Below are 223,890 nucleotides of genomic sequence, written 5' to 3' on the forward strand. Positions count from 1 at the left end.
GTCGGTGGCGTCGACCTCGGTGGCCGCCACCTCTTCGGCGTTGGCCGGGAGCGCGCTCTTGCCCGCGGCGCGGACGGTGGTCGCCTGGCTGCCGAGCGCCTCGACGGTGACCTGACCACCGGTCAGGCTGCCGGCCTTGACGTCCTTGCCGACCGAGAGCAGGTGGTAGAAGCGGCCGCCCGAGATCAGGTCGTCGCCGTCCTTGTCCTGCGAGACCGGGATCAGGTCGGCGTCGCGGTAGGTGCAGACGAGCGAGGTCTTGCCGGAGTTGTACTCGCAGCCGTCCTCGGCCTCGGCGAAGGTCACGCCCTTGGGCAGCTTGACGCTGATCTTCAGCCCGGCGGCGGTGGCGTCGCCCTGGTTGAAGGCAGAGTAGATGAGCTGCGCGGTGTCGCCGGCGCGCAGGTCGCCGCCAACCTTGATCTTGTCGCCCTCGACCGTGACGGCCTTGGTCACGTCGCCCGCCACCACGGTCAGGTCCGGGCCGGTGCCCTCGACCTTGACCTTGACGGTCACCTCGTTGTTGGACTCGTCGGGGTCGGTGCCCTCGTGCAGGATGATGGCGCTGATCTGGCCGGCGTCACCCGTCGCCTCGCCCTTGCGGGTCAGCGGGAAGCCCCAGTCGATGTCGCGGCCGGCGGGCAGGACGCCGCCCTCGATGCCGCACAGGATCAGGCCGTCCTCGCGGGGGCTGCAGCCGCTCTCGTCGATGTCGACCTTGGTGGTGTCCAGCTTGCTGATGTCGAGGCCGACGAGGACGGCCGTCGCGTCCACCTTGCTCTTGTTGAGCAGGGAGACGGTCGAAATCTTGCCGGGCGCGCCGACCGCGATGGTCGTGCCGGTGGCCTCGATGGCCAGGTCGGCCGAGGTGTCGGCCAGGGCCGGGGCGGCGAAGAGGCCCGCGGCCAGGATCCCGGCGGCGCCGGCGCCGGCGACGGCCAGCGCACGGTTACGGAAGATCATTGGAAAGTTCCCCCCGTGGGGTGCAGGAACGGTACGGCCGGGGACGTTAGCGGTCCGCGATCACCCTTGCCACCCCGCCGTCGGCCGCGTTGAACAGTGCGGCTAAGAATCGCTTAAGGATTGCCCGGATTGATATGTCTTGCTGCCTCCCGGGCACCGGTCGGCGGGCTGGAACGGCAATCGAATCGATATCAACGGCTGCCGACCACTCACCTGATCGGCTGGCCGGCGACACCGCAGCCGGTCACGCTCAGTCAACTCCGTGTTCACCGACCGGTCGACGAACGGCAGACACCCCACCGTCCGTCGACGGTGGGGTGTCGGGTGGTGCGGCGGTGACTCAGCGGGCGTCGACCAGCGGCAGGGCCTTCCCGGCGCCGCCGCCCGGCAGCGCGATCGAGGAGAAGTGCGACACGACCCGCTCGTCGGTCGGGTCGTCGGCCGGGGTCCGGTGCACGGCCAAGCGGTTGTAGAGGGTGTCCCGCTGGGCGGGGATCCGGTCCGCCGAGCGGATCATGCCGATCAGCTCGTGCAGGTTGGAGCGGTGCCGCGCGCCGGCGGAGGAGATGACGTTCTCCTCCAGCATGATCGAGCCGAGGTCGTCCACGCCCATGTGCAGGGCGAGCTGCCCGACGTCCTTGCCGGTGGTGAGCCAGGACGCCTGCAGGTGCGGCACCGTCTCGAAGAAGAGCCGGGCCACCGCGACCAGCCGCAGGTATTCCAGCGTGGTGGCCTGGGTGCGGCCCTTGAGGTGGTTGTTCTCCGGCTGGTACGTCCACGGGATGAACGCCCGGAAGCCCCGGGTGCGGTCCTGCACGTCGCGGATCATCCGCAGGTGCTCGATCCGCTCGGCGGCGGTCTCGCCGGTGCCCATCATCATCGTGGCGGTCGACTCGACGCCCTGGCGGTGCGCCAGCTCCATGACCTCCAGCCAGCGCTCGCCCGACTCCTTCAGCGGCGCGATCGCCGTGCGGGGACGCGCGGGCAGCATCTCCGCACCGGCACCGGCGATCGAGTCCAGCCCGGCCGCCTTGATCCGCGCGATGGCCTCGTCCAGGCTGACGCCGGAGACCTTGGCCATGTGCAGGATCTCGCTCGGGCCGATGGAGTGGATGGCGAGCTGCGGGTACGCCTTCTTGACCGAGGAGAACAGCTCCTCGTAGTACTCCACGCCGTAGTCCGGGTGGTGCCCGCCCTGGAGCATGACCTGGGTCGCGCCCAGCTCGACCGCCTCGCCGCAGCGGCGCAGGATCTCCTCGGTCGGGTGGGTCCAGCCCTCCTTGTGCTTGGGGGCCCGGAAGAACGCGCAGAACTTGCACGCCGTCACGCAGACGTTGGTGTAGTTGATGTTGCGGTCGATCAGGTACGTGACGATGTTGTCCGGATAGCGCCGCCGGCGTACGGCGTCGGCCGCCTCGCCCAGCGCGTGGAAGGGCGCCTCGGTGTAGAGCAGCAGGGCCTCCTCGGGCGTGATCCGCCCGCCGTCCGCGCCGCGCTGCAGGATGTCGTCGATCTCCCGGCTCACCGTCACGCCTCCGAGCCTACGTCGCTCCGCACGGCTCCGGTCGGCGGCATCCGACCGTGTGACCAACGCCGAAAAGAGGACGCGAGGGGCATCTACGCCGACGAGGCGCACACCGGCCGTCGGGCCTACACGGGACCCGATGCCGACGAGGTGCCGGCCCTTGTCGGCGAACTGGTCGAGTGGCTCGCTCACGAGAGCAGCACTGCGCGAACTCGCCGCTCCAGCACTACATCCCGGGGAAGTCGTCGACCCGTACAAGCGCGCGGTAGGGACTCGGTCGACGTCACCGGTGAGCAGCCAGCTACCTCAGGCGTCGTAGTCGACCGTGAGCCTGTCGGTGGTCGGGCTGGACTGGCACGTGAGGACGTAGCCGGCGGCCACCTCGTCCGGCTCCAGAGCGTAGTTGCGGGCCATCGTGACCGCACCGTCGACGACCTTGGCCTTGCAGGTCGAGCAGACCCCGCCCTTGCAGGCGTACGGCAGCTCGCCGCGGACCTTCAGCGCCGCGTCCAGCACCCGCTCGTCGCGGCCCATCGTGAAGCTCGACGAGCGGCCGTCCAGCACGATCGTCACCTCGGCGCCGGCCCCCGGCTCGTCGGCCGGGCGTCGCGGCGGGGCCGGGGCCTCGTCGACGTGGAACAGCTCCGTGTGGACCGCCGGCTCCGGCACCCCGCGCCCGGTGAGCACCTCCCGGGCGTCCACCACCATGCCGTACGGGCCGCAGAGGAACCACTCCTCGATGGCGTCGCCGGGGACGATCGTGGCCAGCAGCCGGCCCAGCCGGTCGGCGTCGATCCGGCCGGAGAGCAGCGGGGACTCGCCCTGCTCGCGGGAGAGCACGTGCACCAGGTGCAGGCGGGTCGGATAGCGGTCCTTCAGGTCGGCGAGTTCCTCGGCGAACATCACCGTGTTGGCCGTGCGGTTGCCGTACACCAGGGTGAAGGTGCTGGCCGGCTCGACGGCGAGCGCCGTCGCGACCAGCGCGAGCACCGGGGTGATCCCCGAGCCGGCGACCACCGCGCCGTAGTGGCGGGCCCGGTCCGGCGCGAAGGCCGTGGTGAAGTTCCCGAGCGGCGGCAGCACCTCGACCGTGTCGCCGCCCCGCAGGGCGCCGCAGGCGTACGCCGAGAACGCCCCGCCCGGGATCTCCCGCACGCCGATCCGCAGCCGGCCGTGCCGCGCCAGGTCCTCCGGAGTGGAGCAGATGGAGTACGACCGCCGCACGTCCTCCCCCGCTTCGGTAACGCGCCGGACGGTGAGGTGCTGACCGGCGGAGAACGCGAAGGTCTCCCGCAGCTCCGGCGGCACCGCGAAGGTGATCGCCACGGCGTCGTCGGTGAGCCGGTCGACGGCGGCGACGGAGAGCGGGTGGAAGACCGGCCGGCGGCGGACCGGGCGGGTGATGGTGACAGTCACAGCGCCTTCAGGTGGTCGAAGGGTTCACGGCACGAACGGCAGCGCCAGAGCGCCTTGCACGCGGTGGAGCCGAAGCGGCTGACCTGCTCGGTCTCCGGCGAGCCGCAGCGCGGGCAGCGGACGGCGAGGGTCAGCGGCACCACGCCGCCGGTGCCGACGGGGGCCGGCGGGGCGATGCCGGCGGCGGCGAGCTTGGCCCGGCCGGCGGCGGAGATCCAGTCGGTGCTCCACGCCGGGCTGTAGACGGTGCGCACCTCGGCGTCGGGATGGCCGGCGGCGGCCAGGGCCCGGCGGATGTCGGCGCGGATCACGTCCATCGCCGGGCAGCCCGTGTAGGTGGGGGTGATGGTCACGACGACCCGGCCGGTCGCCGGGTCCTCGTCGACCGCCCGCAGGATGCCGAGGTCGGCGATGGTGACGACCCGGATCTCCGGGTCCACCACCGCCGCGACGGCTGCCCTGGGGTCGCTCACCAGTGCGCCCCGGGGTGGGCGCGGTGTAGCACCTGCATCTCGGCGAGCAGGTAGGACAGGTGCTCGGTGTGCACCCCGTCCCGCCCGCCGGCCGGCGCCCAGCCGCCCTCCGGCCGGGTCAGCGTGGCCTCGTCGAGCACCGCGGTGACGGTGGCGTCGAAGTCGGCCCGCAGGGTGGCCGGGTCGACCGGCGCCGCCGGGTCCGCCGCGAACAGCTCGTGCGCGTACGGCCAGATTTGCTCGACGGCCGCCTGCATGCGCCGGTGCGACTCCTCGGTGCCGTCACCCAGCCGCCGCACCCACAGGGAGGCGTGGTCGAGGTGGTAGGCCGACTCCTTGCGGGCCTTGGCCCCGATCGCGGCCAGCCGCTCGTCGGCGCAGCCCGCCAGCGCGGTGTAGAGCGGGAGCTGGTACGCCGAGAGGAAGAGCAGCTTCGCCATGGTGACCGCGAAGTCGCCGTTCGGCAGCTCCACGAGGAGGCAGTTGCGGAACTCCCGGTCGTCGCGGAGGAAGGCCAGCGCGTCCTCGTCGCGGCCGGCGCCCTCCAGCTCGCCCGCGTACGACAGCAGGAGCCGGGCCGCGCCGAGCTGGTCGAGGGCGATGTTCGCCAGCGCGATGTCCTCCTCCATCTCCGGCGCCCGGGTGGTCCACTCGGCCAGCCGCTGCGCCGCGATCAGCGCGTCGTCGCCGAGGGCGAGGGTGAAGTCGAAGGGGCCGGTCACGCCGCCACCTCGCTCCGCTCGGCGGCGGCGCGACGCGCCCCGGTGCTGAGCCGAATGGTTCGCTCGCTGCGCTCGCTCACAGGTGGGCCACCCCGTCCGGCACCTCGTAGAACGTGGGGTGGCGGTAGACCTTGTCGGCCGCCGGGTCGAAGAAGGCGTCCTTCTCGTCGGGGCTGGACGCGGTGATCGCGCCCGCCGGCACCACCCAGATGGAGACGCCCTCCTGGCGGCGGGTGTAGAGGTCCCGCGCGTTGCGCAGGGCCAGCTCGGCGTCGGGGGCGTGCAGGCTGCCGACGTGGGTGTGCGACAACCCGCGCCGCGCCCGCACGAAGACCTCCCACAACGGCGACGGATCGCTCACGCCGCGCTGATCCGTTCGCTCGCTACGCTCGCTCACGCCGCCACCTTCTCCTTCTTCTCCGCCCGCTTGGCGGCGTACGCCGCGGCGGCCTCACGCACCCAGGCTCCGTCGGTGTGGGCGCGGCGGCGGTGCTCCGCCCGCTGCCGGTTGCACGGCCCGTCCCCCTTGATCACCCGCATCAGCTCGTCGTAGTCCGGCTGGGTGAAGTCGTACGACTGCCGGGACTCGTTCCAGCGCAGGCCCGGGTCGGGGATGGTCAGGCCGAGGATCTCGGCCTGCTGCACGCACATGTCCACGAAGCGCTGGCGCAGCTCGTCGTTGGAGAACCGCTTGATCTTCCAGGCCATGGACTGGGCCGAATGGGTGGAGTCGGTGTCCGGCGGGCCGAACATCGCCAGCGACGGGTACCACCAGCGGTCGACGGCGTCCTGCGCCATCGCCTTCTGCGCGGGCGTGCCGTGCGCCAGGGTGTGCAGGATCTCGTAGCCCTGCCGCTGGTGGAACGACTCCTCCTTGCAGACCCGGATCATCGCGCGGGCGTACGGCCCGTACGAGCAGCGGCAGAGCGGCACCTGGTTGACGATCGCGGCGCCGTCCACCAGCCAGCCAATAGCGCCGACGTCCGCCCAGGTCAGTGTCGGGTAGTTGAAGATCGAGCTGTACTTCTGCCGGCCGCTGAGGAGCAGCTCGACCAGCTCGTCCCGGCTGATCCCGAGGGTCTCCGCGGCGGCGTAGAGGTAGAGGCCGTGGCCGGCCTCGTCCTGGACCTTGGCCAGCAGGATCGCCTTGCGCTTGAGCGAGGGGGCCCGGCTGATCCAGTTCCCCTCCGGCTGCATGCCGATGATCTCGGAGTGCGCGTGCTGGGCGATCTGCCGGATCAGCGTCCTGCGGTACGCCTCGGGCATCCAGTCGCGCGGCTCGATCTTCTGATCGGCGTCGATGACCTCGACGAAGTACGCCGCGAGGTCCTCGTCGGGGCCGGGGGCACCGGCGCGCCGTCCCCGCTCGGCGGCCTCCCGCAGCGCCGCCTCCGCCGCCTCGACCTCGCCGAGCAGGCCACCGCCGGGTGCGTCCTCGGCGGAGAAGTCGTTGCCATACATGGGGTCAAGTGTTACAGCTTGCAACTCGCCGCACCAGAGGTGTGTAACAGGTTTCCGAGGACAGTTCGGGACGCGACGGCGACTCCCAGCGAGCGGCAAGCTATGACTTGGATCACGCGGCGAAGACGAATTCCCCCAATAGCCGCATAGCGGCCCGATATCCCGCCTTCATGGCAAGTTGCCAGGTGTCATGTTCTGGCGTGCGGCCGATCCGCACGTAGACTTCCCCCCGGTCACACCATCGGCTGCCGACTATCGCCCAGGAACACGAAGGCCACATCCCCCGGCCTCGGCGAGCCGCCGATCCGTCCGGACAACAAGCCGGTCCCCCCGGCCCTGACATCTGGAGCTCACCCACTCATGCGATCCCGCGTGACCCTGGTGCTCGCCGTCGTGGCGGTCCTCCTCGGTGGCGGCCTGCTCGTGCCTGCCGCGTACGCCCGACTCGCCGGCGACGACGCCGCGAGCGGCGGAAGCGGCGGCGGAAGCGTGGCGGCACCGGCGCCCACCCCGCCCCCGCCGCCGACCCTGGCCGCCGGCCCGGTGTCGGTGAACTTCAAGGGCGAGTTCTTCTCGTGGGCCCTGATGGACCGGGAGACCGGCGAGATCTCCGGTGCCAAGAACATGACCTCGACCAGCTCCACCGAGTCGATGATCAAGTCCTGGTTCGCGGCCGACTACCTCCGCCAGCTCGGCGACAAGCCCGTGCCGGCCGAGCGGAAGAAGCAGATCTCCGCCGCCATCCGCAACAGCGACGACGACGCCGCCAACGCCCTCTACAGCGCGGTGGGTCGCGCCGAGACGATCAAGCGGATGACCAGCATCTGCGAGCTGACCGACACCAAGCCGGGCAACGTGCCGGGCTACGTGGGCTGGTGGAGCTTCACCCGGATGTCCCCCCGCGACGCCGTCCGGCTCGGCGACTGCATCGGTGACGGCACGGCCGCCGGCCCGAAGTGGACCAACTACCTGCTGGACGAGATGAGCAAGGTCAAGGGCACCACCGCCGCCAAGGACCAGAAGGCCCGGTCGGGCGGCGGCCGCTGGGGCATCATCGACGGGCTCCCCCAGTCGATCCTCAGCCAGGGCCCGGTCAGCATCAAGAACGGCTGGACCCCGCTGAACTACGACGGCAACTGGCACGTGAACTGCCTCGCGGTCACCGACAAGTGGAGCCTGGCGGTGATGCTGCGCTACCCGCAGAAGAGCGGGCTGGACTACGGCGCGCAGACCTGCGCCTCGGTCGCCAGCCAACTGGTGACCCCACAGCCGGGCGCCGCCCTCAAGGTGCCGCAGCAGCCGGTCGGGAAGCTCTGATGGCCGGACAGCGCCGGGACGACCGGCGCGGCGACGCCTCCCCCGTCAAGCTGATCGCCGTCGCGGTGGTCCTGATCGGCCTGGTGCTCGTGTCCCTGCGGCTGCTGCCGGGCTCGCCGTTCGAGTCCACCGCCGTCGCTCGGTGGGGCGACCCCGCCATGCCGACCGACCGCGGCGCGACCACGCCGGGCGACCGCAGCTCGCGGCAGTCGCCGTCGGCGTCGCCGTCGCCCAGCGCGACGCCGGAGCCGCTGCCGTTCGAGGCGAAGGACCTCGACCTGGACATCGAGGGCTGGTACTCCTGGAGCGTCCTCGACCGCCGGACCGGCGAGATCATCGGTTCGGACAACATGGACGAGACCAGCACCACCGCCTCGCTGATCAAGGCCTGGATCGTGGCCGACTACCTGCGCCGCGCCGCCGACGCCGGCCAGACGCCGAGCGACGCCAAGCTCGCCGACGCCACGAAGATCATCCGGGACAGCGACAACACCCGGGCCGAGCAGTTCTACAACACCGTCGGCCGGTCCGCCTCGATCAAGCGGCTGATCTCGCTGTGCGAGCTGACCGACAGCAAGGTTGCCGCCGACGGCGGATGGAGCCGCACGGCGCTCTCCCCCCGCGACACCGCCCGGATGGGGGCCTGCATCGCCGACGGCCGGGCCGCCGGGCCGAAGTGGACCACCTGGCTGATCAAGGAGATGCGGCTGGTCCGGGGTGCGGGCGACTTCGGCATCCGCAAGGCGTTCCCGGCCGCGGAGCGCAAGACCATCGCCATCAAGAACGGTTGGATCGACCGGACCAGGGAGCAGGAGATGCACATCAACTGCCTGGCCATCGGCGACACCTGGACGATGGGCGTGATGGTCCGCTACCCGATCGGCAAGGGCTACGAGTACGGCATGAAGAACTGCCAGAAGATCACGGAAGCCCTCCTCCGCGACTCCGTCTGACCCTCGCCGCCGATCGGGGCGGTCGCGGGCCGGCGGGGTCAGCCCGTGAAGAAGTCGGGGCCCGTGTCGGGAAGGGACGGGGCGGCGCCGAGGGCGGCGGCGCGGCGCGCGAACTCGCGCAGGCCGGCCACCTGGCGGTCGCCGAGTGAGAAGTCCAGCGCCCGGAAGTACGTCGCCAGGGTCTCCGCGTCGAACGGCTCCCAGCGCGCGCCGGCCTCGGCGACCTGGTCCAGCTCGGAGAGGCAGAGGTCCCGGGAGCGCAGGAACGCGTCGTGGACCTCCTTGACCAGCCCCGGGTGGGCGGCGGCGAAGTCCCGGCGTACGGCCCAGACGGCGAAGACCATCGGCAGGCCGGTCCACTCCCGCCACGCCTGCCCGAGGTCGGTGACCTCCAGCCCGCGCTTCGGCGCCTCGTAGAGCGCGCGCAGCGCCACGTCGCCGATCAGCACCCCGGCGTCGGCCTCCAGCAGCATCTGGGTCAGGTCCGGCGGGCAGCGGAAGTACTCGGGGTTCACCCCGTACCGCTCGCCGAGCAGGAGCTGGGCCAGGAGGACCCCGGTCCGCGAGGTCGAGCCCAGCGCCACCTTGCCGTGGTCGAGCTCGGCCAGCGGGCGGGTGGAGACGATGTTGACCGACAGCACCGGGCCGTCGCTGCCGACCGCCAGGTCGGGCAGGAGCAGCAGTTCGTCGGCGTGGCGCAGGTACTCCACGTGCGAGATCGGGCCGATGTCCAGGTCACCGGCGACCAGCGCCGCGCTCAGCCGGTCCGGCGAGTCCTTGTGCAGGTCGACGTCGATCAGGGCGCCGGAGCGCATCAGCCCCCAGTAGATCGGCAGGCAGTTCAGGAACTGGATGTGCCCGACCCGGGGGCGCGCGACGTGCTCAGCCATGCCCCGACCGTATCCCCGCCATTCGCCCGGGGCTCAGCGGGTCGGCGTCGGAGTGGCCAACCCCGCATCCACCGCGACGTCGGCGGCGGGGGCGCCCGAACCGGTTCCTGTCGGGGCGGCGCCCGCGAACGGTGCACCGGCGGGCGTCCGCGCGGGGGCCGCGCGGGCCGCGCGGCGGAGGGGAACCGAGACGACGGCGACCGCCAGCAGGCCGGCCAGCCCGCAACCGGCGACCAGCGGCCGGGGATCGGCCGCCTCCAGCAGGAGGCCGCCGGCCAGGAAGCCGACCATCGCGGCGCCCTGGACCGCCGCGCCGAAGGAGGCGAAGGCGCGGCCCCGCGCCGCCTCCGGCACCCGGCGGGCCAGCAGCACGTTGTTGAAGACGTTGCTGCCGCCGTTGAAGATGCCGCCGGTCAACCAGATCGGCACCAGCAGCAGGGCCGTCGGCACGGCCGCCGAGGCCAGCACCATCGCGCAGCACCCACCGAGCAGCGCCAGGCTGGCCCGGACCAGCCTGGCGTCGCGGTCGAGCCGCCGGACCACCCGGGCGAAGAGCCACGCGCCGGCCAGGACGCCGAGCGTCCAGGCGCCGGTCACCAGCCCGTACATCGTGGTCGAGCTGCCCAGCGTCTCCCGGATGAAGAACACCTCGATCACGTTGATCGCCCCGACGGCGCCGAACACCCCGGCGACGCTGGCGACCATCGCCACCAGCAGCGGGTCGTGTCGCAGCCGCCAGGCCGGGGGCACCGCCGCGTCGCCGGCCGCCGCCGGCCCACGGCTTCCTCTGCGGGTGCGGATCAGCAGTCCGGCCGCCACCAGCGCCAGATAGCTGCCGGCGCCCACGAGCAGCGGCAGGCGCGTGCCGAACTCGCCCACCAGCAGCCCGGCCAGCGCCGGACCGGCGAGCGAGCCCAGGGTGCCGGCCGACTGGCTGAGCGCGCTGGCCCGGGGCAGGTCCTCGGCCCGCACCATCGCCGGCACCAGCGCCGAGAGCACCGGCTGGGTGACGGCGAGGCCGGTGGCGAGCAGCGCCACCAGCGCGATGACCAGAAGCGGGTGCCCGGCGTACGCGAGCGTGAGGCAGATGCCGGCCTGGGCCAGCCCCGCGGTCACCAGCAGGATTCGGCTGTCCACCCGGTCCGCGAGGCGACCGGTCAGCGGTGCGAACGCCACCAGCGGCAGGGTCGCGGCGAGCAGCAGGCCGGACACGGCGAGCCCGCCCGCCCCGGCCGACTGCAACGCCAACGTGAGCGTGCTGGCGGCGAGGAAGTCACCGCAGGTGGCCACGCCCCGGGCGGTGGTGGCGAGCCAGACGTCCGGCCAGCGCGACCGAGCAGATGTGAAGGACATATTTCGAAAATAATCCTTCACATCTGCCGGGTGCAATCCCCTTTCAGTCGACCGGCAACGCCTTGTAGTGCACCGAGACGGTGCGCGCCCCGGCCGGCGGGTCCACCCGCGACCGTTTGCGGTACGGCTCGAACAGGCGGTCCACCGCCTCGTTCAGCTCGCGCAGCTCCGCCGCGGTGAGCAGCAGTTGCGAGTCGGCGAGCCGGCTCGCCTCGTACCACTCGGCCGGCTCGTCGGGCGCGCGCCGCAACCAGTCGCGGCTGCGCTCCAGGTCGCGGGCCAGCCACGCCTCCACCAGCGCACGCTCGGCTGCCCGGGCCTCCGGCGCCGTCCCGCGCCCGGCGTCGACGGTCCAGCTCGGGCTGACCACCCGCCAGACTCGCTCCCGCGCGTCGCCGCGGTTCGGCGCCTGCTCCACCAGGCCCGCCTTCGCCAGCTCCCGCAGGTGGTAGCTGGTGGCGCTCGGCGACAGGCCGACGATCTCCGCGCACTCCGTGGCGGTCGCGCCGGCCTCGATCGAGCTGAGGTGTTCCGTGATCGCGAGTCGGGCCGGGTGGGCCAGCGCCCGCATCACCTGCGGATCGCTGATGGTCACCCGGGGTCGCTCGGCAGGCGGCTCGGTCATCCCCCCATGATCCCGGCCGCCGGTCGTCGACCACCACCGGCAACGGCAGGACGGTGCGCCGGAGCCGGCGGCGACGACCGGTCAGCACGCCTGCGCGTGGGCGCCGGGCCCGGAGGGCGGTGAATTCGGTGGAGCGGGAGCCGGTGTGCGCGTAGGCTGGCAGGCCGCTTGACGGCCAGGGTGAGGTGAGCACCGCATCGGACGTCCCGCGCCGGGGGCCGGCCATCCGCCCGCCGGACACGCGAGCGATCAGCAGATGACCTCGATGGGATTCAGCGTGACCGCAGTCGACCTCGACACCGACCTCGCCGCCGAGCGCGAGCACCTCGCCACCTCCCGGGCCGCCCTGGCCCGGATGCGGGAACGCGCCGAGGCCCTCTTCGCCACCGGCGACCAGGTGGCCGGCGACGCCTACGCCGCCGAGACGCTCGGGCGCACCCTGGCCCGCCGGGTCGCCGAACTCGCCGACGACCCGACCACGCCCCTCTTCTTCGGCCGCCTCGACTTCGGCCCGCCCACCGACGCCGCACCCGCCGCCGGCCCGGCCGCCGACGGCTGGACCGCCGACCCGTCCACCGCCGGCACGCCCGGTGGCAGCGACGACGGGGCGGGTCCCGGGCACCCCGACCACGCCGGCCGGCGCTACCACGTGGGGCGGCGGCACGTCACCGACGAGCGGGGCGAGCCGCTGGTGCTGGACTGGCGGGCACCCGTCTCCCGGTCGTTCTACCGGGCCAGCGCCCGCGACCCGCAGGGCGTGGCGGTACGACGCCGCTTCGGGTTCAGCAGCGGAACGCTCACCAGCTTCGAGGACGAGCACCTCGACCGGGGCGAGGAACTCGGCACGGCCAGCCGGATCCTGACCGCCGAGATCGAGCGGCCCCGCGTCGGGCCGATGCGCGACATCGTCGCCACCATCCAGCCGGAGCAGGACGAGCTGGTCCGGGCCGACCTGGCCGACTCGATCTGCGTGCAGGGCGCGCCGGGCACCGGAAAGACGGCGGTCGGCCTGCACCGGGCCGCCTACCTGCTCTACCTGCACCGGGAGCGGCTGCGCCGCGCGGGTGTGCTGATCGTCGGGCCGAACCGGGCCTTCCTGTCGTACATCGCGGCGGTGCTACCGGCGCTCGGCGAGGTCGAGGTCGAGCAGGCCACGGTGGAGGACCTGGTCGCCCGGGTGCCGGTGCGGGCGGTCGACGACCCGGCGGTGGCGGCCGTCAAGCACGACGTGCGGATGGCCGAGGTGCTGCGCCGGGCGATCGACGCGCACATCGGCGAGCCGACCGAGCCGATCATGGTCTCGGACGGCTCCTACCGGTGGCGGATCGGGCTGGACCCGCTGCACCGGCTGGTCGAGGAGACCCGCCGGGAGCGGTTGCCGTACGCCACCGGGCGGGAACGCGTCCGGGCCCGGGTGGTGGCTCTGCTCCAGCGGCAGGCCGAGGCGCGGCGCGCCGAGTCGCCGAGCGACGCCTGGCTGCGCCGGATGGGCAGGTGCGCGCCGGTCGCCGCCTTCCTCGACGCGGTCTGGCCGGCGCTCACCCCGGAAGGGCTGGTGCACCGGCTGCTCACCGACGCCGAACTGCTGGCCGCCAGCGCCGACGGGTTGCTGACCGCCGACGAGCAGGCGCTGCTGCGCGGGACGCCCGACCCGGTGGCGGCAGGCGGCGCGGCGGATGCCCCGCGTCCGGCGCGCCGCGCCGCGGCAGCCGGGACGAAGCTCGGGCGCACCCCGAAGGCCACGAAGTGGACGGCGGCGGACGCGGTGTTGATCGACGAGGCGGCCGGGCTGGTCGAGCGGCCGGCCGGCTTCGGCCACGTGGTGGTCGACGAGGCACAGGACCTGTCGCCCATGCAGTGCCGGGTGATCGCCCGACGCAGCGAGCACGGGTCCATCACGCTCCTCGGCGACCTGGCCCAGGGCACCGCGCCGTGGGCCGCCGCCGACTGGCGGGAGTCCCTGCGCCACCTGGGCAAGCCGGACGCGGTGGTGGTCCCGCTGACGGTCGGCTTCCGGGTGCCCGCCGCCGTGGTCGCGTTCGCCAACCGGCTGCTGCCGGCGCTCGCCGTCGACGTGCCGCCGGCGGAGTCGCTGCGCCGCGACGGCGCGCTCGACGTGCGTACCGTCACCGACCTGACCGCCGCGACGGTGGCCGAGGTGCGCGCGGCGCTGGCGTTCGACGGCTCGGTCGCGGTGATCGCCGCCGACGACGCGGTCGACGGGCTGCGGGCCGCCCTCGCCGCCGCCGGGGTCGAGACCGCAACCGTCGACGACCCGGCCGCCGCGGCGCGCGTCACGGTGGTGCCGGCGACGCTGGTCAAGGGCCTGGAGTACGACCACGTCATCGTCGTCGAGCCGGCGGCGATCGTGGCGGCCGAGCCGCGCGGCCTGCACCGGCTCTACGTGGTGCTCACCCGGGCCGTCTCCCGCCTCGCCGTGCTGCACGCCACGCCGCTGCCCGCGCCGCTCGCCTGACCGGCCGTCGGCGGGCGTCAGTACGCCGGCACCCGCATCAGCACCGCGCCGTCGGCGCCGAGCACGGTGATCTCCGTGAACTCGACCTCGCTGGTGGTCCAACTGTCGGCCCGGACAATGTACGTCCCGTTGACCACCGGTGCCTCGACGCTGTACCCGCGGTCGGTCCGCACCCGCACGCGCGTCGCGCCCTCGGGCGCGAGCCCGTCCATCACGCTCGCGTAACCCAGGGGGAGATCGCTCAGGGTGAGCACGGTTACCCCGCCGGCGACGGCGCAGGTGCGCGGCGGACAGTACAGCGGGTCCTGCCCCGGGTCCATCCGGCTGCCGCTCGAAAACCTGAGGTCGCCGCCGGGACGGGCGAGGCAGAAGGCGAGACCGGTGCCGTTGACGACGATGGCGGCGCGGCGTCCGTCGGGCCACTCGACGGCGTTGACCAGCCGGTCTCCCCGGCCGTTCACCCGACACTGGGTCAGCACGTCGGCGCGCTCCGGCTCCGCCATCGCGGTCAGCGGCCGGCCCGGCCCGGCGTCGCCGAGCAGTCGCGGCCCGACCTGCCACAACCCGACCCCGACGACCAGCACGAACGCGGTGGCCAGCGCGCTGGCCAGGATGCCCGGCCAGCCGCGTCGCGCGGGGCCCTCGGCCCGCTGGACGATCTCACCCAGCGGGGTGACCGGCAGCCGCTCGTCGGCGAGCACCCGGTCGAAAGCGTCACGGACCTGCTGCGTCGGGTCAGTCATCGAGGTGCTCCCTGAGGGCGGCGAGTCCACGGTGCAGGAGGGTCTTGACGGTGCCGGCGGGGCAGCCGAGCGTCTCGGCGATCTCCCGCTCCGGCAGGTCGAGGTAGTAGCGGAGGAACAACGCGGCGCGCTGCCGGGGCCGGATCCGGCGCAGCGCCGCGCGTACCGGCGCGGACTCGTGCGGCACCGTGACCGGGTGAGCCGGGTCGGCGAAGGCGTGCCGCCGTTCGAGGATCCGCCGTCGTACCCAGGAGGTGCAGCGGCTGGCCACCGCCCGCCGCAGCCAACGCTCCGGTTCCCGTACCTGGGCGCGGCGGCGGTACAGGTCGACGAACGCCTCCTGCACTATGTCCTCCGCCGCGGCGGCGCTACCCGTGGTCAGGTAGGCGAACGCCACCATCCCGCGGAAGTGCCGCTCGTACGTCGTCCCGAAGACGTCGTCCGCGACGTCCGCGAGCGCTGTCCGGCCTGTCATGCCCACTCCGCTCCCGCCCGCCGTCGAAGCGGGCGACACCGTACAGGCGCACGACGGCCCGCGACGGTTTCAGCCGATGGCGGCTTCACGGGGGTGGATTGGTTCAGAGGTGGGCGTACCAGGGGTCGGTGACGCCTGCCACCCCCGAACCGCTGTCGATGTGCATGCGCGTGGTCCGGGTGGTGCTGCTGACGATGGTGGCCGAGGTGCGCGCGGCGCTGGCGTTCGACGGCTCGGCCGTCGTCGAGCCGGCGGCGACCGGGCCACGCGGCCTGGGCCGGCTCTACGTGGTGCTCACCCGGGACGTCTCGCGCCTCGCCGTGCTGCACGCCCGACCGCTACCCGCGCCATTGTGACGAACAATTTCACGCGGCATTCACCGGCGCGTCCGCGGAATGACGTAAACGGCCCAGGAAACGTGGACGACAACTGAGAGATGGTCGACCGCGAGGAAACCCGGTCGAATGGTCGCGCCGGCCGGATTAGCCTTTCGGCAGGATCCGGCCGGCGCCATCGCCGAACTACACGTCCTTCACACAGGTCATGTAGGTGTAGCCGACGCGGTCAGGGAAGTCGATGATGATCCAGCCGTTGGCGTTGCTGACGCCACATGCCGTGTACCGGCCGCCCAAGGCGTAGGTGTTCGGGATGCAGTTGTACTGGTAGCCCTTCTGGGCCGTCGTGAAGGCGGGCGAGTCCGTGAAGGGCTCCCAGCGGATCGGCAGATTGGCCGCGATCGACTCGATCCGGCCGGTCGCGCACTGGGTGGAATAGTTGGCGCCGATGGCGGTGGCGCCGGCGCCGGACGCATTCGCGGACGCCGGTGCGGCCGGCGCGGCGAGCACCAGCCCCAGGCTGCCGACGGTCGCCAGAAGGGCCCTGGTCTTTCCGATTCTCGACATGACAGACAACCCCGTTCACTCGGTTCCGGCGCGGCCTCCCGCGCCATGGCGAAGTTACCACGGCCATCGACACATTTCTGTCCCTGGATTCATGGGCGGATGCCGTCGCGCGGCTCATCGGGAAACAATTTTGGAGAGCGAGAACCTCGCTGGTCGCGACCGTGTGGTGGACCGGAGGCGCGCCGATCCGACGGAGCGGCGCGACGAGGGTCGACGGTTCAGCTGACGTTTCGTCCGATCCGCCCCCTGGCGCGGCGGGTCGGTGCCACGATGCCGGCAGGGGCGCGCCGTCGTGGTCGCCCCCCGCCGAGAGGGGTCGACGTGAGCACCGTCCCGCCGGGCACGCCCTGCTGGGCCGACCTCGCCACCCCTGGTCTCGCCGACGCGCGGAGGTTCTACCCGGAGCTGTTCGGGTGGACGGGCCGGATCGACCCGGAGCCCGAGGCGGGCGGCTACACGGTCTTCCTGCTCGGCGGACGGGCGGTGGCGGGCGCGGGACCGCCGGCCATCCCCGACCAGGTGCCGATCTGGTCGACGTACCTGGCGACGGACGACGCCGACCTCGTGGCCGGCCGGGTCGAGCGGGCCGGCGGGCAGGTGGTGGTGCCGCCGTTCGAGGTGTTCGACCGGGGGCGGATGGCGGTCTTCACCGACCCGGCCGGGGCCGCCTTCAGCGTCTGGCAGCCGATGGCGATGCCCGGGGCCGAGGTGTTCGACACCCCGGGCGCGCTGACCTGGACCGAACTGGTCACCCCCGACCCGGACGGCGCCAAGGTCTTCTACGAGCTGGTCTTCGGCTGGCACCCGGACGACCAGCCGGCAGGCTCCGTCACCTACACCGGCTGGCGGCTCGGCGCCCGGATCGTGGCCGGCATGGTGCCGCCGCTGGGCGACGGGTTCCCGGCGGACACGCCCGCGTACTGGTCGGTGTACTTCGCGGTGGCCGACGCCGACGCGGCCGCCGCCCGCGCCGCCGAGCTGGGCGGCACGATCCTGGTCCCGCCCCAGGACGCCCCGGCGGGCCGCTTCGCCGCCCTCCGCGACCCCCACGGCGCCCTCTTCAACATCCTCACCCGCCCCTAACCCCACCCACCCACCCACACGGGTTGATCATGAAGTTGTTGCGGCGACACGCCGGTCGGGGCGACAACAACTTCCTGATCAACGGCAGGGGCCCGGGAGGGGAAGGGAGGGAAGGACGGGAGGGGTCAGGGGTGGGGGCGGACGGGGACTACCAGGGGGCCGTGGTCGCCGTCGATGACGCGGACGGTGGCGCGGTACCAGGTGGCGAGGAGCTGCTCGGTCAGCACCTCGCGCGGGGTGCCGGCGGCGACCACCCTGCCGTCGGCGAGGAGCACCATGCGGTCGGCGTACTCGCCGGCTATCGAGAGGTCGTGCATGGTGGCGAGCACGGTCAGGCCGTGCTCGCGGCGGAGCCGGTCGACCAGCTCCAGCACCTCCTGCTGGTGGCCGATGTCCAGGGCGCTGGTCGGCTCGTCCAGCAGCAGCAGGGTCGCGCCCTGGGCCAGCGCCCGGGCCAGGAAGACCCGCTGCCGCTCACCGCCGGAGAGGGTGGCCAGCTCCCGGTCCTGGAACCCGGTCAGGTCCAGCCCGTCGAGCACGTCGTACGCGGCGGCCAGGTCGGCGGCCGACTCCCGGCCCAGCGGCGGGATGTACGGGGTGCGGCCCAGCAGCACGTAGTCGAGCACCGACATGCCGGCCGGCACGACCGGGGACTGCGCCACGGTCGCCACCACCCGGGCCCGGTCGCGGCGGCGCAGCGCCTCGCTCGGCGTACCGAAGAGGGAGATGGCGCCCGGCGCGGGCAGCAGGCCGCCGACGGCGCGCAGCAGGGTCGACTTCCCGGCGCCGTTCGGGCCGATCACGGTGACCCACTCGCCCGGGGCGACGGTCAGGTCGACGCCGCCGAGGATCGGCGTGCCGTCGAGGCGGACGTGCAGGTCGCGGACCTCGACGGCGGGGACGGCGGGCCCGGTCGTCCGGTCACCGCCGTCCGCCGGCTGCGGGGCGGGCACAGGCACACCGCCGTCTGCCGGCTGTGGGGCGGGCACAGGCACACCGTCGTCCGCCGGCTGTGGGGCGGACACGCGCGCCCCGCCGTCCGCCGGCCGCGGCGCCGGCGCACGTCGCGCGCTCATCCGAGCACCCGCCGGGAGGTGCGCAGGACCAGGACGAAGAACGGGCCGCCGAGCAGCGCGGTGACCACGCCGATCGGCACCTCCGCCGGGGCGGCGACGGTGCGCGCGACCACGTCCGTCAGCGCCAGGAAGGCGCCGCCGAAGAGCAGCGAGAGCGGCAGGATCACCCGGTAGCTCGACCCGGCCAGGAGCCGTACGGTGTGCGGCACGATGATCCCGACGAAGCCGATCAGCCCGGAGGCGGAGACCGCGGCGGCGGTGCCGAGCGAGGCGGCGGCGATCAGCAGGTAGCGGGACCGTTGCGGGTGCAGCCCGAGGCCGGTCGCCTCGTCGTCGCCGACGGAGAGCACGTCCAACTCCCGCCGGTGCAGCAGCACCACCAGGGCGGTGAGGAGGAAGTACGGCAGCACCAGCCGGACGTCGTGCCAGCCGGCGGTGGCGAGCCGCCCAAGCAGCCAGGAGTAGACCTGCTGGATGCTGTCGGAGTTGCGTTGCAGCAGGTAGGTCTGCCCGGCGGAGAGGAACGCGGAGACGGCCACCCCGGCCAGGATCAGCGTCGCCGTGGAGCGGGCGCGCCCGCCGGACGCCCCGAGCAGGTAGGTCATCGCCACCGCGCCGAGTGCGCCGACGAAGGCGGCCAGCGGGATGGTGAGCGGCAGCCCGGTGAGCGCGCCGCCCGCCCCCACCCCGAGGGTGATCACGGCGGTGACCGCCAGCCCGGCCCCGGCCGCCACCCCGAGCAGGTACGGGTCGGCCAGCGGGTTGCGGAACACGCCCTGGTAGCAGCCGCCGGCCAGGGCGAGCAGCCCGCCGACCAGCAGGCCGAGCACCACCCGGGGCAGCCGCAGCTCGGTGACGATGGCAATCTCCCGCTCGGTCAGCCCGCTGTCGATGCGGACCCCGGGGACGAGGTTGAGCAGCTCGGCCGCGACGCTGCCCGGCGGCAGGCTGACCGGGCCGAGCGACACCCCGGCGACCAGGGCGACCAGCACGGCGGCGACGCCGGCGACGAGCCAGCGCGGCCGCAGCCCGGCGGGCCGGGACGCGGGAAGCGTCCCGGCCCGCCGGGTGGGTCGAGCCGTGTCGGGAGCCTTGGTCATCGACGGGCGCGGCTCACGCGGGCACCTTGGCGGCCGCGTCGATGATGGCCCGGAGCAGGTCCACCACGCGGGGACCCCAGCGCGACGCGATGTCGTCGTCGAGCGCGACGACCTGGTTGTTCTTGACCGCGGTGATGCCCGCCCAGCCGGCGCGCGCCTTGACCGTCTCCGCGCTCTGCTGGCAGCACTTGGTGTCGGCGAGGAAGACGAAGTCCGGGTCCGCCTTGACGATGACCTCCTGCGACAGCTGCGGGTAGCCGCCGTTCTTGCCGTCGGCGTCGGCCGGGTCGGCGATGTTCTCCAGGCCGGCCATGGCGTAGAGCGAGCCGATGAAGGTCTTGCTGGTGGCGGTGTACAACTCCGGGCCGAGCTCGTGGTAGTAGGTCAGCTTCTCGGCGCGCTGCGGCAGGCCGGCGACCAGCTTGGCGATGTCGTCCTTCATCCGCTTGGTCACGTCGGCCGCCTCGGTCGCGTGGCCGGTGAGCGCGCCCAGCTCGGTGATCTGCCGGTACGAGTCGTCCAGCGTGGTCGCGGCCGGGGTGAGGTAGACCGGGATCTTCAGCGTCGTGAGCTGCTCGACGATCTTGTTGCGGTCGTCCGAGAGCACCACCAGGTCGGGGCTCTTGCCGGCGATCGCCTCGGCGTTCGGGGAGAAGCCGGAGAGGTCGGTCTTCGGCGCGTCCGGCGGGTAGTTCGAGTTGTCGTCGACGGCGGTGACCTGCTTGCCGGCGCCGATGGCGAAGAGCATCTCGGTGGCCGACGGCGACAGCGACACGATCTTCTCGGGCCGCTTGTCGAGGGTGAGCTTGCCGACGGTGACCGGGTAGGCGGCCGCCGCGGAACTGCCGCCGGCGGCGGGCGTGTCGGTGGTCTTCTCGGCGCAGGCCCCGAGGGCCAGCGCGGCCACCGCGAGGGTCGCGGCGAAGAACCGGGGGGTACGTCTGAGCATCTGTCCTCCTGTCGGTCGAGGAGCGTGGTGCTTCGCCGACAGGGACCCAGTGCGCCCGTCCGCGAGGCGCCCTTCCTCGAGAGCGCGAGTCGCGACCACTGACGCAGGCGACCTGGCTCGTCCCCGCCGCGCCCGGCCTCGGCCGGGAGTGGTGGGGCATCACAGTTGCGGGACAGCGCCGGTTTCGCACCGGCTTCGCTGCTAGTGGTCGGTAGAACCGTAGCGCACGCCCCGGACGTGCCTCGTCGATCCAGGTCGCATCGGCGCTTGTTGATCTACAACAGCAGCGATATGCCCTGGATCGACGCCGGCTGGGTGGTGGTGGGGCCCCGCCGGGGGCGGTACGGGGCCCCACCGGGCTCAGGAACTCGTGATGGTGACGTTGTCCACAGCCGCCTCGACCAGGCTCGCGCCCGAGGCGTCCGTCGCCTCGACCAGGATCCGCACGGACTGGCCGGCGTACGGGGTGAGGTTGGCGTTCGCCACCGCCCAGGCGCCGTTGCGGTTGGTGGCCGCGCCGGACTGCGTGAACAGGACCGTGGTGCCGCCGTTGTGCACCACGCTGACCCGGAAGTAGTCGGCCGACGAGGCGTTCGACCCGTGCGCCAGGTACCAGGCCAGCGAGAGCGTCAGCGTGCCCTCCGACGGCAGAGTCACGGCCGGCGACCGGGCGCTGGTCACGCCGCCGTCGATGTCGTAGTCGCCCGCCCCGGTGCCGGCCAGCCGGCCGGTGACCAGGTCGTTGCTCCCGCCGTACGGGGTGAGCTGCTTGGCGCCGCTGGAGGTGGTCGCCTGGGCGGCGCCCCGCTCCCACGCCCCGGCGGTCGCGGTGTCGGTGCCGTTCGGGTTGGTGGTCCACCCGGTGGCCGTCTCGAAGGTGTCCGACCAGACCGTGGTGCCGCCGCCACCGCCGCAGTACTGCGCCTCCTTGCCGATGACCCGGTACGGGCAGTCGGCGTACTCGCTGAGCAGCAGCACCGCCTCCCGGTTGCGCGAGGTCTGGGCGGGGATCACCTCGTCGGGCGGGTAGAAGCCGCCGCCGAGGGACGAGCCCGGGTACATCTCGAAGGTGTACGCCCAGATGCCGTGCTGCCCCCACATCCAGTCGATGCTGTCGCCGTCGGTGATGTAGAGGTCGCTGGACTGCTGCGGGGTGTAGCCGTTGGTGTTCGCCATCTGCTGACCGAGGGCGGCGAAGGTGCTGTACTGGTCGGCGCTCATGCTGGGAGCGGTGTTGTTGTACGTGTAGCCGAACGGCCAGAGCACCAGCTCCGAGTACGTGTGGAAGTCGATGTTGGCCTTGATCTGCTGCGTGCCGCCGACCACCCGGCTGTTGACGAAGTTGCGCAGCGCCGCGGTCTCCGGGGCGGAGAACGCCGACGGGCCCCGGTAGGTCTCCGACGAGGTCGAGCCGGACGAGCCGCCGCAGCAGCCCCACTGGTAGGACCAGTTGCGGTTCAGGTCGGTGCCGACGTACGACGAGCCGCTGTTCGGCTGCCGGTTCTTGCGCCAGGAGCGGTAGGAGCCGGTGGCGATGTCGTACTCGCTGCCGTCCGGGTTGACCGTCGGCACGATCCAGATCTCCCGGCCGTTCACGATGTTGGTGATCCGGGAGTCGGTGCCGTAGCTGTCGGTGAAGAGGTTGAGCAGGTAGATCGCCATCTCGACGGTCAGGTGCTCGCGGGCGTGCTGCTGCGAGTTGAACAGGATCTCCGGCTCGGCCTCGTCGGTGGCGACGTTGTCGGAGATCTTCACCGCCATCAGGTCACGACCCTCGTACGAGGAACCGATGCTGATCTTCCGGGCGATCGAGGGATGGTCCGCGACCACCTGGTTGACCACGGCGGTCAGTTCCGCGTAGTCGTGGTAGTTGGAGTCGGCGGGCGGGAAGGCGGTCGTGCCGACGTCCCCCTCGGCGTGGCTGTGGCCGTCGGCCGACGGGGCCGGTACCGCCTCCAGCCGGAAGCCGAGCCGGGTGATCGCCGCCGCCTCGGCGGGGGTGGCCGAGACGTTCAGCACGCCGTGCTCGACGTAGTCGATGGCGGCGCCGGTGCCGGCGACCGCGGTGCGGTCGGCCACCGTACGCGGACCGAGCACCCGGTAGGACGACGCCGCCGGGGAGTCGGCGGCGCGGTCGGGTTCGGGCCGGGCGGTGGCCGGCGCGGCGGCGACGGTGAGCAGGCCGAACCCGGCGGCGACAGCGAGCGCCAGGCGGCGGAGGACGGGCTTGCGGAAGGCCATGGACAACCTCCTCGGGGGGCGGGAGAAGATCCCGCTCGGTGGAGGACACTCCACCATCGCTCACATGGTCATATCAACATTCATCGCTGCCTTGTTGCATGCCATCCAGATCCTCACACCGGCAAGGATTTTCCAACCGTCGACCTCTGGCGAAAGTTCCTTCCGAGCGGGACACTGACCGGCAACGATCCGCCCGTCTCTGCGGAGGACCCATGTCCAGACCACGCCTGCGCGCGGCCACCCTCGCGGCCGCCACCGCGCTCACCCTTCTCGGCACCGCGGCACCCGCCGTCGCCGCGCCCGTCGCCGCCTCGGCGACCACCCGACCGGTGGTCCACGACGAGCAGATCACCTTCCAGGACTGGTCCCGCTACCCCGACTGGCGTCGGGGCAGCCACGCCGGCACGCGGGCCGTCCCCGGCCTCCGGCCGGGCGTCACGCTGGCCACGCCGCTCGGCACCACCGACTACACCGACCCGCACACCGGCATCACCAAGAGCTGGGAGTACGCGACCTGGACCTCCCCGGTCACCCAGGTCGGGTTCGACGCCACCGAGCTGATCGCCTCGTGGAACGCGGAAACCCCGGCCGGCACCTGGATCCAGGTGGAGATGCAGGGCACCTACAACACCGGCGTCCAGACCAAGTGGTACGTGATGGGGCGGTGGGCCTCCGGCGACGCCGACATCAAGCGGACCAGCGTCAACCGGCAGGGCGACCCCTGGTCGACCATCTGGACCGACACCTTCAGCATCGACGACGCCTCCGTCGGGGTGCTGCTGCGGGCGTACCAGCTGCGGCTGACCCTCTACCGGGCGCCGGGGCAGCAGGCCGCGCCGGTGGTGCACACGCTGGGCGCGATGAGCTCGAACGTGCCCGACCGGTTCACCGTCGAGCCGAGCGCCGGCGGCATCGCCTGGGGCCGGGAACTCGCCGTCCCCCGCTACTCGCAGAACATCCACACCGGCCACTACCCCGAGTACGACGGCGGCGGCCAGGCCTGGTGCTCCCCCACCTCCACCACGATGGTGATCGAGTACTGGGGCCGGAAGGCGTCCGAGGAGGACACCGCCTGGGTCGACCCGACCTACCCGGACCCGACGGTCAACCACGCCGCCCGGATGGTCTACGACTACCAGTACGACGGCGCCGGCAACTGGCCGTTCAACACCGCGTACGCGGCCAGCTTCCCCGGCCTGGAGGCGCGGGTCACCCGGCTGCACTCGCTGGACGAGGTGGAGCGCTTCATCGCCGCCGGCATCCCGGTGGTGACCAGCCAGTCCTTCCTGGCCAGTGAGCTGGACGGCGCGGGCTACGGCACCTCGGGGCACCTGTTCGTGATCGTCGGCTTCACCGCCGAGGGCGACGTGATCGTGAACGACCCCGCCTCGTCCAGCAACGAGGCGGTGCGCAACGTCTACCCGCGCGAGCAGTTCGAGCAGATCTGGCTGCGGACCAAGCGGATCAACGCCAGCGGCGGGGTCTCCGGCGGCTCCGGCGGCGTCGTCTACCTGATCAAGCCCGAGCGGATGCCGTGGCCGACGGTCGCCGGCTCCACCAACTGGTGACCTGACGGTCCGACAGCACGGTCGAGGGGTTCGCGTCACCCGGGTCCGCCCCGGGGCGCGAGCCCCTCGTCACTTCTCGGCGGCGGGGGCGTCCGGGTCCTGGTCGTCGCCGGCGAGGGCGGAGCGGAGGCGCTCCTTCTCGGTGCGGCGCCGCTCGGCGGCGTCGGCCATCTCCACCGCCATCTCGTCCCGCCAGCCCTTGAGCAGGAAGAACGAGGCGGCGGCCGAGAAGGCCAGCGCCAGCATCAGCTTGACGAAGAGGTTCATGTCGACCAGCCAGAGGGCCGCCAGCACGGCGACGAACAGCCCGATCCGGCCCAGCGTGTACTTGACCGCCGCGCTCACGTTCCGCACTCCGTTCTCCGCCGCCGGGGTGGCCCCGGCGGAAGGTTCAGCCCGTCCGGCGGGCCAGCCAGTGGACGCCGTGGAACCAGACCACCGCGTACCCGAGGGTGAACGCCGCCGCGCCCAGCCCGCCGGAGACCAGCGGGGCGAGCCCGGCGGCCAGGCCGGCCACCACCAGCCCGGCGACCAGCCCCACGGCACCCGCCACGAGCGCCGCCACCACCCGGGCCGCCCCGAACTCCCAGGCCCGGAAGTCGTCCCAGAACAGCCAGGCCGGCAGGATGACCGCCAGCCAGCCGTTGGCCCGGCCGAAGTCGCCGCTTCCGATCAGCGTGAACGCCCAGTCGAACAGCACCACCGCCAGCACGCCGATGACCAGCCCGGCCAGGCTCACCCCGAGCAGGTCGCCCAGGGTGAGGATGCGCCCCTCGGCGTCGCGCCGGGGGAACCCGCTCTGCTGCTCGGTCATGGCCTACGAGACTACGTGCCGGCTCAGGCCCAGACCTGCTGCGGCTCGGCGCGGCGCTCGGCCAGGGACGGGGCGGCATCGTACTCGCGGACCACCTCGTAGCGGGTGTTCCGCTCGACGGGGCGGAAGCCGGCGTCCCAGATCAGGTGCAGCAGGTCGTCCCGGTGCATCGTGTTCGGGGTGCCGTACGAGTCGGCGTCGTGGGTGATCTTGTATTCAACGACCGAGCCGTCCAGGTCGTCCACGCCGAAGTTGAGCGAGAGCTGGGCCACCGACAGGCCGTGCATCACCCAGAAGCACTTCACGTGCGGGACGTTGTCGAAGAGCAGCCGGGAGACCGCGAAGGTCTTCAGCGACTCGGCCGGCGAGGCCATCGTCGTACGCTCCTGGATCCGGTTACGGATCTTGCCGTCCGCCGAGTCGACGAAGTCGTGCTGGTAGCGCAGCGGGATGAAGACCATGAAACCGCCGGTCTCGTCCTGCAACTCGCGCAGCCGCAGCACGTGGTCGACCCGGTGCCGGGGCTCCTCGATGTGCCCGTAGAGCATGGTCGACGGCGTCTTCATGCCCTTGCTGTGCGCCAGGCGGTGGATCCGCGACCAGTCCTCCCAGTGGCAGGCGTGGTCGACGATGTGCTGGCGGACCTCCCAGTCGAAGATCTCCGCTCCGCCGCCGGTCAGCGACTCCAGGCCGGCGGCCATCAGCTCGTCGAGGATCTCGTCGGCGCTCAGGCCGCTGATCTTCTCGAACCACTGCACCTCGGTCGCGGTGAACGCCTTGAGCTTGACGTTCGGCAGCGCCGCCTTCAGCTCGCTCAGCACCTTCGGGTAGTAGCGCCACGGCAGCGTCGGGTGCAGGCCGTTGACGATGTGCAGCTCGGTGAGCTGCTCGTCCTCCATCTCCTTGGCCTTGCGGACCGCCTCGTCGATGCGCATCGTGTAGGCGTCCTTCTCGCCCGGCTTGCGCTGGAACGAGCAGTACGCGCACGAGGCGGAGCAGACGTTGGTCAGGTTGAGGTGCCGGTTGACGTTGAACATCACCCGGTCGCCGTTGAGCTCCGTACGCCTGTGGTGGGCCAGCCGCCCCAGCCACGTCAGGTCGTCGCTGTCGTAGAGGGCGATGCCGTCCTCGCGGGTCAGCCGCTCGCCGGCGTACACCTTCGCTTCGAGCTCACGCTTGAGTCCGGCGTCCATCGAAAGCCACGTCCCTTCCACCTGCGGTAGGAATCGAGCCTACGTCCACGTGCCGGCGCCGCCGCAGCACGGTCGGCCCCCGTGGGCCGATTCACCGAACTCTCAGCCTCCCGTTACCTCTCGACGCATCGACATGGCTGCGTGGGTGAGGTAAGACAGGATGGGACGTTCGCCACACACTGGTAGCGTCCTCACGGCCGCGTCCACCCTGGCGCGGCGACAGCACGCCGGACGGGGAGCGGAATGGTCGACAGCGGGCGCGGGCGACGGCAGCGACGACGGAGCCCGGTGATCTCGCCGGTGCTGCGTCCGGCGCTCTGGTCCGCCCTGCTCGGAGCCGTCGCCGCCACGGTCCTCGCCAACCCGGTCCAGGCCGACCCGGCGCTGCCCACCAGCGTCCCCGACACCGGCCTCCGGCCGGCCGTCACCGGTCAGCTCCAGCTCCCCGGCGGCGCGCCCGTCACCGGGACGCCGGGCGGCGGGGTGCCGGGCGCACCGGCCGGCAACCTGATCGACGGCCCGCTCGCCACCCAGATCTACGCCGCCGAGGCCCAGGTCGGGCAGCTCCGCGACCAACTGCTCGTGCTGCTGCAGAAGCGCACCGAGGCCGAGGGCCAGCGGGCCACCGCCGAACGCGACCTCGCGCTCGCCCGGGACGCGCTGGCCCGCGCCCAGGAGGGCGCCGACGCCGCCGCCGCGGGCGCGTTCAAGGCCGCCGCCGCCCTCCCGCCCGGCGAGTTCGCCAACGACCTGCACGAGCTGAGCCGGCTCTCCCGGATCATCCGCGGCGAGAAGGCCGAGGGCGGCACCACCGCCGCCGAGGGCGAGCTGTCCCGGGCCCGCACCGGCGAGCAGGTGGCCGGCCAGGCACTGATCTCGGCCGAGTCCCGGCTCAAGGGCGCCCAGACGGAATACGCCGCCGGCGAGAAGGCCCTGCGCGACGCCGAGGCGAAGCTGGCCAAGCTGCGCCGGGACAACGCCGCGCAGCTCATCGAGCTCGAGCGCCAGCAGGAGGCCCTCGACCAGCAGCTCGGCGCCGGCTACGTCGGCAACGAGACGGCCAACGGCCTGGCCGCCCACCCCACGGCCCTGAAGGCCCTGGCGTACGCCAAGGCGCAGCTCGGCGACCCCTACCTGTGGGCCGCCGAGGGGCCGGACCGGTTCGACTGCTCCGGCCTGATCTACGCCGCCTATCGGTCGGCGGGCTACTACGGGCTGCCCCGGGTCTCCCGGGACCAGTACTACGCCACCCGGTCCCGCACCGTGTCCCGCAGCGCGCTGCTCCCCGGTGACCTGCTCTTCTTCGCCTCCGGCACGAGCTGGACGACGATCCACCACATGGGCATGTACGTCGGCGGCGGCAAGATGATCCACGCGCCGACCACCGGCGACGTCGTCAAGATCTCCACGGTGCGCTGGTCCCGGCTCTACGCCGCCACCCGGGTGATCGGGGCGGTGCCCGCGCCGACGAGCACCCCGTCGCCGACGCAGAGCAAGCCGCCCTCGCCGAAGCCGACGGAGAGCCCCAAGCCGACCCCGAAGCCCACCTCCCCGTCGCCGTCCCCGTCGACCTCGCCCTCGGCGACCCCCACCGGTTCGCCGTCGCCCACGACGTCGCCCAGCGCGTCGACCTCGCCGTCGCCGTCCCCGACCGGGTCGTCGCCGGCGGCGAGCCGCTCGGCCTCGTCGGAGCCGAGCGCCACGTCCGGCAGCGTGGCGCCGACCACGGCGGCGAGCAGCACCGACCCGGAGCGCAGCACGTCTGCCACCGCCTCGGCCAGCACGGGTAGCTGACCGGGACGCGCCGGCTCCGCCCGGCGCGCCGATGCCGGTCGCCACGGACCACGGGCCCGGAACGCACTCCGGCTGTGCCGCCGGGCCGGAATATGGCACGGTGACAGTCAGGCACGCCCGGTCCGACGTCGCGGATCCGGGCGCGAGCGCGGCGCGGAGGGCGAGCATGGCCGAGCAAGAGGTTCCGGCGGAGCCGGTCGACCACGGATCCACGCCCGACCGGAGCCGCGGCGGGGCCCCGGCGCCCACCGGCGGGTCCATCGCGACCTCGGCTGACAGCAGCCCGGCGTCGGGCACCGGCTCCGCGGGCACGTCGGAGCCGCCCGCCGACGACGTACGCCGACAGCCTGCCCGGGGCCGGGTGAGCGTGGCCACCGCGGCCGCGCCCGGCGAGGGCGACGCGGCACCGTCGGCCCGCCCGACCGCCGGCACCACCTACCGGGCCACCGGTGCGGCCGCTCCGGCCGGCGCGCCGGTCCCCGAGCAGCGGGCCGCGGCGGCCCGGGCCAGCGCCGCCGTGCCCGGGATGCGCCGGGTCTCCGCCGACGAGGCCTCGGCGATCCGGTCGGGCACGGGCGAGGCGAGGGTCTACCGGGCGGCACCGGTCAACCCGGAGCCGCCGGAGCCCGCCCAGCCGCCGGAACCGGCGCAGCCGCCCAAGCCGCCGGTGCCGGAGCCCGAGCCGGCGCCGGCCCCCGTGCCGCCGGTGCCCGGCCCGAACCCGCCGTCCCCGAACCCGCCGGTCCCGGCCCCGACCCCGCCGGTCCCGACCCCGCCGATCCCCGTCCCGGCGCCGCCCCGGCCGGGGCCCACTCCACCGGGCCCGGTGCCGCCCGTGCCGGGTCCGCCGACGCCGCCGCCCGGGCCGCCGGTGCCAGCCCCGCCGCCACCGCCCGGCCCGATGCCGGCGCCGCCGTTCCCGCCGCCGCCCGCCACGGCCACCGCGCCCGTCCCGGCCCCGCCGGCAGCGCCCGCGAGCCCGCCGGCGTCCCCCGTCCCGGCTGTCTCCGCCCCGCCGGCCCCCGCGCCGTCGTTCACCACGCCGTCGGTCTCCCCGCCGTCGGTCTCCCCGCCGCTGCTCTCCACCCCGCCGGCGTCCGCGCCGCCGTTCGCCGCGCCGCAGGTCTCCGCCCCGCCGACGTCCGCCCCGCCGGCGTCCGCGCCACCGGTCTCCGCGGTGCCCGTACCCGCTCCCGCGATGGCGACCTGGCCGCCGCCGACCAGCCCCGGTGACCGTCGGCCGGGCGGCACCGAGCCGGCCACGCCCCCCGGGGAGGCGCGCCGGCTGAGCGATCGCCCCGCTGACGCGGGTCGTGGCGGGGGCCCGGCGGCACCGGGCGGGCGGCCCGACGCCGCCACCGCCGGGCGCTTCGACGGCGGGACCGACCTGGGCACGATCTACGGCGCCGGCTCGGAAGGTCCGGGCTTCGCCACCGTCTCCTTCCCGACCAACCCGCTGGAGAACTCCGGCTCGTTGACCGGGCACATCCTGGCCCAGGGCTGGACGGAGACCCCCACCGAGGAGCGGTCCAGCACGGCCAGGGTCATGATCGTCCTGGCCGCCTCGCTGGGTCTGCTCGTGGCGATCAGCGTGCTGGTCGTCCTGCTGGCCACCGACACCGTGGGCGGGCTGGTGGGCGGCATCCTGACCAAGTGAGCCGTCCGGCGACGACCATGGTGAGCCCGCCCACTACCGATCCGTGGTGCGGTGGCGGGCTCGCCGCTCCGCCGTACACTGGTGGAGATCACTGACCCGGCGCGCGTCGTGCGCGCCCATGGGCGATCTTGCGGGCGATTCGGCGGCGTTCAGCTGCGGCAGGCCAACGCGAAGATGCGCCCCGCTCGAAAGGCATTTCTTGACCGCGTTTGCTGAACCCGGCACGTTTCCGCCCGCCCTCGACACCGCCGACGCGCAGTCCGTCGTCGAACAGGACGCCACCCCGCAGGACTCCGCCGCACCGGTGACGGCCGAGGCCACCGACTTCGCCGCGCTGGGGCTGCCCCAGCCGCTGGTCCGCGCGCTCGCCCGGCAGGGCATCACCGCCCCGTTCGAGATCCAGCGCGCCACCATGCCGGACGCGCTCGCCGGCCGGGACGTCCTCGGTCGGGGCCAGACCGGCTCCGGCAAGACCCTGGCCTTCGGCCTGCCGCTGCTGGCCCGGGTGGCCGACGGCGAGCGGGCCCGGCCGCTGCACCCGCGGGCCCTGGTCCTGGTGCCGACCCGCGAGCTCGCCATGCAGGTCAACGACGCGCTGCTGCCGCTCGGCAAGGCCGTCGGCGTGTTCCTGAAGACCGCCGTCGGCGGCGTGCCGTACGACCGGCAGATCGACGCCCTGCGGCGCGGCGTGGAGATCGTCGTGGCCACCCCGGGCCGGCTGGGCGACCTGATCGCCCGGGGCGTGTGCCACCTGGACGACGTGGAGATCACGGTCCTCGACGAGGCCGACCAGATGGCCGACATGGGCTTCCTGCCCGAGGTCACCGAGCTGCTGGCGAAGACGCCGGCGGGCACCCAGCGGCTGCTCTTCTCGGCCACTCTGGACGGTGACGTCGACGCGCTGGTCAAGCGGTTCATGACCGACCCGGTGACCCACTCGACCGCCCCGTCCACCGCATCGGTGTCCACCATGGACCACCACATGCTGCTGATCCCGCCGCACGACAAGTTCCCGGTGGCGGCGTCCATCGCGGCCCGGGACGGGCGGACCATGGTCTTCGCCCGCACCCAGCTCGGCGTGGACCGGCTGGTCGAGCAGCTCGCCGCCGTGGGCGTACGCGCGGGTGGCCTGCACGGCGGCAAGACGCAGCGGATGCGTACCCGCACGCTGGCCGAGTTCCGTGAGGGTCGGATGAACGTCCTGGTCGCCACGGACGTGGCGGCCCGGGGCATCCACGTGGACGGCGTCTCGCTGGTGCTGCACGTCGACCCGCCGAAGGACCCGAAGGACTACCTGCACCGCGCGGGGCGTACCGCTCGGGCCGGGGAGTCGGGCGCGGTCGCCACGCTGGTGCTACCGAAGCAGCGCCGGACGACCCTCGCCATGCTGGAGAAGGCCGGCGTGGCGCCGGCCGAGACCCGGGTGCGCGCCGGCGACCCGGCGCTCGCCGAGCTGACCGGCGCCCGCGAGCCGAGCGGCGTCCCGGTCCGCAACGAGCCCGAGGAGCCGCGCCGGCACGGCGACCGGCCGGGCGGCCCGCGCCGCTTCGGCGACCGCGACGCCCGCGGCGAGCGCCGCTACGGCGATCGGCCCCAGGGCGACCGCCGCGGCTACGGCGACCGCATCCAGGGCGAGCGCCGCTACGGCGACCGGCCCACCGAGGGACGCGGCTACGGCGAGCGGGGCTTCGCGGACCGGGGCGAGCGGCGCTACGGCGACCGGCCGACCGAGGGACGCGGCTACGGCGACCGGGACGGGCGCGGCGAGCGCCGCTACGGCGACCGGCCGACCGACAGCCGGGGCTTCGGCGACCGGCCGCAGGGCGACCGCCGCGGCTACGGCGACCGCACCCAGGGCGAGCGCCGCTACGGCGACCGGCCCACCGAGGGGCGCGGCTACGGCGACCGGCCGGCCGACAGCCGGGGCTACGGCGACCGGCCGCAGGGCGAGCGGCGCTACGGCGACCGGCCGACCGAGGGACGCGGCTACGGCGAGCGCGGCGAGCGACGCTTCGGCGACCGGGGCGGCTTCCGGCCCGAGGGCCGGGGTCGTGACGACCGGCCGCGCGACGAGCGGCGGGGCTTCGGCGGGCGGCCGCCGGCGCGTACCCACTGATCACGAGCACCGACCGGAACGCCGTCGCGGAGCCCACGCTCCACGGCGGCGTTTCCGCATCCGCTGCCGGTGTCGGTCGCGTCGCGTAACGTCCGGCTCATGCCGACCATGCCGAAGTCGCTCTTCTGGACCCGGACGGACACCGCCGGCACGGAGCACGCGCTGTTCGACGACGGCCGGGGGTTGACCGCTCGGGGCACGCTCACGGCCGTCGACCCGGTCCCCTACACCTGCCGCTATCAGCTCACCACCGACCCGGAGTGGGTGACCGCCCGGGCCGAGGTCGAGGTGGAGGGCACCGGGTGGCTGCGGAGCGTACGCCTGGAACGGGCCGGCGGCCGGTGGCGGGTGACCACCGGCGAGCAGGGCGACCTGGACGCGGCGCTGCGGGCCGCCGGCCATCCGCCCGCCGGGCTGCCCGGCACGGACGACCCGGACCGGCTGGCCGAGGCGCTGGACGTCGACCTCGGCGGTTCGCCGCTGTTCAACGCCCTGCCGGTGCACCGTCTCGGGTTGCCCCGCGCGCCGGCCGACACGCCGCACCGGGTCGCCGTCGCCTGGGTGCTGGTGCCCAGCCTGATGGTGGTGCCCGCCGAGCAGGTCTACACGCCGCTCGGCCCCGGCCGGGTCCGCTTCACCAGTGACACGTTCACCGCCGAGATCGACCTCGACGCCGACGGCTACGTGGTGCGCTACCCGGGGTTGGCCGAGCGCGTCGACCCGCGCTGACCGCCCGGCCCGGTGCCGGAGTCGTCCAGCCGGACGTGTCGCCGCGGGTCAGGCCGGCCAGGCGCCGTCGGCGAGGAAGCGCTCGATCGTCGACAGGTGCGGGCCCAGGTCGAGCCCCTGGGCGGCCACCCAGTCGTCGGCGTAGTAGGTGTCGGCGTAGCGGTCGCCGGCGTCGCAGATCAGGGTGACCACCGAGCCGGTGCGGCCCTCGGCGAGCATCTCCGCGATCAGCCCGAAGGCGCCCCACAGGTTCGTGCCGGTCGAACCGCCCACCCGGCGGCCGAGCACGGCCGAGCCGGCCCGCATGGCGGCCAGCGAGGCGGCGTCGGGCACCTGGACCATCCGGTCCACCACCGAGGGCAGGAACGACGCCTCCACGGTCGGCCGGCCGATCCCCTCGATCCGCGAGCCGCGCCCGGTGCGGACCGACCAGTCGGCCGCCTGCCAGGCGGGATAGAACGCGGAGTTCTCCGGGTCGACCACGCAGAGCTTGGTGGGCAGCCGCCGGTAGCGGGCGTACCGGCCGATGGTGGCGCTGGTGCCGCCGGTGCCGGCGCCCACCACGATCCACGTCGGCACGGGGTGCCGCTCCAGGGCGAGCTGCGCGTAGATCGACTCGGCGATGTTGTTGTTGCCCCGCCAGTCGGTGGCCCGCTCGGCGAAGGTGAACTGGTCCATGAAGCGCCCGCCGGAGTCCTCCGCCAGCCAACGGGCCTCGACGACCACCTTGGCCGGGTCGTCAACGAGGTGGCAGCGGCCGCCCTGGAACTCGATCTGGGCGATCTTCTCCGGCGAGGTGGAGGCCGGCATCACCGCGATGAACGGCAGCCCCAGCATCCGCGCGAAGTACGCCTCCGAGACCGCCGTCGAGCCGGAGGACGCCTCGACGATCGTGGTGCCCGGGCCGATCCAGCCGTTGCACAGCCCGTAGAGGAAGAGCGAGCGGGCCAGCCGGTGCTTGAGGGAGCCGGTGGGGTGCACCGACTCGTCCTTCAGGTAGAGGTCGATCCCCCACGCCCGGGGCAGCGGGAACGGCAGCAGGTGGGTGTCGGCGGACCGGTTGGCGTCCGCCTCGACGGTGGCGATCGCATCGGTCACCCAGCGCCGGCTGGCCTCGTCGCACCGGTCGAGATGAGTCACGTCCGAAACCTAGCAAGCCCGCTCAGCGTGGCTCGGCTCCGGCCCGGCGACGCTGGCGGCGCTGACCCGCCCGGCCGGCCGCGAGGATCAGCGGGGCGAGCCGCACGGCCGGGCCGGGCAGCGCGTCGAGCAGCCGGACCTGCGCGCCGCGCCAGCGCGGCACGCTGACCACCGGGCGGGGCCGGCGGGCCAGGCGCGCCGCCCGGCGGGCCACCCGCTCGGGGTTCAGCAGCGTCCCGGTGAAGGAGACCGCGGCGCCCGGGTCGTCGAGCCTGTCGTGCAGCATCGGCGTCCAGATCCCGTCCGGGCAGAGGCACGACACGTGTACGCCCCGGTGCCCGGCCAGCCGCAGGTCGGCGAGGGTGCCGATGCTGAAGGCCACCAGGGCGTGCTTGCTGGCCGCGTAGACGGTCTCGCCGGGGGCGGCCACCAGCCCGGCCAGCGAGACGACGTTGACCACGTGCCCGTGCCCCTGCGCCCGCATGACGGCCAGCGCGGCGAGGGTGCCGTTCATCGCACCGAGGGTGTTCACCTCGACCACCCGGCGGCGGGTCGCCGCGTCGTGCTCCCAGGAGGGGCCGGTGACGAGGATGCCGGCGTTGTTCACCCAGAGGCCGAGCCCGCCCCGGCCGGCCGCCTCGGCGGCGACGGCGGCGCAGGCGGCCTCGTCGCGGACGTCCAGCGGGCGGGACCAGCCGCCGAGCGGCGCGGCGGCGTCGGCCACCGCCCCGGCGTCGAGGTCGGTGAGGAGCACCGGCCAGCCGTCGGCGTGCAGGGCGGCGGCGATGGCCCGGCCGAGGCCGCCGGCGGCACCGGTGACCACGGCCGCCCCGGGGACGGGCTTCGTCATCGGCGCACGCTATCGCCGCCGACGGCGGGACGCCAGGGCCGGCGGGACGCCCCGGCGGGCCGGGCGTGCCCCGTGCCGCGCCGGTCAGGTGGTGGGCGTCACCGGGGGCTGCGGGCGGTTCTCCCACTTGGTGGAGAGGGCGATGCCGGTCCGGGTGGAGGCGACGCCGGGGGTACGGTTCAGTCGCACGATCAGCCGCTCCAGCTCCGCGATGGTGCCGACCCTGGCCTTGAGCAGGAACGACTCGACGCCGGCCATGAAGTAGCAGGACTCGATCTCGGGCATCTGCCGGAACGCCTCGAGCACGTCGTCGGTGTCGGCGCCCGAGTCCTGGATGATCCCGATGAGCGCGGTGACGGCGAGGCCGATCGACTCGGGCTCCACCTCCGCCCGGTACGCCCGGATCACGCCGCCGGTCTCCAGCTTGCCGACCCGTTCGTGCACGGCCGGCGCGGAGAGGCCCACCTGCCGGGCCAGCTCGGCGTAGGACAGGCGGGCGTTGCCGCGCAGCAGTTCCACGAGGCTCAGGTCGATGGCGTCCACGGACTGTAGACCCTAGCGGTCCGGGCGTAACGTCGGGCGCTCGGAGCGCGTTGAACATGACAGGGTGTAGTCGTTCGCAAACTCACAGTCAAGGGAGTGGTCCGCAGGTAATATTTCCTAACTTCCCACTCAGTGCGTTTTTCGCGTTTGGCGGACAGGCCAGGTCGCTGGTGCTGTAATTGCCATACGTCCCTCATGACGGCTCTGGGCTCGCACCGGCCGGGGGCAGTGTGTTCAGCCGGGGGCTTCGTCGACGCGAGGAGGGGGCTGTGGACACTGGAGATCGCCTGCTGACACCGGGTGAAGTTGCCGCACTGTTTCGGGTTGACCCGAAGACTGTGACGCGATGGGCGGCGGCGGGCCGGATAGGCAGCATCCGGACTCCAGGCGGGCACCGCCGGTTTCGGGAATCCGAGGTGCGGGCCCTGCTTGAGGGTGAGGGCATGTTGGACGAGGCGGAGGACGTCGGCAAGCCGCGCAACGCGGGCCCGGCCGCCTCGACCGGCCCAGGCCCGGCCAACGCGGGAATGTACTGATCGGTGCGGATCGCCGCGCGGACCGGACACCGACTCCGGTCCGCGGCCCTGTGAACCCGGCCGGGCTCAGTCCCGGGCCGCGCCCAACTCACCAGACCAGCGGCGGAACAGGTCGTGCGGTACGCCGAGGGCGTCCAGCACCTTGCCGGCGACGAAGTCGACGAGCTGCTGGGCGGAGGCCGCCGCCCCCGCACCGTAGAAGCCGGGGCTGGCCGGCAGGACCACCGCCCCGGCGTCGTGCAGGGCGATCAGGTGCTCCAGGTGGCTGCGGGTCACCGGCGTCTCCCGGGGCACCACCACCACCGGCCGGCGCTCCTTGAGGTTCACCTCGGCGGCGCGCTGGAGCAGGTCCTTGGAGAGCCCGATGGCGATGCCGGCGCAGGCCGCCGTACTCGCCGGGACCACCGCCATCCCGCGTACCCGGTAGGAGCCGCTGCTCGGGCCGGCCGCCAGGTCGCCGGCGGGCCAGTGCCGCACGTCGGCGCCCGCGAGGTCCCGGCCCAGCCAGGTGGCCAGGTCCTCCGCCCAGTGCGCGTCCCGGAACGGGCGGCCGGTCTCGTCCAGGACCGTCAGCCGGGCGGCCCGGGAGACGATCAGGTCCACCGGCTCCCCGGCGTCGAGCAGCGCCCGCACGACGGACGCCGCGTACGGCGTTCCGGACGCCCCGGAGACCCCGACCACCCATGGTTCCCGCATGCCACCAGCCTGCCTGGTCGCTCGCCGGCGCCGTCACGCACCCCCGGACCGGCGCCCGCCCGGGATACCCGCCTGTGGGGCGGTTTGTCCCCGACGAGCGCGATGTCGGCCGGGATCGCGGGCATCCCGGCGACCTGACATGCTGCCGGGGCGATTCGCACGGACGCAGATCGCACGCGGGAGGAATCGGTGATGACCGACGAGATCCTCTGGTCGCTGCGGTCGGAGTGCCCCATCCCGCCCCGGCTCTCGCCGCACGCCGACCGGGTGCAGGGCTGGCTGACCGACGACCTGCTGCCGGGCCTCGGCCTGCCGGCCGACGACGGGACCCCGCAACGGCTGGCCCGCGCCGGCGTCGCCCGGTACGCCGGCCGCCTCTACCCGGGCGCCACGGAGCCCGACCTGCGCGTGCTGGCCGCGCTGTTCACCTGGTTCTTCCTGGTCGACGACGCGTGCGACGGGCCGGGCCGGCTCGGCCCGGACGAGATCCGGGCGCTGCGCGCCGGCGCGCTGACCCTTCTGCGTGAGGGCCCCCGGATCCGGCACGCCGGACTCACCGGGCCGCTGCGGCGGCTGCTGGTGCGCGCGTGGCGGGAGCCGCGCCGGCGAATGCCGGCCCGCTGGCGGCTGCGCTTCGCCGAGGCGGTCGCCGACCACCTCGACGGCACGTGGCGGGAGGCGGTCAACAAGTCGGCCGGACGCCACCCCGGCGTCGCCGAGTACGTCGAGCTGCGACGCGCCACCTCCGCCACGTACGTGTCGTACCCGCTGGTGGAGTTCGTCACCGGGCGTCCGCTGCCCGACGCGGTGCACCACCACCCGCTGCTGCGCCGGGTCGCCGCCACCGGGAACGACCTGGTCTCCTGGTACAACGACCTGGCCTCGCTGGAGCGCGACCGGGCCACCTCGGGCGGGCACAACCTGGTGCTGGCGACCGCCGCCGAGCACGGGGTGCCGGTGGAGACCGCGGTCGCGCTGACCGCCGAGCGCTGGCGGGCGTCGATGCGGCGCTTCGTCGAGCTGCGGGCGGCGGTGCCGTCGTTCGGGCCGGCGCTGGTCGAGGCGGTCACCGACCACCTCGACGGGGTGGCGAACGCCGTCCGGGCGACCGTCGACTGGACGCTGGAGAGTGATCGCTACCCGGGCTCCCACCCCGAGCCCGCCGCCCTCCGCTGACCCTCGCCGCCCGCACCCCGGCCCTCCGGCGAGCCCGCCCACCGAGGGGGCGCTGCGGCCGGCGCGGTCAGGGGCGCAGGTCGAGGCGGATCACCAGGTCGAGCAGGGCGAAGACGAACAGCGCGATGCCGACGAAGCCGTTGGCGGTGAAGAAGGCCCGGTTGACCTTGCTCAGGTCGGTCGGGGTGACGACCACGTGCTGGTAGCCGAACGCGAGCGCGGTCAGCGCCAGCCCGATCCACCAGGGCCAGCCGAAGCCGACCAGCGCGCCGAACCAGATGAAGAGCGCGAAGGTCACCACGTGCGCCACGGTCGAGGCGTGCAGGGCGAAGCGCCGGCCGTACCGGGCGGGCACGCTGTGCACCCCGATCTCCCGATCGATCTCGGAGTCCTGGCAGGCGTAGATGAGGTCGAAGCCGCCGATCCAGAGCCCGACGGCCGCGCCGAGCAGCCAGGCGGGCCACGAGCCGTCGAGGGTGCCGGTGACCCCCAGCCACGCGCCGACCGGGCCCACCGCCTGGGCGACCGCCAGGATGGCGTGCGGCCAGTTGGTGAACCGCTTGCCGTACGGGTAGACCACCAGCGGCACCACAGCGAGCGGCGCGAGCACCAGGCAGAGCGGGTTGAGCAGGGCGGCGGCGGCGAGGAAGACCACGAGCGCGACCGCCGCGCCGGTCCAGGCCGTCCGCACGCTGACCGCCCCGGTGACCAGCTCCCGGGAGGCGGTACGCGGGTTCCGCGCGTCGATCCGGCGGTCCAGGATCCGGTTGGCCGCCATGGCGAACGTGCGCGCGCCCACCATCGCCACGGTGATCAGCAGCAGGTCCCCCCACCGCACCCGCCCCCCGTGAACCTGCATGGCGGTCAACGCCGACAGGTACGCGAACGGCAGCGCGAACACGGAGTGCTCGATCGCCACGAGCTTGAGGAAGGACTTGACCCGGCCGGGACGCTCCACCGGCTCGGCGACGGCGGTGGCCATCAGATGCCGTACTCCTTCCACCGCTTGTCCACCAGGGAGACGACCTCGGGGGCCATCGTCATCTCCTCCGGCCAGCCCCGGGTGTAGCCCTCGCCGGGCAGCTTGCGGGTCGCGTCGACGCCCGCCTTGCCACCCCAGAACTGCTGGTACGACGCGTGGTCCAGGTGGTCCACCGGGCCCTCGGTGAGCAGCAGGTCGCGGGCGTAGTCGACGTTGCCGAAGGCGCGGAAGGCGACCTCGTTGTAGTCGTGCACGTCGCAGTCCTCGTCGACGATCACGATCAGCTTGGTCAGCGACATCATGTGCGCACCCCAGATCGCGTTCATGACCTTCTGGGCGTGCTTCGGGTAGCGCTTGCGGATCGACACGATCGCGCAGTTGTGAAAGACCCCGGCGGCCGGCAGGTCGTAATCGACGATGTCCGGGATCAGGAAGCGCAGCAACGGCGCGAAGATCCGCTCGGTGGCCTTGCCGAGGCCGTGGTCCTCCTGCGGCGGTTGCGACGTGACGATCGAGTGGTAGACCGGGTCGCGCTGCATGGTCATGCACTCGATGTGCATCACCGGGAAGGGCTCCACCGGCGTGTAGAAGCCGGTGTGGTCGCCGAACGGCCCCTCCGGGAGCCGCTCGCCCGGCTCGATGTAGCCCTCCAGGACGACCTGCGCGTGCGCCGGCACCTGCAACGGGACCGTCAGGCAGTCCGTCATCTCGACCCGCTCGCCGCGCAGGAACCCGGCGAACAGGTACTCGTCGATGTCGGCGGGGAGTGGCGCGCTGGCCGAGTAGGCGACCGCGGGATCGGCGCCGATGGCGATGGCCACCGGCAGCCGCTGCCCGAGCCGCTCGGCGACCGCGTGGTGCGCCGTGGAGTTCTTGTGGATCTGCCAGTGCATGCCGATGGTGTTCCGCGAGTGCTGCTGCAACCGGTACAACCCCAGGTTGCGCTTGCCGGTCTCCGGGTGCTTGGTGTGGGTCAGCCCGAAGTTGTGGAAGATCCCGCCGTCACCCGGCCAGACCTGCAGCCCCGGCAGCCGGTTCAGGTCGACGTCGTCGCCACGGTAGACCACCTGCTGGCAGGGGGCGGTCCTGACCTTCTTCGGCGGCATCGACTTGAGCTGCATGACCTTGCCGAGGCCGTCCATCATCCCGGAGAGGCCCATCGGCAACTCCGGCATGAGCATGTTGCCGATCCGCTCGCCGATCTCGTCGAGCCGCTCGACGCCGAGCGCCATCGCCATCCGCTTCTCGGTGCCGAAGAGGTTGATCGCCACCGGCATCTCGCCCCGGGTCGGCCGCTCGAAGAGCAACGCGGGGCCGTCCGCGCGGACCGTCCGGGTGACGATCTCGCTGATCTCCAGGGTGGGATCGACGGGGACGCTCACCCGCCGCAGCTCGCCCGCGCGCTCCAGCGCCGCGAGGAAGTCCTTCAGATCGTTGTACGGGAAGCCACGAGCCGCCATGCCTGCCAGTCTCCCGCACCGGCACCCCGGCTCCCCCAGCCGGGTCGGGTGATGTCGACCGCCCCGTGTGCGTTCCGCCACACCGACCACCCGGCGGGGGACAACCGGGTCGCCGCCGGACGCTGACCGGGCGTTCGTCAGCCGGCGGGCTGCCAGGCGTACGCGGCCACGGGCGGGTCGAGCGGCGCGCCGGTGAGCCGGTTGGCGAAGGTGGAGATGGTGTACGTCCCCACGCCGAGCACCACGTCCAGGGCGTGTCGGGGCTGGTAGCCGGCCGCCAGGAAGGCGCGGGTCCCCTCCTCGGGCACCGCGCCCCGCTGGTCGAGCACCGCGAGGGTGAAGCGCCGCAGCGCCTCCAGCCGGTCGTCGGGCAGCGGCGCGCCGGCGCGCAGCGCCTCGATCAGCCCGGGCGCGGCGCCGTGCCGGGTCAGCGTGGCGGTGTGCATGGCCACGCAGAGGTGGCACTCGTTGCGGGTGGCGACGGTCAGCACGACCACCTCCCGCTCGACCGGGCCGAGCGCGCAGCCCTCGAAGATGCCGTTGACGGTGAGGAACCCCTTGAGCAGCTCCGGGGACCCGGCCATGAGACCGACCGCGGCGGGCAGGTGGCCGAGCTTGTGGCGTACCGCCTCGATGGTCGGGCGCGCGGCGGCGGGGGCGGTCTCGGGGGTGTGGGGCGTGAAGACGGGCACGGGGTGACCTTTCGTCGGGAGCAACAGGCGTCGCCGGGCGCGGCAGGGCGGAGCGGCACCGGCGGTGACGTACGATCGTCAACGTGGTTGTCCAAATGGTAAACGTGGTTGTCGAACATGGCAACTGACCCCGACCGACCCGGCTTCCTGCTGCCCCTGCTGCTGCTGGCCGGCTTCCGTACGCTCATCGACGACCTGCACGCGGAGCTGGCCCGGCAGGGGCACCCGGAGCTGCGACCGCTGCACGGCTTCGTCCTCCAGGCGGTCGGCGCCGACGGCACCACCGCGACCGAGCTGGGCCAACGGTTGGGAATCTCCAAACAGGCGGCCGGCAAGACGGTGGACCGCCTGGTCGCCCTCGGCTACCTCGAACGGGCCGACGACCCCCGCGACGCCCGGCGGAAGCTGGTTCGGATGACCCCGCACGGTCTCGACGGGCTACGCCGCTCGGCGATCGTCTTCGACCAGCTCCGGCAACGCTGGGCGGACGCCCTGGGCCCAGACCGGGTCGCCGCCATGGAGGACGACCTGCGTGCGGTCGCGCCGGCCAACTGGTTCCGCCTCGACGTGCCGGGCTGGTTCGGCGGCTGACCGGCCCCCGGGCCCAGCGACACCCGGAGAACTCGAAACCGCGCTGCGGGAGAGACAGGGTGACAGCTCGCTCGTGGATGGGAGGCCAGTACGTGATTCGGCTCCAACAGACAGCTCCGCCGTGGTGACGGTAGTGGCCGCTGGCGGCCTCAGCGACGCCACGGTCATCGCGGCGTCCCGGAGTGACGCCGAACAGTTCGGGGTGCTGTACGACCGGTACGCCGCCCAGCTCTACCGGTACGCCCACCGCCGGCTCGGTCCGGAACGGGCGGAGGACGTGGTCGCCGAGACGTTCCTCGCCGCCTTCCGGCGGCGGGGGACGTACGACCTCGCCCGCGCCGACGCCCGCCCCTGGTTCTTCGGCATCCTGACCAGGGAGATCGCCCGGCACCGACGCGCCGAGGAGGCCCGCTACCGGACGATGGGGCGGGCCGGGGGCGGCGACGTGGCCGAGGGGTTCGCCGACCAGGTGGCCGCCTCGGTCACCGCCCAGGCGAACCGCCGCACCCTGGCGGACGCGCTGCGCCGGCTCTCCCCCGGCGACCGCGACGTGCTGCTGCTCGTCGCGTGGAGCGACCTCAGCTACGAGGAGGTCGCCGACACGCTGCACATCAAGATCGGCACGGTGCGCTCCCGGCTGCACCGCGCCCGCCGGAAGCTGCGGAACGCGCTCGGCGACACCAACCCGACGGACTTCTCCGAGGTGGACCGATGAACGACCTGAAGGTGCTCGACGAGTTCGGAACGACGCTCGACCCGGACGCGGCGACCCCGCCCGCCCGGCTGCGGCACCGCGTGCTCAGCGAGGCGAGCCGCCGGCCCGGTCGCCTCCGGGCGCCCCGGTTCGCGGCGCCCCGGTTCGGCTGGCGGATGGCGGCGGTAGGCGGAATGGCGACGGTGCTCACCGCCGGCGTGCTGGTCACCCAGGTGGTGCCGATGGGCGGCCAGCCCCCGGCGTCCACCGCGTCCGCCGCCGAGCGGATCCTGGCCGACGCCGCCGCCCAGGCCCAGCGCCAGCCCACCGTCGCCGTCCGGGCCGACCAGTTCGTCTACGTCGAGTCGATCACCGCGGGGCTGAGCCGGATCGAGGGCGGGCCCAGGCCGGGAACAGACGGCCCGAAGCAGCGCCGGGTCTGGCTCTCGGTCGATGGCACCCGGGACGGCGTGGTCCGTGAGCGCCCCCGCGGCGGAGCCGGGAACTGGGTGGACATTCCACTGCCCGGCTGCCGGGACGGGAAGAGCATCGTCAGCGAGTACGGCAAGACCACCGAGCTGGAGTGCCAGCCGACCGCCGGCCACCGCGCGAACCTGCCGACCGACGCCGACGCGATGCTGGCGTACCTCTATCCCGACGGTCCGGGCAACCAGAACCCGCGCGACCAGCAGGCGTTCACCGCCGCCGGCGACCTGATCCGCGAGGCGTACCTCTCGCCGGCCTCGCTCGCCGCGGTCTTCACGGCGGTCGCGAAGATCCCCGGTGTCCGGGTGGTCGGCGACGTCACCGACGAGGCCGGGCGGGCCGGGGTGGCCCTGGCCCTGACCGAGGTGCAGGGCACTCGCGCCGAGCTGATCTTCGACCGGCAGAGCCACGCCTACCTCGGCGAGCGATCCGTGCTGGTGCGCGACCAGGACGGGATGAAGGCCGGTCAGGTGCTCAACTCGACGGCGGTGCTCACGGTCGCGATCGTCGACGGGTCGGGGCAACTGCCGAAGTGACCGGGCCGGGGCGGGCGGCCACGCGGGGCCGCCCGCCGCTGCCCCGGCAGGTAGCCGGTCCGGCGATCAGTCGAGGCCGCCGTAGGAGTGCAGGCCCTCGAAGAAGATGTTCACCCCGAACAGGTTCATCAGCATGGTGAGAAAGCCGACCACGGCCAGCCAGGTGGCCACGTTCCGCTTCACGCTCGGGGTGGCCCGGGCATGCAGGTAGCCGGCGTAGATCACCCAGGAGATGAACGACCAGGTCTCCTTCGGGTCCCAGCCCCACGGCCGGCCCCAGGCCGCCTCGGCCCAGATCGCCCCGGCGATCACCGCGAAGGTGAAGATCGGAAACGCGAAGGCGTGCAGCACGAAGGTCAGCCGCTCCAGGGCGGCCGCCGCCGGCACCCGCTTCGCCAGGGTGTACGGGAAGCTTCGCCTGCCCTGCTCGTAGCCGGAGCGCATCAGGAACGCCACCGCGGGGACCGCGCCGAGCAGGAGGATGCCGGAGGCGAAGATGACCGTCGAGACGTGGATGACGAACCAGTACGAGTTGAGCGCCGGCACCAGCGGCACGATCGGCACGTAGAGCACCAGCTCGGCGGTCGCCAGCAGCAGCACCATCACCAGCGACAGGAACAGCCCCAGCCGACGCAGCATCGGCAGCTTCCAGAGCACCACCAGCCAGGCGGCGGCGCCGATCCACGAGACCGTGAGCACGAACTCGTACATGTTGCCCCAGGGCATCCGGTCGGCGGCGACACCGCGGGCGACCAGTGCCCCGAGGTGCAGCAGCGCGCCGAGCGCGGTGACGCCCACCGCGATCCGGCCGGCCAGGCGGGCCCGGTGCGCGGTGCGCTCGGCGGCGGTCGGGCCGGTCGCCACCGGCTCGGGCGGGACGCTGCCGCCGGCCGCGCCGACGCCGGCCCCGACCAGTTCGCGGGCGGGTGCCGCGACGTGGGCGCGGGCGTTGCCGAGCGCGTACTCGACGGCGTGGCTGATCATCGCGACCAGGTACGCCAGGATCGCGAACGACACCAACTGGTCGGAGAGTGCGGACATCACTCGGCTCCTTCTCGCGATCCGGCCCGCTCGTCGCCGGCGCGATCGACACCGGCCCGCCCGTCCGACCCCCCGTCACCGCTGACCGCGGCGACGAGCTGCGCGAACTCGTCGGCGAACCCTGGATGGTCGGTGCGCGGCAGGCCACCGGCCTCGACCAAACTACTACCGCCCGTCGGAGATCCACCCGCGGGGTCGGTCGGCAGCACCCGGAAGAAGACCCGGCGGCGCCGGCCGAACAGCGAGCCCATCAGCCCGACCAGCAGCACCCCGGAACTGACCAGCAGCAGCGTGGAGCCCGGGTCGTACCGGACCGACAGGGTGATGTACGGCAGGCTGTCCAGGAACTCGACCGTGCTGCCGTCGTCCAGCGTCCAGGTCTCGCCCTTGCGGAGCAGCTTCGTGCCGACCTCCTTCACCTTGCCGGCCCGCACCTGCCGCTGGTCCAGCTCGTAGATCGAGCCGGGGATACCCGCGTCCAGCCCCAGGTTGCCCCGGTAGGCGACGAGGTTCAGCGCCGGGTTGCGCTCGGTCGGGTACTCGGAGCGCGCGAACGGCGCCGACGCCGGTGCGGTCGGCAGGTAGAGACCCGAGAAGGCCATCTGGAGGTCCGGGTCCCGGTTGCCGGTGGCCGGGTCGACGTTGGCGTCCGGGAAGGCCGCCAGCCCCTCGCTGGTCAGCCCGACGTCGCCGGTGGTCAGGAACGGCACGGCGCTGGTCTGGCTGCGGCCGAACCGGTCGGTGTAGCGGATCACCGGGGCGTAGCCGTGGCCGAGCAGGTAGACGTTCGCGCCGTCGAGGCGCAGCGGGGAGTTGACCGAGAACTCCGCAGGCCGCGGCGCACCGCCGGCCTCGTCCACGGTCACCCTGGCCGAGTAGAACTCCGGCTGGCCGGACTCCAGGAACCGGGCCTCGAAGTCGTCGAGCTGGATGCAGAAGTCCGGCAGGTCCTCGCTGCCGACCCGGGGGCCGAGCTTGCTCTCGGCGTACTGCTGCTGGGTGTTGCAGAAGGCGTTGTCCTTGCCCGCGACCAGCAGCTTGTTGCCGTTCCAGCCGTACCAGGAGCCGAGCGCGACGCCGACCAGCACGACCACCATCGAGGTGTGGAAGAGCAGGTTGCCGGTCTCCTTGAGGTAGCCCTTCTCGGCGGAGACCTCGTCGCCGCGGACCGCCACCCGCCAGCGCCGTCGGCGCAGCGTCTCGGCGATCGCCGCCGCGCCGCCCTCGGGGGCGGGCAGCACCGCGTGCTGCGGCAGCCGGTCCAGCCGCTTCGGGGCGGCCGGCGGCTTCGACCGCAGCGCCCGGACGTGGTCGCGCAGCCGGGGGGTGATGCAGCCGATCAGCGAGGTGAACAGCAGCAGGTAGATCGCGGAGAACCAGACCGAGCCGAACGCCTCGAAGGCGCCGATCCGGTCCAGCACCGGGGCCAGGTCGGGGTGCTCGGTGAAGTAGTCCCGCACGTCCTCCGGGTTGACCCCGCGCTGCGGCAGCACCGAGCCGGGGATGGCGGCGACCGCGAGCAGGAACAGCAGCACCAGCGCCGTACGCATGCTGGTGAGCTGCCGCCACGAGTTGCGCAGCAGGGCCAGCAGCCGGTTGGGGCGGCGCCGGGGCGCCTCGGCCGGCGTCGCCGGCCGCTCGTCCACGACGGTCATCAGATGCTCACCTCGCCCACCCCGACGGTGGTCTGCAACCAGATCACGAAATTCGTCCACCCGCCGGTGACCAGCGCGAGGCCGATCAGGATCAGCAGGGCGCCGCCGACCCGGGTGATCCAGCGGCTGTGGCGCCGGACGGCGCGGAAGACCCCGAGCAGGCGCTGGAAGCCCAACCCGAAGACGACGAAGGGTATCCCCAGCCCCAGGCAGTACGCCACGGCCAGCACCACGGCCCGGTCGGTCTGCCCCTCGACGGCGGCCATGCCGAGCACCGCGCCGAGCGTCGGGCCGACGCAGGGCACCCAACTGAGCGCGAAGACCGCGCCGAACACCGGGGCGCCGAGCAGCCCGGCGGCGGGCAGCCGGTGGATCCGGAACTCCCGCTGCAGCCCGGGGACCACCCCGACGTAGCCCAGGCCGAGCACGACGATCAGCGCGCCGATGACGATCTCCAGCGTGCGCTCGTACTCGAAGAAGACCCGGCCGACGCCGGCGAAGAGGATCGCGGTGGCGGTGAAGACGACGGTGAAGCCGGCGATGAACAGCAGCGTGCCGGCCAGCACCCGGCCCTTCACGGCGGCGGCGGCCGACGCGGTGCGCTCCCGCACCGCCACCCCGCCACCACCCGTGGGCTCCGTGGGCGACGGCGCGGGCCGCCGGCCCTCCAGGTCCGCCCCGGCGAGGCCGGTGACGTACGACAGGTAGCCCGGCACCAGCGGGAGGACGCACGGGGAGAGGAAGCTGACCAGGCCGGCGAGCGCGGCCGCGCCGATGGCGAGCAGCAGCGGACCGGACTGGGCGAGTTCCCGGAACGTCTCGCCCATCAGCGGGAACCGTTGGGGGCGGCCTGCTCGGCCGCGATCCGCTCGACGATGGGCTGGAGGCCCTCCTGCTTCACCGCCGCGCGGATGACGGCGGCGATCCGGCCGTCCCGGTCGAGCACGATGGTGGCCGGGATGGTGTTCGGCGGGATGTCGAGGGCGAGCGCGACCCGGCTGGGCGGATCGAACAGGCTCGGGTAGGTCACCCCGAACCGCTCCTCGAAGGCGATGGCCTTGTCCCGGCTGTCCTGGATGTTGACGCCCAGGAAGGTGACCCCGGAGCCCTTGGTGGCCTGGTAGGTCTTCTCCAGGTCGTCCGCCTCGGCCCGGCACGGGTTGCACCACGAGCCCCAGAAGTTGACCACGACGACCTGGCCGCGGTCCTTCGCCACGTCGTGGCTGCCGCCGGTGAGCAGCTCGCCGGAGATCTTCGGGGCCGCGGAGCGCTCGTCGGGCGCGCACTCGATGACGCCGTCGGAGTTGGTGCCGCAGGCGTCCTCCCGGCTCTGCGAGGAGCAGCCGGCCAGCGCCACCGTCGTGACGGCGGCGAGCAGACCCGCGGTCCACCTCCGGGCGTTCATCAGGCCCCCTTGGCCGTCCGGGCGGTCGCCGACATCGCGATCAGGTGCGCGGCCGGCTCGGAGTAACCGATGCCGACCACCTTGGCGCCGTCGAAGTGGAAGGAGGTGAGGCTGGCCAGCCCGCACTGACGCCGGCGCGGGTCGTGCCAGAGCCGCTTGCGTTCGACGTGGCGGCGCAGCGTCCAGATGGGGAGCTGGTGCGAGACGAGCACGGCCTCGCGCCCCTCTGCGGCCACCCGGGCGGCGTGCAGGGCGGCGAACATCCGCTCCGCGATCGCGCGGTAGGCCTCGCCCCAGGACGGGGTGACCGGGTCCCGCAGCACCCACCAGTTGCGCGGGTCGCGGAACGAGCCGTCGCCGGGCGAGACCTTCTTGCCCTCGAACCAGTTGGCGCTCTCGATGAGCCGCTCGTCCACGCCGACCGGCAGCCCGAACTGCGCGGCGATCGGCTCCGCCGTCTGCTGGGCGCGCTCCAGCGGGCTGGCCACCACGTGCACGACCTCCCGCTCGGCGAGCCCCTGCGCGGCGGCCTTGGCCATCTGCACGCCGAGCTCGGAGAGCCGGAAGCCGGGCAGCCGGCCGTAGAGGATGCCCTCCGGGTTGTGCACCTCGCCGTGCCGCAGCACGTGGACCACCGTCTTGCTCACCGCTGCGTCCCCTTCGTTCGCGACTGCGGGGCTCGCAGACCCGGCTCACTCCTCGCGCTCACCGCTACCCCCCGTGACCCGCCGCTGCCGCCGCGTTGGCCGCCACCGGCAGGGCGGCGGCGATCTGCTCCAGAGCGGCGTCGTCCAGCGCCGCCGACACGAACCACGCCTCGAACGCGCTCGGCGGCAGGTAGACGCCGCCGGCGAGCATCGCGTGGAAGAACGCCTTGAAGGCCGGCACCTGCTGGGTGCGGGCGCTGTCGTAGTCGACCACGTCGGCGTCGGTGAAGAAGATCGAGAACATGTTGCCCGCGTACGACAGCCGGTGCGGCACCCCGGCGGCGGCGAGCGCGTCGGCGGCGAGCTTGCTCACGACGGCGGCCGTCTCGTCGAGCCGGCGGTAGACCTCGTCGTCGGCCAGCCGCAGGGTGGCCAGGCCGGCGGCGCAGGCGAGGGGGTTACCGGAGAGCGTGCCGGCCTGGTAGACGGGCCCGGCGGGGGCCAGTCGCTCCATGATCTCCGCGCGCCCGCCGAACGCCGCGGCCGGCAGCCCACCCCCCATGACCTTGCCGTACGTCCACAGGTCGGCGTCGGAGGCGTCGAGGCCGTGCCACCCGGCGCGGGAGACCCGGAACCCGGTCATCACCTCGTCGACGATGAGCAGCGCGCCGTGCGCGTGCGCGATCCGGGCGAGCTGCTGGTTGAAGCCGTCGCGCGGGGCGACCACGCCCATGTTGCCGGCGGCGGCCTCGGTGATGATCGCCGCGATGTGCTGGCCCTCGGCGGCGAACGCCTGCTCCACGGCGGCGACGTCGTTGTACGGCAGCACGATCGTGTCGCCCGCCGCCGCACCGGTCACGCCGGGCGAGTCGGGCAGGCCGAGGGTGGCCACGCCCGAACCGGCGGCGGCCAGCAGCGCGTCGGAGTGCCCGTGGTAGCAGCCGGAGAACTTGACGATCCGGGGGCGGCCGGTGAAGCCCCGGGCCAGCCGGATCGCCGACATGGTGGCCTCGGTGCCGGAGTTGACCAGCCGGACCTGCTCGACCGGGGTGCGGTCGACGATCTCGGCGGCCAGCTCGACCTCGCCCGGGGTGGGGGTGCCGAAGCTGGTGCCCCTGGCGGCGGCGACCCGGATCGCGTCCACCACCTCGGGGTGCGCGTGGCCGAGGATCAGCGGGCCCCAGGAGGAGACCAGGTCGACGTAGCGCCGGTCGTCGGCGTCGTAGAGCCAGGGCCCCTCCCCCCGGACCATGAAGCGCGGTGTGCCGCCGACGGCACGGAAGGCGCGCACGGGGGAGTTCACCCCGCCGGGCACGATGGCCTTGGCGCGGTCGAACAGGGCCTCGGAGGCCGGCGCGTCGGCCGGGTAACGGCCGGATCCGGCGGGAAACATATCGGTCACGATGCCGCCATTGTGTCAGCGCCGGGCGGCGAATCGGCAGGCACCCCGCACCGGGGTTACCAGGCTCACCCGCTCCGGCCTCCCGAGCGGTCCCGCCGCGCCCGTCCGGGGCTCCGGGTCGGCGGTGCTCCCGCTCGATGGGTGCGGCACCCCGGCTCGACAGGCCGGGTCGCCGGGATCGCGCTAGGCTGACCCGGTGGATCGTGCCGAACTGTCCATCACGCTACACCGGACGGGCGACGAAGCTGTGCTGCGCCTGGCCGGTGAGATCGACATGCTCACGGCCGCCCAGCTGTCGACCGTCGTCAACGAGGTGCTCGCCGATCCGCCGCCGCGGATCGTGCTCGACCTCGGCGGCGTCACCTTCTGCGACTCGCAGGGCCTGGGCACCCTCGTCGTGCTCAGCCGGAAGGCCAGCCACGCGCAGAGCCTCCTGGTCCTGACGAACGTCGGCGACTTCCTGCTCCGCGTCCTGGACATCACCGGCCTCCGCAGCGCCCTGATGATCCGCAACGACCAGACCACGGCCTGACCCACTCCCCCACCCCGCACGTCCCGGCCCCAGCCCTCGCGATCTTGCACTTTTCGGCCCGAAATTTGTCCGCCTTTGCGCTCTTTGCCGGGGCGGAAATTGCAAGATCGACGCGGGAAGCCGGGCGGGGGCCGGGTGGGTCAGGGGGTGTTGCCCCAGCGGGCCTGTTCGAGAAGGTCGACGGCGCGGTCGCGGGCGTCCGGGTCCTCCGTCCGCAGCATCGCGGTGGCCTCGTCGACCGCGTCGGTGAGCACCCGCCACTGCGCGTCGCGCTCCCGCACCAGATCCGACTGGGCCGCGAGCTGCCGGGTCTTCACCCACAGCTCCACGAAGACCGACACCTTGGCCCGCAACACCCACGGGTCGAACGGCTTCGTGAGGTAGTCGACCGCGCCGACCGCGTAGCCGCGCAGCGCGAGCTGGGCGTCCCGGTCCGCGGCGGTGAGGAAGATGATCGGCACGTGCCGCGTACGCTCACGCCGCTTGATGTGGCTCGCCGTCTCGAAGCCGTCCATGTCCGGCATCTGGGCGTCGAGCAGGATCACCGCGAAGTCGTCGACCAGCAGCTGCTTCAGTGCCGCCTCGCCGCTCTCCACGGCGACGGACTGGACCGGCAGCCCCTGGAGGATCGCCTCCAGCGCCATCAGGTTCTCCCGGCGGTCGTCCACCAGGAGCGCTTTGGCCATCTGGGTCACGAACTCTCCTCGGCTCGGCTGCCGCTGATCCAGGACGACATGAGTTCGATCAACTCGTCCAGGTCGACGGGCTTGGTGATGTAGTCGGTTCCCCCGGCCGCCAGCGCCGACTCACGGTCGCCGGGCATGGCCTTCGCGGTCAGGAAGACGATCGGGAGGTCGGCGAACCGGTGGTTGCGCCGGATCTGCCGGGTCGTCTCGTAACCGTCCTGATCGGGCATCATCGCATCCATCAGGACAATGTCCACTTCCGGATGCTCGGCCAGGAGGCGGACGCCGTCCGCCCCGTTGTCGGAGTACAACACGGTGAGCCCGTGCAGTTCCAACGCGCTGGTCAGCGCGAAGACGTTCCGGACGTCGTCGTCGACGATCAGCACGGTGGCCCCCTCGAGTCGCCGGGTGGCCGGCGTGGAGGCCGGCTCGGGCAGCTCCGGCGGCGGCATCAGCAGCGACGACGGCAGCCCCGCCCGGGCCGGCGACGGCGGCAGCGGCGCCACCACCGCGTCCGGCGCGAGCACGTCCGGCACGAAGAGGGTGAACGTCGAGCCCTGCCCGGGCGCCGACGACACGACGATGCTGCCGCCCAACAGCCGGGCCAGGTCCCGGCTGATCGACAGGCCCAGCCCCGTACCGCCGTAGCGGCGGCTGGTGGTGCCGTCGGCCTGCTGGAACGCCTCGAAGATCAACGACAGCTTGTCGTCGGAGATGCCGATCCCGGTGTCGACCACCGTGAACGCGATGACCTGCCGCGCGTTGGTCAACGCCGGCACGTCGAAGGCCGTGTTCTCGGGCGCCGGCGCGATCCGCAGCGTCACCGCGCCGTTGTCGGTGAACTTGACCGCGTTGGAGAGCAGGTTGCGCAGGATCTGCTGGAGCCGCTGGGCGTCGGTGACCAGGGCCGGCGGCAGGTCCTTGCTGATCCGCACCTGGAAGTCCAGGCCCTTCTCGTCGGCCTGCGGCGCGAACGCCTGCTCCACGTAGCTGCGGATCTCGTCGAACCGCACCTCGGTGGGCTCGACGTCCATCCGCCCCGCCTCGATCTTGGACAGGTCCAGGATGTCGTCGATCAGCGACAGCAGGTCGGAGCCGGCGCCGTGGATGGTCCGGGCGAACTCGATCTGCTTCGGGGTGAGGTTCTGCTCCGAGTTCTCGACCAGCAGCCGGGCCAGCAGCAGCAGGGAGTTCAGCGGCGTACGCAGCTCGTGGCTCATGTTGGCCAGGAACTCCGACTTGTACGCCGACGCCCGGGTGAGCTGCTGGGCCTTCTCCTCCAGGCCGAGCCGGGCCAGCTCGATCTCGCGGTTCTTGGTCTCGATGTTGCCCTTCTGCTCGGAGAGCAGCTGCGCCTTGTCCTCCAGCTCGGCGTTGGTGCGCTGAAGTTCGGCCGACTGCTCCTGCAACTCGTGGGCGAGCCGCTGGGACTGCGCGAGCAGTTCCTCCGTACGCCGGTTGGCCTGGATGGTGTTGACGGCGATGCCGGTGGTGAGCACCAGCCGCTCCAGGAAGGACAGGTGCAGCTCGGAGAAGGGCGTCACGCTGGCGAACTCGATCACCCCGAGCAGCTCGCCCTCGAAGAGCACGGGCAGCACGACCAGGTCGGCCGGCGGGGTCTCGGCGAGCCCGGAGCGGAGCATCAGCCTGCCGTCCGGCGTCCCGCCCATCCGGATCGTCCGGCGGGAGAGGGCGGTCTGGCCGACCAGCCCCTCGCCGGGCCCGAAGGTGACGTCGTGCCCCCGGGCGACGTAGCCGTACGAGGCGGTCAGCCGCAGCCGCATCACGCCCTCGGAGGTGTCCGCCAGGAAGAACGCGCCGAGCTGCGCGTCGACCAGCGGGGTCACCTCCATCATGATCATGCGGCAGACCTCGCCGAGGTCGCGCTGGCCCTGGAGCAGTCCGCCGATGCGGGCCAGGTTCGAGTCGAGCCAGCCCTGTTCGGCGTTCTTCTTGGTCGTCTCCCGGAGGGTGACGATCATCTGGTTGATGTTGTCCTTCAGCTCGGCGACCTCGCCCTGCGCCTTGACCGCGATCCGCTGGGTCAGGTCGCCCCGGGTCACCGAGGTGGAGACCTGCGCGATGGCGCGCAGCTGGGTGGTGAGGGTCGAGGCGAGCTGGTTGACGTTCTCGGTGAGGTCCCGCCAGGTGCCGGAGACGCCCTTCACCTGCGCCTGGCCGCCCAGCTTGCCCTCGATGCCCACCTCGCGGGCGACGCGGGTGACCTCGTCGGCGAACGACGAGAGCTGGTCCACCATCGTGTTGACGGTGTTCTTCAGCTCCAGGATCTCGCCCTGCGCGTCGACCGTGATCTTCTGCGACAGGTCGCCGTTGGCGACGGCCGTGGTCACCGAGGCGATGTTGCGCACCTGCGACGTCAGGTTCGACGCCATCGAGTTCACGTTGTCCGTCAGGTCCCGCCACGTACCGGAGACGCCCTTGACCTGGGCCTGACCGCCCAGCTTGCCCTCCGTACCCACCTCGCGGGCCACCCGGGTCACCTCGTCGGCGAACGACGACAGCTGGTCCACCATCGTGTTCACGGTCGACTTCAGCTCCAGGATCTCGCCCTGCGCGTCGACCGTGATCTTCTGCGACAGGTCGCCCTTCGCGACGGCGGTGGAGACCTGGGCGATGTTGCGCACCTGGGCGGTCAGGTTGGACGCCATCGAGTTCACGTTGTCCGTCAGGTCCCGCCAGGTGCCGGCGACGCCGCGCACCTGGGCCTGACCGCCCAGCTTGCCCTCCGTACCCACCTCGCGGGCCACCCGGGTCACCTCGTCCGCGAACGACGAGAGCTGGTCCACCATCGTGTTGACCGTCGACTTCAGCGCCAGGATCTCGCCGCGGGCGTCCACGGTGATCTTCTGGGACAGGTCGCCCTTCGCCACCGCCGTGGTCACCGAGGCGATGTTGCGCACCTGCGACGTCAGGTTCGACGCCATCGAGTTCACGTTGTCCGTCAGGTCCCGCCACGTACCGGAGACGCCCTTGACCTGGGCCTGACCGCCCAGCTTGCCCTCCGTACCCACCTCGCGGGCCACCCGGGTCACCTCGTCGGCGAACGACGAGAGCTGGTCCACCATCGTGTTGACGGTGTTCTTCAGCTCCAGGATCTCGCCCTGCGCGTCGACCGTGATCTTCTGGCTGAGGTCGCCCTTGGCGACGGCGGTGGAGACCTGGGAGATGTTGCGGACCTGGCTGGTCAGGTTGCCGGCGAGCTGGTTGACGTTCTCCGTCAGGTCGCGCCAGGTGCCGGAGACGCCGCGCACCTGGGCCTGGCCGCCCAGCTTGCCCTCGATGCCCACCTCCCGCGCGACCCGGGTCACCTCGTCGGCGAACGACGAGAGCTGGTCCACCATCGTGTTGACGGTGTCCTTGAGCTCCAGGATCTCGCCCTGCGCCGCCACGGTGATCTTCTGCGACAGGTCGCCCCGCGCCACCGCCGTGGAGACCTGGGCGATGTTGCGCACCTGCGACGTCAGGTTCGACGCCATCGAGTTGACGCTGTCGGTGAGGTCCTTCCAGGTGCCCGCCACGTTCGGCACGTCGGCCTGGCCGCCCAGCTTGCCTTCGGTGCCCACCTCGCGGGCCACCCGGGTCACCTGCTCTGCGAAGAGCCGCAGGGTGTCGGTCAGGTAGTTCATCGTGTCGGCCAGCTCGGCGACCTCACCGCGCGCCCCGACCGTGATCTTCTGCGACAGGTCGCCCTTGGCCACCGCCGTCGCCACCTGGGAGATCGACCGCACCTGGCCGGTCAGGTTCGACGCCATGGTGTTCACCGAGTCGGTGAGGTCCTTCCAGGTGCCGGCGACGCCGCGCACGTCGGCCTGGCCGCCCAGCTTGCCTTCGGTGCCCACCTCGCGGGCCACCCGGGTCACCTCGTCCGCGAACGACGAGAGCTGGTCGACCATCGTGTTCACGGTGCGCCCGATGCGCAGGTACTCCCCGCGCAGCGGCCGGCCGTCGATCTCCAACGCCATGTGCTGGGACAGGTCGCCCTCGGCGACCGCCACGATGACCCGGGCGATCTCGGTGGTGGGCCGGCCGAGGTCATCGATCAACGAGTTGACGGCCCGCTGGCCCTCCGCCCAGGAGCCGTCCAGCCCCTCGTCGTCCAGGCGCTCGGTGAGCCGGCCGTCCCGGCCGACGATCCGGCTGATCCGCCGCAGGTCGAGGTACTGCCGCTCCTGGAGCGAGACGACCTCGTTGAAGGCGTCCGCGACCTCGCCGGCCCGGCCCGCCCGTCGGGGCAACCGGACCTTGAGGTCGCCGCGGCCGACCCGCCGCAAAGCCTCGGTCAGTTCGACGAGGAGCGCCTCGTGGTCGGGCGCGGACGGATCCGCGGTCGCCGACTGTTTCGCCGTGGTCATCATTCCTCGCTCAGCTCGGGGCCACCGACTCCTGCACGCAGGCCATCCCATCATTGTGCCCGCGACGTCGCCCCCGCCACGTCTGCGCGACCGCTCGCCACGCGCGGCAATCATCCTGCCCGTCCCGTTTCGCCCCGTCCGCACGGCCGGTCGCCACACGCGGCAACCGTCCCGTTCCCGCCCGTCCCGCCGCCGGCCGCCACGCGCGACCCGACGCCCTCCGCGCCGCCCGTCGGGCACCGGCTTGGCAGCCGAGCGGACGGCGGTGGAGGATACGGGGGTGTCAGCGGAGACGGGGCCCGCGGAGACCAGGGGCCGAGACCAGCACGTCCGGCGCGTCCGGCTCCCCGCCGACCGGCGTACGCCCGCGGCGGCGCGGGCGCTGGTGCGCTCGGTGCTCACCGAGGCACACCTGGACGAACTGGTCAACGAGGCGCTGCTGCTGACCACGGAACTCTCCACCAACGCGGTGGAGCACGCCCGCACCGAACTGGACATCGAGGTCGTCGCCGACCCGGACGGGCTCACCGTCACCGTCTCCGACTTCGCCGCCGGCCCGGTGGACGAGCTGACCGTCGGAGTCCGCAACGACGCCACGGACATCGACGAGGTCTCCGAGCGCGGCCGGGGCCTGCTGCTGGTCGACCACTTCGCCAACCGCTGGGGCACCACCTATCTGCCGACCGGCAAGGGCGTCTGGTTCCGGCTGGACCGGCCCGACCCGGCCGGCGACGGGGAGACCCATGCCGGGCGGGAGACGGCGCCGAGGGCCGCGGCCGCCGGGGGTGGCGCCGCCGCGACGGCGGAGAGCTCCGCGCCGAGCGCGGGGGCGATGAGCGAGTTGATGCAGACCACCCCCGACCCGTACGCCGAGGACCCGCTGCCCGACTTCGCGACCGGCCTGCTCACCCGGGTCGCCGAGATGGTCGGCGCGGCCGGCGGGGTGGTCCGGCTGGACCGGGGGGACGGACAGGGCGCACAGGTACTGGCCCGGTACGGCCGCCAGCCCCGGCCCGGCAACGAGCTGCTCCGGGTGCCGCTGGCGGTGCACCGGCCGTACAGCGGGGAGCTGGAGCTGGACGCGGCGCCGTCGGCGTACGCCCGGCCGCTGGCGGTGCTGATGGCCGAGCGGCTCTCGCTGCACCTGGAGAACGACCGGCTGCGCCGGGCGGACGTCCGCCGCCAGGCCTGGCTGACCTTCCTCGCGGAGGCCAGCGAACTGCTCGCGCAGTCCCTGGACGTCGAGCTGACGATGGCGCTCATCCCGCAGCTCGTGGTGCCCCGGCTCGGGCAGTGGTGCGCGGTGCACACCACCGACGAGTGGGGCCGGCTACGCCTCGCGGCGGCCAGTCATGCCGACGAGTCGGTGCTGCCCCACCTGCACAAGGTGCTCCAGGAGACCGGCCCGGAGTCGGTCCAGGCCCGGTTGCGGGAGGCGTCCCGCAACGGCACGCAGATGCCGCTCGGCGCGCCGATGGAGGGCTTCGCGGTGCCGCTGATCGCCCGTGGGCAGCGCCTCGGCACCCTGGCCGTGGGCCGGCACCAGCGGCACCGGCACGACCCGGACGAGGTCGCCGTGCTGGAGGACGTGGCGCGGCGGGCGGCGCTGGCGATCGAGAACGCCCGGATCCACGCCGAGCGCCGCCGGGTCGCGCAGACCCTCCAGCAGTCGCTGCTGCCGCCGGTGCTGCCCGTGGTCGAGGGCATCGGCTTCGCCGCCGAGTACGTCCCGACCGGCGACGACGCCGACGTCGGCGGCGACTTCTACGACGTGGTGCCGCTGCCGGACGGGCGCTGGCTGGTGGTGGTCGGCGACGTCTCGGGCAAGGGGGTTCAGGCGGCCACGGTGACCGGGCTGGTCCGCGACGTCATCCGGGTGCTGGTCGGCGACGGCAAGCCGCTGCCGGAGGCCCTGGCCCGGGTCAACGAGACGCTGGTCGAGCGGGGTGGCGGGCGGTACTGCACGCTGGCCCTCGCGGCCGTCGGGCCGGGCGACGGCACGCAGCTCGACGTGTCGTTGCACCTCGCCGGCCACGACCGGCCGGTGCTGCTGCGCTCCGGTGGCGGGGCCGCCTTCGTCGGCGCCGGCGGCACGGCGCTCGGGCTGCTCGACGCGATCACCTCGCCGACGGCGGAGATCCCGCTCGAGCCGGGCGACTCGCTGGTCTTCTACACCGATGGGGTCACGGAGCGGCGGCGGGGCCGGGAGCTGTTCGGCACCGACCGGCTGCGCGACGCCGCCGCCCCGCTCGCCGGCTACTCGGCCGACGTGGTGGCCGCCCGGCTCCGTTCGACCGCGCTCGGCTTCTCGGCCGAGGCGCCCCGCGACGACATCGCCATCCTGGTGCTCCGCAACGACGCCGCCTGACGACGCGGCCTCGTCAGAGGCCGCCGGGGAGGCGGCCCGGGGCGAGGCGGTGGTGCGGGTCGAGGTGCTCCTTGGCCGCGCGCAGCCGGGGCAGCCCGGCCAGCTCGCCCCACAGGTCGACGGCCCGCCGGACGGCCGGCGGCGCGGAGAGCACCACGCACCGCCCCTGCCGGGCGAGGAGCACCCCGCGGACGGCGGCCAGGATCGAGGCCACCCGGTCGGGAGCCATGGCGCCGGGCAGGGCCGCGTGCACCACGCCCAGGCCGGCGGAGCCGCGCACCGGGACGGGGGCGCCGGCGGCGTCGCGCAGCGCGTAGACGGCGGCGTGCAGGTCGGCGATCGGCACCTCGATCCGCAGCGCCGTGTCGCCCGGGCCGAACGGGTAGCGACGCCACCACTCCGGCGCCGAGTGGCTGACCCCGGACCTGCCGCCGAGGAGCGTGACCAGGCGGTCGGCCCGCTCGGCGACGTCGGCCGGGCCGCCCTCCAGCAGCACCGCGAGCCGGCCGGCGCCGGCCGGGCCGAGCGCGGCGCGCCCCGCCATGGACGGGTGTCGCGCCATCGACTCGGCCCGGCCGTCCTGGCGCGGCCGGGGTCCCGCGCCGGCCGGCAGGTCCAGCTCGACCGCGGCCGGGTCGAGGCGCGCGGCGAGCACCGTGCGGACGAGGTCGTGCACCTCGAGCGGGGTCCAGACCGGCCGGGTGACCCAGATCCGGCCGGCCGGCACGGCCTGCACCCGCAGGGTCGCGGAGACCAGCACGCCGAGCGCCCCCTGCGAGCCGCAGAGCAGCCGGGCCAGCTCCAGCCCGTCGACGCCGCCGCCGGCGTTGACCAGCTCGCCGTCGGCGTCGAGGTAGCGCACGCCGAGGAGCTGGTCGCACGGGCTGCCGTGGCGGTGCCGCAGCGGGCCCGCCTCGCCGGCGGCGAGCACGCCGCCGAGGGTCGCGCCGGGCGAGGGGGCGTCGACCGCGAGCCGCTGCCCGGTGCGTTCGAGCGTGGCCTGCACCGCGCGCAGCGGGGTGCCCGCGCCGACCTCGGCGGTGGGCGCGCCGGTCGGCTGGTGCCCGATCCCGGCGAGCCGGCCGGTGTCGAGCATGATGTCGACCCGGTCGGGGGCGGCGCCCCAGTCGATCTTCGTGCCGGCGCCGCGCGGCACGACGGTCAGGTCGTGCCGGGCCGCCAGCCGCAACACCTGGGCGGCGGCGTGCGGGCCGCCGGGCACGGCCACCCAGCGGGCCGGGCGCCCCGCCACCTCGTCGGCCGGGCCCGCGAGGCGGGCGAACGGCGGGCCGCAGATCTCCGTCAACCGCCGGGTGATGTCGAGGGCTCCGGGTCGGTCGGTGGAACTCGCTGCTGCCGCCATGCCGGTCATCGTACACATGTTCGAAAGATGTGGCGGCGGGTCGACCGACGAGGCCACCCGGAGGGCGACCCGCGCCGGTAACGTGACGCCGTGACCACCGAGACCCCCGTGCCCACGGCGAAGCGGGTGCCCAGCGAGCGCACCCACCACGGCGACACCGTCACCGACGAGTACGCGTGGCTGGCCACCAAGGACGATCCGGCGACGATCGCCTACCTGACCACCGAGAACGCGTACACGGAGGCCCGGACGGCGCATCTCGACGGGTTGCGCGCCGACCTGTTCGAGGAGACCCGCCGGCGCACCCAGGAGACCGACCTGTCGGTGCCCAGCCGCAAGGGCGGCTACTGGTACTACACCCGCACGGTCGAGGGGCAGCAGTACGGCGTGCAGTGCCGCCGGGCCGTCCGGGACGGCGAGACCGACCCGCCGGTCAGCGCGGACGGCGCGCCGCTGGAGGGCGAGGAGGTGCTGCTCGACGGCAACCTGCTCGCCGAGGGGCACGACTTCTTCGCGCTCGGCGCGTTCGACGTCAGCCCCGACGGGCGGTGGCTCGCATACTCGACGGACTTCTCCGGCGACGAGCGGTTCACGCTGCGGGTCAAGGATCTCTCCACCGGCGAGTTGCTGCCCGACGAGGTGCCCGACACCTTCTACGGCACCGCCTGGTCCGCCGACGCCTCCGTGTTGTTCTACGTGACAGTGGACGAGGCGTGGCGGCCCAACCGGGTCTGGCGGCACACCCTGGGCACCCCGTCGAGCGAGGACGTGGTGGTCCACCAGGAGGACGACGAGCGCTTCTGGGTCGGCGTCGAGCTGACCCGCTCCGAGAAGTTCGTCCTCGTCGACATCCACAGCAAGATCACCAGCGAGGTGCTGGTGATCCCGGCCGGCAACCCGACCGGCGCGCCCGCGTCCGTGGCCCCCCGGCGGCAGGGCGTGGAATACACGGTCGAGCACCACGGCCACCGCTTCCTGATCCTGCACAACGACGGCGCCGAGGACTTCGCGCTGGCGTACACCTCGGCGGACACGCCCGGCGACTGGGTTCCGCTGATCGAGCACTCGCCCGGCACCCGGCTGGAGGCGGTGGACGCCTTCGCCGACCACCTGGTCGTCTCGCTGCGCAGCAACGGGCTGACCGGGCTGCGGGTGCTGCCGATCGGCGGCGGCGACGCCTTCGACATCGACTTTCCGGAGCCGCTCTACAGCGTCGGCCTGGACAGCAACCCGGAATACCAGACCAGGCAGATCCGGCTGCGCTACACCTCGCTGGTCACCCCCGACTCGGTCTACGACTACGACCTGGTCACCCGGCAGATGGTGCTGCGCCGGCAGAAGCCGGTGAAGCCCGGGCCGGACGGTCGGGCGTACGACCCGGCCGACTACGAGCAGCACCGCGACTGGGCGCTCGCCGACGACGGGACGCGGGTGCCGATCTCGCTGGTCTGCCGGGCCGGCACGCCGAAGGACGGCTCCGCCCCCTGCGTCATCTACGGCTACGGCTCGTACGAGGCGAGCATGGACCCGTGGTTCTCCATCGCCCGGCTGTCCCTGCTGGACCGGGGCGTCATCTTCGCCGTGGCGCACATCCGCGGCGGCGGCGAACTGGGCCGCCGCTGGTACGACCAGGGCAAGATGCTGACCAAGAAGAACACGTTCACCGACTTCGTCGCCTGCGCCCGGCACCTGGTCAAGGCCGGCTGGACGGCGAGCGACCGGCTCGTCGCCCGGGGCGCCTCGGCCGGCGGGCTGCTGATGGGCGCGGTGGCCAACCTCGCCCCGGACGCGTTCGCCGGGATCGTCGCGCAGGTGCCCTTCGTGGACGCGCTGACCTCGATCCTGGACCCGTCGCTGCCGCTGACCGTCACCGAGTGGGAGGAGTGGGGCAACCCGCTCGACGACCCGGAGGTGTACGCGTACATGAAGTCCTACACCCCGTACGAGAACGTGCGGGCGGTGGACTACCCGGCGATCCTGGCGGTGACCAGCCTCAACGACACCCGCGTGCTCTACCACGAGCCGGCGAAGTGGATCGCCCGGCTGCGGGCGGTCGCCCCGCAGGGCGACTACCTGCTCAAGACCGAGATGGGCGCCGGCCACGGCGGGCCGAGCGGTCGCTACGACGCGTGGCGCGAGGAGGCGTTCATCAACGCCTGGATCCTCGACCGCCTCGGCCGCGCCTGAACCACGGCGGGGTGACCGGAACGCACGGGAGCCGGGCGGAGGACGATCCGCCCGGCTCCCCGGACGGGAACGGCGACCGGGGCGACGCGGCAGCGGAGCCGGGCGTGGCCCGGCGCGGGCCGACCTGGGTGATCCTCGCGGTGGTCGCCGCCGCACTGCTGGTCTGCTGCTGTTCGGCGGTGCTCGGGCTGGCCCTCTCCTGGTCCGCCGGCCTGTTCGGTCCGCGCTGACGGCCCTGGCGACCGGCACGCCGGGTACGACGTCTCCGCCCGCCGTTCCGGTCGGCCGGGTCAGCGGGAAGTGGGGATCAGGGCGGCCGCCTCGCCGGTGCGTGCCATCCGCTGCCAACGCAGCCGGTTGCCGATCAGCGCGGTGACCACCGACTGCACCACCACCAGGTACATCACCTGGCGGTAGATCAACTGCTGGAACGGCAGGCTCCACAGCGGGCCGGGGCGCTCCCGGTCCAGCCGCAGCGCGTACGCGGCGGTGGCCGCCTGGAGCAGCAGCAGCCCCGCCCAGGCCAGCACCAGCGTCGACCAGGGCAGGAACATCAGGCCGTAGACGGCGTAGACGTCCACCGCCGGGGCGGCCAGCGGCAGCACGATCTGGAACACGGTCAGGTACGGCAGGCCACGCCGGCCGAGCTTGCCGCCGGCGCCCCGCTCGCGCAGCGCGTGCCGGTGCTTCCACATCGCCTGCATGGTGCCGTAGCACCAGCGGTAGCGCTGCCGCCAGAGCTGCCGCAGCGAGGAGGGCGCCTCGGTCCAGGCGATGGCGGCCTCCTCGTAGACCACCCGCCAGCCGGCCCGCAGCACCTTCATGGTGAGGTCGGTGTCCTCGGCGAGCGTGTCCGCGGGCACCCCGCCGACGGCGAACAGCACCTCACGGCGGAACGCCCCGATCGCGCCGGGGATGGTCGGCATGCACTCCAGCACGTCGTACATCCGGCGGTCGAGGTTGAAGCCGATCACGTACTCCAGGTGCTGCCAGCGGCCGAGCAGCCGGCGCCGGTTGGCGACCTTGGTGTTGCCGGAGATCGCGCCCACCGTCGGATCGGCGAAGCCCTGCACCAGCCGGCGCACGGTGTCCGGCTGGAAGACGGTGTCGCCGTCGACCAGCACCAACAGGTCGGCGCGGGCGACCCGGATGCCCGTGTTCAGCGCCGCCGGCTTGCCGGCGTTGGCCTGCCGGATGACCCGCACCCCGCGCAGCCCGAGCCGCTCGACGATCCCGGCGGTGTCGTCGCTGGACCCGTCGTCCACGACGATCACCTCCAGCGCCGGGTAGTCGCTGGCGACCAGCGACCGGACGGTCGCGGCGATGTTCGCGGCCTCGTTGTACGCGGGCACGATCACCGACACCGGCGCGGTGATCGCCGGCCGTGCCCGCCCCGGTCGGCGGACCCGCCGCACGTGCACCTGGGCGCAGATCACCTGCACGACCAGCCGGGCCACGCCCAGCACCAGCGCGAGCCCGAGCAGCAGGTCCATCGCCCCGGCCAGCCAGCCGGCGCCGGCCTGGGTCCACCGGAGGGCGTGGCCGGCGAGCCGGCTGCCCCCGCCCGCCGGCACCATGGAGGCCGGTGCGTCGATCCCCTCCGAGACCGTGGTGAACCGGTAGCCCTGCTGGGTCAGCGCGGGCAACAGCCGGTCGAGGGCGGCCACCGTCTGGGCCCGGTCGCCGCCGCCGTCGTGCATCAGCACCACCGCGCCGCGCCCCCGCTCCGGGGTGGCGGCCTCGACGATGGCCGGCACGCCGGGCCGCTGCCAGTCCCTGGTGTCCCGGTCGGCGAGCACGGCGACGTGGCCGATGCCGGCGGCGGCGCGCAGCGCGGCGTACTCGGGGCCGGTCAGCGCCGACGGGTGCGACGAGAACGGCGGCCGGAGCAGGGTGACCTCGCGGCCGGCCGCCCCGGCGACCGCCTTGCGGGTGAGCGAGAGTTCCAGGTCCCGCCGCCAGTCGGCGGCGGCGCCGAGGTCGGCGTGGGTGAAGCTGTGCGAGCCCAGCTCGTGACCCTCGGCGAGGATCCGGCGGACCAACTCGGGGTGCTCGTTGACCCGGGCGCCGACCACGAAGAAGGTGGCGCGCGCGCCGTGCCGGCGCAGCGCGTCGAGCACCTGCGGCGTCCACCGCGGGTCCGGCCCGTCGTCGAAGGTCAGCGCGATCGTCCGGTCGGGCATGACGCGGCTGACCGGCCGATCCTGGTCGAGCCGCAGCACCGGCCCGCCGGTGGCGACCTCCTTCGGCACCGCCGGCCCGGCGGACGTGTCGGCCCGCGCCCCGCCGGAGCCGCCGGCCAGCCCAGTCACGAGGCCGTCGACGGTGAGCGCCGCGAGCAGCAGCGCCAGCCCGAGCAGGAGCAGGATCCAGTGTGCCCGCGGGTCACGGCGGGCGACGTGCCGCGCCACCGCTAGCTCGGCTTGCCCGGGGACCGGCTGGGCTTCGCGGTGCGCCGCTCGTCGCCCTGGCCGGGCTGCTCGGAGCGGGTCGGCCGGGCGGTGGGAGCGCCGGTGGCCGGGGCGGTGCCGGCCGTGCGGGTGGGCGCCGGGGCCGAGGTGCTGGTCAGGGGGGACGGACGGGGGCCGGTCGGCGACGCGCCGCCCAGCTCGCCGCGGCCGTCCACCCCGGCTTCGAGCGGTGCCGCCGGGCGGCTGTCCGACCAGCCGGGCAGCGACACCGACGAGTCCATGAAGAGGCCGGCGGCGATCAGGCCGAGGCTGGTGAGCAGGCCCAGACCCATCGCGGTGCCGGCGATCACCGTGAGCCGGCGGCGACGCCCGGTCCGGTCGACGAACACCGGCGGCGCTCCGCCTGGCTGGTTGTGCATCTGTTGAGCTCCCGCTGCCACACGCGACGGACCTTCCGGCCCAGGCCAGGACCCGTCCGGGCGGGTCTCCAGAGCAAACAGCGCCCAGGTCGCCACCGGCGTTACACAGCTCAGGTTCCCCACAGTTTCTCCGCCACCGCGCACCGAGGAACAGCAGGCCGGGCGGCAGGGAGGCCCGTGCGGCGGCGAGCCGCGCGGGCCGCCGAGGCTCAGGCGGTCGGGGGCCAGCCGGGGTCGCGGCCGGTGTGGCAGAGCAGCCGGTCGAACTCCGGCAGGTCGGCGGCGCTCGACACCGGTTCCGCGAAGACGCCCATCTTCCGGGCCTGCGGCCCGAGCTGCGCCACCAGCTCGTGCAGCGCGGCCGTCGCCTCCGGGGCGGGCCGGTACGGCTGGCCGGTGGCGACGGCGAGGTCCCAGCCGTGCACCGTCAGGTCCAGCAGCACCATGCCGCCGACCGTGGCCTGCGGCATGCCCATCCCCGGCGAGACGCCCTCCAGCGAGGACGGGTCGGACCAGGCGTCGACCAGCCGCCGCGTCTCGGCCTCGAACCGGTCGCGCCAACCATCCGTGAGCTGGCCGGGCCGATCCGCCCATTCGACGGGGCGCTTCGCCGCGAGGGCCTGGAAGTTCACCACCACCTGGAACAGGTGGTCGAGCAGGTCGCGCACCGCGTACTCGCGGCAGGGCGTCGGCAGGTCGAGCTGATCGTCGGCGATGCCACGCACCACCGCCACGGTCGGCGGCGCGGCCACCGCCAGCAGGTCACTAGTCTGGGTTGCCATACGGCCAGCGTATGAGGATGGTCTTGAAGAAATGCGACAGCAGCCGCGCGGGGACAGCCGGGGCATCCTGGACCCGGCCCGGCTGCTGCGCCAGGTCCGCTTCCGCCGGCACCTGCCCGCCGTGGCGCTCCGGCCGTACGTCGAGCACTACTGGCTCGTCGACTGGGAGCTGAGCGAGCCGCTCACGCAGCAGGTCGTGCCGCACCCGGCGGTGAACGTGGTGTTCCGCCGCGACGGCGACGGCCCGGAGACCGCCGAGGTGGCCGGCGTGGGGCGGAAACTGTTCTCGATCACGCTGTCCGGCGTCGGCCGGGTCAGCGGGGTCCAGTTCCGGCCGGGCGGCTTCCGGCCGTTCTGGCGCGGGCGGTCGGTCGCCGAGCTGACCGGGCGGCGGTGGCCGGTACCGTCGCTCGCCGACCGCTGGCCGCCGGCCGCCGACCTGGTCGCCGCCGCGTCGGCCGCCGAGGGGCCGCCGTCCGCCGGCCGCTGCGACGGTACGGACACCGAGCGCTGCCGGGCACTGGACGACCTGCTGCTCGGCTGGGCGCCGGCGGCCGACCCGGTCACCGACGAGGTGATCGGCCTGGTCGAGGCGATCCGCGCCGACCGGACGGTGCTGCGGGTGGACGACTTCGCCCGGCGGCACGGGCTCTCCGTCCGCCGGCTGCAACGCCTGTTCCTCGCGCACGTCGGCGTCGGCCCGAAGTGGGTGATCCGCCGGTACCGGCTCCAGGAGGCCGTCGAGCAGGCCGCGGGCGGCCCGCCGGACTGGGCGGCGCTCGCGGCGGACCTCGGCTACAGCGACCAGGCCCACCTGGTCCGCGAGTTCACCGCCGTCATCGGCGTCTCGCCGGCCGCGTACGCCCGCTCGGTCGGCTGACGCCCGCCCCGCCTGCCAGCGTCAGGACGGGCCCCTTCCACAGCGCCAGGCGTCGACAGGGTGCCTTTCCCGCGCGTCAGCGGCGGCGGAGGGCGACCACGGCGACGTCGTCCTGGATCTCCGGCGGGGCCAGCTCGACCAGGAGCCGCTCGCAGAACCGGTCCAGGTCGTCGTCGATCCGCCCGGCGACCGCGGCCAGGGCGGCCAGCCCGTCGTCGATCGTGGTGTCCCGCCGCTCGATCAGGCCGTCGGTGTAGAACACCAGCGTCGCCCCGGCCGGCAGCACGAACTCCAGGTCGGGCGGTCGCTGGGCGCGCACCCCGAGCAGTGGTGCCGAGTGCTGCACGAACTCCACCTTGCCGTCCAGGCTGAGCACCGGCGGCAGGTGGCCGGCGCTGGCCAGCCGGACCCGGCCGGTGGGCGGGTGCAGCAGCAGCAGGCAGATCGTGGCCAGCTCCGTGGGGAGCAGGGTGCGCATCAGCTCGTTGACCCGCTCCAGGATCTCGCCCGGCTGGTGTCCCTCCACCGCGTACGCCCGCACCGCGTGCCGCAGCTCGGCCATCACGGTCGCGGCGTGCAACGAGTGGCCCGCCACGTCGCCGATCGCCAGCAGCAGGTGGCCGTCGAGCATCACCAGCTCGTAGAAGTCGCCGCCCACCTCGGTCTGCGCGCTCGCCGGCTCGTAGCGCACGGCCAGGTCGAGCCCGTTGATCTCGGGAATCCGGCGCGGCAGCAGGCTGCGCTGGAGGGTGACCGCGATGCGGTGCTCCTCGTCGAAGGAGCGCTGCGCCTCCACCGCCGACGCGACGGCCTGGGCGAGCTGCACCAGCACGGGGGTGCGGGCGGTCTGCGTCGCGGTGGGCACGACAACGTAAAGCGACGGGCGGTCCTCGCGGAGCCGGGTCGCGGCCACCGCGACCGTGTCCCCCGCCGGCCAGTCGACCAGGCCCCAGCCGGCCGGGTCGTCCACCCGGACCGTCGTCCCGATCGGCACGCCGCTGTCGTCCACGAGCCACGGGACGATCGTGGCCGTGCCGCCGGGACCGCCCGCGATCCCGGCGACGCAGTCGCCGTCGAACGTCTCGGCGATCACCGCGGCGGGGCTCTTGAAGATCTGGGCCGCCCCGGCCGCCGCCGCCTCCAGCAGTCGCGCGAAGTTGGGCGCGGAGTGCATCGCCACCGTGGTGTCGGCGAGCCCGAGCAGCCGTTCGGCGAGCAGCTCCGCCCGCTGCCGCGCCCGGTAGTAGCGCAGCACCGCGTGCGCGGTGGCGACCAGTTCCTCCGGCTCGATGGGCTCGGCCAGGTACGCGTCCGCGCCCCGGGTCAGCCCCTGCGCCCGGTCCACGACGTCCACCGCGTGCGCGGACACGTGGATCACCGGCATCGCCGGGTGCGCGGCCTTGATCCGTTCGCAGACCTCGAACCCGCTCAGGTCGGGCAGCCGCACGTCGAGCACCACGAGGTCGATCGGGTCCACGCCGACGCGGGTCAGGGCCTCGCCGCCGGTCTCCGCCTCCAGCACGGTGAAACCCGCGCGGGAGAGCCAGCTGACCAGCAGGTACCGCTTGGTGCGACTGTCGTCGACCACCAGCACGGTCGCCGGGCCGCCCTCCACCGTCACGCTCCGCCGGCGGGCAGGCTGACGACGAACGTGCTGCCCCGCCCGGGCTCGCTCGCCAGTTCCAGGGTGCCGCCGAGCAGGGTCACCAGCCGCCGCGCGTACGGCAGGCCGAGGCCCGTGCCGCCCACCCGGGTCGCGCCGGGCACCTGGTAGAACTCCTCGAAGATCCGGTCGTGCTGCTCGGGCGCGATGCCCGGGCCGGTGTCCGAGGCGGACAGCAGCCAACGGTCGCCCCGCCGCTCCGCCCGCAGCCGGACCTCCCCGCGCTCGGTGAACTTGAGCCCGTTGTGCAGGAGGTTACGCAGCACTTGGGCGAGCAGCACCTCGTCGGTGCGCAGCGTGGCCGGGACCGGCGGCTCCTCCACCACCAGTTCGACCTCCGGCCGGGTGGCCAGGGCCCGCAGCGTGCCGCGCAGCTGACCGAAGAGCGGCCGCAGGTCCACCTCGGCCCAGTCGGGCTCGATCCGGCCGGACTCGGCCTTGGCCAGGTCGAGCAGCTCGTTGACCAGCGTGAGCAGGTCGCTCGCCGAGGAGCGGATGAGCCCGACCTGGCGGGCCTGCTCGGCGGTGAGCGGGTCGGAGGCGGAGTCGTCCAGCAGCCGGCCGAGTCCCATGATCGCGGTGACGGGGGCGCGCAGCTCGTGGCTGACGTTCGCCAGGAACCGGCTCTTCGACTCGCTGGCCGCCCGCAACTGGGCTGACTTCTCGTCCAGCTCGGCGTAGAGCGCGACCACGCCGCGGTTGGTCTCCTCCAGCTCCTCGGTGAGCTGGTTGTAGAGCGCCATCACGCCGCGGTTGGTCTCGGCCAGTTCCTCGTTGAGCACGGCCAGCTCGTCGCGCTGGCTGCGTACCTCGTCGAGGGCGGCGATCAGTTGCGCGTTCTGGGCGGCCAACTCGTCGAGGGCGCTGCCCGGGGCGTTCCGGCCGAGTTCGGCGCGCAGCTCGGCGAGACGCTCCGGGGTCAGCACCTCGGCGGTGACCGGGACACGTCGGGACATCCTCACGACCGTATCCCCCTCCCCGGTCACGACGCCCAACATGTCCACCAACCGCGCCACCGCACCCGACTGCGGCTCGTACCGCCCGTCGGGCAGCGGGCTCACCGGGAGGAGGTCCACCCGCAGGTGCCGCCCACCACCAACGACGTCGTGGACCAGGGTGAATGTCACGTCCGCCCCGCCGACGGCGCGCAGCAGGTCCCGGGCCACCTCGCTGAGCGCCGTGGCGATGCGTACCTGGTCCTGGTGCTCCAGCCCGACCGCGGCGGCGACCTCCCGGCCCCGTTGCCGGACCACGAAGATGTCGTGTTCGACCCGCAGCACCATCTGGAGCAGCGGCGCCGCCCCGGCCGGCCCGGTCACGACCACGCCCGGGCGACCAGGACGCACGCGTCGTCGCGGCGGGTGCCGGCGTCCCGCAGCAGCGACGCGGCCACCACGACGGGCGACCGGTCGGCGAGACCGGGGAAGTCGGCGAGCTGCCAGCGGTCGACCACGCCGTCACTGTGCATCACCAGCAGTGCGCCGGCCTCGAAGGGGTAGTCGTACTCCCGGACCGGGGGACGCTGGTGCCCGGCGATGCCGGGCAGCGAGACCAGGCCCCGGCGCTTGCCGGCCGCGCCGATGACCGCGGCGGAGATGTTGCCCAGTCCGGCGTAGCGCAGCACCCCGGCCGACGGGTCCGGCTCCGCGACGGCCAGCGCCGCGCCCCGGGTGTGGGACATCGCCCGGTGCAGGTGCTGGACCACTGCGGCCGGCGGCCCCGCCGGCGCCCGGCGGAACGCGTCGAGCGCGGCGTCGGTGGCGGCGGCGGCGAGCGGCCCGTGCCCCAGGCCGTCGCAGACCAGCACCTGCCGCCGGCCCTCCACGATCCGCCAGGCGTACCCGTCGCCGCTGACCGACTCCCCGGTCAGCGGCCGGGTGAGCGCGCCGACCCAGGGCCGCTCCCGCCCACCGGCGCGGTCCGGCCAGACCTGGACGGCGAGGACCGTGCCCCGCCCCGGTTGGGAGTAGCCGTCGAACCAGCTGGCCTGCCGGACGATCGCGCCGAGACCGATGCCGAGCGTACCGGTGGTGGAGTGTCCGTCCTGCGAGGAGACGGTCAGGTCGGCCATCCCCGGCCCGGCGTCGATCGCGACCAGCTCCACGCCGGCCTCCCGCTCGTGCCGGACGGGCCGCAGCAACAGCGTGCCGTCCTCGGCGTGCTTGACCAGGTTGCTGGTCAGCTCGGCGGCGACGATCGCCAGGTCGGCGATGCGGGCCTCGCCCAGGGCGAGCTGGTCGCCGAGCCGCTCGGCGGCCCGGCGCACCGCGCTGGCGGCACTGCCGGTCTCCACCCGGAACCAGATGCCACGGTCGGGGACCACGTCCCCGGTCATCTGGACCACTTGGTGACCGTGACGCGGGTGCCCTCACCCACCGCGGTCTTGATGTCGAACTCGTCGACCAGCCGGCGCGCGCCGCTGAGCCCGAGGCCGAGCCCGCCCCCGGTCGTGTAGCCGTCGGTCAGTGCCAGGTCGAGGTCGGCGATGCCCGGACCGCAGTCGGCGAAGACGATGCGTACGCCCCGCCGCGTCCCGTTGTCCACCGTGCCCACCTCGACGGTGCCGCCGCCGCCGTACACCAGGGTGTTGCGGGCCAGCTCGCTCGCCGCGGTGACCACCTTGGTCTGGTCGACCAGCGAGAGCTTGACCGCCACCGCCACCGCCACCGTACGCACCAGCTGCCGGACGCGCACCACGTCCTCGTCGCTGCGGATCGCCTGCGCCTGCGGCTGGCCCAGGTCGACGCCCGCGGTCATGACGAGGCCGTCGTATCGGCGTCCGGTTCGTCGTCGAACGCGAACTCGTGCTCGTCCGCGCGCGCCACCGCGATCAGCTCCATGCCCCGTTCGACGTTGAGCGCCGTCCGGATGCCGTTGAGGGACAGGCCCAGCTCGACGAGGGTGATGGCGACGGCGGGCCGCATCCCGACCACCACCGTCTCGGCGTCGAGCACCTTGGAGATCGAGGCGATGGTCGACAGCATCCGCCCGACGAAGGAGTCCACGATGTCCAGGGCGGTGATGTCGATGATCACGCCGTGGCAGCCGGTCGCCACGATCCGCTCCGCGAGGTCCTCCTGGAGCTGGACCGCCGTCTGGTCGGACATGTCGACCTGGATGGAGACCAGCAGGATCTCACCGATCTTGAGGATCGGCACCCGCTCCATCACGCCTCCCGGCGCGGCAGCCGGCGGCCGGTCTCGACCCCGGTGAGCCGGAGCACGTGCCGCAGCGCGTCGGCGAGGCTCGCCTTGGTGGCGATGTCGCCGAACTCGATGCCCAGGGCCACGATGGTCTGCGCGATCTGTGGCCGGATGCCGGAGATGATGCAGTCCGCGCCCATCAGCCGGGCGGCCACCACGGTCTTCAGGATGTGCTGGGCGACCTGGGTGTCCACCGCCGGTACGCCGGTGATGTCGATGATCGCGTACGGCGAGCCGGTGTCGACCAGGGTCTGGAGCAGCCGTTCCATCACCACCTGGGCGCGGGCCGAGTCGAGGGTGCCGACCAGCGGCACGGCGACGACGCCCTCCCAGAGCTTCACCACCGGGGTGGAGAGTTCGAGCAGCTGTTCCGCCTGGTCGGCGATGAGGCTCTCGCGGGTGCGGACGAAGCTCTCGAAGGTGAACAGGCCCATCTGGTCGATCAGCCCGGAGAAGGCGACGTAGTCGCGGAGCGTCCCGGAGCCACCCTCGGCCTCCATCAGCTCCAGCAGCGCCTCCTTGAGCGCGAACACGCTGATCGCGGTCTCGGAGGCGGAGAAGCCCTGCCGGGCCCGGCCCCGCGACAGCTCGGCGAGCACGGCGCGCAGCTCGGTGGCCTGCTCGGCGTCGAGGTCGACGGCACCGTGCTCGGCGGCGGTCACCATGCTGCCGTGCAGCTCCTGCACCTGCCGGCGCAGTTCTCCCTGGCTGAGTCGCCCGCGCAGCGACCCGGCGGCGATCTCCGTCCAGCGCTGCGTGATCCGCTCGGCATGACCTGTCAGCAGGCTCGCCAGCCGGCCGCTCTCCTCGGCGCTCAGCGCCATGGCAAACCCCCTTCGACCTGGACCGGCGGACTCTATCATCGGAGGTCGGGTCGCTAGTTGCCGCACGGCAAGCGAATGACGGTGGCCACCGGATACCGGTTCCCGTTCTGCGTACCACCCCGATCGTGGGATACCGTTTCCCCGATAACGGGAGGTCTGGCGAATGTCCTTGACGGTGCACACGGAACAGCGCGGCGACGTGGTCGTCGTGTCGGTCGCGGGCGAGTTGGACATGGCGACCGCACCGCAGTTGCAGGACCAGATCACCGACCTGCTCGACAAGGGCCGCAGCCGGCTCGTCTTCGACCTGGCGAACGTCTCGTTCTGCGACTCCACCGGGTTGTCGGTGTTCGTCCGCGCCAAGAACAGCTGCGACGAGGCCGGGGGCGTGGTGCGGCTGGCCGCCCCGCAGCGGGGGGTGCTCCGCATCCTCGAGGTGAGCGGCCTCGTCGAGGTGCTGCACACCTACCCGACGGTCGACCAGGCCGTGGCGGGCGACCCCACGCCGGCCTCCTCCTGACCGTTCCTCACGCCTCGTCCTCGATGTGCCGGGGACGGGCGATCACCAGGCCCGCGGCGGTCTGCACGGCCAGCGCCACCAGCAGGAACCCGATCGGGGCGGTCCATCCGCCGGTCGCCTCGTAGAGGATGCCCACCAGCAGCGGCCCCAGCGCGGCGATGACATAGCCGGTGCTCTGCGCGAAGGCCGACAGCGCGACGGTTCCCTCGGCGGTCCGGGCCCGCAGGCCGATCACCGTCAGGATCAACGGGAACGCGCCCTGCCCGATCGCCAGCAGGGCCACCCAGAGCAGCGCCGCGCCGTGCGGGGCCAGGGCGAGCCCCAGGTAGGCCAGGGTCGACGCGGCGGTCAGCGAGAGCACCAGCGGGCGCAGCGTCCGCAGCCGGCCGGCCAGCGTCGGCATCAGCAGGGCGATGGGCACGCCGAGCGCGGTCACCCCGGCGAGCAGCAGCCCGGCCGTCTCCGGGTGGTAGCCGGCGTCCCGGAACAACTGGGCCAGCCAGCCCATGATCGCGTACCCGCTGAGCGACTGCGCTCCGAAGTAGACCGCCATCGCCCAGCCGAGCCGGGTGCGGCCGGGCCGGATCCGGGTGCGGGGCGCGACGGCCTCCGTCGGGGTGGCCCGCCGCGCGGCGGCCCGCGCCCGCAACGCCAGCGGCACCCACGGGAGCACGGCCACCGCGGCCAGCCCGGCCCAGACCCCGAGCCCGACCCGCCAGGAGCCGAAGGCGTGCGCCACCGGCACCGCCGACGCGGCGGCCACCGTCGTGCCCGCGGTGAGCGCCATCGTGTACGCCCCGGTGACGAGCCCGGTGCGGTGCGGGAAGTGCTGCTTGACCAGCATCGGCAGCAGGATGTTCGCCACCGCGATGCCGGCCAGTGCCAGCGCGCTGGTGAGCACGAAGACCAGGGCGGAGTCGGTGACCACCCGCAGCACCTGACCGGCGGCGAGCGCGAGCATCGCGACCACCAGCACCCGGGCCGGGGCGAACCGGCGGACCAGCCACGGGGTGAGCGCGCCGAGCCCCGCGAAGGCGATGGTGGGCAGGGTGGTGACGAGGCCGGCCATCGTCCCGGAGAGCCCCAGGCCGTCCCGCACCTCGTCGAGCAGCGCCCCGAGGCTGGTCACGGCGGCCCGCAGGTTCACCGCGACCAGCAGCATCCCGACCAGCACCAGCACGCCCCCGGTGGCCGGGTGCACGGGCCGGCCCGGCTTCGCCCGCTCCACGGCGGGGACGACCGGCACGCCGTCCGGGGCCGGGATCGGGTCGGCGGTGGCAGCGGAGACGCCGGCGGTGGCGGTGGGTGGTGGCGGGGTCATACCGTTGAACCTACAATCATGGGATGAATTCCGGGCAGGAGTTGTAACCAGTGCCACCGTCGGTTGATTCCGCCACCGCGCCGCCCCGTGGGCACCGCGTTCGGCAGACCATCGCGCAGCTCAGGGAGCGGATCCTCGGCGGCGAGTGGCCGGTGGGCGGTCGGATCCCCACCGAGCCGCAGTTGGTCGCGGCGCTCGGCGTGGGGCGGAACACGGTCCGCGAGGCCGTGCGGGCGCTGGTGCACGCCGGGGTGCTGGAGTGCCGGCAGGGCTCCGGGACGTACGTGGTGTCGACCGACGAGCTGGCCCCGGTGGTGGCCCGCCGGCTCACCGTCGACCGGGCGGCCGAGGTCGTCGAGGTGCGGCGCGCCTTCGAGGTGGAGGCGGCCCGGCTCGCCGCGCTGCGGCGTACGCCCGAGGATCTGGCCGCGCTCGACGACGCGCTCGCCGTGCGCGAGGCGGCCTGGCTCGGCGGCCGGGTCGACGAGTTCGTGGAGGCCGACGCCGCGCTGCACACCGCCGTGGTGGCGGCCGCGCACAACGGCATGCTCGCCGAGCTGTACGCCTCGGTCGGCGCCGCGCTGCGCAGCACGATCACCCAGTCGATGGGCGGCGCGCTGGAGCCGGAGCGCTACGTCGACCACTCCCGGCTGGTCGAGGCGATCCGCGCCGGCGACCCGGGCCGGGCGGCGATCGAGGCCGGCGCTTTTCTGGAGCCGCCACCCGGGGCATAGGTTGTGCCGGACGGAAGACCGGACACCTCGGGAGTACGGATGCTCAAGGGCTTCAAAGACTTCATCATGCGCGGAAACGTCGTCGACCTCGCGGTCGGCGTCGTCATCGGCGCCGCGTTCACGGCGGTGGTCACGCAGCTCACCAACTCGTTCCTCAAGCCGCTGATCGCGTTGATCACGCTCGTGGTCACGGGTCGTGAGGGCGGCCTTCAGGGCGCGACGTGGAATGTCCGGGGTGTCGAGTTCGACTGGATCAGCTTCATCAACGCGATCATCACCTTCGCGCTCACCGCGGCGGCCCTCTACTTCCTCGTGGTGTTCCCGATGAACAAGCTGGCCGAGCGGCGCAAGCGGGGCGAGGAGCCGCCGCCGAAGGCGCCGAGCGAGGAGGTCCGGCTGCTCACCGAGATCCGGGACGCCCTGGTCGCCGCCGGCCACACCACCCCAGGTCAGCAGCGCGGCGCGCTCGACGACGTGCTCGGTCGCCGGCAGGAACCGCCCACTGCGCGCTGAATCCGGCACAGGCACATCGGCCCCTGCGGGAATCCCGCGGGGGCCGCACTTTTTCGTACGCATGTTCGATAGAGTCCCCGCCATGGAGCAGCGGAAGCACTGGTGGAACGGGAAATGGGGCCGGCTGGCACGGCGGGACGTCTTCCTCCGGGTGGACGCCGACCGGTGGCACGTCGAGCAGCGCGCCGGCGGCTCCGAGGGCGTCTCCCAGTTCTACGAGTACGACAGCGTCGAGGAGGCCGAGGAGACGGTCCGGGCGCTGCTCCAGGGCACCGACAGCTGGCGCGAGCTCTCCCCCCGGCCGCCGAGCGCGTGGTCGCCGGAGCTGTGAGAAAGGCCGGCGGGCGGGTACGGGCGGTTTAGCCGGAGCGGGGGCCGGGAACCGCGCCAGAATGAATCAGGGCACCGAGCAGCAGGCGATGGTTTCCCGGGTCACCACGGGCATGCGGGTGGTCGACGTCGACGGCACCGAGGTCGGCACGGTCGACCTCGTGCAGCGGGGCGACCCGAACGCGGTGACCGTGCAGGCGCCGACCGCCGATCCGGGCAGCAGCCTGGACGAGCTGATCGAGTCGACGGCGGTCGAGGAGCCGGACGTGCCGGCCGACCTGGCGGCCCGGCTGCTGCACAGCGGCTACCTGAAGGTCTCCACCGACCTGGCGCGCACCGGCGCGGTCTACGTGCTCGCCGAGCAGATCGCCACCGTCGCCGACGGCCGGGTACGCCTCGACGTCCCCGCCGGCGCCCTGCCCCCGGAGGAGTGACGCCGGCGTACCGGCCGGCCCCGGGCCGGTACGCCCACACGCCGTCGAGCCGATGTCGTGGACGATCCAGCCCGACCGGGCGCGGAGGGTCGGTCGCCGCCGGCCCGGGCGCAAAAGGGTCGGTCGCCGCCGACCCCGGGCGCGGAGGGTCAGTCGCCGCCGACCCGGGCGCCGCGCGGCGACGCGGCGCCGGCGGGGGAGTCCGGCCCGACCGGAGCCGGCCGGAGCGACGCGGCCACCGGCTCGGGCGTGGTGGCCGGCTCGGGCGGGGCGGGCCGCGACGCGGCCGGCTCGTCGGAGCGGCGGCGGAAGAGCAGGAGCATCAGCCCGCCGGCGGCCAGGCCCCAGAAGGCGCCACCCACGCCGAGCAGGGTCACCCCGGAGGCGGTGACCACGAACGTGACCACCGCGGCCTCCCGGGCGGCCGGCTCGGCCAGCGCCGAGGTGAGCGCGGTGGCCAGCGCGCCGAGCAGCGCCAGCCCGGCGACCGCCTCGATCAGCACCGGCGGGGCGAGCGCGATCAACGCGGTGGCCGCCCCGGCGCCCAGGCCGAGCAGGGCCAGCCCCGTGCCGGCGGTGACCGAGGCGATCCAGCGCCGGTCCGGGTCGGGGTGGGCGTCCGGGCCGGCGGCCAGCGCGGCGGTGATGGCCGCGAGGTTGACCGCGTGCCCGCCGGCCGGCGCGGCGGCCAGGCTGGTCAGCCCGGTCGCCCGCAGCGCGGCCCCGAACGGCGGCCGGTAGCCGTAGCCGACCAGCACCGCCATCCCGGGCACGTTCTGCGCGGCCATGGTGACCAGGAAGAGCGGCAGCGCCAGGCCGACCAGGGCGGGGACGCTCCAGGCCGGCGCGGTCAGCTCGACGGCGGGCAGCAGCCGCGCGCCGCCGAGGCCGGCGACCGGGGCGGTCAGCGCGATCGCCGCCACCGCCACGACCAGCGCGCCCGGCACCGCCCAGCGGCGCGCGAACCGGTGCAGCAGCAGCCAGGCCAGCACCACGGGCGCGGCCAGCCGGGGCACCTCGACCAGCGCGCGGACCGGGGCGGTGCACAGCGGCAGCAGGACGCCGGCCAGCATGGCGCCCGCGATCGGCCGGGGGATCGCCGCGACGGCCCGACCGAGCGCCGGGAACAGCCCGGCGGCCACGATCAGCACGCCCGAGACGAGGAACGCCCCGACGGCGACGGGCCACCCGCCGGGCACCGGGCCGGTGGCGACCAGCAGCGCGGCGCCCGGGGTGGACCAGGCGACGCTCATCGGGATCCGGTGCCGCAGGCCCAGCCAGACGGCGGAGATCCCGGACGCGACGCAGACCGCGAGCAGCCCGGAGGCGGCCTGCGCGTCGGTGGCGCCGACGGCCCGCAGGCCGGCCAGCACCACGGTGAACGAGCTGGCGAACCCCACCAGCGCGGTCACCACGCCCGCCAGCAACGGTTGTGTCCGTCCCGCCATCCCCCACCCCGATCGTTCCGTTTACGGAACAAGAACCTGTAGCACGATAGCGGGGTGCCGCACCCGTCACCAGCCCGCCCACCGCACCCCGATCCCGGAGCCGACGCCGTCGGCCGCCGGGTACGCGCGCTGCGCGAGGAACGGGGGATGTCCCTGTCGACCCTCGCCCGGCTGGCCGGGGTGGGAAAGGCGACGCTCTCCGGGCTGGAGAACGGCACCCGCAACCCGACCCTGGAGACGCTCTACGCGATCACGGCGCAGCTCGGCGTGCCGCTGACGGCCGTGCTCTCGGGCCCGGCCGCCGGACCGACCGTCCGCGGCGCGGCGGTCACCGCCATCCTGCTGGAGGTCTTCGAGGACACCGACGCCACCTACGAGCTGTACCGGATGCTGGTCGCGCCCGGCCCGGAGCAGCTCTCCCCCGCGCACCAGCCGGGCGTCACCGAGCACATCACCGTCTTCGCGGGCGTGCTGCGCGCCGGCCCGGTGGACGCGCCGCTGACGGCCGCCGCCGGAGAGCACCTGCGCTGGACGTCGGACGTGCCGCACGTGTACGCCGCCGTCGGCGACGAGGAGGTCGCCGCCAGCCTCCTGCTCCGCTATCCCCGCCGCTGACCCCGCACCACCGACGACGCCGGGGCGGCCTGCCGACGGTGGGGTCGGGCGCGGCGGCGCACCGGTCCGGCCACGCGCGGTGGAGGCGGCCGGCCCGGCGGTCCGGTCGCGCGGGGCGGCTCAGCCGTCGACCGGCGTCGGCGCCGGCAACCGCCGCCGCACCGCCCAGATCGCCGCCTCCGTACGCGACGCCGACCCGGTCTTGCGCAGCAGGTTGGACACGTGCACGGTGACCGTCCGCACCGAGATGCCGAGCGCCCGCGCGGCCTGCTTGTTGGACATCCCGGCGACCAGGCAGCCCAGCACCTCGATCTCCCGCCCGGTCAGCTCGGCGTCGACCGGGTCGGCCGGCCGGGGCGCCACCGCCGCCGACCGCGCTGGTGCCGACCGCGCTGGTGCCGACCGGGCCGCCGCCGTGGGCCGAGCCGCCGCCGTGGGCCGGGCCGCCGCCGTCGACGGGGCCGGTGGTGCCGACGGCGGCGGGCGGAGCAACGCCTCGGGCCCCTGGCCGGCGTGCGCGGCGAGCAGTTCGGTCAGCGCGTACGGGTTGCCGCCGGTGCGCCGCCAGACCGCGCGCGCCAGGCGACCGGACGGGCGCGGGTCGGCGTACACCTGGGTCAGCACCTCGGCGACCTCGGCCGGGAGCAGCGGTCCGAGGTGTTGACGGACGGCGCCCCGGACGCCGCAGAGCCGGGCCAGCGCGCGGACCGCGAGGTCCGGCGCGACCGCGTCGGCGGCGGGCCGGGTGGCCACCACCAGCAGCGCCGGCAGGTCGACGGCGGCGGCCAGCTCGCCGACCAGGTTCAGGCTGGCCGGGTCGAGGGCGTGCAGGTCCTCCACCACCAGCACGGCCGGGCCTGCGCCGACCAGCAGCCGGACGACCCGCACCGCGAGCCGGAGCAGGGTGCCCGGCGCGTAGCGCTCGCGCGGCGCGGTGGGCTGCTGGGCCAGCCAGGCCAGCGCGTCCGGCGGCAGGTCGAGCCCGCTCGTGTCCCGACCGGTGAGAACGGCGGCCAGCCAGTCGTACGGGGCGGGGCTGTGCACCCGGGCCGCGCCGGAGAGCACCACCGCCGGGCGCGGGGCGAAGGCGTCCAGGGCGGCCGCGACCAGCAGCGACTTGCCCACCCCGGCCTCACCGGTGATCACCGCGACGGCCGGCGCGGAGCGCCGGGAATCGACCACGGTGGACCATGCCCGGTCGAGCTCGGCCAGCTCACCGGCGCGCCCGACCATGGACACCGGCATCATTCCCACACCCTACGCAGTAGTGCGTAGAGACGGCGGCAGGGTGTTCTTGGCAAGCTTGACCCATGACGCTGATCCTCCGCTCGGCCATCCTCAACGACATCGGCCTGGTCCGCACCAACAACGAGGACTCCGCCCTCGCCGGTGACCGCCTCGTCGCGGTCGCGGACGGCATGGGCGGCCTGCCCGCGGGCGAGGTGGCGAGCGAGATCGTCATCCGCATCCTCGACGAGCTGAGCCCGCCGACCACCCCCGACGAGGCCGCCGACGCGCTGCGGGCCGTGGTGAGCACCGCCAACCGGCGCATCCATGCCGCCATCACCGTCGACCCGGCCCGTGACGGCATGGGTACGACGCTCACCGCCGCCCTGCTCGCCGGGGACGTGCTGGTGCTGGCCCAGGTCGGCGACTCCCGCTGCTACCTGCTGCGCGACGCCCAGCTCACCCAGCTCACCCGGGACGACACCTTCGTCCAGGCGCTGGTGGACCAGGGGGCGCTCTCGCCGGAGCAGGCGCGCCACCACCCGCAGCGGTCGCTGGTGACCCGGGCGGTGCAGGGTGCGGACACGCCGCCCGCGATCGGGATACTGACCGTGGCCGCCGGCGACCGGCTGCTGCTGTGCAGCGACGGCCTGTCCGACTACGTCGAGGACGCCACGATCGCCGCGGCGCTGAGCACGTACGCCGACCGCCAGCAGTGCGGCGAGCAGCTCGTCAAGCTCGCCCACCAGGCCGGCGCGCCGGACAACGTCACCGTCGTGGTCTCCGACGTCACCGCCGTCTGACGCGCCCCGGTTCCCCGTGCGCGGGGATCCGTGCCGCCGGCCAGATAGTTGCGCCACCTGGGTCGTGTCGCCATGTTGCCGGGATGGAATCTCTGCCGTTCTTCGTGCGGTTGCTGGTCGTCACCGTGGCGGCCGTGTTCAGCGTCCGGCTGCGCCGCCGCCGGCACCCGCGCCACCTGCCGATCGCCTGACCGCCGCGGCGGTCAGGCGACGCCGGGCGAACCAGCCGGCGCGCCGACCGCTTCCGGCAATTGCGGTTGCGCCGGCCGGGAAGCCGGGATGGGATTGGCGGATGACCATCCGCCGGGTGCACTCCGAAGAGCGCCTGACCACCAGCTTCCCGCTCCAGGCGTACGCGTTCGAGACGTCGCCGTCCCGCCCCGGCCGGACGGAGGAGTACCGCGACTACCTGCCCTACAACGAGGGCAACCGGACGCTGGTCGCGGAGGCCGACGGCACGACGGTGGCCGCCGCCTCGGCGGTGCCCATGCGGCAGAACCTGCGCGGCACGGTGCTGCCGATGGCCGGCGTCGCCGGGGTGACCACCCACCCGCTGGCCCGCCGGCAGGGACACGTCCGGGCCCTGCTGCACCAGTTGCTCGACGAGATGCGCGACGAGGGGCATGCGCTGACCGCGCTCTGGCCGTTCCGGTCGTCGTTCTACGCCCGGTTCGGCTACGTCGGGCTGCCGAAGGCCCGCACGGCCACCTTCTCGCCGGCCGACCTCGGCGAACTGCTCCGCGCCGACCTGCCGGGCGAGGTGGGCTGGGAGCGGATCGGCGCGGGCTACCCGACCTGGCGCGAGTTCACCGAGCGCTGCCTGCGCGAGCGGCACGGCTTCGCGATCTTCCCCGACTACCGGGACGTCGGGCTGCGCGACCGCGACGAGCGGTGGCTGCTCACCGCCCGGGTCGGCGGGACGGTCACGGGCGCGGTGACCTACCGGATCGACGACCACGGCGGCACGCTGGTCGCCGACGACCTGCTCGTCACCGACCCGGTGGCCCGCGCGCTGCTGTTGCGGTTCTTCGCCCAGCACGTCGACCAGGTGGAGCGGGTGAGCGTCCAGCTCCCCGTCGACGAGGCGCCGGAGCTGTGGCTGACCGACCTGGCCGTGCACGTCGAGGCGCGGGTGGCCCGGCCGGGCTCGTCGGCGCCGATGGCCCGGCTGCTGTCGGTGGACGCGCTGGCCGGGCTGCCCACGGGGCCGGGCCGGGTGCGCGTCGAGCTGACCGGTGACCGCTGGCTGGCCGGTTCGTACCTGCTGGACGGCACGACCGGCGCGCTGGAACTGGTCACCGGCGCCGCCGCCACCGCCGGGGAGCCGCCCACCGCCACGCTGACCGCCGCCGGGATCTCGGCCCTGGCGTACGGGGTGCTCGACCCGGTGGAGGTGGGCCTGCGGGGGCTGGGCGAGGTGCCGGCGGACGCGGCGGCGGAGCTGCGCCGCCTCTTCCCGCGTCACCTGCCGTACCTGTTCGCCGACTTCTGACCCCGGTTGGCGGGCGCGCCGACGGGGTACGGTCCCGGGAATGCCGGAGTGGTTGCAGGCGGGTGGGTGGGGGCTGCTGGCCGGGTCCGCCCTGTTGCTCGGGGCGGCCGTGGGCTGGTTCGCCCGGGTGCCGCAGCGGGTCATCGCGTCGGTCATGGCGTTCGGGGCGGGGGTGCTGCTCTCCGCCGTCTCGTTCGAGCTGATCGCGGAGGCGCACGAGAAGGGCGGCCTGCTGCCCACGACGCTCGGCGCGGCCGGCGGCGCGCTCGCCTACACCCTGGCGAACCTGCTGCTCGCCCGGTGGGGCGCGCGGCACCGCAAGCGCTCCGGCGACCGGCAGCCCTCCGAGGGCGAGCGGCCCGGCTCGGGTTCCGCAATCGCGGTCGGCGCGCTGCTGGACGGCGTACCCGAATCGGTGGTGATCGGGGCCAGCCTGCTGGCCGGCGGGCCGGTCAGCCTGGTCACCGTGGTCGCGGTCTTCCTCAGCAACGTGCCGGAGGGCCTGTCCAGCGCGGCCGGCATGCGCCGGGCCGGCCGCTCCCGGCGGTACGTCTTCGCGCTCTGGTCGGCGATCGCCCTGGTCAGCGGCGTGGCGGCGGTGGCGGGCTTCACGCTGCTCGGCGACGCCCCGCCGGCGGCGCTCGCGGCGATCACCGCGCTGGCGGCCGGCGCCATCCTGGCGATGATCACCGACACCATGGTCCCGGAGGCGTTCGAGGACGCCCACCTGCTGGTCGGCCTCGTCACCGTGGCCGGATTCCTGACCGCCTTCGCCCTCTCCCGCGCGTGACCCGCCCCCGACGGGGCGCCCGCCTCTGAACTCGGGGCCGGTCGGGGCGGCGTGCGTCAGTAGGGGTTGCCGTGGCCGGCGGGGCGGCCCCGCAGCAGGGCGGCGGGGCGGCCACCTGCGGCGGACATCGCCGGGCTGGCGGTACGCGCGCCGTCGGCCATCCCGGCGAAGAGTTCCTTCAGCGCGCTGACCGCGTCGTGCCGCGGCTGCCAGCCCAGCTCCGCCTCGGCACGCTCGCTCGACATCAGCGGCGCGTTCAGGGCCAGCTCCACCCAGCCGGCGTCGATCGGTTGCAGCCGCGCCCGCCAGGTGAGTGCGGCGGCGGCGCGCAGCACCGGGGCGGCCACGGGCACCGTCCAGCCGTGGAAGTGCCGGGCCACCAGCTCCGGGGTCAGCACCGGGTCCGCCGCGACGTTGAACGGACCGCGCGCGTCGCCCAGGACCGCCCGGGCGTACGCGTCGGCGACGTCGTCGGTGTGCACCGCCTGCATCCGCAGCCGCCGGTGCGTCGGCACCAGCGGGATGCGGCCGAAGCGGAGCAGCCGGACCGGCGCGAACGGGCCGAGGAAGTAGCGGGTGATCTCGGTGGCCGCCGCCCGCTGGAAGTTCAGACCGGGCCGCATCCGCACCACGCGCAGCCCCGGGTGCTCCCGCTCGGCCCGGTCCAGCAACGCCTCCACCTCGGCCTTGTCCCGGCTGTACGACGAGCCGGGCACCCCGGTCGCCGGCCAGCGCTCGGAGACCGGGTGGTCCTTCGGGCCGGGCGCGTACGTGCCGACCGACGAGGCGACCACCAGGGCCGGCACGTTCGCGCGGACCACGGCGTCGACCACCGCCGCGCTGCCGCCGACGTTGGTCCGGCGCAGCACCCGCTGGTCGTGGCTGGGCTGGATCTGCCAGGCCAGGTGCACCACCGCGTCGGCCCCGGCGAGGACCTCCGCGAGCTGGTCGGCCGCGCCCGGCAGCCCGACGTCGCAGGAGTGCCACTCCACCTGGTCGTACGGCTCGCCGGGGTCCGGCCCCGGCAGCCGGCGCGCCACCCCGACGAGGTCGACTCCGCGTTCCCGGCGCAGCCGGCGCAACAGGGCGGTGCCGGCGTTGCCGGTCGCGCCCACCACCACGATCCGCATGCCCGACCCCGTACCCGGTCAGCCGCCCGCCAATCGCCGCGCCCGGCAGCCATCATGGGCGGCCGTCAGGGGCGGGGCGAGTGGCGCACCCAGCTCTTCTTCTCGTTCCGGCGGCGACCGTCGGAGGCGGCCAGGCAGCGCGGGCAGATCCGGCCGACCGCGTCCGCCCCGGTGAGCACGTCCGTCGACCGGTACTCGAACCGCACGTGGGGGAAGCGGCGCAGCCGGGTCCGGCTGAGCGGGAGCCCGCAGACGGTCTGGTTCTGGCCCGGCAGCCAGGCGTGCACCTCGCCGGCCGGCTCCCGTACGCCGTCGGGGCCGGTCTCCTCGCCGGAGGCCGCGACGGCCGGGGTGCTGCTGATCCTCATGCGGGCACGGTTCCCCCGCGCCGGCCCGCCCATGCCTGTCGACCTCCCGGCCTCCCGCCTCCCGGTCTCCCGGCCTCCCGGCGGTGACGGGCGGTGCCGGCGGGCCGGCCGGCGGGCGGTCAGCCGCGACCGGGGCCGGCGGGGCGGTCAGCCGCGCCGGGTCAGCAGGGCGCCGATCAGGCACGCGAACGCGGCCACCGAGGAGAGCGTGCGGACCATGTTCCAGCGCACCCAGGCCGCCTCGAACCAGGCCCGCACCTCGGCCAGGTCGCCGATCCGGTCCACCGGGCCGGCGGCCTCCAGCCGGTCGTTGAGCGGCACGTTGAGGCGTACGGTGACGACGAAGGTGACCAGGTAGCAGGCCAGCGCGGCGACGGTCCAGAGCAGGGCCGGGCCGCCCCGGGTCAGGTGCAGGGCGGCGGCCAGGGCGAGCAGCAGCAGCGCGCCGAGGAACGCGCCCAGGAACCAGCCGTTGAGGATCTTCCGGTTGATCGACTGCATGGTGCCGATCAGCGTCCGGTCGTCGGTCGCGCCGAGACCCGGCATGACCGCGCAGGTGAACGCGAAGAACAGCCCCGCCACCAGCCCGGTGGTCAGGGTCGCCCCGGCCAGGGCGGCGGTGCGGATCATCTCGGACACAGGTCTTCCTCCCCCGTCGTCGTCCCCGCCAGTCAACCGGGGCGTGACCCTCCCGGCCATGGCCGGACCGCTCGACCCGATAAGCGAGCGTCCACCGCACGGCGAGGGGACCGCCCGGGCCGGCCCACGGGAAGACCGGCCCGGGCGGGATCTGGGGCGGCCTACCCGCGCGGGCGGGCCCAGCCGGTGAAGCGCTCGGCCAGGTCCGTGCACGGCCGCTCGCCGTCCAGCTCCGCGAGCTGCCCGGCCGCCTCGGCCTGGAGGGTGCCGAGATAGACCAACAGCGCGGTCCGGTCGGTGCGGTACTCGCCGAGCAGCCGCAGCTTCGCCGCCGAGCAGGGCCAGGCGATCCCGCAGGCCGCGCAGCGCCAGGTGGGCCGGGACGGCAGGTGGTCGCGGCGGCGGGTCACCGCGCCGGCACCGTGACGACGGTCGCCCGGTCCACCCGGACGAAGGCGTACCGCTCGCGGGGCCGGAGCGTGCCGTCCGGGGTCAGCTCCCGACCGCGCAGCTCGACCCACTCCGCGCCCTGGAACGGCCCTCGGCTGAGGATCTCGGTGACGTACAGCGTGAGGATCCCGGTGCCGAACCGGTAGGAGTCCTCCGGCACGCGGATGACCTCGCCCGTCACGATCGCGCCCTCCCGGCGCGGCCCGTCGCCCGTCACGCCTGTCTCCCGTCCGTCGCCATGTCCGTTGGCCCGTCCGGTGCTCGGACGGGGGCCGCCGACGGATGCTCGCCCGGGGGCGGCCCCCGCGAGGACCGTCCCCGGCCAGTGCTCCACGAGCGGCCCCCGCTGGTGACACTCTGCTGTGGAGGTGACTACGCTCGGAAGACTCTGCGGGCGTCCGGGTGGGGCTGGCCGAGGCCGCGCCCGGCGGGTGGCGCCGTGGGTAGTCGATCTTCAAACTGGGAGGCCCTGAATGGCCGACGTGCCGAGTCCGCTCGCCGCCTTCGTCGTGGCCGAGATCCGCCGCGCCCGAGGTGGTGCCGGCATGACGCAGGAGACGTTCGGTCGGGGTGCCGGGTTCAGCGCGTCCCACGTCAGCGCCGTCGAGGGCGGCACCCGCGCCCTGACGATGGACTTCCTCAAGGGCGCCGACCGGGCGCTCAAGACCGGCGGGCTCTTCGAACGGCTCGTCGCCAGCGTCGGCGCGCCCTCCTGGTTCCTCCCCTGGCTCGACGCCGAACGCGCGGCAAGGCAACTCCGGCTGTTCGAGCCGCTGCTGGTCCCTGGCCTGTTGCAGACCGAGAACTACGCCCGCGTCGTCATGCGCCTCAACGACCTGATGTCGGCGACGGAGGTCGACCAGCAGGTGAGCGCCCGCATGGACCGGCAGAGGATTCTGACCGGCGAGAACCCACCGCAACTGGTCGCGGTCCTGGACGAATCCGCGCTGCGCAGGACGGGCGACGGATTCAGCGGCATCATGGCAGAGCAGATCGCGCACCTCGTCGCGATGGCGGAGCTGCCCCACGTTCACGTGCACGTGGTCCCGGCGGCAACCGGCCTGCACATCGGCCTGTCCGGCCCCTTCGCGCTGGCTCGGTCGGCCGACGGCGGGTGGGTCGGACACCTGGAGAACCAGCTTGGCGGAGTCGTGGTCGACAGCAAGGATGATGTGGCTAGCCTTCTGGCGAAGTGGGAGGGCGTGCGAAACGAAGCGCTCCCGCGTCGGCAGTCCATCGACCTCATGAAGGAAGTGGAGAGCCATCATGGACCTCAGTAGCGCCCGGTGGCGCAAGTCCAGCCGTAGCGGTTCGAGCGGCGGGAACTGCGTCGAGGTGGCCGACAACGTGCCCGGTGTGGTCGCCGTCCGCGACTCGAAGGACCCGACCGGCCCGGCCCTGACCTTCGCCCCCACAGCCTGGCGCGCGTTCGTCGCCCGGACCGCCGGGCGGGCCTGACCGCCCATCGCGTACGCCCGGAAGCGCCCGTCCCCGACCGGGGCGGGTGCCTCCGCGGCCGCACCTCGGCGCACCCTCGGTGAGCTGCGCATATCGACTGTGCCGCGCACAGGGTGGCAGACCTGCGCAGAAGACAGCGCCGCATCCATGCGGGTGCGGCGCTGTCTTCTTGCGATCGGCTAGCTGATCTTCTTGCGGTAGATCGCTGTCGCGGCGGCGTAGGCGGCTACGAGCAGGCTGGCGCACCAGGCGAGGGCGATCCAGATGTCGTTGCCGACGGGTTGCTGCGCGAACAGCGCGCGGAGAGTGTTCACGATGGATGTCACCGGCTGGTTCTCGGCGAACCACGCGACCGGGCCAGGCATCGAGTCGGTGGGGACGAACGCCGAGCTGATGAAGGGCAGGAAGATCAGCGGATAGCTGAAGGCGCTCGCGCCGTCGACGGTCTTGGCGGACAGGCCCGCTATCACGGCGATCCAGGTGAGGGCGAGGGTGAACAGGATCAGGATGCCGGCGACGGCGAGCCAGTCGGCTACGGATGCGCCGGTGCGGAACCCCATGATCAGCGCGACACCTGTGACGATCACGAGCGAGGCCAGATTGGCGACGAGTGAGGTCAGGACATGCGCCCAGAGCACGGAGGGTCGTGGGATCGGCATCGACTGGAAGCGCTCGAAGATGCCGCCCTGCATGTCGAGGAACAGGCGGTACGCCGTGTAGGCGATGCCGGACGCGATCGTGATGAGCAGGATGCCCGGGAGCATGTAGTTGATGTACGACTCGGCGGATCCAGTGTTGATGGCTCCGCCCAGCACGTACACGAAGAGCAGCATCAGCGCGACCGGGGTAACCGCGGTGGTGATGATGGTGTCCGGGCTGCGGAGGATGTGACGCAGGGAGCGGCCGGTGAGGGTTCCGGTGTCGCTGAGGACGTGGGCGGTCATCGGGATTCCTCTCCTGCGGACATGGCTGCCTTGTCGGCGGTGTCACTGGTGTCGCCAACGAGGGCGAGGAAGACGTCCTCGAGGGTCGGCTGCTTCTCGACGTACTCGACCTTGGCGGACGGGAGGAGCTGCTTCAGCTCGGCGAGAGTGCCGTTCTGGATGATCGTGCCCTTGTGCAGGATCGCGATCCGGTCGGCGAGTTGCTCGGCCTCGTCGAGGTACTGGGTGGTCAACAGGATGGTGGTGCCATCCTTGGCGAGCTGCTTCACCGTCTGCCAGACCTCGATGCGGGCCTGCGGGTCGAGGCCGGTGGTCGGCTCGTCGAGGAACACGACCGGCGGGTTGCCGACAAGGCTCATCGCGATGTCCAGCCGCCGGCGCATGCCGCCCGAGTAGGTCGCCGCCCGGCGGTTGCCGGCATCAGTGAGCGAGAAGCGGGCGAGCATGTCGTCGGCGATCGCACCCGGGTTCTTCAGGTGGCGGAGCTTCGCGACCAGGACCAGATTTTCCCGGCCGGTGAGCACTTCGTCGACTGCGGCGAACTGGCCGGTCAGGCTGATCGACTTGCGTACGTCGCCCGGAGCCGAGGAGACGTCGAAGCCGTGGACGGTCGCGGTGCCGGTGTTCGCCTTCAGCAACGTCGACAGGATCCGCACCAGCGTGGTCTTTCCGGCGCCGTTCGAGCCGAGCAGAGCGAAGATGCTCCCGGCTGCCACGTCGAAGTCGACGCCCCGCAGCACCTGCAGGTCCTTGTAGGACTTCGTGATGGCCTTCACCCTGATCGCGGGTTCGCGCGTCTTGGTGGTCATGCGCTCTTCTCCTCGCCGTTGTCGCCGGCGGCGGCGTCGATCGCCTTCCGGAGGCGCTCGCGTTCCTTGTCAATCCACTGCTTGCCGGAGTACGCCTGCAGGAACGTCTCGGCGAACTCGACCGGGTCGTCGCCGACGATCGCGCGGACCGGCGTTCCGTCGGCGACCGCACGCTCCCAGAGGTCAACGAAGTCGCCGAGCATCATGATGAGCGTGTCGCCGTCGAGGACCCCGCCGTGGTACATGAAGTACCGCTGGAGAGCCTTGGCCGCGCTGCGATAGGGCTCCGGCAGGGCCTCGATACGGGCCATGTGGCGCTTGTACTGCTTCTTCTGCTCGAGCGACCCGACGAGCGTCTCGATCCACTTCGCGGCCATGCTCATGCCCCTTCGCCGTGTTGGTTGTCGTTGTGGTGGAGTTGCTCGATGCGTTCCGCGAGGACGCTCCACGTCCTCCAGAACTCGGCGAGTTGGTTTCGCCCCTTCGCGTTGAGCGAATACACCTTTCGCGGGGGCCCTTTTTCGGAGGGAACCTTCTCCACGTCCACGAACCCGCGCTGCTCAACGCGGACGAGCAGCGCGTAGATGGTGCCCTCCGCGATGTCCGAGAAGCCGCGGTCGCGCAGCCACGCGGTGATCTCGTAGCCGTACGCCGATCTGCGGGCCAGGATCGCCAGCACGATGCCTTCGAGAGTGCCCTTCAGCATCTCTGTCATCTGGCTGCCCATGCCATCTCCCTCACTACTGAGCGACGCTTACTACCGGTAGACAGTACCGCTAGGTACCGGTAGATAGCAACGCTGAATACCGAGGGATTTCAGAACGGGCCACTCGGCGTCGGAGTCCACATCATGCTGATCCGGTTGCGCTACGACGGCTGGGTGGACGAGGTGATCAACAGCGCCGGAACGATCGCGGACGGTCCGGGCACGTGAACCCTCATCGTCACGAGCTGTTCCTCGAAATCGGCCCAGGCCGCCACGACTCTGGGCTTCTCGCGTGATCGTCGGCTACGCCTCGACGGAGACGACGTCGCGATCAGGCTGACCCGCCTGGTAGGAGCCCAAAACGCTCGACCAAGCTGGCGACCACACCGTCGCTTCGATCCCTTGACCCGCACTTCTGCCGCAGAAGAGGCTCGGTGCCGGCTCAGTCAAGTGCCAGCTGCTTACCGACGAGCCGCCCGCCCGCGTCAGTGCACCCGAGCAGTAGCCGATCCGCCCGATCAACGTGCCCCTCGAACCGCCCGCCGTCACCGCACGACCCACGACAGCTCCACCGGGACACACGTTTACCCAGGTCGCAGCGCGCCTCGCTAAGGCGGTTCGTGTACCGCCCATCCGGTTTACGTTTTCCCAGGTCATGCGCTACAGGTGGGCCGCCTGGGACTCGAACCCAGAACCTAAGGATTAAAAGTCCTCAGCTCTGCCATTGAGCTAACGGCCCGCAGGCCCACAGGTTACCCGAAGCGTGTGGGCCTGGCGTGGGCGCTCGCTCGCGTATCTGGATCTTCGCGGGCACGCCGTGGCCGGGGTCAGGTGTCCTGATCGTGGTGGTGGCCCTGGGCGGCGCAGTCGCGCCAGATGCGGGTCAGGTGGTGGGTCATGCGGGCGGTGGCGGGGTGGCCGGGGTGGTGGCGGCGGTGGGTGGTGATGGTGTCGGCGAGCAGGGCTCGGGCGGCGTGGCAGTGGCCGAGATCGTGCAGGACGAGGGCGGTGTTGGCGAGGGTGGCGAGGGTGCGGTGGGCATGCGGGCCTTCGGTGGCGGCGAGGTGCTCGGCGAGTTGCCGGTAGAGGTGGTGGGCGCGTTGGGGGTGTCCGGCCCGCCGGTGGGCGAGGGCGAGGAGGTGAAGGGCATCGAGGACGCGCGGCTGGGTTGGCCCGTGGAGGTGGCACATGCTGTGGTGGGCGTAGGTGGCCCAGGGGACGGCGTCGGTGGGCTGGTCGAGGCGTAGAAGTAGTTCGGCCAGGAGGGTGGCGGCGTCGGCGTGTAGCGGGTGAGCGGGCGCGGTGGCGGGGTTGACGCCGGCGAGTGTGTCGCGCAGGAGCCGCCGGGCGCGCAGGGGGTCGGTGGCGGCGTGCATGCGGGCGGCGGCGAGACGCCGTCCGCGTTCGGCGTCGTGCTGGTCGACTGCGAGCAGGGGTTCGGGTCGCCAGGTGAGGGTGAGGTCCCGGGTGGTGGCGCCGGCGGTGACGCGAGCGAGGACCCGTTCGGCGTGGATGGCGACCAGGTGCGGAGGCGTCGGTGCACCGGTCCGGGGTGTGAGACGTGGCGCGTGGTGCAGGATCGCCCGACCGACGGTGTCGGCGAGGGCGACAGCGGCGAGGGGTCAGGGTCGGCACCCGGCCGGGCACTGGTAGCCAGGCGCGGGGTCCGGTGGTTCGGTCGGGGTTCATGTCCTGGTGGCAGAACCGGCAGTGCAGCAGCCTCGCCGGCAGGTATACCTCCCGCGGGTCACCGGCCTCGGCGGGTGTGGCGGCGGGTGGCGTGGTGGCTTTGGTGACCCACTTCTGCACGAGGCGGGGGTCGAGGTTCAGTTGCCGGGCGACGGTGGTGATGGCGCCGTAGGCGCGGATGGCGCGGGCGTCGGCGACGCGCTGGACGACGGTGTCGATCAGGTCTGGCGGGTATCTGCGGGGGAAGGCCATGGGTGATGTCGGTGTCCGTGGGATGGCTGTGGTCGGCCCGTGCCGGGATTTCGGCCGGGCCCGGCCGGCGGTTAGGCGTGGAGGTCGTGCCAGTGGGCGTCGGGGCGGGTGGCGAAAGTATCGGCAGCGTGTCGCATGATCGACCGGTGGATCTGCGAAGGGGAGCATGACCATGCCGATCGCGCACCAGCAGGTGGCGGAGTACGCCTTTCTGTACGAGCTGTACGAGGACGGGTACTTCCCGGACCACGTCGTCGACAAGGGCCGAGCGATCCTGCTGCGGTTGTGCGAGCAGATCGAGGCGGAGCAGCCGAAGGACCTGGCAGCCCTCTACACGCTCACCGACGCCGCGACCGACGAGTTCAACCTGCTCGAGGCGGAGTTTGAGGCGGCCGGCAGCGAGATCGAGACGGTCGCACGTGAAGCGATCGGAGAGGACTTCCGGTTCGTCGCGACGAGCTACGGGTTCACCGACGCCGACAGCGAGCGACTGATCGCCAACCGGGAATGGTGAGCCGACCAGGCAGAACAGGTAGCTGACCCAGGCGCTTGCGGCCCACCAGATGGAATCACGGATGCCGGACCGCGTCGGCTCGTGGGTGCTCTACGGGTGCTCGGACGACGCCGCATCAATCGGATTCACCACGCCGTCCGCGGATTCGCGTCCTCATTAGACGCCAAACGCAACATCACGACACGCAGGTTGGGCGGCGGACCAGCGCGAACACGGCCGGACGACGCACGCGGAGTCCGGACCGTCAACACCGCGCGACGCTTAGCATGAATTTGTCCGCTCCTGGGCGCTTTTAATCCATAGGTTCAGGGTTCGAGCCCCTGGCGGACCACTCCTCCGCTGGTCAGCGGCCCTTAGCGGGGACACTGTTGCCGTGATTGGGGCCGGTACAGCAGCGAAGTACAGCAGTAGCGGCTTCACCGGTCCAGCGCCTGGCCGAGCCGCTTGAGCGCGTCGCGGGTGGCCGCCGACGACACCACCGTCTAGATCTCCATCGTGATGGCGAACTGGGCGTGCCGAAGGATCTGCATCGCCACCCGGGGGTGCACGTCCAGGTCGGCCAGGAGAGAGGCGCAGGTCCGCCGGGCGTCCCGGACGGTGATCCGCCGGACCCCGGCAGTGTCGCAGCGCCGGTCCCAGAAGCGGTTGACGTTGCGCGGCTCGACTGGCCGGCCGTAGCGGGTGGTGAAGATCAGGTCGGAGGGGTGCCAGGCCAGGCCGGCGGCGTCCCGGGCGGCGTTCTGGGCGGCACGGCGGCGGTCGAGCGCTACGGTGCAGATGTCCGGCAGCGGCAGGGTGGCGTCCGAGGCGGCCGTCTTCGTCTCCCGGTGCAGCAGTTCGGCACCGACCCGCTGGAGCTGCCGATCGATGGTCAACTCCCCCGCGTCGAGGTCGACGCCGGCCCAGGTGAGCACCAACATCTCGCCCTTACGCAGACCGAGCACCAGGACCAGGACGTACGCGGCGTAGAGCGGATCGTCGTCGGCGCGGGCCGACTCCAGGCATCGCCGCGCCTCGTCGCTCGTCCACGCCTTCCGCTTACGCTTCCGTACCGGTGGCAGCTTCACCAGGGACGCGACGTTGCGGGTGATCAGCCCTTCGGTGATCGCGTTGGACAGCAGCGTCCGGAGCACGGTCCGCAGGTGGGTGACGCTCGTTGCCGAGGGCAGATCCTTGCAGCAGTGGCCGAGGGCACAACAGCGACGCTGGGCGGGCTTGCGCCGCTCGTCCTTGCCCTGGGCGCAGCACTGGCAGGTCCGCCCGACCTCGTTGATCCACGTCTGGACGTCGCTGACCCGAAGCTTGTCGAGGCGCTTCCGGCCCAGCCCTGGCACGAGGTAGAGCCGGACCACCACCTCGTAGGTGACATAGCTGCCAGGGGCAAAGTTCGGCTTGACGATCTCGCGCAGCCAGTAGCCGGCGTACTCCCCGACGGTCGGGGAGCGCGTCGCCACCGGGCCGGCCTTGGCCTGTCCGTGCAGCTTGATCCACTTGTCGTGGACCTCCTCGCGGGTCTTGCCGTAGACCCACTTCCGGCCCCGCTTGCCGTCGGGCTTCTCGACCCAGACGTACGCGGCGAAGCCGTTGCGGTACGGGAAGATCAAGCCTTCGCCGTTGGCCCGACCACGTCCGGACATCAGGCCGCCTCCTGCCGCTCGACCTGGTCACGGATGTACTCGTCGACCCATTCGGGGAGGATCCGGCGATACTTGCCATCCTTGATGGAGCGCAGCTCGCCGGTGGCGATTTTCATCTTGACCTTGGAGATGCCGAAGCCGAGCAGAACGGCGACCTCGGCGGGTGAGTACCAGCGCGGGGCGAGTTTCTGGCTCATGCGGCGGCCCCGACGAGCCAGGCTTCGTGGGCGAGTTCTTCCCGGCCGATGCGTCTGGCCTGCCGGCGTTGGGCGGCGGCGGTGTTGGCCAGGAGCGCATCGCCTTCGGTGAGCCACCCGGAGCCGGCGTAGGTCAGAACGCCAACCGTCACGGTGTCCGTGGGGGCGTCGTCCTCAGCCTGGCGGTAGGTCGCGCGGGTGTCCCGGAGCAGGCCGAAGGTGGCGGAGTAGCGGCGAGCCTTGGTGAGGAAGTGACCGCCGAAGCCGAGCATGTGCGCCCAGCGGCGCAGCCCGGCGTAGGCGTTTGGTTTGGTGTCAAGGCTGCCTTGACGGTCGTCGGCCGTTGCGGCGCCGCTGGCGGTGTCGGTGCCGGTGGGCCGTCCGAGGTGCCAGCAGGCGTCAATGAGGCGGGCAAGATGGTCGCCTTCCGGATCGGCGTAGTCGTCGATCGTGGCAGGGGTGAGCCGGGTCGATTGGTGGCCGGTGGCTTCGGTCGCCTTGGTGGCGTATTTGGCGAGGTAGGCGGCCACCTTGCCGTCGGTCAGCTCGCCGCCGGCACTGTTAATACGCCGGACGTCGACCTGCTCGCCCCACACCACCACCCAGCCGCGTTGCTGGTCGGGGTGCGGGGGCGTGGTGACGGTGATCTGGCGTGCGGCGGCGTGTACGGCTGCCTCCAGGTCGCCGACGGTGATCCCCACAGGCGGCGGCACGAGCGCGTCTAGGTCGTCGGGGGCGACGCCGTCGAGGCGCAGCAGGACGTGGAAGTGAACGGCTGCCCGGCGCTGCATCTCGGCGACCTTCCCGTGCGACACCCGAACCGGCGGCAGCCGGCGCACCCTGCCGGAGTCGGTGACGACCTGGACGAAGGGGATGCCGCGTCTGCGGCAAAGGCCGGCGAGGTGCCGTTCGATGGCCTGCTTCGTGCGCCGCCACAGCTCGCCAGAGAAGTAGTTCCAGACGACCTGGTGGCCGTGGTCCGTAACAGTCCAGGCACAACGGCTGCCCAAGCCGCGAATCGTCGGCGTCGTGACGGGCGAAGCACGCCGGTGGCTGCCCATGCTGGCAGGTGCCGGCGGTGTGGCGAGCACGGCAGGGAGCCGGACGGCAGTCGCAGCGCTGCCGGGTAGCGCAGGTGTGGCGAGGGATGTGCCGGTGATGGACCGCGCCGAAGGACGGCGCGGTGAAGGTGGCGAAGACGACCGGGTGCCGGCCTACCGAGGCAGGGACGCCCTTGCCGCCAGTCAGGCCGCAGCGCACGACCTGGTAGGCGTCGCCCTGGTAGACCCAGCTTGTCAGCAAACTGCTGATCGAGTGATACGAGTCGGATCTCGGCGCTGATCGTGGGTATTGGCTGCTGGAATCATGCCTCCGGCAGCAGGGCCGTTTGGCGCGAGGCCCGATGAGCAGCCAAGCCAGCGAACCGGAGCGTACTACGCCGGACGAGGCCAGAAAAGGGAGTAGGAGGACAAGGCGCCGAGCCACCGCACGGACGTCAACCCGTAATGCGTTGGCCGCCGACGCGGTAAGGGCACGCCAGCGAACTATTCCTCTTGGTCGTTCTGTTGGAAGCCGCCCGCCGCCACGTCGAAGGCCGAGAAGATGTAGTCGTCATCGAGCTTGGCCGGATTGAAGCCGCCGTTTTGCAGCGCAAGCCGCAGAAGAGTACACAGAGCGGCAAGCGCGAACCTAGAGGCGTGTATTGGCATGCCGCCGATGTCCAGTAGATCTTTCTTGTGGGGCCCTGGTGTTCCATGTACGACTCGTGACCGATACGAGTACATATCCTTGGTTGCTGAATATATTTCCTTGCTGTCAGACCATCCTGCTCGTGTGAGCAGGGCCGCCGCCCGAAGGCTAAGCCGGTGCACTGTTTCGCCGGAACCTGACCCGAGTAACGCTTCCAGCGCAATGCACAAGTCTATAATTCGGTCCTCATCATCGTCGCGTTCATAAGAATTTGCGAGCCGGCGCGCTGCGACTCTAACGCTGAGATGGGCCTTGAGAAGTGCTTCCGCAAGCGAGCTGATCTCCTCCGCCTTGGCGGGCGAAACTTGGACCGGTTCCCGGTCATCAATTCGGTCGAGACGTAGTGCATAATCGCGAAGCAGGTGAGTAAATGGTGCGCTGGGTCCTGCAGTCGCAAAGGCGGACCATCCCCTTGCGAGGTATCCAACCTGCGCATAGGTCGTGCGTCCCGGAAGCGCAACTGCCATACCTTGAAAGAATCGCGCTAGGGCATCTTCGCCCGCCTCGTCCATGCAGATATCGAAGTATTCCCCATATCCACCGGGGATGCATTTGACGTTCTCTAGCTTTACCGCATGTGTAGCTCTTTGCAGGCTCGACCGGTCGCGGTCCTTGATGTGGGGAACGGCCGAAAAAGCATCGTATAAGCTGCCCGACATTTCGATTACCGAGTACTCCTTGAACTTGGTGCCTTCCTCAAATATGGCGCCAAGGATGGGCACTATTACATCGACTCGGGGGTCGGGGTCGATAAGGTATGGTTCATGCTCGCGATATAGTCGTGCCAACGTCTCCTCGTTGATAGATTGCTCCCCGAGGACTGCGCATCTCTGGGCGAGCACGAGCGGAACCATAGCGATCTCGTGGACCATTAAGCTTGAACGGTCGGCAATATCTGTTCCCGGTAGCGCAAACTTCCAGGCTGTGTTAGGTCGCTGGTGGATCCCTTCCACAAGCTCCTGTAGCCCATCCAGGTCTTCCGCGCCCCGTCCCGGGCCTCCAAAGGAGACCGTTTGACCAGAACTGTCTGGGGCTGTCATGGCCCGTCTGTCGGCCTCGCCGCTTGTTTCAACGGTTTCGTACTGGGCGATTTTGCGGAGTGCGTCAAGTGCAGGTCGCTTGATCAGCTCCCAGAGGTTTTGGTCCACTGGCCGATGGACTCGTCGCTGTCTACTGAGTGAAGTCTCCCGATGTCGCTCGGACTCAGGACTTGCCTGTGTCTTCGTCTCGCGTGACATCGCGGGCGGGCGGTCTGCCTCGGTTTCAGGTTCCATCGCAACTATCATCGCCTTTGATGGGCTGTCGGGCCATAGCGCTTCGAGCTGTCCCCGTCGGGCAGGACGCACAGAGCGAGGTGCCAGGCAGCGAGGCAGCAGGAAGGCAGCGCAAGCCTTGAGGCAGACCGGACACGAATATCACTGGACGATGGCCTACACCTGCTCGTAGACGCGGGCCGGGACCGGCTGGCAGTAGACGATAGCTTGAGACTGGATCCCGCCAGCGGGGTCGACCTGGGTCGCCGGCGGAACGGCTGTCGACAGCAACGTTGACAGCAACGCCGCCGGACGGCGGCATGCTGCCAAGCGCTCGCACGGACGAAGCTCCGAGCGTGCAGCCGTTGGCGGACGCGTGCGGACGCGATGCACAGAGCTTGTAAGCGAGGCGTCACCACCGCCCCAGCCGGGCTCGGGGCCCCGTTTCGACCTGGCAGTCGTACAGCAAGGAAGTACAGCAAGCCAGTCCACCGCTACAGCCCTCGGCCGGCCGGGGGTCCGGCGTCGCAATCTGCGCACCGAACCGTCAGCAATCGTCGTCCTGACATTCCCATAGATCTGTGTCAAGGCGCCTGCCGTCGGGCTGGTGCGTCTGCAACCTATCCTCGGCGGCTGCGCTGGAGCTGCTGTTGCTCCATCCACCACTGATCTGTGTCGGACCAGGCCGCATCCGGCCAGTCGAAGGCGTCGATAGTCCACCCGTCCGGACACATGACGTCCAGCGCCGCCTTCAGGTCACCCGACGGATCCACCCGCACACCGAGCCGATTGGACTCGCTACCGCTGTCGACATGCTCGGCGAGCTGCCATACTGCGGCGGCTTGTCGGGCGGTCAAGGGGCCCTCCACCATGAACTCGCGCCACTCGTCCGTAATCGTGGCTCCGGCCGTGCGCAACATGATGATCACGCTGGTCAGGTCTTCCACACCGGGCACGGTGAAATACACCCGCGGCATGTCTGCCTTCGGCTCAGTCATGACGGCAAGTGTGGTGGGAGCGAGTTCTTTCCCGGGCCAGCGACACGCCCAGTAGCGAGCGCCGGCCTGAAGGAGATTGCCGAGGACAGCAGCCCAGGCCAGCGGAGGACGACTCGCGCTAACGGTGAACTCCGGGGCCGAGGTCAGACATGAGGACAGACGTGCCGGGACCGCAGGCACAGAGCTTGTAGCAATGCGTCAGGCAGCGAGGCAGCGGGAAGGCAGCACGAGCCTCGATGCGGGCCGGTCCCGAACGCGAAGCGATGGCGGCCGGCACCTGCTCGTTGACGAGGACAGCCACCGGCCGGCAGCATCCGACAGGTTGGGGCCCCAGCGGGGGTCACTGGTGGCGGTGGGGACGGGTCAGCGACCTACGCGGATGCGGTCAGCGGAGTACAACTCGCGGGAGCCGTCGGCGCGGAAGATCACGATGACCGGGATGCCCTCGCCCATCTCCAGCTCGCGTCGCTCGGCTGGTGTAGGCATCCGAGCGGTGGCGGTGTCGCCCTTGAGGAGAGTCACCGTCTCGGTCGGCTCAACGGCGCGGACGAACGTGCCGCGCGGTGGTTCCACGATCACGAGCCCTTCCGACCGGAGTAGCGCTACCGCCTGTCGGACGCTCGTGCGGCTCAGCCCATACTCCTGAGCCAGCCGCAGCTCGCTGGGCAGCGATGCCCCGGGCGCGAGGTCGCCAGACGTGATCCGGTCTCGCAGGAGGTCTGCGAGCTGCCGGAACACGGCACGATCCGCACTGGGGTCAATCACGAACGTGACGCTATGTGCCCAACAGCTCTACATCTTATTGTATCTACGTTCCTACGTCGTTACGGTGACGTGAGCTGTGGAGTTGCACGATCGCCAGTCCCGACGTGCTGCCCGCATTGGCCGACACCCGAGGGGAGACCTGGTGCCTCGCGTCTCGTACGAGGAGTACTTGGTAGCCGTCGCGCTCACTCTCGCCAGGCGGCACCGGCCGGTCTGGTCATGGCAGCGGGGGCGGAAGGTCTGCCGATGTGGAGGCGAGCTGCCCTGCCGCACCAGGCATCGGATCCCGATCAACAGAGGGCACTGGCCGTCAGACCACGACCGGCAAGGTGCCCCGGCATCGGAGTGGCGGGCAGCACGGGAGACGCCGAGATGACGACTCACCTCCCAGTCATACCGACTTGGACGTGCGGCGGGTGTAGTGCCGACTGGCCCTGTCAAACCCGGCGGCGCGAGCTACGAGCGGAGTACGATCGCGCCCCGGTGTCGCTCGCCCTCTACCTAGCCGCGCAGCTCGTCGACGCCGCCCAGGACCTGGCCCACGTTCCCGCCGGCCACCTGCACCACCGCTTCCTCGGCTGGACCCGATGAGCATCCTGCGGGCCGGTGACGAGAAGTTCCACTACAGCGACGGCTCCCACAAGTGGATCCCGCCCGACCCCGACTACGACCAGGAGGTCTGGGACGAGCAGGTCCGCCAGCACAAGGAAAGCCACCTCAAGAACGAGCAACCCAAGGTCCGCATCCAGCGCCTCATCTAACGCCAGCAGTACAGCAGCGAAGTACAGCAACCGTGTCAGCCAAACCGAACCGAGACGCACGCCAGCAGGCCGGATGACCTCGAATGACAGCCCATCCAACCCGCTCGCCGGCAATCCATAGGTTCAGGGTTCGAGTCCCTGGCGGCCCACTTTCCGCAGGTCAACGGCCCTGACCGGGTTTCGCTGCTGCCAGGATCGGGGCCGGTACAGCAGCGAAGTGCAGCAGCAGGTCGGCTGCCAAGCGGGTAGCTTCCTGAATCCTGGACTCGGCTGAAGCGACGGCAGTGATGGAACAGCGAAAGGCCGGACGATGACGGACGGACCACTCGTGCGCAACTCGCGGCTACTCGCCTTGTTCACCGAGATCGTCCAGGGCCCGGAGGGGACCCTGCACGCCGTGGAGGCCGCCGGGCGCGGCATCGCCGCTGAGGCGCGCTGCACACTCGCCGTCCTCGCGGACAAGATGACCACCAGTTCCGGAAGCCCGGCCGAGTTGCGCCGAAGGGCGCTTGCATCCGCCGATCGCCTCATCGAGCTGGGTGCCATTGAAGACGAACTGAATGAGTTGTGGTCCCGTCGCCGAGAGGACGATCTTGACGACGCTGCTTTCGAGGCAAGCCTCCAGCGAATAGTCACGCGCGTGGAAGCCTGGCCCCGATCCTGGTCACGCTAGCCCGACTGGCCGGGCGCCCCGAACGGTAATGCGGCGGACCGGGCCGCGCCGTGTCTCAGGTGATCCTCGACAGGCGCGTCTCGGCTGATGGTCTACAGCTGCCAGAAGCCGTGGTCGTTGCCGCCTTGGACGTAGATGGCGAAGGTGCCGTGCCCGGGGATCTCCAGCGGCTCCACGGCTATCTCGCCGCCGGCCTCCGCTACCGCTGCGACGGCCGCTTCGATGTCATCTACCAGCCAGTAGGGCCGCACCACCGGCTCTTCGGTCTCGCGCAACGGCGCCCGCACCCCCACCAGCCCGCCTCCCGGCATTTCGGCCGTCCGCGCGTTGCCGAGCCCGGAATCCGGCTCGCCGAACTGCACCCCATTCGCTGCTGCGTAGGTGGCACACACCACGTCGACTTCCTTGGTCACGATTTCGAGGTAGTAGATCTGCATGGCTGTCTGACCTCCGGTAACTCAACGAAGTACTAGATGGTTTTGATCTTCTGCTTCCCCGCCACTGTGTGGCCATCGCCCCCTGATCTCACGCACGGGCGGCATGTCGCTGCAATGGAACTTGCATCGACCCGAGTCGAGCAATTCAGCGCGCCGCAGGGCACCACGCTGACGGCTCCGCGACTCTCCAAGGGCACGATCTTAGGCCCTTGAGTCAGCCGCGCCCGTAGCGCGCCCGACGCAGCGGTCAGTACGGGGAGCTGCTGACATACGCCTGGTGCGCCAGCCGGGGATTGTGATCATGGCTCGGTGAGGGCTTGCCCGGCGTGGTGGCTATTCATGGCTGGGGCACGGTGACGGCGCCGGCCGCGTATTCAGAGAAGATCTCGGCGAGGATACGGCAATGCGCTGGGGAACTGGACCGAGATGCGGTGTGTCGCTCACTGAGACATCCTTTGGCTGGCAAGGGAAATTGAAGTGCGGGACCTGATGTGGTGCGAAAACGAAGGCAGCCACCGTCAATCATGCACGTCTGTGTGGACTGCTGGCCTTCTACCGCTGCTGGTCATCCGCGACAACCCATAAGTGAGGCCACCCGGCGGGCTCTCGGGTAGCCGGCGTCCGCAGGAGACCGGCTCCGATGAATTCCGGACAATCTTCGTACAAGTGGCTGCTTTCTCGCCGAGTGCGGGCGCCGTTGCAACTGGTCGGTCAGGACCCGAATCCTCTGCCGGGCTCGTCGCCTCTTACCTGTGCCGGCGAGACGCGCCGGCGGAGAACTGGAGGATGACATGGAGCTCGTATGGTGGGGTGCCATCGCGGTCGGAGCCCTCGTGGTCTGCATGTGCACCGTATTCCTGCTGCGACGGAGGGGACGTTCCCGTGGCTGAGACCGCATGGCCGAGCGAGCAGTTGGTTATCGCCGCCCAGCGCGGGGACATCGCGTCGGTCACCGCGCTGGTCTCCGGCTCGTACCCGGGCGTGCGGCGGTTCGCGCACACGCTGTGCGCCACGCCCGAAGATGCCGAGGATGCGGCGCAGGAGGCGTTGATCATCCTCTACCGCAAGATTGGCACGCTGCGTGCCTCCGGGGCGCTGGCATCGTGGATGTTTCGGATCGTACGCAACGAATGCCTGCGCCGGCTGCGGCTCGTCGGCCATCGCCCTGCGCCAGTGGCCGACATCGCCGCGGCGTCGGCCGAGGACGAGGTGCTGCAACGTCTCGAAGCCGGCCGCGTCGCCGAGGCGATCGCCGCGTTGCCCGCCGACCAGCGTCATGTGCTGATCATGCGGGACATCCAAGGCTTCCCGGGCCGGGCCGTCGCCGACGCGCTCGGCCTCAGCACGGCCGCGATGAAGTCCCGGCTGCACCGCGCCCGCGCCTCGGTGCACCGCGCCCTGCAGGGAGGGATGATCGATGGCTGATGGTCCCTCGTTCGCCAGTCAATCGCTGGCGCGGCACCTCGCCCGTGGCGTGGTCGGGTTCGGCGGGCTGATCGGCTCGATCGCACTCCTGCCGGTCGTCGGCCCGGTTAGCCTGCTGCTCTTCCCCGTCGGCCTGCTCGCACTCCGGGGCTGTCCGATGTGCTGGGCGGTCGGCCTCATGCAGACGCTTTCGTCGGGGCGCCTGGAGCGCTCCTGCACCGACGGTCGCTGCGAGCTGCGGAGGAGGACGACGTAGAGACCCCCGTTGGCCGCTCCGGCGGCGCCACTCAGAGCATCGCCACGGGCACCAAGCGAATCGCCTCGACGCCTTCAAGGCGTTCGACCTCGGGTAGCCCGGTCCCACCCTTGCCGTTCAAGGGAAGCTGGAGCCGCAGCGAAGCGCGCGCCACCTGCGAGTCGAATTGCGCGGCAAGGTCGCCCTTGCCTTGGCACTGCTTGCGTAGCCGCTCGTAGGCGGCGTCGCGCTCCTCGAACTCGACCGACTCCGCGCCGGGTAGCGCCCGGACGGCCTCCTCTACGGCGGCTCGCTGCTTTTCCGTAGCCGTCGGTTCCAGCCGGACGATCGCCCCGATCCGCGACGGCAGGGGATCAGCATCGGCGATCCTGAGCCCGACCCACTCGACGCCGTCGACCGTACCCATCACCAGATCGACTGCCTCGGCGACCGACGCGTCCGTGACAGTCGCGTGGAGGGACTCCGGCAGGTTCTCCGGATCCAGGTCCGCCACCAGTTCCGGCGAGTCCTTCCGCAGTTTCTCGTAGGCCTGCTCGCGGGTCTCGAAGGCGACACCCTCCACGCTCGGCATCGCGCGTAGCCGCTGCTCCACCGCACGTTTTTGCGCTGCCGTCACGTCGCGGTCCAGCAGGACGGTCAACGTCGTGTGCCCGGCGTCCTTCGGCTCGGAGGTGCAAGCGGACAAAGCGGCCAGGAGCAAGAGAGCCAATACCGGCGCGACGCGACGCATGGGTCAGATCGTAGGTGGGCGCGAGGCATCGAATGATCCCAAGGTCTTGGCCGGAACGGCTTGCCGGGCGGTCACGTCGGTTCCCGCGTTCGCCAGGGCCCTAGGCTTCCTGCATGGCAAGCGTGGATGCTCTCGTCCAGCGAATCGATGAGCCGGAAGAGGACGACGACGGCACCGAGGTGTACGACATCGTCGACGACCTCGTGGCCAGCCGCGATGCGGCACTGCTGCCTGCCCTGGAGGCCCAACTCGACCGTTACCTCGGCGAGGGCAACTTCTTCGCTCGCGACGCCATCGCCACCGCGTTGGCCCGCATCGCTGGGGTGGAGTCGTTGCCGGTGCTGCTTCAAGCGGCGGCTCGGGACCTGGGGGACGACCAGGACGGGTTGTCCGCCGAAATCCTGGACCTCGTCGAAGGTGCCCCTGTGCGAGCCCGGGGCATCCTCACCCAGCTGAGCGCGGATCCGAGAGTCCGGGCGAAGGCGATGTGGGCGGCACAGTTCCTGCCGGATCGCTAGCGCTGATCTTGGCTATGCGGGTGCCGGCCCCCGCCCGGCGTGGTGCCAGGGTCGCCGGGCTGCTGGCGGCGGTGCCGCCGCCGTCGATCGATTCTGCCGGCACGCCCGTCAGCGTGGCCGCTCCGGTGCCAGGATGCGGGCCACGGCGTGACAGGCGCCGGCGACGAGCGGCAGCAGCAGGGCCGCGCTCGCTGCGGCACCGCCACCGGCCTGGGGTACGCCGGCCGCCCGCAGACGCCGCCAGGCCCACAGCGAGAACGGGGCGACGACCAGCGGCGCGGTCACCACGCCGGGGGTGTATCCGCGGGTGACCACGGCCTGGGCGACGTGCCCGCCCGCGTGCAGGCCGAAGCCGACCAGGGCCGACTGGTAGAAGCCGCTGCGCCCGCCGGTGCGAGCGCCCCGGGCCGCCGCGGCGGCCATCACGACGCCCATCGCGCCGATGGCGATGCGTGCCTGCGCCGGGCTGACCCGGAGCTGGTCCCACACCCGCTCGGGCACCTGCGGGAAGCGGGCCCGCAGCCGTGGCCGGGCGCGGTCGAGCCAGCCGCCCATCGTGGCGAGTTCCTCGGCGTCGTGGATCGCCCAGGCCGCCAGCAGCCCCCAGGTGGCCGCCGCGGGGAGGGCTCCGTCCTTCCGCGAAGTCATGGGCCTATAATTTACGATACAGTTCGTAAATTATAGAGGATGTGACGTGGCCAACGAGCGAGGTCGGCCCCGGAGGCCGGAGACCGACGCGGCGATCCTGCACGCCACCCTGGACCTGCTCCGCGACGGCGGCTACCGCGCCCTCTCCATCGAGAAGGTGGCCACCCGGGCGGGCGTGACCAGGCCGACCGTCTACCGCCGCTGGCCCGACAAGGCCAGTCTGGTCGTCGACGCCCTGGCCGAAGCGGTGCCCGTCGCGCCCGCCCCGGACACCGGCGACACCCGCACCGACCTGCACCACCTGGCACGCGGCCTCGTCGACCGGCTCGCCGGCCTGGCGCCGGTCATCCTCGGCGTACTCGCCGACAGCATCGGGCGCGACGACCTCGCCGCACCACTGCGGGAGCGGTACCTGCGTCCCCGCCTCAACACCATCACCGACGTCGTCGAGCGCGGCATCGCCCGTGGCGACCTCCCGTCCGACACCTCGCCGGCCACCGCGCGTGATCTCCTCGCCGGCCCGCTCGTCTACCGGTGGCTGGTCGAGGGCACCCTGACGGACACCGACGTCTGCGAACTCGCCGACACCGCCTGGAAGGCTCTGACCGGCCGGGCCGGCACCGCCGTCGACGCCTGAACCGAACGTTGTGGATTCACCGCAGGAGGGCTGCATGTACGACCGGCGCGACCTCGTCCGCGTCTACCTTGCCGCACAGGGCAACAGGTTCGGTGGCTACTACGCCGAATCGTCGGCCTACAACGCGGCGCTGAAGGCGCACTACGCGGCGATGCTCGACGGGCTCCAGCAGCTCTTCGGGCTGCGGCTGCACCGGGACGGCGTCGACACGTTCACCCACCGGGTGCTGTTCATGTTGTTCTCCTCGACGGCCGCCTCGTTCTTCGCGCTGCGCACTCCGTGGTCCGATTTCCTGGAGGCGGGCCTCCTGATCCGGAAGGTCGAGGAGGCGGGGGCGGAGGGCGAGCGCATCATGGCGGCCAGCCAGCGCATCGACGCCCTCACCGCCGAGTCGCGCGAGACCCACCTGGAGATGCTCGACGCACTCGTCGCGGTGATGCTCGGCGACCGCGCGGAGCTGACGTTCGACACGGCCGACCTGCGGGCTGTCGGTGTGGACGACACGAAGCCGAGCACCAGGGACTACCCGCTCTACGAAGGCTGACCGGCACGGCGATCTGGGCGTAGGTCCCGATCCGCGCCGGCCCGGTGAGGGGTGAGCGGCGACCGTCTACTGTCCTCGCCATGAGGACGGGGACGCTGGCACGGGCCGCCACCATCGTCACGGCGATCGGGCTGGTCGCCGGCTGCGGCGGCGCGGCGGCACGCGAGGCGCGGGGGTGCCAGGAGTCGGTGGACGAGGCGGAGGCCAAGGTCCGGGTGGACCGTTGGGACCCGCCGGAGGATCTGCCGGGTCTCGGGGACTATCCCGAGATCCACTGGCAGGCTCGCGCGTTGGGCGAGCCGTGTTCCCGGGTCCCGGGTCCGACGGACTGGGCGTACCAGGCCGTCGTCAGGCTCCATCCGCAGGACGCCCGAGAACTGGCGGAGCAGTACGACTTCGCGCCCGTCGCGGCCGACGACCCGGCCCAGCACGACCAGGGCAGGACGCCCGCCGACGTGTGGCCCGACCTCCGGCCGCACCTCCCGGCCGGGGCCCGCTGGCTGCACAGCCGGTCGTACGACGAGGCCCCGCCCGCCACGCGCGGGCGGGTGGCGTTCGTCGACGTCGAGCACGAGACGGTGCTGCTCATGCTGAACGACCGCTGACGGCGGGCGTCCCCCGTGGGAAGGAGGGGACTCACGCCGTCGCGGGAGGTGTGGCCGGCGGCCGGCCGCAAGCCTGGAGGGCGAGGGCGACGAGGGGTCGCCACCGTTTTCGGGAGGATCGATGAGGACGACACTCCGTGGGCTGGGCGCGGCGGCCGTCGTGGTCGGCGTGGCCCTGGCCGGCGCGTCGGGCGCCACCGCCTCGGCGACGGCGGACCGGGAGCCCGCCGGGACCGCGCGCGTGACCGGCAGCGGCGAGATCCGGCTGACGTTCGCGCCGGACCAGGACGTGCGCAGCTTCAGCTTCGACGCGCGCGCCACCCCGTACACCCGACCTTTGCCGGGGGCGCCCCAGGGCCTGCCCACCGACGCGACCGGGACCGTCCACGTCGCCCACCGGGTCGCGGCGGACGGCTCCACCGTCCGCTTCGCGGCCCGGGTCGACTGCCTGGTCACGGCCGCGCGGACCGCGACCCTCACCGCCGTGGTCACCGAGGCCGACGCGCCGGTGGCCGACCTCGTCGGGCGGCGGCTGGGCTTCAGCGTGTACGACGGGCCGGGCCGCGACCGCGTCGGCTTCTCCTGGGCGGTGGTCAACGCCGACCAGGGCCCGGACGGGCAGTGGCGGGAGGGCAGCGTGGGCACCTGCATGGCGCCCGCTCCCTTCGCCCCGGTGACCGAGGGCGGCTACCGGGTGCGGCACGCCGAACTGCCGCCACCGCCGGAGAGCTGAGCCGGCCGGCGGATGTCGACGGCCACGACGCGATCCGGCGGCCCGCCGTGTCGTTGATCCGGTTGAGCCTGCCCCCACCTGCGACGACGGTGGGGGCACCGACCGTGAGGAGGCACGCCGATGACCCGTCAGCGCGAGACCGTGGAGGTCGACCCGGTCCTGTTCCGTGCCGTCTACGACTCGCCCGCGTCGCTGCCCGGCGCGCACCGGTGGACGACCCCGGAGTCGGACGTGCGGCGCATCGAGAAGCTGCTCGGCATGCCGCTGCGCAGCATCGGCGCCCCGCTGTGGGTCAGCGGCGACGAGCCGGACTGCCCCAAGTGCGGGCGGCGGGTCACCTGGTACGACATCGTCTCCTCCGCCCTCTCCGGCGTGCATGACCGGATGATGATCGCGACGGTCATCCTCGGCGACCGCAGGTACGTCAACACCGAGGTCCCGGACGCGATCGCCGGCGTGCGCTGCGCCGACTGCCGCACCCCGATCGAGGGGCTGCGCAGCTTCAAGTGCCACAACTGGGCGTACGCCTTCGAGGCGCTGGAGGCCGTCCGGGAGCGGATGACCGGCGCGTCAGTCGTCGGCCGTCAGCTCGCGGACGAACCGCAGGCCGGGACGCCCATCGAGTGACATCTCGCCGACCGGCGTGAAGCCGGTGCGCCGCAGCACCGCGAGCGAGCCGGCGTTGTCCAGGGTCGTCCTGGCCCTCAGCCGGCACAGCCCGTACGCCGCACGGGCCAGCGCGGCCACGCGGCGGACGCCGTCGGTCGCCACCCCGCGCCCGGCGGCCCGCTCGGCCACCCGGTAGCCCAGCTCGGCCTCGCCGTCGGCGACGTCGACCAGGTTGAACCGGCCCAGCACCGCCCCGTCGGCGTCGACCAGGACGTGGAAGTGGCACGCACCGGTCTCCTGCTCGGCGAGCAGCCCCGCGTGCCGCGCGTCGAAGTCGGCGAAGTACGCGTCGCCGCGGTCCGGCACCGACCGGGCGAACCACTCCCGGTTCTCGCGTTCGAAGCGCAGCAGCGCGGCGGCGTGGTGGGCGGCGAGCCGCTGGAGGTCGGGCACCGCGCCACCCTAGCCAACCGCGGCCCGCGCCCGCCCCGGGATATCGCGGCGTCAGCGGTCGCCGGCGGAGCGGCGGGTGGGGCGGCGGCCGGGCGGGGACGTCGGCTCGGGGCCGGGGTCGGGAACGACAGGCATCGGCCGTGCCACGGGCCCGGCGCCGGTGACCCGGAACTGCTCGCCGTGGTGCCACACCTCGATGCCGGTCGCCGGGTCGGCGTCGGGCAGCTCGTAGCGGGCCTCGTCCCGGGTCAGGGTGACCCGCAGCCGGTGGCCGTGCCAGCGCAGGCAGAAGCCGAGCCGGTCGATCCGTGCCGGCAGCCGGGGGTCGAAGGAGAGCACCCCCCGGTCGTCGCGCAGCCCGCCGAAGCCCTGCACCAGCGCCAGCCACGCCCCGGCCAGCGACGCCAGGTGCAGCCCGTCGCCGGTCTTGTCGCCCAGGTCCGCCAGGTCCTGGAGCACCGACTCGGCGAACAGGTCGTACGCCAGGTCGAGGTGCCCGACCTCGGCGGCGAGCACCGCCTGCGGGGAGGCCGACAGCGACGAGTCCCGGACGGTCCGCGCCTCGTAGTAGGCGACGTTGCGCGCCTTCTCGTCGGCGGTGAACTCCCCCGGGCACCGCTGCATGGCGAGCACGAGGTCGGCCTGCTTGACCACCTGCTTGCGGTACAGCTCCAGGTAGGGGAAGTGCAGCAGCAGCGGGTAGTCGTCGTCGGAGACGTTCGCGAAGTCCCACTCCGGCTGCGCGGTGAAGCCGGCCGCCTGCTGGTGCACCCCGCGCTTGCCGTCGTACGCGACGAAGACCGCGTCGGCGGCGGCCCGCCAGCCGGCCACCTCGGCCGGGTCGACGCGGAGCCGGGCCGCCGCCTCGGGGTACCGCTCGGCGGCGTCGGCGGCGCCGCGCAGGTTGCGGCGGGCCATCAGGTTGGTGAAGAGGTTGTCGTCCATCAGGGCGGAGTACTCGTCCGGGCCGGTCACCCCCCGCAGGTGGAAGGTGCCCGCGTCGGACCAGTGGCCGAAGCCGTGCCACAGCCGGGCCGTCTCGACCAGCAGCTCCAGCCCGGCCCCGGCGAGGAATTCGTGGTCGCCGGTGGCGGCGACGTAGCGCAGCACCGCGTCGGCGATGTCGGCGTTGACGTGCAGCCCGGCGGTGCCGGCCGGCCAGTAGCCGGAGCACTCCCGGCCGCCGATGGTGCGCCACGGGAAGGTCGCCCCGGCCAGCCGCAGCTCCGCCGCGCGTTCGCGGGCCTCGGGCAGGTGGGCGTGCCGCCAGCGCAGCGCCGACCGGGCCACCTCCGGGGCGAGGTACGTCAACACCGGCAGCACGTAGCCCTCGGTGTCCCAGAGCACGTGCCCGTCGTAGCCGTTGCCGGTCAGGCCCTTGGCGGGAATGGTCCGGTCGCCGTCCGGCCGGCCCGCCTGGATGAGGTGGAACACGGCGAACCGGATGGCCTGCTGGAGTTCGGCGTCGCCGTCGAGCAGCACGTCGGCCGTCTGCCAGGCGGCGTCCAGGGCCGCGCGCTGGGCGGCGAGCAGCGCGTCGAAGCCTGCCGCGCGGGCTGCCCCGGCCTCCTCGGCGACCAGGCGGGCCAGCCCCTGCGGCGGCGTCGCGTCCACCGTGGCGCACTCGTACGCGGCGAACTTCGTCAGCTCCAGCCGCTCGCCGGCGCGCAGCGTCCCGGTCAGGGTGAGGCGCAGCCGGTCCGGCGCGCAGTCGACGGCGGGGGCGAAGCCGGCCGGGGCCCGCACCTCGTGCGCGACGGCGACGGCTACCCGCTGCCCGCTGCGCTCGGTGCGGTGCACGAGGACGCCGTCGTGCCCGTTGGAGTGGCGGTACTCGGCGGTCAGCGGGTCATGGATCACCGAGGCGGCGCGGGGGTCGTCGGAGCGCTCCGGCACCCGCTCGTTGGCGAGCAGATCGGCGCAGGCCCGCACGTCGACCGTCCCGCCCAGCGGCTCGACGCTCCACCGGACGGCGGCCACCGGGCGGCGGGGCAGCGAGACGAGCCGGGTGCTGCGTACGCGTACGCCGTGCCCGGCCGGCGAGACCCACTCGGTGTGCCGCTCGACCACCCCGGCGCGCAGGTCGAGCACCCGCTCGTGGGTGCGCAGGGTGCCGGTGCGCACGTCCAGCGGCTCGCCGTCGACCCAGAGGCGGATCAGGGCGGCGTTCGGCGCGCTGATCACCGTGTCGCTGAGCTGCGGGAAGGCGTACCCGTCCTCGGGGTAGGTCAGCTCGCGCCGCTCGTGGAAGCCGTTCAGGTAGCTGCCGGGCATGCCGTACGGGGCGCCCTCGTCCAGGTTGCCGCGCCAGCCGACCCAGCCGTTGCCCAGCGCGAAGATCGACTCCGTCTCGGCGAGTCGGTCGAGGTCCGCCTCCGTACGCCGGATCCGCCAGGCCTCGTCGTCCCCGGCCCCGGGCGCGGTCGGCGGCCGATCGGCGGTCGGGGTGTCGTGCACAGCGCCTCCAGGGAGTCCGACGTACCGGGTCGACCGTGGCAGACCGGGCTGAGAGATCGCTGAGACGAAAGTCAGGGTCTCGGCCTGACCAACGCACACTGCGTCCGGCTTCCAGGTGTTCCAGGGTTGTCCGTGAGGTAAACGCGGTATGAACGATTGGTGAGGTGAGTCATGGTTGATGCGGGCACGACGGATGTGCCGGAGATCAGCGCCGAGTGGTACAGGGACATCGTCGACTTCGCCGCCGACACCCCGCAACCGGTGCAGTGGTTCGCCGGGCACTTCACCGAGGCCGCGATCCTGCTGCTCGGGGCACTGTGGCTGGTGGCGGCCGTGTCGCGCCTCGGCGGCGGCCCGCGCTCCCGCGCGTACGCCCTGGTGACGCCGGTGGCGGTGGTGCTCGCGTACGGGTGCAGTGAGGCGTTGAAGGTGGTGGTGGACCAGGAGCGCCCCTGCCGGGCGGTGGCGACCGAACTGGCCATCATCGCGGGGCACTGCCCGCCGACGGGCGACTGGTCCTTCCCCAGCAACCACTCGACGATCGCGGGCGGGCTGGCGGTGGCGACGCTGCTGCTGTCCCGCCGGGTCGGGCTGGTCGCGGTGCCGGTGGCGGCGCTGGCCGCGTTCTCCCGCACCTTCGTCGGCGTGCACTACCCGCACGACGTGGTCGTCGGCGTCCTGCTCGGCGCCCTCGTCACCGCGCTGCTCACGCCGCTGCTCGCCCGCCCCGCCGCCGGCCTGCTCCAACGCCGCGCCCGCCACGCCGAGCGCCCCGTCCCGGACCCCACCCCGACCGCTCGCCGCTGACCACGGGGCGGGCGGGCTCAGGTCAGGAGGAGCGCGGCGACGGCGCCGAGGGCGAGGAAGGGGCCGAAGGGGAGGTGGCTGCGCCAGCCGACGCGGCGGGTGACCAGGAGCGCGACACCGACCAGCCCGGAGAGCAGCAGGGCGAGCACCAGCCCGACCACCGGGAGGGCCCAGCCGTACCAGCCCAGCAGGGCGCCGACGCCGAGCGCCAGCTTGGCATCGCCGAGGCCGAACCCGCGCCGGCCGAACAGCAGCGTGGTGGTGGCGAAGAACAGCGCCAGCCCCGCCCCGGCCACGGTGGCCCGCAGCCAGGGCGCCGGCCCCGCCCCGGCGAGCGCGGCCACGCCGAGCACCAGCCAGGTGCCGGCCGCGGCGGGCCAGGTGAGCCGGTCCGGCAGCCGGTGCACGGCCGCGTCGACGAAGACGAGGGGGATCGCCCAGCCCAGCCACCAGGCGGTGGCGGCCAGCACCGCGGCGGGCGGACCGACCAGCAGCAGCACCCCGAGCGCCGCCGCCACGGCGAGTTCGACCGCGCCGGGCGGCGGGCCGACGCGCGTCCGGCACCGCCCGCACCGGGCCGTCGGGCCCAGCGCCGGCCACGGCCGGGCCAGCCCGATCGGAGCGCCGCAGGCGTCGCACCCGGTCCTGGTGGCCACCCCCGGCGGTACGGCGTACCGGATCGCGGCGAGGCGGAGCACCGGGCCGAGGGCGAGGACGGCCAGCGCCCGCGCGGCGGGGGAGGCGACCGGCGGCGGCCCGGCGGGCTCCGCCCGCACCGGCGGTTCGGTCAGCGCCATGGACGGCCCTCCCGCCGGACGCCGGGGCACGACACGGAGGGTAGTGACGACCCGGCCGGCCGGTAACGGGCGCGACGGCCTGCGCCCCTCCCGCCGGAATCGCGGAAATGCGCGCGGAAATAGCGCGACCACATGAGCGGGAATCCCATACGAATGGAATTTTGATACCTCAGGGCGGGGGACGGATCGGACCAGACGCCGCGTCCGGGACAGCCCCCGGCGACCACGATGCCCACTCGTTCACCGGACGGACTCCCACCGCGTCGACTTTTCCAGCCGCCCTGCGGAACCCCGCAGCCCGACTCGATCACACCGCCCGCAGTCACCCCTCGCCACCACCTGTCATCACTCATGGTAGTCATCTGAATTGCCTCTGTCGCATCGGCGGACGTCAGCCTATGCTCGCCCCTTGGGTGCGGCGCAACCCCGCGACGAAACGACAGGACGACCCAGGGCTTGCATTTGTAGATATCCATAACGGCGAATGCGACGACGCTTTCCGACAGGTCCGGATGGCCCCATTCGGCCACGCCGCCGCATGCCCGGAGGCCGGTGCACCGACCTCCGGACGGCCACCGAGGAGGCACGACGTGCGCGGACGGCAGCTCGGCCGGTCGACGGCCCGCCTGCTCGCCATCGCGGCGATCGCGGCGGTCACGGCCTGCGGCGCCGACCCGGCGACGACCACCCGGGCGGCTCCCGCCAACGGCGCCCCGACCCCGACCCATCGGGGCGTTGACGAGCAGGCCGCCAGGAAGGCGGCCCTGGCCGCGTACGCCGGATACCTCGCCGCGTCCCGCACGGCGAGCGGGCGCAGCGACCCCCACCACCCGGACCTGTCGCGGTTCCTCGCCGACCCGCTGCTGACCCGGGTCCGGCTGTCCATCCGCGAGGCGAAGGAGCACGGCGCGATGCGTACCGGCACGTTGGTCTCCGACCCCACCGTGACGTCGGTGAGCCTGGATTCGAGCCCGCCCACCGTGGAGATCCAGGACTGCCTGGACGCGACCGGCTACCGCCTGGTCTACGCCAGGGACAAGCGGGTCGTCCCCGGCACCGGGGGGACCCGGCACCTGGCCACGGCGACCGCCACCCGGTACCCGGACGGCCGCTGGCTGATCAGCGCCGGTGCCGCCCACGAGGACCTGCCGTGCTGACCTGGGGAGGAGGGGGCGCCCCGGCCGTCGCGCCGAGCGGGGCCGGGGCGACCCGCACCCGCACCGCCGGGGCCGGGGCGACCCGCCGGGCGCTGGCCCGTGCCGGAGCGACCCGCCGGGCGCTGGCCGGTGCCGGCCTGGCGCTGCTGCTGGCGCTCGGGGCGGCCGTGTCCGCACCCGTCGCGGGGCGCGCGGACCCCGGCGCGGAGTGCCCGCCCGGGCAGAGCGACTGCAGCGTCTGGGACGACGACCCCGGCACCCCGGGCGGCCCCGGCGGCGGGGACACCGGCGGGGGCGGCGACTCGGGCGGCGGGGGTGGCGGCGGGAAGTGCCAGTGGAACGGCCGCACGGTGAAGTGCTACGACGACGTGCTCGGCTGGTTCAACAACGGCGACGGCTGCTACTACAAGCTCTCCGAGCCGCAGCAGGAGGCCCCCGAGGGCAAGCAGTGGTACACGCGCACCTGCAACGGCGGTGACGTCGGCACCCAGACCGAAGTCCTGCTCGACGCCCCGCCGCCCGGCTTCGGCGCGCCACCCGACCCGGAGGAACTCGCCCGACGGGCGCTGGCCAAGATCACCATCGCGGCGCCCCGGATCGCGGTCGCTCCCCGCCGCAGCAAGGGTCCCGGCCTGGTCGGGCTGCCGGTCTGGATGTGGGGCAGCAACGACGATCCCAAGTACTTCGGGCCGACCCGGGAGGCGTCGGAGACCGACCGGGGCCTGACCGTGAAGATCACGGCGACGTTCCGCCGGATCGTCTGGGACATGGGCAACGGCCGCACGGTCACCTGCTACGGCGCCGGCACCCCGTACCGGGCCGACGGCCCGCTCGCCGGACGCCGGTCCCCCGACTGCGGCTACGGAAGCGGCTACCCGAAGGCCGGCGACTACCGGGTGCGGGCCACGACGTACTGGACGGTGACCTGGGAAGGCGGCAGCCAGAGCGGCGTCATCCCGGTCAACCGGACCACGGGGACGGTCCCGGTCCGGATCAACGAACTACAGGTGGTGTCGGAATGAATGTGGCGACCCGGAACGGGACCGGACCGGTGGACGCGCCGATCGCCCCGCCGAAGGTGGTGCGGCAGCGCCGGATGCGACCCGGGCTGCTCGGCCTGGCCGTGCTGCTGATCGCCCTCGGCGGCCTGGGGGCGGCGTTCGCGGTCACCTCCGTACGCGCCACCGGCAGCTACCTCGCCGTGGCCCGACCGGTCGAGGTCGGCCGGCAGATCAGCGCCGACGACCTGGTGCCGGTGCAGGTGACCGGCGGCCAGGGCCTGTCCCCGGTCCCGGCCGGCCGGCTCGACGAGGTGCTCGGCAAGCGGGCCGCCGTGTCGCTGACCCCCGGGACCCTGCTGACCATGGCCCAGCTCACCGACGACCCGCTGCTCGGCCCCGGGCAGCAGCAGCTCGCGCTGGGTCTCGGGCCCGCCGAGGTGCCCGCCCGCGAGCTGCACCCCGGCGACAAGGTTCTGCTGGTCAGCACACCGGACGGCAACGACGACCGCCCGGCGGGCGCCGCCACCCGGTTCGAGGCGACGGTCATCGACACCGCGACATCCGCCGATGACGACGAGGTGGTGGTCTACCTGGCGCTCGCCGTGCGGGACGTGCCGGCCGTGGTGGCGCTCTCCGCGCAGGAACGGGTCGCCGTCGTGCTGACCGAGGCGGCCTGAGCATGGCGATCATCGCGCTGCTCTCGGCGAAGGGCTCCCCGGGCGTCACCACCTCCGCCCTGGCCTGCGCCCTGACCTGGCACCGGCGGCTGGTGCTCGCCGAGTGCGACCCGGCCGGCGGGTCCATCCTCGCCGGCTACCTCGGCGGCGCGCTCGACGGCCCCCGGGGCATCGGCGAGCTGGCGGTCGGCGAGCTGCGCGACGGCAACCTGGAGACCGCGTTCTGGTCGCAACTGGTCGACCTGGACGCGCCGAAGCGGGAACGGCTGCTGCTGCCTGGCGTCGTCGACCCCGCGCAGGCCGGCAGCGTCACCCCGCTCTGGCAGCGGTTCGCCGACTTCTTCGCCAGCCTGGAACGCGGCGACCCGCCGTACGACGTGCTCGTCGACTGCGGCCGGCTGCACGTCGTCGGTCCGCCCTGGCCGATCCTGCGCGCGGCCTCGGTGGTGCTGCTGGTCAGCCGCGCCCGGCTGCCCGACCTGTCCGGCACCCGCGCGATGGTCAGGGCGGTCGAGCGGGACTTCGCCGAGCACCGGGTGCCGCCGGGCAGCCTGCGGCTGCTGCTGGTCGGCGACGGCCACGGCAGCGGCGAGGTGAGCAAGGCACTGCGGCTGCCGGTGGTCGCCCGGCTGCCGGACGACCCGCGTACGGCCGAGGTGCTCAGCCTGGGCGGCACCGTACGGGCCGGTCGGCCGCTGATGCGCGCGGCCGGGGGCCTGGAGGTGCCGGTCGGGGCGCTGTTGGAGCGGCGGCGCGCCCGGCTGGCCTGGCCCGTGTCGCAGGGGGTGCCGGATGCGGTTTGAACCGGTCTCCACCGATCCGCGCCGACAGCCGCCCGGCACCGCCACCCCGCCCGGTGCCACTGCCGCCGCACCGCCCGGCGTCACCTCCACCGCGCCGCCGCTGCCCCCGCCCAACGGGCGGCACCACCCGCCGGCGCCCCTCCCGGTGCCGCTGGCCGGGCCGCCGCCGGAGCCGCCGCCCCGGGCCCGGGTCGACTTCCACGTGGTCCGCGAGCTGCGCCGGGAACTCAGCGAACGGCTCACCCGGTGGCAGCGCGGCCGGGAGTTCACCGTCGACGAGGAGGACACCGAGCGCGCCCGGCTCGCGGTCGCGGTGGTGGCCGAGTACGCCGACGCCGTGCGCCGCGCGGGCACCCCGATGGCGGCCGGCGAGGAGCGGCTCCTGCTCGACCAGGTGACCGCTGAGCTGGCCGGGCTCGGCCGCCTCCAGACGCTGCTGGTCGACGACACCATCGAGGAGGTGCACATCCTCGGCTGCGACCAGGTGCGCGTCACCCGGCACGGCGGCGGGGTGGACTGGGCCGAGCCGATCGCCGACAGCGACGACGAGCTGGTGGAGATCCTCCAGGCGGCGGCCCGCCGCGCCGGGGCCACCGAGCGGTCGCTGTCGACCTCCAAGCCCACCCTCGACCTGCAACTGCCCGACGGCAGCCGGCTGGCCGCGGTGTTCCTGGTCAGCCACCGCCCGTACGCGGTGATCCGCAAGCACAACACGCTGGACGTGAGCCTGGACGACCTCGCCGGCGGCCGGGGCGACCTGGACGAGATGATCGACCCGCTGGTGCGCGACTTCCTGCGCGCCTCCATGCGGGCCGGGCTGAACATCATGGTGGCCGGCCTGGCCGGGGCCGGGAAGACCACGGTCATCCGGGCGCTGATGGACGAGATCCCGGCCGACGAGCCGTACGTGCTGCTGGAGGAGAGCCGGGAGCTGCTGCCGGCCCGCCGCCGGCTCAAGCACCGGGCGGTGATGAGCTTCGAGGCCCGGGAGGGGCACGGCGAGCGCGGGCCGGACGGCCGCCCGGCCGGCGAGGTGAGCATCGCCGACCTGATCCCCGTCTCGCTGCGGATGGGCGTGCTGCGGATCATCGTCGGCGAGGTCCGGTCCCGGGAGATCGTCCCGATGCTCCAGGCCATGACGACCAGCCGGGGCTCGATGTGCACCATCCACGCGCGTACGCCCGCCGGGGTGAGCGAGCGGATCATCGAGCTGGCGCTGGCGCACGGCCGGGAGATGACCGTCGACCAGGCCCGCCGGATGGCCGGCAACGCGCTCGACCTGATCGTCTACGTCACCGTCGAGGACGAGACCGCGATCGGCGGGCGCAAGCACCGCTTCGTCTCGCACGTCGAGGAGGTCATCGGCGTGGGCGACGGCAACCGGATCACCACCACGCAGGTGTTCGGTCCCGGGCCGGACGGGCGGGCGGTGCCCCGGCACCTGCCCGAGCGGATCCGCGCCCAACTCCTCCGGGTCGGCTACGACGCCCGGCTGCTCGGCCGGTGGATCGAGGCCGGCACGGGTGCCTGGCGGCGGCCCCGACAGACCCGGCTCGGGCGGCGGTGACCCACGGTGCTGGGCAACGTCGAACTCGTCGCGGTGGTCTCCGGGGCCGCCTGCGTCGCCGGGCTGCTGCTGGCGGTCGTCGCGCTCGTCGGCACCCGCCGGCCGCCCGGCGGGCCCGGCGCGGGCCGGGGGCTGGAGCGCCTGTGGAAGGGCTCCGGCGCCAGCCCACGCGAGCAGCGGGCGCACCAGGCCCTGCTGGTCGGCGCGCTGGTCGCCGGCGCGCTGGCCTTCCTGGTCACCGGCCTGCCGGTGGTCGGCCTGCTGGTCGTGGTGGCGGTTCCCGGCACCCCGTGGCTGTTCTCGGTCGGCAAGGCCGAGCAGCGGGCCATCGCCCGGATCGAGGCGGTCGGTGAGTGGACCCGCCGACTCAAGGACGTCTCGGCCACCGGCCAGGGTCTCCAGCAGACGATCATCGGCACGGTCACCACCGCGCCCGAGGAGATCCAGGATGAGGTACGGCTGCTCGCCGCCCGCCTCCAGGCCGGCTGGCTGGCCCGCTCCGCGCTGCTCGCCTTCGCCGACGAGATCGGGGACCCGGTCTGCGACCAGGTGGTGGCGGCGCTGATCCTCCACGTGACCGACCGGGGCGAGCGCCTCGGCGACGTGCTCGGCTCGATTGCGCAGGCGGCGGCGGCCGAGGTGGCCACCCGCCGGGAGATCGAGGCGAAGCGCACCCAGCCCCGGTTCGCGGTCCGCTTCCTCACCGGGATGACCCTCGCCACCGTCGCGTACGGGCTGCTCAACACCGAGTACGTCAGCCCGTACGGCACGCCCTTCGGGCAGCTCGTGATGGCGGCCCTCGGCGCGGCCTTCGTCGGCCTGCTGGCCTGGGTGCGGTCGATGAGCCAGCCGCGCCGGCCGGCGCGCTTCCTGCCCGCCCCCGACCCGCAGGAGGTGCTCGCGTGAGCGCGAGGAGTGAGCTTGCGAGCCCCGCAGTCGGGAACGAAAGGCCAGCCCCGTGAGTGTGGTGGTCCTCAACTGGCAGCTCGCGCTCGCCGTCTGCGGCGGGGCGACCGTCGGGCTGGGCGTCTTCCTGGTGGTCCGCGAGCTGGTGCCGGCCACCCCGGCGCTCGGGCCCGCGCTGCGCCGGCTGCACCAGCCGCCCGGCGGCGGGCAGCTCACCGCCCCCGCCGACCGGCGGCTGGAGTGGCTGACCGGGCTGAGCCGCTGGCTACGGCCACCGCACCGGCAGCTCGCCCTGATCGACCGGACCCCCGAGCAGTACGCCCTGTCGATGCTGCTCTCCGCGCTGATCGGGCTCGCCGCGCCGACGCTGCTCGGGGGCACCCTCCTCGCCGTCGGCGTACGGCTGCCGGTGGTCGTGCCGGTGCTCGGCAGCCTCGGGCTGGCGCTGCTCTGCGCCCTGGTCGCGCACCGGGCGGTGCTGGACCGGGCGGACAGGGCCCGCGACGAGTTCCGCCAGGCCGTCTGCACCTACCTGGACCTGGTCGCGTTGCAGCTCGCCGCCGCCCACGGGCCGGTGCAGTCGCTGGAACGGGCGGCGGCGGTCTGCGACGGCTGGGTCTTCGACCGCATCTCGGAGGCGCTGCGGATCGCCCAGATGCAGATGCACTCGCCCTGGGACGAGCTGCGCGACCTCGCCGAGCGCATCGGCATCCCGGAGCTGGGCGACGTCGGGGCGATCATGCGCTCCTCCGGCAGCGAGGGCGCGCAGGTGCACGAGACCCTGCGCAGCCGCGCGGACTCACTGCGCGACCAGATCCGCACCGACAACCTGGCCCGGGCCGAGGGGGTGACCAGCCGCCTCGACATCCCCGGGGCGCTGCTCGTCTTCGTCCTGCTCGGCTTCGCCGTCTACCCGTTCATCGCCCGCCTCTGATCCGACCCCGAGAGAAGGAGCCCGTCATGTCCGTCATCACCTACCTGCACGTCGCGCTGGCGGCGCGGCTCGCCGAGCTGCGCCGCGACGGCGAACGGGGGGACAGCCCCGTACCCACCGCCGTGATCATCTTCGGCCTGGTCGCCGTCGCGATGGCGGTCACCGCCGCCGCCCTCGGCGCGGCCAACGACTGGATGGACAACATCCCGAAGCACCAGGACCCGAAGTAGCCCTGATCCGTGAGCCGCGCAGACTCCTCGCCGGGGCGCCGGGCGGTCACCGTCGCCCGGTGCCCCGCCCTGGCCACCGCCCGCCGCCCCGGCCTGGCTGTGGCCCGGCGTCCCGGCCTGGCTGTGGCCCGGCGTCCCGGCCTGGCCGTCGCCCGGCGCCTGGCAGCCGGCGGGACCGACCGGGGGGCCAACCCGGTCGAGCTGGCGGTGGCCATGCCGGCGATCCTGCTGCTGCTCTTCGCCTCGATCCAGACGGCGGCCTGGTTCGTCGCCCGTTCCACCGCGCTGAACGCCGCACAGAGCGCGGTCAACGCGCAACGGCTGCACCAGGCGCCGCCCGGGGCCGGCGAGGCCCGGGCCACCCGCTTCCTGCGGGCCGCCGGCGGCTGGCTCGTCGACTGGGACAAGCCCGCCCCGAGCTGCGAGAGCACCACGACCGAGGTGACCTGCACGGTGCGCGGTCGCTCCCTGTCGGTCGTCCCGGGGGTCGACTTCCCGGTGCGGCAGACCGCCCACGGGACGGTGGAACGGTGGACCACGCCGTGAGCCGTACCGCCGAGCGGGGCTCGGTCTCGATCGAGGTGGCGGTGCTCGCCCCGGCCTTCATCGCGCTGATCGTGCTGGCCGGGGTCACGGGGCGTACCGCCGTGGCGGCCGAGGCCATCGACGCCGCCGCCCACGACGCCGCCCGCGCCGCGTCGATCTCCCGGGACGCCCGCACCGCCCGCGCGGAGGCCCGGGACGCGGCCCGCCGGCAGCTCGACTGGCGGGGCCTGGCCTGCGCCGGCAGCCCGGAGGTGACCTTCAGCGGCGCGGTACGCGGCAGGCCCACCACCCTCGACGCGGCATTCCGCAGCCCCGCCGGGCAGGACGCCTCAGTCACCGTGCGGATCGCCTGCACCGTCTCCTACCGGGACCTGCACCTGTCCGTCCTGCCCGGGATGCCCGCCGGCAAGCGGGTGTCGGCGAGCTTCACCTCGCCGCTGGACCGCTACCGGAGCCGGCGATGACCGCCGGCCTCACCTCGCCGCTGGACCGCTACCGGAGCCGGCGATGACCGCCGGTCGGGTCCGGCCGGCTCCCGCCGCCCTCGGCGACGAGGGACGGGTGAGCGTCTTCCTCGCGGTGGCGATGGTCGGGATCCTCGCCGTCATCGGCATGGCCTTCGACGGCGCCGGCCAACTGCGCACGTTGCAGCGGGCCGACAACCTCGCGGCCGAGGCCGCCCGGACCGGCGGTCAGGCCATCGACCGGGCCACCGCCATCGAGGGCGGGCCCACCCGGATCAACCGGCCGCAGGCCCGCCGGGCCGTCGCCGACTACCTCGTCGCCGCCGGCGCCGCCGGCCACACCGTCAGCTTCCCGGTCGTCGACGGGGAAACCAGGGTCCGCGTACGCGTCACCGTCACCCACCACAGATCCATGCTCGGCCTGTTCGGCTTCGACGAGACCGTCACCGTCTCCGGCGAGGCGACCGCGCGGCCGCTCACCGGAGCACCGTAGGAAGGAAGGCAGCCATGGCCGCTTCGGGTCGTTCCGTCGTACGGCGGACCGGACGGATCCTGACCGGGTTCGGCGCGCTCGTCGTGCTCTGCGCGGTGCTGGTCGGCGCGCCGGTGGCGCTGCTCGCCCTCGCCGGCAACCCGCTGCCCGACCACCTGCCCACCGTCGGGGAGATCGGCGCGACGCTGACCAGCCGCGACGACGGGCGCCTCTTCCTGCGCGCACTGGCGCTGGCCGGGTGGTTCGGGTGGGCGACGTTCGCCTTCTCCGTGTTGGTGGAACTCTGCGCGCAGGCGCTGCGCCGGCCGGCACCCCGGCTGCCGGGCATGAGCCGCCAGCAGCGGGCCGCCGCCGCCCTGGTCGGGTCGGTCGCGCTGATCATCGCGGCCAGCCCGGCGGCAAGCGCGGCAACGGCCGTCGCCGGCCCGTACGCCCTGCCGGCAGCGCCGATCGCAACCGCGCCGATGGCTGTCCCGCCGCAGGCCACCTGGCCGGCCTCCGCCGCTCCGGCCGTCCAGGCTGGCCCGGCTCTGCCGCCCGCCCGCGCAACCCACGTCGATCTGGCGACTCAGGCCGCGCAGCCTGCTCCGGTCACGCGGGCTGCTCCGGCCGCGCAGGCTGCTCCGGTCACGCGGGCTGCTCCGGCAGTACAGGCTGCTCCGGCCGCCTCGGCGACGCAGGCGGCCTCGGCGGCGCAGCCTGTTCCGGGGGCCTCGGCCGACGGGGCGGCGGTCTACCGGGTGGCCCGGGGCGACCAGCTGGGCAGGGTCGCCGAACGCTACCTCGACGACTTCGACGACTACCGTGAACTGGCCGCGCTGAACCGTATCGACGACCCGGACCGGATCCACCCGGGCCAGTTGCTGAAGCTCCCGCAGGAGGCCGAGGACCGGGGCGCCCGCCGGCACGCCACCGGCCGCCTCGTCGCCCGTCCCACCACACCCCTGCCGGCGCGGCCGGCCCCACAGCCCGCCCCGGAACAGGTCACCCCGGAGCGGGCGACGCCCCCGGCGCAGGCGCCGCCGCCGGCCGACGCGCCCGGCGACGAGGCCCCGACGCTGACGGTCGGAGCGGCCCGGGCCGGCGAGCCCGACCGCGTGAACCGGCCGCTCGCGGTCTCCGCCGTCCTGGCGGTGGCGAGCATCGTCGGCGCGCAGATCGGCGCGGTCCTTGGCCTGCGCGGCCGCCCCGCCCGCGTACCGGCAGGCGTGGCCCGCACCGCCACCACACGCCGTCGAGGCGCCGCGGGTACCGGGCGGGACGGAGGCAGCCGCGGCGGAACCGGACGCGCGACGGGACACAAGGGAACCGGACGGAACCGGACAGCATCCGACGGAACCGGACGGGACGCGAATCCCCGGGACGCCGGCGCAACCACCCACACCGGCACAACCGCGATTCCCCGCAGCAGCACCACTCCAGGCGGCCACGGCGACGCGGCCACCACCCCCCGCCCGGTGGCCGCCCTGACCCGGGCCCACGCGGACACCACCCGCGAACCCCAAATCGGCCGCCACCGCCGCCCCTAACCCACCCCACCCACCCCCCGAACGCCTCGTTGATCAAGAAGTTGTTGCAGCGACACGCCGATCAGGACGCAACAACCTCATGATCAACGGCATGAGGGGTGGGAGGGCGGGTGGGTGGGGTGGGTGGGGTCAGGGGAGGCGGGTTTCCAGCATGCCGTTGACGATGCGGGTGGGCAGGACCTGCTGGTCGTTGCCGGACGGCCCGTGCACGACCTCGCCGCCGTTGAGCCGGAACGTGCTGCCGTGCCACGGGCAGACCACGCACGCGTGCCCGTCGATCTCCTGCACCTCGCCCTCGCCGAGCGGGCCGCTCTGGTGCGGGCAGCGCTCCAGCATCACGGTGACCTCGTCGCCGTGCCGGTAGAGGATCACCGAGACGTCGTCGATCTCCCGGGTGATCAGCTTTCGCTGCGGCAGGGCGGACATGTCCGCGATCGAGTGCCAGCCGTCACTCATCCGGTGCAGCTCGGAAATGCTCTGGTTGACCTGCGCGCCCTGCTTGTACGCCAGGTGCCCGCCGATGTACGCCCCCATGCTCGCGGCGCTGAGCCCGAGGAAGCCGAGCGTACGGCCGAGGTTGTGCCGGCCGGTCATCCGGGCGGCCATGGAGCCGGCGTAGAACGCCAGGCCGACGCTGTTGGAGGCGGCGTGCACCAGGCCGATCCGGCGCTGGTCTCGGGCGAGGGCCGCCCAGTCGTTGAGCCCGGCGACCGCGGCCGGCAGGGCGCTGACGGTGCCGACCGCGCACAGCGCGGTGGCGGCGCGGCGCTGCCCCGGCATCAGGTCCAGCACGGCCGTGCTGAGCCACGCGCCGACCGGCACCTGCACCATCGCCGGGTGCAGCGGGTGCCCCAGCCACACACCGTGCAGCAGGTCGCGGACGCGTCTTGGGCGGAGGGTGGCCTGGACGGCCCGCTGCAACCGGTCGCCGATCCGGTCCAGCGCGGAGGCCTGCTCGATCTTCGTCATGAGTGCTCGCACCCGGACCGACTTCCCGGCAGGAGCGACCGCAAACCGGTCTCCGGTGACGGATCCGCAGCGGTACGTGACGAGGCCCCTGCCGACCCGGAACCGGGCGGGCCCCGGCCGGATGGGGCCCACCCTCCGCGATGGTGCGGTCAGCGGTCCGGCGGCGTCCAGCGGTCGTGGTGGATCGCCTCGGCCAGCGGGCGCTTCTGCCGCCAGCCGTGCCGGGCCAGGTCGGGCACGGCCTCGAAGTGGGTGACCGGCCCGAGGCAGAGCCACGCCACCGGCCGTACGCCGTCGGGGATGCCGAGCAGCTCGGCCAGCCAGGGCTCCCGGTAGAACGACACCCACCCGACGCCGAGCCCCTCGGCGGTGGCGGCCAGCCAGAGGTTCTGGATGGCGAGGCAGGCCGAGTAGAGCCCGGTGTCGGCGATGGCGTGCCGCCCGAGCACGGCGGGGCCAGCGCGGGCCGGGTCGTAGGTGACCACCACGGACAGAGTGGACTCCAGCACCCCGTCGATCTTGATGCGGGCGAACCGCTCGGCCGCCTCCCCGTCCAGGGTGGCGGCGAAGGTGTCCCGCTCGGTCAGGACGTGCTCGTGAAACCGGCGCCGCAACTCGGGGTCGCGGACGAGGACGAAGTCCCAGGGCTGGGAGTAGCCGACGCTCGGCGCGGCGTGCGCCGCGGTCAGGACGCGGTGGAGCGTCCCGTCGGGCACCGGCGCCCCGGTGAACTGGCCGCGGACGTCCCGGCGGCGATGGATGACGTCGTAGAGATCCAAGGCAGGCTCCCGCTGCGCTCGGCCCACGCTCCGGGCGTGGGCACGTGGCCGCGAGGCCGGTCTTCGGACTCCCGGATCGACGCCTGGCCGTCCGCCTTCCCGGCCCGGGCGGGCCAGTGGCTGCGCTCTCGCGCGTGGACGGTGGCTCCCCGGTCACCGCGGCGGGCCCGTGCCGGATTCGCACCGGCTTCCCGATTCTCCCCGCTCGCGCGGGGCACCTCACATGATCGTGCCGCCCGGCATGCTAGCGCCGCGCCACGCGGACCCGCCGCCCCGCCGCCCGGGCCGGCCCGCCAAGGGCCGGGCCCGACCGCCGGCCGGGCGTGGAAATCCGGTCGCGGGCCGCGCCGTCCGCGACCAGTGTGGTCCGGGTGTACGCACTCGCCTCCCGCCCGCTGCCGGCCGGCCACCCGGCGGCCCGGCTGACCGTCGCCCTCGGCCGACCCCGGGCCGTGCCGCCGCCGCTGCTGATGCTGCTGGGCATGCTCTCCACGCAGGTCGGTGCGGCCGTCGCCAAGCAACTCTTCGGCAGCACCAGCGCCGGCGGTACGACCACGCTGCGGCTCGGCTTCGCCGCGCTGATCCTGCTGCTCGTGGCCCGGCCCGGGCTGCGGCTGGGCTGGCGCGCCGCCGGCCTGGTCGGGGCGTTCGGGCTCACCCTGGCGCTGATGAACCTCGCCTTCTACGCGGCGCTGCACCGGGTGCCGCTCGGCGTGGCGGTCACCATCGGTTTCGCGGGACCGCTGCTGGTGTCGCTCGCCGGCAGCCGCCGGCCCGCCGACGTGGCGTGGGCGGTCCTGGCGGGCGGCGGGGTGCTGCTGATCAGCGGGCTCGGCGGGACCGGGGTGGACCGGGTGGGGCTGCTGCTGTGCGTCGCCATCGCGGTCGGCTGGGCCGGGTACGTACTGCTCGGCAAGGCGGTCAGCGCCCGCGTGCCGGGCAGCCAGGGTCTCGCGCTGGGGATGGCCGTCGCCGCGCTCGCCGTACTGCCGTTCGGGGTCGCCGGCAGCGGCACGGCGCTGCTCGATCCGTGGACCCTCGCGCTGGGCGTCGCGGTGGCACTGCTGTCGTCGGTGCTGCCGTACTCGGCCGAACTGGCCGCGCTGCGCCGGATGCCGGCCCGGGTCTTCGCGATCCTGCTCAGCCTGGAGCCGGCGATCGGCGCGCTGGTCGGGCTGGTCCTGCTGGGCGAGCTGCTGGCCTGGCCGCAGGCGGCCGGTGTGGCGTGCGTGGTCGGCGCCGCGCTGGGCGCGACCCTGGTCCGCCCCCGCGCCACGAAGGCGCGCTGACGCCCCCTGGCGCCGCCGGCACCACCGGGGCATGCTGTGCCGATGGGCGTACGCGTCGAGCACGACGGGCCGGTGACCACGGTGATCCTGGACCGTCCGGCGGCCCGCAACGCGGTCGACGGGCCGACGGCCCGGGCCCTGGCCGACGCGTTCCGCGCCTTCGAGGCCGACCCCGACGCGGCGGTGGCCGTGCTCTGGGGCGCCGGCGGCACGTTCTGCGCGGGGGCCGACCTGAAGGCGATCGGCACCCCGAGCGGCAACCGGGTCGAGCCGGAGGGGGACGGCCCGATGGGCCCGACCCGGATGACGCTCGGCAAGCCGGTGATCGCCGCGATCTCCGGTCACGCCGTGGCCGGCGGGTTGGAGCTGGCGCTCTGGTGCGACCTGCGGGTCGCCGAGTCCGACGCGGTCCTCGGGGTGTTCTGCCGGCGCTGGGGGGTGCCGCTGATCGACGGGGGGACGGTCCGGCTGCCCCGGCTGATCGGCGAGAGCCGGGCGATGGACCTGATCCTCACCGGCCGGCCGGTGCCGGCCGAGGAGGCGTACGCGATGGGGCTGGTGAACCGGCTGGTCGCCCCGGGTGAGGCGCGGGCGGCGGCCGAGCGGCTGGCGGCCGAGATCGCCCGGCACCCGCAGACCTGCCTGCGTAACGACCGGGCCGCCGTGCTGGCCGGCGCGGGCCAGCCGGAGCCGGCGGCGCTGGCGACCGAGCTGGCGTACGGGATGGACTCGCTCGCCGCCGACGCGGCGGCCGGGGCGGCCCGGTTCGCCGCCGGTGCCGGGCGGCACGGCGCGGCCGTCTAGCGCAGGCGCCGCAGCGCGGCCGTCTAGCGCTGGCGGCACGGCGCGGCCGGCTAGCGCAGGTGCCGCAGCGCGTCCTCGATGGCACGGTGGAACGTCGGGTAGGCGTAGATCATGTGCCGGAGCCGGGCCAGCGGCACGGCCGCGTGCACCGCCACCACCAGGCCGGAGAGCACCTCGCCGCCGGCCGGCCCGACCGACGTCGCGCCGACCAGCACCCCCTGGTCGGCGTCGGCGACCAGCTTGACGAAGCCCTCGTTGCCGCTCTTGTGGATCCAGCCGCGCGCCGACGACGGCAGCTCGGCGAGGCCGACCTGCACGTTGATCCCGCGCTCGCGGGCCTGCCGTTCGGTGAGGCCGACCGCGCCGATCTCGGGGTCGGTGAAGGTGACCCGGGGCAGCGCGCGGTAGTCGGCGGGCGGCACCGCGCCGGCGGAGGCGCCCGGCCCGGCGGTGCCGGACGCGCTGACCACGCCGGCCGCGCCGCCCGTCACGCGGGCGGTGCCGCTGGCGTCCGGCCCGCCGTCCGCGCGCCGGACGTGGTCGAGCACGTCGGCGACGACGATCCCCGCCTGGTACATGGCGACGTGGGTGAACGCGCCCTCCCCGGTGACGTCGCCGACCGCCCACATCCCGTCGGTGACGCGCAGCCGGTCGTCGACGGCCAGGTACCGCTGGCCGGCGTCCACCCCGACGGTGTCCAGGCCCAACTCGTCGAGGTGGGCCCGACGGCCGGTCACCACCAGCAGCCGCTGCCCGGTGAACTCCGCCCCGTCGGCCCCGCGCAGCGTGAAGCCGCGCCCGTCGTGGCGGACCCGCTCCGCCCGTACGCCGGTGTGGATCTCCACCCCGTCGGCGCGCAGCGCGGCGGCGGCCACCTCGGACGCCTCCGGCTCCTCGACCGCGAGCACGCGGTCCGCCGCCTCGACGACGATGACGCGGACGCCGAACCGGGCGAACACCTGGGCCAGTTCCAGGCCGATCGCGCCGCCGCCCAGCACCAGCAGCGACTCCGGCAGCTCCTCGACCTCGATCGCCTGGCGGTTGGTCCAGTACGGCGTGTCGGCCAGCCCGTCGACCGGCGGCACGGACGGCTTGGTGCCGGTGCCGAGCACGATTCCGTGCCGGGCCTGGAAGACCCGCTCGCCGACCCGGACCCGGCCGGGGCCGTCGAGGCGGGCGCTGCCCCGGACGAACCGGCCGCCCTTGCCGGTGAAGCGTTCCACGGCGACCGTGTCGTCCCAGGTGTCGGTGGCCTCCTCGCGGATCCGCTTCGCCACGGGCGCCCAGTCGGGCCGGACCTGGGCGGTGCCGGCGAGCCCGTCGACCCGGCGCGCCTCGGCGATCGCGTTGGCCGCCCTGATCATCATCTTGCTCGGGATGCATCCCCAGTACGGGCACTCCCCGCCGACCAGGTCACGCTCGACGCCGACGACGGTCAGCCCGGCCTCGGCGAGCCGCCCGGCCACCTCCTCGCCGCCGACCCCGAGCCCGACCACGACCACGTCCACCAGTTCCGGCTCCGCCATCCCGCCAGCATTCCGCACCACCCGGTCTCCGACCACCCGGCCGGCGCGATATTCGCTGCCCGGGCGGTGGTCGGCCACCTACGGTGGCCGGATGCGCGCCCGCTTCTCCGCCGTCCACGACTGCTTCGCCGACCTGCTCGCCAGCGGCCGGGAGACCGGGGCCGGCCTGGCGATCTGGTACGACGGGGAGCCGGTCGTCGACATCGTCGGCGGGGAACGGTCGCCGGGGCGGCCGTGGCTGCCGGAGACGCTGGTGAACGTCTACTCGGTCGGCAAGCCCGTCGCCGCGCTCTGCCTGCTGATGCTGGTCGACCGGGGCCGGCTCGGCCTGGACGACCCGGTCGCCGCGCACTGGCCCGGCTTCCGCACCGCGGCCACCGTCCGGCAGGTGCTCGCGCACACCGCCGGACTACCGACCTTCCCGGTGCCCCGGCCGGCCGCCGCGATCGCCGACTGGGACCTGCTCTGCGCCGACCTCGCCGCCGCGGGGCCGGAGTGGCCGCCGGGTTCCGTCGCGGGCGAGCACGCCTGGACGTACGGGCATCTGGTGGGCGAGCTGGTGCGGCGGGTCGACGGGCGGTCGGTGGGCCGCTTCCTGGCCGAGGAGATCGCCGGGCCGTGGCGGCTGGACCTCGGCTTCGGCCTCGGCGAGGCGGACCGGCGACGCTGCGCCGAGCTGCGGTACGGCGACCCGGGGTGGCCGGACCGGGTGGCCGGCGCGCCGGGCTCGCTCTGGGCGCGGGCGCTGGACAACCCGCCCGGCGGGCGGGACCTGGCGGTGGTGAACAGCCCGCTCTGGCGGGGCGCGGAGGTGCCGGCGGTCAACCTGCACTCGACGGCGGGCGCTCTGGCCCGGCTCTACACTGGCCTGCTCGCCGGCGGCGTCCTCCACGGCGTACGCCTGTTCAGCCCGGAGCTGGTGGGCGAGGCGACGCGGGTCCAGTACGACGGCGACGACCTGCTGCTGGGCCGGCGCACCCGGTGGACGCTGGGCATGCAGTGGGAGGAGGACGGTAGTTGGGGCATGGGCGGGATCGGCGGCAGCTCCGCCTGGGCCGACCCCGCGCGCGGCTACACCTTCGCCTACGCCACGTCCCATCTGGCCGACCACGACCGGGTCGACGCCCTGGTGGACGCCCTGCACTCCTGCCTCTGACCCCCCGGGGCAGCGCGGCCGTCACGGGGCGGGCACGGGGACCGGGGCGGTCGCCAGGGCGGGCCCGGGGATCACCACGGGCGTGCCGGTCGGGGTGAGCAGGGCGCGGGCGGCCACCGCCAGCCGGCGGCGCCGCGGCACCAGCGCCCGGCCGGCGAAGACGTCGTAGTCCTGCGCGGCCACCTCGTCGAGGATGCCGCCGTAGAGCGCGTACGCGGTGCGCATGCACGCCTGCGAGGCGGGCGCGAGCAGCGTGATCCCGGGTGCCGCGGCGGCGTAGTGCGCTTGGGCGCGGCCCACCTCGTACGCGATCAGCTCCCGGATCCGGGGCGTGGCGCGCCCCCGGGCGCGGGCCTCGGTCAACTCCTCGCGGGTGACGCCGAACAGGGCGAGGTCGTCGTCGGGCAGGTACGTCCGCCCGCGCTCGAGATCCTCGCCGATGTCCCGGATGAAGTTGGTGAGCTGGAAGGCGAAGCCGAGCTGGCGCGCCGGCTCGCGCGCCGCGGCCGGGTCGGAGCTGCCCAGGATCGGCAGCATCATCGTGCCGATGACGGCCGCCGAGCCCTCCATGTAGTCGAGCAGGTGGTCGTAGGTGCGGTACGAGGTGACCGTCAGGTCCATCGCCATGCTCTTGAGGAACGACACGAAGTCGTCCCGGTCGAGATCGAAGACGGCGATGGTGTGCAGCACGGCCGGGAGCAGCGGGTCGTCGACCGGCTGGCCGTGCAGCCCGGCGACGAAGCGGCCGGCCCAGTCGTCGAGCCGCGCCGCGCGCTCGGCCGGGGACAACGTCTCGGTCCGGTCGACGATCTCGTCGGTGTAGCGGGTGAACCCGTAGAGGGCGTGCACGTGCCGCCGTTTCCAGGCGGGCAGCAGCCGGGTGGCGAGATAGTAGGTGCGGCCGTGGCGTCTGTGCACCGCACGGCAACGGTCATAGGCAGCGGTGAGATCCGTGTCCACCGGCCCTCCTCAAGTATCGACGCACCAATCGACGCAAGACGTAACCCTAGGGTACCCTCGGCCGCATGGCCAACGACGCAGTTGCCGGCAACACCCTCCACGTCACGCCGGCAGGCCCGGAGGACGGGGACGACCTCGTCGGCGCGGTCCTGGCCGCGTACACCAGGGATCTGGTCACGGCGGTGGACCGCACCCTGGCCGCCTTCCTGGCCGCCGAGGTCGCCTCGCTGGCCGAGATCGACGCGGCGATGGGCCGCTTCGCCGCGACGGCGCGCGACAGCGTGCTGGCCGGCGGCAAGCGGGTCCGGCCGACGTTCGCCTACTGGGGCTGGCGCGGCGCGGGAAGCGCGGAGCCGCTGCCGGCCGTGCTGCCGGCGTTCGCCGCCCTGGAGCTGCTGCACACCTTCGCCCTCGTGCACGACGACGTGATGGACGCCTCCGCCACTCGACGCGGCCGGCCGACCGTGCAGGTGGCGCAGGCCGCCCGGCACGCCGCCGCCGGGCACCGGGGCGACCCGCGTCGGTTCGGCGAGGCGGTCGCGGTGCTGGTCGGCGACCTCTGCATGGTGTGGGCCGACCGGCTCCTCGCGCACGCCGCCCTGCCGCCGGCCCGACTGCTCCACGTCCGCCGCTGCTACGACCAGATGCGGGTGGAGACGATCGCCGGGCAGTACCCGGACGTGCTCGGCGAGAGCGACGCGGCGAACTGGTCGGTCGACCGCGCGCTGCGGGTCGCCCGCTACAAGACCGCGAGCTACACGGTGCAGAAGCCGCTGCTCTTCGGCGCCTGCCTGGCCGGCGTCGACACCGACGCCCCGCTGACCGCCGCGTACACCCGATACGGGCTCGCGGTCGGCGAGGCGTTCCAGCTCTGCGACGACCTGCTCGGCGTCTACGGCGACCCGTCGGCCACCGGCAAGCCGGCCGGCGACGACCTGCGCACCGGCAAGCCGACCGCGCTGCTCATGCTCGCCCGGCAGCTCGCCACGCCGGCTCAGCGGCGCGTGCTGGACCGGGTCGGCGACGGGGTGACGGACGAGGAGATCGCCCGACTCGCCGACGTGGTCGCCGACACGGGCGCGGTGGACCGGGTCGAGACCATGATCTCCGACCGGGTCGCCGAGGCGCTCGCCGCGCTCGACGCCGCGTCGATCGACGAGACGGCGCGCACCGCGCTGACCGGTCTCGCCACCGCCGCCACCAACCGGCGGGCATGATGGGCAGCTTCGCACAGGGGGGTGATCGCGTGCGCACCGTGCACGGGCGTACGGACCGGGTGGTGGTGGTCGGCGCCGGCCTGGGTGGGCTGGCCTGCGCGCTGCACCTGGCGGGCAGCGGCCGACAGGTGACCGTGCTGGAGCGCGAGCCGGCGCCGGGCGGCCGGGCCGGCCGGCTCGGCGTCGACGGCTACGAGTTCGACACCGGCCCCACCGTGCTCACCATGCCGGACCTGATCGCCGAGGCGCTCGGCGCGGTGGGCGAGGAACTGGACGACTGGCTCGACCTGACCCCGCTCGACCCGGCCTACCGGGCCTACTACCCCGACGGTTCGACGCTGGACGTCATCACCGACACCGCCCGGATGGCCGCCGAGATCGCCCGGGTCTGCGGCCCCCGCGAGGCCGACGGCTACCTGCGCTTCGTCGACTACGCCCGGAAGCTCTGGCAGTGGGAGCGCGCCGACTTCATCGAGCGCAACCTGGACGCGCCCACCGACCTGCTCACCGGCAACCTCCTGAGGCTGCTGGCGGGCGGCGCCTTCCGCCGGCTCCAGACGAAGATCAACCAGTTCTTCCGCGACCCGCGCACCCAGCGGATCTTCTCCTTCCAGGCGATGTACGCCGGCCTCGCCCCGCACGACGCCCTGGCCATCTACGCGGTCATCGCGTACCTCGACTCGGTGGCCGGGGTCTACTTCCCGCGCGGCGGCATCCACGCGGTCTCCCGCGGCATGGCCGGCGCCGCCGAGAAACACGGCGTGCAGATCCGGTACGACACCACGGTGACCCGGGTGGAGACCGCGAACGGCCGGGCCACCGGCGTGCTGACCGCCGACGGGGAGCTGATCCCGGCCGACGTGGTGGTGCTCAACCCCGACCTGCCGGTCGCCTACCGCGACCTGCTGCCGCCGACCCGCCCCCGCAGGCTCACCTACTCGCCGTCCTGCGTGGTCCTGCACGTGGGATCCCGGCAGGGATATGGGAGGATCGCCCACCACAACATCCACTTCGGACGGTCCTGGAAGGGCACCTTCGATGAGGTCATCCGGCGCGGCGAGCTGATGAGCGACCCGTCCCTGCTGGTGACCAACCCGAGCCGGACGGACCCGTCGGTCGCGCCCGCCGGCCGGCACAGCTACTACGTGCTCGCGCCGGTGCCCAACCTCCACCGGGCGCCGTTCGACTGGCGGGGCGACCTCACCGACCGCTACGCCGACCAGCTCGTCGGGACCCTGGAGGAGCGCGGCTACGTCGGCTTCGGCGCGGGCGTCGAGGTGCTGCGGGCCGTCACCCCGGCCGAGTGGGCCGAGCAGGGGATGGCCGCCGGCACCCCGTTCGCCGCCGCGCACAGCTTCTTCCAGACCGGCCCCTTCCGCCCGTCGAACCTGCACCGGACGCTGCCGAACGTGGTCTTCGTCGGCTCGGGCACCCAGCCCGGCGTCGGCGTGCCGATGGTGCTCATCTCCGGCAAGCTCGCCGCCGGCCGCATCACCGGGGAATCCTGATGGCCCTCGCCCGCACACCCGAAAGGCACCTGCCGTGACCACCCGCGAGAAGCACCTCGTCGAGCTCGTCGACGACGCCGGGCACGCACGGGGCGAGACCACCGTGTCCGCCGCCCACCAGCCCCCGGGCCAGCTGCACCGCGCCTTCTCGGTGCTGCTCGTCGACCCCGACGGCCGGGTGCTGCTCCAGCGCCGGGCCGGGGTGAAGACCCGCTTCCCGCTGCGCTGGGCCAACTCGTGCTGCGGTCACCCCGCGCCCGGCGAGTCGCTGGTCGAGGCCGCCAACCGCCGGCTGCGCGAGGAGCTCGGCGCCGACCCGGTCGAGCTGACCGAGGTCGGGGTGTACGTCTACCACGCCGACGACCCGGCCACCGGCCGGGTCGAGTTCGAGTACGACCACGTCCTGCGGGGCGGGTTCCGGCCGGGCACGCCGCTGCTGCCCGACCCCGACGAGGTGGCCGAGCTGCGCTGGGTCGACCCCGTCGAGCTGGTCGCCGACCTCGACGCCGATCCCCGCGCGTACGCGCCCTGGCTCGGCGGGGTGGTGAACCGGCTGCTGCGGCCGACCGTCGGCCCGCCGAACACGGCCACGAGCCCCTCCGCGCTGCCGGCGGACGACGCGTCGGAGCGGTCGGGTGGCCGATGAGGCGCTGAGCGCGGGGGCGGTGGCCAGGCAGCTGGGGGTCGCCGTCACCACCCTGCGCACCTGGCACCAGCGCTACGGGCTCGGCCCGAGCGAGCACGTACCGGGACACCACCGGCGCTACACGCCGGCCGACCTCGCGCGCCTGGAGATCATGCGGCGGCTCACCGCCCAGGGGGTCACCCCCGCCGAGGCGGCCCGCTGGGCCCGTCGGACGCCGGAGGCCGCACCCGCCGCCGACGCCGATGCCCGCCCGCCCGCGCGTACCGCCGGCGCTCGGGACGGCGGCGGCCCGACGATCCCGGTCGGCCGGGCCGGGCCGGCCGCCCGGGGCCTGGCCCGTGCCGCCATGCGGCTGGACTCGGTGGCGATCAGCGAGGCGATCGCGCACGCCGTCGAGGCGGACGGGGTGGTCGCCACCTGGGACGGGCTGCTGCGCCCGGTGCTCGTCGGCATCGGGGAGCGGCACGCCGCCACCGCCGGCCTGATCGAGGTCGAGCACCTGGTGTCCCGGTGCGTGTCGGAGGCGTTCGCGGCGGTCGCCCGGGCCGGCGCGCCCACCGGGCCGCCGCGCGTCCTGCTCTCCTGCGCCGACGAGGAGCAGCACAGCCTGCCGCTGGAGGCGCTCGCCGCCGCGCTCGCCGAGGCCGGGGTGGGCTACCGGATGCTCGGTGCCCGGGTGCCGATGGCGGCGCTGGTCGAGGCGGTCAACCGGACCGGGCCGGCCGCCGTGGTCGTCTGGTCGCACGCCCCGGCCACCGCCGATCCCGCCCAGCTCACCGCCCTGCTCGCCGCGCCCCGCCGGCCGCTGCTGGTGCTCGCCGCCGGGCCCGGCTGGCCGGCGGACTCGCTGCCCGCCGGGGTGGTGCAGCCGCTCGACCTCAGCGAGGCGGTCTCGCTCGCGCTGGCCGTACGCGACTCGCTGGGCCAGTCCACCGCTGGCTGACCCGGGTGCCGGGACGGAAAGCCGTCCACTAGCGTCGGGGGTCCGCTGACCCCGACCCCCTTCGGGAGCGAACGATGCGCCCACGCGCCGTACTGGCATCCGGTCTGGCCCTTGCCCTTGTCCTCGGCGGCTGCGGCGACACCTCCGCGTCCCCGCCGGAGGCGGCCGGCCCCAGCCCCGTCGCCTCGGCGCCGCTGCCGCCGGAGCCGACCCCGACGGCCATCCCGCGCCCGACCCGCAGCACCCCGCCCCCCAAACGCCTGGTCCGGCCGCTGCCCAGCAAACTGCCGCCGGGCCTGCAGCGCAGCAGCGGCGTGCGGGCCGTGGCGCTGACCTTCGACGACGGGCCCGACCCGGTCTGGACGCCGAAGATCCTCGACCAGCTCCGCGCGGCGCGGGTCACCGCCACGTTCTGCGTGGTGGGCACCCAGGCCCGCCGCCACCCCGATCTGGTGCGGCGGATCGTGCGGGAGGGGCACCAGCTCTGCAACCACAGCTGGCGCCACGACCTGGACCTCGCCCGGCGGCCGGTCGCCGAGATCCGCAGCGACCTGGCCCGCACCAACGCGGCGATCCGGGCCGCGGTGCCCGGGGCCAAGGTGCCGTTCTACCGGCAGCCGGGCGGCCGGTGGACGCCCGAGGTGGTGTCGGTCGCCAAGCAGTTGGGCATGCGGTCGCTGCACTGGAACGTCGACCCGCAGGACTGGGGCAAGCCCACCACCGCGACGATCACCAAGCGGGTACGCGCCGCGGCCCGGCCCGGATCGGTCGTGCTGCTGCACGACGGAGGCGGCGATCGGGCCGCGACACTGGCCGCCTGCCCGCACCTGATCACCGACCTGAAGCGCCGCTTCGGCATCGCCCGGCTCCGTTAGACCGCCCCTGACCTGCGGTTTTGTGGCTCGTTGTGGCCAGCGCCATACCGGTTTGGTCGAGCGGCCGACCATCACGTAAGCTATCCAAGCCTCCGGCGGGGCCGGATGGGAGCAAGTCCGCTTGAAGTTGCGAGTGTGCAATGATGGCGGGGCCGCCCTCATCGTCTAGCGGCCCAGGACGCCGCCCTTTCAAGGCGGTAGCACGGGTTCGAATCCCGTTGGGGGCACGGTCCGGCTTCGGCCGGAGGCAACAAAGCTAGGTCCTGTGGAGCAGTTGGAGTGCTCGCCGCCCTGTCAAGGCGGAGGTCGCGGGTTCAAGTCCCGTCAGGACCGCCAGCGCTGACGCCGCGCCCACCATGCGCGGCGTTCTGCGTATCGGAGCGTGTGACCCTCCCGGCGGACAGCCCGCCGTGCGGGTAGCATGAACCGAGCAACACGGCCAGGTAGCTCAGTTGGTACGAGCGTCCGACTGAAAATCGGAAGGTCGGCGGTTCGACCCCGCCCCTGGCCACATAGCCTTTCGCCGGGCTACTGAAGCGCCGACCAGCGGAAACGCCGGTCGGCGCTTCTGCGTACGGGCTCCTGCCGTATCGATCGGCGTTGCCCGTGGTTGACCGCACTTCGCCGGTGATCACCGCCACATGTTGCACGTTCGCTGCACGCCGCTTCCTCGCCTGCCGGGTCGATCAGACTCGGTTTCGGTCCCTCTCGTGACCATTGCCGTCGCTACCCTCTGCTTGTGAACGACATCCGGGTGTCACACCGCGACCGAGAAGCGGTCGTGGTCCGGCTCGGCGTCGCTGCGAGCGAGGGGCGGTTGACCCTCGCGGAGTTCGAGGACCGGTCAACGCATGCCTACGCCGCGAAGACCTACGGCGAACTGGACGTCCTGGTGGCCGACCTGCCGACGCTAACGCGCGACCAAGTAGGCATGGCACGCGATCAAGCAGGCATGGCACGTGATCGCGAAGGCATGGCACTGTCGTTCTTGGCGCTCGCCGCAGGTGTGCTGTGGGTGCCGTTGTGGGATTACACCCGCGTTCTCCTTCCGGGAGTCGCCGGCGTCGTGTTCGGCTATTTCGCCTTACGCGCAGATACGCCACTTCTCTGCCGTGCGCTGGCAACCTTGGGAGTTCTCGGCGGGTCGCTATGCGTCGCACTGCAAGTCGCCTGGGTCGCCTACCACATCCTTGACTGAACGGCGCTACGCCCCAACCTGCTCGGCACCTGCACGCCATCGACGGGCGTGACCGCGAGATCGCCAAGGCGCTCTCGGAGCTGGCCGCGCATGGTGGTGTCGCACGGCTGCCCCGGCACATCACCATGCGCAGCTAGTTGGTGGCTAGTCCCGCCGCAGGACGAACCACCCCGCCGCAGCCCCTGCAAGGAGCAGTGCCACCACGAACAGTGCGGCTCCGACCGGGTAGGACATAGGGATAAGGAACGGCGCTTGCTGGATCAGCAAGCTCGCGCCGAGCAGCGCCTGGCCGCCGCCCATGCGGACGGGCTGGGATCGCTGGCGTGCTGGCATGCGTACAGCCCGCACCCAAGCCACGGGAAACCGTCGCGACATGGCGACGCGGACGCCGAACACAAACATGGCGAGGCTGAGGACGACGATCACGAGGCGCAAGGCAATCCAGACCGGGTCCGGGTCAGTCACGCTCATGCGGCCCATCATCGAGGAGAGCGTCAAGGCCGCAATCGCACATAGCCTTTCGCCGGGCTACTGAAGCGCCGACCAGCGGAAACGCCGGTCGGCGCTTCTGCGTCACGCCCCGAGAACACGTCTGCCCGGTCTGACCCTCGTTGACCCCGGAATCCCGCCGATGGCCCGTCCCGTGTCACACGTGGATTGCGCGGACTCACTGTGGGCCGGACGGACCGGATCACCCAGAACGCCGACCTGGCGGACCGGTTCGGAAAAGAATCAGGGCGACAGGGAGGGACCGTGAATCTGCTGAGTGTCCTGCCGCTCGCCTTCGTGATGATCGCCGGTCCGCAGATCATCAGCGCCATCTTCCTCGCCTCCAGCCGGAACGCGAAACGCAGCTCGCTCGCCTACCTGGTCGGCGCCGGGCTCGGCATCCTCGTCGCGCTGACCGTGTGGTACGTCGTCTTCCACACGGTGCATGGCGCCGGGAACGGGCAGCGCAAGCATGACGGCACGCGTCGCGTGATCGACTGGGTGGTGCTGCTGGTGCTGCTGGCGTTGATGGTGATGATCTTCGCCCGCCGCAGGCGAAGCCAGCCGCCGAAGTGGATGAGCAGGTTGCAGGAGGCCGAGCCGCGCTTCGCCTTCAGGCTGGGCTTCCTTCTCTTCATCGCCATGCCCAGCGACGAGGCGACCATGCTGGCAGTCGCCGGGAGCCTGGCAGGCCACGACAAGCCGTGGTGGAACCTGCTGCCGTTCCTGTGTCTGACGCTGCTGCTACTGGCATTGCCACTGCTCGCCCTGCTCGCGTTCGGTCAGCGGGCGACGGCAGCGCTGCCGAAGATCCGCGACTGGGCCAATGACCACTCGTGGTTGGTCAGCGAGGCGGTGATCCTGATCTTCGTGGCCATCGTCGTGTCCGGCCTGCTCTGATCACCGCCGCTCGCGGAGGATCTCCTCGTCGGGCAGTCGCCCGACCGGCCAGCCCCGGAAGCGACGCGGAGAAAGCTGCGCCTCCGCCGGGCCGGTCGACGCTGCCGTGGCCGACCGCGCGGGGCCGAACCCTGACGAAGGTGGGTACGCCCGCCTGTCGTTCGGGCACGGTGCGAGCCCCTGGCGGATCCCTACCGTCGACGCGTCACGACGGATCCTCAGGGAGGCAGCATGATCACTTCAACTGCGCTGGTGACACGCTTCGGCGCGGCGGCGGCGTCGGGCGCAACGGCCGGTGGTCGCTTTGCGTAGCGGCGGCCGGGCACTGCTCGTACTCCTGACGCTGCTGGCCGCACTGCTGGCCGGCAGCCCGGTCGCGGCCCAGGCGTCGGCGCCGGCGTTGAAGCTGCCGGCACCGACCGGCCGCTACCCGGTCGGCACCACCTGGCTGCACCTGACCGACGACGCCCGGCCCGACCAATGGCGGCCCGAGCTGCGCCGGGAGCTGATGGTGTCGCTCTGGTATCCGGCGGTGGCCGCGCCGGGCGCGCCGGCGCCCTACACCACCGCGGCGGTCTCCGCGCGGATCATCGCCGCCGAGGGGTTGCCCCTCCCGCCGGACCTGTTGACCACCGTACGCACCAACGCCCGCCGCGACGTGCCGGTCCGGCCGGCCGCCCGGGGCTGGCCGCTGGTGGTGCTCTCTCCCGGCTTCAGTCTCAGCCGGGAGTCGCTGACCGGGCTGGCCGAGGAGTTGGCCAGCCGGGGGTACGTGGTGGCCGGCGTGGACCACCCCCACGAGGCGCGGGGGGTCGAGTTCCCGGACGGCCGGGTCGCCGACTGTCTCGCCTGTGAGGCGACCGGGCAGGACAGGCTCCCCCGGGTGGTCGAGGGACGGGCGGCCGACGTGTCGTTCCTGCTGGACCGGCTGACCGGGCCGCGTCCGGTGTGGCGCGGCGCCCGGTTCATCGACGCGAGCCGGATCGGAATGGCCGGGCACTCCATCGGCGGCGCGAGCGCCGCGCAGGTGCTCCGCACCGACCGGCGGGTCGACGCCGGCGTCAACCTGGACGGCACCCACTTCGTCCCGGTCCCGGCGGGCACCGTGGCCAAGCCGTTCCTGCTGGTCGGCTCGGAGCGGCCGACGGACGCGAGCTGGCTGCGCGACTGGCCCGGCCTGACCGGCTGGAAGCGGTGGCTCACCGTCACCGGCAGTGGTCACCTCTCCTTCACGGACCGGCCGGTCCTCGGCGCCCAACTAGGCATGGATCCGGGCGCCATCCCGGGGGACCGGCAACTGCTGATCACCCGCGCGTACGTCGCGGCGTTCCTCGACGCGCACCTGCGTGATCGACCGCAGCCCCTGCTCGACGCACCGGCCCCGGCCTATCCCGAGGTGCGTTTCCGGGACGAGGCGGCATGACGAGGCGCCCGACGCCCTGACCCGTACTGGTCAGGGGGCAGGCAGCCGGAAAGGTCGGTGGGCCAGCACCACCCCTGGCCGCAGTCGTCGGGGATGCACGGTCCCTGCCCGCGCAGGACGCGGGTGGGGACCGGCGTCGTCTGCGGCTGGTCCGTCGTCACCGGCGCGACGAGGGCGGCCCAGGGTCGGGGGCCGCCCCGTCAGCGCCCCTGTTGCCGGCGCTGGGCCATCCCGCTCTGGATCGCCTCCCACACGCTTCGCCCGGCCTGCCGCAGCGTCTCCCCCGCCTGCTCCGCGAGCTGCGCCGCGCTCGGCGTCCCACCACCGCCGGCTTCGTCGGGCTGCTCGCGCGGCCCGCGCCCAGGCCCGCCCTGCTCCCCGCGGGCCTGCTCGGGCCCGCCCCGCTCCGGGCGCGCCTGGGCGGACGGGCCCGCCTCGCGCCCCGCCTGCTCCCGGGCGCGCTGGCCCTGCTCCCCGCCGCCGCCCGGGCCGCCGCCCGGCGTCGCCTGGCCCGCGCCCGGTCCCCCGCCCTGACCCGGGGCGCCCGGCTCCCGCAGGGACCGGTCGGCGACCGCGCCGATGGCGCCGACCTGCTGCCCGAGATCGTCGGTCGCGCCGCCGGGCCGCTCCCCGGAGGCGCTGACCTGCCCGCCCCGCCGCTCCGCCGCGCCCGCTGCCTGCCCGCCGGGTTGCCCCGCCGAGCCGGCGACCCGCCCGCCGGGTTGCGTTGCCGAGCCGGCGAGCAGCCCGCCGGGTTGCGTTGCCGCGCGGGCGACCTGCCCGCCCGGGCTCGCCAACTGCTGCGTCGCCCGGTTCACGTCGTCGATCGAGGCGATCGCCGTACGGGACAGGGCGTCGATGATCTGCGGATTGCGGTCGATGGTGCTCAGCGCCCGGTCGAGGATGTCGACCAGCTTCTCCAGGCGCACCTTGAGCTGTGCCTCGGCGTGCACCCCGGTCATGTCCAGCTCGACGCCCCGCAGGTGCACCCGGACGCCGGCGTCGAGCTGGAGGAGGTTGGCCACGCGCGCCCGCAGGGACAGGTCGGCGTCCAGCCCGTCCACGGCGAGCCGGATCGAGTCGACCGACACCTCCGGTACGTCGAGCAGGACGTCCGGCTCCGTCGCCCCCTCCTGCGCTGGCCCGGCGACCCGGTCCGGCTCCCGCTGCTGCGCGTTCTCGCTCATGCTCCCCGCTCCGCATCCTCCGGCCCGGTCCGGCCGGGACCGTCCGGCGCGCTTACCCGCTATCCGGTCGACCATCCCGTCCCGCCTCCGTCCCGCCCCGGGAAGGCGCGTCCGGCCGGCCGACGGCCGCCGTACGGGCGTACGAAAAGGGTGTCCGGAACCGGGCAGCGCGCGAAGCTGCACACCCGGGCATCAGCCGGTATGGTCCGGGCCTATGGGACAGGAGATGGCTGACCCGGCCGGCTTCCGGCAGGAGTACGACCAGTTCTCGTTGCGCAGCGTTCTCCTGGTCCCCGGCCCCGCGGATCAGGCGTTCGCGGTGTTCACCGACGCCCTGGCGGCCTGGTGGGTGACGGAGTACACGTGGTCCGGCCCGGAGCACCTGGCCGAGCTGGGCATGGAGCCGCGCGCCGGCGGGATGCTCTACGAGATCGGCCCGTACGGCTTCCGCTGCGACTGGGGGCGCGTGCTGACCTGGGATCCGCCCCGGCGGCTGGTCTTCACCTGGCAGATCGGCGCCGACCGGGCGCCGGTGCCGGATCCGGCGCAGGCGAGCGAGGTGGAGGTTCTCTTCCACGCGGACGGGCCGGAGCGGACCCGGGTGGAGGTCGAGCACCGGCACTTCGACCGGCACGGCGAGGCCGCGGAGGGCTACCGGCAGGCGCTGACCGCCGGCTGGCACGAGTTGCTCTCCCGCTACGCGACCACGGTGGCCCACGGCGCCGGCTGACCCGGCCCGCGCCACCCGCCGCCGCACCCGCCGGGCACGGGCACCGTCGCCGTGGCCCGAGCGTCAGTGGCCGATGCCCGGGCGGGTGCCGGGAGCCGTGGCGACTCCCCGGCCCCCGAGGTCGGCGCGGCGTCCCGCCTCCGCGCCGGAGCCGAACCCGCTGCCGACCAGCCGGCGCGGCGCGGCGGTGCGCAGGCGCGGGTACACCTCGGCGACGCGGTGCCGCACCCGATCCGACCGGTCGGCCAGCACCAGCGCGACCGACGACCCGCCCGAGTCGGCGGCCGCGTGGGCCTCGGCCGCCCTCAGCCGCACGCCGATCACCTGGGCGAAGCCGGCCAGCCAGGAGCGCCGGAAGGCGGCGGGATGCTCGCCGGGCGGCACCTCGGCCGCGGCCAGCCCGTGCGCGGCCTGCACGAGCAGCGACGTGAAGAGCAGGTCGACACGTTCCAGGTCGCTGGCGAAGCCGAACAGGTGCATGGCGAAGCCGCTGCCCTGTCGACGGCGGACGCAGCGGCAGCGCAGCGGGTCGGCGACCGCGGCGAGCAGGCCGGCCTTGTCCCGGGCGTACGGGGCGACGACCTCGACCACCCGGTCGCCCACCGGGTCGGTGGCCGGGTCCCGGGCGGCCAGCAGCGCCCGGTCCACGCCGTAGCGGGCGATCAGCTCGGTGGCCTTGGCGGTGAAGGCCGCCGACTCGGCGGGGGTGCAGGCCGGGTCCTCGGCCTGGGCCAGCAGCTTGCGCACCTTGCTGAGCATGGCCTCGGACATGCCCCCAAGCCTGTCACGCGGGCGGGTCGACCCGGGACGGCGGCGGCCCCCGGATCAGCCGGCCCGGCTGCGCAGGGTGGCCACCGTCGAGCCGGCCAGGGTGAGCAGGCAGTCCGGCAGCAACCCGTCGGCCGCCGCCGCCCCGAACAGCGCCTCGCCGGTGTCGGCGTCGGCGTTGGCGTACGCGCTGACGAAGCGGGCCACCCAGCGCGTGTCGTAGTCCGCCTCGTCGATCCCGGGAAAGTCCAGCGCGCACGTGCCCGGCGGCACCGGCCCGCCCACCATGGTCGCGGCGAGGCACCAGGCCACCCCGTACGCGCCGGCCAGGCCGGAGCGGTCGACGACCGCGTCGAACGCCCCCACCACCGCGTCGCCGTCCCCGGCCAGCGCCGAGCGGAGCACGGCGGTCGCGTCGTCGAGCGTCTGCTGTGGTGATTCCGTCACGCACCGCACGGTAGGGCAGCGGGTCAAGCGATCGGCGATGGTGACTCTCCGTGCGCATGGCGGGCGACCTGCGGATTGAGTCGCCTCCGTGGTCCCGCCGCACATGTCGGCACGCTAATGTGCGCAGCGGACCTTCGCCGGAGGAAGGACGACCATGCTCAAGTCACGCGCCTCGCGGGCGGCCACCCTGGCCGCCTGCGCGACGTTCCTGCTCGCCACCAGCGCCTGCGGGACCGAGGGGCCCGACGAGGCGACGACCCACCAGGTGCGCCTCTACGGCTCCGACGGCAACATGCTCAACTCGTACCCCGCTGAGCTGAAGGACCGCGCCAGCCTCGTCGACGGCATGAAGGGCACCACGCCGATGACGCCGCTGCCGGAGAGCTTCAAGAACCGGCTACGGTCCGTCGACCCGCGACTGAACGACTTCCTCTACACCGCCGAGACGTACGACGCGGTGGTGATCAGCGCGATCGCCGCCCAGCTCGCCGGCAGCACCGACCCCGCCGCCATCGCCAAGCAGATCGTCGGCGTCACCAACGAGGGGCAGCGCTGCGAGGACGTGGCGTCCTGCCTGGCGTTGGCCCGCGCCGGCCAGGACCTGGAGTACCGCAGCGTCTCGATGACCCGGGCCGGGTTCACCGACGCCGGCGAGCCGGCGACCGCCAGTTATGCCACGGTGCACTTCGACGGCCAGCAGCTCAACGACGGCAAGACGGAGTTCGTCGGCGCCGGCGACGAGTCGGCGGCGAGCACCGAGGCCCCGCCGAAGGGGAAGAAGCAGCGCGGTGGCCGCACCGACCGCAGCGACGGCTCCCCGCTGGTCGTGGGCGGCCTGCTGCCGATGACCGGTGACCTGGCCTTGGCGTATCCGCCGATGGCCGCCGCGGCCGCCCTGGCGATCAAGGAGATCAACGCGGCCGGCGGCGTGCTCGGCGAGCCGGTGGTCTGGATCGACGGCGACGACGGCACCAACCCGAAGGTGGCCAAGGCCACCGTGGCGAAGCACGTGGAGCAGAACGTGCACGTCCTCATCGGCGCCGGCGCGTCCGGGATCTCCCGCGAGGTCCTGCCCGACGTGGTGCGGGCCGGAAAGGTCCTGTTCTCCTCCTCGAACACCGACGCCGGGCTGACCAAGCTGGACGACAACGGCCTCTACTTCCGCACCGCCCCGCCGGACAGCCTCCAGGGACGGGCGCTGGCCGACGTGATCCTCCGGGACGGGCCGCAGAAGATCGCGATCGTGGCCCGCAAGGACTCCTACGGCGAGGGCCTCCAGGCCACCGTCAAGGCGGAGCTGGAGCGTACCGGCGTCGACGGCGACCGGATCAAGCTGCTGACCTACGAGCCGCCGGCCGACGCCAAGGCCAACCCCGTGGACTTCACGGCCGGGGCGAAGGAGATCAAGGACTTCGGCGCGGACGCCGTGCTGATCATCGGGTTCGCGGAGTCGGCGCAGGTGATCCGCGCGCTCGCGGACGCCGGCGTGGAGATCCGGCACTGAGCCGCTGACCCGTCGCACGCGGACGGCCGCACCGGATAACCGGTGCGGCCGTCGTCGTCATGCCGCCGACGCCACGACGGGGTGCCGGTACCGCCGCCGCGGGTGCCGGCGCGCCGCCGCGCGGATGCCCCCGGTCAGCGGGACCGTCGCCGCTCCAGGAAGTCGGTCATCCGCCGGTGCTTCTCCTCGTCCTCGAAGAGCACCGCCTGGCTGACCAGGTCGAGGTGCGGGTGCGCGGCGGCCGGCGCGTCGACCGCCAGCTTGGTCAGCCGCAGCGCCAGCGCGGACCCCTTGGCCATCTCGTCCAGCAGCCCGTGCGCGGTGGGCAGCAGCTCGTCGGGCTCGGCCACCACCCGGTTGACCAGGCCGATCCGCAGCGCCTCCTCGGCGTCCACCCGGCGGCCGGTGAAGAGCAGTTCCTTGGCCCGGGCCTCCCCGACCAGTGCCGGCAGCCGGTGGGTCGCGCCCGCGCCGGCCAGGATGCCCAACCGCACCTCCGGCTGGCCGAACACCGCACGCTCGGTGCAGACCCGCAGGTCGCAGGCGTACGCCAGCTCGGCGCCGCCGCCCAGCGCCGGCCCGTCCACCGCCGCCACGGTCGGCATCGGCAGCGCCCTGATCCGGGCGAAGGCGGCGGAGTTGATCGCGGCGAGCGCGTCCAGCCGGCCCCGCTCGCGCAGTTGCCCGATGTCCGCCCCGCCGGCGAAGATGCCCTCGGTGCCGCCGGTGAGCAGCAGCAGGCGGGGGCGCGCCTCCAGCTCCGCGCAGACCTGGTGCAGCTCGGCGATCAGGTCGGCGTCGATGGCGTTGCGCTTCTCCGGCCGGTCGAGCGTGACCACCAGCCGGTCCGGCCGCTCCTCGACCCGCAGCCCGCTCACGACTTCACCCCGCCTTCCCAGCGGTAGAAGCCCTGACCCGACTTCTTGCCCAGCCTGCCGGCGGCCACCATCTCCACCAGCAGCGGCGGCGGCGCGAACCGGTCCCCGTACGCGGCCTGGAGGGTGCGCGCGATGTCCAGCCGCACGTCCAGCCCGACCAGGTCGGTCAGCTCCAGCGGACCGATCGGGTGCCGGTAGCCGAGCACCATCGCCTTGTCGATGTCGGCCGGGCTGGCCACCTCGTCGGCGACCATCCGGATCGCCTCCAGGCCGAGGGTGACCCCGAGCCGGGAGGTGGCGAAGCCGGGCATGTCGCGTACGACGACGGGGTCCTTGCCCAGCCGGCCGGCGAGCGCGACGGCCGCGGCGGTGGTCTCGTCGGCGGTGGCCGGGCCGACCACGACCTCCAGCAGCGCCATCGCCCAGACCGGGTTGAAGAAGTGCAGCCCGACGAAGCGCCCGGGTCGCGCCAGCCCGCCGGCCAGCTCGGCGATCGAGATGCTGGACGTGTTGCTGCCCAGCAGCGCCGGACGCAGCGCCTCGGCCTCGCGCAGCACCGCCCGCTTGAGGTCCGACCGCTCCGGCACGGCCTCCACCACCACGGCCGGCTCCTGCGCGACCTCGGCGAGCGCGGCTCGCAGCGTCACCCGCCCCCGGTTCGTCGCGGCCTGGTCGGCGGTCAGCTTGCCGCGCCCCACCGCCCTGTCCCACAGCTCACCGAGCCGGTCCACGGCCGCGGCGCCCCGGGCCCGGTCCACCTCGACCAGCTCGACGGCGTGCCCGGCCCCGGCCGCCACGTACGCGATGCCGAGCCCCATCGTGCCGGCCCCGACGACGACAAAGCGGTCGCTCATGACGCCTCCCTGCCTCCGGCGGCGACCCGGGGTTGACCCGCGCTCCGCCACCCGCTCCACTCGCTCATGGGCCGACCCTATGCAGCGACGCTCGCCCCGGCATGCGTGGGGGCGGCGCGGATCGGGTACGACGGCCGTCAACCGAGGGAAGGACGAACCGAGATGAGCCAGGCACCGGAGACCGTGGACAGTGCGGGCGCGGCGGAGACGGTGGAGACCCGCGGGGACGAGCGGGTCGACCTGCTGCGCGCGGACACCAACAACGACGGCCGCACCGACGTCTGGGTGGCCGACACCGACGGGGACGGCAGGCCCGACCTGTTCCAGTTCGACACCGACCACGACGGCAAGGTGGACGTCACGATGGTCGACCTCGACGAGGACGGCACCCCGGACGAGGTGGTCGACGGTGACGGCGGCCTCCCGCCCGAGCAGCTCCCCCCGACCGTCCAGGTCTGAGGCGTACGCAGGTCGTCCGGGGTGCCGCCGCGCTGCGGGCCCCGGGCGTCAGCCGGCCAGGCGCAGGGTGGCCAGGTAGTACGGGGCGTCGTGATCGTCCACGTCGGTCAATCGCCAGGCGGTGCCCCGGACCAGCTCGGCGAGTTCGTCGGGCGAGCAGACCAGGTAGTCGAACCACTCGGTGCCCAGCTCCCGGTAGCGCAGGCGGAGCCGGAGCTGCCCGCCGAGCCGGCCCCGGCGCCGGTTGCGCTCGTGGTAGCCCGTGTGCAGCGGGTCCCGGGTGCCGTACGGGTCGGTGCCCTGCGCGATGACCCGCGCGCCCGGCCGGGCCAGCGCGGCGAGCGCCGCCAGCAGGGCCGGGGCCCGCTCCCGCCCCTCCAGCAGCCCGACGTTGTTGCCGAGCAGCAGGAACGTGTCGTAGCGCCGGCCGTCGGCGGCGTGCGAGTCGACGGTTCCGTGCACCAGCTCGCGTACGCCCCGGCGGCGACAGACGGCCAGCGCGCCGGCCGAGGTGTCCAGCCCGGTGACCGGCACGCCCCGTTCCTGGAGCAGCAGCGCGATCCGGCCCGCCCCGACCCCGACGTCCAGGGTGGCGCCCTCGACCCGGTCCACCGCCCGGTGGTCGTACGGCTGCCAGTCGGCCGGGCCGTCCAGGTAGTGCGCGGCGGGCGCGCCGTTGATCAGCCCGTCGTCCCGCTCGATGATCTCGATGACCGGCCTCGGCAGCCGCCCGCCGGCCAGCGGCCGGGGGCCGATGCCGGTGGCGACGGCGAGCGCGTCGCGCAGCATCTCGCCGAAGACGTCACCGATCCGTGGTTCCACCGTCACGGCTTCACGCTATCCGGCCGGTCAGTCAGCCGCGGCGGCCGTATCCTGGCGGGGTGGCCACACTGGACCGCCTCGCCGCGGAGAAATACATCCTGCTGACGACGTTCCGCAAGGACGGGCGGGCGGTGCCGACGCCCGTCTGGGCGGTCCGCGACGGCGACGCGCTGGCGGTGTGGTCGGCGGCGGATTCCGGCAAGGTGAAGCGGATCCGGCGCAGCGGAGACGTCACGGTCGCGCCGTGCGACGTCCGGGGCCGCCCGCACGGCGAGGCGGTGCCCGCCCACGCGACGCTCTGCGGCCCGGCCGACACCCGACGGGTCCGCGACCTGATCAAGCGGAAGTACCGGATGATCGGGCGGCTCAGCCTGCTCGGCAGCCGGTTGCGCCGGGGCGAGGGCGGCACGGTCGGCATCCGGGTCTCGCTCGCCGGCCGGCCCTCGGGCGGCGACTGACCCACGGCCGGCCCTCGGGCGGCGACTGACCCACGCCCGCCCCCTGCCGTCGCCGCTGCTCCCGCCGTCGCCGCGCGGCGGCCGGGGCGCCTGTGCGGCCGGCATGCGCAACCGGTCCGGCCGCGGGCGGCGACCCGCCGGGCCCCGACACGACGAAGGGCGGCGGACCGTGTCCGCCGCCCTTCGTGCACACCCGTTGCCTTCCGGCCGTCAGTCCCCCTGGCGCTGCTGCGGGATCTGCCCCTGTAGCAGGGCTCTGACCTCCGACTCGCGGTACCGGCGGTGGCCCCCCAGGGTGCGGATGGCGCTGAGCTTGCCAGCCTTGGCCCACCGGGTCACCGTCTTCGGGTCGACACGGAACATCGACGCCACCTCGGCCGGCGTGAGTAGCGGCTCTGGTTCGTGCGTTCGCGATGCCATCGGTCACTCCTCCACATGTATAGACATCGGCCGGGGTCCCGCCGGTCGACGCGTCTCCCATGGTCCGGCTAGTCCCCGATGTCCGACATGGGCCGAACGGCCGAACGTCCCTAGACGGACGGATGAACCATGCCCGATTTATGCGACTTTTACACGGCAGAAAGTACCTTATTCGGACTCATGATCACGGTTCGTGATGCGTCAACTACGAGGACGCCTCGCCTTCGCGGCCCCGCCTGGGCGAATTGTCGTCAGTTGCACCGTTCCAGCAGCTGCACCGCGCGCCACCGCGCGACCAACTTGTCGTACGCCGCCGAGGCCTCCTCGGCCTCGCCCCGGGACAGCCCGGCGAGCCCGCTCGCCACCAGCTCGGGCGAGTCGTCGGCGGCCAGCGTTTCGTCGGAGAGCAGGTCGACCAGGCCGCCGTAGTCCAGCTCCACCATCGAGCGGGGGTGGAACTCCTCCAGCCAGCGGGCGGCCTCCTCGACCGCCTCCGTGATCGGCGCGTCGCCGACCGACTTGCGCAGCACCGACAGTGCCCGCGACGACCGGCGCCGCGCCTTCGAGATCTCCGTCCGGAAGCGCAGCGCCCGCCGGCCCGGACGGGTCACGTGGTGCCGCTCCTCCGGGTCGAAGAGCACGAACCAGCGCAGCGGCACACCCCACGTCGCGATCTGCTCGTGCAGCCGGGGCACGCCGTGCTCCAGCACGCGGGCTCCGCTGCGCCAGTCCTCCACCACCGCCTTGGCCTGCCCGGCGAGCACCGGCGGCACGAACGCGTCGGCCAGCACCGGCGGCACGCCGTCGCGCGCGCTCAGCGCCGCCTCGGCCACCCGGATGCGCAGGTTCCACGGGCAGACCAGCAGCGTGTCGTCGGCCTCCAGCACGTACGCCTCGTCCGGCAGGTCGGGCAGCCGCGTCCAGCCCGCGCCGAGCGCCTCGATCACGGACGTCCGTTGCCGGCCGGGCCCCTCCACGGGGGCCACCGCCCGCCCCTGCTCGACGTAGCGGCGCCAGTACGTCTGGCGGTCCCGGTCGAAAGCGGTCAGGGGCTCGTACACGCGCAGGTAAGAAGCGAAGAGCGACGGCACGGCGCGATCCTCCCACGAATCGGAACCCGACCGTCGTCGGCGCCGCGATCACGCGCGCCGTGGGCGGTCGGACGGCGTCGGCCGATACTAGGCTCAGCGGCACCGGCAGCATCCCGCCGGCGTCCACAGGTCCGCGTCCCACAAGGCCGCACCCCCCCACACCAGGAGCTACTCATGGGCGTATTCGCCAGCAACGACGACCCGGGATCCACCGGCCACGAACAGGTCGTGTTCTGCCAGGACAAGCAGTCCGGCCTGAAGGCGATCATCGGGATCTACTCCACCGCGCTCGGCCCCGCGCTCGGCGGCACCCGGTTCTACCCGTACGCGAGCGAGGAGGCCGCCCTCGCCGACGTGCTCGACCTGTCCCGGGGCATGGCGTACAAGAACGCCCTGGCCGGGCTGGACCTCGGCGGCGGCAAGGCGGTCATCTGGGGTGACCCCGAGCGGATCAAGAGCGAGGCGCTGCTGCGCGCCTACGGCCGCTTCGTGGAGTCCCTCGCCGGGCGTTACTACACCGCCTGCGACGTCGGCACCTACGTGGCCGACATGGACGTGATCGCCCGGGAGACGTCGTACGTCACCGGCCGCAGCGTCGAGCACGGCGGCGCCGGCGACTCCTCGGTCCTGACCTCCTGGGGCGTGTTCCAGGGCATGCGGGCCGCCGTCGAGCACGTCTGGGGCACCCCGACCCTGGCCGGCAGGCGGGTCGGCGTGGCCGGCCTGGGCAAGGTCGGCAAGTACCTGGTCGGCCACCTGCTCGGCGACGGCGCCGAGGTGGTGGCGACCGACGTCAACCCGAAGGCCCTGGAGTGGGCGCGCAGCACCCACCCGCAGGTCGCGCTCGTCGACGACGCCGCCGCGCTGGTCGCCGCCGACATCGACGTGTACGCCCCGTGCGCGCTCGGCGGCGCGCTCAACGACGACACGGTGCCGGCGCTGCGCGCCAAGGTGGTCGCCGGTGCGGCGAACAACCAGCTCGCCCACTCGGGCATCGAGAAGCTGCTGGCCGACCGCGGCATCCTCTACGCCCCGGACTACGTGGTGAACGCCGGCGGCGTGATCCAGGTGGCCGACGAGATCGAGGGCTTCAACTTCGAGCGGGCCAAGCTGCGCGCGACCCGGATCTACGACACCACCCGGGAGATCCTCCAGCTCGCCGACGCCGAGGGCGTGCCCCCGGCGGTGGCGGCCGACCGGCTGGCGGAACGGCGGATGGCCGATGTCGGCCGGCTGCGCACGATCCACCTGCGATGAGCGTCACGGAGGCGGAGCCGGCCCGGTTCCGCCTCCGGCGCCGCCGCACCGAAGCGCGCCGTTAAGCTGATTTCGTCGGGCTTTGTCCGGTGTCACGGGCGCTCCCGGCACCGCTCCTTACCCGGTACAATCGGTGACGGCTGGATGACCGCGACGCGCGGCACCGGTCGACGGTAACCCGAGGTGCCGAACGATGGCATCCCCATGTACCGTAAGAGCTACGAGAGATGCCTGACGTCATCGGGGCCCGCCTTCGGGCTGCCCCGCATTCTGTGCGAGGGGGTCGAGCCATGGGGCGCGGCCGTGCTAAGGCCAAGCAGACGAAGGTGGCGCGGGAGTTGAAGTACCACTCCCCGAACACCGACCTCACCGCCTTGCAGCGCGAGTTGGCGGGTGCTGGTAAGTCTGAGCACAACTTCGACGACGACTACAAAGAGTATGTCGACGACGATGATGAGGATCACGCGGACGAAGACCCGGATCCCTGGGTACGTCCGACCCGCTGACCTCCGGTCGCAGCTGAGCACGCGGTAATCCCCCGCGTGCTCACGCATGTGCCCATCCGAAGCGGCGCCAACACCGACGATCAGGGACCATGCCGTCCCGGAGGCGACTCCGGCTGCTCGGCAGGTCCCTGATCCCGGTGTGGCCCGCCTCAGCGGGGCCGGTTGTTCCAGTTGTAGAACGTCGGGATGTTCTCGAAGTGGTTCCAGGCGCAGACGGCGCTCGCGCCGTCGCCGCCCGCCACCTCCGCCCGTAGCCGCCGCGCGGCCTCGGCCTCGTGGAGCAGAGCGCTGAGTCCCGGCGCGGCTTCCCGCACCCGATCGGCGACCTGGCCCGTGGCGGCGTCCACCCCACGCTCAGGCTGCCGGTGACTGGTGGTCTCGGGCATGCTCCAACACTCCCTCCAGTAGGTGGATCTTGCTGTTGCGGCAGTGCGCGGTCTCCGTACCGTCGAAACGCCCCAGCTCGAAGTAGCGGTTGGCGGCGTGGCCGCCGCCGCAGAAACCGAAGTAGGGGCAGGACGAGCGGCACGCCTCGACACCGGCGAGGAACTCACCGACCCAGGGCGTCCGGCCCGCGTGGGCGAGGATGTCGGCCAGCGGCGTGGTCAGCACGTTGCCGCTGCTGAAGTCGCCGTACCGGACGTCGGTGAAGCCGGCCAGCTCGGGCGAGAGCACCGTCACCGAGCCGTCGTGGCCGACGGTCGGGATCGGGTCCAGCCGCCGGGGCAGCACGTCGTCGGCGGTGCCGTCCAGCACGGCGGCGGCGTACCGCAACGACCACTCGACCTCGCGCAGGTGGATCCGGGGCTCCCGGCGCCAGGCCGCCACCAGCTCCGCCCAGAACGCGGTCACCGCCCGGGCGTCGTGGGAGTTGTCGCGGAGGTTGACCCCCTCGGTCTCCTCGATGTTGACGCCGAGCACGTCACACCCCAGGCCGAGGAAGTAGTCGTACAGCTCGGTGGCAAGGCCCGGCTCCGGGCGGCCCACCACCGCCAGCGCCGAGAACGGCAGCCCGTGCCGGCGCAGCGCCGCCACCCCGCGCACGATCCGGTCGTACGCCGGCCCGCCGGCCCGGGTGACCCGGTCCCCGTTGCGCTCCCGCGGGCCGTCCACGCTCACGCTCACCCGCACCCGATGCTCGGTGAAGAACGCGCACCACGCGTCGTCGATCAGCGTGGCGTTGGTCTGCACGTGGTGCTCGACCTCGGGCCCGAAGGGCGCGATCAGCGCGGCGAGATGCTCCCGGCCGGTGGCGAGCGGCTCCCCGCCGTGCCACACCACGGAGAAGCGGCCCGCCGCCGCCCACGGGTTGACCGACGCGGCCACCGCCTCGGCCACCGACACCGGCATCCGCCGGTCGACCGCCCGGAACGGCAGGTAGCAGTAGGCGCAGTCCAGGTTGCACAGGGTGGTCGGCTGCATCACGACGTACGAGGGGACGGCGGCCAGGCCGCGCATCCCGCTGAACGACTGTCCCCGAGCAGCCATTGCCCTCCTCCGCGCCTGAAGGGCTGTCGGGCCCCGGTGAGGGGGTTGCCCCGACAGCGTTGAGGGTGCCCCTCAGGCTAGGCGGCGACGGCCACTCGGGTGAAGCCCTGATCAGGTGCCCGTACGGTCACCGGGGCGTGATCATCATCCCCGGGTGTGCTGCCCGATCATCTGCACGTTGCCGGAGCCCTCGATGATCTCGCCGGCCTGCCACGCGTCGACGCCGCGGCCGGTCAGCGTGGCCAGCGCGCGGTCCGCGTCCTCGGCGGAGACGATCGCGAACATGCCGACGCCCATGTTGAACGTCGCCTCCATCTCCGGGTCCTCGATCCGCCCCTTGGTCTGGATCAGGTCGAAGATCGGCTGCGGCTTCCAGGTGGACCGGTTGACCACCGCGTCGACGTGCTCGGGAAGCACCCGCACGAGGTTGCCGGGGATGCCGCCGCCCGTGACGTGGGCGATGGAGCGCACCTCGGCCTCGGCGATCAGCTTGAGGCAGTCCTGCGCGTAGATCTTGGTCGGGGTGAGCAGCTCCTCGCCGAGGGTGCGCTGCCGGCCGAAGTCGTCGATCACCACGTCGAGCCGCATCCGGCCGGCGCCCAGCAGCACGTGCCGGACCAGGGAGTAGCCGTTGGAGTGCAGGCCGGAGGAGCGCATCGCGATCACCACGTCGCCCACCTCGACCCGCTCCGGGCTGAGGATGTCGGCCTCCTCCACCACGCCGACGCCGGTGGCGGAGATGTCGTACTCGTCCGGGCGGAGCACGCCGGGGTGCTCGGCGGTCTCGCCGCCCAGCAGGGCGCAGCCCGCGTACCGGCAGCCGTCGGCGATGCCGGCGCCGATCTCGGCGACCTTGTCCGGCACGACCTCGCCGGTGGCGATGTAGTCGAGCAGGAAGAGCGGCTCGGCGCCGCAGGCGACCAGGTCGTCGACGACCATCGCGACGAGGTCGATGCCCACCGTGTCGTGGATGTCCATCTGCTGCGCGATCACCAGCTTGGTGCCGACGCCGTCGGTGGACGAGGCCAGGATGGGGTTCTTGTACTTCTTCGTGTCCAGCCGGAACAGCCCGGCGAAGCCACCCAGGTCGCCCATCACCTCCGGGCGCCGGGTCTGCTTCACCTTCGACTTCAGCAGCTCGACCGCCCGGTCGCCCGCCTCGATCGAGACCCCGGCGTCCGCGTACGAGACCGACCTCTTGCGCGCCGGCCGGCCGGTGCCGGCCGTCCAGGGCTGACGGTCGCCGCCGGCGCCGGTCGGGCTGCTTCCTGCGCCGCTGCGCTCGGACACGTGCGTCACGGTTCTCCCCTTTGTGGTTCTGGCGCCGCGCCGGCGGTGACCGGCCGCGCCGGGTGGTGCTACGGGCGGTGTGTGGTCGCGCCGCCCGGAGTGGCGACGAGCGGAGGGGTGGTGTGCTCGGGGGCGTCGGGCGCCGCAGTGACGCGCCGGCCCACCCCCTCGAGCACGTGCTTGCCGATCAGGTTGCCGGCGGGCAGGTCGATCGGGTATTCCCCGTCGAAGCACGCGCGGCACAGCCGGGTCTTCGGCTGCTCGGTGGCGGCGATCAGACCCGGAAGCGAGACATAGCCCAGCGTGTCCGCGCCGATCGACCGCCGGATGCCCTCGTTGTCCAGCCCGTTGGCCAGCAACTCGGCGCGGGTGGCGAAGTCGATGCCGTAGAAGCAGGGCCAGCGGACCGGCGGCGAGGAGATGCGCACGTGCACCTCCAGCGCGCCGGCCTCGCGCAGCATCCGCACGATCGCCCGCTGCGTGTTGCCGCGCACGATCGAGTCGTCGACCACGACCAGCCGCTTGCCCCGGACGTTCTCCCGCAGCGGATTGAGCTTGAGCCGGATGCCGAGCTGGCGCAGGGTCTGCGACGGCTGGATGAAGGTCCGCCCGACGTACGGGTTCTTCATCAGGCCGGCGCCGTAGGTGATCCCGGACTCCTCGGCGTAGCCGATGGCGGCCGGGGTGCCGGACTCCGGCACCGGGATGACCAGGTCGGCCTCGACCGGGTGCTCCTTGGCCAACTGACGGCCGATCTGCACCCGGGCCGCGTGCACGTTGCGGCCGGCGATCGTGGCGTCCGGACGGGCGATGTAGACGTACTCGAAGAGGCAGCCCTTGGGCTCCGGGGCGGCGAACCGGCTGGAACGCAGGCCGTCCTCGTCGATCGCGATCAGCTCGCCGGGCTCGACCTCGCGGACCACGCTCGCGCCGACGATGTCCAGGGCGGCGGTCTCGCTCGCCACCACCCAACCGCGCTCCAGGCGGCCCAGCACCAGCGGGCGTACGCCGTGCGGGTCGCGGGCCGCGTAGAGGGTCGACTCGTCCATGAAGACGAAGCTGAACGCGCCGCGCAGCTGCGGCAGCACCTCCAGCGCGGCCGCCTCCACCGACAGGTCGGGGCGACTGGCCAGCAGCATCGTCACCAGGGAGGTGTCGTTGGTCGAGCCGTCGGCGGCCAGGCCCCGCTCGGTCACCTCGCGCTGGAGGTCGGCCGTGTTGACCAGGTTGCCGTTGTGCGCCAGCGCGATCGTGGTGCCGGAGCTGGTGGACCGGATGGTCGGCTGGGCATTCTCCCAGGTCGAACCGCCGGTGGTGGAGTAGCGGGCGTGGCCGATCGCCACGTGCCCGCGCAGACTGGCCAGGGTCGGCTCGTCGAAGACCTGGGCGACCAGGCCGAGGTCCTTGTAGACCACGACGCCGGAGCCGTCGCTGACCGCGATGCCGGCGGCCTCCTGGCCACGGTGCTGGAGGGCGTATAGCCCGAAGTAGGTGAGGTTGGCGACCTCCTCCCCGGGCGCCCAGACACCGAAGACGCCACACGCGTCCTGGGGGCCTGGTCGTTGGGGATCAAGGTCGTGGCTCAGCCGGCCGTCGCCTCGGGGCACCTGCGCTCCCTCATGCTGGTCTGGACCGGCCTGGCGAACCACGCGGGGGGCGGGATTCGCGCTCCTCGGCCGGGACCACTGTCGTCGCCTGACAGTGTACGCGAATCCCCGTCGACACAGAAAGTCACGATATGGCTCCCGAGCGTCACCAGTCGGTCGCGCGTCGCCGCAGCTAGAGGGGCAGGTGCTCGGAGAGGTCCGCCCGGATTCCGCTCACCCGCACGCGACCCTGGGTGATCGCCTCGGCCCAGTCGAGCCGCCCGGTCGCCACCGCCAGCCAGGTCGCCGGATCCATCTCCACGACGTTCGGCGGGGTGCCGCGGGTGTGTCGAGGCCCGGGGATGCACTGAACTGCGCCGTAAGGTGGGACACGCACCTCCACCGATCGGCCGGGGGCGCGCTCCGCGAGGACGGTCAACAGGGCACGGACCGCCTCTCGGAGGACCGGCCGTTCGGGCGTACGCCCCTCGTCGAGCGCCGACAACGCCGCCGCGACCGCGGCGGACTTTATGTGCGGAGAGGACACGACGGGACGATACGACTCGAACGCAGTGAGTCACACGCTGGCCCTGGGTCGCGCCGATCCGGTCAGACAAGGCATAGTTGCCGACGGCGTATTCGTACCGTGATGATCCCCGGCCCGGCGCCCCGCCGGCCGAGGGAAGTCAGTCCGGAAGGCGGTGGACGTGTCAACACACCGACGTGCCTGGAAGCAGCGGGCCGGTGTGGTCGTGGCGCTGGTTGTCGGCGCTCTGCTCGCTGTCCCCGCCACACCAGCCCTGGCCGCCGACGTCAAGGTGTCCCCGAACTCTGCCACGGTGCAGGCGGGTAACGAGACGTCGGTCACCGTCTCGATCACTCCGACGAGCCCCACCGAAAGGTCGGTCAACCTCAGCCTCGCGGGTCTGCCGCAGGGGGTCGAGTGCGTCCGGGGTTGCGGGCAGGTCGAGCTGAACTTCGGAGAAACAGCGTCGCCGGAGGTTCGGCTGCGGGCGGCCAACAACGCTCCGGGCGTCGACCGGCAGCAGGTCACCGTCAACGTCTCGGGCTCCGGCGGCGCCTCGTTCAACCTGACCGTCAGGGGCCGTGAGGCGGAGCCGAGCCCGTCGCAGACGCAGACCGTCCGGTCGGTCTCCGGCAAGGTGGTCGCCCAGGCGAACGGCAAGGCCGTGCCGAACGCCGTGGTGATGCTCCAGGACGGCGCCGGCAACAAGCGGGACACGGTCAGCGACGACAGCGGCAACTACCGCTTCACCGGCACCACCGAGAAGCCGATCGCGCCGGGCCGGCTCGCCATCGGCGCCAGCGTCGGTGAGGTGTACGCCACCAAGGCATTCGACGCGAGCGCGGGCCAGAGCATCACCGGCCAGCGCATCGCCCTGGCGATCAAGGTCGAGACGACCCCGAGCGCCACCCCCTCGGCCACCGACGAGCCCCTCCCCACGGACGAGGCCCTCGACGAGACCCCCGGGGAGGAAACCGAGGCGAGCCCGGGCGCGGCGGCCAACGCCAGCAACGAGGACTCCGGCGGCATGGGCTCCTGGCTGATCATCCTGCTCGGCGGCCTGCTCGTCGCCGCGGGTGTCGGCACCATCGTGCTGCTCTGGATGCGACGCAAGGACAACGGCGACGAGGGCGGCGACGACGCCCCGGCGGGCGCCGCCGCGGGGGGCGCGGTCCCGGCGGCGCGCGGGGCGTACCGGGGCGCGGGCGCGGACGACCAGACCCGGGTGGTCAACCGGGCCGGCGCCGGGCCGGACCCGACGATGGTCGGCGGCACCTCGCTCAGCGACGCCCCGACGATGATGCACCGCCCCGTGGTCGACGACGTGCCGCCGGACCCGTACGGCGCGCCCCCGCAGCCCTACGGCGCGGCAGGCGCGGGGCAGGGCTGGGCCGGCAACGGCTACGGCGACGAGCCCGCCGGCTCGGGCGGCTACGGTGCCGGCGGCTACGGCGACGCGCCGTCCTCCGGTGGGGGCTACGGCAACGCGCCCGCCTCGGGCGGCGGCTACGGCAACGCGCCGTCCTCCGGCGGTGGCTACGGCAACGCCCCCGCCTCGGGCGGCGGCTACGGCGGCCACGACTACGGCGCTCCGGCGGGTGCTGCGGGTGCTGCGGGTGCCGGCGGCTACTCGGCGGGAGCCGGCGGCGGCCGGGGCTACGGCGACCGCTACGACGAGCCCACCGGCCGCTACACCGGCGAGCCCACCCAGTACCCGGCCCCGGCCGACCCCTACGCGACGGGCGTCTACCAGCCGGAGCAGGGCCCGGGCTACGGCCGGTCCGAGACCGCGCCGTACGGGCGGGGCGGCGAGCCGACCGGCGGCTTCGACCAGCGCGGCGGCTACGACCAGCAGGGCGGCTACGACGACCCGGGCTACGGCCAGCAGAGCGGCTACGGCCAGGAGCCTCCGCAGCAGCGCGGCGGCTACGGCAGCCAGGAGCCCCCGCAGCAGCGCGGCGGTTACGGCCAGGGCGGCTACGACCAGCCCACCTCGTACGACCAGGGTGGCTACGGCCAGCAGGGCGGCTACGGCCAGGAGCCTCCGCAGCAGCGCGGCGGTGGCTACGACGACCGCGGCTACGGCCAGGGCGGCTACGGCCAGCAGGGCGGCGGCTACGACGACCCGCAGGCCGGGCGCGGCCGCCCGGACGGCCCGCCGCAGCAGGACCGGGGTCGCCGGCTGGACTGGCTGGACGACTGACCGCACGGGCACAGCCGAAGACGACAGCACCACGGCGAGGGCCGTCCGGGATCTCCGGGCGGCCCTCGCCGCTGTGGCGCGGCACCGGCAGTCGGTCTGCCGAGGCGACGGAGGCCGACGGACGCGGGTGAGCGGACGCCGGGACGGCACGCCGCCGCGCAGTCCCGGCAGGCGGCAGGGCGCACGGCCGGCAGGCAGGCAGGCAGGGGCAGCGGCCGTCAGGCAGGCAGGCAGGGGCAGCGGCCGTCAGGCAGGCAGGGGCAGCGGCCGTCAGGCAGGCAGGCAGGGGCAGCGGCCGTCAGGCAGGCAGGGCACACGGCCCGCAGGGCGCGAGCGGGCTGTCAGGCGGCGGAGAAGACGCCCTGGCGCAGCACCGGGACCACGTCGGAGACGCCGACCCGGACGGCGGTCTCCACGTCCTGGGCGAAGCCGCCCTCGACCAGCTCGCGGCCCGACACGCTGCCGCGTACCGCGGCGGGAACGTCGGGGGTGCTGGCGAGCGCGGCGAGCGCCATGGCCGCCTCCACGGAGAGACCGCCGGTCACCCCGGAGAGGGCGTCCAGCACGCTGGCCGCCCCGAGCTGGTCCTCCACGGCGGGGCGCAGCGACCCGTCCGGCCAGCGCTCGCCCGAGGCGACCACGCCGATCGGGGCGTCCGTCGAGCCGTACCCGTGACGGCGCAGCCAGCGCCCGACGGCGCGCGCGTTGCGCAGGCAGGCCGCGACCACCGGCAGGCCGGTGGCGCTGGCCGCGGCGCTGATCGCCGAGCCGTTGGGCGACGGCAACACGAGGTCGGCGACGACCGGCGCGGTGCTCAGCGCCGCCGGCGAGAGCGACCACGGGTGCTCCGGCGACGTCTGCCGGCGGCCCACCGCGGCGACCGCGCCGACCCGTCGCGCGTAGTCGGCCGCCTGCTCCCCCCACGGGAACGGGTGCACCCGCATGCCGCGCCCGACGGCGACCTCCACGGCGGTGGTGAACGAGAGCACGTCCACCACCACCAGCACCGCGCAGACCCGGCCGAGCTCAGCCGCTCCCGTCAGCCCCCAGTCGAACCGGGCGCCGGATCCGGGTTGGGCGTAGACGGCCGCGGCCAACGCCTCAGCGCTTATCGGGCGCGGAGGGCTGCTCGGTGTCACCGGAGTCGGGGTCGGACGCGGCGTCGGACCCGGTCGGGCCGTCGGCGGCCGGCTCCCCGGGAGCGGGGACCGCGGCCTCCACCGGCGCCACGGCACCGGTCGACGGGACCGGCCCGGCCGACGCGATCGGCTCGGACGCGACGTCCGCCGGGTCCACCGGCGCCACCTCGGCCCGCTCGACGTCGGGCAGCGGCACGGCCTCGACCGCACCGGCCACGCCGGCTGCCGGCGCGGGCACCTGGACGACCTCCGAGCCCCCGAAGAGGCGCGGCAGCGTCGCGGTGTGCGCGGCGCGCAGCTCGTCCAGGCCGATCCGGAACTGTCCGTGCACCTCCAGCGCGCCGCCGGCCGGGTCGGTGACGCCGATCAGCTCGAACGGCACCCCGCGCTCGGCGCACAGGGCGGTGAACGCCTTCTCGTGGCCACGCGGCACCGAGACCAGGACCCGCCCCGCGGACTCGCTGAACAGGTAGACGAACGGCATCGAGCCGCTGGCGAACCGCTCCGGCACCGCGATCCGGGCGCCGACCCCGCGCCGCAGGCTGGACTCGACCAGACCCTGCGCGAGGCCGCCGTCGGAGAGGTCGTGCGCGGAGCTGAGGTGCCCGACCCGGGCGGCCTCCGCCAGCAGGTCCGCCAGCCGCCGCTCGTGGGCCAGGTCGACCTGCGGGGGTACGCCGCCGAGGTGCTCGTGGGTGACCCACGCCCACTCCGAGCCGGAGAGCTCCACGTGCGTCTCGCCGAGCAGGAAGAGCTGGTCGTGGTCGCCGCCGGGGCGCGGCACGAAGCCCATCGGCACCCGGTTGGCGACGTCGTCGAGCACGCCGAGCACGCCGACCACCGGGGTGGGGTGGATGGCCGCCGCGCCGGTCTGGTTGTAGAAGCTGACGTTGCCGCCGGTCACCGGGATGCCCAGCTCGGCGCAGCCGTCGGCCAGGCCACGGACGGCCTCGGCGAACTGCCACATCACGCCCGGGTCCTCTGGCGAGCCGAAGTTCAGGCAGTTGGTGACGGCGATCGGCTTCGCGCCGGTGACGGCGACGTTCCGGTACGCCTCGGCCAGCGCGAGCCTCGTGCCGTGGTACGGGTCGAGGCGGGCGTACCGGCCGTTGCCGTCCACCGACAGCGCCACGCCGAGCCCGGTCCGCTCGTCGATCCGGATCACGCCGGAGTCCTCGGGCTGGGCGAGCACGGTGTTGCCCAGCACGTACCGGTCGTACTGCTCGGTGACCCAGGTCTTGTCGGTCAGGTTCGGCGACGCGATCATGCGCAGCACGGTCTCGCGCAGCGCCTCTGGGTCGGCCGGCCGGGGCAGCGTCTCCGCGCGGTCGGCCTGGAGCAGGATCAGGTCGGCCGGCTCGCGCATCGGGCGGGCGTAGACCGGGCCGTCGTCGACCAGCGAGCCCGGCGGCACGTCGACCACGAGCTGGTCCCGCCAGGTGATCACCACCCGGCCCGGCTGGCCGTCGGGGGCCGGCGGGGTGACCTCGCCGATCGCGGTGGCCCAGACGCCCCACTTCTCGGCGGTCTTGAGCACGGCGTCGAGCTTCTCCGGCTCGACCACCAGCAGCATCCGCTCCTGCGACTCGCTGGCCAGGATCTCGTGCGGCTCCATCGAGGGCTCGCGCAGCGGCACCCGCTCCAGCCACACCCGCATGCCGGTGCCGGCCGCCGCGGCGGTCTCGGTCAGCGCGCAGGTCAGGCCGGCGCCGCCGAGATCCTGGATGCCGACGACGAGCTGGGCGTCGTAGAGCTCCAGGCAGGCCTCGATGAGCAGCTTCTCCATGAACGGGTCGCCCACCTGCACCGACGGGCGGCGCTGCTCGCTGCCCTCGTCGAAGGTGGCGCTCGCCAGCACCGACACGCCGCCGATGCCGTCCCGGCCGGTCTTGGCGCCCATCAGCACCACGACGTTGCCCGGGCCGGCGGCGGCCTTGTTCTGCAGGCGGTTGACCGGCAGCACGCCGAGGCAGAGCGCGTTGACCAGAGGGTTGCCCTGGTAGCAGGGGTCGAACACGACCTCGCCGCCGATGTTCGGCAGGCCGAGGCAGTTGCCGTAGCCGCCCACGCCGGCGACGACGCCGGGCAGCACCCGGGCGGTGTCGGGGTGATCGGCCGCGCCGAAGCGCAGCGGGTCCATCACGGCGACCGGGCGGGCGCCCATGGCCAGGATGTCCCGGACGATGCCGCCGACGCCGGTGGCCGCGCCCTGGTAGGGCTCGACGAAGCTGGGGTGGTTGTGCGACTCGACCTTGAAGGTCACCGCCAGCTCGTCGGAGACCTGCACCACGCCGGCGTTCTCGCCGATGCCGGCGAGCAGCCGGTCGCTCGGCGGGGCCTTCTCCCCGAACTGGCGCAGGTGCACCTTGCTCGACTTGTAGGAGCAGTGCTCGCTCCACATGATCGAGTACATGGCCAGCTCGGCCTGGGTGGGCCGGCGGCCGAGGATGTGCCGGATCCGGTCGTACTCGTCGTCGCGGAGCCCCAGCTCGGCGTACGGCTGCAGCTCACCGGGGGTGTCCACGGCGTGCGGCACGGTGTCCAGGCCGGCCGCCCAGTCGGCCGTCGCCGGCCCGGTGGGCGCGGCCGGCGGCGCGACGGCGGCCGCGCCCACCGGCTGCGCCGGGCCGGCCGGGAAGGCCTCCGGGGTCTCCCGTACCTCGTCCGGATGGCTGGTCATGACCTCTCCTCGCTGCGCTCAGGGCCGCCGTGCGGGCGGGTGAGCCGACCGATGATGCCGCCGCGCACGGTCACCGCCCCGCACGTCGTTCGCGACTGCGGGGCTCGCGGACCCGGCTCACTCCTCGCGCTCACGCGGGCGCCCCCACCAGGTGCTTGAGCACCGAGGTGAAGAAGCCGAGGCCGTCCAGGGAGGGGCCGGTGAGCGCCTCCACGGCGTGCTCGGGGTGCGGCATGATGCCGACCACGTTGCCGGCGGGGTTCGTGATCGCGGCGATGTCGCGCTGCGACCCGTTGGGGTTGCCGCCGACGTAGCGGGCGACCACCCGGCCCTCGGCTTCGAGCTGGTCGAGCGTCGCGGTGTCGGCGACGTAGCAGCCCTCGCCGTTCTTGACCGGGATCAGCACCTCCTGGCCGGGCTGGAACGCGTTCGTCCACGCGGTGCCGACCGACTCGATGCGCAGGACCTGGTCCCGGTTGCGGAAGTGCAGGTGCTGGTTGCGGGTGAGGGCCCCGGGCAGCAGGTGGGCCTCGCAGAGGATCTGGAAGCCGTTGCAGATGCCGAGCACCGGCAGGCCGCCCCGGGCCGCGTCCACGATCGTCTCCATCACCGGGGCGAACCGGGCGATGGCCCCGCAGCGCAGGTAGTCGCCGTAGGAGAAGCCGCCGGGCAGGACGACGGCGTCCACCCCGTGCAGCCGCGGGTCACCGTGCCAGAGACGGACCGGTTCGGCGCCCGCGATGCGGACGGCCCGGGCCGCGTCCCCGTCGTCCAGCGAGCCGGGGAACGTGACCACACCGACCCGGGCGGTCACGAGCGGGCGTCCGCGGTCTCGTCGGCCTCGACCAGGCGGACGGTGAAGTCCTCGATGACCGGGTTGGCGAGCAGTTTGTCGGCGATCTCCCGGGCCCGGTCCAGGTCCGGTTCACCGGTGAACTCGATCTCGATCCGCCTGCCGATCCGAACCGAGGCGACGTCGCTGACGCCGAGCCGGGGCAGCGCGTTTGCGACGGCCTGGCCCTGCGGATCGAGGATCTCGGGCTTGAGCATGACGTCGACGACGACGCGAGGCACTGGGCACTCCTGACTGTGTACGCAGTTGGGTGCCTACCCACAACGGGCGAGCGCAGCCAGCCTACCTGGCAGATACGGCCCTGGACGCACCGGCCGGACGCAGTTCAGGCGGTGGTCGGCGTTCCCGGCGCGGAGGCCGCGGACCGATACGGGTTCGTTGCGATCCCGATGCGTTTCCGTTGCCGACCAGCCCGTTTCGCCCCACTCCGGCCGCCGGGACGCCCGCCGCCATCGACCGGCGGACCACCACTCCTATCGATGGGGTTCGATGAGACTCTTGTGAACGACATCTCAGGAGCCCTACCGTACATCGTCGTACGTCGATTGGACGTGCCCGGCCGCCGGCCACCCCGACCGCGGCCGACAGCTCGACCCGGTGACCCCGGGCCCATCCCCGAAGGAGCCCCCATGCGCATCCGATCCATGATCGCGGTGCTGGCCACCGCAGCGGCCGGCCTGCTCGGCGCCAGCTCCGGCGCCCTCGCCGCCCCGGCGGGCCCGCAGCCCATCATCGGTGGCGGGACCGTCTCGTCCGCCCCGTGGGCCGCCGCGGTGTTCAGCAACGGATCGTTCACCTGCTCCGGCACGATCATCGCGCCGGAGTGGGTGCTCACCGCCCGGCACTGCCTCGGCGGCAGCATGTCCGTCCGGGTCGGCAGCGTCTACCGCTCCTCCGGCGGGGTCACCCGCACGGTGAGCGCCACCTACAGCCGCTACGACCTGGCCCTGATGCGCCTGTCCAGCTCGGTGAGCACCTCGTACGTCACGCTGGCCAGCAGCAACCCGCCGATCGGCTCCACCAACTCGATCTACGGCTGGGGCATGACCTGCTACAGCGGCTGCTCCGCCTCCAGCCAGCTGAAGACCGCGAGCGTCCAGGTGACCAGCAACAGCGCCACCGACGCGTACGGCGGCCAGGCGATCCGGAGCACGCGGATCAACGGCAACGCGTGGCGGGGCGACTCGGGCGGCCCGCAGTTCTACAACGGCCGCCAGGTCGGCGTCGCCTCGACCGCCGACGGCTACAGCATCCAGAACTACGGCAGTGTCGCGTACAACCGGGCCTGGATCACCTCGGTGGCCGGTGTCTGACGGTTAGCGCCCGGGCGGCGCGGATGGCCGGCCACGCGCCGGCCGTCCGCGCCGCGCCGTTTTGCAGCATCCGATCAGGTGAACAAGGCTCGCGATCGGGTGCGGGGTCGCCCTGACAGCATCGGAAACGTGCTGGTCGTGACGACGGAGCAACTACCCGGGTACGAGATCCGCCAGATCCTCGGCGAAGTGGTGTCGTCGATGGCCAGGACGCGGAACCCGTACCGCGAGGGGGTCAAGAACCTGCGCGGTGGCGCGTACGACCCGATGGCGCCGGACAACCTGACCCGGTGGCGTACCGACTCGGTGGCCCGGCTCGGCGAGGAGGCCCGCCGCCTCGGCGCGAACGCCGTGGTGGGCATGCGCTTCGACAGCCGCGACTGCGGCGAGATGTGGATGGAGATCTGCGCGTACGGCACGGCGGTGATCGTGGTGCCCAAGGTGCCCGACGTCATGCCGCCCGACCAGCCGCTGGTCGCCGCGGAGACCGCCCACGACCCCGCCTTCGCCGACTCCCCGGGCGGCATCGCCGAGCCGGCGAGCGCCCCCACCCTCCGCACCGCGGCCGAAACCCCCACCCGCGACTCCTGACCCACCGGCCCCTGGCCCCCTGGGGTTGGGGGTGGGGGGGTTAGAGGATGGGGGGTGGGGTGTAGGTGGCGGCCTTGGGGTGGGCTTCGACCACGGCGGCTACTCGGCGGGTGACCGCCTCGACCTGGGCCGGGGCGGCGCCGACGAAGGCGGTGCGGTCGGCGACGAGCGCGTCGATCTCGCCCCGGGTCAGGCCCAGGCGGCCGTCCGCCGCGAGGCGGTCGAAGAGGTCGTTCTCGGAGGCGCCCTTCTCGCGCATGGCGAGCGCGACGGCGACCGCGTGCTCCTTGATCACCTCGTGGGCGACCTCGCGCCCGACGCCGCGCCGGACCGCCGCCACCAGGATCTTGGTGGTGGCCAGGAACGGCAGGAAGCGCTCCAGCTCCCGGTTGACCACCGCCGGGTACGCGCCGAACTCGTCCAGCACGGTGAGGAACGTCTGGAACAGCCCGTCGGCGGCGAAGAACGCGTCCGGCAGCGCGACCCGGCGGACCACCGAGCAGGAGACGTCCCCCTCGTTCCACTGGTCGCCGGCCAGCTCGCCGACCATCGACAGGTAGCCCCGGATGATCACCGCGAAGCCGTTGACCCGCTCGCTGGACCGGGTGTTCATCTTGTGCGGCATCGCGCTGGAGCCGACCTGGCCCGGCTTGAAGCCCTCGGTCGCCAGCTCCTGGCCCACCATCAGCCGGATCGTCGTGGCCAGCGAGGACGGCGCGGCGGCGATCTGCGCCAGCGCGGAGAGCACCGCCAGGTCGATCGAGCGCGGGTAGACCTGGCCGACGCTGTCGAGCACCCGGGAGAAGCCGAGGTGCTCGGCCACCCGGCGCTCCAGCTCGGCCACCTTGTCGGCGTCGCCGTCGAAGAGGTCCAACTGGTCGGCGGCGGTGCCCACCGGGCCCTTGATGCCGCGCAGCGGGTACCAGTTGATCAGGTCGTCCAGCCGCTCATACGCGATCAGCAGCTCCTCCGCGGCCGACGCGAAGCGCTTCCCCAGCGTGGTGGCCTGCGCGGCGACGTTGTGCGAGCGGCCGGTCATGACGAGGCCCGAGTGCTCGACGGCCAACCGGGACAGCCGGGCCAGGGTGGCGACCACCCGGTCCCGGACCAGCTCCAGCGAGGCCCGCACCTGGAGCTGCTCGACGTTCTCGGTGAGATCGCGGGAGGTCATCCCCTTGTGCACGTGCTCGTGCCCGGCGAGCGCGCTGAACTCCTCGATCCGGGCCTTCACGTCGTGCCGGGTGACCCGCTCCCGCTCGGCGATCGAGGCGAGGTCGACCTGGTCGAGCACCCGCTCGTACGCCTCGACCACGCCGTCCGGGACGGGCACGCCGAGGTCCCGCTGCGCCCGGAGCACGGCGAGCCAGAGCTGCCGTTCCATCCGGATCTTCTGCTCCGGTGACCAGAGGGCGACCAGCTCGGGCGAGGCGTACCGGTTGGCGAGCACGTTGGGGATCGTCGTCACGTACCTCAGTCTTGCACGCCCCTCCCGCGGGCCTTCGCCGAAGACCCGCGACGTGCCACGGCTCTCGGCAGGGCGGGGTGGGCGGAGCGTCGTCGCCCCGGCATGCCGCGCGTCGCGGCGACCGGTCGACCGACCGCCCTCAGGACGAAGGTACGGGACGGCCCGTCAGGGCCCGCCACAGTCCCGGGGATCAGCGGGGCCCGTCCCCCGTCGACCGTCCCGCCCCGATCACGAGCCGGTCCAGGTAGAGCAGCTGCAACGCCACGAACGCGGCCAGGAACAACAGCAGCATCGGCAGCGGCAGCACCTGGGCGACGAGCCCCCGCGTGGCCTCCGGGTCGCCGAAGGTCTCCGCGAGCCGCAGGAGGACCAGGTTCGCCGCCGGCGCGTGCCGGACGTCCGCGACGACCAGTTGCGGCCACAGCCAGCTCTGCGCGCCGACCAGCCAGCTCAGCAGCCCGGCGCCGGCCAGCATCGGCAGGGCTGGCAGGAGCATGGTCGACCCGAACCCGCCGCCGGCCTCCCAGCGTTCCCGCTGGCCCCGGAAGAGCAGGGTGAACACCACGAGCGCGGGGATGCAGAGCCAGCCCGGCGGGATCAGCCCGACGAAGGTGTTGAGCTGGTCGGCCTCCCGGGCCCGGGCGAAATGGGCGATGGCGAGCGGACCGTCGCCGACGAAGAGCCAGGGCGCGAACGGCAGCAGGAGCAGCTCACTGGCCCGGCCCAGTGGGCGCAGGCCGCCGATGCCGAAGCCGGCCAGGGCGGCGACGCCCACTCCGACCACCGCCGGGATCAGCGGCGGCAGCCAGGTGTTGACCTGGACCTGGCCGGTGGAGACGCCGGAGGGCAGGAGCGCCGCCTCGGCGGGGAGCGCCCGCAGCCACGGCGCCAGCACGTAGGCGAGCACGCCGAGGAACGCCAGCAGCCCCACCGCCAACACGCCGAGCGCGACCGGGTTGCGCGCACCGGCCGGGACGCCCGTCGGAGCGCCCGCAGGAGCGCCCGTCGGAGTGCCCGTCGGGGCGCCGGCCGGGCGGTCGCGCCACCCGGTGAAGGCGATCCTCGTCCGGGTGACCAGGAGCAGGACGACGGCGAGAACGCCGAGCACCGCCAGCAGGGCGAGCAGCAGCACGTTGCCCGCGGCGCCGACGCCGAACTGGAGCCAGGCCACGCTCTCCCGGACGATCCGCACCAGAGGGGCGACCTGGTCTTCCCGCCCGCCGAGGACGGGCCACTGGAGGGACCAGGACTGTACGGTCACCGCGACGACGGCCAGCCCGAGCACGCCGCCGACGGCCAGGACCGCCGGGCCGGAGCGGCCGCCGCCGGGGCCACGGCGCAGCGCGGCGAGGAAGACGGTGGCACCGACCGCGACCACCAGCCCGGCCGTCAGCAGCGCCACGGCGCGTGCGGCGGTCAGCGTGGGCGCCTGCGTCCAGGCGTCCCGGTCGGCCTCGAACCGGTCCATCGTCCACGCCACCCCGACGGCGAGCGGGGCGTAGGCGGCCAGCGGCAGGGCCAGCAGCGCCCGGGTCACCAGCCGGGGCACCCGGCCGGCACGCTGTGCGGCGAGCGCGAGCAGCGGGGCGACGAGCAGCGCGAGCAGCAGCGGCACGAGGGCGAGGAGCAGCGCGTGGCCCAGGTCGCCGAGGAACCCCCGCTCGATCACCTGCGCGTAGTTGTCGCCGCCGACGGACTCGGTCGGCCCGCCCAGCCCGTTCCCCCGCCGGAAGCTCTCCACCAGCGTGCTGACCGACGGAAGCGCGTACGACCAGAGCAGGGCGACGGCCGCCGGCACGAGCAGCACCAGCCCGGTGACCACCTGGGCCGTCCGGCCGATCCCGACGCCCCCGGCCGGCGCCGGGCCGAACGGGGCCGGGAGGGGCGGCGCGGGGTGGGCCTTGGGGTCGGGCACGGACGTCGGGTTGGCAGACACCGGCGGGATCCTCCGGTCGACAGTGGAACGGGGGGCGACTCAGGTTAGGCCACCCGACCGGCACCGCGTCCAGGTGCGGATCTGCACAGTCACGCCGGCCGGCGGCGCGCCCCGCACAGCGTCCACCCCGGCGGGGCGGGCGCTCAGCGCTCCAGGATCGCCGTCACGCCCTGGCCGCCGGCCGCGCAGATCGAGATCAACCCCCGCCCGCTCCCCTTCTCGGCGAGCAGCTTCGCCAGGGTCGCCACGATCCGGCCGCCCGTTGCCGCGAACGGGTGCCCGGCGGCCAACGACGAGCCGTTGACGTTCAACTTCTCCCGGTCGATCGCGCCGAGGGGGGCGTCCAGCCCGAGCCGGTCCTTGCAGAACTCGGGCGACTCCCAGGCGGCCAGGGTGGCCAGCACCTGCGAGGCGAACGCCTCGTGGATCTCGTAGTAGTCGAAGTCCTGAAGCGTCAGCCCGGCCCGGGCCAGCATCCGGGGCACCGCGTACGCGGGGGCCATCAGCAGCCCCTCGTCGCCGTGCACGAAGTCGACGGCGGCGGTCTCCGACCAGGAGAACCAGGCCAGCACGGGCAGGTGGTGCTCGCTGGCCCACTCCTCGCTGGCCAGCAGCACCGTGGAGGCGCCGTCGGTCAGCGGCGAGGAGTTGCCGGCCGTCATCGTCGCCCGCTCGGCGTCCGGGCCCTTCGCGCCGAAGACCGGCCGCAGCGACGCGAGCTTCTCCGGGCTGGTGTCCGCGCGCAGGTTCTGGTCGCGGGTGAGCCCGAGGTAGGGCGTCAGCAGGTCGTCGAAGAACCCCCGGTCGTACGCGGCGGCGAGCCGCTGGTGCGAGCGCAGCGCCAGCTCGTCCTGCGCCTGCCGGTCGACCTGCCAGCGCAGCGCCGTGCGGGCGGCGTGCTCCCCCATCGACAGCCCGGTGCGCGGCTCGGCGTTGCGCGGGATCTCCGGCCGGAACGGCTGGGTGGGGCGCAGCTTCGCGGCGGCCCTCAGCCGCTCGCCGAGGGTGCGGGCGCTGTTCAGCCTGAGCAGCGTGCGGCGCATGTCCTCGTTGACCGCGAGCGGGGCGTCGGAGGTGGTGTCCACGCCGCCGGCGATGCCGACGTCGATCTGCCCGAGGGCGATCTTGTTGGCGACCAGGATGGCGGCCTCCAGCCCGGTGCCGCAGGCCTGCTGGATGTCGTACGCGGGGGTGTGCGGGTCGAGCTTCGAGCCGAGCACCACCTCGCGGGTCAGGTTGAAGTCCTTGGCGTGCTTGAGCACCGCGCCGGCGACCACCTCGCCGACCCGCTGGCCGGCCAGGCCGAACCGGGCGACCAGCCCGTCCAGCGCCGCGCCCAGCATGTCCGCGTTGGACGCGCTCGCGTACCGCGAGTTGGACCGGGCGAAGGGGATGCGGTTGCCGCCGATGACCGCCACCCGCCGGATGCTCTGCACGATCCCGCCTCCTCGAAGGGCTTGCCCTCAACCTACTCGCCAGTAGGCTACGCCTATGACCGACAGGTACGCGAGCTTCGTCCGATCGGGGGCCGGTCGCGCGCTGGTCAAGCGCCTCGGGCTGCCCGACCCGCCGCGACTGCGCCGGCACACCCCCGGCGACCCCCTCGCCTCCGGGCCCGTCCTGCTCGGCGCCGCGACCGGGGGCCGGCTCGCCGCGCAGGTCGGCAAGATCCTGACCGCCGCCGGGGTCGAGCTGCGGGACCCCGCCGCCGTGGAGCCCACCGAGCGCTTCGCCGCCCTGGTCTACGACGCGACCGGCATCAGCGACTCCACCGAGCTGCGCCAGCTGTACGACTTCTTCCACCCGCACGCCCGCTCGGTGCTGCCCAGCGGTCGGGTGGTCGTGCTCGGCACCCCGCCCGCCGAGGGCGGCTCGCCCCGGGAGGCCACCGCCCAGCGGGCCCTGGAGGGGCTGACCCGCAGCATCGGCAAGGAGTTCGGCCGCGGTGTCACCGCCCAGCTCGTGTACGTCACGAAGGAGCCCGACGCCGGCACGTCGACCAGCCTGGAGGCCACCCTCCGGTTCCTGCTCTCCGGCCGGTCCGCGTACGTCTCCGGGCAGGTCATCCGGGTCGGCGCCGGCAGGGCCGAGCCGCCGACCGACTGGGACCGCCCGCTGGACGGGCAGGTCGTCCTGGTCACCGGGGCGGCCCGGGGCATCGGCGCGGCGCTGGCCCGGGTGCTGGCCCGCGACGGCGCGCGCGTCGTCGCGCTGGACATCCCGGCGGCCGGGGACGCGCTGGCGGCGGTCGCCAACGAGATCGGCGGGACGGCCGTCCAGCTCGACCTCACCGCCCCCGACGCCCCGAACCGGCTCGCGGAGCACCTCGCCGGCCGGCACGGGCGGGTCGACGTGGTCGTGCACAACGCCGGCATCACCCGGGACAAGACCCTCGGCCGGATGGACGCCGACCGCTGGGACTCCGTGCTCGACGTCAACCTCTCCAGCCAGGAGCGGATCAACGACGTGCTGCTGGAGCGGGAGCTGATCCCGGCCGGCGGGCGGATCGTCTCCGTCTCCTCCATCGCGGGCATCGCCGGCAACCGGGGCCAGACCAACTACGCCACCAGCAAGGCGGGCGTGATCGGGCTGGTCGACTCGCTCGCCCCCGTCCTGCGCGAACGGCAGATCAGCGTGAACGCCGTCGCCCCCGGGTTCATCGAGACCCGGCTGACCGCGCGCATCCCGCTGATGCTGCGCGAGGCGGGCCGGCGGATGAACAGCATGTCCCAGGGCGGGCTGCCGGTGGATGTCGCCGAGACCATCGGCTGGCTGGCGTGGCCGGCCTCCGGCACGGTCAGCGGCAACGTCGTCCGGGTCTGCGGCCAGAGCCTGCTGGGGGCGTGATGGCCGGGCGGAGGGAACCGGCGGAGGGCCCGGCCGAGGACCTGTCGGTGCACGAGCTGATCGACGGCCCCACGGAGCGGCTGTCGGAGGAGACGCTGGCCGCGATCCGCCGGCCGGGGCCGGCCGACCACGACCTGAGCCTGGCGGAGACGCACGACCTCTCCGGGCACGCCTCCTCGGTCGAGGCGACGCAGGACCTGGCCGGGCACGCCGGGGCGGTCGCCCGGGAGCGCGTCGAGCTGGCCCGGATGCCGGCGGCCGGGGCGCTCTACCGGCGGGCGCTGCTCGGCGCGCTGCCCGGCCTCGGCGGGCGACCGGCGGCGGCCGGCGCCCCGGCGGCCGAGCTGGCCGTCGGCGGGATCGCCGTCGACCGGGCGCACCTGGCGGACTACGACCGGGTCTGCGGGTTCCGGCTGACCGACCGGCTGCCCGCCACGTTCCCGCACGTCATGGGCTTCCCGCTGGCCCTGCGCCTGATGACCGCGCCGGGGTTCCCGATCCCGCTGACCGGCGTGGTGCACGTGGGCAACCGGATCACCGTGCACCGCCCGGTCACGGCCGACGAGACCCTCGACTTCACCACGTACGCGGAGAACCTGCGCCCGCACGACCGGGGGCGGCAGGTCGACGTGGTGCTGGTCGGCTCGGTCGGCGGGGAGGAGGTCTGGCGCGGCGTCTCGACGTACCTCGGCCGGGAGCGCAGGCCCGGCGGCGACGGAGGGCGCGACCGGGGCGAGCGACCCCCGGCGCCGGCCGGCTCGGCCCACTGGCGGGTCGAGCCCCGCGTCGGTACGCACTACGCGCGGGTCTCCGGCGACCACAACCCGATCCACACCTCCCGACTGGGGGCCCGGCTGTTCGGCTTCCCGCGGCCCATCGCGCACGGGATGTGGAGCAAGGCGCGGTGCCTGGCCGCGCTGGAGAACCGGCTGCCGGACGCCTACACCGTCGAGGTGGCGTTCAAGCTGCCGGTGCCGCTGCCGAGCACGGTGAGCTTCGGCCTGCTGCCGGGCGGCGGGTTCGCCCTGCACGACCTGCGCGGTCGCCCACACCTGGTGGGCCTCGTGCGCTGACCGCCCCTGCCAACCCCCGGCCGCGTCGCACCCGCGCCGCCCGGGGTTGGCAGGGGCGACCGCATGCGCTAGGTTGTTCTCACATCGAGATGTTCTCAAGATGAGAGGGACGCCGTGGACGAGCAGGACTTCCTGGCCGCGTACGACCCCCGGGCCTATCCGGCGGTCGCGGTCACCGTCGACGTGGTGGCGCTGACCATCCGCGACGGCGCGCTCCACCTGCTGCTCATCCGGCGCGGCGAGCCGCCCTTCGCGGGACACTGGGCGCTGCCCGGCGGCTTCGTCCGCCCCGACGAGGACCTGACCGCCGGCGCCCGGCGGGAGCTGGCCGAGGAGACCGGGCTCGGCGGTGAGGGGCTGCGTCGCGTACACCTGGAGCAGTTGGCCAGCTACGGCGGCGTCGACCGCGACCCGCGGATGCGCGTCGTCTCGGTCGCCCACCTCGCGTTCGCGCCCGACCTGCCGGACGCGGCCGCCGGCACCGACGCCGACGAGGCGGTCTGGCTGCCGGTGACCGCCCTGAGCAGCCGGCAGCTCGCCTTCGACCACGACCGGATCATCGCCGACGGGCTGGAGCGGGCCCGGTCCAAGCTGGAATACACCCCGCTCGCCACCCGCTTCCTCGCCCCCGAGTTCACCATCAGCGAGCTGCGCGCCGTCTACGAGACGGTCTGGGGGCACCCGCTGCACGCCGGCAACTTCCACCGCAAGGTGCTCTCGGTGCCGGGCTTCGTGGAGAGCACCGGCGCCAGCACCGAGCGCGGCGGGGCCCGGGGCGGCCCCCGCGCCAGGCTCTACCGGGCCGGCGACGCCCGGCTGCTGCACCCGGCGCTGCTGCGCCCCGCCCGCGAGGAGACGGTGCGGTGAGGACCGCCGAGGCGATCCACCTGGTCGCGGCGGCCCGCACCGACGCCGACCTGTTCGGCGCCGACGAGCCGGCCCGGCGCTACCGCGAGCTGGTCGCGGCCCTGCACCCCGACCGGGTGCCCGCCGATTCGGCCGTACGCGCCGAGGCCACCGAGGCGTTCGTCCGGGTCACCACCCGCTGGCGGGCCCGACGGGTCACCGTCCTCGGCGGCTACCGCATCGGCGCGCCGGCGCACTCCGGCGACCTGGCCGACCTCTACGACGTCGGGGCGGACCGGCTGCTCAAGCTGCCCCGGCGGCCCACCGACAACGACCTGATGGCGCGGGAGGCGCACGCCCTGCGCGCCCTCGCCGAACGTGGCGACCCGCGCTACCTGCCCTACGTGCCCCGGCTGGTGGAGGAGTTCCGGCACCGGGACCCCGACACCGGCGCCGAGCGGCGGGTCACCGTACTCGCCACCGCGCCCGGCCTGCACGACCTCACCGAGGTGCGGCGCGCGTACCCGGACGGGCTGGACGCCCGGGACGCGGCCTGGATGTGGCGGCGGCTGCTGGTCGCGCTCGGCCTGGCCCACCGGGCGGGCGTGGTGCACGGCGCGGTGCTGCCGCCGCACGTGCTGATCGAGCCCGACGGGCACGGCGTGGTGCTGGTCGACTGGTGCTTCTCCGTCGTCGACGGTGGCGCCGTCCCGGCGCTCGTGCCCGGCCACGAGGACTGGTATCCGGCCGAGGTCGTCGCGAAGCGCCCGTGCGGGCCGGGCACCGACATCGCGATGGCCACCCGCTGCATGACCTGGCTGATGGGCCCGCGCGCGCCGCGCGAGCTGCTCGCCTTCGCCCAGGGCTGCCTGCGGCCCGCCCTGAACGCCCGGCCCGGCGACGCCTGGCGTCTGCTCCGCGAACTCGACGAGGTGCTGGACCGGCTCTACGGGCCGCGCACCTTCCGACCCTTCACCCTGAACCCCTGAGGAGGCTGCCATGGGCAGTGGAACCTGGTCCACCGACGTGTACGACGCCGCCGACCGCTACCGCCGGGCCACCGGCAAGAGCGCGTTCTCCTACAGCGACAGCGGGGCGCGCACGGTGCACCCCGCGCTCGACCCCCGCGACGCGACGCGGGAGAGCCGCGACTCCGACGAGCACCCGCAGTCGACGGCCATCGCCGTGCTGTTCGACGTGACCGGCTCGATGCGCAACGTGCCGCGCGTCCTCCAGACCAAGCTGCCGCAGCTGCTCGGGCTGCTCCAGCGGCAGGGCTACGCCCGCGACCCGCAGATCATGTTCGGCGCGATCGGCGACGCCACCTGCGACCGGGTGCCGTTGCAGGTCGGCCAGTTCGAGTCCGACAACCGCATGGACGACGACCTCGGCCGGATCGTGCTGGAGGGCGGTGGCGGCGGGCAGATGACCGAGTCGTACGAGCTGGCCATGTACTTCATGGCCCGGCACACGGTCACCGACTGCTGGGAGAAGCGCGGCCGGCGCGGCTACCTGTTCATCATCGGCGACGAGCTGGCCTACCCGCAGGTGAAGGCCCGGGAGGTGGCCCGCCTGATCGGCGACGACCTGGCCGAGGACGTGCCGCTGCGGCAGGTGGTCGACGAGGTGACCCGCCGCTGGGACACCTACTATCTCCTCCCCGCCGGCAGCCACTACGCCGGCAACGCCAAGGTGCTCGACTTCTGGCGGGGCCTGCTCGGGCAGAACGCCGTCGTGCTGGACGACCTCGACGCGGTCTGCGAGACCATCGCGCTCACCATCGGCCTCGGCGAGCAGGCCATCGACCTGGACGAGGGCCTGCGCGACCTCGACCGGGCCGGTTCGGGCGCCACCGGGACGGTGTCGAAGGCGCTGGCCCGGCTCGGCCGGGGGCGGCGCGCCGAGGTGTCGGCGCTGCCGGCCTTCCGGGACACCGACGGCGGGGTCACCCGGCTGTGAGACACGTGACGGTGGTCGACCTCGGCTACGGCGACGCCGGCAAGGGCACGGTCGTGGACTGGCTCTGCGCCACCCGGCCCGTGCACACCGTGGTCCGCTTCAACGGGGGCGCGCAGGCGGCGCACAACGTGGTGCTGCGCGACGGGCGGCACCACACCTTCGCCCAGTTCGGCGCGGGCACCTTCCACCCCGGGGTGCGTACGCACCTGTCCCGGCACGTGGTGGTGGACCCGCTGGCGCTGGCCGCCGAGGCCGACCACCTCGCCTCGGTCGGGGTGCCCGACGCGCTCGACCGGCTGACCGTGGACGGGGAGGCGCTGCTCGCCACCCCGTACCACCGGGCCGCCAACCGGGCCCGGGAGATCGCCCGGGGAGCCGACCGGCACGGCTCCTGCGGGCTGGGGGTGGGCGAGGCCGTCGCGTACGGTCTCGCCCACCCCGACGAGGCGCCCCGGGTGGCCAACTGCCGCACCCCGGCGCTGCTGCGCCGCCGGCTGACCGCCCTGCGGGACCGGCTGACCGCCGAGCTGGGGCCGCTGGACGCGCCGCCCGTCGAGGACTGCCTGCCCGCGTTCACCGGGTTCGCCGGGCGGGTGGCGATCGTGGACCGGGGCTGGCTTGCCGGGGCGCTGCGCGCCGGGACGTGCGTCTTCGAGGGCGCGCAGGGGGTGCTGCTCGACGAGTGGCACGGCTTCCACCCGTACACGACGTGGAGCACCACCACGTTCGCCAACGCCGACAGCCTGCTCGCCGAGGCGGGCCAGGCGGGCACGGCGACGCGGCTCGGGGTGCTGCGCGTGACCACCACCCGGCACGGGCCGGGGCCGCTGGTGACCGAGGACCCGACCCTGCCGTGGACCGACCCGCACAACCCGACGAACCCGTGGCAGGGCCGGTTCCGGTTCGGCCACTTCGACGCGGTCGCCCACCGGTACGCCCTCGCCGCGGCCGGAGGCGTCGACGGCCTCGCGTTGACCCACCTCGACCTCGCCGGCCCCGGGCTGCGGATCTGCCGCCGCTACGACTCCACCGACCGGCTCACCCCGGGCCCGCCCGGCGACCTGGACCGGCAGTCCGCGCTCACCGCCCGCCTGCTGCGCTCCCGCCCGGTGTACGACGACGACCCGCCCGTCGACTGGCCGTCGGCGGTGGCCCGGGAACTGGCCGCCCCGGTGGTGCTCACCTCGCACGGCCCCACCGCCGGGGACAAGGTCCCGCACGGCCCGCTGCTCGCCCCGCCGGCCCTGGTCGCCACCGCCTGACGCGGTGATCGCGGCCGGCAACGGGTGAGCGTGCCGCCGCTCGCGGATCTTGAATGCGTCGTCGAGCAGGGTGATCCGACGACTCGGCCACCCGGCGCGCCGGGCCCGGCCAGCATGGGGGCATGGAGTCCGCGCTCGACCTGCTCCGGCAGCTGGTCAGCTCCCCGTGGGTGTACCTGCTGCTGTTCGGGCTCACCGCGGTCGACGCGTTCTTCCCGGCGGTGCCCGGCGAGACCGCCGTGATCACCGCCGCCGTGCTCGCCACCGACGGCAGCCCCAACCTGGTGGCGGTGATCGTCGCCGCCGCATTCGGCGCCTGCGTCGGCGACCACATCTCGTACGCCATCGGGCGCGGCGGCGGCGCGCACCGGCTCGCCCGGTTTCCCGAGGACAGCCGGCGGCGGGCCGGCTCGGAGTGGGCCCGCCAGGCGGTGCACCGGCGCGGCGGTCTGATCCTCACCACCGCCCGGTACATCCCCGGCGGTCGCACGGCGGTGACCCTCACCATGGGCGCGGTCCGCTACCCGCTCCGCTCGTTCCTGCTGTTCGACTCGATCGCGGCGGTGAGCTGGGCGCTCTACTCCGCCCTGCTCGGCTACTTCGGCGGGCTGGCCTTCGAACGCGATCCGGTCAGAGGCATCCTGGCCGCGGTGGGTATGTCGGTGGCGGTGACGCTGGTGCTGGAGTCCGTCCGCTGGCTCCGCCACCGCGCCCACCGCCGCACCCCCCACTGACCGCGCCCCACCCACCTCTGGCCCGCCCACGTCCGTCCGGGCCCGGGCCCACGCGCCGACCACCCCGCGCGCCGCCGCGCCCACCGCTCACCGCTCGCCGCCGCGCCCACCGCTCGCCGCCGCCCATCGACGGGCTGTTCCACCACGGCGCGGCCGACGAGTGGAACAACATGGCTGTCACGGCGGGCGGGAGACAACCGTGACGTTCCACCGGTGCGGGAGCCGGGACGGCGGACCCCTCCGTCCCGTCGTGGCCGGGCACCGGGCACCGGACGTCGTGGCGGGGCGGGCGCCGACGACGTCGTGGCCGGAGAGGCGCCGAGGACGCCGTGTCCGGGCAGGCGGCGGCGACGCCGTGACCAGGCAGACGGCGGTTCTACCGTGGCCAGGCAGGCGGTGGCGACGTCGTGGCCGGGCCGTCAGAGGAGGTCGGCGTCGTGGACCAGGATCGCGAGCTGCACCCGGTTGGCGAGCTGGAGCTTCGCGAGAGCCCTGCTCACGTGCGTCTTGACCGTCGCCTCGCTCATCGTCAGCCGGCGGGCGATGTCGGCGTTGCCCAACCCCCGGCCCACCTCCCGGACGATCTCCAACTCCCGGTCCGTGAGGTGGCCCAGCCGCTGCCGCGCGACGTCCCGCCGGGCCGGGCCGCGCTCGGCGAAGGAGTCGATCAGCCGCCGGGTGACCGTCGGGGCCAGCATGGCGTTTCCGGCGGCCACGGTCCGCACGGCGGCGGCGAGTTCCCGGGGCGGCGTGTCCTTCAGCAGGAAGCCGACCGCGCCCGCCCGCAGCGCCCGGTGCACGTACTCGTCTCGGTCGAAGGTGGTCAGCATGACGACCTTCGCCCCGGTGGCGACCACCTGCGGGGCGGCGGTCAGCCCGTCGGTGCCCGGCATCCGGACGTCCAGCAGCACCACGTCGGGACGCAACCGGCGGGTCTCGGCCAGCGCCGCCGCGCCATCGGCCGCCTCGCCCACCACGGTGAGGTCGGGTGCCGCCTCCAGGATCAGCCGCAGCCCGGCACGGACCAGCTGCTCGTCGTCGACCACCAGGACCCGGATCATGTCGCCTCCTCCACCGGGATCAACGCCCGGACCAGGAAGCCGCCGTCGCGGGGGCCGGCCTCCAGCCGCCCACCCAGCAGTTCCACCCGCTCCCGGAGGCCGATCAGCCCGAGTCCCGCTCCGGGCAGGGCCGCACCGCCCGCCAGCCCACCGTCCGCACCCGGCAGGGCCGCACCGCCCGCCGGCCGACCGTCCGCACCCGGCCGGGCCGGGCCGCCCGCCGACGGGCCGGTGCGGACGCTGATCTCCAACCCGCCCGGGAGATACCGCAGCCGGACGGTGGTGTCCGCGTCCGGCGCGTGCTTGCGGACGTTCGTCAGCGCCTCCTGGACCACCCGGTACACCGTCCGGCCGGCGGTGGCGGAAACGGGCCGGGGCGTCCCCTCGTCCTGCCGGTCGACCCGCAGCCCGACGGCGCGGGACTCCCGGACCAGGTCGGCGACGCCGGCCAGCCCGGCGGCGGCGGTGGTGGCCGGCTCGCCGGCGGGCGTGGGCTGGCGCAGCACGCCGAGCACCTCCCGCAGGTCGGTGAGGGCCTGCCGTCCGGTGGACCGGATCAGGGTCGCGGTGTCGACCGTCGCCGGATCGGTGGCGGTGACCTCCAGCGCGCCGGCGTGCACCACCATCAGCGACACCCGGTGCGCCACCACGTCGTGCATCTCCCGGGCGATCCTGGCCCGCTCCTCGGCCCGGACGCGCTCCGCCCGCGCCTCCTGCTCGCGCTCCAGCCGCTCGGCCCGGTCCCGCAGGGCGGCCAGGGTGTCCCGGCGGGCCCGGACCCAGAGCCCGACGACCAGCGGGAACAGCACCGTCCACGCGAACATCGCCAGCGCGTTGGCGGGCGTGGCGGTGGTCAGCCGCCGCTCGCCACCCACCACGACGCCGATCACCACGCCCGCCACCGCCACCAGGGCGGCACCGGCGAGGAAGCCGGCGAGCCGCCGACGGTCCCGCAGCCGGAGTCCGGCCTGCCAGGAGGCGACGGCCACCACCGGCCAGGCCGCCAGGAGCAGCCACGTGACGGCGGCCGTCACGAACAGCGGCCAGCGCCGTGCGCGTACCGTCGCGGCGGCCCAGCCCGCGAGGACGGCGACGGCGAGGACCAGCACCCCGGGCAGCGGCGAGCGCACCCCGAGCGAGCCGGTCGCCGCCCCCCAGACCCCCGCCGCGACGACGACGGCGAGCAGCACGGGGGCGTACCGCTCGACGGTGCGCCGGAGCGCGACGGCTCGGGAGGTCACGCCCCGAGCCTAGGCCGGGCGGAGGCTGTTGCCGTCCACCCGCCTCCGGTGTGCGCGCGACCCCTGACGCCGGTCCGCGCCCGACCCTGAAAGCCGGTCGTGCCCGACCCGGATCCCTCTCGGGGTCGGGCACGACTTAAGTCGCAGGCACCGGGGTGACCACCGGACGATGGCGGGGCCGCCGGGCGGCACCAGCATCGAGATCATGGATTCGGTGCTCGACCTGCTCCACCAGACGATGTCCTCGCCCTGGGTCTACCTGGCGCTCTTCGCGATCGCGGTGATCGACGGCTTCTTCCCGGCGGTGCCCAGCGAGACGGCGGTGATCACCGCCGGCGTGTTCGCGGCGACCGGGCAACCCGACCTGGTGGCGGTGATCGCGGTCGCGGCGGCCGGCGCGCTGGTCGGCGACCACGTGTCGTACGCCATCGGCCGGCACGGCGGCGGACGCCTCCTCGCCCGCCTGCCCGACGGCGGCCGGCGACGGACCGCCTACGAGTGGGCACGGCGCGGGATCGCGGTGCGGGGCGGGCTGATCCTCACCGTCGCCCGGTACGTCCCCGGCGGCCGGACCGCCGTCACGATGACCATGGGGGCGACGCGCTTCCCCCGGCGGCGCTTCCTCGCCTTCGACGCGCTCGCCGCCGGCTCGTGGGGGGTCTACTCGGCGCTGGTCGGTTACCTCGGCGGGCTCGCCTTCGAGCAGGACCCGATCCGGGGGCTGCTGCTCGGGCTCGGTCTCGCGCTGACGGTGACCCTGGTGGTGGAATTGACCCGCTGGCTCCTGGGCCGTCGCCGGGCGGCCGTCGGCGCGCCCGCCCGGGAGCCGGCGGAGCTGCGACGGTGACCCACCCGCGGCCCCGGCCGCCGACGCCGACCGGGCCTTCGGCATCGGCCGGGCATCGTCGGCGTCGGCCGGGCGTCGGCCGGGCGTCGGCGGCGGCGTCGGCGTCGGCCGGGCATCGGCGTCGGCGTCGGCCGGGGCTTCGGCGTCGGCGTCGGCCGGGGCTTCGGCGTCGGCGGCGTCGGCGTCGGCGAGATGCGGCACCAGCCGGGCATGGGACCGCGCGAGGGCGGCGGGCCCGTCGGTCGGTCTCCCCGGGCGGGATGTCAGGCGGTGGGCGGCCGCCAGGTGGCGCCGCGCAGGAGTTGGCCGGCGCCGAGCCACGCGACGTTCATCATCCGCGTCGCGGTCTTCTCCGGGTCCGCCTCCGGGTGGTCGGCGAGCCAGTCGGCCAGCGACTCGGTCGCCCCCACCAGGGCGTACGCGACGACCTCCAGGTCGGTCTCGCCCACCTCGCGCCCCTCGGCGCGCAGCGCGTGGCCGAGCATCCCGGCGACCACCTCGACCAGCCGGGCGCGCATGCCCGCCAGCTCGCCGGCGAACGGCTGCTCGCCCCGGGCCTGCCGGTAGAGCACCGCCCAGCCGTCCCGGTGCGCCCCGACGAAACCGAAGAACGCCCGCAGCCCGCGCCAGAGTCGCTCGTCGGCCGACAGCTCGGGGGCGGCCGCCCCGGCGATGGCCTGCATCATCCGGGCGCCCTCCCGGTGCAGGCAGGCGACGAAGAGCTCCTCCTTGGTGCCGAGGTAGGCGTAGACCATCGGCTTGGAGATGCCGGCGTCCTCGGCGATCTCGTCCATGCTGGCCGCGTGGAACCCCCTGCGGGAGAACGCTTTCACGGCCGCGTCGAGCATCTGCTGCTCGCGTACGGCACGTGGGAGGCGCTTGAAGGTGGGTGGGGTGGACACCCTTGCGAGCATACCTACTCGTGCGTAGGGTTACGCACGAGTAGCCAATACCGGAAGGTGCAGACCCATGACTGACTTCGACCCGGCCAACTTCGCGAACGTCGGCCCCAAGGAGTTCGCCCAGCTGGTCAAGTCCACCCCGGACGACAAGATCGCCGAGGTCATGTCCGGCGACCTGCGCGGCAAGATCCTGGGCGAGGTCTTCAGCCGGATGCCGCAGCTCTTCCGCGCCGACCGGGCGGGCTCGACCAACGCGGTCATCCACTGGAACATCACCGGCCGCCCCGACGGTGGCACCGACACCTACGAGGTCGTCATCGCCGACGGCGCGTGCACGGTCAACGAGACCGCGCAGCACGACCCGAAGCTGAGCCTCACCATGGGCCCGGTCGAGTTCCTGAAGATCGTCTCCGGTGGGGCCAACCCCGTCATGATGTTCATGACCGGCAAGCTCAAGGCCAAGGGCGACCTGGGTCTGGCCGCCAACATCGCCAACCTGTTCGACATCCCCAAGGCCTGACATGGCCGAGTTCTCGCTCGACCTGAACGAGGAACAGCGGGATCTGCGCGACTGGGTGCACGGCTTCGCCGCCGAGGTCGTGCGCCCGGCCGCGGCCGAGTGGGACGCCCGGGAGGAGACTCCCTGGCCGATCATCCAGGAGGCGGCGAAGGTCGGCCTGTACGGCTTCGAGTTCCTCGCCACCTGCTGGGCCGACCCCACCGGCCTCTCCCTCCCGATCGCCAGCGAGGAACTCTTCTGGGGTGACGCCGGCATCGGGCTGGGCATCTTCGGCACCTCCCTCGCGGTGGCCGCCATCTACGGCGCCGGCACCCCGGACCAGATGGTGGAGTGGGTGCCGCAGTGCTTCGGCACCGTCGACGAGCCCGCCGTCGCCGCGTTCTGCACCACCGAGCCCGAGGCCGGCTCCGACGTCGGCGCGATGCGCACCCGGGCGGTCTACGACGAGGCCACCGACGAGTGGGTGCTGAGCGGGCAGAAGGCGTACGCCACCAACGGCGGGATCGCCGGGGTGCACGTCGTCACCGCCTCGGTCGACCCGACGCTCGGTTCCCGGGGGCAGGCGGCGTTCGTCGTACCGCCGGGCACCGCCGGGCTGACCGCGACCCGCAAGCTGCGCAAGCTGGGCCTGCGCGCGTCGCACACCGCCGACGTCTTCCTCGATGACGTACGCGTGCCGGGGCGCTGCCTGCTCGGCGGCCGGGACGCCCTGCGCGAACGGCTCGACCGGGCCCGCTCCGGCAAGCGCGCCTCGGGCCAGGCCGCGATGCGCACCTTCGAACTCTCCCGGCCCACCGTCGGCGCGCAGGCGCTGGGCGTGGCCCGGGCCGCCTACGAGTACGCGCTGGACTACGCGAAGGACCGGGTCCAGTTCGGCCGGCCCATCATCGAGAACCAGGCGGTCGCGTTCGCGCTGGCCGACATGAGGACGGAGATCGACGCGGCCCGGCTGCTGGTCTGGCGGGCCTCCTGGATGGGCCGCAACAACCGGCCCTTCACTGCGGGCGAGGGCTCGATGTCCAAGCTGAAGGCCGGCGAGGTGGCCGTCTCCGTGACCGAGAAGGCCGTGCAACTGCTCGGCGGGGCCGGGTTCCTGCGGGACCACCCGGTCGAGCGCTGGTACCGCGACGCCAAGATCTACACCATCTTCGAGGGCACTTCGGAGATCCAGCGCCTGGTCATCTCCAGGGCTGTCTCCGGCGTCCAGATCCGCTGATTCGAGGACCCTCCGCGCAACGCACGAGGAGGCCGCTCCGTGGACCTGCCGTTCGTCGTCGCCACCCTGACCCGGCGTGGGCTGCTCGCCCCCGGCCGCCCGATCCGCGTCGCCTCCCAGCTCGGCGCGCTGCGCAAGTGGGGCTGGAGCCTCGCCGGCGAGCTGCGCCAGGCCGCCGCCCGCGACCCCGACCGGGCGGCGGTGGTCGACGAGCGGGGCGCCGAGCTGACGTACGCCGAGCTGCAGGACCGGGCCGAGCGGCTGGCCCGGGCGATGCGGGCGGTGCTCGGCGTGCAGGCCGGGGACCGGGTCGGCGTGCTCTGCCGCAACCACCACGGGCTGATCGAGACGATCGTCGCCGCCATCCTGCTCGGCGCGGACGCGGTGCTCGTCAACACCGGGCTCTCCGCCGCGCAGCTCGCCACCGTGGCGGAGGAGCAGCGGCTGCGGGTGCTGGTGCACGACAGCGAGTTCGCCGACCTGGTCGGCCTCCCCGCCGAGGTGCACCGGCTCGACGAGCGCGCCCGGGAGGAGCTGGTGGCCGGCGCGCTCCCCGGCGACCTGCGCCCGCCGGAGCGGGACGGCCAGATCATCGTGCTCACCTCCGGCACCACCGGCGCCCCGAAGGGCGCCCGGCGCCCCACGCCGAACGGCTTCGGGCCGCTCGTCTCGATCATCGACCGCATCCCGCTGCACACCCGGGACCGGGTGATGATCGCCGCGCCGCTCTTTCACACCTGGGGATACGCCGCCCTCCAGGTGTCCTTCGCGCTGCGCGCCACCGTCGTGCTGCACCGCCGCTTCGACCCGGCCGCCACGCTGGCCGCCCTGGTCGAGCAGCGCTGCGACGCGCTCTTCGCCGTACCGGTGATGGTGCAGCGACTGCTGGAGGTGCCGCCGCCGGAACCGCGGCCCCCGCTGAAGGTGGTCGCGGTCAGCGGATCCGCGCTGCCCGGCGGCCTCGCGCCACGGTTCATGGACGTCTACGGCGAGGTCCTCTACAACCTCTACGGCTCCACCGAGGTCTCCTGGGCCTCCATCGCCGACCCCGCCGACCTGCGCGCCGCGCCCACCACCGCCGGCCGCCGGCCGCACGGCACCCGACTGGCGATCCTCGACGCGGCCGGCGCGCCGGTGCCGGACGGTCGCGTCGGCCGGATCTTCGTCGGCAACGAGATGCTCTTCGAGGGCTACACCTCCGGGGCCAGCCGGGAACGCCGGAACGGCCTGCTCGACACCGGCGACCTGGGCCGCCTCGACCCCGACGGGCTGCTCTTCGTCGACGGCCGGGCGGACGACATGATCGTCTCCGGCGGGGAGAACGTCTTCCCCTCCGAGGTGGAGGACCTGATCGCCCGGCTGCCGCAGGTGCGGGAGACCGCCGTGATCGGCGTACCCGACCCCGGGTACGGGCAACGGCTCGCCGCGTTCCTCGCCCTGCACCCCGGCGAGACGCTCGACCCGGAGGCGGTCCGCGAGTACGTCCGGCACTACCTGGCCCGCTTCTCCGTGCCCCGCGACGTCGTCTTCGTGAAGTACCTCCCCCGCAACGCCACCGGCAAGGTGCTCACCCGCGAATTGCGCCGCTACTACGGCTGACCGCTTGCCGTCGCCGCCGCCGAGACGAACTCCGGGGTCACGGTGCTGCCCGGCGGCACGTCGGGCCGGGTCGAGGGCGGGCGGGTTGCGGACATGGTCGATCGGCGTCGGCGCTCCCTCCCGCTCGGCCGTTTTCCGGTGCGCACCGCCGCCGGCGGCCTCTAGGCTGACAGCACATGATCAGCTCCGGTCCCCGCCGCCGTACGCCGCTGCTGCTGGTCGAGGCGGCGACGCTGCTCTCCGGCATCGGCAACGGGGTGTCCACCGTGGCCCTGCCGTGGCTGGTGCTGGAGCGCACCGGCAGCGCCACCGCGGCCGGCCTGGTCGCGGCGGCCACCGCGCTGCCGCTGCTGCTGTCCAGCCTCGTCTCCGGCACCGTCGTGGACCTGCTCGGCCGGCGGCGTACGGCCCTGGTCTCCGACGCGCTCTCCGCCGTCTCGGTCGCCGCGATCCCGGTGGTGGACGCCCTGCTCGGGTTGAACGTCGGCTGGATCGTGGCGCTGGCCGCGCTCGGGGCCGTCTTCGACCCGGCCGGGCTGACCGCCCGCGAGACGCTGCTGCCGGCCGCCGCGCAGGCCGCCGGGTGGCGGATCGAACGGGCCAACGGGGTGCACGAGGCGGTCTGGGGCCTCGCCTTCCTGATCGGGCCCGGGGTCGGCGGCGTGCTCATCGCCGCGATCGGTCCGGGCTCGACGCTCTGGGTCACCGCCGCCGGTTTCGCCCTGGCCGTCGCGCTGGTCGCCGCCGTCCGGCTGCCCGGGGCCGGCCGCCCGGAACGCCCGCCGGCCGGCCTGTGGCACGGCACCGCCGAGGGACTGCGGTTCGTCTGGCGGGACCGGCTGCTGCGGACCATCGCACTGATCACGATGGTGCTGGTCGCGCTCTACCTGCCGGTCGAGGGCGTGCTGCTGCCGGCGTGGTTCGTCGCCCAGGGCGAACCGGCCCGGCTCGGCGCGATCCTGATGGCGATGAGCGCCGGATCGGTGGTCGGGGCCCTCGCCTCCGGCACGGCGGGACGGCGGATCCGCCGGCGCACCCTGATGGTGGTCGCCCTCGTGGTCACCGGGGCGGCCCTGGTCGGACTGGCCGCGTTGCCGCCGTACCCGGCCATGCTCGGCTTCGCCGCCGTCATCGGGCTCGCGTACGGGCCGGTCAACCCGCTCGCCAACTACGCCATGCAGACCCGCACCCCGGAGCGGCTGCGCGGCCGGGTGGTCGGGGTGATGACCTCCTTCACGTACGCCGCCGGCCCGGCGGGCTATCTGCTCGCCGGGCCGCTGGTGGAGTGGCTCGGGCTGCGCCCGGCCTTCCTGCTGCTCGCCGGGGCGCTGCTGGTGGCGGCGCTGGTCGCCGCGCCGCTGCCGGTACTGCGGGCGCTGGACGAGCCGCCCCGCCACCCGCCCGCCCCGCCCGGCGGCACGTCGGGCCGGGTCGAGGGGCCCCTCCCGCTCGGCGAGCAGTGGGCGCCCTCGGCGCACCGGAACCCGCCGGATCAGGGATAGAGCGTCAGGCCGGGCGTGGTGGCGATGGCAGTCAACTGCGCCATGGTGACCACCGGCGGCGGTGCGGGCTCCAGCGACCGAGGGCCGTCCGGGTCTTTCATGATCATCGGAAAGTTGTTCGCCGCCACCGTCACGGACGTGCCGTCCACCCGCTGCACCAGCACCGCGCGCCGCTCCACGCCCCTGTGACTCGGGTTGGGCTCGGTGCTGGCGGCGATCAGGCTGCCGTCCGGGAGGCGGCGGTCTTCGCAGATGCCGTGGTCCATCGCGGCGCCGCATCCGGGGCGTTCGTCGGTGGACCTCGTCACCAGCGTCACGTCCAACCACTCGACCAGGGGACCGCTGGTGACCAGGATGCGGGTCCAGTAGTGCGAGGTGCTCCGGCGATGGACGAACTGGATCTGGTCGCAGTCGCGCAACTCTTCCTCGACCGTCAGCCCCGCCGGCAGGTGGTCGTCAAGGGCCGCGCGCAGCACACCGGTCAGCCGCGCCACGCCGTCCTCGGGGCGCTCGGTCGGCTGGGCGCGCACCGTGTCGTACGTCGGCACGGGTGGCTGCGGCCTGCCGGACGGCGGCAACGGCTCCGAACAGAACGACGGGGCGGCGGACGGCGAGCCGCCTCTGCCCGACGGCAAGCGATCGCCGGGTCCGGCGACCAGCGCAGGCGTCAGCGCGAGCACGGCGACGGCGACTCCCGTGCCCGCCAGCGTCCAGGCGCGGTGGCGGCGGCGCTGACGGTCGTCGGCGATCAGCCGGTCCACGTCGATCCGGGTCGGTGGCGACGAGGCCACCGCCGCGCGCAACTGCCGGGAGAAATCATCCATCGGTGCGTGCCTCCTCGACTCGGGCCGGCGCGTCGACGAGGCGGCCCCGCAGCGCCTCGATCGCCCGCGCCGACTGGCTCTTGACGGTGCCGGTGGTGCAGCCGAGTTCCCGGGCGGTCTCCTCGACGGACAGGTCGCAGAAGTAGCGCAGCACCAGGACCGCGCGGCGGCGCGGCGGCAACTCGGCCAGCAGGGCGAGGATGGTCAGCCGGTCGGCGGCACCTTCGGTCGCGGACCGCGCGGGGGCGTCCGGGACCTCGGCCCATGCGGCCTCACGCCGCCACGGCCGGCGCCGCTCGTCCAGCCAGACCCGCAGCAGGGTACGCCGGACGTAGGCGTCCGGGTTGTCCATGCCGGACACCCGCCGCCAGTGCCGCAGCAGCTTGACCAGCGCCGTCGACACCAGGTCGTCGGCCGTGTGCCAGTCACCGCAGAGCAGGTACGCCGTGCGGCGCAGCGGCTCCAGCCGGGCCCCGACGTACTCGCGGTAGCCCTCGATGTCGGCAGGCAATCCCGCCACCTCCTCGCCTCACCGGTCAAACGGAGGCGACGGCGGCGGGGGTTGCCCGGTCAGCCCGGAATCGTGATCCGACCCTCGACGGCGGCGGCGGCGGCGGCGATGTCGGTGCGGTGGTGCGAGCCGGCCAGCTCCACGCCGGCCACCAGCGCGTACGCGGCGTCCCGGGCGGCGGCCAGGTCGGCGCCGGTGGCGGTGGCGCAGAGCACCCGGCCACCGGAGGAGAGCAGCGCCCCGTCGTCGGCCCGGCGGGTGCCGGCGTGGATGACGCCCGGAACCTCGGCACCGGTGATCACGTCGCCGCTGCGCGGGGCGGCCGGGTAGCCCTCGGCGGCGACCACGACCGTGACGGCGGCCCCGTCGCGCCACTGCAGCGGCGGGTGCCCGGCCAGCGTGCCGGTGGCGGCGGCGTGCAGCAGCCCGGCGAGCGGGGTCTCCAGCAGCGCGAGCACCACCTGCGTCTCCGGGTCGCCGAAGCGGGCGTTGAACTCGATCACCCGGGGACCGTCGGCGGTGATCGCCAGCCCGACGTAGAGGAGGCCCGCGAACGGGGTGCCCCGTCGGGCCATCTCGGCCAGGGTCGGGTGGACGACGTCGCGCATGACGTCGTCGACCAGGCCGGGCGGCGCCCAGGGCAGCGGCGCGTACGCCCCCATGCCGCCGGTGTTCGGGCCGGTGTCGCCGTCCCCGACCCGCTTGAAGTCCTGCGCCGGCAGCAGCGGAACCGCCGCCTCGCCGTCGGTGACCACGAAGAGGGAGACCTCCGGGCCGGCCAGGTATTCCTCCACGACGACCCGGCCGCACTCCTCCGCGTGCCGGAGCGCGGCGGCGCGGTCGTCGGTCACCACGACACCCTTGCCGGCGGCGAGCCCGTCGTTCTTCACCACGTACGGCGCGCCGAACTCGTCCAGCGCCCGCGCCGTGCTCTCCGCATCCGTGCAGGTGTACGCGCGGGCGGTCGGCACGCCGGCGGCGGTCATCACGTCCTTGGCGAACGCCTTCGAGCCCTCCAGCCGGGCGGCCTCGGCGGACGGCCCGAACGCGGGGATCCCCTTGGCGCGTACGGCGTCGGCGACCCCGGCGACCAGCGGCGCCTCCGGCCCGATCACCACCAGGTCGACCCCGGTCTCCACCGCCAGCGCGGCGACGGCCGCCGGATCGCAGGGATCCACCGCCCGCAGCTCCGCCAGCGAAGCGATGCCGGGATTCCCGGGCGCCGCGATCAGCTGCTCGACGGACGGATCGTCGGCGAGGCCCAGCGCGAGCGCATGCTCCCGCCCCCCACCACCAAGAAGAAGAACCCGCACACCCCGATCCTACTGACCCCCTCGGCCGCCCCGTTGATCATGAGGTTGTTGTCACGACACGCCGGCACCGACGGCAGCAACTCATGATCAACGGGGTGGCCCCCCGGGGGTGTTAGGGGAGGAGGGGGTGGCGGAGGACGTTTTCCTCGCGGCCGGGGCCTACGCCTACCACGCTGACGCGGGTGCCGCAGAGCTCCTCGATGCGGGCGATGTAGCGCCGGGCGTTCTCCGGGAGTTCCGCCTCGGTCCTCGCCTCGGTGATGTCCTCCCACCAGCCGTCGAGCTCCTCGTAGACCGGAGTCGCGTGGTGGAAGTCGGTCTGGGTCATCGGCATGTCGTCGTAACGCTTGCCGTTGATCTCGTAACCGACACAGATCGGCACCTTGGGCAGGCCGGTCAGCACGTCCAGCTTGGTGACCACCAGGTCGGTGACCCCGTTGAGGCGGCAGGCGTACCGGGCGACGACAGCGTCGAACCAGCCGCAGCGGCGCTCCCGGCCGGTGGTGGTGCCGTACTCGTGGCCGACCTTGCGCAGGTGCTGACCGTTGTCGTCGAAGAGTTCGGTCGGGAACGGCCCGGAGCCGACCCGGGTCGTGTACGCCTTGCTGACCGCGATCACCTTGCTGATCGCCGTCGGCGGGATGCCGGCGCCCACGCAGGCCCCGCCGGCCGTCGGGTTCGACGACGTGACGAAGGGGTACGTGCCGTGGTCCATGTCGAGCATGGTGGCCTGGGCGCCCTCCAGCAGGACCGTCTCGCCGCGGTCCAGCGCGTCCCAGAGCATGACCCGGGTCTCGGCGATGTACGGCTTGAGCCGCTCCGCGTACTCCAGGTACTCCTCGATCGTCGCGTCGACGTCGATCGCCTTGCGGTTGTACACCTTGAACAGGAGCTGGTTCTTCTCGCGCAGCGCCAGTTCCAGCTTCTTGCGCAGGATGCCCGGGTCGAGCAGGTCCTGCAGCCGGATCCCCATCCGGGCGACCTTGTCGCCGTACGCGGGGCCGATGCCCCGGCCGGTGGTGCCGATCCGGGAGCTGCCGAGGTAGCGCTCGACGACGCGGTCCAGGGCCCGGTGGTGCGGCATGATCAGGTGCGCGTCGCCGGAGATCCGCAGCCGGCTGACGTCCACGCCCCGCTCGGCGAGCCCGTCGATCTCGGCCAGCAGCACCTTCGGGTCGACCACCACGCCGTTGCCGATGACGATCATCGCGCTCGGTGACAGGGCACCCGACGGCATCAGGTGCAGCGCGTACTTCTGGCCGTCCGGGGTGATCACCGTGTGGCCGGCGTTGTTGCCGCCGGAGTAGCGCACGACGTAGTCGACCCGCTCACCCAGCAGGTCGGTAACCTTGCCCTTGCCCTCGTCGCCCCACTGGGCGCCGAGGAGCACGATCGCTGGCATCTTCTCGCCTCCAGAAGGCTCGGGTGCCAGGTGGCGACCGGTCAGCGAGCCCGGGGTGTCAGGCTAACAAGTAGTGACGACGCGGCCGGCAGGGGTCGCGTCGAGAGGCAGGAGGCCCTTTCCGTGTACGACGTGGTGCTGCTCACCCTCGGCTCGGAGCGCGACGCGCCCGGCGGGGCCTGCGGCAGCGGCGGCGCCTGCTGCGGCGGCGCGACGGCGCACGAGGCCGACGCCGGGGCGACGGCGGACGGAGCCGAGGCCGGGGCCGGGGCCGGGGCGACGGCGGACGGGGGCGCGACGGCACGTGACGCGGCCGACGTCTGCGGGACCGGCGACCGGCACGACGGGAAGGCCGGGGAGCGCTGCGACACCCCCCGGGTGCCGGTGCTGGCCTGCGCGGACGCGCTCACCGCCCGGGGCGCCCGGGTGGAGACGGTCACCGCCCGCTCGGACGCCGAGATCGACGCGGTGCTGGCCAGGTTCGACGCGCCGCCCCGCCCGGACGGCCTCACCTGGCCCGACCCGGACTCCAAGATCCGGCTGGTGGTCGCCGCCGCCAGCGACGCGCAGTTGCGCGCCGTCGTGCGCCGGCTCGTCCGGCGGTACGCCCCACCGCCCAGCCGCCGTCCGGACGACCTTCCCGGCAACCGCACGGTGCCGGACCTGCCGCCGATCGGCGTACTCCCGCTCGATCCGGCGCGGAGCACGACGCACCGTGACCTGGCGGCGCAGCTCGGGCTGCCCCGCGACCCGGCGGCGGTGGCCGCCGTGGTGCTGGACGGCACGGCCCGCCGGCTCGACCTGCTGCGCAACGACGGCGGCTCGGTGACCCTGGACGGCGCGCTGATCGGTGCCGCCGACGACAGCGGCCGGCCGCTGCACTGGCGGGGGCGGGTCGAGGTGGACGACGCCGTCCTCTCCAACGGCGACGACCCGCTGCTGGCCTGCGCGATCGGCAACGCCGGCGGGTACGCCCGGCTCGACGACGTGACACTGCTCGGCGACCCCGACCCGACGGACGGGCGGGTCGAGGTGGCGGTGGCCGTGCCCGTGGTCACCCGCTCGGCGTTCGGCAGGAAGCGAATGCGGCTGGAGGTACGCCGCGCCCGGGGGCGGGCCGTGTCCGTGCTGCCCCGCGAGGGGAAGGTCCCGTTCCTCGACGACGGGGCCGAGGGCGAGCTGAGCCGGAAGCGGTCCTGGTGGACCGAGCCGGGCGCCTGGGCGGTCTGGACGAGCTGACCTCGGCGTCCCCCGCGACGGCCGACCGCGGCCGGCCACTGGGCCTATCCTCGGCAGAAGGAATGGGGAGGAACCGTGGTGGACGAGAACGCCGACCGGGTCCACATGCCCGGCCAGCCGCCGATGCCGGAGCGGGACATCGAACCACTCTGGCCGCCCGACCAGATCGACGGTGCCGACGCACCGCCGTGGGCGTCGACCGCCTCACCGGGGTCGCCCGTTCCCCCGCAGGGCCGACCGGCCGCCCCGCCCTCGCCCGCCGACTACCCGTCCCTGACCGGCGGCCCGGCGACGCCCGCGCCGCCGGACCCGGCGACCGGCTGGGCGCCCCCGCCGGCTGCGGCCTCCGGATGGGAGCCCGGCCCCTCGGGCCAGGGCTGGGCGCCGCCGACGCCCCCCGCAGGGCCGACCGCCCCGGCCGCCGCAGGCGCTGTCATCCCGCCCGCCGCAGGCGCTGTCGTCCCGCCCGCCGCAGGCACAGTCGTCCCGCCCAGCGACCCGACCGCCCCGCCCGCCGGTCCGGACGCAGCCGCCCGGCAGGGCATCGGCACGAGCGCCCCGCCCGCCACGGGCGCAGTCGCCCCGCCCGCCACGGGCGCAGCCGTTCCGCCCGGCGCGGGCACCTCCGCTCTGCCCGGTGGGGGCACGAGCGCCCCGGGCGTCGCCGGGAACGGACCCAGGTCGGCGGTCGGGGCGGGTGGACCCCCGGCCGAGGGCGCCGGGGCCGGCGTGCCGGCTCCCCGGTCTCCTCAGCCCGCCCCCGCCCGGGTCGACCTCGACATGCCCTTCAGCCTCGACCAGCCGGCCGCGCCGATCCCGGTCACGCGCCCGGCCGCGATTCCGCAGCCCTCGGCCACCGACCGAGCCGCCGCCACCCCCGAGCGGTCGCCAGAGGTCGCCGCCGGACCGGACGCGACCGGTGCAGGGCCGGCGACGAGCGGGGTTGCCGGCGGCACCGACAGCGGAGGCGGCACAGCGGCGGACGGCGCACCGGCGGGCGGCACAGCGGCAATCAGCGGCTCGGCGAACGGCAACGCGCCCCACAGCGGCTCGGCGAACGGCGGCGGGGCGCGCGGATCGGCCGAGTCCCCGTGGGCACAGCCGCCGCAGCGGCCCGCCCCGTCCGCCGTCGAACCCACGCCGGCGGCCGGCACCGCCCGACCGGCGGCCATGACGAACCACGGTGCCGCCGAGCCGGCGCCCATAGGCGGAGGCGCCGCGCCCGGGCCCGACGTGCCCCCGCAGGGCACGGCCGGTCACGGCATGCCGCAGGACACAGCCGGTCACGGCACGCCCCCGCAGGGCACGGCCGGGCAGGGCATGCCCCCGCAGGACACAGCCGGACCGAACTCGGCCCAGCAGGGCATGGGCGAGCAGGACAGCGCCGGGCAGGGCATGCCGCAGCAGGGCGGCCCCGGGCAGGGCGGCGCGCCCGGGCCGGGCGGAGGCCCCGGGCCGGGCGGAGGCCCCGGGCCGGGCGGAGGCCCCGGGCCGGGCGGAGGCCCCGGGCCGGATGCGGGGGTACCGCCGCAGGCCACGCCGCCCGGCCCGTACCCGCCGCAGATGACCGGCCCGTACCCGCCGCAGCAGGCGGGCCCGACGCCGCCGCCCGGCCCGTACCCGCCCCAGCCCGGGTGGTATCCGCCGGCCTGGCCGCAGGGCACGCCGGGGGTCGCCGGCCCGGTGCCGCAGCAGGCGTACCAGGCGGCCGAGGGGGTGACCGCCGTGCCGCCCGCCCAGCCCGACCCGAACTGGAACCCGGCGATCACCGCGCCGCCGACCGCCGAGGACTTCGCCCGCCGCCGGCAGGTCCGGCCCGCCGACCCGGTGGCCACGATGGGCGTACGGGCGGTGGCGAACCGGATGGGGCTGCGGCTCCCGCCCGGGCGGCACGAGCAGGAGCTGCGGCGGGACATCGAGATGGTGCGCCGCAACTTCGGCGGGCTGCGCCAGGTGACCGTGGTGAACCCGAAGGGCGGCGCCGGCAAGACGGTGGCCATCCTGCTGCTGGCGATGACGTTCGGCCAGAAGCGCGGCGGCTACGTGCTGGCGTGGGACAACAACGAGACCCAGGGCACCCTCGGGATGCGCGCCCAGCAGGACTTCCACTCGCGTACGGTGCGGGACATGCTGCGCGACCTGGGCCAGTTCCAGGGCGCGCACGGGCGGGTGGGCGACCTGTCGCAGTACGTCCGGTCGCAGGGCGAGGGGATGTTCGACGTCCTCGCCTCGGACGAGTCGGCGACCGGGGGCGAGATGCTCACCGCCGCCGCGTTCGCCGAGATCCGCGAGGTGGTGAGCCGGTTCTACAAGCTGATCTTCGTGGACACCGGCAACAACGTACGCGCCCAGAACTGGCAGGCCGCGATGGACGCCACCGACCAGCTCGTGGTCACCATGTCGGCCCGGAACGACTCGGCGGAGACGGCCGCCCGGATGCTGGACCACCTGGAGCAGAGCGGCCGGCAGCGGCTGGTCCGGCAGGCGGTCACCGTGGTCTCCATGCCGCCCTCACGCAAGGAGATCGACCTGCCGGCGATCCAGGAACACTTCGCGGCCCGCACCCGGGCGGTGCTGCTCGCGCCGTACGAGCGGCTCATCGACACCGGCGAGCCGATCCGGTACGCCGCTCTCTCCTCGGCGACGCGGGACGCCTGGCTGAAGATCGCCGCCTCCGTGGCGGAGGGGTTGTAGGGACCGGGACAGCCCGACGGCCGGCCCGCAGCGTGTCGGGCCGGCCGTCGGAGCGGCGTCAGTTGCTGGCCAGCGCGTCCGCGGCGGCCGGGTCGCAGTCCCGGAGGAACTGGGCGCAGCGGGCCGCCTCGTCGGCCTCGCCGATCGCGTCGGCGGCGCGGGACAGCACGTAGAGGCAGCGCAGGAAGCCCTGGTTCGGCTCGTGCGACCACGGCACCGGGCCGTGCCCCTTCCAGCCGTTGCGGCGCAGCTGGTCCAGCCCCCGGTGGTAGCCGGTGCGCGCGTAGGCGTACGCCGGGACGACCTGGCCCGCGGCGAGGGCCCGGGCCGCCAGCGCGCCCCAGCCGGCGCTGTAGGTCGGGAAGCGCGCCGCCACCTCGGCGTACGCCTCGTCGCTGCCGGCCTGCTCGGCGGCGGCCAGGGCGGCGTCGGCCTCGTCGTGCGCGGGGAGGAGGGTGGCCGGTGGTTCCGGCAACAGGTTCTGCATCGTCCCATTCAACCCGCTTCGCCCGCGGGTGCGCGAGGGGGTTGGGCGAGCTGGTTGACTGAACGGCTGAGGAGTTTGTCACGCCTGCGGCCCATGCCACCGGCAAGTATTTTCCACTACAACTATTGGTCCGGAGCCTCCCCAGGACCGGGTTATGCAGGAGCCCGGTGGCTGTGGCCGCCGGGCTCCTGTCCGTTCCGGGCAGGCCCGGCGCGCTCCCGACGAGCCGGGCGGCCCGGTGCCGCCGGCGCCGCGCGGCGTCCGCACCGCCCGGCCGCCGGCCCGGGTCTGCCGACCGTGCGGCCACCCTCGCAGGTTTGGCCGGGTTGCCGGGGCGGGGCAGGATGGCGAGGGTGCCGACCCCACCACCCGCGGACGTCATCGAGCCGCACACCTGCACCGACGAGATCGAGACCCGCGCCGAGTTCGACCGGCGACTGGCCACGGGCAGCCTGGTCGGGCTGACCGTGCAGGGGCTGCGGCTCGACCTCGCACCCGTCCCCGACCTCACCGGGATCGAGGTGACCGGCACCCTGTTCGTCGGGTGCCGCTTCGCCTCCCGCGAGGTCGGCGCCGACCTGGTCCGGCGCGGCGCGAACGTCGTGCCGCCGTTCTCCGGGCTGCCCTACCCGACCCAGCCGTCGCACCTCTACACCCCGGAGGATCTGGCCGCCGGCTTCGCCGAGGGCGGCTTCGCCGGGATGTACGACACCCGGGTGTACGAGCACTTCCGCGCGCACGGCGGGGCGCTGCCGGAGGTGAAGGAGGCGCTCGGCCAGCGGCTGCACGACCACGGCGTGGACAACGCGCTCGCCGACGCCACCCGCGCCTGGCTGGCCACCCACGGGCCGCAGTCGGTGGTCGGCATCATGGGCGGGCACGCGGTGCCGCGCGGCAGCGCGCCGTACCGGATGGCGGCCGTGCTGGGCTGGGAGCTGGCCCGGGCCGACCGGCTGGTGGTGACCGGCGGCGGCCCCGGGGTGATGGAGGCCGCCAACCTGGGCGCGTTCCTGGCACTGCGGCCGGTCGAGGACCTGGACGCCGCGATCGACCTGCTCGCCGGGGCACCGGACTTCACCGACCACGACCGCTACACGGCGGCGGCGCTGCTGGTCCGGGAGCGCTACGGCCAGCCGGTGCCGGTGCCGGCGCCCCGGCCCCGGGCCGCCGACGCCGCCAGCGTCTCCCGCGTCGACTCGGCCACGCTGGCCGGCGGCGACGTGGGCTGGGCGCGCGCCGGCGGGCTGGCCATCCCGACCTGGCTCTACGGGCACGAGCCGGCGAACCTTTTCGCCGGCCGGATCGCGAAGTACTTCTCCAACGCCATCCGCGAGGACACCATCCTGCGGCTGGCCCGGGGCGGGATCGTCTTCGCGCCCGGCCGGGCCGGCACCGTGCAGGAGGTGTTCCAGGCGGCCACCAAGACCTACTACGGCACCGACGGGGCCAGTGGCGCGTACGTCTTCCTGGACCGCGCGTACTGGACTCGGGAGCTGCCGGTGGAGTCGCTGCTGCGACCGCTGCTGGGCGCCTCGCCGTTCGGCGACCTGTCCGCCACCGTGCACCTCACCGACGACGTCCACGAGGCCGTCCGGGTGCTCACCGCGACGGCCTGACGGGCCGGACACGCCGACGGCCGGCCCCCGGTGGGGAGCCGGCCGCCGGCGGTACGCGTCAGCGTGTCACTTGGCGAGCGTGGTGCCGGTCGAGCGCAGGTGCTCGCAGGCCTCCACGACGCGGGCGGCCATGCCGGCCTCGGCGGCCTTGCCCCAGACCCGCGGGTCGTACATCTTCTTGTTGCCGACCTCGCCGTCGACCTTGAGCACGCCGTCGTAGTTGCGGAACATGTGGTCCGCGACCGGACGGGAGAAGCAGTACTGGGTGTCGGTGTCGATGTTCATCTTCACCACGCCGTAGTCGAGCGCCTCGCGGATCTCCGACAGCAGCGAGCCGGAGCCGCCGTGGAAGACCAGGCTGAGCGGCTTCTCCTTGCCGTACTTGGCGCCGACCGCCTCCTGGATCTGGTTGAGGATCTCCGGACGGAGCTTGACGTTGCCCGGCTTGTAGACGCCGTGCACGTTGCCGAAGGTCAGCGCCGCCATGTAGCGGCCCTTCTCGCCCAGGCCGAGCGCGTCCACCATGGCCAGGCCGTCCTCGACCGTGGTGTAGAGCTTCTCGTTGATGGCGTTCTCGACGCCGTCCTCCTCGCCGCCGACCACGCCGACCTCGATCTCGAGAACGATCTTGCCCTTGGCGGCCTCGTCGAGGAGCTGCGCGGCGATCTCCAGGTTCTCCGCCACCGGCACGGCCGAGCCGTCCCACATGTGCGACTGGAACAGCGGCTCCTCGCCGCGCTTCACCCGCTCCTGCGAGATGCCCATCAGCGGGCGGACGAACTTGTCCAGCTTCTCCTGCGGGCAGTGGTCGGTGTGCAGGGCGATGTTGACCGGGTACTTCTTGGCCACCTCGTGCGCGTACGCGGCGAACGCCACCGCGCCGGTGACCATGTCCTTGATCGAAGGTCCGGAGAGGTATTCCGCGCCACCGGTCGAGACCTGGATGATGCCGTCGCTCTCCGCGTCGGCGAAGCCCTTGAGCGCCGCGTTCAGGGTCTGCGAGGACGTCACGTTGATCGCGGGGTACGCGTACCGGCCGGCCTTGGCGCGGTCCAGCATCTCCGCGTAGGTCTCGGGGGAAGCGATGGGCATGTCGAACGCTCCTTACTTACCGCTGTCGGCCGTCGCCGGCCGCTGTTGTCCTTGGGTGCGCCGGACCGCGCTGTCCACCGTCGGAAGTATCCCGTAGAAGAGGGGTGCCGGCACAACCGACCCGGTACGCGCCCGACCGCCGGTCGCGGCGCTCACCGCTGCCCCCACCTGTCGGGCACGACGACGCTGATCAGCCAGGTGGCCACGGCCATCACGATGGCGCCCCAGAACGCGGCCCAGAAGCCGTCCACCTGGAACGGCAGGTCCAGCGCCCGGGCGATCCGGTCGGTCAGCAGGAAGAGCAGGGCGTTGACCACCAGCGCGAACAGGCCGAGGGTGAGCAGGTAGAAGACGCAGCCGAACACCTTGATCAGCGGCTTGAGCACCGCGTTGACCACGCCGAAGATCAACGCCACGACGACGAGCGTGAGCGCGTCGTCGGCGCCGGAGCGGCCGGTCACCTCGACGCCGGGCACGATCAGCGTGGTGATCCACAGCGCGACCGCGGTGATCGCCAGCCTGATCAGGAAGCCCACGGCATCATCCTGGCACCGGGGGCGGCGACCGGTGGGGCGATTCGGTCGACTCGGCTTCCGAGCGGCGGGCGGGCACAGCCCGTACGGTGTGTGGGGTAACCGTCCGCCGAGATCCCGGGAGGGACTGATGGGTCAGCCCGACGAGGACTTCGCCCCCAGCGACCACCTCAGCCCCGAGGAGCGCGACATGGAGGCGGAACCGGCCGACGCGGTCGAGCAGGCCGCCGCGGTCGATCCCGGCGAGGCCGACGTGGAGCCGCACCGCGGCCTGGAGGTCGGCGACTGGGACGCCATGGAGCAGGCCCGGGTGGTCGCCCCCGACGAGGAGGACTACCGCTGATCCGTCAACGGGTGCGGTTGACCTGACCCGGATTCCGCGCCGCCCACTGCGCCAGCCGGTCCTCGCGCAACGCGGCAAGGAACGCGGGCGCCTCCTTCGGATCCGGTGGCAGCCGCCAGCCGAGGCCCTCCGGCGGCCCGACCGGGAGACTGAGCCCGACCGGGTCGACGGACTTCAGATCCGGAAGCACCTTCAGCAGGTCCACCAGTGGCGAACCGTCGCCGCCCACGACCAGGTCCGCGCCGACGGTGTCGACCAGGGCGAAGAGCCTGACCGGATTGGTCAGCACCCCCTGCTCGCCGGCCCGACGGATCAACCCGGCGGCGAAAAGCTGCGCGTGCCGGTCCCGGTCGAGCCCGCCCTCGGGCAGTCCCCGCCGCTGCCGCAGCAGGTCGACCGAGGCGGCGCCGTCGAGCCGCTGGCAGCCGGTCCGGAAGACCCGCTTCGTGTGGATGGAGCGCACCTCGCGCGGCAGGCAGACCTCCACGCCGTCGACCTCGTCGGTGAGCCGGCGCAACACCGGGTAGGTGAGCACCGCGCCGGCGTCCACGCGTACGCCCGTCAGGTCGGTGACCACCCGGCGGGTCAGCTCGTAGCCGCGCCCCAGGTCGGGCCGGCCGTCGCCGGCACCGTACTGGAAGGCGGCGTTGAGCTTGTCGGTCCCGTGCCCGGGAATCGGCACCGCCAGGTCGCGCGGCAGCGAGATGAGGTACGGCCGGCTGCGGTCCGCCGGAATGTGCACCAGCAGGACGGAGTCCGCCAGCCGGGCGGGCTCCTTCGCCGAGCCGTCCACGCCGAGCAGCAGGATGTTCAGCGCGCCCGTCGGTGCCGAGCCGGCGGGCTCGGCGAGCAGGGTGGCGTCCTCGGCGACCCGATCGGGCGTGAGCAGTGGTATCCCGATCGCCAGCACGCCGAGCAGGGCCAGCGCGGCACCGCCGGCCCGGAGCCGCAGCCGGCGACGGCGACGGGCAGCCGCGAGCCGGTCGATCGTGGACCGCAGCGGACCGACGGGCGGGGTCAGTGCCTCGTGCCGGGCGAAGGCGGCACGCAGGTCGTCCTCGATCATGAGCAGGCCTCCACGTGTTCCGCCCGCAGTGTGGCCAGGGCGCGCGAGATGGACGAGCGGACGGTCCCGACGGCGCAGCCGAGGATGTCGGCGATCTCCGCGTCGGGCAGGTCCTCGTAGTAGCGCAGCACCAGGGTGGCCCGCTGCCGGCGCGGCAGCCCGGACAGCCAGGACCAGACCTGGTCCCGGTCCACGGCGTGCTGGGCGTGGTCGGCCGGCACCGGCACCGCGTCGTCGGGCTCGGCGCGCAGCAGCACCCGGCGCATCCAGGAGCCCCGCCGCCAGTCGACGTACTGGTTGGTCAGCATCCGGCGGACGTAGCGCTCGGGCGAGTCGGCCCGGGCCACCCGACGCCAGTTGAGCTGGACCCGGACCATGGTGTCCTGCACCAGGTCCTGCGCCTGGTGCGGGTCGCCGGTCAGCATGACCGCGTACCGCAGCAGCGCGGCCAGCCGCGAGTCGGCGAACTCCTCGTACGTCACTGCACCTCCCGGGCTCCTGCCCCAGATGACGGGTCCGGGCGGGCGGAACGTTGCGACGATCCTGGCCAGCCGTTCGGTCGATGTTTGCCGCCGGAGGCGAATCGGGACAGCGGCGAGACTTAAGGCCTTCTTAAGATCCGCTCGCCACTCCTGGCACCCCCACGGGAGGACTCCCCACATGCTGAAGCACTCCACCCGGCGCTGGTTGGCCGGGCTGGGCGTCGCAGGCGCGCTCGTCGCCGCCTCCGCCACCCCCGCCGTCGCCGAAGAGCCCGGCGACGAGCTTCTCCTCTACGCCAACAACGCGCTGGTCGCGCCCGGCGGCGAGGCCAAGTCGGTCACCCTGTACGCGTTTGCGGAGACGCTGCCCGAGAAGCTGACCCTCACCATCGACCGCAGCGACGTCGACAGCTTCGCCACGGTCGTCCTCGGCGACCGGATGTCGAGCTGCAAGGAGACCGACGCGGTCATCACCTGCGCCCTCGACGGCACCGAGATCACCGACTACCTGGTCAACCTGACCGTCACCGCCAAGGATTCCGCCGCATCCGGCGACAAGGGCGAGCTCGTCCTGAGCGTGGCGGCCAAGGGAAGCCCCACCGCCACCGCACGATCCACCATCGAGGTCGGCGAGGGCGTCGACCTGAAGACGGAGCGCTCCCTGGACTTCGCCGGCGACCCCGGCGCCACGGTCAAGGCGCCGCTCACGGTGGCCAACGTCGGCGACCGACCCGCGCGCGGCACGGTGCTGCTCCTCGCCATGACCCCTGGTCTCGCCCCGGCGCGGCGGCACTCGAACTGCTCCTACCTCTCGGACTTCGGCAGCAACCTCGCCCAGTGCCACTTCGACGAGGAGCTTCCGCCGGGAGCCGCTCTCCAGCTCGACGACTCGTCCGCCCTGGCGATCGCCTCCGACGCCTGGGCGCCGGGCCGGCAGTACGGCCAGGCGATCTGGTTCGCCAAGGGCGACTGGGAGGAGTTCATCGGTGACTTCTCCGACGCGGACTGGGAGAAGGGCAGCGGAAGCGCGATGACGCTGGTGCCGGCACCGGCGTCGCGGGCCCGCGCGGTGAAGCAGACCGACAAGGACACGACGAACAACGTCAGCTGGATCGACGCCACCGTCACCGGTGACCAGCGGGCCGACGTCGCCGCCACCGGTGCCGAGGTCACCGGCGCAGCCGGCGGGACGGTCACCGCCAAGGTCGGCTTCGTCAACAACGGGCCCGCGGCGATCAACTCGTACAGCCCGGGCGAGCTCCTGACCGGCGCCCTGGTCACCGTTCCCGCCGGCGCCACCGTGGTAGACGCGCCCGATCAGTGCTCGCCGGGCACCGCCGAGGAGCCGACCGGCTGGTACGGCGAGCCGGGCGGCCGGGTCTACTTCTGCGAGTGGTTCGAGCTGCGCCGCAAGGGCGAGGCGGCCGTCTTCGAGTTCGGTCTGCGGATCGACAAGGTGGGCGGCGCGCCGGGTTCGGTGCGGCTGCTGCACTTCGGCCCGGGCGAGCCGGGGAAGGTCGTCGATCTGGACACCAGGAACGACACCGCCGCGCTGGTCATCAAGGGTGCGACCGGCGGCGAGGGCGGCGGTGGCGACGACCCCGAGCTGCCGATCACCGGTGAGTCCACCGGCCTGATCGCCGGCATCGGCGGCCTGCTGCTCGTCGCGGGCGTCGGCGGCTACGTGGTGGCCAAGCGTCGCCGGACCCGCTTCGTCGCCTGATCCTCCCCGCACCACCGGTGCCCCGCCGACCCCCGGTCGGCGGGGCACCGCCGTCTCCACCACCCTGATCCCCCGACCCGACAGCCGACCCCGCCCGGCAACCACCCTGATCCCCCGACCCGGAAATCGCCCCCCGATCCCCCGACCCGACAGCACGCGCCTCCACCCCCCGGGCGGCCACCCGATGCCGCCGGACGGCGCTGGACCACCACGGTTTCCGGGGGAGCCCCACCCGCGCAGGGATCAAGCCTGACCGCCCGGAGCGGGTGGGGCTCCCCCGGAAACCACCCGGAACAAGAGCAAAAACGGGACGACGCAAGATCGAAGACACTGACACCATGGGCGCGTGCTGCTCACCCTGACCACCACCCACCGCCCGGCGACCGACCTCGGTCACCTGCTGGTCAAGCACCCCGACCGCGCGCACTCCTTCGACGTGCCGGTCGGCACCGCGCACGTGTTCTACCCCGAGGCGGGCGAGCAGCGCTGCACCGCCGCCCTGCTGCTCGACGTGGACCCGCTGCGGCTGGCCGGCGCGCGGGGCAAGGGCCGCGGCCGGCCGCAGGCGACGCCCCCGGAGGCCTTCACCCTCGGGCGGTACGTCAACGACCGGCCGTACGCCGCGTCCAGTCTGCTCTCCTCGGCGCTGTCCAAGGTGTACCGCTCCGCGCTGCGCGGCGAGTCCCGGGAGCGCCCCGAACTGGCCCGTACGCCGATCCCGCTGGAGGTGCGGGTGCCGGTGCTGCGCTGCCGGGGCGGCGCGGACGTGGCGGCCCGGATGTTCGGCCCGCTCGGCTGGGCGGTGACCGCGACCCCGATCCCGCTCGACGAGCGGCACCCGGAGTGGGGCGACAGCCGGTACGTCGACCTGACCCTGACCGGGACGCTACGCGTCGCCGACGCGCTCAACCACCTCTACGTCCTGCTGCCGGTCCTGGACGACGCCAAGCACTACTGGGTGGCGCCCGACGAGGTCGACAAGCTGCTCCGGGCCGGCGAGGGCTGGCTGGCCGACCACCCGGAACGGGGCATGATCACCCGACGCTACCTGGCGCACCGGCGCGCGCTGGCCGGGCTGGCCCTCGCCCGCCTCGCCGAGCAGCGGTTGACCGACGAGCCGGCCGCCGACGAGCCCGACACGGTGGACGAGCCCACCCACCGCCAGCCGACATTGGCGGCGCGGCGGCGGGAGGCCGTCCTCGCGGCACTGGTCGAGTCCGGCGCGAGCCGGGTGCTGGACCTGGGCTGCGGCGGGGGCGCCCTGCTCGCCGCGCTGGTCGGCGACCGCCGGTTCACCGAGATCGTCGGCACCGACGTGTCCCCGCACGCGCTGACCCTGGCCGCCCGGCGGCTGCGGCTGGACCGCCTGCCGGAGCGGCAGCGGGACCGGGTCCGGCTCTGGCAGTCCGCGCTGACCTACCGGGACGACCGGCTGCGCGGCTACGACGCGGCGGTGCTGATGGAGGTGGTCGAGCACGTCGACCCGCCCCGGCTGCCGGCGCTGGAGGACGCCGTCCTCGGTCACGCCCGTCCCGCCACCGTCGTGGTGACCACGCCCAACGTCGAGTACAACGTCCGCTACGAGGGCCTGCCCGCCGGGCGGTTCCGGCACGCCGACCACCGGTTCGAGTGGACCCGCGCGGAGTTCGCGGCGTGGGTCGACCGGGTGGCCGCGACCTACGGCTACTCGGCCGCGATCGGCGGGGTCGGCGACGACGATCCCGAGGTCGGCGCCCCCACCCAGCTCGCCGTGCTCACCCGCCAGGAGAAGACCCGATGACCACCCTCGACATCCCCGAGCTGGCCCTGGTCGCGCTGGTCGGCGTCTCCGGCTCCGGCAAGTCCACCTTCGCCCGCCGGCACTTCGCGCCCAGTCAGGTGCTCTCCTCCGACGCGTTCCGGGCGATGGTCGCCGACGACGAGAACGACCAGGCCGCCTCCGCCGACGCGTTCGACGCGCTGCACCACGTCGCCGCCACGCGGCTGCGGCGGGGCCGGCTCACCGTGGTCGACGCGACCAACCTCCAGCCGCACGCCCGGGCCGCCCTGGTGCGGGTGGCCCGCGAGCACGACGTGCTGCCGGTGGCCGTCGTGCTTGACGTGCCCGAGGCGCTGGCCTGGGAACGCACCGAGGGCCGCGCCGACCGCACCTTCGGCCGGCAGGTGCTCGCCCGGATGCAGCGCGACCTGCGCCGGTCGTACGGGCAGCTGGCCCGCGAGGGCTTCCGGAAGGTGCACGTGCTGCGCGGCGTGAACGAGATCGACGCCGCCGAGATCCGCTACGAGAAGCTGTTCAACGACCGGCGGGAGCTGACCGGGCCGTTCGACGTCGTCGGTGACGTGCACGGCTGCCGCGCCGAGCTGGAGGCGCTGCTGACCCGGCTCGGCTGGGAACTGCGCCGCGACGAGCACGGCCGGCCGGTCGACGCGACGCACCCGGCGGGGCGTACCGCCGTCTTCGTGGGTGACCTGGTGGACCGCGGCCCGGACTCGCCCGGCGTGCTCCGCCTGGTCATGGGCATGGTCGCCGCCGGGCACGCGATCTGCGTGCCCGGCAACCACGAGCAGAAGCTGCTGCGCCGGCTGCGCGGCCGGGACGTACGGCTCACCCACGGCCTGGCCGAGACGATGGCCCAGCTGGCGGCGGAGCCGGACAGCTTCGTGGCCGAGGTGACGGCCTTCGTCGACGGCCTGGTCAGCCACTACGTGCTGGACGGCGGCCGGCTGGTGGTCGCGCACGCCGGGCTGAAGGAGGCGTACCAGGGCCGCGCGTCGGGCCGGGTGCGGGCCTTCGCGCTGTTCGGCGAGACCACCGGCGAGACCGACGAGTACGGGCTGCCGGTGCGCTACCCGTGGGCGCGGGAGTACCGGGGCTCGGCGATGGTGGTCTACGGGCACACGCCCACCCCGGAGCCGGAGTGGGTGAACAACACCATCTGCATCGACACCGGCTGCGTCTTCGGCGGCCGGCTCACCGCGCTGCGCTACCCCGAGAAGGAGCTGCTCTCGGTGCCGGCGGAGCGGGAGTGGTACGCCCCGGCCCGCCCGCTGACCGCCGCCCCGGCCCGGCCCGACCAGGTGCTGGAGCTGTCCGACGTGGCCGGCCGGCGGCACGTCGAGCACGCGTACGGGTCGCTGACGGTGCCGGCGGAGAACGCCGCGGCGGCGCTGGAGGTGATGAGCCGGTTCGCGGTCGACCCGCGCTGGCTGGCCTGGCTGCCGCCGACGATGGCACCCTGCTCGACATCGACCGTGGACGGTTTCCTGGAGCATCCGGCGCAGGCGTTCGCCGACTACCGCGCGGCGGGCGTGGACCGGGTGGTCTGCGAGGAGAAGCACATGGGTTCGCGGGCGGTGGTGCTGGTCTGCCGGGAGCCGGATGGCGGGCCTTTCGGTCCGGGCGGCGGCGTGGTGCACACGCGCACCGGCCGGCCGTTCTTCGGCGAGCCGCTCGACACGGAGCTGCTCGACCGGCTCCGCGCGGCGGTCGGCGGGGCGGGGCTCTGGGACGAGTTGGAGACCGACTGGCTGCTGCTCGACTGCGAGCTGCTGCCCTGGTCGGCGAAGGCGGGTGGGCTGATCCGCGAGCAGTACGCCGGGGTCGGCGCCGCCGGCCGGGCCGCCCTCCCGGCGGCGCTGGCCGCGCTGGAGGCGGCGGCCGGGCGGGGCCTGCCCGTGGGCGAGCTGCGCGACCGGATGGCCCGCCGCCGCGACGAGATCCTGGCCTACTCGGACGCCTACCGGGAGTACGTGGGCCCGACCGACGGGCTGCGCGGGGTGACTCTGGCCCCGTTCGCGGTGCTCGCCGGCGCCAAGGCCAGCTACGCCGACCGGGACCACGGCTGGCACCTCGGGCTGGCCGACCGGCTCTGCGCGGCCGACCCGGAGTTCTTCACCCCGACCCGTCGACAGGTGGTCGACCTGGCCGATCCCGCCGCCGAGGGGGAGGCCACGGACTGGTGGCTGGAGCTGACCGCCGCCGGCGGCGAGGGCATGGTGGTGAAGCCGTACGCCGGGCCGGCCGCCCGCTCCGAGCGGGGTTCGCTGCTCCAGCCGGGCATCAAGTGCCGGGGCCGGGAGTACCTGCGGATCATCTACGGCCCCGGGTACGACGAGCCGGAGCAGCTCGCCGCGCTGCGCCGCCGGTCGCTGGGGCGCAAGCGGGGGCTGGCGCTGCGCGAGCACGGGCTGGGGCTGGCGGCGCTGGACGCGCTGGTCGCCGGTGCGCCGCTGTGGCGCCGGCACGAGCTGGTCTTCGCGATCCTGGCCTGCGAGTCCGAGCCGGTCGACCCCCGGCTGTAGGCGCGGTCCCCGCCGTCCCGGCCCCGGTCGGGACGGCGGGCGGGCGGACGCGGGTGTGACGTCGAGCACCGGCACGCCGGGGAGCCACCTAGACTACGGACGTTCCGTCCCCAACCGGCATCCATCGGAGGTCACCTCGTGCCGACGCCCACCACCACCCTGGCCCTGGGGCCGAGCTGGCTCGATCCAGAGGTGTTGATCTCGACATTCGGGCTGATCGGCATCCTGGTCATCGTCTTCGCCGAGTCCGGCCTGCTGATCGGGTTCTTCCTGCCGGGCGACTCGCTGCTGTTCACGGCGGGTCTGCTCACCGCCGACGGGAAGTACATCACCTACCCGCTGTGGCTGGTCTGCCTGCTGATCACCCTCGCGGCGATCGCCGGCGACCAGGTCGGGTACGCGTTCGGCCGCAAGGTCGGCCCGGCCCTGTTCCGCCGGCCGAACTCGAAGCTGTTCAAGCAGGAGAACGTGCTGAAGGCGCACGACTTCTTCGAGAAGTACGGCGCGCGCTCCATCGTGCTGGCCCGCTTCGTGCCGATCGTGCGGACGTTCACGCCGATCGTGGCCGGGGTCAGCCGGATGAACTACCGCACCTTCGTCATCTACAACGTGATCGGCGGCATCCTCTGGGGCACGGGCGTGACCGTGCTCGGCTACTTCCTGGGGCAGATCCCGTTCGTCAAGGCGAACATCGAGATGATCCTGATCGCCATCGTGGCGCTCTCGGTCGTCCCGATCGCCGTCGAGCTGCTGCGGGCGCGGATGGCCGCCAAGCGTGGCTCCACCCCGCAGGAGCGGGCTGCCGCCGATGAGGCGATCCGGGAGACCCGCGAGCACTACGGCAAGCACTGACCGGCCGGCCGTCCGGTGCCGTCCCCGGTGGGGGATGGCACCGGACGATCGCTACAGGTCAGCGAGCCTTCTTGGTGGCGCGCTTGCGCGGCGGGGTCAGCAGATCCGCGATCGTGGCGATCGCGGTCGGCACCAGCCGGTAGTAGGCCCAGACACCGCGCTTCTCCCGCTCCAGCAAGCCGGCCTCGGTGAGGATGCGCAGGTGGTGACTGACCGTCGGCTGCGAGAGGCCGAGCGGCGCGGTCAGGTCGCACACGCACGCCTCGCCCTCGGGCGCCGACTGGATCAGGCTGAGCAGCCGCAGTCGAGCGGGGTCGGCGAGGGCCTTGAGGACCCCGGCGAGACGCTCGGCATCGGCACGTTCGATCGGCTCGCCGGCAAGCGGCGAGATCTGAGGCATGGTCATTTCAGCCAACGCAGTTCCCACGTATTCCATCCTTCCACCAGCAGCATCGATCCGCCTGCATATCAGCAGATCCGAATCGGCAGACTTTTACGCCACAAGGCCGAGGTCAGCCAACGTATAGGCCGCCCGATAAGGCAGTCCGGCAGCTCTCACCGCGTCGCCGGCGCCTCGATCAACAATAACCGCCACACCCACGATCTCGGCCCCGACCTCACGAAGGGCCTCGACCGCGGTCAACACACTCCCCCCGGTGGTGGACGTGTCCTCCACCGCCAGCACCCGCCGGCCGGCCACGTCCGGTCCCTCGATCCGGCGCTGGAGCCCGTGCGCCTTGCCCGCCTTGCGGACCACGAACGCGTCCAGCGGATGATCAGTCGCGGACGCGGCGTGCAGCATGGACATCGCCACCGGATCGGCGCCCAGGGTCAGGCCGCCCACCGCGTCGTAGTCCCAGTCGGCGGTCAGCTCGCGCATCACCCGGCCCACCAACGGGGCGGCCTGGTGATGGAGCGTGACGCGACGCAGATCGACGTACCAGTCCGCCTCGCGCCCGGAGGAGAGCACCACCCGGCCGTGGACCACCGCCAGGTCGGTAATGAATTTACGCAGGTCGTCGTGGTCCCCCATGGGGGTAGAGGGTACTGCGCAAGTCTGGGAGCCGCGTGCCGGGTCCACCCGGATCAGCCATGGGAGCGACCGATGGATGGCGATGGCCGGCTACGCTGAGCGACCGTTCAGCCGGCGAGGCGGGCGATCGCCGCCGGCCGGCGGCGCGGCGCGGCCCCGCTGCGGCGGTCAGCCGTTGTCGCGACCGATGCGGCCCCGGGTGTCGCGGGCCACCGCCTCCAGCAGCCGCCGGGGCGCGTGCCGCAAACCGGCGACGGCCAGCTTGTACTTCCACGCGGGGACGCTGACCAGCTTGCCTTTGCGCAGGTCACGCAGCGCTTCGTCGACCACGTCGTCGGCCCGCAGCCACATCCACTCCGGAGTCTTCGACATGTTGATGCCGGCCCGCTCGTGGAACTCCGTCCGTGTGTAGCCGGGGCAGAGCGCCATCACGCGGACGCCGAACGGCCGCGCGGACTGGCCGACGGACTCACTGAAGTTGGTGACCCACGCCTTGCTGGCCGAGTAGGTCGAGCCCGGCATGACCGCCCCGAAACCCGCCACGGAAGAGACATTTATCACTGCCCCGTGACGCCGCTCCGTCATCGGACGCAGGGCCGCGAGGGTCAGCCGCATCACCGCGTGCACGTTGAGCCGCAGCAGCCGCGCCTCGTCCTCGGCAGACGACCGCAGGAACGGGGTGTTCAGGCTGATGCCGGCATTGTTGACCAGCAACTCGACCGGCGACCCCTCCGCCAGCCGCCGCTCCACGGCCGCGCAACCGTCGTCGGTGGACAGGTCGGCCGCGATCGTCTCGACCTCCCGGCCGTGCCGCGCGGTCAGCTCGGCCGCCGTCTCGGTCAGCCGGGCGGCGTCCCGCGCCACGAGCACCAGATGCCAGCCGTCCGACGCCAGCCGGCGGGCGAAGGCGGCGCCGATGCCGGCGGTCCCGCCGGTGATCAGGGCCCGCCGCCCGGCGGTCGGCTGGTCGAGCGTCACAGGCGATCCTCACTCGGCGGGTACGAAGGCGCGGGCGGCTGGTGCCACGGGTGCTGGGCGGGCGACGGTGCGGGCTGCTGCGGGTCGGCGGGCGGTGCGGGCTGCGTCGGGGGCTGCTGCGGGGCTTGCGGTGCTGGCCGGCGGCGGAACCAGGCGTTCGCCGCCGGCAGGGCCAGCAGCGTTGCTACCACAAGGTAACCGAGCACCTGGCCGACCGAAAGCCCCGCGCCCAACGGAATCCACCAGGACGGGTGGGCGTCGTCGACCAGGCCCAGCAACTCCCCCGTCGCCCGGTCGTCCTCGCCGAGTCGCAGCGGGGCGGCGCGCTGGCCGACCAGCACCGCCAGCGCGCAGCAGCCGAGGATCAGGCCCAGGCCGCACACCACCCAGGTCGCGGTGCGCGCGCCGGAGCGGCCGGCCCGCAGGCCGAGGGCCAGGCCGGCGAGGAGCAGCCCCGCCAGCAGGCTCACCACCACGGTGAGCACGGTGGACACGCGCAGCAGGGTGACGATGCGGTCGACCTGCTCGGGGCCCGCCGAGGTGCCACCGGCCGCGTCGCGGAACCGGTCCACGGTGCCCCCGAGGGTCGCCGCGCCGGCGACGGCGTACGCCAGGGCGGCGACCGCCATCAGCACCAGCGCCGCCACGGCCAGCGTGACCACGACCGGGCGACGGGCCGGTGCCCGATCGGGGTACGACACGACGAGTCCCTCCGGTAGGCGTCGGGATGCAACCTACTCGGAGGGACCGTCGGCGTCGCTGTTATCGACCGGTCAACTCACCGGAGGTGGCGTCGGACCGGGGCGGTCCGAGCCGGGCTGCTCGCCACCCGGGGTCGCCCCCGGCTGACCCGGCTGACCCGGCTGCCCGCCGTACGGAGAGGACGGCGGCTGGCCGCCCGGAGCCGGGTAGCCGGGCTGGCCCGGCGCCGACGGCTGGCCGGGTGCCTGCGGATACCCCGGCGTCTGCGGGTAGCCGGGCTCGCCGGGCGTCTGCGGGTGGCCCGGGTAGGCCGCGCCCGGGACCGGCGGCTCCCACGCCTGCTTCGGCTTGCGGAAGAACTCGTTGGCCTTCGGCAGCGCCAGCAGGATCAGCGCGGCGAGCAGCGAGAGCAGCCCGATCACGCCGACCAGCGTGGAGACCGGGTTGACCCAGCCGGGCAGCGCCTCCTCCAGGCGGCGCTGGATCTCCTCGGGGCTCGGCCCGTTGCCGGTCGTCTGGCCGGTCCCGCCGAAGCCGCCGCCGGCCAGGCCGCTGGCCAGGCCGCCGCCCGTGCAGCAGACCATGATGCCGCCGATGATCCAGGTGGTGATCCGGGCCCCGTTGCTGCCCCGGTTGTTGAACACGCCCAGTACGGCGAGCACCACCGCGAGCAGGAGCAGGATGGCGGCACTGACGGTGGTGATGACCTTGGTGATGTCCGCCAGGTTCTGCACACCGTTGGCCTCGGTGCCCCGGTAGGCCTCGTCGAGCACCCTGGAGACGGTGCCGAGGGTGGACAGCGTGATGATGACGCCGATGAGCTGGGTGAGCGCGAACAGCCACAGCAGATACGTGGAAATGGTCACCACACCCGGCCGGGTGCGGGCCGGCGTGTTGTGGGGATCGACCATGATTCTCCCTCCCTAAGATCGCGGTCACACCGTATCGAGATCGGGCCAGTCGGGCACGGCAGGCGGACACCGACCCGCCGTACGCATCGATACATTCGCCCGCGACGGGGCGCGGCGGGGCGCGTCAGTAGCCGCGCCACTCCGCCCGCGCGTACTCCAGCACCCGGGGCTGGAGCAGGGTGGAGGCCGGCACGTCCACGCGGCGGCGGTCGGCGGGGAAGGCCCCGGCGGCGGAGAGCGTCGCCGCGTCGAGGAAGCGCAGCGCCGGTACGTCCGGCGGCAGGGCCAGGGCGGGCGCGGTGGCGCCGGGGGCGGCGAGCAGGAAGCCCCAGTCGCCGAAGGACGGCACGTCCACGTGGTACGGCGTGGTGGCGAAGCCGGCCTCGCGCAGCGACGCCTCGATCGACCAGTACGACCGGGGCGCGAAGTACGGCGAGCCGGACTGCACGACCAGCCGGCCGCCCTCGGCGAGCACCGCGCGCACCAGCGCGTAGAACTCGACCGTGTAGAGCTTGGCGGTGGCCGTCTCGTCCGGGTCGGGCAGGTCGGCCACCACCGCGTCGAACCGGTCCGTGGCGGTACGCAGCCACGAGAACGCGTCGGCGTGCACCACCCGGACCCGGGGGTCGTCGAACGCCCCGCCGTTCAGCCGGCGCAGCTGCGGCTCGCTGCGGGCCAGCGCCACCACCGCCGGGTCCAGGTCCACCACCGTGACCCGCCGGACGTCCGGGTAGCGCAGCAGCTCGCGTACGGCGAGGCCGTCGCCGGCGCCGAGCACCAGCACCTCGCCGCGCGGGCCGTTCAGCACCGGGTGCACCAGCGCCTCGTGGTAGCGGTACTCGTCGACGGAGCTGAACTGGAGGTCGCCGTTGAGGAAGAGCCGCAGGTCGGTGCCGGCCCGCCCGGTCTCGGCGACCGAGCGGGTGAGCACGATCTCCTGGTAGCGGCTGCGCTCGGCGTGCACCACCGGGTCCCGGTAGAGCTGCTGGCGGGCGGTCAGCTCGAAGTCGTGCGCGGTCACCCACGCGTACCCGAGGCTGAGGAAGACCACGACGGTGCCGGCGCCGAGCGCGACGCGGGCCCGGCGGCTCAGCTCGCGCCGGAAGACCGTGCCGACCAGCGCGAGCCCGGCCACGGCGTTCACCGCGCCGACCACCAGAGCGCCCTTGAGCTGCCCGAAGACCGGCAGCAGCAGGAACGGGAAGGCCAGCCCGCCGAGCAGCGCGCCGACGTAGTCGGCGGCGAACAGGTCCGCCACCGCGCTGCCGGCGGACTGCTCCCGGATGCGTTGCAGCAGCACCATCAGCAGCGGGATCTCCGCGCCGATCAGCAGGCCCAGCACGAACGCGGTGCCGACCAGCGCCGGGCCGTAGAGGTCCAGCCATGCGAAGGCCGCGTAGAGGCCGAGGACGGAGAGACCGCCGAGCAGGGCCAGGGCCAGCTCGATCGCGGCGAACGCGGCGGCGGCGCGCGGCTGCAACGGCTTGGCGGCGAGCGCGCCCACGCCCATCGCGAACACCATCACGCCCAGCACGATCGACGCCTGCCCGACCGTGTCCCCGATCAGGTAGCTGCCCAGGGCGACCAGGGCCAGCTCGTAGACCAGGCCACAGGCGGCGCAGACGAAGACCGCGACGAGCACCGCCGCGCGGGACAGCCGCCACCGCGCGGGCGCCGGCGCGTCGACGGTCACCGACCCTCCGGCGTACGCTGTGCGTCGGGTTTGCCGGACTGCCGGGGAGCCGTGGGCGTCCGCCCGCTGGCCTTGCCGCCCTCGGCCTCCTTGCGGAGCTGGCGGCTGCGCTGCCACAGGCCGACGGCGACCAGCAGCCCGGTGAGCAGCAGCAGGCCGAGCGCGGCCAGCAGGTAGCCCCAGCGGTCCCGCCACAGGTCGTTGCCGGCGTCCGGCAGCGGCGCGGGGGTGGCCGCGCCGGCAGCCGGGGCGGCGGCCGGCTCCACCAGTCCCGCCTCGGCGGCGAGCAGGGGCAGCGTCACGGCGGCCCGGGTGACCGCCCAACCCGGATCGTCGATGAAGACCTCATCGGTCAGCCCGAACCGCTCCAGCCCTTGCTCGATACGCAGCAGCTGACTGGTGGTGACGTCGGCGGAACCCGTCACGTCGATCCGCGCGAAGTCGTTGCTCTCGCTGCTCTCCGAGGTGTAGGCGACGATGGCGTCCACCTGCACCCATCGGGGACAGGCCGGATTCTCCTCGACCGCGACCCCGTCGCCGAGGTTCGACCCGACGCTCAGCGGGTCGCTGTAGCTGTAGTAGTCCTGGAGCACCCAGCCGTAGCAGATGCCCTGACTGTCGGCGGAACGTTGGAGGATCGGCACGGTGTCAGCGCGTTCCTGCGCGGTCGGCGACGGCACGTCGTCGTCTCCCGAACCGCTGTTGACCATCCCGGCCACCACGCAACCAAGGACGATCATGCCGCTGACCAGCCAGATGACCACCGCCGCTTTCGGCGACGACTTCTTCGCGGCCGGCGCGGCGGGTGTCTTCGCGCCGGCCATCAGCTGATGGCGGCGGCGATGATCGCGCCGGTGGCCAGGTGGACGACGGCGGAGACCCAGACCGCCGGGTGCGGCTGCGGGTCGACCAGGATCTCCCCGAGCCTGCCCGGCGTGGCCACGTCGAGCAGCAGGAACGCCGCCGCCATGATGACCAGGCCGAGGATGCCGTACGCCGCCGCGCCGACGATGCCGAGCACGAAGTCGTCGGCGCTGGCGGCGATGGCGGCCACCACGATGATGCCGACGCCCGCCAGGTTGGAGGCGAGCAGCAGCGCGGCGTTGCGGTTGCGCTCGACCCAGATCAGCTCGTGGAGCTTTCCGGGGGTGGCCACGTCGACCAGGGCGTAGCCGACGGCCATCAGGACGACACCGACCACGCCGTAGGCGAGCGTGACCAGCAGATCGGTGACCAGCGTCTGCAAGGGGACTCCAGGGGTTTCGTCGGGGTGAGGGGATGGGCTACTTGCCGGAGCCCGGGCCGCCGCCGCGCACGGTGCTGCCCCGGCCCCAGCCCCAGTGGTTGCCCACGGTGGAGTGGTAGCGCGGGTACGCCGTGCCGAGGCGTTCCAACAGGATCACCGAGCCGGCGGCGATCGGCAGGATCACCACCGAGTCGTCGTCGTAGCGCAGGTAGACGCCGCTGCCGTCGACGTACTGGTCGGCCGGCCGCCACGCGTCGGTGACCTCCTTCGCCACCTGGCTGGGCGACCGGTTCGACGTGTAGGCGACAGCGTCCCGGCCGATGTCCTGGCTCGCCGCCCGGGTGTACCTGTCCTCGACGAAGCCGCGGGGCGAGAAGTTGCCGTAGAAGATGGCGAAGGCGGCGACCAGCGCGCCGATGACGGCGAACGCCACCCCCACCACGAACCAGCGTCGGTACGTCATCGCAGTGCCACCACCGTCTCGGTCAGGACCAGCTCGTTGGTCTGGGGATACGCGTGCCAGGTGCGCCAGCCGAGGGCGCCGTCCGGCGGGTCGGGACGCACCGACAGCGCGGTCACCGCGTCGGCGTCGCCGGGGAAGACCCCCACCAGCGCGTACGGGTCGTCGGCCAGGTCGGCACGCAGGGCGGCCACCCGGTCGCTCAGCCCGGTGCCGGCGGGCCGCAGCACGGTCGCGGTGAAGCGGTAGCCGTTCGCCTCGTCCTGCACCGCGTGAGGCAGCTCGGGCGGGCGGCCGGGCAGGCAGGCGACCGTCTCGGTCAGCGTGGCGCCGCCGGCGCGCAGGACCACCTGGTGCGAGGCGCCGAGCAGGCGCAGCCGCAGCCGGACGCCGCCGGGCAGGTCGAGGTCGAGCACGTGCAGCGCGGGCAGCTCGTCGTCGCCGAGGGCCAGGCTGAGGTCGGCGGCGCTGGTGTCGACGTACGGGGCGTCGAGGGTGACGAGCATCAGTCCACCTCGGACTGCGGGTAGATCATCACGTCGGCGCGGTGCAGCACCTCGCCCAGCGCCACCTCCCAGCCCGCCTCGCCGTACGCCTCGAAGGAGAGCCGGGCCCCGCCGGGTGCCTGGTAGTCGTGGTACCGCATGGTGCCGGTCGGGTCGAGGCCGGTGGTGCCCGTCGCGGTGTAGCGGGCCTGGCCGGACTCGTCCCAGTTGTAGCGACGGCCGGCGAAGTCGATCGTCGGGGCGCCCGGGGTGACGGTGGCGCCCGGCTCGGCGGCCCAGAGCACCAGTTCCAGCTCCGGGTCCTCCTCCACGGAGAGCCAACGGCGCACGCCCGCGGCGTCGTCGAGCAGGTGCTCGGCCCAGCTCCAGCCGCCCTCGACCAGGCGGATCGAGCCGCGGACGGCGTACGACGTCCCGCGGATCTCGACGATGTCGCCGGGCTTCAGGCGGCGGGGGTCGCCGCGCAGCGCGTCGGCGTCCCGGTCCCGCAGCGGATCGCCCGGGTCCTTGGGGCGCTGCGGCCGGGACCGACCCCGGCGCAGGGCCACCACGGCGACCACCACTCCGGCCACCCCCACCAGACAGCCCGTCGCCGTCAGCAGGTACGCCACCGACCCGTCCACCGACCACCTCCCCAGGTACGTCGGCGGAGACGGTAACAACCCCGCGCACCTGGGGAAACCTGCTGTCGTTCGAGTGAGAGACCGATTACGCGGCGTGCCGGGCGCTCAGTCGTCCGCCGTCCCCGTATCGGCGTCGCCCGGCCGGGTCGGGGCCTCGTGTGCCGCCGGATCGGGACAGATTAGGTGACCGGGCGGGACGGCCTGGTGACCGCCGGGCCCGGCCGGCGGGACGTGGGCACCGGGCCAGGCCGACGGGACGTGGGCACCGGGCCAGGCCGCCGGGGTATAGGCGCCGGGCCCGGCCGGCGGGGCGTAGGCGACGGGGATCAGGGCGTAGCCGGCCGGCGGTGGCGGCGCAGCGGAGGAGGCGGCCCGGGGCACGAACCACCGGTGGGCGGGCGGCAGCGCCAGCAACAGCACCACCGCGAGGGTGAGCAGCAGCACGGTCGACACCCCGAGGCCGGCCAGCGGGAACAGCACCGCGTCGAAGGGGTCGGACTCCGAGTAGAGGGTCTCGATGAACTTCGACTCCGCCCAGAAGTCGGCCTCCGGGTCGACCGGCCCCTCGTCGGGATACTCCCCCTCCGCGTACGGCTCGCTGAGGCCGAGGCCGAAGAGCAGGGGGAACAGGAGCATGCCGGCGAAGCTCTGGCCGCAGCAGACGACCAGTTGGACGCCGCCGGCCACGAAGACCAGGATCCGGGCGACGTTGCCGCCGCGCCGCACCGGCAGCGCCGTGGCGGCCAGCCAGAGCGCGAGCAGCAGGGCGGGCAGACCGAGCACCACCGCCCCGACGACGTTGCTCCAGCGCTCGCCGCTCACCTCGTCGGGATCGGCGTCCGGGACCGCCCGCACCGCGCGGTCGATCTGGCCGTCCCACTGGATGGCCTGGGTGACGACCAGGGCCACCAGCCCGAGGAGGACGAGCACGGTCACGAGCTGCAACCAGAAGGCGATGGTGACGGTGGCGGGACGGGGCGGGCGTACCGGCGCGTCGGCGGGCGGCGTCATGGGACGGAAGCTACGGATGGCCGACGCCGGCCGGCAGGGCCGATCGGGCGGGGTCGGCCGGCGAACGGATCATGCTCCGGCGAGCCGCTCCGACGCGTAGCCGCCCAGGGTGGCGCGGCCCATGACGCAGCCGGTGAACGTGCCGAACTCGGCCGGGTCGTCCCGCAGCGCCGTCCAGGCCGCCCGACCGGCCGCCGGGTCGAGCCGTTCAAGCAGCGTGGCGGCGTAGACGCGGCCCGCCGGGGTGCCCTCGGCGAGCAGCCGGTCGAGTTGCCCGCGTACGCCCTCGGGGTCGTCGGCGAGCGCCGCCTCGACCCGCCGGTACGCCTCGGTCACCGGCAGCAGCGTGCCGGCGATCCCGACCCCGCCGAACGCCACCGTGTCGGCCTGCCGTAGCTCGTCGAGGGCGGCCTCGACCTCCCGGTCCCTCTTCCCGATCCCGAACATGCCCTTCTCCTTCCCCGCCGCACCCCGCGCGACTCCTTGAATCATGAGGTTGGCGGCAGTCGCCGAGATCCAACTCGCCGCCAACCTCATGATCGACGCGGTCGGGCGGGGGTCAGGCCGTCGAGACCGAGAGGGCGTCCTTCGTGTCCGCCAGGTCGACGCGCACCGTGTCGCCGTCGCGGATCCGGCCGGCCAGGAGGGCCTTGGCGAGCTGGTCCCCGATCGCCGTCTGGACCAGGCGGCGCAGCGGCCGGGCCCCGTAGATCGGGTCGTAGCCGTGCTCGGCGAGCCACCCCCGGGCGGCGTCGGTGATGTCCAGGCCGAGGCGGCGGTCCGCCAGCCGCCTGCGCATCCGGTCGAGCTGGATGTCCACGATGGCCCGCAGGTCGTCACCGTGCAGCGCGGCGAAGACCACGATGTCGTCCAGCCGGTTGAGGAACTCCGGCTTGAAGTGCGACCGGACCACCGCGAGGACGCCCTCCCGGCGCTGCTCCTCGGCCAGCGTCAGGTCGCCGATCACCGACGACCCGAGGTTGGAGGTGAGGATCAGGATGGCGTTGCGGAAGTCCACCGTGCGGCCCTGCCCGTCGGTGAGCCGGCCGTCGTCCAGCACCTGGAGCAGGACGTCGAAGACGTCCGGGTGGGCCTTCTCGACCTCGTCCAGCAGGATCACCGAGTACGGCCGGCGGCGCACCGCCTCGGTGAGCTGGCCGCCCTCCTCGTAGCCGACGTAGCCGGGCGGGGCGCCGACCAGGCGGGCGACGGAGTGCTTCTCGCCGTACTCGCTCATGTCGATGCGGACCATGGCCCGCTCGTCGTCGAAGAGGAACTCGGCGAGCGCCTTGGCCAGCTCGGTCTTGCCGACGCCGGTCGGGCCGAGGAAGAGGAAGCTGCCGGTCGGGCGGTCCGGGTCGGCGACCCCGGCCCGGGCGCGGCGGACCGCGTCGGAGACCGATCCCACGGCCTGGGCCTGGCCGACCACGCGGGCGCCCAGCGACTCCTCCATCCGCAGCAGCTTGGCGGTCTCGCCCTCCAGCAGCCGGCCGGCAGGGATGCCGGTCCAGGAAGCGACGACGGCGGCGATGTCGTCGGCGCCGACCTCCTCCTTGAGCATCGCGCCGTCGGCCTGGAGCCGGGCCAGTTCCTCCTCGGCCTGCTTCAGCTCGGTCTTGAGGGCGGGGATCCGGCCGTAGCGCAGCTCGGCGGCGCGCTCCAGCTCGCCGTCGCGCTCGGCCCGCTCGGCCTCGCCGCCGAGCCGCTCCAGCTCCTCCTTGGCGGTGGAGAGCTTGGTGATGTGGTCCTTCTCCAGCTTCCAGCGGTCGGCGAGGGCGGTGAGCTGCTCGCGCTTGTCGGCCAGCTCCTTGCGCAGCCGCTCCAGCCGCTCGGCGGAGGCGGCGTCGGGCTCCTTGGCCAGCGCCATCTCCTCGATCTCCAGCCGGCGCACCGCCCGCTCGATCTCGTCCACCTCGACGGGCCGGGAGTCGATCTCCATGCGGAGCCGGGAGGCGGACTCGTCGACCAGGTCGATCGCCTTGTCCGGCAGGAACCGGTCGGTGATGTAGCGGTCCGACAGCGACGCGGCGGCGACCAGGGCGGCGTCGGTGATGCGTACGCCGTGGTGCACCTCGTAGCGCTCCTTGAGGCCGCGCAGGATGCCAATGGTGTCCTCGATGGTCGGTTCGCCGACCAGCACCGGCTGGAAGCGGCGCTCCAGGGCCGGGTCCTTCTCGATGTGCTCGCGGTACTCGTCGAGGGTGGTCGCGCCGACCATCCGCAGCTCGCCGCGGGCCAGCATCGGCTTGAGCATGTTGCCGGCGTCCATCGAGCCCTCGCCCTTGCCGGCGCCGACGACGGTGTGCAACTCGTCGAGGAAGGTGATGACCTGTCCGTTGGAGTTCTTGATCTCCTCCAGGACGGACTTCAGCCGCTCCTCGAACTGGCCCCGGTACTGCGCGCCGGCGACCATCGCGCCGAGGTCGAGCGAGACCAGCTTCTTGTCGCGCAGCGACTCGGGCACGTCGCCGGCGACGATCCGCTGGGCCAGGCCCTCGACGATCGCGGTCTTGCCGACGCCCGGCTCGCCGATCAGCACCGGGTTGTTCTTGGTACGCCGGGACAGCACCTGGATCACCCGGCGGATCTCCGAGTCCCGGCCGATGACCGGGTCGATCTTGCCGTCGCGGGCGCTGGCGGTCAGGTCCACGCCGTACTTGGCCAGGGCCTGGTAGGTCTGCTCGGGGTCGGCGGTGGTGACCCGCCGGTCCCCGCCGCGCACGGTCGGGAAGGCGGCGACGAGGTTCTCCTCGGTGGCGCCGGCCGACTTCAGCGCGCCCGACACCGCGCCACCCACCCGGGCCAGGCCGGCGAGCAGGTGCTCGGTGGAGGTGTACTCGTCGCCGAGCGGCCGGGCGATCTGCTCGGCGGCCCCGATGGCGTTGACGAACTCGCGGGCCAGGGTCGGCTCGGCGATGCTGGAGCCGCGCGCGGCGGGCAGGGCGTCGACCGAGCGCTGGGCGACCCGGCGCAGCTCGGCGGGGTCGGCCCCGACGGCGCGCAGCAGGCCGGCGGCGGTCGAGCCCTCGGTGTCCAGCAGCGCCAGCAGCAGGTGCCAGGGCTCCACGGTGGCGTGACCGCGCTGGTTCGCCGTCGCGACGGCACCGGTGATGGTCTCGCGGCTCTTGGTGGTGAGTCGTTCCGTGTTCATGGGCTCCCCCGGATCGGCGTGTCCACTGGGAAGGACACAACCAGAGTTGAGCCTATTCCGCTCAACCCTGCCCGTGTGAGCTGGATCACTCTCGCTGTCCGGCCGTGCCCAGAGGTGCCCGAGTGATCGATTGGACGGGCCGTTCCCGTGGCGGAGAATCGCTGAGCGACCACACAGCGGAACGGCGCTCGCTGCCAAGATCTGCGCATGCCGACCAGGGGTAGCCTGGCCGTGTGCGCGTACGTGTTGAACAGACTGCCCTGCCGGGAATCGGGGTCCGTCACGATCTGCTGACGGAGTCCGGTCGCCGCCTCGGTGTGGTCTCCCACCGCAATGGCCGCCGTGACCTCGTCCTGTACGACCCGGACGATCCCGACTCATGTCAGCACGACATACCGCTGACGGACGACGAGGCGGAGGCGCTCGCCGACATCCTCGGCGCGTCGCTGATGCTCGGTCAGCTGTCCGGGCTGCGGGAGCAGGCCGCCGGCTTGCTCACCGAGCAGATCGCCATTCCGGCCGGCTCGAAGTACGTCAACCGGAAGCTCGGGGACACGCAGGCACGTTCCCGCACGGGCGCCTCGATCGTGGCCGTGCTGCGCCACGGCGAGGTGATCGTCTCGCCGGAGCCCTCCTTCCGCTTCGCCGCCGGTGACGTGGTGGTCGTGGTCGGGACCCGTCAGGGCCTCGACGGGGTGACAGCCATCCTTGCCGACAGCGACCCGGACGGCTGAGGCGCGGATGCACGAAACGACAACACTACTCATCGAAGTCGGTGCACTGCTCTTCCTGCTCGGCCTCCTCGGCCGGCTGAGCCGCCGGATCGGTCTCTCGCCCATCCCCCTCTACCTGCTCGCCGGGCTCGCTTTCGGGCACGGCGGCCTGCTGCCCCTGGCCGCCAGCGAGGAGTTCTTCGCGGTCGGCGCCGAGATCGGCGTGATCCTGCTGCTGGTCATGCTGGGCCTGGAGTACTCGGCCAACGAGTTGGTCGGCAACCTGCGCGCCGCGGCCCCGGCCGGCCTGATCGACGGGCTGCTGAACGCGCTGCCCGGGGCGGCGTTCGCGCTGCTGCTCGGCTGGGACTGGGTCGCCGCCCTGGTGCTCGCCGGCATCACCTGGGTCTCCTCCTCGGGGGTCATCGCCAAGGTCCTCGCCGACCTGGGCCGCCTCGGTAACCGGGAGACCCCGGTGATCCTCTCGGTCCTGGTGATCGAGGACCTGGCGATGGCGTTCTACCTGCCCCTGGCGACCGCGGTGCTCGCCGGCAGCGGCCTGCTGGGCGGCGGCATCGCGCTCGGTGTCGCGGTCGGCACCGTGCTGCTGGTGCTGGTGGTCGCGATCAAGTACGGCAACCTGATCTCCACCGCCATGTCGGCGAAGGACCCGGAGGCGCTGCTGCTCGGCGTACTCGGGATGACGCTGCTGGTGGCGGGCATCGCGGCGAAGCTCCAGGTGTCGGCGGCGGTCGGCGCGTTCCTGGTCGGCATCGCGCTGTCCGGACCGGTGGCGCACCACGCGACCGAGCTGCTCACCCCGCTGCGGGACCTCTTCGCGGCGGTCTTCTTCGTCTTCTTCGGTCTGGTCACCGACCCGCGGGACATCCCGCCGGTGCTGCTGCCCGCGCTCGCGCTGGCCGTGATCACCATGGCCACGAAGACGCTCACCGGTTACCTGGCGGCTCGCCGGGTCGGCATCGCCGAGCCCGGTCGCTGGCGGGCCGGCCTGACCCTGGTGCCCCGGGGAGAGTTCTCCATCGTCATCGCGGGACTCGCGGTTGCCGCCGGCAGCGTCGACCCGAAGCTGGCCGCGCTCGCCACGGCGTACGTGCTGATCACGGTCGTGACCGGGCCGATGCTGGCGCGGCTGCCCGACTTCGCGTGGTTCAAGCGCTGGCTGCGGAAGCGCGGCGCGGCCCAGCGGGCCCAACCGGTGCCGGCGCACGACTGACCGACGTCACCGTCGAGGGCCGGGTCGACCGTACGGTCGGCCCGGCCCTCGCCCAACGGTTGTCGAATTGCCTCCGGCGGGGTCTACCGCCGGTCAACGCGCCGGGTTACCGTTTCGCCCCAGCAGCCAGAGCTCGCGGACGGCCTGAGCCCCCGCGGACGAGAGCGGAAGGTTGGCCGGTGAGCGTGCAGGAGTCGACGTTCCACGGCTTCGCCAACCCCGTCGATCCGACCCCCGCCGAGTTGCGCGCGTGGGCCTTCCAGCCCGACTCCGTGCCGCTGACCTCCATGCCGCCGGACTGGGACCTGCTGGTCTCCGGTGACCGGCTGGTGGCGGTGCTCTTCGACCTGGCGATGGACGCGACCTGCCCGGCCCGCCGGTTCGCCCTGCACTGCCTCTACATCTACGCCGCCGACGGCATCCGGACGAAATTCCGCGCCCACCCGAAGCGGCGCTTCCGGAAGCTGGTCGAGCAGGCCGAGCGGAACGGCGACGACCTGATGCGCACCTGGGCGTACAACAGCCGGGTGCTGCTGGCCCGGCCGGAGCTCTTCGTCTACCGGGACTGGTGCGAGGGCGGCCTGGTCCGGGAGAACCGCCGCATCGCCTGAGCGCCCCACGCACCCGCACGGCGCACCCGGGGCGTCCCCGCCCGCACTCCGTAACGACGAACGGGCCGGGACCCCCGCCCGGGACCTCTGGCGTCCCGGCCCGCCTCTGGACGGCGAACGGGCCGGGACCCCCGCCCGGGACCTCTGGCGTCCCGGCCCGCCTCTGGACGGCGAACGGGCCGGGACCCCCCGTGGGTCCCGGCCCGCACGTCGGCGGATCGTCAGCGTTCCGATCCGCCCTGCTCGCGGCGTCTCGCCTCGTCGCGTCCCTGGTCGATGCCGTGGTCGACCTGGTCGGCGAACCTGCCGTTCTTGATCTCGTCGGTGAAGCGGCTCTCGGTGAACCGGTCGAATCTCTCCCGGACGTTCTTCGCCACCTCGTCGAGCCGTTCCTCGGTCTGCTGGGCAACCTTCCTCGCCGCTTCCGTCATGGCTCCCCCTGCCATCGGAGTCCGGATTGAGATGGTTGGACCTGATTTTGAGGCTAGCGGACCGGGCGTCGTCCCCGCCGGCAAACCGGCAACCGGGGGGCCTTGCCGAGACGACGCACGTCCCGGGCGGTGGCGGGGGCGGAAAGACGACCGCGCCCGGCCGCGGGAGGGCGGCCGGGCGCGGTGAGGTGTCGTCAGCGGTCGGGGCCCCGCCGGGGACGCCAGACCACCAGCGCGGTGGAGGTGCGGTTGGTCGGGACGAGGTCGCTGCCCGGAAAGCGGGCCAACGACTCCAGCTCGGCGATCCGGCGGTACGCGGCGTCCAGCTCCGCCTCCAGCCGGGCCACCCGCTGCTGGGCCTGCTCCAGCAGCCGCTCCAGCCCGATGATGCGCTTGACCCCCGCCAGGTTGATGCCGTCGTCCTGGCTGAGCCGCTGCACCTCGCGCAGCAGCACCACGTCCCGCACGCTGTAGCGGCGGCCGCCGCCGGCCGCCCGACCCGGCTGGACCAGGCCCAGCCGGTCGTACTGGCGCAAGGTCTGCGGGTGCATCCCCGCCATCCGTGCCGCCACCGAGATCATCAGCACCTTGGCCTCGTAGGCAGGGTCACCCGAACCGACGAACTCGTCCGACATCCCGCTCACCTCCGCGTGCACTCCACCGAGCCGACTGAACACCGGGTCAACTGAATCGACGCACCCGCGCGTCGAGATGTTCCCGGGCGGCCGGCGGGGTCTGCGCGGCGAAGCTCTCCAACGCCGTACGCGCCTCGTCGGACACCCGCGCGGGCACCACCACGTCGAGGGTCACCAGCAGGTCACCCGCCTGCCCGTCACGGCGGACCACCCCCTTGCCGCGGGCCCGCAGGATCCGGCCGCTCGGCGTGCCCGGTGGCACCCGCAGGGTCACCGCGCCGTCGAGGGTGGGCACCCGCAGGTCCGTGCCGAGCACGGCCTCCGCGAACGTGATCGGCACGGTCAGCGTGAGGTCGTCGCCCGTACGCCCGAACAGGTCGTCCGGTCGCACCTTGACGTGTACGAAGAGGTCGCCGGCCGGGCCGCCCCGCGGGCCGGGCTCGCCCCGCCCCGCCAGCCGGATCTTCTGGCCGTCGGCCACCCCGGCCGGGAAGCGGACGTTCAGCGTGCGGGTCTTGGTGACCCCGCCGGTGCCCTGGCACTCCGGGCACTTCTCCTCCACGATCGTGCCCACGCCCTGGCAGTTGCGGCACGGCTCGGAGAAGCTGAACGACCCCTGGTTGCGGGTGGTCACCCCGGCTCCATGGCACACCGGGCAGGTGCGCGGCTGGGTGCCGGGCTTGGCCCCGTTGCCGTGGCAGGTGTCGCAGACACCCGGCGCGCGCAGCGTCAACGGGACGGTCACCCCGCGTACGGCGTCGTCGAAGTCGAGGGCCACCTCGGCCTCGACGTCCCGCCCCCGCGCCGGGCCACGGGTCGCCGGCCCGCCGCCGGGACCAGCGGCGCCGCCGGAGAAGATCGAACTGAACAGGTCCTGGAAGCCGGCCCCGCCGAAGCGGCGGTCGCCACCCCCACCGGCCGCGCCCCCGAACAGGTCGGAGACGTCGAACGGCATGCCGCCGGGCTGGCCGGCGCCACGGGCGTTGCGCCGGAACGCGCCCGAGCCGAACAGCGAGCGCAGCTCGTCGTACTCGCGGCGCTTGGCGTCGTCGCCGAGCACCGCGTACGCCTCGGAGGCGGCCTTGAAACGCTCCTCGGCCTTCGGGTCACCGGGGTTGTGGTCCGGGTGCGAATCCCGCGCCAGCTTCCGGTACGCCTTCTTGATGTCGTCGCCGGAGGCGGCCTTGTCCACGCCCAGCACGGCGTAGAAGTCCTTCTCGATCCAGTCCTTGGAACTCACCGGTCCACCCCCTCCCTACCTGGGGACCGACCGTCCCGCCCACCCGTTCGGGGTGGGCGGGACGATCCGGTCGTCGTTGCGCACTACTCCGGGTCGGCGACCGCGACCATGGCGGGCCGCAGCAGCCGCTCCCCGACCTGGTAGCCCCGACGCATCACCTGCACGCAGGTCGGCTCGGTGACGTCGGCCGAGGTCTGGTGGGCCACCGCCTCGTGCCGGGTCGGGTCGAACGAGTCGCCCTGTTCGCCGAACGCCGTCAGCCCGAACTTGCCGAGCGCCGCCGTGAGCTGCTCGGCCATCGTGCCGAACGGCCCGACCAGGTCGCCGTGCTCGCGGGCCCGGTCCAGGTCGTCGAGGATCGGCAGCAGCGCGGCGAGCATCGCCCCGGTCGCCTGCTCGGTGACCAGACCCTTGTCCCGGTCCACCCGCTTGCGGTAGTTGGCGTACTCCGCCGTCACCCGCTGCAGGTCCCGGGTCCGCTCGTCGAGGTCCTTACGCAGCGCCTCCAGTTCGGCGCCGAGCGCCGTCCCGCCGCCGTCGGCCGGCTGTGCCGGGGCGTCCACCACCGGCGGGCCGGCCACCTCGGCCGCCTCGACCTCGATCTCGTCGACCACGACCTCGGCCTCCTCGACCAGCCCCTCGGCCGGGGCGTCCGACCCGGCGTCGGCGGCGGTCGCGGCCGGCTCGCTGGTCTCGCTGATCTTGCGGTTGTTGCGGATGACGACCCGCGGCCCGTCGCCGGCCTGCTCGGCGGGCGCGGAGCCACCCGGCGTCGACCCGGTCGCACCCGGGTCGGCGGCTCGTGGCTTCTCCGTCATGGGGTTACCTCATCCTCTGCCGTGGTGCCGTGTCCGGGACGGACCGTCACTTCTTGTCCTCGTCCACGATCTCCGCGTCGACCACGTCGTCCGCGCCGCCGGCCTGCGCGCCACCGGTCGCCCCGGCGCCCGCCGCACCCGCGGCACCCGGACCGGCCTCGCCCGGCTGCTCACCCTGCTGGCTGTAGAGCAGCGAACCGGCCTGCTGGGAGACCTGCGCCAGCCGCTCGTGCGCCGACTTGATCTTCTCGATGTCCTGACCACCGAGGGCGCCACGCAGCTCGCCGAGCGCCTCGTTGATCTGGTCACGGGACTCCGACGGCAGCTTGTCGCCGCTCTCGGCCAGGAACTTCTCGGTCTGCCACTGGAGCGCCTCGGCCAGGTTGCGGGTCTCGGCCTCGTCGCGGCGACGCTTGTCGTCCTCGGCGTGCTCCTCGGCGTCGCGGCGCATGCGCTCGATGTCGTCCTTCGGCAGCGAGGAGCCGCCGGTGATCGTCATCTTCTGCTCCTTGCCGGTGCCGAGGTCCTTGGCGTGGACGTTGACGATGCCGTTGGCGTCGATGTCGAAGGTGACCTCGATCTGCGGCACGCCGCGCGGCGCCGGCGGGAGGCCGGTCAGCTCGAAGGTGCCGAGCTTCTTGTTGTAGGCCGCGATCTCCCGCTCGCCCTGGAACACCTGGATCAGCACCGACGGCTGGTTGTCGTCCGCCGTGGTGAAGACCTCGGAGCGCTTGGTCGGGATGGTGGTGTTGCGCTCGATCAGCTTGGTGAAGATGCCGCCCTTGGTCTCGATGCCCAGGCTCAGCGGGGTCACGTCGAGCAGCAGGACGTCCTTGACCTCGCCCTTGAGCACACCGGCCTGCAGGGCGGCGCCGACGGCGACGACCTCGTCCGGGTTGACGCCCTTGTTGGGCTCCTTGCCGGTGAGCTGCTTGACCAGGTCGGTCACGGCCGGCATGCGGGTCGAGCCGCCGACCAGGATGACGTGCTCGACGTCGGAGACCTTGATGCCGGCGTCCTTCACGGCCTGCTCGAACGGGCCCTTGCAGCGGTCCAGCAGGTCCTGCGTCATCCGCTGGAACTCGGCCCGGCTGAGCGTCACGTCCAGGTGCAGCGGGCCCGCCGCGCCGGCCGTGATGTACGGCAGGTTGATGTTGGTGGTGGTGGCGGCGGACAGCTCGATCTTGGCCTTCTCGGCCGCCTCGCGGAGCCGCTGCAGGGCCATCTTGTCCTGGGCCAGGTCGATGCCGTGCTCGCCCCGGAAGGTCTTCACCAGGTGGTCGATGATGCGCTGGTCCCAGTCGTCACCACCGAGGTCGTTGTCACCGCTGGTCGACTTGACCTCGATGACGCCCTCGGCCAGCTCGAGCAGCGACACGTCGAAGGTGCCGCCGCCGAGGTCGAAGACCAGGACGGTCTGCTCCTTGGAGCCCTTGTCCAGCCCGTACGCCAGGGCCGCCGCGGTCGGCTCGTTCACGATCCGCAGCACGTTGAAGCCGGCGATCTCGCCGGCCTCCTTGGTGGCCTGGCGCTGGCTGTCGTTGAAGTAGGCCGGGACGGTGATCACCGCGTCGGTGATCTGCTCGCCCAGGTACGCCTCGGCGTCCCGCTTGAGCTTCATCAGCGTGCGGGCCGAGATCTCCTGCGGGGTGTACTTCTTGCCGTCGATGTCGACGGACCAGTTGGTGCCGACCTCCCGCTTGACCGAGCGGATCGTCCGGTCCGGGTTGGTCACCGCCTGGCGCTTGGCGACCTCACCGACGAGCACCTCGCCGTTGCGGGCGAACGCGACGATCGACGGGGTCGTCCGCGAGCCCTCAGCGTTGGCGATGACGGTGGGCTCACCGCCCTCCAGGACGCTGACGCAGGAGTTCGTCGTGCCGAGGTCGATACCGACCGCACGTGCCATCTTCGCTTCCTCGCTTCGTGACGTTGTGAGCGCTCGTGGGCACCGCCCTGAGCTGCGTGGCGGGCGTCGCCCGCAGCGACCCCACCACAAGTTGAGTGAACTTGACTCAATAGTGCCACGCCCCCGGAAATCGTCAAGTCGAGGTTGAGCCGACCCGACGCAAGTCACGGGTACTACCGGCCGGTTGTCTTCGCTTGCGTCGGTCGGGCACGCTTTAGCGGTGACGACGCACGGCGACTCCGCCACCCAGGCCGACGCGCCCACCGTCGCAGCCCGCACCGGCTCCGCGGACGCCGGGGAGGACCGGCCCGCCACCACCGGGGACTCCAGCCTGCCCGCCGCGCTGGCCGGCCTGCGCGCCGCGATCGGGGCGGCCCGGTTCCCGCTGGCGCTGCCCTCCGCCGAGCCCGCCCGACGGGCCGCCGGGAGCCTCACCGACCAGCTCGACGACTACCTGCTGCCCCGGCTGCGCCGGCTCGACGCGCCGCTGCTCGTGGTGGTCGGCGGGTCCACCGGCGCGGGCAAGTCCACCCTCGTCAACAGCCTTGTGCAGGCGCGGGTGAGCGCGGCCGGGGTGCTCCGGCCCACCACCCGCTCCCCGGTGCTGGTGTGCAGCCCGGCCGACTCCGGCTGGTTCCGTCAGGGCGAGCTGCTGCCCGGCCTCACCCGCACCAACGAGCCCAGCGAGGACCCGCACACCCTGCAACTGGTCACCGCCCCCGCCCTGCCGCCCGGGTTGGCCTTC

The 223,890-nt window shown here is 73.6% G+C and carries 223 protein-coding genes, 4 tRNA genes, 5 pseudogenes and 2 riboswitches (2 of these 234 only partly in view); of the genes and pseudogenes, 103 read left to right on the forward strand and 129 right to left on the reverse strand.

Going from position 1 to position 223,890, the window contains the following annotated elements; all coding sequences use genetic code 11:
• From ABT006_RS01645 to paaA, 7 genes are all read right to left on the reverse strand, one after another.
• A protein-coding gene (locus tag ABT006_RS01645; protein WP_350701891.1) for an LPXTG cell wall anchor domain-containing protein crosses the window boundary here: on the reverse strand, positions 1-963 show its 5' portion. Its footprint begins 210 nt before the window's first position; only the first 963 of its 1,173 coding nucleotides appear in the window; the start codon lies at positions 961-963; its stop codon lies beyond the left edge, outside the window.
• A 340-nt stretch (positions 964-1,303) separates the two neighbouring features.
• Complete coding sequence (mqnC, locus tag ABT006_RS01650; protein WP_350701893.1) at positions 1,304-2,494, reverse strand: cyclic dehypoxanthinyl futalosine synthase; 1,191 nt, start codon at positions 2,492-2,494, stop codon at positions 1,304-1,306.
• Positions 2,495-2,794: 300 nt separating this feature from the next.
• Complete coding sequence (paaE, locus tag ABT006_RS01655) at positions 2,795-3,904, reverse strand: 1,2-phenylacetyl-CoA epoxidase subunit PaaE (protein WP_350701895.1); 1,110 nt, start codon at positions 3,902-3,904, stop codon at positions 2,795-2,797.
• A complete protein-coding gene (gene paaD, locus ABT006_RS01660; protein WP_350701897.1) occupies positions 3,901-4,377 on the reverse strand; it encodes a 1,2-phenylacetyl-CoA epoxidase subunit PaaD in 477 nt (158 codons plus the stop codon). The genes paaE and paaD overlap by 4 nt, the downstream gene beginning before the upstream one ends.
• Complete coding sequence (paaC, locus tag ABT006_RS01665; protein WP_350701898.1) at positions 4,374-5,099, reverse strand: 1,2-phenylacetyl-CoA epoxidase subunit PaaC; 726 nt, start codon at positions 5,097-5,099, stop codon at positions 4,374-4,376. Before paaC ends, paaD begins: the two co-directional genes overlap by 4 nt.
• 76 nt (positions 5,100-5,175) lie before the next feature.
• Complete coding sequence (gene paaB, locus ABT006_RS01670; protein ID WP_350701900.1) at positions 5,176-5,496, reverse strand: 1,2-phenylacetyl-CoA epoxidase subunit PaaB; 321 nt, start codon at positions 5,494-5,496, stop codon at positions 5,176-5,178.
• Positions 5,493-6,560, reverse strand: coding sequence for a 1,2-phenylacetyl-CoA epoxidase subunit PaaA (gene paaA, locus ABT006_RS01675; RefSeq protein ID WP_350701901.1), 1,068 nt, complete (start codon positions 6,558-6,560; stop codon positions 5,493-5,495). The genes paaB and paaA overlap by 4 nt, the downstream gene beginning before the upstream one ends.
• Positions 6,561-6,920: 360 nt before the next feature.
• On the opposite strand from paaA, the gene ABT006_RS01680 reads away from it, so the two are divergent.
• On the forward strand, positions 6,921-7,877 hold the full coding sequence (locus ABT006_RS01680) for a serine hydrolase (RefSeq protein ID WP_350701903.1): 957 nt from the start codon (positions 6,921-6,923) through the stop codon (positions 7,875-7,877).
• Positions 7,877-8,830 (forward strand): serine hydrolase, encoded by a 954-nt coding sequence (locus tag ABT006_RS01685; protein WP_350701904.1) that lies wholly within the window; start codon positions 7,877-7,879, stop codon positions 8,828-8,830. The genes ABT006_RS01680 and ABT006_RS01685 overlap by 1 nt, the downstream gene beginning before the upstream one ends.
• A gap of 38 nt (positions 8,831-8,868) precedes the next feature.
• On the opposite strand, the gene ABT006_RS01690 is transcribed toward ABT006_RS01685, so the two are convergent.
• Genes ABT006_RS01690 through ABT006_RS01700 form a run of 3 tightly spaced genes read right to left on the reverse strand, consistent with a single transcriptional unit; the run spans position 8,869 to position 11,698 of the window.
• The gene (locus tag ABT006_RS01690; protein WP_350701906.1) at positions 8,869-9,720 is read right to left on the reverse strand and encodes a menaquinone biosynthetic enzyme MqnA/MqnD family protein; all 852 of its coding nucleotides are present in this window, start codon (positions 9,718-9,720) and stop codon (positions 8,869-8,871) included.
• Between the two features lie 33 nt (positions 9,721-9,753).
• Positions 9,754-11,073 (reverse strand): MFS transporter, encoded by a 1,320-nt coding sequence (locus ABT006_RS01695; protein ID WP_350701908.1) that lies wholly within the window; start codon positions 11,071-11,073, stop codon positions 9,754-9,756.
• 43 nt (positions 11,074-11,116) lie between these two features.
• A complete protein-coding gene (locus ABT006_RS01700; RefSeq protein ID WP_350701910.1) occupies positions 11,117-11,698 on the reverse strand; it encodes a helix-turn-helix domain-containing protein in 582 nt (193 codons plus the stop codon).
• 256 nt (positions 11,699-11,954) lie between these two features.
• Here ABT006_RS01700 and ABT006_RS01705 point away from each other — a divergent pair, with 256 nt between their 5' ends.
• Complete coding sequence (locus ABT006_RS01705) at positions 11,955-14,174, forward strand: HelD family protein (RefSeq protein ID WP_350701912.1); 2,220 nt, start codon at positions 11,955-11,957, stop codon at positions 14,172-14,174.
• Between the two features lie 17 nt (positions 14,175-14,191).
• On the opposite strand, the gene ABT006_RS01710 is transcribed toward ABT006_RS01705, so the two are convergent.
• Positions 14,192-14,917: a hypothetical protein gene (locus ABT006_RS01710; RefSeq protein WP_350701914.1), complete on the reverse strand. Its 726-nt coding sequence runs from the start codon at positions 14,915-14,917 to the stop codon at positions 14,192-14,194.
• Complete coding sequence (locus ABT006_RS01715; RefSeq protein WP_350701915.1) at positions 14,910-15,392, reverse strand: sigma-70 family RNA polymerase sigma factor; 483 nt, start codon at positions 15,390-15,392, stop codon at positions 14,910-14,912. Before ABT006_RS01715 ends, ABT006_RS01710 begins: the two co-directional genes overlap by 8 nt.
• Before the next feature lie 128 nt (positions 15,393-15,520).
• Between ABT006_RS01715 and ABT006_RS01720 the strand changes: the two genes are divergently transcribed.
• On the forward strand, positions 15,521-15,748 hold the full coding sequence (locus ABT006_RS01720) for a hypothetical protein (protein WP_350702741.1): 228 nt from the start codon (positions 15,521-15,523) through the stop codon (positions 15,746-15,748).
• A 165-nt stretch (positions 15,749-15,913) separates the two neighbouring features.
• Here the strand turns inward: ABT006_RS01720 and ABT006_RS01725 are convergent, their stop codons facing one another.
• Positions 15,914-16,294, reverse strand: a complete 381-nt coding sequence (locus tag ABT006_RS01725) for a hypothetical protein (RefSeq protein WP_350701917.1) — start codon at positions 16,292-16,294, stop codon at positions 15,914-15,916.
• A 321-nt stretch (positions 16,295-16,615) separates the two neighbouring features.
• Between ABT006_RS01725 and ABT006_RS01730 the strand changes: the two genes are divergently transcribed.
• Positions 16,616-17,377: a VOC family protein gene (locus tag ABT006_RS01730; protein ID WP_350701919.1), complete on the forward strand. Its 762-nt coding sequence runs from the start codon at positions 16,616-16,618 to the stop codon at positions 17,375-17,377.
• A 125-nt stretch (positions 17,378-17,502) separates the two neighbouring features.
• Here the strand turns inward: ABT006_RS01730 and ABT006_RS01735 are convergent, their stop codons facing one another.
• The 4 genes from ABT006_RS01735 to ABT006_RS01750 form a co-directional block, all read right to left on the reverse strand.
• Positions 17,503-18,330 carry an ABC transporter ATP-binding protein gene (locus ABT006_RS01735; RefSeq protein WP_350701920.1) on the reverse strand — a complete coding sequence of 276 codons (828 nt, stop codon included), beginning with the start codon at positions 18,328-18,330 and terminating at the stop codon, positions 17,503-17,505.
• A 119-nt stretch (positions 18,331-18,449) separates the two neighbouring features.
• A complete protein-coding gene (locus ABT006_RS01740) occupies positions 18,450-19,553 on the reverse strand; it encodes a FecCD family ABC transporter permease (protein WP_350701922.1) in 1,104 nt (367 codons plus the stop codon).
• Between the two features lie 13 nt (positions 19,554-19,566).
• On the reverse strand, positions 19,567-20,502 hold the full coding sequence (locus ABT006_RS01745; protein ID WP_350701924.1) for an ABC transporter substrate-binding protein: 936 nt from the start codon (positions 20,500-20,502) through the stop codon (positions 19,567-19,569).
• 111 nt (positions 20,503-20,613) lie between these two features.
• Positions 20,614-20,696, reverse strand: a riboswitch (cobalamin riboswitch).
• 166 nt (positions 20,697-20,862) lie between these two features.
• Positions 20,863-22,743 carry a M14 family metallopeptidase gene (locus ABT006_RS01750; RefSeq protein ID WP_350701926.1) on the reverse strand — a complete coding sequence of 627 codons (1,881 nt, stop codon included), beginning with the start codon at positions 22,741-22,743 and terminating at the stop codon, positions 20,863-20,865.
• Positions 22,744-22,955: 212 nt separating this feature from the next.
• On the opposite strand from ABT006_RS01750, the gene ABT006_RS01755 reads away from it, so the two are divergent.
• Entirely contained in the window at positions 22,956-24,311 is a 1,356-nt protein-coding gene (locus ABT006_RS01755; protein WP_350701927.1) for a C39 family peptidase, read from the forward strand.
• A gap of 69 nt (positions 24,312-24,380) precedes the next feature.
• On the opposite strand, the gene ABT006_RS01760 is transcribed toward ABT006_RS01755, so the two are convergent.
• The 3 genes from ABT006_RS01760 to mqnE are packed head-to-tail and all read right to left on the reverse strand — an operon-like array spanning position 24,381 to position 26,318.
• Entirely contained in the window at positions 24,381-24,656 is a 276-nt protein-coding gene (locus tag ABT006_RS01760; protein WP_350701929.1) for a DUF4229 domain-containing protein, read from the reverse strand.
• A gap of 46 nt (positions 24,657-24,702) precedes the next feature.
• On the reverse strand, positions 24,703-25,125 hold the full coding sequence (locus ABT006_RS01765) for a hypothetical protein (protein ID WP_350701930.1): 423 nt from the start codon (positions 25,123-25,125) through the stop codon (positions 24,703-24,705).
• Positions 25,126-25,148: 23 nt separating this feature from the next.
• Positions 25,149-26,318, reverse strand: a complete 1,170-nt coding sequence (mqnE, locus tag ABT006_RS01770) for an aminofutalosine synthase MqnE (RefSeq protein ID WP_350701932.1) — start codon at positions 26,316-26,318, stop codon at positions 25,149-25,151.
• A 243-nt stretch (positions 26,319-26,561) separates the two neighbouring features.
• Between mqnE and ABT006_RS01775 the strand changes: the two genes are divergently transcribed.
• The 4 genes from ABT006_RS01775 to ABT006_RS01790 all read left to right on the forward strand — a co-directional run bounded on the left by ABT006_RS01775 (position 26,562) and on the right by ABT006_RS01790 (position 32,614).
• The gene (locus ABT006_RS01775; protein ID WP_350701934.1) at positions 26,562-28,112 is read left to right on the forward strand and encodes a C40 family peptidase; all 1,551 of its coding nucleotides are present in this window, start codon (positions 26,562-26,564) and stop codon (positions 28,110-28,112) included.
• 166 nt (positions 28,113-28,278) lie between these two features.
• Entirely contained in the window at positions 28,279-29,769 is a 1,491-nt protein-coding gene (locus tag ABT006_RS01780) for a hypothetical protein (protein ID WP_350701936.1), read from the forward strand.
• A gap of 118 nt (positions 29,770-29,887) precedes the next feature.
• A complete protein-coding gene (locus ABT006_RS01785; protein ID WP_350701938.1) occupies positions 29,888-31,885 on the forward strand; it encodes a DEAD/DEAH box helicase in 1,998 nt (665 codons plus the stop codon).
• Between the two features lie 108 nt (positions 31,886-31,993).
• Entirely contained in the window at positions 31,994-32,614 is a 621-nt protein-coding gene (locus ABT006_RS01790; RefSeq protein WP_350702683.1) for a putative glycolipid-binding domain-containing protein, read from the forward strand.
• 48 nt (positions 32,615-32,662) lie between these two features.
• On the opposite strand, the gene cds1 is transcribed toward ABT006_RS01790, so the two are convergent.
• The 3 genes from cds1 to ABT006_RS01805 form a co-directional block, all read right to left on the reverse strand.
• Positions 32,663-33,754 carry an L-cysteine desulfhydrase Cds1 gene (gene cds1, locus ABT006_RS01795; RefSeq protein WP_350701940.1) on the reverse strand — a complete coding sequence of 364 codons (1,092 nt, stop codon included), beginning with the start codon at positions 33,752-33,754 and terminating at the stop codon, positions 32,663-32,665.
• 22 nt (positions 33,755-33,776) lie between these two features.
• Positions 33,777-34,604: an SDR family NAD(P)-dependent oxidoreductase gene (locus tag ABT006_RS01800; RefSeq protein WP_350701942.1), complete on the reverse strand. Its 828-nt coding sequence runs from the start codon at positions 34,602-34,604 to the stop codon at positions 33,777-33,779.
• Positions 34,605-34,688: 84 nt separating this feature from the next.
• The gene (locus tag ABT006_RS01805) at positions 34,689-35,147 is read right to left on the reverse strand and encodes an Lrp/AsnC family transcriptional regulator (RefSeq protein ID WP_350701944.1); all 459 of its coding nucleotides are present in this window, start codon (positions 35,145-35,147) and stop codon (positions 34,689-34,691) included.
• Positions 35,148-35,416: 269 nt separating this feature from the next.
• On the opposite strand from ABT006_RS01805, the gene ABT006_RS01810 reads away from it, so the two are divergent.
• Complete coding sequence (locus tag ABT006_RS01810) at positions 35,417-35,683, forward strand: BldC family transcriptional regulator (protein WP_089002465.1); 267 nt, start codon at positions 35,417-35,419, stop codon at positions 35,681-35,683.
• Between the two features lie 66 nt (positions 35,684-35,749).
• On the opposite strand, the gene ABT006_RS01815 is transcribed toward ABT006_RS01810, so the two are convergent.
• Positions 35,750-36,379, reverse strand: coding sequence for a UbiX family flavin prenyltransferase (locus tag ABT006_RS01815; RefSeq protein ID WP_350701946.1), 630 nt, complete (start codon positions 36,377-36,379; stop codon positions 35,750-35,752).
• 192 nt (positions 36,380-36,571) lie between these two features.
• On the opposite strand from ABT006_RS01815, the gene ABT006_RS01820 reads away from it, so the two are divergent.
• A complete protein-coding gene (locus tag ABT006_RS01820) occupies positions 36,572-37,555 on the forward strand; it encodes a terpene synthase family protein (RefSeq protein WP_350701948.1) in 984 nt (327 codons plus the stop codon).
• Positions 37,556-37,622: 67 nt separating this feature from the next.
• Here the strand turns inward: ABT006_RS01820 and mqnP are convergent, their stop codons facing one another.
• From mqnP to ABT006_RS01835, 3 genes are all read right to left on the reverse strand, one after another.
• Positions 37,623-38,537: a menaquinone biosynthesis prenyltransferase MqnP gene (gene mqnP, locus ABT006_RS01825; RefSeq protein ID WP_350701949.1), complete on the reverse strand. Its 915-nt coding sequence runs from the start codon at positions 38,535-38,537 to the stop codon at positions 37,623-37,625.
• Entirely contained in the window at positions 38,537-39,997 is a 1,461-nt protein-coding gene (locus tag ABT006_RS01830; RefSeq protein WP_350701951.1) for a menaquinone biosynthesis decarboxylase, read from the reverse strand. Before ABT006_RS01830 ends, mqnP begins: the two co-directional genes overlap by 1 nt.
• Before the next feature lie 137 nt (positions 39,998-40,134).
• Positions 40,135-40,689, reverse strand: coding sequence for a carboxymuconolactone decarboxylase family protein (locus ABT006_RS01835; RefSeq protein WP_350701952.1), 555 nt, complete (start codon positions 40,687-40,689; stop codon positions 40,135-40,137).
• A gap of 117 nt (positions 40,690-40,806) precedes the next feature.
• Between ABT006_RS01835 and ABT006_RS01840 the strand changes: the two genes are divergently transcribed.
• From ABT006_RS01840 to ABT006_RS01850, 3 genes are all read left to right on the forward strand, one after another.
• Positions 40,807-41,280: a MarR family winged helix-turn-helix transcriptional regulator gene (locus ABT006_RS01840; RefSeq protein ID WP_350701954.1), complete on the forward strand. Its 474-nt coding sequence runs from the start codon at positions 40,807-40,809 to the stop codon at positions 41,278-41,280.
• Between the two features lie 124 nt (positions 41,281-41,404).
• Entirely contained in the window at positions 41,405-41,995 is a 591-nt protein-coding gene (locus tag ABT006_RS01845; RefSeq protein WP_502890844.1) for an RNA polymerase sigma factor, read from the forward strand.
• Complete coding sequence (locus ABT006_RS01850) at positions 41,992-42,996, forward strand: CU044_5270 family protein (protein WP_350701957.1); 1,005 nt, start codon at positions 41,992-41,994, stop codon at positions 42,994-42,996. Before ABT006_RS01845 ends, ABT006_RS01850 begins: the two co-directional genes overlap by 4 nt.
• Before the next feature lie 66 nt (positions 42,997-43,062).
• Here the strand turns inward: ABT006_RS01850 and ccsB are convergent, their stop codons facing one another.
• From ccsB to hemL, 6 genes are all read right to left on the reverse strand, one after another.
• Positions 43,063-44,037 carry a c-type cytochrome biogenesis protein CcsB gene (gene ccsB / locus ABT006_RS01855; RefSeq protein ID WP_350701959.1) on the reverse strand — a complete coding sequence of 325 codons (975 nt, stop codon included), beginning with the start codon at positions 44,035-44,037 and terminating at the stop codon, positions 43,063-43,065.
• The gene (gene resB / locus ABT006_RS01860) at positions 44,037-45,692 is read right to left on the reverse strand and encodes a cytochrome c biogenesis protein ResB (RefSeq protein ID WP_350701961.1); all 1,656 of its coding nucleotides are present in this window, start codon (positions 45,690-45,692) and stop codon (positions 44,037-44,039) included. The genes ccsB and resB overlap by 1 nt, the downstream gene beginning before the upstream one ends.
• Positions 45,692-46,519: a cytochrome c biogenesis CcdA family protein gene (locus ABT006_RS01865; RefSeq protein ID WP_350701963.1), complete on the reverse strand. Its 828-nt coding sequence runs from the start codon at positions 46,517-46,519 to the stop codon at positions 45,692-45,694. Before ABT006_RS01865 ends, resB begins: the two co-directional genes overlap by 1 nt.
• Positions 46,519-47,097: a TlpA family protein disulfide reductase gene (locus ABT006_RS01870; RefSeq protein ID WP_350701965.1), complete on the reverse strand. Its 579-nt coding sequence runs from the start codon at positions 47,095-47,097 to the stop codon at positions 46,519-46,521. Before ABT006_RS01870 ends, ABT006_RS01865 begins: the two co-directional genes overlap by 1 nt.
• The gene (locus ABT006_RS01875; RefSeq protein ID WP_091099474.1) at positions 47,097-47,744 is read right to left on the reverse strand and encodes a histidine phosphatase family protein; all 648 of its coding nucleotides are present in this window, start codon (positions 47,742-47,744) and stop codon (positions 47,097-47,099) included. The genes ABT006_RS01870 and ABT006_RS01875 overlap by 1 nt, the downstream gene beginning before the upstream one ends.
• A gap of 64 nt (positions 47,745-47,808) precedes the next feature.
• Positions 47,809-49,146 (reverse strand): glutamate-1-semialdehyde 2,1-aminomutase, encoded by a 1,338-nt coding sequence (gene hemL / locus ABT006_RS01880; protein WP_350701966.1) that lies wholly within the window; start codon positions 49,144-49,146, stop codon positions 47,809-47,811.
• Between the two features lie 196 nt (positions 49,147-49,342).
• Between hemL and ABT006_RS01885 the strand changes: the two genes are divergently transcribed.
• Positions 49,343-49,678 carry an STAS domain-containing protein gene (locus ABT006_RS01885; RefSeq protein WP_350679152.1) on the forward strand — a complete coding sequence of 112 codons (336 nt, stop codon included), beginning with the start codon at positions 49,343-49,345 and terminating at the stop codon, positions 49,676-49,678.
• A gap of 140 nt (positions 49,679-49,818) precedes the next feature.
• Here ABT006_RS01885 and ABT006_RS01890 read toward each other — a convergent pair whose 3' ends face one another.
• Together ABT006_RS01890 and ABT006_RS01895 are read right to left on the reverse strand one after the other, a co-directional pair.
• Complete coding sequence (locus ABT006_RS01890; protein ID WP_350701968.1) at positions 49,819-50,373, reverse strand: response regulator; 555 nt, start codon at positions 50,371-50,373, stop codon at positions 49,819-49,821.
• Positions 50,370-54,737, reverse strand: a complete 4,368-nt coding sequence (locus ABT006_RS01895; RefSeq protein ID WP_350701969.1) for a HAMP domain-containing protein — start codon at positions 54,735-54,737, stop codon at positions 50,370-50,372. Before ABT006_RS01895 ends, ABT006_RS01890 begins: the two co-directional genes overlap by 4 nt.
• A 280-nt stretch (positions 54,738-55,017) precedes the next feature.
• Between ABT006_RS01895 and ABT006_RS01900 the strand changes: the two genes are divergently transcribed.
• On the forward strand, positions 55,018-57,105 hold the full coding sequence (locus tag ABT006_RS01900) for a SpoIIE family protein phosphatase (protein WP_350701971.1): 2,088 nt from the start codon (positions 55,018-55,020) through the stop codon (positions 57,103-57,105).
• Between the two features lie 13 nt (positions 57,106-57,118).
• Here the strand turns inward: ABT006_RS01900 and ABT006_RS01905 are convergent, their stop codons facing one another.
• Positions 57,119-58,468 (reverse strand): FAD-binding oxidoreductase, encoded by a 1,350-nt coding sequence (locus tag ABT006_RS01905; protein WP_350701972.1) that lies wholly within the window; start codon positions 58,466-58,468, stop codon positions 57,119-57,121.
• A gap of 90 nt (positions 58,469-58,558) precedes the next feature.
• Between ABT006_RS01905 and ABT006_RS01910 the strand changes: the two genes are divergently transcribed.
• Both ABT006_RS01910 and ABT006_RS01915 read left to right on the forward strand, forming a co-directional pair.
• Positions 58,559-60,655, forward strand: a complete 2,097-nt coding sequence (locus ABT006_RS01910) for a S9 family peptidase (RefSeq protein ID WP_350701974.1) — start codon at positions 58,559-58,561, stop codon at positions 60,653-60,655.
• Positions 60,656-60,666: 11 nt separating this feature from the next.
• Positions 60,667-60,885, forward strand: coding sequence for a hypothetical protein (locus ABT006_RS01915; RefSeq protein ID WP_350701975.1), 219 nt, complete (start codon positions 60,667-60,669; stop codon positions 60,883-60,885).
• 60 nt (positions 60,886-60,945) lie between these two features.
• On the opposite strand, the gene ABT006_RS01920 is transcribed toward ABT006_RS01915, so the two are convergent.
• The 3 genes from ABT006_RS01920 to ABT006_RS01930 all read right to left on the reverse strand — a co-directional run bounded on the left by ABT006_RS01920 (position 60,946) and on the right by ABT006_RS01930 (position 64,267).
• Positions 60,946-63,066, reverse strand: a complete 2,121-nt coding sequence (locus tag ABT006_RS01920; protein WP_350701976.1) for a bifunctional polysaccharide deacetylase/glycosyltransferase family 2 protein — start codon at positions 63,064-63,066, stop codon at positions 60,946-60,948.
• A 2-nt stretch (positions 63,067-63,068) separates the two neighbouring features.
• Positions 63,069-63,485: a hypothetical protein gene (locus tag ABT006_RS01925; protein WP_350701978.1), complete on the reverse strand. Its 417-nt coding sequence runs from the start codon at positions 63,483-63,485 to the stop codon at positions 63,069-63,071.
• 209 nt (positions 63,486-63,694) lie between these two features.
• Positions 63,695-64,267, reverse strand: coding sequence for a TIGR03086 family metal-binding protein (locus ABT006_RS01930; protein WP_350701980.1), 573 nt, complete (start codon positions 64,265-64,267; stop codon positions 63,695-63,697).
• Positions 64,268-64,298: 31 nt separating this feature from the next.
• Here ABT006_RS01930 and ABT006_RS01935 point away from each other — a divergent pair, with 31 nt between their 5' ends.
• The gene (locus ABT006_RS01935; protein ID WP_350701982.1) at positions 64,299-65,147 is read left to right on the forward strand and encodes a DUF6597 domain-containing transcriptional factor; all 849 of its coding nucleotides are present in this window, start codon (positions 64,299-64,301) and stop codon (positions 65,145-65,147) included.
• Positions 65,148-65,223: 76 nt separating this feature from the next.
• Here ABT006_RS01935 and ABT006_RS01940 read toward each other — a convergent pair whose 3' ends face one another.
• From ABT006_RS01940 to ABT006_RS01965, 6 genes are read right to left on the reverse strand one after another with little or no spacing between them, the layout of a single operon-like run.
• The gene (locus tag ABT006_RS01940) at positions 65,224-66,762 is read right to left on the reverse strand and encodes a SpoIIE family protein phosphatase (RefSeq protein WP_350701984.1); all 1,539 of its coding nucleotides are present in this window, start codon (positions 66,760-66,762) and stop codon (positions 65,224-65,226) included.
• Between the two features lie 2 nt (positions 66,763-66,764).
• Positions 66,765-68,093 (reverse strand): sensor histidine kinase, encoded by a 1,329-nt coding sequence (locus ABT006_RS01945; protein WP_350702685.1) that lies wholly within the window; start codon positions 68,091-68,093, stop codon positions 66,765-66,767.
• Positions 68,094-68,125: 32 nt separating this feature from the next.
• Complete coding sequence (locus ABT006_RS01950) at positions 68,126-69,145, reverse strand: SpoIIE family protein phosphatase (RefSeq protein WP_350702687.1); 1,020 nt, start codon at positions 69,143-69,145, stop codon at positions 68,126-68,128.
• Positions 69,142-69,567: an ATP-binding protein gene (locus ABT006_RS01955; protein ID WP_350701986.1), complete on the reverse strand. Its 426-nt coding sequence runs from the start codon at positions 69,565-69,567 to the stop codon at positions 69,142-69,144. Before ABT006_RS01955 ends, ABT006_RS01950 begins: the two co-directional genes overlap by 4 nt.
• The gene (locus tag ABT006_RS01960) at positions 69,564-69,977 is read right to left on the reverse strand and encodes an STAS domain-containing protein (protein ID WP_350701987.1); all 414 of its coding nucleotides are present in this window, start codon (positions 69,975-69,977) and stop codon (positions 69,564-69,566) included. Before ABT006_RS01960 ends, ABT006_RS01955 begins: the two co-directional genes overlap by 4 nt.
• A complete protein-coding gene (locus ABT006_RS01965; RefSeq protein ID WP_350701989.1) occupies positions 69,977-70,837 on the reverse strand; it encodes an STAS domain-containing protein in 861 nt (286 codons plus the stop codon). Before ABT006_RS01965 ends, ABT006_RS01960 begins: the two co-directional genes overlap by 1 nt.
• Positions 70,838-71,000: 163 nt before the next feature.
• On the opposite strand from ABT006_RS01965, the gene ABT006_RS01970 reads away from it, so the two are divergent.
• Positions 71,001-71,357, forward strand: coding sequence for an STAS domain-containing protein (locus ABT006_RS01970; protein ID WP_092381119.1), 357 nt, complete (start codon positions 71,001-71,003; stop codon positions 71,355-71,357).
• A 7-nt stretch (positions 71,358-71,364) separates the two neighbouring features.
• Here the strand turns inward: ABT006_RS01970 and ABT006_RS01975 are convergent, their stop codons facing one another.
• Positions 71,365-72,678 carry an MFS transporter gene (locus ABT006_RS01975; RefSeq protein ID WP_502890823.1) on the reverse strand — a complete coding sequence of 438 codons (1,314 nt, stop codon included), beginning with the start codon at positions 72,676-72,678 and terminating at the stop codon, positions 71,365-71,367.
• A gap of 50 nt (positions 72,679-72,728) precedes the next feature.
• Here ABT006_RS01975 and ABT006_RS01980 point away from each other — a divergent pair, with 50 nt between their 5' ends.
• From ABT006_RS01980 to ABT006_RS01995, 4 genes are all read left to right on the forward strand, one after another.
• Positions 72,729-73,412, forward strand: coding sequence for a FadR/GntR family transcriptional regulator (locus tag ABT006_RS01980; RefSeq protein ID WP_350701991.1), 684 nt, complete (start codon positions 72,729-72,731; stop codon positions 73,410-73,412).
• Positions 73,413-73,451: 39 nt separating this feature from the next.
• A complete protein-coding gene (mscL, locus tag ABT006_RS01985) occupies positions 73,452-73,925 on the forward strand; it encodes a large conductance mechanosensitive channel protein MscL (RefSeq protein ID WP_350701993.1) in 474 nt (157 codons plus the stop codon).
• A gap of 82 nt (positions 73,926-74,007) precedes the next feature.
• Positions 74,008-74,256 (forward strand): hypothetical protein, encoded by a 249-nt coding sequence (locus ABT006_RS01990; RefSeq protein WP_350701995.1) that lies wholly within the window; start codon positions 74,008-74,010, stop codon positions 74,254-74,256.
• A gap of 61 nt (positions 74,257-74,317) precedes the next feature.
• Entirely contained in the window at positions 74,318-74,689 is a 372-nt protein-coding gene (locus tag ABT006_RS01995; protein WP_350701996.1) for a hypothetical protein, read from the forward strand.
• A 149-nt stretch (positions 74,690-74,838) separates the two neighbouring features.
• On the opposite strand, the gene ABT006_RS02000 is transcribed toward ABT006_RS01995, so the two are convergent.
• Positions 74,839-76,137, reverse strand: a complete 1,299-nt coding sequence (locus ABT006_RS02000) for a benzoate/H(+) symporter BenE family transporter (RefSeq protein ID WP_350701998.1) — start codon at positions 76,135-76,137, stop codon at positions 74,839-74,841.
• Between the two features lie 147 nt (positions 76,138-76,284).
• Here ABT006_RS02000 and ABT006_RS02005 point away from each other — a divergent pair, with 147 nt between their 5' ends.
• Positions 76,285-76,752, forward strand: a complete 468-nt coding sequence (locus ABT006_RS02005) for a helix-turn-helix domain-containing protein (protein WP_350701999.1) — start codon at positions 76,285-76,287, stop codon at positions 76,750-76,752.
• Positions 76,753-76,872: 120 nt separating this feature from the next.
• Here ABT006_RS02005 and ABT006_RS02010 read toward each other — a convergent pair whose 3' ends face one another.
• Positions 76,873-78,000, reverse strand: coding sequence for a helix-turn-helix domain-containing protein (locus ABT006_RS02010; protein WP_350702001.1), 1,128 nt, complete (start codon positions 77,998-78,000; stop codon positions 76,873-76,875).
• Between the two features lie 62 nt (positions 78,001-78,062).
• On the opposite strand from ABT006_RS02010, the gene ABT006_RS02015 reads away from it, so the two are divergent.
• From ABT006_RS02015 to ABT006_RS02025, 3 genes are all read left to right on the forward strand, one after another.
• Positions 78,063-78,782, forward strand: coding sequence for a PP2C family protein-serine/threonine phosphatase (locus ABT006_RS02015; RefSeq protein WP_350702003.1), 720 nt, complete (start codon positions 78,063-78,065; stop codon positions 78,780-78,782).
• Positions 78,783-79,074: 292 nt separating this feature from the next.
• Positions 79,075-80,274, forward strand: a complete 1,200-nt coding sequence (locus tag ABT006_RS02020) for a GNAT family N-acetyltransferase (protein WP_350702005.1) — start codon at positions 79,075-79,077, stop codon at positions 80,272-80,274.
• A 40-nt stretch (positions 80,275-80,314) separates the two neighbouring features.
• The gene (locus ABT006_RS02025) at positions 80,315-81,064 is read left to right on the forward strand and encodes a ZIP family metal transporter (RefSeq protein ID WP_350702007.1); all 750 of its coding nucleotides are present in this window, start codon (positions 80,315-80,317) and stop codon (positions 81,062-81,064) included.
• A gap of 56 nt (positions 81,065-81,120) precedes the next feature.
• Here ABT006_RS02025 and ABT006_RS02030 read toward each other — a convergent pair whose 3' ends face one another.
• The 5 genes from ABT006_RS02030 to ABT006_RS02050 form a co-directional block, all read right to left on the reverse strand.
• Complete coding sequence (locus ABT006_RS02030; RefSeq protein WP_350702009.1) at positions 81,121-82,194, reverse strand: NAD-dependent epimerase/dehydratase family protein; 1,074 nt, start codon at positions 82,192-82,194, stop codon at positions 81,121-81,123.
• Positions 82,195-82,259: 65 nt separating this feature from the next.
• Positions 82,260-82,562 carry a hypothetical protein gene (locus ABT006_RS02035; protein ID WP_350702011.1) on the reverse strand — a complete coding sequence of 101 codons (303 nt, stop codon included), beginning with the start codon at positions 82,560-82,562 and terminating at the stop codon, positions 82,260-82,262.
• A gap of 147 nt (positions 82,563-82,709) precedes the next feature.
• The gene (locus ABT006_RS02040) at positions 82,710-83,192 is read right to left on the reverse strand and encodes an anthrone oxygenase family protein (RefSeq protein ID WP_350702690.1); all 483 of its coding nucleotides are present in this window, start codon (positions 83,190-83,192) and stop codon (positions 82,710-82,712) included.
• Between the two features lie 170 nt (positions 83,193-83,362).
• Positions 83,363-83,611, reverse strand: coding sequence for a flavin reductase (locus tag ABT006_RS02045; protein ID WP_350702013.1), 249 nt, complete (start codon positions 83,609-83,611; stop codon positions 83,363-83,365).
• Positions 83,608-83,868 (reverse strand): hypothetical protein, encoded by a 261-nt coding sequence (locus ABT006_RS02050; protein WP_350702014.1) that lies wholly within the window; start codon positions 83,866-83,868, stop codon positions 83,608-83,610. Before ABT006_RS02050 ends, ABT006_RS02045 begins: the two co-directional genes overlap by 4 nt.
• A gap of 256 nt (positions 83,869-84,124) precedes the next feature.
• Here ABT006_RS02050 and ABT006_RS02055 point away from each other — a divergent pair, with 256 nt between their 5' ends.
• Positions 84,125-84,931, forward strand: a complete 807-nt coding sequence (locus tag ABT006_RS02055; protein WP_350702016.1) for a helix-turn-helix domain-containing protein — start codon at positions 84,125-84,127, stop codon at positions 84,929-84,931.
• Complete coding sequence (locus ABT006_RS02060) at positions 84,918-85,109, forward strand: DUF397 domain-containing protein (protein ID WP_350702017.1); 192 nt, start codon at positions 84,918-84,920, stop codon at positions 85,107-85,109. Before ABT006_RS02055 ends, ABT006_RS02060 begins: the two co-directional genes overlap by 14 nt.
• Before the next feature lie 179 nt (positions 85,110-85,288).
• Here the strand turns inward: ABT006_RS02060 and ABT006_RS02065 are convergent, their stop codons facing one another.
• From ABT006_RS02065 to ABT006_RS02090, 6 genes are all read right to left on the reverse strand, one after another.
• Positions 85,289-86,053 carry an ABC transporter permease gene (locus tag ABT006_RS02065; RefSeq protein ID WP_350702019.1) on the reverse strand — a complete coding sequence of 255 codons (765 nt, stop codon included), beginning with the start codon at positions 86,051-86,053 and terminating at the stop codon, positions 85,289-85,291.
• The gene (locus ABT006_RS02070) at positions 86,050-86,862 is read right to left on the reverse strand and encodes an ABC transporter ATP-binding protein (RefSeq protein WP_350702021.1); all 813 of its coding nucleotides are present in this window, start codon (positions 86,860-86,862) and stop codon (positions 86,050-86,052) included. Before ABT006_RS02070 ends, ABT006_RS02065 begins: the two co-directional genes overlap by 4 nt.
• Positions 86,859-87,239, reverse strand: coding sequence for a DUF1048 domain-containing protein (locus ABT006_RS02075; RefSeq protein WP_350702023.1), 381 nt, complete (start codon positions 87,237-87,239; stop codon positions 86,859-86,861). The genes ABT006_RS02070 and ABT006_RS02075 overlap by 4 nt, the downstream gene beginning before the upstream one ends.
• A 2-nt stretch (positions 87,240-87,241) precedes the next feature.
• Positions 87,242-87,589, reverse strand: coding sequence for a PadR family transcriptional regulator (locus ABT006_RS02080; protein WP_350702025.1), 348 nt, complete (start codon positions 87,587-87,589; stop codon positions 87,242-87,244).
• Positions 87,590-88,235: 646 nt separating this feature from the next.
• Positions 88,236-88,307: transfer RNA gene (locus tag ABT006_RS02085), tRNA-Lys, on the reverse strand.
• An 88-nt stretch (positions 88,308-88,395) separates the two neighbouring features.
• The gene (locus tag ABT006_RS02090) at positions 88,396-88,944 is read right to left on the reverse strand and encodes a tetratricopeptide repeat protein (protein ID WP_350702026.1); all 549 of its coding nucleotides are present in this window, start codon (positions 88,942-88,944) and stop codon (positions 88,396-88,398) included.
• A gap of 731 nt (positions 88,945-89,675) precedes the next feature.
• On the opposite strand from ABT006_RS02090, the gene ABT006_RS02095 reads away from it, so the two are divergent.
• The gene (locus ABT006_RS02095; RefSeq protein WP_350702028.1) at positions 89,676-90,023 is read left to right on the forward strand and encodes a DUF5713 family protein; all 348 of its coding nucleotides are present in this window, start codon (positions 89,676-89,678) and stop codon (positions 90,021-90,023) included.
• Positions 90,024-90,439: 416 nt separating this feature from the next.
• Here ABT006_RS02095 and ABT006_RS02100 read toward each other — a convergent pair.
• The 7 genes and pseudogenes from ABT006_RS02100 to ABT006_RS02125 form a co-directional block, all read right to left on the reverse strand.
• Positions 90,440-91,660: pseudogene (locus ABT006_RS02100) on the reverse strand (tyrosine-type recombinase/integrase).
• Positions 91,660-91,857, reverse strand: coding sequence for an excisionase family DNA-binding protein (locus ABT006_RS02105; protein WP_350702029.1), 198 nt, complete (start codon positions 91,855-91,857; stop codon positions 91,660-91,662). Before ABT006_RS02105 ends, ABT006_RS02100 begins: the two are co-directional and overlap by 1 nt.
• The gene (locus ABT006_RS02110) at positions 91,854-92,948 is read right to left on the reverse strand and encodes a replication initiator (RefSeq protein WP_502890824.1); all 1,095 of its coding nucleotides are present in this window, start codon (positions 92,946-92,948) and stop codon (positions 91,854-91,856) included. Before ABT006_RS02110 ends, ABT006_RS02105 begins: the two co-directional genes overlap by 4 nt.
• Positions 92,896-93,342 (reverse strand): annotated as a pseudogene (locus tag ABT006_RS35050) (replication initiator); the annotation flags it as partial. The pseudogene ABT006_RS35050 and the gene ABT006_RS02110, both read right to left, overlap by 53 nt.
• 59 nt (positions 93,343-93,401) lie before the next feature.
• Positions 93,402-94,754, reverse strand: a complete 1,353-nt coding sequence (locus ABT006_RS02115) for a hypothetical protein (RefSeq protein ID WP_350702031.1) — start codon at positions 94,752-94,754, stop codon at positions 93,402-93,404.
• A gap of 725 nt (positions 94,755-95,479) precedes the next feature.
• Positions 95,480-95,857 (reverse strand): hypothetical protein, encoded by a 378-nt coding sequence (locus tag ABT006_RS02120; protein WP_350702032.1) that lies wholly within the window; start codon positions 95,855-95,857, stop codon positions 95,480-95,482.
• Positions 95,858-96,220: 363 nt separating this feature from the next.
• Positions 96,221-96,595, reverse strand: a complete 375-nt coding sequence (locus ABT006_RS02125) for a GntR family transcriptional regulator (protein WP_350702034.1) — start codon at positions 96,593-96,595, stop codon at positions 96,221-96,223.
• Positions 96,596-96,994: 399 nt separating this feature from the next.
• Here ABT006_RS02125 and ABT006_RS02130 point away from each other — a divergent pair, with 399 nt between their 5' ends.
• The 3 genes from ABT006_RS02130 (at position 96,995) to ABT006_RS02140 (ending at position 98,056) form a co-directional block, all read left to right on the forward strand.
• On the forward strand, positions 96,995-97,213 hold the full coding sequence (locus ABT006_RS02130) for a flavin reductase (protein ID WP_350702036.1): 219 nt from the start codon (positions 96,995-96,997) through the stop codon (positions 97,211-97,213).
• Positions 97,210-97,383, forward strand: coding sequence for a hypothetical protein (locus ABT006_RS02135; RefSeq protein WP_350702037.1), 174 nt, complete (start codon positions 97,210-97,212; stop codon positions 97,381-97,383). Before ABT006_RS02130 ends, ABT006_RS02135 begins: the two co-directional genes overlap by 4 nt.
• A gap of 328 nt (positions 97,384-97,711) precedes the next feature.
• Positions 97,712-98,056 (forward strand): hypothetical protein, encoded by a 345-nt coding sequence (locus tag ABT006_RS02140; protein WP_350702039.1) that lies wholly within the window; start codon positions 97,712-97,714, stop codon positions 98,054-98,056.
• A 92-nt stretch (positions 98,057-98,148) separates the two neighbouring features.
• Here the strand turns inward: ABT006_RS02140 and ABT006_RS02145 are convergent, their stop codons facing one another.
• Positions 98,149-98,493: a VOC family protein gene (locus tag ABT006_RS02145; protein ID WP_350702041.1), complete on the reverse strand. Its 345-nt coding sequence runs from the start codon at positions 98,491-98,493 to the stop codon at positions 98,149-98,151.
• An 882-nt stretch (positions 98,494-99,375) separates the two neighbouring features.
• Between ABT006_RS02145 and ABT006_RS02150 the strand changes: the two genes are divergently transcribed.
• Both ABT006_RS02150 and ABT006_RS02155 read left to right on the forward strand, forming a co-directional pair.
• Positions 99,376-99,918, forward strand: a complete 543-nt coding sequence (locus ABT006_RS02150; RefSeq protein WP_350702042.1) for an RNA polymerase sigma factor — start codon at positions 99,376-99,378, stop codon at positions 99,916-99,918.
• Positions 99,911-100,174, forward strand: a complete 264-nt coding sequence (locus tag ABT006_RS02155) for a hypothetical protein (protein WP_350702044.1) — start codon at positions 99,911-99,913, stop codon at positions 100,172-100,174. The genes ABT006_RS02150 and ABT006_RS02155 overlap by 8 nt, the downstream gene beginning before the upstream one ends.
• Positions 100,175-100,205: 31 nt before the next feature.
• Here ABT006_RS02155 and ABT006_RS02160 read toward each other — a convergent pair whose 3' ends face one another.
• Positions 100,206-100,904, reverse strand: a complete 699-nt coding sequence (locus ABT006_RS02160; protein WP_350702045.1) for a permease-like cell division protein FtsX — start codon at positions 100,902-100,904, stop codon at positions 100,206-100,208.
• Positions 100,905-101,017: 113 nt separating this feature from the next.
• Here ABT006_RS02160 and ABT006_RS02165 point away from each other — a divergent pair, with 113 nt between their 5' ends.
• Positions 101,018-101,422 carry a hypothetical protein gene (locus ABT006_RS02165; RefSeq protein ID WP_350702047.1) on the forward strand — a complete coding sequence of 135 codons (405 nt, stop codon included), beginning with the start codon at positions 101,018-101,020 and terminating at the stop codon, positions 101,420-101,422.
• A gap of 108 nt (positions 101,423-101,530) precedes the next feature.
• Here the strand turns inward: ABT006_RS02165 and ABT006_RS02170 are convergent, their stop codons facing one another.
• Positions 101,531-102,070, reverse strand: coding sequence for an HXXEE domain-containing protein (locus tag ABT006_RS02170; protein WP_350702049.1), 540 nt, complete (start codon positions 102,068-102,070; stop codon positions 101,531-101,533).
• 46 nt (positions 102,071-102,116) lie between these two features.
• Between ABT006_RS02170 and ABT006_RS02175 the strand changes: the two genes are divergently transcribed.
• The 5 genes from ABT006_RS02175 to ABT006_RS02195 all read left to right on the forward strand — a co-directional run bounded on the left by ABT006_RS02175 (position 102,117) and on the right by ABT006_RS02195 (position 105,216).
• Positions 102,117-102,707, forward strand: coding sequence for a TetR/AcrR family transcriptional regulator (locus ABT006_RS02175; protein WP_350702051.1), 591 nt, complete (start codon positions 102,117-102,119; stop codon positions 102,705-102,707).
• A 34-nt stretch (positions 102,708-102,741) separates the two neighbouring features.
• The gene (locus ABT006_RS02180) at positions 102,742-103,251 is read left to right on the forward strand and encodes a hypothetical protein (RefSeq protein ID WP_350702053.1); all 510 of its coding nucleotides are present in this window, start codon (positions 102,742-102,744) and stop codon (positions 103,249-103,251) included.
• Positions 103,252-103,331: 80 nt separating this feature from the next.
• The gene (locus ABT006_RS02185) at positions 103,332-103,856 is read left to right on the forward strand and encodes a hypothetical protein (RefSeq protein WP_350702055.1); all 525 of its coding nucleotides are present in this window, start codon (positions 103,332-103,334) and stop codon (positions 103,854-103,856) included.
• A 121-nt stretch (positions 103,857-103,977) separates the two neighbouring features.
• On the forward strand, positions 103,978-104,589 hold the full coding sequence (locus ABT006_RS02190) for a hypothetical protein (protein ID WP_350702057.1): 612 nt from the start codon (positions 103,978-103,980) through the stop codon (positions 104,587-104,589).
• Positions 104,590-104,709: 120 nt separating this feature from the next.
• Positions 104,710-105,216 (forward strand): DUF8243 domain-containing protein, encoded by a 507-nt coding sequence (locus ABT006_RS02195; protein ID WP_350702059.1) that lies wholly within the window; start codon positions 104,710-104,712, stop codon positions 105,214-105,216.
• Here the strand turns inward: ABT006_RS02195 and ABT006_RS02200 are convergent.
• Both ABT006_RS02200 and ABT006_RS02205 read right to left on the reverse strand, forming a co-directional pair.
• Positions 105,160-105,651 (reverse strand): GNAT family N-acetyltransferase, encoded by a 492-nt coding sequence (locus ABT006_RS02200; protein WP_350702061.1) that lies wholly within the window; start codon positions 105,649-105,651, stop codon positions 105,160-105,162. The genes ABT006_RS02195 and ABT006_RS02200 overlap by 57 nt on opposite strands.
• Before the next feature lie 51 nt (positions 105,652-105,702).
• Entirely contained in the window at positions 105,703-108,108 is a 2,406-nt protein-coding gene (locus ABT006_RS02205) for a glycoside hydrolase family 65 protein (RefSeq protein WP_350702063.1), read from the reverse strand.
• A 171-nt stretch (positions 108,109-108,279) separates the two neighbouring features.
• On the opposite strand from ABT006_RS02205, the gene ABT006_RS02210 reads away from it, so the two are divergent.
• Positions 108,280-108,915, forward strand: coding sequence for a phosphatase PAP2 family protein (locus ABT006_RS02210; RefSeq protein ID WP_350702065.1), 636 nt, complete (start codon positions 108,280-108,282; stop codon positions 108,913-108,915).
• A 17-nt stretch (positions 108,916-108,932) separates the two neighbouring features.
• Here the strand turns inward: ABT006_RS02210 and ABT006_RS02215 are convergent, their stop codons facing one another.
• Positions 108,933-109,712 carry a prepilin peptidase gene (locus ABT006_RS02215; protein ID WP_350702066.1) on the reverse strand — a complete coding sequence of 260 codons (780 nt, stop codon included), beginning with the start codon at positions 109,710-109,712 and terminating at the stop codon, positions 108,933-108,935.
• 590 nt (positions 109,713-110,302) lie between these two features.
• Between ABT006_RS02215 and ABT006_RS02220 the strand changes: the two genes are divergently transcribed.
• From ABT006_RS02220 to ABT006_RS02275, 12 genes are all read left to right on the forward strand, one after another.
• Entirely contained in the window at positions 110,303-110,869 is a 567-nt protein-coding gene (locus ABT006_RS02220) for a hypothetical protein (RefSeq protein WP_350702068.1), read from the forward strand.
• A gap of 92 nt (positions 110,870-110,961) precedes the next feature.
• Positions 110,962-111,891, forward strand: coding sequence for a hypothetical protein (locus ABT006_RS02225; protein WP_350702692.1), 930 nt, complete (start codon positions 110,962-110,964; stop codon positions 111,889-111,891).
• Positions 111,888-112,547 (forward strand): SAF domain-containing protein, encoded by a 660-nt coding sequence (locus tag ABT006_RS02230; protein WP_350702070.1) that lies wholly within the window; start codon positions 111,888-111,890, stop codon positions 112,545-112,547. Before ABT006_RS02225 ends, ABT006_RS02230 begins: the two co-directional genes overlap by 4 nt.
• 2 nt (positions 112,548-112,549) lie before the next feature.
• On the forward strand, positions 112,550-113,350 hold the full coding sequence (locus ABT006_RS02235) for a CpaE/TadZ family protein (RefSeq protein WP_350702072.1): 801 nt from the start codon (positions 112,550-112,552) through the stop codon (positions 113,348-113,350).
• Positions 113,340-114,917, forward strand: coding sequence for a TadA family conjugal transfer-associated ATPase (locus ABT006_RS02240; RefSeq protein WP_350702074.1), 1,578 nt, complete (start codon positions 113,340-113,342; stop codon positions 114,915-114,917). Before ABT006_RS02235 ends, ABT006_RS02240 begins: the two co-directional genes overlap by 11 nt.
• A gap of 9 nt (positions 114,918-114,926) precedes the next feature.
• Positions 114,927-115,823: a type II secretion system F family protein gene (locus ABT006_RS02245; RefSeq protein WP_350702694.1), complete on the forward strand. Its 897-nt coding sequence runs from the start codon at positions 114,927-114,929 to the stop codon at positions 115,821-115,823.
• A gap of 61 nt (positions 115,824-115,884) precedes the next feature.
• Positions 115,885-116,757, forward strand: coding sequence for a type II secretion system F family protein (locus tag ABT006_RS02250; protein WP_350702696.1), 873 nt, complete (start codon positions 115,885-115,887; stop codon positions 116,755-116,757).
• A 26-nt stretch (positions 116,758-116,783) separates the two neighbouring features.
• Positions 116,784-116,987 (forward strand): hypothetical protein, encoded by a 204-nt coding sequence (locus ABT006_RS02255; RefSeq protein ID WP_350702076.1) that lies wholly within the window; start codon positions 116,784-116,786, stop codon positions 116,985-116,987.
• A 123-nt stretch (positions 116,988-117,110) separates the two neighbouring features.
• Positions 117,111-117,533 (forward strand): TadE family protein, encoded by a 423-nt coding sequence (locus ABT006_RS02260; protein ID WP_350702697.1) that lies wholly within the window; start codon positions 117,111-117,113, stop codon positions 117,531-117,533.
• Entirely contained in the window at positions 117,518-117,997 is a 480-nt protein-coding gene (locus tag ABT006_RS02265; protein ID WP_350702077.1) for a TadE/TadG family type IV pilus assembly protein, read from the forward strand. Before ABT006_RS02260 ends, ABT006_RS02265 begins: the two co-directional genes overlap by 16 nt.
• A 43-nt stretch (positions 117,998-118,040) precedes the next feature.
• Positions 118,041-118,490 (forward strand): hypothetical protein, encoded by a 450-nt coding sequence (locus tag ABT006_RS02270; RefSeq protein WP_350702079.1) that lies wholly within the window; start codon positions 118,041-118,043, stop codon positions 118,488-118,490.
• A 14-nt stretch (positions 118,491-118,504) separates the two neighbouring features.
• Complete coding sequence (locus ABT006_RS02275; protein WP_502890825.1) at positions 118,505-120,019, forward strand: LysM peptidoglycan-binding domain-containing protein; 1,515 nt, start codon at positions 118,505-118,507, stop codon at positions 120,017-120,019.
• 129 nt (positions 120,020-120,148) lie between these two features.
• Here ABT006_RS02275 and ABT006_RS02280 read toward each other — a convergent pair whose 3' ends face one another.
• The gene (locus ABT006_RS02280; protein ID WP_350702080.1) at positions 120,149-120,988 is read right to left on the reverse strand and encodes a Rieske (2Fe-2S) protein; all 840 of its coding nucleotides are present in this window, start codon (positions 120,986-120,988) and stop codon (positions 120,149-120,151) included.
• A gap of 149 nt (positions 120,989-121,137) precedes the next feature.
• On the reverse strand, positions 121,138-121,767 hold the full coding sequence (bluB, locus tag ABT006_RS02285; RefSeq protein WP_350702082.1) for a 5,6-dimethylbenzimidazole synthase: 630 nt from the start codon (positions 121,765-121,767) through the stop codon (positions 121,138-121,140).
• A gap of 37 nt (positions 121,768-121,804) precedes the next feature.
• Positions 121,805-121,999, reverse strand: a riboswitch (cobalamin riboswitch).
• A 139-nt stretch (positions 122,000-122,138) separates the two neighbouring features.
• Between bluB and ABT006_RS02290 the strand changes: the two genes are divergently transcribed.
• Together ABT006_RS02290 and ABT006_RS02295 are read left to right on the forward strand one after the other, a co-directional pair.
• On the forward strand, positions 122,139-123,056 hold the full coding sequence (locus tag ABT006_RS02290; RefSeq protein ID WP_350702084.1) for an EamA family transporter: 918 nt from the start codon (positions 122,139-122,141) through the stop codon (positions 123,054-123,056).
• Positions 123,057-123,098: 42 nt separating this feature from the next.
• Positions 123,099-123,860, forward strand: coding sequence for a crotonase/enoyl-CoA hydratase family protein (locus tag ABT006_RS02295; protein ID WP_350702086.1), 762 nt, complete (start codon positions 123,099-123,101; stop codon positions 123,858-123,860).
• Positions 123,861-123,910: 50 nt separating this feature from the next.
• On the opposite strand, the gene ABT006_RS02300 is transcribed toward ABT006_RS02295, so the two are convergent.
• Entirely contained in the window at positions 123,911-125,386 is a 1,476-nt protein-coding gene (locus tag ABT006_RS02300; protein ID WP_350702088.1) for a dihydrolipoyl dehydrogenase family protein, read from the reverse strand.
• 91 nt (positions 125,387-125,477) lie between these two features.
• Between ABT006_RS02300 and ABT006_RS02305 the strand changes: the two genes are divergently transcribed.
• Positions 125,478-126,542, forward strand: a complete 1,065-nt coding sequence (locus ABT006_RS02305; protein ID WP_350702090.1) for a serine hydrolase domain-containing protein — start codon at positions 125,478-125,480, stop codon at positions 126,540-126,542.
• Positions 126,543-126,563: 21 nt separating this feature from the next.
• On the opposite strand, the gene ABT006_RS02310 is transcribed toward ABT006_RS02305, so the two are convergent.
• On the reverse strand, positions 126,564-127,502 hold the full coding sequence (locus ABT006_RS02310; protein ID WP_350702091.1) for a phytoene/squalene synthase family protein: 939 nt from the start codon (positions 127,500-127,502) through the stop codon (positions 126,564-126,566).
• Positions 127,503-127,567: 65 nt separating this feature from the next.
• Here ABT006_RS02310 and ABT006_RS02315 point away from each other — a divergent pair, with 65 nt between their 5' ends.
• From ABT006_RS02315 to ABT006_RS02355, 9 genes are all read left to right on the forward strand, one after another.
• Positions 127,568-128,719, forward strand: coding sequence for a polyprenyl synthetase family protein (locus ABT006_RS02315; RefSeq protein WP_350702093.1), 1,152 nt, complete (start codon positions 127,568-127,570; stop codon positions 128,717-128,719).
• The gene (crtI, locus tag ABT006_RS02320; RefSeq protein WP_350702699.1) at positions 128,719-130,227 is read left to right on the forward strand and encodes a phytoene desaturase family protein; all 1,509 of its coding nucleotides are present in this window, start codon (positions 128,719-128,721) and stop codon (positions 130,225-130,227) included. Before ABT006_RS02315 ends, crtI begins: the two co-directional genes overlap by 1 nt.
• A 34-nt stretch (positions 130,228-130,261) precedes the next feature.
• Positions 130,262-130,873 (forward strand): isopentenyl-diphosphate Delta-isomerase, encoded by a 612-nt coding sequence (gene idi, locus ABT006_RS02325; protein ID WP_350702095.1) that lies wholly within the window; start codon positions 130,262-130,264, stop codon positions 130,871-130,873.
• A complete protein-coding gene (locus ABT006_RS02330) occupies positions 130,863-131,816 on the forward strand; it encodes a MerR family transcriptional regulator (protein WP_350702097.1) in 954 nt (317 codons plus the stop codon). The genes idi and ABT006_RS02330 overlap by 11 nt, the downstream gene beginning before the upstream one ends.
• Positions 131,817-131,890: 74 nt before the next feature.
• Positions 131,891-132,691, forward strand: coding sequence for a polysaccharide deacetylase family protein (locus ABT006_RS02335; protein WP_350702099.1), 801 nt, complete (start codon positions 131,891-131,893; stop codon positions 132,689-132,691).
• A 154-nt stretch (positions 132,692-132,845) separates the two neighbouring features.
• Positions 132,846-132,918: transfer RNA gene (locus tag ABT006_RS02340), tRNA-Glu, on the forward strand.
• 32 nt (positions 132,919-132,950) lie between these two features.
• Positions 132,951-133,027 (forward strand) — tRNA-Asp (locus ABT006_RS02345).
• A 101-nt stretch (positions 133,028-133,128) separates the two neighbouring features.
• Positions 133,129-133,202: transfer RNA gene (locus tag ABT006_RS02350), tRNA-Phe, on the forward strand.
• A 228-nt stretch (positions 133,203-133,430) separates the two neighbouring features.
• Positions 133,431-133,889 (forward strand): DUF1707 SHOCT-like domain-containing protein, encoded by a 459-nt coding sequence (locus ABT006_RS02355; RefSeq protein WP_350702101.1) that lies wholly within the window; start codon positions 133,431-133,433, stop codon positions 133,887-133,889.
• Between the two features lie 144 nt (positions 133,890-134,033).
• On the opposite strand, the gene ABT006_RS02360 is transcribed toward ABT006_RS02355, so the two are convergent.
• A complete protein-coding gene (locus ABT006_RS02360) occupies positions 134,034-134,360 on the reverse strand; it encodes a hypothetical protein (protein WP_350702103.1) in 327 nt (108 codons plus the stop codon).
• Between the two features lie 282 nt (positions 134,361-134,642).
• Here ABT006_RS02360 and ABT006_RS02365 point away from each other — a divergent pair, with 282 nt between their 5' ends.
• Together ABT006_RS02365 and ABT006_RS02370 are read left to right on the forward strand one after the other, a co-directional pair.
• The gene (locus ABT006_RS02365) at positions 134,643-135,278 is read left to right on the forward strand and encodes a GAP family protein (protein WP_350702105.1); all 636 of its coding nucleotides are present in this window, start codon (positions 134,643-134,645) and stop codon (positions 135,276-135,278) included.
• Between the two features lie 295 nt (positions 135,279-135,573).
• Positions 135,574-136,701: an alpha/beta hydrolase family protein gene (locus ABT006_RS02370; RefSeq protein ID WP_350702107.1), complete on the forward strand. Its 1,128-nt coding sequence runs from the start codon at positions 135,574-135,576 to the stop codon at positions 136,699-136,701.
• 200 nt (positions 136,702-136,901) lie between these two features.
• Here the strand turns inward: ABT006_RS02370 and ABT006_RS02375 are convergent, their stop codons facing one another.
• On the reverse strand, positions 136,902-137,888 hold the full coding sequence (locus ABT006_RS02375; protein WP_350702108.1) for a hypothetical protein: 987 nt from the start codon (positions 137,886-137,888) through the stop codon (positions 136,902-136,904).
• Positions 137,889-138,102: 214 nt separating this feature from the next.
• Between ABT006_RS02375 and ABT006_RS02380 the strand changes: the two genes are divergently transcribed.
• Entirely contained in the window at positions 138,103-138,618 is a 516-nt protein-coding gene (locus ABT006_RS02380) for an SRPBCC family protein (RefSeq protein ID WP_350702110.1), read from the forward strand.
• A 63-nt stretch (positions 138,619-138,681) separates the two neighbouring features.
• Here ABT006_RS02380 and ABT006_RS02385 read toward each other — a convergent pair whose 3' ends face one another.
• Both ABT006_RS02385 and ABT006_RS02390 read right to left on the reverse strand, forming a co-directional pair.
• Entirely contained in the window at positions 138,682-139,389 is a 708-nt protein-coding gene (locus ABT006_RS02385; protein WP_350702112.1) for a DUF2786 domain-containing protein, read from the reverse strand.
• 54 nt (positions 139,390-139,443) lie between these two features.
• Positions 139,444-139,833, reverse strand: a complete 390-nt coding sequence (locus ABT006_RS02390; RefSeq protein ID WP_350702114.1) for a hypothetical protein — start codon at positions 139,831-139,833, stop codon at positions 139,444-139,446.
• A 154-nt stretch (positions 139,834-139,987) separates the two neighbouring features.
• Between ABT006_RS02390 and ABT006_RS02395 the strand changes: the two genes are divergently transcribed.
• Positions 139,988-141,337, forward strand: a complete 1,350-nt coding sequence (locus ABT006_RS02395; protein WP_350702116.1) for an ABC transporter substrate-binding protein — start codon at positions 139,988-139,990, stop codon at positions 141,335-141,337.
• 134 nt (positions 141,338-141,471) lie between these two features.
• Here the strand turns inward: ABT006_RS02395 and ABT006_RS02400 are convergent, their stop codons facing one another.
• Together ABT006_RS02400 and ABT006_RS02405 are read right to left on the reverse strand one after the other, a co-directional pair.
• Positions 141,472-142,215 carry an enoyl-CoA hydratase/isomerase family protein gene (locus tag ABT006_RS02400; protein ID WP_350702117.1) on the reverse strand — a complete coding sequence of 248 codons (744 nt, stop codon included), beginning with the start codon at positions 142,213-142,215 and terminating at the stop codon, positions 141,472-141,474.
• Positions 142,212-143,069: a 3-hydroxyacyl-CoA dehydrogenase family protein gene (locus ABT006_RS02405; protein ID WP_350702119.1), complete on the reverse strand. Its 858-nt coding sequence runs from the start codon at positions 143,067-143,069 to the stop codon at positions 142,212-142,214. The genes ABT006_RS02400 and ABT006_RS02405 overlap by 4 nt, the downstream gene beginning before the upstream one ends.
• Before the next feature lie 162 nt (positions 143,070-143,231).
• Between ABT006_RS02405 and ABT006_RS02410 the strand changes: the two genes are divergently transcribed.
• Positions 143,232-143,528 (forward strand): hypothetical protein, encoded by a 297-nt coding sequence (locus tag ABT006_RS02410; protein WP_350702120.1) that lies wholly within the window; start codon positions 143,232-143,234, stop codon positions 143,526-143,528.
• 48 nt (positions 143,529-143,576) lie between these two features.
• Here ABT006_RS02410 and ABT006_RS02415 read toward each other — a convergent pair whose 3' ends face one another.
• On the reverse strand, positions 143,577-144,356 hold the full coding sequence (locus tag ABT006_RS02415) for a class I SAM-dependent methyltransferase (protein ID WP_350702121.1): 780 nt from the start codon (positions 144,354-144,356) through the stop codon (positions 143,577-143,579).
• 53 nt (positions 144,357-144,409) lie between these two features.
• Here ABT006_RS02415 and ABT006_RS02420 point away from each other — a divergent pair, with 53 nt between their 5' ends.
• Entirely contained in the window at positions 144,410-144,808 is a 399-nt protein-coding gene (locus ABT006_RS02420; protein WP_350702123.1) for a PPOX class F420-dependent oxidoreductase, read from the forward strand.
• A gap of 210 nt (positions 144,809-145,018) precedes the next feature.
• Here ABT006_RS02420 and ABT006_RS02425 read toward each other — a convergent pair whose 3' ends face one another.
• Together ABT006_RS02425 and ABT006_RS02430 are read right to left on the reverse strand one after the other, a co-directional pair.
• Positions 145,019-145,228: a BldC family transcriptional regulator gene (locus tag ABT006_RS02425; protein WP_007073996.1), complete on the reverse strand. Its 210-nt coding sequence runs from the start codon at positions 145,226-145,228 to the stop codon at positions 145,019-145,021.
• A 251-nt stretch (positions 145,229-145,479) separates the two neighbouring features.
• Positions 145,480-146,319, reverse strand: coding sequence for a DUF8083 family protein (locus ABT006_RS02430; RefSeq protein ID WP_350702125.1), 840 nt, complete (start codon positions 146,317-146,319; stop codon positions 145,480-145,482).
• Positions 146,320-146,493: 174 nt separating this feature from the next.
• On the opposite strand from ABT006_RS02430, the gene ABT006_RS02435 reads away from it, so the two are divergent.
• Positions 146,494-147,576 (forward strand): Leu/Phe/Val dehydrogenase, encoded by a 1,083-nt coding sequence (locus tag ABT006_RS02435; RefSeq protein WP_350702126.1) that lies wholly within the window; start codon positions 146,494-146,496, stop codon positions 147,574-147,576.
• Between the two features lie 290 nt (positions 147,577-147,866).
• Positions 147,867-148,082, forward strand: a complete 216-nt coding sequence (locus ABT006_RS02440; protein ID WP_091099829.1) for a DUF3073 domain-containing protein — start codon at positions 147,867-147,869, stop codon at positions 148,080-148,082.
• 149 nt (positions 148,083-148,231) lie between these two features.
• Here the strand turns inward: ABT006_RS02440 and amcA are convergent, their stop codons facing one another.
• The 5 genes from amcA to ABT006_RS02465 form a co-directional block, all read right to left on the reverse strand.
• Positions 148,232-148,468, reverse strand: a complete 237-nt coding sequence (gene amcA, locus ABT006_RS02445) for a multiple cyclophane-containing RiPP AmcA (protein WP_350702128.1) — start codon at positions 148,466-148,468, stop codon at positions 148,232-148,234.
• A complete protein-coding gene (gene amcB / locus ABT006_RS02450; protein WP_350702701.1) occupies positions 148,437-149,540 on the reverse strand; it encodes a cyclophane-forming radical SAM peptide maturase AmcB in 1,104 nt (367 codons plus the stop codon). Before amcB ends, amcA begins: the two co-directional genes overlap by 32 nt.
• 174 nt (positions 149,541-149,714) lie before the next feature.
• A complete protein-coding gene (gene purM, locus ABT006_RS02455) occupies positions 149,715-150,869 on the reverse strand; it encodes a phosphoribosylformylglycinamidine cyclo-ligase (protein WP_350702130.1) in 1,155 nt (384 codons plus the stop codon).
• A gap of 59 nt (positions 150,870-150,928) precedes the next feature.
• Complete coding sequence (gene purF, locus ABT006_RS02460) at positions 150,929-152,467, reverse strand: amidophosphoribosyltransferase (protein WP_350702132.1); 1,539 nt, start codon at positions 152,465-152,467, stop codon at positions 150,929-150,931.
• 172 nt (positions 152,468-152,639) lie between these two features.
• A complete protein-coding gene (locus ABT006_RS02465) occupies positions 152,640-152,993 on the reverse strand; it encodes a sterol carrier family protein (RefSeq protein WP_350684550.1) in 354 nt (117 codons plus the stop codon).
• A 160-nt stretch (positions 152,994-153,153) separates the two neighbouring features.
• Here ABT006_RS02465 and ABT006_RS02470 point away from each other — a divergent pair, with 160 nt between their 5' ends.
• Positions 153,154-155,175: a carboxypeptidase-like regulatory domain-containing protein gene (locus ABT006_RS02470; RefSeq protein ID WP_350702133.1), complete on the forward strand. Its 2,022-nt coding sequence runs from the start codon at positions 153,154-153,156 to the stop codon at positions 155,173-155,175.
• Between the two features lie 341 nt (positions 155,176-155,516).
• Here ABT006_RS02470 and ABT006_RS02475 read toward each other — a convergent pair whose 3' ends face one another.
• The 4 genes from ABT006_RS02475 to purS all read right to left on the reverse strand — a co-directional run bounded on the left by ABT006_RS02475 (position 155,517) and on the right by purS (position 160,068).
• Entirely contained in the window at positions 155,517-156,272 is a 756-nt protein-coding gene (locus tag ABT006_RS02475; protein WP_350702135.1) for a 2-phosphosulfolactate phosphatase, read from the reverse strand.
• A 4-nt stretch (positions 156,273-156,276) separates the two neighbouring features.
• A complete protein-coding gene (gene purL / locus ABT006_RS02480) occupies positions 156,277-158,994 on the reverse strand; it encodes a phosphoribosylformylglycinamidine synthase subunit PurL (protein ID WP_350702137.1) in 2,718 nt (905 codons plus the stop codon).
• A gap of 130 nt (positions 158,995-159,124) precedes the next feature.
• On the reverse strand, positions 159,125-159,808 hold the full coding sequence (purQ, locus tag ABT006_RS02485; RefSeq protein WP_350702139.1) for a phosphoribosylformylglycinamidine synthase subunit PurQ: 684 nt from the start codon (positions 159,806-159,808) through the stop codon (positions 159,125-159,127).
• Entirely contained in the window at positions 159,805-160,068 is a 264-nt protein-coding gene (gene purS / locus ABT006_RS02490; RefSeq protein WP_030332194.1) for a phosphoribosylformylglycinamidine synthase subunit PurS, read from the reverse strand. Before purS ends, purQ begins: the two co-directional genes overlap by 4 nt.
• Before the next feature lie 408 nt (positions 160,069-160,476).
• Here purS and ABT006_RS02495 point away from each other — a divergent pair, with 408 nt between their 5' ends.
• Entirely contained in the window at positions 160,477-161,160 is a 684-nt protein-coding gene (locus tag ABT006_RS02495; RefSeq protein ID WP_350702141.1) for a S1 family peptidase, read from the forward strand.
• 23 nt (positions 161,161-161,183) lie between these two features.
• Positions 161,184-161,751, forward strand: a pseudogene (locus ABT006_RS02500) (YbjQ family protein).
• A gap of 40 nt (positions 161,752-161,791) precedes the next feature.
• Here the strand turns inward: ABT006_RS02500 and purB are convergent.
• From purB to ABT006_RS02515, 3 genes are all read right to left on the reverse strand, one after another.
• A complete protein-coding gene (gene purB, locus ABT006_RS02505) occupies positions 161,792-163,216 on the reverse strand; it encodes an adenylosuccinate lyase (RefSeq protein WP_350702143.1) in 1,425 nt (474 codons plus the stop codon).
• Between the two features lie 190 nt (positions 163,217-163,406).
• The gene (locus ABT006_RS02510) at positions 163,407-165,152 is read right to left on the reverse strand and encodes an amino acid adenylation domain-containing protein (RefSeq protein WP_350702145.1); all 1,746 of its coding nucleotides are present in this window, start codon (positions 165,150-165,152) and stop codon (positions 163,407-163,409) included.
• Between the two features lie 143 nt (positions 165,153-165,295).
• Positions 165,296-166,588, reverse strand: coding sequence for an acetyl-CoA C-acetyltransferase (locus ABT006_RS02515; protein ID WP_350702147.1), 1,293 nt, complete (start codon positions 166,586-166,588; stop codon positions 165,296-165,298).
• 55 nt (positions 166,589-166,643) lie between these two features.
• Between ABT006_RS02515 and ABT006_RS02520 the strand changes: the two genes are divergently transcribed.
• From ABT006_RS02520 to ABT006_RS02550, 7 genes are all read left to right on the forward strand, one after another.
• Positions 166,644-167,999, forward strand: a complete 1,356-nt coding sequence (locus ABT006_RS02520) for a 3-oxoacyl-ACP reductase (RefSeq protein ID WP_350702149.1) — start codon at positions 166,644-166,646, stop codon at positions 167,997-167,999.
• Positions 167,999-169,072 carry a MaoC/PaaZ C-terminal domain-containing protein gene (locus ABT006_RS02525; RefSeq protein ID WP_350702151.1) on the forward strand — a complete coding sequence of 358 codons (1,074 nt, stop codon included), beginning with the start codon at positions 167,999-168,001 and terminating at the stop codon, positions 169,070-169,072. The genes ABT006_RS02520 and ABT006_RS02525 overlap by 1 nt, the downstream gene beginning before the upstream one ends.
• Before the next feature lie 114 nt (positions 169,073-169,186).
• Positions 169,187-169,939 (forward strand): NUDIX hydrolase, encoded by a 753-nt coding sequence (locus ABT006_RS02530; protein ID WP_350702152.1) that lies wholly within the window; start codon positions 169,187-169,189, stop codon positions 169,937-169,939.
• Positions 169,936-170,907 (forward strand): serine/threonine protein kinase, encoded by a 972-nt coding sequence (locus ABT006_RS02535; RefSeq protein WP_350702154.1) that lies wholly within the window; start codon positions 169,936-169,938, stop codon positions 170,905-170,907. Before ABT006_RS02530 ends, ABT006_RS02535 begins: the two co-directional genes overlap by 4 nt.
• 10 nt (positions 170,908-170,917) lie before the next feature.
• Positions 170,918-171,877 (forward strand): hypothetical protein, encoded by a 960-nt coding sequence (locus ABT006_RS02540; RefSeq protein ID WP_350702156.1) that lies wholly within the window; start codon positions 170,918-170,920, stop codon positions 171,875-171,877.
• Positions 171,874-173,139 (forward strand): adenylosuccinate synthetase, encoded by a 1,266-nt coding sequence (locus tag ABT006_RS02545; RefSeq protein ID WP_350702158.1) that lies wholly within the window; start codon positions 171,874-171,876, stop codon positions 173,137-173,139. Before ABT006_RS02540 ends, ABT006_RS02545 begins: the two co-directional genes overlap by 4 nt.
• Positions 173,140-173,261: 122 nt before the next feature.
• Positions 173,262-173,873: a DedA family protein gene (locus ABT006_RS02550; RefSeq protein ID WP_350702160.1), complete on the forward strand. Its 612-nt coding sequence runs from the start codon at positions 173,262-173,264 to the stop codon at positions 173,871-173,873.
• 419 nt (positions 173,874-174,292) lie between these two features.
• Here the strand turns inward: ABT006_RS02550 and ABT006_RS02555 are convergent, their stop codons facing one another.
• The gene (locus tag ABT006_RS02555) at positions 174,293-174,934 is read right to left on the reverse strand and encodes a response regulator (RefSeq protein WP_350702162.1); all 642 of its coding nucleotides are present in this window, start codon (positions 174,932-174,934) and stop codon (positions 174,293-174,295) included.
• On the reverse strand, positions 174,931-176,175 hold the full coding sequence (locus ABT006_RS02560; RefSeq protein ID WP_350702164.1) for a sensor histidine kinase: 1,245 nt from the start codon (positions 176,173-176,175) through the stop codon (positions 174,931-174,933). Before ABT006_RS02560 ends, ABT006_RS02555 begins: the two co-directional genes overlap by 4 nt.
• A 205-nt stretch (positions 176,176-176,380) precedes the next feature.
• Here ABT006_RS02560 and ABT006_RS02565 point away from each other — a divergent pair, with 205 nt between their 5' ends.
• The gene (locus ABT006_RS02565) at positions 176,381-177,022 is read left to right on the forward strand and encodes a DedA family protein (RefSeq protein ID WP_350702703.1); all 642 of its coding nucleotides are present in this window, start codon (positions 176,381-176,383) and stop codon (positions 177,020-177,022) included.
• Between the two features lie 263 nt (positions 177,023-177,285).
• On the opposite strand, the gene ABT006_RS02570 is transcribed toward ABT006_RS02565, so the two are convergent.
• Positions 177,286-177,924, reverse strand: a complete 639-nt coding sequence (locus tag ABT006_RS02570; RefSeq protein WP_350702166.1) for a TetR/AcrR family transcriptional regulator — start codon at positions 177,922-177,924, stop codon at positions 177,286-177,288.
• Positions 177,925-177,991: 67 nt separating this feature from the next.
• Between ABT006_RS02570 and ABT006_RS02575 the strand changes: the two genes are divergently transcribed.
• From ABT006_RS02575 to ABT006_RS02590, 4 genes are all read left to right on the forward strand, one after another.
• Positions 177,992-178,444: an SCP2 sterol-binding domain-containing protein gene (locus ABT006_RS02575; RefSeq protein ID WP_350702168.1), complete on the forward strand. Its 453-nt coding sequence runs from the start codon at positions 177,992-177,994 to the stop codon at positions 178,442-178,444.
• Position 178,445: 1 nt separating this feature from the next.
• Complete coding sequence (locus ABT006_RS02580; RefSeq protein WP_350702170.1) at positions 178,446-179,660, forward strand: acyl-CoA dehydrogenase family protein; 1,215 nt, start codon at positions 178,446-178,448, stop codon at positions 179,658-179,660.
• 39 nt (positions 179,661-179,699) lie between these two features.
• Positions 179,700-181,259, forward strand: coding sequence for an AMP-binding protein (locus ABT006_RS02585; protein WP_350702172.1), 1,560 nt, complete (start codon positions 179,700-179,702; stop codon positions 181,257-181,259).
• 176 nt (positions 181,260-181,435) lie between these two features.
• Positions 181,436-182,761 (forward strand): MFS transporter, encoded by a 1,326-nt coding sequence (locus ABT006_RS02590; protein WP_350702174.1) that lies wholly within the window; start codon positions 181,436-181,438, stop codon positions 182,759-182,761.
• On the opposite strand, the gene ABT006_RS02595 is transcribed toward ABT006_RS02590, so the two are convergent.
• From ABT006_RS02595 to ABT006_RS02610, 4 genes are all read right to left on the reverse strand, one after another.
• Positions 182,752-183,522: a hypothetical protein gene (locus tag ABT006_RS02595; protein WP_350702176.1), complete on the reverse strand. Its 771-nt coding sequence runs from the start codon at positions 183,520-183,522 to the stop codon at positions 182,752-182,754. The two genes, ABT006_RS02590 and ABT006_RS02595, sit on opposite strands and share 10 nt — an antisense overlap.
• A gap of 55 nt (positions 183,523-183,577) precedes the next feature.
• Positions 183,578-184,096: a SigE family RNA polymerase sigma factor gene (locus ABT006_RS02600; protein WP_350702178.1), complete on the reverse strand. Its 519-nt coding sequence runs from the start codon at positions 184,094-184,096 to the stop codon at positions 183,578-183,580.
• A 59-nt stretch (positions 184,097-184,155) separates the two neighbouring features.
• Positions 184,156-185,409 carry a phosphoribosylamine--glycine ligase gene (purD, locus tag ABT006_RS02605; protein WP_350702180.1) on the reverse strand — a complete coding sequence of 418 codons (1,254 nt, stop codon included), beginning with the start codon at positions 185,407-185,409 and terminating at the stop codon, positions 184,156-184,158.
• 112 nt (positions 185,410-185,521) lie between these two features.
• Positions 185,522-186,811 (reverse strand): adenylosuccinate synthase, encoded by a 1,290-nt coding sequence (locus ABT006_RS02610; RefSeq protein ID WP_350702182.1) that lies wholly within the window; start codon positions 186,809-186,811, stop codon positions 185,522-185,524.
• 354 nt (positions 186,812-187,165) lie between these two features.
• On the opposite strand from ABT006_RS02610, the pseudogene ABT006_RS02615 reads away from it, so the two are divergent.
• Positions 187,166-188,050: pseudogene (locus ABT006_RS02615) on the forward strand (diacylglycerol kinase family protein); the annotation flags it as partial.
• A 749-nt stretch (positions 188,051-188,799) separates the two neighbouring features.
• Here the strand turns inward: ABT006_RS02615 and ABT006_RS35055 are convergent.
• The gene (locus ABT006_RS35055; RefSeq protein ID WP_502890827.1) at positions 188,800-189,204 is read right to left on the reverse strand and encodes a hypothetical protein; all 405 of its coding nucleotides are present in this window, start codon (positions 189,202-189,204) and stop codon (positions 188,800-188,802) included.
• A 127-nt stretch (positions 189,205-189,331) separates the two neighbouring features.
• On the opposite strand from ABT006_RS35055, the pseudogene ABT006_RS02620 reads away from it, so the two are divergent.
• Positions 189,332-190,744 (forward strand): annotated as a pseudogene (locus ABT006_RS02620) (MinD/ParA family ATP-binding protein); the annotation flags it as partial.
• A 58-nt stretch (positions 190,745-190,802) separates the two neighbouring features.
• Here ABT006_RS02620 and ABT006_RS02625 read toward each other — a convergent pair.
• Positions 190,803-191,231, reverse strand: coding sequence for a DUF3151 domain-containing protein (locus ABT006_RS02625; RefSeq protein WP_350702186.1), 429 nt, complete (start codon positions 191,229-191,231; stop codon positions 190,803-190,805).
• Between the two features lie 353 nt (positions 191,232-191,584).
• On the opposite strand from ABT006_RS02625, the gene ABT006_RS02630 reads away from it, so the two are divergent.
• The gene (locus ABT006_RS02630) at positions 191,585-192,847 is read left to right on the forward strand and encodes an LOG family protein (protein ID WP_502890828.1); all 1,263 of its coding nucleotides are present in this window, start codon (positions 191,585-191,587) and stop codon (positions 192,845-192,847) included.
• 66 nt (positions 192,848-192,913) lie between these two features.
• Here the strand turns inward: ABT006_RS02630 and fbaA are convergent, their stop codons facing one another.
• Positions 192,914-193,939: a class II fructose-bisphosphate aldolase gene (fbaA, locus tag ABT006_RS02635; RefSeq protein ID WP_350702190.1), complete on the reverse strand. Its 1,026-nt coding sequence runs from the start codon at positions 193,937-193,939 to the stop codon at positions 192,914-192,916.
• Positions 193,940-194,091: 152 nt separating this feature from the next.
• Positions 194,092-194,475 carry a phage holin family protein gene (locus ABT006_RS02640; protein ID WP_350702192.1) on the reverse strand — a complete coding sequence of 128 codons (384 nt, stop codon included), beginning with the start codon at positions 194,473-194,475 and terminating at the stop codon, positions 194,092-194,094.
• 127 nt (positions 194,476-194,602) lie between these two features.
• On the opposite strand from ABT006_RS02640, the gene ABT006_RS02645 reads away from it, so the two are divergent.
• Positions 194,603-194,815 carry a hypothetical protein gene (locus tag ABT006_RS02645; protein ID WP_350702194.1) on the forward strand — a complete coding sequence of 71 codons (213 nt, stop codon included), beginning with the start codon at positions 194,603-194,605 and terminating at the stop codon, positions 194,813-194,815.
• Positions 194,816-194,819: 4 nt separating this feature from the next.
• Here the strand turns inward: ABT006_RS02645 and ABT006_RS02650 are convergent, their stop codons facing one another.
• Both ABT006_RS02650 and ABT006_RS02655 read right to left on the reverse strand, forming a co-directional pair.
• A complete protein-coding gene (locus ABT006_RS02650) occupies positions 194,820-195,881 on the reverse strand; it encodes an LCP family protein (protein ID WP_350702196.1) in 1,062 nt (353 codons plus the stop codon).
• Entirely contained in the window at positions 195,878-196,363 is a 486-nt protein-coding gene (locus tag ABT006_RS02655) for a SigE family RNA polymerase sigma factor (RefSeq protein ID WP_350702198.1), read from the reverse strand. Before ABT006_RS02655 ends, ABT006_RS02650 begins: the two co-directional genes overlap by 4 nt.
• 178 nt (positions 196,364-196,541) lie before the next feature.
• On the opposite strand from ABT006_RS02655, the gene ABT006_RS02660 reads away from it, so the two are divergent.
• From ABT006_RS02660 to ABT006_RS02675, 4 genes are all read left to right on the forward strand, one after another.
• Positions 196,542-198,086 (forward strand): LPXTG cell wall anchor domain-containing protein, encoded by a 1,545-nt coding sequence (locus ABT006_RS02660; protein WP_350702200.1) that lies wholly within the window; start codon positions 196,542-196,544, stop codon positions 198,084-198,086.
• Between the two features lie 346 nt (positions 198,087-198,432).
• On the forward strand, positions 198,433-199,866 hold the full coding sequence (locus tag ABT006_RS02665; protein WP_350702201.1) for a 3' terminal RNA ribose 2'-O-methyltransferase Hen1: 1,434 nt from the start codon (positions 198,433-198,435) through the stop codon (positions 199,864-199,866).
• The gene (locus ABT006_RS02670) at positions 199,863-202,388 is read left to right on the forward strand and encodes a polynucleotide kinase-phosphatase (RefSeq protein WP_350702203.1); all 2,526 of its coding nucleotides are present in this window, start codon (positions 199,863-199,865) and stop codon (positions 202,386-202,388) included. The genes ABT006_RS02665 and ABT006_RS02670 overlap by 4 nt, the downstream gene beginning before the upstream one ends.
• 138 nt (positions 202,389-202,526) lie before the next feature.
• Entirely contained in the window at positions 202,527-203,240 is a 714-nt protein-coding gene (locus tag ABT006_RS02675; RefSeq protein ID WP_350702205.1) for a DedA family protein, read from the forward strand.
• A gap of 58 nt (positions 203,241-203,298) precedes the next feature.
• On the opposite strand, the gene ABT006_RS02680 is transcribed toward ABT006_RS02675, so the two are convergent.
• The 14 genes from ABT006_RS02680 to clpB all read right to left on the reverse strand — a co-directional run bounded on the left by ABT006_RS02680 (position 203,299) and on the right by clpB (position 215,554).
• Complete coding sequence (locus ABT006_RS02680; protein WP_007073957.1) at positions 203,299-203,676, reverse strand: ArsR/SmtB family transcription factor; 378 nt, start codon at positions 203,674-203,676, stop codon at positions 203,299-203,301.
• Between the two features lie 57 nt (positions 203,677-203,733).
• Positions 203,734-204,273: an orotate phosphoribosyltransferase gene (locus ABT006_RS02685; protein WP_350685601.1), complete on the reverse strand. Its 540-nt coding sequence runs from the start codon at positions 204,271-204,273 to the stop codon at positions 203,734-203,736.
• 168 nt (positions 204,274-204,441) lie between these two features.
• Positions 204,442-205,251 carry an SDR family NAD(P)-dependent oxidoreductase gene (locus ABT006_RS02690; RefSeq protein WP_350702207.1) on the reverse strand — a complete coding sequence of 270 codons (810 nt, stop codon included), beginning with the start codon at positions 205,249-205,251 and terminating at the stop codon, positions 204,442-204,444.
• Complete coding sequence (locus ABT006_RS02695) at positions 205,248-205,952, reverse strand: hypothetical protein (RefSeq protein WP_350702209.1); 705 nt, start codon at positions 205,950-205,952, stop codon at positions 205,248-205,250. The genes ABT006_RS02690 and ABT006_RS02695 overlap by 4 nt, the downstream gene beginning before the upstream one ends.
• 72 nt (positions 205,953-206,024) lie before the next feature.
• Positions 206,025-206,864, reverse strand: a complete 840-nt coding sequence (locus tag ABT006_RS02700) for a hypothetical protein (protein WP_350702211.1) — start codon at positions 206,862-206,864, stop codon at positions 206,025-206,027.
• 124 nt (positions 206,865-206,988) lie between these two features.
• Positions 206,989-208,557 carry a polyamine aminopropyltransferase gene (locus ABT006_RS02705; RefSeq protein ID WP_350702213.1) on the reverse strand — a complete coding sequence of 523 codons (1,569 nt, stop codon included), beginning with the start codon at positions 208,555-208,557 and terminating at the stop codon, positions 206,989-206,991.
• Complete coding sequence (locus ABT006_RS02710; RefSeq protein ID WP_502890845.1) at positions 208,554-209,315, reverse strand: hypothetical protein; 762 nt, start codon at positions 209,313-209,315, stop codon at positions 208,554-208,556. The genes ABT006_RS02705 and ABT006_RS02710 overlap by 4 nt, the downstream gene beginning before the upstream one ends.
• A 65-nt stretch (positions 209,316-209,380) precedes the next feature.
• Positions 209,381-209,803, reverse strand: coding sequence for a DUF350 domain-containing protein (locus ABT006_RS02715; RefSeq protein ID WP_350685610.1), 423 nt, complete (start codon positions 209,801-209,803; stop codon positions 209,381-209,383).
• 37 nt (positions 209,804-209,840) lie between these two features.
• On the reverse strand, positions 209,841-210,266 hold the full coding sequence (locus tag ABT006_RS02720; RefSeq protein WP_350702217.1) for a DUF4247 domain-containing protein: 426 nt from the start codon (positions 210,264-210,266) through the stop codon (positions 209,841-209,843).
• Positions 210,263-210,769, reverse strand: a complete 507-nt coding sequence (locus tag ABT006_RS02725; protein ID WP_350702219.1) for a DUF2617 family protein — start codon at positions 210,767-210,769, stop codon at positions 210,263-210,265. The genes ABT006_RS02720 and ABT006_RS02725 overlap by 4 nt, the downstream gene beginning before the upstream one ends.
• Complete coding sequence (locus ABT006_RS02730) at positions 210,769-211,392, reverse strand: DUF4178 domain-containing protein (protein WP_350702221.1); 624 nt, start codon at positions 211,390-211,392, stop codon at positions 210,769-210,771. Before ABT006_RS02730 ends, ABT006_RS02725 begins: the two co-directional genes overlap by 1 nt.
• 105 nt (positions 211,393-211,497) lie before the next feature.
• Positions 211,498-212,403 carry a hypothetical protein gene (locus tag ABT006_RS02735; RefSeq protein ID WP_350702223.1) on the reverse strand — a complete coding sequence of 302 codons (906 nt, stop codon included), beginning with the start codon at positions 212,401-212,403 and terminating at the stop codon, positions 211,498-211,500.
• A gap of 69 nt (positions 212,404-212,472) precedes the next feature.
• Complete coding sequence (locus ABT006_RS02740) at positions 212,473-212,850, reverse strand: hypothetical protein (RefSeq protein ID WP_350702225.1); 378 nt, start codon at positions 212,848-212,850, stop codon at positions 212,473-212,475.
• Between the two features lie 112 nt (positions 212,851-212,962).
• Positions 212,963-215,554 carry an ATP-dependent chaperone ClpB gene (gene clpB, locus ABT006_RS02745; RefSeq protein WP_350702227.1) on the reverse strand — a complete coding sequence of 864 codons (2,592 nt, stop codon included), beginning with the start codon at positions 215,552-215,554 and terminating at the stop codon, positions 212,963-212,965.
• A 233-nt stretch (positions 215,555-215,787) separates the two neighbouring features.
• On the opposite strand from clpB, the gene ABT006_RS02750 reads away from it, so the two are divergent.
• The 3 genes from ABT006_RS02750 (at position 215,788) to ABT006_RS02760 (ending at position 218,112) form a co-directional block, all read left to right on the forward strand.
• Positions 215,788-216,288: a cation:proton antiporter regulatory subunit gene (locus tag ABT006_RS02750; protein ID WP_350702229.1), complete on the forward strand. Its 501-nt coding sequence runs from the start codon at positions 215,788-215,790 to the stop codon at positions 216,286-216,288.
• Between the two features lie 7 nt (positions 216,289-216,295).
• On the forward strand, positions 216,296-217,501 hold the full coding sequence (locus tag ABT006_RS02755) for a cation:proton antiporter (RefSeq protein WP_350702231.1): 1,206 nt from the start codon (positions 216,296-216,298) through the stop codon (positions 217,499-217,501).
• Positions 217,502-217,680: 179 nt separating this feature from the next.
• Positions 217,681-218,112, forward strand: coding sequence for a hypothetical protein (locus ABT006_RS02760; protein ID WP_350702233.1), 432 nt, complete (start codon positions 217,681-217,683; stop codon positions 218,110-218,112).
• A 221-nt stretch (positions 218,113-218,333) separates the two neighbouring features.
• Here ABT006_RS02760 and ABT006_RS02765 read toward each other — a convergent pair whose 3' ends face one another.
• The 5 genes from ABT006_RS02765 to dnaK all read right to left on the reverse strand — a co-directional run bounded on the left by ABT006_RS02765 (position 218,334) and on the right by dnaK (position 223,145).
• Positions 218,334-218,543, reverse strand: coding sequence for a hypothetical protein (locus ABT006_RS02765; RefSeq protein WP_350702234.1), 210 nt, complete (start codon positions 218,541-218,543; stop codon positions 218,334-218,336).
• A gap of 194 nt (positions 218,544-218,737) precedes the next feature.
• A complete protein-coding gene (locus tag ABT006_RS02770; RefSeq protein WP_350682760.1) occupies positions 218,738-219,178 on the reverse strand; it encodes a heat shock protein transcriptional repressor HspR in 441 nt (146 codons plus the stop codon).
• Between the two features lie 46 nt (positions 219,179-219,224).
• Positions 219,225-220,418 carry a molecular chaperone DnaJ gene (gene dnaJ, locus ABT006_RS02775; RefSeq protein ID WP_350702236.1) on the reverse strand — a complete coding sequence of 398 codons (1,194 nt, stop codon included), beginning with the start codon at positions 220,416-220,418 and terminating at the stop codon, positions 219,225-219,227.
• Positions 220,419-220,501: 83 nt separating this feature from the next.
• Entirely contained in the window at positions 220,502-221,236 is a 735-nt protein-coding gene (grpE, locus tag ABT006_RS02780; RefSeq protein WP_350702238.1) for a nucleotide exchange factor GrpE, read from the reverse strand.
• Positions 221,237-221,282: 46 nt separating this feature from the next.
• A complete protein-coding gene (gene dnaK / locus ABT006_RS02785) occupies positions 221,283-223,145 on the reverse strand; it encodes a molecular chaperone DnaK (protein ID WP_350702240.1) in 1,863 nt (620 codons plus the stop codon).
• Between the two features lie 220 nt (positions 223,146-223,365).
• On the opposite strand from dnaK, the gene ABT006_RS02790 reads away from it, so the two are divergent.
• A protein-coding gene (locus ABT006_RS02790) for an ABC transporter (protein ID WP_350702242.1) crosses the window boundary here: on the forward strand, positions 223,366-223,890 show its beginning. 1,317 nt of this gene lie beyond the right edge of the window; the window shows 525 of its 1,842 coding nt (coding positions 1-525); the start codon lies at positions 223,366-223,368; its stop codon lies beyond the right edge, outside the window.

It is taken from the genome of Micromonospora sp. NPDC002717 (assembly GCF_040295705.1).
GTDB lineage: Bacteria > Actinomycetota > Actinomycetes > Mycobacteriales > Micromonosporaceae > Micromonospora.

Bases quoted from the DNA above. Each gene is read 5' to 3' on its own strand.
- fbaA (WP_350702190.1), bottom strand. From the start codon at position 193,939: ATGCCCATCGCTTCCCCCGAGACCTACGCGGAGATGCTGGACCGCGCC.
- ABT006_RS02395 (WP_350702116.1), top strand. From the start codon at position 139,988: ATGCTCAAGTCACGCGCCTCGCGGGCGGCCACCCTGGCCGCCTGCGCG.
- ABT006_RS01945 (WP_350702685.1), bottom strand. From the start codon at position 68,093: ATGGTGCTGCGGGTCGAACACGACATCTTCGTGGTCCGGCAACGGGGC.
- ABT006_RS02555 (WP_350702162.1), bottom strand. From the start codon at position 174,934: ATGATCCGGGTCCTGGTGGTCGACGACGAGCAGCTGGTCCGTGCCGGG.
- amcB (WP_350702701.1), bottom strand. From the start codon at position 149,540: ATGCGCGGCCTGGCCGCCGTCCCCTCGTACGTCGTGATGCAGCCGACC.
- ABT006_RS02495 (WP_350702141.1), top strand. From the start codon at position 160,477: ATGCGCATCCGATCCATGATCGCGGTGCTGGCCACCGCAGCGGCCGGC.
- ABT006_RS02120 (WP_350702032.1), bottom strand. From the start codon at position 95,857: ATGACTGAGCCGAAGGCAGACATGCCGCGGGTGTATTTCACCGTGCCC.
- ABT006_RS02685 (WP_350685601.1), bottom strand. From the start codon at position 204,273: ATGGGGGACCACGACGACCTGCGTAAATTCATTACCGACCTGGCGGTG.
- ABT006_RS02190 (WP_350702057.1), top strand. From the start codon at position 103,978: ATGAGGACGACACTCCGTGGGCTGGGCGCGGCGGCCGTCGTGGTCGGC.
- ABT006_RS01755 (WP_350701927.1), top strand. From the start codon at position 22,956: ATGTCCAGACCACGCCTGCGCGCGGCCACCCTCGCGGCCGCCACCGCG.
- ABT006_RS01995 (WP_350701996.1), top strand. From the start codon at position 74,318: ATGAATCAGGGCACCGAGCAGCAGGCGATGGTTTCCCGGGTCACCACG.
- ABT006_RS02300 (WP_350702088.1), bottom strand. From the start codon at position 125,386: ATGGCGGAGCCGGAACTGGTGGACGTGGTCGTGGTCGGGCTCGGGGTC.
- ABT006_RS02575 (WP_350702168.1), top strand. From the start codon at position 177,992: ATGACTGACTTCGACCCGGCCAACTTCGCGAACGTCGGCCCCAAGGAG.
- ABT006_RS02740 (WP_350702225.1), bottom strand. From the start codon at position 212,850: ATGTTCGGGATCGGGAAGAGGGACCGGGAGGTCGAGGCCGCCCTCGAC.
- ABT006_RS02590 (WP_350702174.1), top strand. From the start codon at position 181,436: ATGATCAGCTCCGGTCCCCGCCGCCGTACGCCGCTGCTGCTGGTCGAG.
- ABT006_RS01790 (WP_350702683.1), top strand. From the start codon at position 31,994: ATGCCGAAGTCGCTCTTCTGGACCCGGACGGACACCGCCGGCACGGAG.
- ABT006_RS02185 (WP_350702055.1), top strand. From the start codon at position 103,332: ATGAGGACGGGGACGCTGGCACGGGCCGCCACCATCGTCACGGCGATC.
- ABT006_RS01930 (WP_350701980.1), bottom strand. From the start codon at position 64,267: ATGGCAACCCAGACTAGTGACCTGCTGGCGGTGGCCGCGCCGCCGACC.
- ABT006_RS01765 (WP_350701930.1), bottom strand. From the start codon at position 25,125: ATGACCGAGCAGCAGAGCGGGTTCCCCCGGCGCGACGCCGAGGGGCGC.
- ABT006_RS02060 (WP_350702017.1), top strand. From the start codon at position 84,918: ATGGACCTCAGTAGCGCCCGGTGGCGCAAGTCCAGCCGTAGCGGTTCG.
- ABT006_RS02070 (WP_350702021.1), bottom strand. From the start codon at position 86,862: ATGACCACCAAGACGCGCGAACCCGCGATCAGGGTGAAGGCCATCACG.
- ABT006_RS02565 (WP_350702703.1), top strand. From the start codon at position 176,381: ATGGATTCGGTGCTCGACCTGCTCCACCAGACGATGTCCTCGCCCTGG.
- ABT006_RS02130 (WP_350702036.1), top strand. From the start codon at position 96,995: ATGACGACTCACCTCCCAGTCATACCGACTTGGACGTGCGGCGGGTGT.
- ABT006_RS01830 (WP_350701951.1), bottom strand. From the start codon at position 39,997: ATGGCGGCTCGTGGCTTCCCGTACAACGATCTGAAGGACTTCCTCGCG.
- ABT006_RS02160 (WP_350702045.1), bottom strand. From the start codon at position 100,904: ATGCGTCGCGTCGCGCCGGTATTGGCTCTCTTGCTCCTGGCCGCTTTG.
- ABT006_RS02040 (WP_350702690.1), bottom strand. From the start codon at position 83,192: ATGATCCGCACCGCCGCCCTGGCCGGGGCGACCCTGACCACCGGGCTG.
- ABT006_RS02520 (WP_350702149.1), top strand. From the start codon at position 166,644: ATGACCGACAGGTACGCGAGCTTCGTCCGATCGGGGGCCGGTCGCGCG.
- ABT006_RS02360 (WP_350702103.1), bottom strand. From the start codon at position 134,360: ATGAGCGTGACTGACCCGGACCCGGTCTGGATTGCCTTGCGCCTCGTG.
- ABT006_RS02425 (WP_007073996.1), bottom strand. From the start codon at position 145,228: ATGGCATCGCGAACGCACGAACCAGAGCCGCTACTCACGCCGGCCGAG.
- ABT006_RS01960 (WP_350701987.1), bottom strand. From the start codon at position 69,977: ATGGAGCGGGTGCCGATCCTCAAGATCGGTGAGATCCTGCTGGTCTCC.
- mqnE (WP_350701932.1), bottom strand. From the start codon at position 26,318: ATGGACGCCGGACTCAAGCGTGAGCTCGAAGCGAAGGTGTACGCCGGC.
- ABT006_RS02155 (WP_350702044.1), top strand. From the start codon at position 99,911: ATGGCTGATGGTCCCTCGTTCGCCAGTCAATCGCTGGCGCGGCACCTC.
- ABT006_RS02020 (WP_350702005.1), top strand. From the start codon at position 79,075: ATGACCATCCGCCGGGTGCACTCCGAAGAGCGCCTGACCACCAGCTTC.
- ABT006_RS02055 (WP_350702016.1), top strand. From the start codon at position 84,125: ATGGCCGACGTGCCGAGTCCGCTCGCCGCCTTCGTCGTGGCCGAGATC.
- ABT006_RS02170 (WP_350702049.1), bottom strand. From the start codon at position 102,070: ATGACTTCGCGGAAGGACGGAGCCCTCCCCGCGGCGGCCACCTGGGGG.
- ABT006_RS02735 (WP_350702223.1), bottom strand. From the start codon at position 212,403: ATGACGCCGCCCGCCGACGCGCCGGTACGCCCGCCCCGTCCCGCCACC.
- ABT006_RS02525 (WP_350702151.1), top strand. From the start codon at position 167,999: ATGGCCGGGCGGAGGGAACCGGCGGAGGGCCCGGCCGAGGACCTGTCG.
- ABT006_RS02660 (WP_350702200.1), top strand. From the start codon at position 196,542: ATGCTGAAGCACTCCACCCGGCGCTGGTTGGCCGGGCTGGGCGTCGCA.
- ABT006_RS02540 (WP_350702156.1), top strand. From the start codon at position 170,918: ATGGGCAGTGGAACCTGGTCCACCGACGTGTACGACGCCGCCGACCGC.
- ABT006_RS02135 (WP_350702037.1), top strand. From the start codon at position 97,210: ATGAGCATCCTGCGGGCCGGTGACGAGAAGTTCCACTACAGCGACGGC.
- ABT006_RS02025 (WP_350702007.1), top strand. From the start codon at position 80,315: ATGCCGGAGTGGTTGCAGGCGGGTGGGTGGGGGCTGCTGGCCGGGTCC.
- ABT006_RS02435 (WP_350702126.1), top strand. From the start codon at position 146,494: ATGGGCGTATTCGCCAGCAACGACGACCCGGGATCCACCGGCCACGAA.
- ABT006_RS01925 (WP_350701978.1), bottom strand. From the start codon at position 63,485: ATGCACAACCAGCCAGGCGGAGCGCCGCCGGTGTTCGTCGACCGGACC.
- ABT006_RS01975 (WP_502890823.1), bottom strand. From the start codon at position 72,678: ATGACCCCGCCACCACCCACCGCCACCGCCGGCGTCTCCGCTGCCACC.
- ABT006_RS01740 (WP_350701922.1), bottom strand. From the start codon at position 19,553: ATGACCAAGGCTCCCGACACGGCTCGACCCACCCGGCGGGCCGGGACG.
- ABT006_RS02005 (WP_350701999.1), top strand. From the start codon at position 76,285: ATGTCCCTGTCGACCCTCGCCCGGCTGGCCGGGGTGGGAAAGGCGACG.
- ABT006_RS01935 (WP_350701982.1), top strand. From the start codon at position 64,299: ATGCGACAGCAGCCGCGCGGGGACAGCCGGGGCATCCTGGACCCGGCC.
- ABT006_RS02405 (WP_350702119.1), bottom strand. From the start codon at position 143,069: ATGAGCGACCGCTTTGTCGTCGTCGGGGCCGGCACGATGGGGCTCGGC.
- ABT006_RS02230 (WP_350702070.1), top strand. From the start codon at position 111,888: ATGAATGTGGCGACCCGGAACGGGACCGGACCGGTGGACGCGCCGATC.
- grpE (WP_350702238.1), bottom strand. From the start codon at position 221,236: ATGACGGAGAAGCCACGAGCCGCCGACCCGGGTGCGACCGGGTCGACG.
- ABT006_RS01725 (WP_350701917.1), bottom strand. From the start codon at position 16,294: ATGTCGAGAATCGGAAAGACCAGGGCCCTTCTGGCGACCGTCGGCAGC.
- resB (WP_350701961.1), bottom strand. From the start codon at position 45,692: ATGACCGTCGTGGACGAGCGGCCGGCGACGCCGGCCGAGGCGCCCCGG.
- ABT006_RS02315 (WP_350702093.1), top strand. From the start codon at position 127,568: ATGGCCAACGACGCAGTTGCCGGCAACACCCTCCACGTCACGCCGGCA.
- ABT006_RS02015 (WP_350702003.1), top strand. From the start codon at position 78,063: ATGACGCTGATCCTCCGCTCGGCCATCCTCAACGACATCGGCCTGGTC.
- dnaK (WP_350702240.1), bottom strand. From the start codon at position 223,145: ATGGCACGTGCGGTCGGTATCGACCTCGGCACGACGAACTCCTGCGTC.
- ABT006_RS01705 (WP_350701912.1), top strand. From the start codon at position 11,955: ATGACCTCGATGGGATTCAGCGTGACCGCAGTCGACCTCGACACCGAC.
- ABT006_RS01905 (WP_350701972.1), bottom strand. From the start codon at position 58,468: ATGGCGGCAGCAGCGAGTTCCACCGACCGACCCGGAGCCCTCGACATC.
- paaA (WP_350701901.1), bottom strand. From the start codon at position 6,560: ATGTATGGCAACGACTTCTCCGCCGAGGACGCACCCGGCGGTGGCCTG.
- ABT006_RS02215 (WP_350702066.1), bottom strand. From the start codon at position 109,712: ATGGCGCTGACCGAACCGCCGGTGCGGGCGGAGCCCGCCGGGCCGCCG.
- ABT006_RS02080 (WP_350702025.1), bottom strand. From the start codon at position 87,589: ATGGGCAGCCAGATGACAGAGATGCTGAAGGGCACTCTCGAAGGCATC.
- ABT006_RS01840 (WP_350701954.1), top strand. From the start codon at position 40,807: ATGGCAACTGACCCCGACCGACCCGGCTTCCTGCTGCCCCTGCTGCTG.
- ABT006_RS02010 (WP_350702001.1), bottom strand. From the start codon at position 78,000: ATGATGCCGGTGTCCATGGTCGGGCGCGCCGGTGAGCTGGCCGAGCTC.
- ABT006_RS02410 (WP_350702120.1), top strand. From the start codon at position 143,232: ATGAGCCAGGCACCGGAGACCGTGGACAGTGCGGGCGCGGCGGAGACG.
- ABT006_RS01895 (WP_350701969.1), bottom strand. From the start codon at position 54,737: ATGACCACGGCGAAACAGTCGGCGACCGCGGATCCGTCCGCGCCCGAC.
- ABT006_RS02385 (WP_350702112.1), bottom strand. From the start codon at position 139,389: ATGTCCGAGGCCATGCTCAGCAAGGTGCGCAAGCTGCTGGCCCAGGCC.
- ABT006_RS02275 (WP_502890825.1), top strand. From the start codon at position 118,505: ATGGCCGCTTCGGGTCGTTCCGTCGTACGGCGGACCGGACGGATCCTG.
- ABT006_RS01750 (WP_350701926.1), bottom strand. From the start codon at position 22,743: ATGGCCTTCCGCAAGCCCGTCCTCCGCCGCCTGGCGCTCGCTGTCGCC.
- ABT006_RS01695 (WP_350701908.1), bottom strand. From the start codon at position 11,073: ATGTCCTTCACATCTGCTCGGTCGCGCTGGCCGGACGTCTGGCTCGCC.
- ABT006_RS02610 (WP_350702182.1), bottom strand. From the start codon at position 186,811: ATGCCAGCGATCGTGCTCCTCGGCGCCCAGTGGGGCGACGAGGGCAAG.
- ABT006_RS02335 (WP_350702099.1), top strand. From the start codon at position 131,891: ATGCGCCCACGCGCCGTACTGGCATCCGGTCTGGCCCTTGCCCTTGTC.
- ABT006_RS02280 (WP_350702080.1), bottom strand. From the start codon at position 120,988: ATGACGAAGATCGAGCAGGCCTCCGCGCTGGACCGGATCGGCGACCGG.
- ABT006_RS02765 (WP_350702234.1), bottom strand. From the start codon at position 218,543: ATGACGGAAGCGGCGAGGAAGGTTGCCCAGCAGACCGAGGAACGGCTC.
- ABT006_RS02680 (WP_007073957.1), bottom strand. From the start codon at position 203,676: ATGGAATACGTGGGAACTGCGTTGGCTGAAATGACCATGCCTCAGATC.
- ccsB (WP_350701959.1), bottom strand. From the start codon at position 44,037: ATGTCCGCACTCTCCGACCAGTTGGTGTCGTTCGCGATCCTGGCGTAC.
- ABT006_RS01785 (WP_350701938.1), top strand. From the start codon at position 29,888: ATGGGCGATCTTGCGGGCGATTCGGCGGCGTTCAGCTGCGGCAGGCCA.
- ABT006_RS01950 (WP_350702687.1), bottom strand. From the start codon at position 69,145: ATGACCGGGGACGTGGTCCCCGACCGTGGCATCTGGTTCCGGGTGGAG.
- ABT006_RS02700 (WP_350702211.1), bottom strand. From the start codon at position 206,864: ATGGTCGATCCCCACAACACGCCGGCCCGCACCCGGCCGGGTGTGGTG.
- ABT006_RS02550 (WP_350702160.1), top strand. From the start codon at position 173,262: ATGGAGTCCGCGCTCGACCTGCTCCGGCAGCTGGTCAGCTCCCCGTGG.
- mscL (WP_350701993.1), top strand. From the start codon at position 73,452: ATGCTCAAGGGCTTCAAAGACTTCATCATGCGCGGAAACGTCGTCGAC.
- ABT006_RS02075 (WP_350702023.1), bottom strand. From the start codon at position 87,239: ATGGCCGCGAAGTGGATCGAGACGCTCGTCGGGTCGCTCGAGCAGAAG.
- ABT006_RS02210 (WP_350702065.1), top strand. From the start codon at position 108,280: ATGGTTGATGCGGGCACGACGGATGTGCCGGAGATCAGCGCCGAGTGG.
- crtI (WP_350702699.1), top strand. From the start codon at position 128,719: ATGGGCAGCTTCGCACAGGGGGGTGATCGCGTGCGCACCGTGCACGGG.
- ABT006_RS02375 (WP_350702108.1), bottom strand. From the start codon at position 137,888: ATGAGCGAGAACGCGCAGCAGCGGGAGCCGGACCGGGTCGCCGGGCCA.
- amcA (WP_350702128.1), bottom strand. From the start codon at position 148,468: ATGCCCGAGACCACCAGTCACCGGCAGCCTGAGCGTGGGGTGGACGCC.
- mqnP (WP_350701949.1), bottom strand. From the start codon at position 38,537: ATGGCCACCGCCGTCGCCGAGCCGGTGGAGCGTCCCGGCCGGGTCAAG.
- ABT006_RS01715 (WP_350701915.1), bottom strand. From the start codon at position 15,392: ATGACAGGCCGGACAGCGCTCGCGGACGTCGCGGACGACGTCTTCGGG.
- ABT006_RS01850 (WP_350701957.1), top strand. From the start codon at position 41,992: ATGAACGACCTGAAGGTGCTCGACGAGTTCGGAACGACGCTCGACCCG.
- ABT006_RS02580 (WP_350702170.1), top strand. From the start codon at position 178,446: ATGGCCGAGTTCTCGCTCGACCTGAACGAGGAACAGCGGGATCTGCGC.
- ABT006_RS01955 (WP_350701986.1), bottom strand. From the start codon at position 69,567: ATGACCGCGGGCGTCGACCTGGGCCAGCCGCAGGCGCAGGCGATCCGC.
- ABT006_RS02720 (WP_350702217.1), bottom strand. From the start codon at position 210,266: ATGACGTACCGACGCTGGTTCGTGGTGGGGGTGGCGTTCGCCGTCATC.
- ABT006_RS01820 (WP_350701948.1), top strand. From the start codon at position 36,572: ATGACCGACGAGATCCTCTGGTCGCTGCGGTCGGAGTGCCCCATCCCG.
- ABT006_RS02095 (WP_350702028.1), top strand. From the start codon at position 89,676: ATGACCATGCCGATCGCGCACCAGCAGGTGGCGGAGTACGCCTTTCTG.
- ABT006_RS01690 (WP_350701906.1), bottom strand. From the start codon at position 9,720: ATGGCTGAGCACGTCGCGCGCCCCCGGGTCGGGCACATCCAGTTCCTG.
- ABT006_RS02770 (WP_350682760.1), bottom strand. From the start codon at position 219,178: ATGTCGGACGAGTTCGTCGGTTCGGGTGACCCTGCCTACGAGGCCAAG.
- purL (WP_350702137.1), bottom strand. From the start codon at position 158,994: ATGACCAGCCATCCGGACGAGGTACGGGAGACCCCGGAGGCCTTCCCG.
- ABT006_RS01990 (WP_350701995.1), top strand. From the start codon at position 74,008: ATGGAGCAGCGGAAGCACTGGTGGAACGGGAAATGGGGCCGGCTGGCA.
- ABT006_RS01775 (WP_350701934.1), top strand. From the start codon at position 26,562: ATGGTCGACAGCGGGCGCGGGCGACGGCAGCGACGACGGAGCCCGGTG.
- ABT006_RS01685 (WP_350701904.1), top strand. From the start codon at position 7,877: ATGGCCGGACAGCGCCGGGACGACCGGCGCGGCGACGCCTCCCCCGTC.
- ABT006_RS02065 (WP_350702019.1), bottom strand. From the start codon at position 86,053: ATGACCGCCCACGTCCTCAGCGACACCGGAACCCTCACCGGCCGCTCC.
- ABT006_RS01680 (WP_350701903.1), top strand. From the start codon at position 6,921: ATGCGATCCCGCGTGACCCTGGTGCTCGCCGTCGTGGCGGTCCTCCTC.
- ABT006_RS02030 (WP_350702009.1), bottom strand. From the start codon at position 82,194: ATGCGGATCGTGGTGGTGGGCGCGACCGGCAACGCCGGCACCGCCCTG.
- ABT006_RS02645 (WP_350702194.1), top strand. From the start codon at position 194,603: ATGGGTCAGCCCGACGAGGACTTCGCCCCCAGCGACCACCTCAGCCCC.
- ABT006_RS01865 (WP_350701963.1), bottom strand. From the start codon at position 46,519: ATGGGCGAGACGTTCCGGGAACTCGCCCAGTCCGGTCCGCTGCTGCTC.
- ABT006_RS02195 (WP_350702059.1), top strand. From the start codon at position 104,710: ATGACCCGTCAGCGCGAGACCGTGGAGGTCGACCCGGTCCTGTTCCGT.
- ABT006_RS02270 (WP_350702079.1), top strand. From the start codon at position 118,041: ATGACCGCCGGTCGGGTCCGGCCGGCTCCCGCCGCCCTCGGCGACGAG.
- ABT006_RS01745 (WP_350701924.1), bottom strand. From the start codon at position 20,502: ATGCTCAGACGTACCCCCCGGTTCTTCGCCGCGACCCTCGCGGTGGCC.
- ABT006_RS02145 (WP_350702041.1), bottom strand. From the start codon at position 98,493: ATGCAGATCTACTACCTCGAAATCGTGACCAAGGAAGTCGACGTGGTG.
- ABT006_RS02255 (WP_350702076.1), top strand. From the start codon at position 116,784: ATGTCCGTCATCACCTACCTGCACGTCGCGCTGGCGGCGCGGCTCGCC.
- ABT006_RS02235 (WP_350702072.1), top strand. From the start codon at position 112,550: ATGGCGATCATCGCGCTGCTCTCGGCGAAGGGCTCCCCGGGCGTCACC.
- ABT006_RS02165 (WP_350702047.1), top strand. From the start codon at position 101,018: ATGGCAAGCGTGGATGCTCTCGTCCAGCGAATCGATGAGCCGGAAGAG.
- ABT006_RS02105 (WP_350702029.1), bottom strand. From the start codon at position 91,857: ATGAGCCAGAAACTCGCCCCGCGCTGGTACTCACCCGCCGAGGTCGCC.
- clpB (WP_350702227.1), bottom strand. From the start codon at position 215,554: ATGAACACGGAACGACTCACCACCAAGAGCCGCGAGACCATCACCGGT.
- ABT006_RS01970 (WP_092381119.1), top strand. From the start codon at position 71,001: ATGTCCTTGACGGTGCACACGGAACAGCGCGGCGACGTGGTCGTCGTG.
- ABT006_RS01700 (WP_350701910.1), bottom strand. From the start codon at position 11,698: ATGACCGAGCCGCCTGCCGAGCGACCCCGGGTGACCATCAGCGATCCG.
- ABT006_RS02755 (WP_350702231.1), top strand. From the start codon at position 216,296: ATGCACGAAACGACAACACTACTCATCGAAGTCGGTGCACTGCTCTTC.
- ABT006_RS01815 (WP_350701946.1), bottom strand. From the start codon at position 36,379: ATGCGGGAACCATGGGTGGTCGGGGTCTCCGGGGCGTCCGGAACGCCG.
- ABT006_RS01965 (WP_350701989.1), bottom strand. From the start codon at position 70,837: ATGGCGCTGAGCGCCGAGGAGAGCGGCCGGCTGGCGAGCCTGCTGACA.
- ABT006_RS02240 (WP_350702074.1), top strand. From the start codon at position 113,340: ATGCGGTTTGAACCGGTCTCCACCGATCCGCGCCGACAGCCGCCCGGC.
- ABT006_RS02035 (WP_350702011.1), bottom strand. From the start codon at position 82,562: ATGAGGATCAGCAGCACCCCGGCCGTCGCGGCCTCCGGCGAGGAGACC.
- ABT006_RS01800 (WP_350701942.1), bottom strand. From the start codon at position 34,604: ATGACGAAGCCCGTCCCCGGGGCGGCCGTGGTCACCGGTGCCGCCGGC.
- ABT006_RS02725 (WP_350702219.1), bottom strand. From the start codon at position 210,769: ATGCTCGTCACCCTCGACGCCCCGTACGTCGACACCAGCGCCGCCGAC.
- ABT006_RS02295 (WP_350702086.1), top strand. From the start codon at position 123,099: ATGGGCGTACGCGTCGAGCACGACGGGCCGGTGACCACGGTGATCCTG.
- ABT006_RS02090 (WP_350702026.1), bottom strand. From the start codon at position 88,944: ATGCACGCCGCCACCGACCCCCTGCGCGCCCGGCGGCTCCTGCGCGAC.
- ABT006_RS01780 (WP_350701936.1), top strand. From the start codon at position 28,279: ATGGCCGAGCAAGAGGTTCCGGCGGAGCCGGTCGACCACGGATCCACG.
- ABT006_RS02440 (WP_091099829.1), top strand. From the start codon at position 147,867: ATGGGGCGCGGCCGTGCTAAGGCCAAGCAGACGAAGGTGGCGCGGGAG.
- ABT006_RS02380 (WP_350702110.1), top strand. From the start codon at position 138,103: ATGGGACAGGAGATGGCTGACCCGGCCGGCTTCCGGCAGGAGTACGAC.
- ABT006_RS02670 (WP_350702203.1), top strand. From the start codon at position 199,863: ATGACCACCCTCGACATCCCCGAGCTGGCCCTGGTCGCGCTGGTCGGC.
- ABT006_RS01710 (WP_350701914.1), bottom strand. From the start codon at position 14,917: ATGACTGACCCGACGCAGCAGGTCCGTGACGCTTTCGACCGGGTGCTC.
- ABT006_RS02180 (WP_350702053.1), top strand. From the start codon at position 102,742: ATGTACGACCGGCGCGACCTCGTCCGCGTCTACCTTGCCGCACAGGGC.
- ABT006_RS01870 (WP_350701965.1), bottom strand. From the start codon at position 47,097: ATGAACGCCCGGAGGTGGACCGCGGGTCTGCTCGCCGCCGTCACGACG.
- ABT006_RS02650 (WP_350702196.1), bottom strand. From the start codon at position 195,881: ATGATCGAGGACGACCTGCGTGCCGCCTTCGCCCGGCACGAGGCACTG.
- ABT006_RS02000 (WP_350701998.1), bottom strand. From the start codon at position 76,137: ATGGCGGGACGGACACAACCGTTGCTGGCGGGCGTGGTGACCGCGCTG.
- ABT006_RS02305 (WP_350702090.1), top strand. From the start codon at position 125,478: ATGCGCGCCCGCTTCTCCGCCGTCCACGACTGCTTCGCCGACCTGCTC.
- ABT006_RS02625 (WP_350702186.1), bottom strand. From the start codon at position 191,231: ATGCAGAACCTGTTGCCGGAACCACCGGCCACCCTCCTCCCCGCGCAC.